This is a genomic window from Halorientalis marina, assembly GCF_023028345.1.
GTDB lineage: Archaea > Halobacteriota > Halobacteria > Halobacteriales > Haloarculaceae > Halorientalis > Halorientalis marina.
The window spans coordinates 995,610-1,215,598 of record NZ_CP095487.1 but is presented as its reverse complement, the minus strand read 5'-3'; the positions used below and the strand labels follow the sequence as shown (position 1 = coordinate 1,215,598).

The following is a 219,989-nucleotide window of genomic DNA, read 5'->3' as shown; positions in this document are numbered from 1 at the left end:
TATCACCGCTGGATCGCGTTCATCATCTCCGGCGCGTTCTCGGGACTGGCGGGCGCGCTGTTGATCCCGCTGTTCACCAACGTCAACCCCCAGTACGCCTACTGGACGTTCTCCGCACAGCCGGTCCTCATGACCGTCATCGGCGGGCCCTACGCCTTCCTCGGTCCCACGCTCGGCGCGTTCACCTACGAGTACCTCCGCTGGTTCATCAGCCAGTTCCCGGCGCTCGAGGCGAACTGGCAGTTCAGCCTCGGGATCCTGCTCCTGGTCGTCGTGCTGTTCTTCAACAACGGCGTCGCAGGTGGCGTCAACCGGTTCCGGGCCTGGTTCGGCGTCGCCGGTGACCGCTACGAGGCCGACGGCGTCGGTGGCGTGACCGCGTTCACGAAAGAGACGCTCGTGAAGTACGTCGCGCTGGCCCGAAAAGGGCTGAAGGACCGCGTCCAGTCGCTCAAACGGCGGGTCGGAGCCGGGAGCTAATTCCTACTCGCCGCTCGTTCGGTCGAGATTCAGTTCGTCCATCGCGTCCACGACGTTCCCGAGGAGTTTCCGTTGTCCGCGTCGGAGGTTCTGTGAGACAGCCATCTTCGAGATGTCGAACTCGTCGGCCAGCGTCGAGAGCGTCGCGTCCCGTGGCGTCTCGAAGTAGCCGCCCGACACCGCCGACCGGAGCGTGTCCCGTTCCGTCTCCGAGAGCACCCGAAGGCCGGCCAGCATCGACGTGGCTGCGCTGACGTTCCCCATGAGTTCGTAGTAGTCCTCCAGGTGGAGCGACTCGCGTGACTCGACGGTGTACTCGTTGTTCCGGCCGAGTTCCGACAGCGCAGCGTCCGCCACGTCGCCGCGGTCGAACCCGACGTGCCAGATCTCGCTCCCCTCGGAAATATCGAACGGACCCGTGATGTAGCCGCCGTGTTCCCGGATCACCCGCATCGCGTCGGTCTGTTCGATACGGGAGTGCAGCAGCGCCATCTCGCCGTCACGTTCGAGGAGATCCACGTCGCGCGTGCGCTCGTGATCGGACAGCATCGACAGTCCGTTATCGAGCGATTCGTCGTCGGCCCCCCGAACCACGATCCGCGTCTCCAACCGCTCGTCGTCCCGGTGGAAGTCCCACTGGGTCGCGTAGAAGGACACGTCGTTCTCGACCGTCGTGTCGATATACGGACAGTCGTACTGGACCATATCCAGTTGGAGCGATATCATTTACCACACCGTTGTCCGTCCTACTGTGCGGGAAGGATTAAAATTATTGTGTGGGATTTGAGGATACGGGGGCCCTGGCGGACGGCAGCCGTGCCGCAATCACGACGTGGTGTCGTCTCGCGGGTCGCTCGCGTCGCCCGCCCTCAGCGGGCGTCGGCGGGCAGGATCGAACGGGGTTCGGGCGCTTCCTCGGCCGTGACGGCGACGCTCCCGGCGTCCTCGACGCCCGGCAGGAGTACCTCGGCGCCGACCGCGAGCGGTGCGAGCAGTCCCGCGACGACGGTCCCGGGATCGGAGAGGGGGGCACGGACCGCGACGCTGTCCTCGGCGGTCAGTTCCAGATCGGCGACGACCCGACCCGTGCGTTCGAGCAGGTCCGCGTGCGTGTGGGTCCCGTCGGCGGTGAGAAGCGCCGGGGCGTCGGGGTCGGGTTCGTCCGGCGGCATCGTCGGATTCTCGCTCCAGACGTCCCGCTCGAAGTGTGCGACCGCGGGGTCGTCCGGTGGTCCGTCGTAGGCGATCCGCTTACTCCCCGGTGGGAGCGTCCAGTCACCGATGTCGGCCGCCGACGCGACGAGCACCCGAACGTCGCTCTCGGCCGGCGGCGCGAACCGCACCGGTGCACCGAGCAATGCGGCCCCGAAGGTCGAGAGCAAAACCGGCGGCACCGGCTCGTCCGCGATGCCGACCGTCCGACCCGGACCGGCACCGTCGTACCGGAACAGGTTCGCGGCCTTCCAGGCGTCGGTACAGAACTTGTGGGCCGTATAGAAGTCCGCCCGCCCCGGGCCGAACCGGACCAGCGGCTCGTCGGTCCGTCGCTCCCTTGCCACGAGGTCGCCGAGAACGTCCGCATCGAGGTCCATACCCGCCGTAGGGGAGCAACGTGGTTAAGCGTCCGGAAGCAGAGAACGGCGCAGGGTCGCCGAGGGGGAAGGGGGTGGGGTGTATGACCTAATGGTCAGTCGACCGATACCGACCCCGCGCCGTGTACACGTATGACATCCATAATATTAAACGTAATTGAAGTAGAATAATATGTTCGAGCGAAGTCGACCGGCCGGGCAGGGAGCGAGTCAGAAACTGTTCTTGATCCGCTCGAAAAAGCCCTGTTCGACCTCGATTTCCTCGCCGCCGGCCTCGGCGAACGCCTCCAGTGCTTCCCGCTGCTCTTCGTTGAGGCTCTCTGGCGTGACGACCTGTACCTGGACGTACAGGTCACCCTGGCCGCGTCGGCGGAGGCGGGGCATCCCTTTGCCCTGGAGGCGGAACACCTCGCCGCTCTGTGTCCCTTCGGGCACGTCGAGGTCCACGTCGCCGTCGAGGGTCGGCACCGAGACCGTATCGCCGAAGACCGCCTGCGGGAACGAGATCGGGTGCTGGTAGTAGAGGTCGTCGCCCTCGCGGTCGAAGTCCTGGTGGTCCTCGATGCTGATCTCGATGAGGAGGTCGCCGTTCGGGCCGCCCTCCTCGCCCGGTGCGCCCTCGCGTTCCATCCGGAGGCTCTGTCCGTCCTGGATGCCCGCCGGCACCTCGACCGAGAGGGTCGCCTCGTTGCGGACCTGCCCTTCGCCCCGACAGGTCGAGCAGGTCTCGTCGTAGAGGGTCCCCTCGCCGCCACAGCGACGGCAGGTCGTCGTCTGCTGGACCCGCCCCATCGGGGTCTGCTGGACCCGGGTCTGCTGCCCGCGGCCGTTACACTCCGGGCAGGTCTGGGAGTCGCTACCCGGCGGGTGACCGCTGCCGTCGCAGTCCGGACACGTCTCCGGCCGGGTGATGGTCAGCTCCTTCTCGATTCCCTCGTAGGCATCGTCCAGCGTGATCGAGAGTTCCGTCCGGAGGTCGGCGCCCTGTCGTGGCCCGCCGCGGCCGCCACCGCCGCCGAAGAACTGCTCGAAGATGTCGCTCATGTCGCCGAAGGGACCACCGGCGCCCGCGCCGCCACCGCCGCCACCGAACGGGCCGCCGGCACCGCCAGCGCCGCCGGCGCCGCCGTCGAAGCCACCTTGCTTTTCGGCCTGCTCGAATCGCTCGTGGCCCATCCGGTCGTATGCCTGGCGCTTCTGCTCGTCCGTCAGGACCTCCTTTGCCTTCTTGGCTTGCTTGAACTTCTCCTCTGCGTCGGGGTCGTCGCTCACGTCGGGGTGGTACTCGCGGGCCTTCTGCCGGTAGGCCTCCTTGATCTCGTCCTCGTCGGCGTCCCGCGAGACGCCGAGCACCTCGTAGAAATCCTCGCTCATTCGTTGTCCGCCCCTATTCGGTTGAGCCACTTGAAAAGAACGGGTCGGCGACCCGAGCGGTCCACCCCTGTCGGCGGACCGAGGCTCACTCGTAGTCGATTTCGACCGCGTCGAACGCGGCGCTCACCGCGTGGCCGTTCCCCCAGGCGTTCGCGAACAGCTCGAAGCGGACCGGACGATGGGTCCAGTCCAGCGTCGTCGACACCGATTCCGCGACGTCGCCGAACCGGCCCGTGATCCGGTCGGCGTTTTGCACGTACAGATCCGCCTTGTTCCAGCGCTCGTCCGCTGGAAGGACGGTCACCGCCGTCCGGGGGCCGGTCGGCTCGCCGGACTCGTCGTGTTCCCGGAGCGTGACCCCGCCGTGGTACCCGCTGACCAATAGCCTGACCTGTGCTTCCGAGTCCGGGTCCCTGAGACGGATTCCCACGGCGTTCTCCCGCCCATCTGACTCGTAGCGGGTCACCCACACCGCGTGGCCCTGGGTCCCTTCGAGCAGGTCCGCCGTGACCACCGAACACCGGGTCTCGGTGCCGGGGTCCGATTCCAGTGCCAGCGCCTGCTCGCCCTCGAACGCTCGCCCCGTCGTGAACATCGGCGCCGAGTTCGCCTGGCTCCGGTCCGCGAACGGCCCCGTCCCGTCCTCGAACCCGTACGCCGGCACCGCCGGACTGAACGGGGTCGGCGCCGGTGTGGTCGTCGTCTCGACCCCGGTCGTCGCCGGGGTCGCCGTCGATTCGTCGTCCTCGTTCGGTTCGTCGTCCCCGTCGGTCGAGAGTACCCCGCTACACCCGGCCACCGCGCCCGTCGCGACGGCACCGCACGTCGCGAGGAGACGACGCCGGCACCACGTGTCGTCAGCGTGTCCACCCATACCACCGGCAGCGTGTCGAATGCAGTTACGTTTTGCATTTCGGAACAATCGGCCCGTTCGACACGTCCGGCGAACCACCAGACCCAAGCCGCTGGCGCCTCCCGGTCGAGTCATGCCGCGTTCGCTCCGCCGCGACCGGACCGCCACCCTCGGTCTCGAACGCCTCGCAGTCTGGCTGGTCGTCCTCGCCATCGTCGCCGGGATGGTGTGGCTCGGGCTCTGAGCGGGTCGGGTGGCCCGCACCGTTATCACGGGTCCGGTCGTATTCGGTCTCGCCATGTCCGACTACGACAACCTCCGCGTCTCCCACGACGACGGCGTCGCCACCGTCACGCTCGATTCCACCGCCGGCCGCAACGCGCTCCACCTCGATATGACCGACGAGATGGTCGAAGCCGCGACCACCCTCGGAGAGGACCCCGAAGTGCGCTGTATCGTGCTCACTCACGACGGCGACTTCTACGGCGCCGGGGCCGACCTCTCGCAGTTCGAGGGCGACGAATCCGACGCCCCCGGCCTCCGTCAGCTCGCCGGCCGACTTCACGAGGCCCTGCTCCAGTTCCACCAGGCCGAGGTACCCGTCCTCGGTGCCGTCGACGGCGTCGCCGCCGGCGCCGGCTTCAGCCTCACGATCTTCCCCGACATCGTCGTCCTCTCCGACGAGGCGCGCCTGGAGTACGCCTACCCCCGCATCGGCCTCGTCGGCGACGGCGGCTCCACCTTCTTCCTCCCGCGGCTCGTCGGCCTCCGAGCGGCCAAGGAGATCGCTCTCCTCGACGACCCCATCGACCCCGAGCGGGCCGTCGATCTCGGCCTCGCCACCGAGGTCGTGCCCGCCGCCGACTTCGACGACCGCGTCGACGAACTCGCCGGCCAGCTCGCGTCCGGCCCCACACAGGCGATGGGGGCCACCAAACGGCTCATGACCGAGAGCTTCGACGCCAGCCTCGAATCCCAGCTCGCCGCCGAGACCGAGGCCATGGCCGAGGCCACCCACACCGAAGACTGGGGCCGCGGCCTGTCGGCCTTCTTCGAGGGCGAGGACCCCGACTTCGTCGGCCGCTGAGGCGCAATTCTCATACCCCCTGCGTCCCTGCATCACATCGAGTCGGATGACCCCGACAACGAATTACACTGAGGGTTCAAAATGACCAACCGCGCGTGGCTCTTCCTCCTCGTCGGCACCGCCGTCCTCGTCTTCGGCGCCGGCATCGTCGCCGTCGTGATCGCGGCCGGCGGCTGAGCAGCGCGCCCGCGCTTGACCGCAGGGCGGCGCCCCCAGAGGGAGGTCAGTATTCCTCGCTGAGCTGTTTGAGGTCCGAAGTGACCTTGAACACCTTGGCGGTCTGCTGTTCGCTCGCGGTCGCGACCTCGTCGATCTCCGCGCTGATCTCCGTGATGCGGTCGGCGGCGTCCTCGATCATGGTGGCGACCTCCTCGGCCGTCTCGGCCTGGTCGTCGGTGGCGACGGCGACTTCCTGGACGCCTGCAGCCGCGTCCTCGACGATGGCGACGATCTCGTCGAGCTGTGCCAGGGCGTCCTCGACGCGCTCGATGCCAGTCTCGATGCGCTCGGTGGTCCGCTCGACGTGGTCGACCGTGTCCTCGATATCGGTCTGGACGGTCCCGATCACGCTCTCGATGTGGTCGGCCTGGGCCTGGGACTCCTCGGCGAGGTCCTTCACCTCGTCGGCGACGACGGCGAAGCCCGCGCCGGCCTCCCCCGCGCGGGCGGCCTCGATGGAGGCGTTCAGCGCCAGGATGTTCGTCTGTTCGGCGATGTCGTCGATCACGTCGACGATCTCGCCGATCTCCCGGGTCCGCGACTCCAGGTCGGTGACGTCGCCCTCGATCGCCGTCGCGGACTCCTCGATGTCCTCGAGGAGGCCCATGGCTGCCGAAGCGGACTGCTGGCCCTCGACGGCGGATTCGAGCGCGCGCTCGCTGGTCTCCTCGACCTGGTCCGAGGTCGCCGCTATCTCCTCGATGGTCGCAGAGAGGTTCGACATCTCGGCGCGGATCTCCGTGACGTTGTCGGCCTCCGTCTCCGCGAGGTCCGCGATCCGTTTCGCGCTCTTCGAGACGTCGCTCGTGAAGTCCTTGAGGTCGCGTGCGGCCCCCTGGGTCTCGTCGGCAATCTCGCGGCGGCGCTCGATCTCGTCTTCGAGGCCGCGCTCCCGGCTCCCGACGTAGGCCGCCGTCCCGACCTGCAGATCGAGGTTCAGGACCTTACACGCCGAACGCGCGTCCGCCGCACCCGCATCGAGCGTCTCGGTGACCGCCGCGATCGTCTCCTCGTCGACGCCCTCCTCGGCGAGCGTCTCGGTGACCCGCTCGCGCGTCCGGTCGGCGAGCGCCGAGAGGACGGCGTCGACGTACAGTCCGTACTGGCCGACGTATCGGTCGAAGGGCACCGCCAGGTCCTCGTGGAAGACACCAACCCCCGCCTGGGCCTCGAAGTGCCCGGACCCGTACGTTCCATCGGTCAGCGTCGTCCAGTGGGCTCGCTGGATCCGCTCGAACTCCTCGTCGTCCGTCGAGGAGCGCTCGATACACTCCGCGAACGTCTCGTCTTCGGTCAGGGTGTCGTGGATCCGATCCGCGACCTCGTCGGCCCGCTCCTGGAACTGCTCGTCGAGGGCCGCGAGACGCCGTGCATCCTCGTCATCGAAGTCGATCAGCGCCTTCCGCCGGTCGATCGCCGCAGCGTCGAGTTCGACGGTTGGCGCCGGCTCGTCGTCGCCTTCGAACAGCGACGTCAGTTCCTCGTCGTCGGTCCCGGCATCGGGTTCGTCATCCACGGGTACTTCCTCGTGTCTGCTCATGGTTGTGGTGTTCTGCGGTCTGTCGGCGCCCGGCTGACGGATCGGATCGTCACGCGTTCACCGGTCCGGATTGGTTCGCCGTCCCGACACGTTACTGGTACTGGTAGGCGTCGAGTTCCTGTCTGACGTACTCGCCGTACCCCTGGTCCTGGTCCTCCCCCGCGATGTGCGAGTCGAGCCAGTCGCGGGCGAACTCCAGGACCTCCATCGTGATGTACTCGCCGTTCTCGTGTTTCTCGCGGAGTTCCGAGACCTTCGCCGCGAAGTTCTCGTGCATGTCCTGATGGTCGCGGAAGCAACTCGAACAGTCCTGTGCGTACCCGCAGTCGTGCATCATCGACTCCTCGTCGCCGAAGTGGTACTCGGTGTACCGTTCGAGTTCGCGCAGCGTGTCGCCGACCTCCTCCTCGGCGTGGCCCTCCTCCATCGCCTCGTACAGGTCGTTGAGCAGTTCGAACAGCCGCTTGTGCTGGTCGTCGATCTTTTCGACGCTGGTACTGTAGCGGTCGTCGTCCCACTGGATCAGTGACATTTAAATAACCTCTCGACTGGACGTTCGGCCAGGGTTTCAATACCTCTGTCTCCAGTTCTCACTTTCTGGGATTCGGTAGCGAGTTTAACGGCCGTACTACGGCGTTCTCCCGTGCGCTACGCACCCGATTATCGAGGGCAATATTTGGAGTTGTTACGTCGATATCTGTTCCCGCGGTCAGCGTCGTCGATTCGCGGGGCCGGTCTGGAGCGGACGGGTGCTCGTCGCCCAGCATCGACCCCGCCGCACGCCGCCCGCGAGGTCCTGGCTCGGTTCACTCGTCGTCGTACCGTCGAAGCTTGCGCTGACGAGTCACGAACGACGACCCCCCTATTCGTCCCCGTCGGCGTCGTCAAACTACGTCCGACGGGCTGACGAAAGCGATTCAGTCTTCGTCTTCATCGCTTTCGTCAACGTCCTCGAAGTCCGCGTCGACGTACTCCTCGCCGTCACCGCCAGCGCCCGCACCCGGACCGGCCCCACCGGGGCCAGCGCCCGGGCCCGGGCCAGCGCCGCCAGGCCCGCCGGCCGCACCGCCGGGGCCGGCACCGGCCGCGCCGCCGGCGGCCTGCTGGGCCTGCTCCTGGTACATCTGTTTGCCGATCTCCTGGAGCTGCTCCGAGAGGCTCTCCGTGGCCGATTCGAGCGCCTCCGCGGCCGTGTCGAGTTCGTCGCTGTCGACGTTCTCGTACTCGTCGAGGGCGTCCTCGACGCGCTCGATCTCGGCCTCGATGTCGCCCTCCAGCTCGTCGTCGATCTCCTCCTCGTTCTCGTCGAGGAGCTTCTCGGCGCGCTGGATGGCCGACTCGGCCTCGTTGCGCGACTCGACGAACTCGCGGCGCTTCTGGTCCTCCTCGGCGTGTTCCTCGGCTTCCTCCTGCATCTGCTCGATCTGGTCGTCGGAGAGGCCGGCACCGCCCTCGATGGTGATGTCCTCCGTGTTCCCGCTGCCCTTGTCCTCGGCCTCGACGTTGACGATGCCGTCCTCGTCGATGTTGAACGTCACCTCGATCTGGGGCGTGCCGGCTGGCGCGGGCGGGATACCGGTCAACTGGAACTCCCCGAGGAGTTCGTTCTCCTCCGCCATCTCGCGTTCACCCTGGAAGACCCGCACCTGCACGGAGGTCTGGTTGTCCGCCGCCGTCGTGAATATCTTGGACTCCTCCGTGGGAATCGTCGTGTTCTTCTCGATGAGGCGCTCGAAGAGGCCGCCCTTGACCTCGATCCCGAGGCTCAGGGGCGTCACGTCCAGCAGGACGATGTCGTCGACCTCGCCGCCGAGGACGCCGCCCTGGATGGCCGCACCGAGGGCGACCGCCTCGTCGGGGTTGACGTTCTTCTTCGGCGGCTTGCCGGTCATCTCCTCGACTTTCTCCTGCACCTGGGGCATCCGGGTCGATCCGCCGACGAGGATGACCTCGTCGATGTCACCCTTGGAGTAGCCGGCGTCCTCCAGGGCCTGCTCGGTCGGGCCGACCGTCCGCTCGACGAGGTCCGCCGTGAGGGACTCGAACTTCGCGCGAGTGACCTTCTGTTCGAGGTCCTTCGGCCCGTCGTCGTCCGCGGCGATGAAGGGGAGGTTGACCGTCGTCTCCTTCCGCGAGGAGAGTTCGATCTTTGCCTCCTCCGCGGCGTCTTTGAGGCGCTGGAGGGCCTGCCGGTCGTCCCGGAGGTCGACGCCGTGTTCGGCCTCGAACTCGTCGGCCATGTGGTCGATCAGCGCCTGGTCCCAGTCGTCGCCACCGAGGCCGTTGTCGCCGTTGGTGGCAACGACCTCGTAGACGCCGCCGCCGAGATCGAGAATAGAAACGTCGAACGTCCCGCCACCGAGGTCGTAGACGAGGACGGTCTGGTCGGACTCGTCGTCCAGCCCGTAGGCCATCGAGGCCGCAGTCGGTTCGTTGATGATGCGCTCGACCTCGAAGCCGGCGATCTCGCCGGCGTCTTTCGTGGCCTGGCGCTGGCGGTCGGAGAAGTACGCGGGGACCGTGATGACCGCCTTCTCGACCTCGTCGCCGAGGTACTCCTCGGCGTCCCGCTTGATCTTCTGGAGAATCATCGCCGAGACCTGCTCGGGCGTTTTCTCCTCACCGTCGAGTTCGACGGTGTAGCCGTCCTCGCCCATGTGCCGCTTGATGGACTGGATGGTCTGCTCGGGGTTCTGGACGGCCTGATTTTTCGCGGGTTTGCCGACCAGTCGCTCGCCCTCCTCGGTGAACGCGACGACGGAGGGTGTCGTCCGGTCACCCTCGCCGTTCACGATGATTTCGGGATCGCCCCCCTCCATCACCGCGAACGCGCTGTTGGTGGTACCGAGGTCGATACCGAGAATCTTGTTACTCGTCATGTTGTTCCCCTCTACCGGCCTGAATCGGTTAAAAGTTGCTAGATACCGGGACACACGAATCGCGGCCACCCCGCTCACGTCTCCCGGTTTGGTCGCGCGGCGGCACGGTGCCACCGCGGGATATAACACGAGTGCAATTCGACCGCAGTTGGCGAGGCGGGTCGTTGCACCACGCGGGCGTGGCCCGGAGCGGACAGGGCAGCGCACGCAGTATCGAGCGACCTCGATGCCGACGGGCTCGACCGGCAGTACGGTTACTCGTCGCCGTCGGCCGACCCCTCGCTGACCGTGACCTGGGCCGTTCGGATGACCTTCCCCGCCATCTCGTAGCCGGGCCGGTGGACCTCCGCGACGGTCCCCGCCGGCTGGTCGCTCTCGACGCGCAAGAGGACCTCGTGGCGCTGCGGGTCGACCTCGGCGCCGGGGTTCGGTTCGACTACCTCGACGTTCTCGCGGTCGAGTTCGTCGTCGAACTGTCGGAGCGTCGCCTCGATGCCGTCCCGGATGTCCGCGTCCTCGTCCTGTTCGAGTGCACGCTTGAGGTTGTCCCGGACGTCGAGCAGACGCTCGACCAGGTCCTCCGTCGCGCGCTCTTTCTCCTGCTCGCGGCGCTTTTTCATCCGCTTCTTGTAGTTCTGGAAGTCCGCCTGCTTGCGTTTGAACTTCTCCTCCAGTTCCTCGACCCGCTCCGCGCGGTTCGCCAGTTCGGATTCGAGCGTGTCCACGCGCATCCGGAGCGAGGAAATCTCCGTCGCCAATTCCTCCGGGTCGGTGTCTGCGACCCGTTCGACCAGGTCCTCGCCGACATCGGCGTCGTCGGGGACATCGTCGCCGATCACGTCGTCGAGGTCGGCGCCGCCGGTCGGCCCCGCAGCGTCGGTGGACGCCTCGGCGTCGTCCGCGTCCGCCGTCGCGTCCGCGTCGCTGTCCGGCTCGTCGGTCCCCTCGGGCGTCTCTGAGGCGTCCGGCTCGCTCATACCCGTACGAACGCGAGCGGCGTGTAAAAGGGTTCAGAAATCGGCCGCAATCGGCGGTCACGGGCGGGGTACCCCCTGACCGTCGCGTCGCCCCTCACGGCCCCGCGTCGAAGGCGCCGAGGTCGTAGGTGAGGGGGCGCCCGAACCCGGTCCACTCCCCACGCTCGTCGAGCCGATAGCGGGCGAACGGGGGATTCCGGACGAGTTCGAGCTCCACGAGCCGCCCCTGCACCGGTGTGTAGAGGTCGCCCCAGTCGACCGACCGCACGTACTCGTCGCTCCCGTCGGGATCGGGCTCGAAGACCAGTTCACCTTCCGCGTCCCGGCTGGCAGTCCCGAACTGGTACTGGTTCCAGACGGTGTACTCGCCGAAGGGCGGCTCGTCGGCAGGGTCCGGAGGGCGCCGGTACTGTGATTTGTACCGCTGGTGGCGTTCGTCGTCCCCCCAGAGGTATCCCCGCGTCAGGAGTTTGATTCCGCCGTCTGTCGTGACGCCGCCGTCGTAGTACACCTTCGCGTGGTGGTAGTCCCGCGAGTCGAACTCCTCCCGGACGACCGCGGGACCGTACACCCGCGTCCCGGTCCGCTGGTACGGCGTCTCCGTCGCGAGGGCGCGCTCGACGACCGACCGGATCGCCGCCCGGCCGCCGTCGCGGCCGTCCCGCGGCGTCGACCCCCGCCACTTCGACGGGTCGGTCTCGTTGGGATCGACGTAGTCGCCCATTGCTTGGGATTAGCTACCATAGGGAAAGTGTCTTTCGGGGCCTGCTCGGGAGCCTTTTTGTCCGCCCACGTCCTCCGTTCGAACGTGTCGGTACGGCTCCGCTACGAGGACGGGACGATCCGGATCGAGGGGTCGGTCCCGGCGGACCTTCCGGGCGTCGAGCGCGACGAACGCTCGAAGACCGCGCGGGCACCGGCCTACCGGTACGCCGCGCTCCGGCAGGCCCTCGACGAGCGCGGTGTCGAGTACGACGACCGCGTCCTCGACCTTCCCACCATCGACCCGACCTCGACGTACGAACTCCGGGACTACCAGCGGGCGGCACTGGACGCCTGGCGTGACGCGAGCGACCGGGGGAACCTCGAACTCCCGACCGGGAGCGGCAAGACCGTCATCGGCATCGCGGCCATCGAGGCGCTCGGGACGCCGACGCTCGTGGTCGTCCCGACCGTCGACCTCCTCGAGCAGTGGCAGGCCGAACTCGAACGGGAGTTCGACGTCCCCGAGTCGGGAGACTCGGGGGCTCGTCGGACGGCGGATTCGTCCGACGGTGGCCCCATCGGCCGCTTCGGCGGCGGCGAGCAACGGCAGGAGGCGATCACGGTCTCGACGTACGACTCGGCGTACCTGAAAGCCGACGACGTGGGCGACGACTTCGGCCTCGTCGTCTTCGACGAGGTGCACCACCTCGGTGGCGAGGGGTATCGCGACATCGCGCGCCTACTCGCCGCACCCGCCCGGTTGGGCCTCACCGCCACGTTCGAGCGCCCCGACGGCGCTCACGAGGCGGTCGAAGCACTGGTCGGCCCGCTCGTCCACCGCGTCGAGATCGACGATCTCGCGGGCGAGCACCTCGCCGACTACGACATCAAACGCATCCAGGTGGCCCTGACTCCCGAGGAACGCGAGGTCTACGAGCGCCACCAGGAGACGTTCACCGACTACCTGCAGGAATCGAACGTGCAGTTGCGCAGCGGGAGCGACTACCAGGAACTCGTCAAACGGTCGGGGACGGACCCGCGGGCACGCGAGGCGTTGCTGGCGAAACAGCGCGCACGCGAGGTGATGATGAACGCCGACCGGAAGGTCGAGGAACTGGCGACAATCCTCGACCGGCACCGAAACGACCGGATCATCGTCTTCACCGCACACACGGACCTCGTCTATCGCCTCTCCGAGCGATTCCTCCTGCCGGCGATCACCCACGAGACGCCGACGGGCGAGCGCCGCGAGATCCTCTCGCGGTTCCGGGCCGGCGACTACGACCGGGTCGTGACCGCGAACGTCCTCGACGAGGGGGTCGACGTACCCGATGCCAACGTTGCGGTCGTCCTCTCGGGCAGCGGGAGCGAACGTGAGTTCACACAGCGGCTCGGGCGGATCCTGCGGCCGAAGGCCGGCGGTGTCTCCGAATCCGGGGATTCGGAGGCTCGAGAGACTGCTGTGTCGTCTCTCGGTGGCCGCGCACTGCTGTACGAACTCGTCAGCGAGGAAACGGCGGAGGAACGGGTCGCACGACGGCGGCGGTAGCCGCCGATCACACGTCGACCCGCCGACGACCGCTCACTCCACGACCTCGAAGTCGAAGTTGAGACCGCCGCCGGCGTCCTGCCACCTGGCGTAGTCGACCGGGAGCGTCGCGTTGACCGCCGTCTCGTTACCGGGCCCGAGCGATAGCTCCCGCCTGTCCGCCGAGAGTTCGCCGTCGACCCGCGTCGAGACGTTCAGGACCATCGTCCGGGGTCGCTCCGCCGGATTCGCGACGACCACCTCGACGGTGAGCTGACTGGAGTCGTTGTAGACGGCGAAGTCGGTCGCCTCGAACGACGGGATCGCCGTGACCGGCCCCACGTCGCCGTCGGGCCCGGACTCGCCGCCCCCGCCCTCCGGGCCGGTCGGCGCGCGTGCGCCCGTCGGTGGATTTCCGCCGGAGCCGCCACAGCCGGCGACCGCGGCGGCCGCGAGCGTCCCCAGCGAGGCGAGGACCTGTCGGCGATGCATGTCCCCGGGTCCGACCGGGGCGGGCATCAATCTTCTCACCTGCAGCGAGTCCCGCGGCCGTTCGGCCCGGGCGAGCGGTCACACCGGGGCGGTCCACGGGGCTTACGTCGGTCCGGCACCCAGTGTCGGCCGTGCTGACGAAGGACCTGCTCCGGGTCTCTCGGGCCGGGGGTGGCTACCAGCCCCGGTTCACCGACGCGGACGACGAGCGGCTGGCCGCCCGCGTTCTCGGCACCTACCAGGGCCACGTCGGGGAATCGCGGGCGGCCCTGGACGAGGCCCTCACCGACCTCGAACGCGAGGCCGACGACTTCAAGCTCGTCCGCGGGTTCGCGAAGCTCCTCGACCGCGAGGCATCCTTCGAGACGCGAGCGCCCGTCGACCCCGAGCGCGCCCGCCGGACCGCCTTCGAGACTGCGGCGGCGGTCGGCGTCGTCACCGAAGCCGAACGGGAGGCCGCGCTCGGGCGGGCCGCCGAGCGACTGGACGCCACGCCCGAGGCGGTCGCCGAATCGCTGTACGCCGACCGCGAGCGCCGGCAGGTCCTGACCGACGCCCCCGCGCGGTGGGACCCCGCCGCGCTTCGGGAGCAGTACGACCTCTCGCTGGCGCAGACGGCGTTGTTCGACGCCGTCGAGGTGCGTATCCGCACCTCGGACCCGAAAGCCGTCGTGAGCGCAATCAAACGCCTGCGGCTGATGTACGAGATCAGGAAGACCGACCGGGGCCGAGAGTTCGTCGTCACCGGCCCGGACACGCTCTTCCGGAACTCGCGGCGGTACGGGACCGCGTTCGCACGGCTCCTCCGCTCGGTCGCGAAGACGGCGGAGTGGCACCTCGAAGCGACGGTCGACGACCGCGGTACCGAACGCGAACTCGCTCTCGACGACGGGGACGTGTCCGTGCCCGACACGGAGCCGGTCGCGGAGATGACCTTCGACAGCGGCGTCGAAGCGGACTTCGCCACGCGGTTCGCGTCGCTCGACCTCGACTGGGAGCTGGTCCGGGAACCCGAGCCGCTCGCGGCCGGCGACCGCGTCGTCATCCCCGATTTCGCCTTCGACTACCGCCACGCCGACTTCCGCGTGTTCTTCGAGATAATGGGCTTCTGGACGCCCGAGTACGTCGAGAAGAAGCTCGCGCAACTGGACGCGGTCGAGGACGTGGCCCTCCTCGTGGCCGTCGACGAGAGCCTCGGGGTAGGTGAAGAAATCGAGGCGCGCGACCACCGCGCGATTCCCTACTCGGGCACCGTCCGGCTCAAGGACGTCCGGGACGCGCTCCGGCGCTACGAAGAGCAGTTAGTCGCCGACGCCGCGGCGACACTCCCCGACGAACTCCGCCCCGAGGAGGACGTGCTCACCATCGCCGCCCTCGCGGAGCGCCACGGCGTCAGCGAGAGCGCCGTCGAGGACAAGTCGTTCCCGGCCCACGAACGGGTCGGCAGGACGCTCGTCCGGCCCGCGGTCCTGTCGGAACTCCGCGAGCAGGTGGAAGACGGCCAGTCGCTCGACACCGTCGAGGACCTGCTCGACGACTACGACATCGACGACACCGGTGCTGTGCTCTCGCGACTCGGCTACCGCGTCGCGTGGGAAGGACTCGCGGGCGGGACCGTTCGCGAGAAGTGACAAGTAGGGGAATACAAATCGGTGTTTTATTGTCGCCGAGGAGCACGACGGCGGGTGTCTCACTAGCGGTCCGTGACCCGGGACTGACAGCCCGGTCCCGCAGTCCGGCCGTCCGACCGGGTAAGATGGCTGTACGGCAGGTATCGTCCTCATAACTACTAATTCGCGCGGCGTGGCACGGAGGTATGACAGGAGAGCAAAACGACCTGAAGCGACGGCGGCTCCTCAGCGTACTCGGCAGTGGCACGGCGGGTGCGCTGGTCATCGGGACGGGATCCGCCGCCGGGGCGCCGAGTCACGGCCGCGGCGGGCCGCCCGGAGGCAACGGGGGCGGACCGCCCGGGCAGAGCGAGGACGACCCCGGGTCGCGAGGCGTCGGTCCCTGTACGTGTGGCGAGTGTCCGGAAGATACGACCTGTGGGAAGGTCGAGGGCGCACCGGAGGCCGGCGAGACGTACGAGTTCGGCTCCGGCGACGAGCGCTACGCCGTCACCATCGACAGCGTGACCGAGAAAGACGGTGACGAAGTGACCTGTTTCGAGTTCTCCTCGGACGACCGGATCGAGAAGGTGTGCGTGAAAGGCGGTCCCGACACCGCGACCTACGATTCCGACCCCGAAGGGCAGACGCTGTGTGCCCCGACGAACCCCGGCGGCCAGCAGGCCGCTATCAGCAACTTCTCGTTCTGTGGTGCGCCCCGCGACACGGTCAGATACTTCCAGGTGGACCTCGTCGGTGGCGGACCGCTCCAGGAGCTAGACCGCGAGACCGACGACACGTACAATGAGCAGGACCGGCTGCTCGAAGCGTTCGACGTAAGCTCCGAGGGCAACGTCTCCGATCCCGACGATCCGAGCGTATTCACGTACAGCGGTGACCAGAAGACGGCCAGTGTCGATGGCGAGGACTGCACCGTCTCGTGGGGCACGTTCTCGTTCGACGGTTCGGGACCAACGGTATCCGTCGACGCGACCCTGGACAGCACCACGGCGACGTCGGGGGAATGTGACGTCACGCTGGTCGCCTACGAACTTCCGGACGGAGACACGGAGGCGACGCCCGACAACCTCTCGGAACAGACGCTGGTCGACTCGCAGACCGAGACGCTTTCGGAAGGGCAAGAGTCGAACTTCGCGGTCACACTCCAGTAGCCTGGCGACCGGCCGCTACAGGTACCCAGGGTCGCGCAGGCGCTCTATCAGCCCCTGCCCTGGGCGCAGCCCTCGCAGTTCGGACGTCTCGTCGAGATCCTGTACCAACGCGGAGCAGTCGGCACGACCGCCGGACCCGCTGGCCGTCTCCACTGACCGGAACCCGCCGAAGTACTTCGGATTGACGGGCAGGTCCGTGGCCGTCAGGCCGTCGGGCAAGTCCGTTCGATCCCGGGGACGAAGCCGGTCGAGAACCCCGCAATGGTGTCGAGGACGACGAAACCCCACATCGCGTCCCAGACCGCGCGCTCGTCGAACGGGAGGATCGAATGCACGCGATCGGGTGGCGGGTACTTCTTGCTGTCGTGGCGGGGTGAAAAGAACGTTTCGTCGGGCCGCGCGTCCTGCTCGTCCCAGCACACCCCCGAGAACACGACCTCGTACCCGCCCGCCAAGGTAGCGACGTTGAGCGCGACCGTTTTCAGCAAGTTGTTACCTTTGGAGGTATCTGAAGAAAAACGAAAAGTATCACCCCTGAAGTCGCGCCGGCCGAGTTCTGGCGGATGTGTTCGGAGAGGGTAGCGACGGGTAGTACTCGGATTCCCCCCCTTATCGGTCGTATAATCGACGGTGAGGTAGTCGGGAAACAAAGGCTCGTCGGGCATTGCCGGCGGCTACGCGGGGTCGTAGTTCTGCCGGCACCAGTGGATCGACCACGTCACGGTACCGCCCACCTCGTGAACCCCCGACAACACTAATGGAGTGGTCGTTTGGTCGCGTTTCCGTGCCCTTTTCCGATGGCTCGGGAAGCCTCGGTATCGATGAACCACGACCAACGGCAGACCGAGGGCGGCAGGCGGCGCGGGCGGATGCTCGCGCGCGAGTGGACCATCGCGGCGCTGTATCACGATCCGAGCGACCACGGGATTCCCGCGCTCCCCGACTGGGCATCGGGGCGGGACGCCGCGGGCCGGTTCGCGCTCGCGGACTCGGCCGCGGACGAACCGTTCATCCTCGCGGACGAGCCGGTCGAAGTCGAGCGGTAGCGGGCGAGCGGTCCAGAAAAAGCGACCACGAAAGAGCATCCGCGCGCCGGAGGCGCGCGGTTCTCCGGATTCGCGCCGACGGCGCGAATCCGGTTTTTTTAGCGTAGATTTTTTGGCGAGTGGTTCCCGCAGGCCGACGGAGTCGGCCGAGGAAACCCGAGCCGAAAAAAGGTACTACATGTACCCGAGGTCGCGCAGGCGCTCCATCAGGTCCTCCTTGTCCTGGGCGCGGCCGGCGCGCTCGGTGGTGTTCTCCATGTCCTGCAGCCAGGCGGGCTCCTCGGCGGACTTGTCGGTCGAGACCTCGCTGCCGAGCGAGCGGAAGCCGGCGAAGTACTTCGGGCTCACGGGCAGATCCTCCTTGGTGAGGTCGCCGGGGATGTCGTCGGCCCCCTGCGGGACGTAGCCGTCCTCGGGGTAGCCCTCGACGGTCTCCGGGACCACGAAGTGCCAGTAGGCCTGCCACACGTCGGCCTCGGTGAACTGGAGGATCGGCTGGACGCGGTCGTGGGGCGGGTAGATGTCCGGGTCGTGCCGTGGCGAGAAGAACGTCTCGTCGGCGCGGGACTCCTGTTCGTCCCAGCGGATGCCCGAGAGGATGCCGTCGACGTCGTACTCCTCGATGGCGTCGTTGAGCGCGACCGTCTTCAGCAGGTGATTACCCACGTAGGTATCCAGCAGGAAGGGGAAGGTGTCCTCCTCGTACTCGAGGATATTCCGGACGTGGTGCTGGTTGTGGTCGGAGAGTTCGTCGACCGGGATGTCGTCGCCGGGGACGAGGCCGTTCTCGTTGACGTAGTCGCCGACGTCCTCGTTGCGGGCGTAGATGACTTCGAGGTCCCACTCGTCGGCCCAGTGCTCGACGAAGCCGAACAGTTCGTCGAAGTGCTGGTAGTGGTCGATGAAGACCGCCGGCGGTACCTCGAGGTCGTACTTCTCGGCGACCTCCTTGATGAAGTAGAGGACGAGCGTCGAGTCCTTGCCGCCGGTCCACATGACGACCGGGTTCTCGTACTGTTCGAGGCCGACTTTGGTGACCTCGATGGCCTTCTCGATCTTGTCGGTGATGGTCGGATAGTCGTCGGGGTTTTCGCCCTCGCCGTCGGTGTAGTCGACGTCGAGGTAGTCTGGGAAGTCTGCCATGGTGTAATGAGATATAATTAGACCCTGTAAGTGTTTTTCGGCACGAAGGTCGTATGCGAAGGAGTGTCATGGGCCGCCGGAGTACAGTGCGGTCGTCGCGGCGGCGATAGGTCCGGGCCGTCGCCGGCCCCGGGATTTACGTGGCGAGGGAGCGTCGAGGCGGGTATGAGCGACCACCAGTCGGAGCTGCGGACGGCGTTCGAGGACGCGGACTACACGGTCGAGGACGCGACGACGAACCGGAACCAGATTCGGGTCGTCCTCCGGGAGGAGGACGCGGAGGGCGAACGGCTGAAAGGCATCGTCGAGGAGACGCTCGCCGCGGACGACTTCCTCGGGACGAACGTGACGACCGAATCGGTCGAGGGCGGCACCGAGATGACGACGGTCGTGACGGTCCGGCGGCGGCCCTGAGCGGTCGCTGGGCGTCGTCGTTGTCGAGCATCCGCGCGACCACAGGGAGCGCGGTTCACTCCGACGAACGAAGTGAGTCGGAGCAGTTTTTCGCCCACGTTTTTGCCGCGAGTGGTGGCCGCAGGCCACCCGAGCGGGAAAAAGGTGGTTGGTCAGGAAATGAACTTGTTGTCGCGCCAGTTGACGCCACCGCCTTCCTGGTCCTCGTTGGGTTCCTCGACGACGTTGACCGAGGCCGGTCGGACCTCGCCGTCGACGATCCGCGTCGCGCGGAGTTCGCCGTCCACGGCCGAGACTGCCGTGAGCGTGCCCTTCTCCGCGACTTTCGCGAGTTCACAGAGGACCTCGAACATCGGGTACTGGAGCGCCGTGTTCTGGAGGACGGTCTCGCGGTCGCCCTTGAAGCAGGCGTACTCGACGAGTTCGGACTCGATTTCCTCTTCCTCGTCCTCGAGGGCACCCCACTGCGGGCCACCGCCGCCACCGCCGGGACCGCCCGGTCGGTCCTCGGGTTCTTCCTCGTAGACTCGGTTTTCCGTGATACTGGCCTTGAGCTGTGCTGTCGGCGTGTACTTGGACATGCTCTCGTCAGCGGCGATTGCGCTGATGATGAGCGTATTATTTCGACGCGTGATGTCGATGTCCTGCATCTCTACGGGGAGCTCCGGCTCCTCGAAGAACTCGTACACGTCTTCCAGCGGCAGTTCGAGCGTCGAGTGTAATCTGTAAACGCGGCTGGTCATTGTATATGGTGGCGGTGGCGGGTGGCTGACTTCTGGCTGGTCGGAAACTGTTCACCTGTATATTCGACCCCCAAGCATATATGGCCTGTCCTTCGTGTGACCCGTTCAAACTATGCGTCGCGTTAACAGCCATCAATCCGGAGTATCGGTCGTCTCCGGACCGATTCGAGCAGGGGTGGTGCAACGACTAACGTGTGGGTTACCGGACGGTTTTGTACCTCGCGTGCATAGTAGTACCCACGAATGAGCGAGTCACCGGAGTACGAAGTGGTCGTCGTCGGCGGCGGCCCGGCGGGGTTGACGGCAGCGCTGTACACGACGCGACTCGGCCACGACACGGCCGTCATCAACCGCGGCGGCGGGCGGGCCGCGATGATGAAAGACACCCACAACGTCATCGGCATCACCGAGGACGTCTCGGGGAACGAACTCCTCCAGACTGCCATCGAACAGATCAAGAGCTACGGCGCGGACTACCACCGCGACTTCGTGACCGACGCCGAACGGCTGGACGACGGCCGGTTTCGGCTGGAGGCGGGCGACGTCACCGCCGTCACGGAACGGGTCGTCCTCGCGACGGGATTCAGCGACGAGCGGCCCGACCCGCCGCTGCCCCGGACCGGATCCGGGCTCCACTACTGCCTGCACTGTGACGCCTACATGTTCGTTGACGAGTCGGTATACGTGATGGGCCACGGCGAGGCCACCGCCCACGTCGCGATGATCATGCTGAACTTCACCGACGAGGTGGACATCCTCCTGCGCGGCGACGAGCCGACCTGGAGCGACGAGACCGACGAGCAGGTCCGCGCCCACCCCATCGACATCGTCGATGCGGACGTAAGCGGCGTCGAGAACGGCGACGACGGCTGGCTCGAAGCCCTGGAGTTCGAGGATGGCACGCGCCGGGAGTACCGGGGCGGCTTCGCCATGTACGGCTCCGACTACAACACCGACCTCGCCCGGCAACTCGGCGTCGACCTGAACGACGACGGGACCGTCGCCGTCGACGACCACGGTAACACCTCCGTCGACGGCGTCTACGCGGTCGGCGACGTGATCCCGGGCCACAACCAGATTCCCGTTGCGATGGGCCAGGGCGCGAAAGCGGGCATCGATATCCACTACGGCCTGCGGACGTTCCCGATGTCGATGGCGGAGATCGAGGCCCGCGGCGGCATCGACGGCGAGGACACACCGGCCGTCTCCGACGCCCTCCGGGAGCAGGCCCGTGCCCACGAGGGCGGCGTCCCGAGCGGCGGCGACGAGGCGTCGGCCGACGACTGAACGATCACGCGGTTCGGCACTAAACGGCCTCGCTTTTTCGGCGCAAGCGTTACACGGTTTCCGTCCGCCCGTACACGGGAATGTCGACCATCACTTTCGAGTCGGCCACGGCACTGGCCGAGGCAGTCCGGACGGGGGACCGCTCGCCGGTCGAACTCGTCGACGCCTTCCTCGACCGCATCGGCGAGCGCAACGACGACCTGAACGCCTACGTGAACGTCCTCGGGGACGACGCCCGGGAGCGCGCCCGCGAGGCGGAGCGAGCCGTCGAGAACGGCGCGGACCTCGGCCCGCTCCACGGCGTTCCGGTCGCCATCAAGGACCTCCACTTCACGAAGACGGGCGTTCCGCACACGATGGGCTGTGCGCCGCTTTCCGACAACGTCGCCGCGGAGACCTCGATCATCGTCGAGCGCCTCGAAGCGGCCGGCGCCATCGTCCTCGGGACGACCAACACGCCCGAACTGGGGCACACGATGCGGACGTACAACGAACTCGTCGGGCCGACGCCGACGCCGTTCGACCCCGACGGTGAGATCAACGCCGGCGGCTCCTCCGGCGGGAGCGCGGCAGCACTCGCGGACGGTCTCTGTGCGCTCGCCACTGGGTCGGACGTCGGCGGTTCCCTGCGCAATCCCGCCTCGCCCTGCAATATCGTCTCGGTCAAGCCCACCTTCGGGCTGGTCCCGAAGGACACCCGCCCCGACGCCTTCAGTTCACACACGCCCGTCGGCGTCGTCGGCCCGATGGCCCGCACCGTCGACGACCTGGCGCTCATGCTCTCGGTCATGGTCGGCCCCGACGGTTCGGACCCGTTCAGCGTCCCGGAGCCGAGCGACGACTACCGTGCCGCGACCGACCGCGACGCCGACGAGTTCTCGGTCGCGTTCACGCCCGACCTCGATACCTTCCCCGTCCACTCGACGGTCACGGACAGCTGCCGGGACGCGATGGATGCACTCGCGGACGCAGGCGCGACCGTGGCCGACGCCGCGGTCGACGCCCCGAGCAAAGGCGACCTGAACTACGCGTACGGCTCGCAGGCGACGCCGCTCTTTGCCCTCCAGTCACGCATCCTCGACCAGGAGTTCGGCGTCGACGTGACGGGCGAGCACGCCGACCAGCTCTCGGACACCTTCGTCAACACCGTCCGGATGGGTGAGGGCTACGACGCCGTGGACTACCTCGAAACGAACCAGGTCCGCACGGAACTCTACGACGCGGTCGAGGCCGTCTTCGACGAGCACGACGCGCTCGTGATGCCGACGCTGTCGACGCCGCCGCTGACCCACGACGAGCCGTTCCCCACCGAGATCGAGGGGCAGTCGGCCGGCGGCCTCCCGATGGACTGGGGGCTCACCTGGCCGTTCAATCTGACGGGCCATCCGGTCGTGAACGCGCCTGCCGGCCTGACCGACGATGGACTCCCGGTCGGCCTCCAGATCGTCGGCCCGCGCTACGCCGAGGCGGACCTCCTGGGGATCGCTGCGGCGCTCGAAGACGCGAACCCCTGGGCCGGCGACTACCCCGGGAACCGCTGACGGTCGCTCACGACCGTCGGCCGTCCTCGATGGCGTCGAGGGTGGGCCCGTCCGTCGCGTCAGTCCCGCGTTCGAGTTCGAGGATACGGTCGACGTAGAACGCCTGGAGCGAGTCGTGCCCGGCGAGGTCGATCCGGTCGGCGGCGTCGTCGACGACGACCACGCCGTCGTGGAGGATCGTCAGCCAGTCGACGAGCGGTTCGAAGTCGACGAGGTGGTGGGTCGAGACGACGACGGCGTTGCCGGCGTCGCTGTAGGCCCGCAGGAACGAGAACAGTCGCTCCTTCGAGACGTCGTCGAGGTCGCCGAAGGGCTCGTCGAGAAAGAGCACGTCCGGTCGGTCGAGCATGGCGAGCGCGAGGTCGAGTTTCTTCGCGAAGCCGCCGGAGAGGTCCCTCGCGACGCGGTCCCGCACGCGGTCGAGACGCAGCGTCTCGACGACCTCCTCGCGCCAGGCCGCGTCGTCGGCCCCCATCAGCGCCCCGAACACGTCGAGGTTCTCGTCGACAGTCAGCCCGCGGTAGAAGTTCCCCCGCTGGAACCCACAGCCGACGCCGCCCTCGGGCAGCGACACCGCCCCCGCGGAGGGCTGTGTCAGTCCGAGGACGATCCGGAGCAGCGTCGACTTCCCCGAACCGTTCGGGCCGACGAGACAGTGGAAATCGCCCGCCCCGACGGTCAGGTCGATACCGTCGAGCGCGACGACCCCGCCGTAGGTCTTCTCGACACCGCGGAGCGTGAGGATCGCACGCTCGTCGTCGCTCGCCCGGTCGCCGGTCGTCGAGTGCCCGTTCGTCGCGTCGCCGTCGAGTTCGTCGCGTGGTCCCGTCATGGTCACCTCGTTCGCTCGTAGCGGATGATCGAGAGTTTCAGTAGCACGGCGGTCGCCGCCGTGAACCCGACGAGCACGAGGAGCCAGTCGGTAAAGAGCGTGACGCTCACGTCTTTCATCGAGAGGCTCCGGGCCATGATCATCGAGTAGTGAAGCGGCATCAGTCGCGCGATCTCCTGTCTGAGCGGCGAGAAAAAGCCCACGGGATAGACGAGACTGGAGAAGGTGAGCACCGCGAACAGGGCCGCGACGTTGACGAACCGGCCGACCGTCGAGAAGTCCGTGAGGATCATGATGCTCATGCTGATGGCGGTGAGATAGACGAACGTGAGCAGGAACACCCCGACGACCGACGGGGACAGAAGCGTCACGCCGTAGTCCAGGTACCACGCCGTCGCCGCGAACGAGAGTATCGGCAGGCACATCAACGCCGTGAAGTAGCCGATCTTCGTGACGATGACCTCCTCCAGTGATGCCTCTACCAGCAGGCGTTCCAGCACGTCCGACTCCCGTGCGAGGTTGTAGGGGACGTAGGTGAACGCGAACAGCAGGAGCATCCCCATCAGAAACACGGGGATGAGGTACTCCGAGAGGGTGTAATCGGCCCCCATCACGACACGCTCAACGGACACGTCGGCCGGGAGGTTCTCGTTCAGGTAGAACGCCATGATTCCCCGGATCGCCTTCGACGGCTCGCCGAAGGGAACGATGCTCCCGTCGACGTACAGCGAGAACGTCGCGTTCTCGGTCGACTCGTCCAGGATACCGGGTGGCACTTCGAGCACCGCGTAGACGCTCTCGCGTCTGAGCGCCGTCATCGCCTGGGACCGATTCTCGTAGACCTCCGGGTCGGCGAACAGCGACGCGCCGCCGGTGATGATGTCCATCCCGTTCTGGGAGACGTTCTCGTTCTCCGGGACGATGGCGATGGGCGCGTCCTCGGGCACGACGGTCTGGAAGGCAACGGTCGTGTAGGCGAAAAACGACGGGAGGAGGACCAACAGGAGGAGGAGGACGAGGATCCTGTGACGGCTCCACAGGACCTCTTTTTTGAAAAGCGACGGGAGGTTCATCGCGGTCGTCCGCGGTATCCGTGGCGGGGGGACTTGAGCCTGCTGTTAGCGTCCCGAAACGACGAAGCGACACACCGGCTGGACCCGACTGGAATGCGTCGAGCTGGCGGCCCCCCAGTCCGGCACCCGAACGAGTGGACGCAAAAATATCCGATTCGGTGGTGACAGCCGTCTCAGGCCGGGTTCGCGGCGGGCGCCTCGACGGCACCGTAACTCTCGGCGGGACCGGCGACGCTGCTACTGAAGCCGCCGGCACCGCCACCGCCGAAGCCGCCCATCATCGGCCCGATGCCTTCGAGCCCGTCGGCGATGGTATCCACGTCGGCCTCGAAGGTGACGACGGCCGTCGAGCCGTCCTGCGACGTTTCGACGCTTTCCACCAGTGCGACCACGTCGTCGTCCTGAACGCTCTCTTCGACGGACGCGGCGGCGCCGTCGATCTGGTCGACGATGTCCTCGGCGTCACTGGAATCGCCGGTCACCATGCGGACCTCCATGCCGACGGTCTCGCTCCCGGAGGAGTAGTACGATCCGGCCACGACGTCCACGTTCTCGGCGGACTGTGAGGCCATCCCGGAGCCGACCTGGTCCTCGGGCAGGGTCGACGCGAACTTGACCATCCCGTCGCGGGCGCTGTCGTACGCGTTCCGGAGGTCACCGCTGAAGGAATCCTCCTCGCCGGCGTCCACGTCGAGGGCGTCCTTGACCGCGTCCTCGCTACCGACGACGTACTGGCCCTCGGAGATGACGCCGATGTAGGTCGGGTTCTCCGTGTCCTGGCGGAAGTCGTCGACGTCGTCTTCCTCGGGTTTCTGGATGTAGATCGTGTACCCCTCGTACTCGTCTTCCTCGTAGACCGTGGTGGCGTCGCCGCTCGGCGCCTCCTCGGCCGCGTCGACGAAGTCGTCCTCGGCCCAGCTCGACTCGATCAGAGCCGCGCTGTAGCCGGCACCCGAAATCTGGGAGGCCGGACTCCCTGCTCCGTCCTCCGGATACTGACCGAAGACGACCACGCTATCGAACTCGTCGTAGCTCAACCCGTACTCGTCTTCGAAGCTCTCGCGTAACGCCTCCGAATCACTCGACTCGCCCGCGCCCGCTACTGCACCTAACTCCTCTCCGAGGGCCTGTGTCGCCTCGTCGTCGGCGAGCGACGAGTCGACGTACATCACCAGGTCCACGTCTTCGGGCACGGTGTCGACCATCCCGCTCGACCCGCCGACGAACGGCACGTCACCACCCGTCGCGGCGTACGCGGCACCGCCGCCGCCGACGATGACCAGCGCCGCGACCGCGATCTTCGCTTTCCCGGCCAGCAGTCCGCCACCGGCCGCGCCACCTACCGACATACGACACCTCCTCGACGGTCGGCCACACACCCATCGTCCCACTGTCGAGCAGCTAACCTGTCACGTGACTTCATACACTCTGTGCACTTTCTCGGTTGGTATATATGTTGTCCCTCAGTATCTCGGTCACCGCGCCCGAAGGGGGCGCAGGGGTGCGCAACCCCCCGATACCGGGCCGAAGAGAAGTGTAAGCGGAAATTACGAATCGGGGCAGGTCCGTCAGCCCTCGTGGCGGGACTTCAGTTCCTGCTTGTCGGTCTTGCCCACGTCTGTCAGCGGAATCTCGTCGACGATGTGGATCTCCTCGGGCATGGCCTGCTTCGGCACTTTGCCTTCGAGGTGGTCGCGGACGTCACCCTCGGTCAGATCCCCGTCGTAGTTCGGGTCCGGTTCGGCGTAGATGACGACGATCTCGCTGCCCGGCCGCTCGGGGTCGGGTGCGCCGATGGTCGCCGGGCGGTGGACGCCCGGATGCGAGAACAACACCTCGTCGACCTCCTCGGAGTAGACCTTCAGTCCCGAGACGTTGATCATGTTCTTCACGCGGTCGACGATGTAGAACCGCCCCATCGGGTCGACCTTCGCCACGTCGCCGGTCGAGACGAAGCCGTCCTCGTCGAAGGGATTCTTGTCCTCGTCGAGGTAGCCCTTCATCCGCTGTGGCCCGTTGAGCAGGAGTTCGCCCTCCAGTTCCTCGTCGATGGCCTTCCCGATGGGGATCTCCTCGTCGGTGTCGACGTCCCGGAGTTTGACCTCGGTGTCGGGCGCGGGGACGCCGATGGTCGGCATGTCGAAGCCCTGTTCACGGGTGTCCTGGCCCACGAGCATATCCTGCAGGCCGCGGACGTTGAAGTGCGTGATCGGGGACATCTCCGAGAGGCCGTAGCCCTGGGATACGCCCTTCGATTTCTCCTCGAACTGCTCTTTGGTCTCGGTCGCCAGCGGCGCCGACCCCGAGAGGCCGATGATGTCCTGTTCGAGGTCCTCGTTGACGATGTTCATGAACTGGGTGGGGACCCCGAGCATGACCAGCGGTTCGTAGTCCTCGATGAGGTCGACCATCATCTCGGTGTCCCGCGCGTCGGGCACCATCAGGATGTCCAGCGATAGCTCGACGAGCGAGTGCATCACCGAGTAACCGTAGGCGTGGTACATCGGCAGGGCCATGACCGCGGCCTCGCTGCCCCGCATCATGTCCGCCATCCGCGACTGGACCGCGACGCCCTGCAGGGAGTTGGCGACGAGGTTGCGATGGGTCAGCTGACACCCCTTCGGCAGCCCCGTCGTTCCCCCGGTGAACAAGAGCGTGTGGACGTCCTCGGTCACGTCGAACTCGATCTCGGGCGGGTCCGGGTCGGCGGCCTCGATCACGTCGGTCAGCCACTCGATGCCATCGATCTCCTCGTGGGATTCCGGCGGGTCCGAGCCGTAGTCCTCGACCTCGGTGAGGATGACGTCGGTGAGGTCGAGTTCCTCCTTCAGGCTCATGATGAGATCGCGGTGCTTGTCCTGCCCGATCAGCACTTCGGGCTGGCCCTGTTCGAGCCGGTAGATCAGGTCCTCCTCGGCGTCGAGGAAGTCGTTCGGGATGTGGACGCCCCCGGCCCGCGAGATGGCGTTCTCGGCGATCACGAACTGGACCGAGGTCGGCAGCACTGTCGCCACGCGACTCCCCTTCTCTACCCCCCGTTCGCGGAGCGCCGTCGCAAGGCGGTCGACCTGGTTCGTCAGTTCGGTGTAGGGGTGTTTCTTCCCCATCTGGACGATCCCCTGTTCCGGGTTCTCCTCGGCGGCGTCGTAGAGGAACCCGTGAACCGGCTCGTCCGGATACGGCTCCAGCGTCTCCGGCACCCCGAACTGCTCGTACTCCCTGAACCACGGTCGCTCCGGCGTCTGTCGTGTCTCGGACATTCGTATTCGTCATGATCTTCTCTTCAAATAAAGGCGTCCGCGGCCATAGACGGTGGTTGAAGTGGCCTTGCTGATCGTTATCAGTAGTCTAATCAGCCAGTGAAAACACTCGAATACGGCCCACCGAAGCCGATCAGCAGCTACGGACTGTTGACGATGTAGTCCCCGTTACCGGTCCACGGTGGGTCAGTGACCTCGATACCGGGCCGCTTTCCGCCCGAGTTACCGCAGTTTGTGTTCTCGAAGTCGAAGTTGGGATTCTTATAAGCGCGTCCATCAACGCGGACACCGACTAAGGGCCCACCACCCTGGCCGTTTCCTTGGCTATACAAGACAGTCTGTTCTATCGTTTTATCGGTATCGACACGGCCACAGCCACGGAAGGTCGGCGTCTCTTCGGGGTCGATACACGTCACCGTAACCTCCTCGTTTTTCGTGACCTCAATCGTTTCCCCGCTGGCTGCTATTTCGAGTGTTACTGATTCACCCTCATCACCGGTCGCTTCCTCACACACGACCTCGACATCGCCGTCTACTTCGTCCGAGTCGTAACTGATCGGCGCGTCGTTGGGGAGACTTACCGAGTCGACATCCACCTCTTCAGGGAAGTTGTCTGTAAGTTCCAGAAGGGAGAACGAACCGCCGCCGACGGTTCCCTCTGTTTCGACGACGGTGACACCGAGATACGCCCGCTGGTCGCTCGCGACGCCCACGGAACTGGCCCGGCTCGCGTCGACCGACGAGAACGCACCCGACCCGGTAGCCAGTAGCGCCGCGGCGACGATCAACGCGAGACTGGCGTACCGGAGTCGGCTCATCGGTCCCTGACCTCCGGCGGGCGCTCCCGTTCGCCGAGTCGCTGCGAGGAGTCGTGGTAGACATGGACCGCCGCCGAGACCACGAGCGTCGTAACCACGAACGCCGCCAGCGCGACGGCCGAGAGCGCGCCGAACGGCGGCACGCCCGCAGCCGCGGCGGCGACGAGCCCGGCGTCGACCGCACCGAGCGCGAGGTAGTACTGGCTCCAGGGCACGTCTTTCCCTTCGACGACCTCCAGGTACACGTCCAAGTTCGCCGCGCTCTCGTCGAGTTCGATCTCGCCCGCCCGTTCGTCGTACTCGACGATCCCGCGCTCCGCCATCTTCGGCAGGTGGTGGGACTGCAGAGACGTGTACACGCGCTTGCGCTCGGCCGAATCGACCTCGTCGAGTGACGTCTCGTTCTCCCAGGACGCCACGCGCTCGGAGAGCTCGCCCAGTTCGACCCGCTCGTTCCTGTGTTTCAGGTAGTGGAGCGTGAACCGGCGGCGCTGGTTGCTCAGTACCTCGAACACCTCGTCGGTCGATACATCGTCCGATGTCGCTTCGTCTGCTTCGATTCCATCCGTCGACGACGGTTGCCTTGCTTTGCTCACTGTGGATACCCCCGGGTTCGGGTGACTGCTCAGTCAGTCCGCTGCGATCCGAACGCCGAATCGCCGACAACTCCGCTCGTCGGTCGCCCACCTCCATGGTCGACCGCGTCGTACCCCACCGCCTCGGACCCGCCGGCCCGAATTAGTGTGGTTTCCTTGTTGGTTGGTATACATAAAATGGTTTTCGGTAGTAAACTAGTGTTCACACGTAGCCAGTTGGGATCGATAGCTCGGCGGTCGTTTCGGGTTCCGGTTCCGGAAATTAATGATGGGGTAACCGGTTCGATGCCGATCCGCGTTACAGCCGTTGATATTCACAGCGGGACCCGGATACCTTCTCGTGGATTTCGAATTATCAGATTTTTCACCTAGTCACGGAACCTCCGCCGTGTATCGAGTCGTTACGGAGTGGATGGGAGTCTTGGAACCGGTCCACTGGTCGATTGACGGGCTACAGTCCTCGTTTGAACCCCGCTCAGTCGTGTTAATACAATGGGGTAATGGGGTGTGGTTGGAAGTGAGCGTGACCCGCCCTGGGGGTGGGCACGCGTGAACGACTATGGAACGACGCAAATTCCTGATCGGCGCGGGATCGCTCGCCGCCGGCTCGGCGGCTGCAATGGGTACAGGCGCGTTTACGAGTGTGCAAGCCAACCGTGATATTGAGGTCAGCGTTGCAGACGACGCTGATGCACTGCTTGCAATGTCGCCAAGTGGTGGCGAAAACGGTGATTACGCCGTTGTGAATGATGACGGGACTATTGGCATCGACATTAGCGACGATAATCCGAGTAATCCCAGCGAGTTCGAGGGAGATGGTGTCAATGAAAACGCCTATACAAATATCCTTAACGTGTTTACTATCACCAATCAGGGCACGCAGGACGTGACCGTTTGGGCCTCTGGTATTGGCGCAAACTTGGGAGGGGCGTCATATGATCCAGACAGATACGTGGACCTTGTCGCCACAGACCTGCCAGGCCAGAGCGGTTCAGTGAGTCTGACCGGTGGTGGGTATTCAGGTACAATCCCTGATGACCTGAACGATGACTGGGTGCTTGAACCAGGCGAGAGTTTCGATGTTGGGATCTACATCGACACGACGAGCGATGGTTCCGATGAACTTGATTACGATGAAGTGACGATTCACGCGGACGCAGAGGCGGGCTCGTTGTAAAAGGCCCGTATCTAGGTCAAGTATCACCAAACAAAGTATACAATCTCCCACACCGGTGTAACATTGCCTCAAAGACAATGTGACGGCGGTTCGATTCCGCCGGTGGGTTTCACCCCAGGTGGGGGTACCACATGAAACGACGCAAATTCATCCTCGGAACGGGCGTGTTCGCGGCGGGATCAGCCGGTGCTATCCAGACCGGCGCATTCACCAGCGTCAGCGCCCAACGAGATGTCGAGGTCGCAGTTGCTAGTGACGAATCCGCACTGCTCCGGCTCGCACCGTGTTCGGGGAGTCCAAACCGTGGCTACGTTACCGGCACCGACGACGGTCAGCTGTCGCTCGCGCTTTCGTCGGACAACCCAACGGATGAGGGCGGTGAGGGAGTCAACCCCGACGCGACGACGGTCATCAACGACGTATTCGAGATTTGCAATCAGGGTACCCAGCCAGTCGGAGTCTGGTTGAACATCGATCCCGTCCAGAACGGGAACGGCGATGACGCCATCAGCCTCTATCAGGACGGCGATCAGAGCCTGCCGATCGTCGGACAGGACAACGCAGTTTGTCTTGGTGTTGGTGACTGTGTCTGTATCGGGATCGTAACCCGGACACAGGGAATCGATGCCGATACGAACCTGTTGAACAAGGTCGCGGGCGACAGCGAGATGGTTGTAAACGCCGACGCGGACGTATCGTGTTCCCCACCGCTAAGTGGCGAGCCACGTCGGTTGGACACCGGTACTGCTGACTGGAAGGTAACAGAGCTTCCGTCCGAGGTATCTCCGCCGTCCGGCGAGTCACTGTCCTACGACGCGCGGGTCGTCAACCCGCCATCAGCTTGGGACACGTCGAATACAGCCGAGTGGGTCGATCCATTCGGCGACGGTGGCCTCCAAGGCGACCCGGTCGGCGACTACGCCTACGAGCTCGACTTCGAGGTTGTCGCAGGTTCACGAGAGCTCGTAATTGAGGCATACGGTGCAGACAATCCAGTCGAGTTCTTCCTCGATGGGACCTCAATCGGTGGCTTCCCTGGAGAGGAGGCGTACGACCCACTTCGGTCTGATATACCGAATCAGACGGTGTTGGGAGGAAATCATACCCTGCGAGCCGAAGTCGAGAACCAGGACCAAGGGAGTCCGACTGGGCTGCTGGTCGCGGCGAAGTTCGAATAGACGCGTAACCACCTCAACCCACGACGGCGCACGGCGGTTCGATTCCGCCGGTGGGTTTCACCCCTGGTGGGGTAGGCAGGAGAAAAGATGAAACGACGCAAATTCCTGATCGGCACGGGTGCACTCGCCGCCGGCTCGGCAGCAGCAGTCGGGTCGGGGGCGTTCACGAGCGTCAGTGCCGCCCGAACTGTCGACGTCAACGTTGCTGGCGATGATTCGGCGCTACTGGCACTGGCACCTTGCGACGGACCGAACGGCGAGTACGCGACGGCCAACGGAGCTGATCCTGGCGGGGACAACAGCGACGCACTCGACGAAATCGGCAGTGACTACCAGTTCGAACTCAACATTCCGAACCTCAACCCGAACGCGTTCACGCGGATCGACAACGTGTTCGAAGTCACGAATCAGGGCACACAGCCCGTCGTGGTGTACATTCAGGAGGACGGGGCCAACACTGTCGCGGCTGACATCGGTGTCAAAGAGGACGAACTTACCGGTACCAGTCTTCCCACGGAGGATGACGGACCGAGTGGCAACGGCATCGACGGCCCCGATGTCTACGACGTTTCGGACCCGGGCAGCCCGGGATACGGTAATCTCGGGATCAAAATCGACGAAGGCGAATCGGTCAAGTTGGGAGTGTACGTGGACACGTCTGACACGAACGTCAACGATGGTGTCAACGAGAGTCCGGACCGCGATTCGCTCGGGGCTGGCGAGGAGATCTGGGATCGTCTCGAGATATTCGCCGACGCCAACGCGGCCGAAGACGGTGATTTCGAGTTCATAGAGGCGAATTCGAATTAGGGGTTCGAGTCAAACGTAGCCACGAGCGCCGGATTGGTCGAAAACTAGCCCATGAAGGTATCTGCCGCATGGATCGATCGGAACGAGATACGACATGGAGAAAGACAACGGACCCTACGATTACGACTTCGGCGACATGACTGTCCGGCAGGAACGATCGTTACCATCGCCCACGCAGGCGCGCACGGCGGTTCGATTCCGTCGGTGGGTTTGAGGCGAAGATGAGACGACGCAGACTCCTGGCGGGGCTGGGGGGCCTCGCTGGGGCTGGCGGGATCGTCGGGACCGGAGCGTTCAGTAGCGTCAGCGCACGGCGGGACGTGACGGTGGCCGTCGCGGACGACGATGCAGCGCTCCTGAAACTCACACCGTCGGGCACGGCCAACGGCGTCTTCGCGGAACAGTTGGACAGCGGCGTGCTCGCGCTGGACTTCGACGAGACCGACGCCGGTGGGACGGGACTCGGAACCGACTCCGTCTACGACTTCGACGACGTGTTCCGGGTGACGAACCAGGGCACACAGCCCGTCTACGTCTGGGGGACATTCGGTGGCGCGTCGGGGAACTTCACTCCGAGCGGCTCCGGGACCGACATCTGGCTGTATCCGAACGGGAACAGCGGGACGAAACTCCGGGACGACAGCGACAGCGTGATCAGGCTCGATGTCGGCGAGACCGTAAACATCGGCGTCCACGTCGACACCCACGACGTGACGAGCGATCAGGAGCTGACGATGACGATCCACGCCGACGCCGAGCGGCCGAGCGGGGCGCCGGGGACCACCAGACCCTACCCGCCGATCAACGTCTCGAAAGCGGGCGAACCGACGCGGTACTTCCACACGATTCCGACGGCCGCCGAGTACGCGAGCGGTGGCGAGGACGTGGTGATAGGAATCGAGGAGGGAACCTATCCGAGAAAAGAACCGGCATTCCGCGTTACCGACCCCAGTAACAGCCGAAATTGGGTCGAGTACGTCCTGTCGCCGGATTCGAATGTCGAATTCACGTCCCAGACCGGTTCGTCGGTCGCGATTCAGTGGGACAGCTATGGAGTGGTGCCGAGCACGGATTGGATCGCGACGATCGATGATGGTGGAGAATCGGCGACTATCGCGTTGGCGGACCTGTTCGACCCCTCCGCGGCGACGGCGAATTCTATCACGTACACGACCAATTCGAAGACGATCGAACTCACTGGCGAGAGCGACGGGGAACGCGACGCCATCGAGTTCACACGCTCGGGAACGGACGAGACGCTGGCGATCGAACCGTCGAGTTCGGGTGACTCGGTCGCTGGTATCACCCTAACGAGTAGCGACGCCACGGTGACGCTCACGGCAGCCAATCAGGTCGAGAACGCGCTGTCGAGATTGGGGCCGGGGCCGGAGACGGTATCAATTACAGTACCGGACACGCTGGAGGTCAGGGGTGAGGGAGGTGCTCCGTCGATATCTCATCAAATAAAGGTTGTCGCAGAGTCATCGGAAAAGCGGATCGAGTTCTGCGACCTGACGTTCGGAGAGACACCCTCTAGTGCCCACAGTTCGATAGAAATCGAAGCGAACGGGAGCGGTACGGTTACCGACCTGCGCATGATCCGTATCGAATTGGAAAGGGTCCAAGATGTTACGGACGGTGTCCTCGTTACGGACACGATTCGAGGGCTCCAGATAGAGAGCTGTACGTTCGAGGGAAGACAGGGTGGGTTTGTCGTGCAGGGAGGTTTTGGTGGCGATTCGACCACGTCGGAGTTAGAGATACGGAACTCGGTGGTCAGAGACAATCAAAACGGGATGGTCTTCCAAGACGTTCAGGAAGGCTACATTTGGAACACCGACTTCGTCGACAACGAGTACGACGGATTGCGGATGGACGATCCCGATGCGGTCGGCATGGAGGGGTTGACCGTGGACGGAAACGAGACTGGAATCGATTTCGACGGGGACATCGCGAGTGTTGACGATAAGACCCCTCTAGCTGACCAAATCGAATCGAACGTCAGTGACGACACAAAAGGGAAGACGGGGATCGTTGATTCGACCTTCACTGACAACGGCATAGCAATTGAGGGGGACTTGTTCGCTGGTGACATGCCCGTCGAGAACTGCGAATTCGAATCGAACGGAAGCAATAGTGACATAAAACACATATGAACCGTCGACGCCTCCTCGCAGTCGCTGCACTCCTCGCTGCGGGGAGCCTGCTCCTGCCCTCGATGGCGGCGCCGCTGACTGGGGACGGTGATGCCGTCCGAGATACCGAGGTCGTTCTAGAACCCCATCCCGGGCCCAACGGCGCGTACGCGGTGATGGAAGACCGGAACGGCGACGGCGAGGAAGAACTGTCCCTACAGTTCACCCGGGCCAACACCGACGTGGAGGGTGACGGTGTCAACGCCGGCACCGTCACGCCCGTCCACCGCGTGTTCACGATCACCTACACCGGCGACCAGTGGGCGGAGGTGTATCTGACCGACGACAACGACGACGTCACGTTCTACCAGGGAGACGACACGGACGAGAGCCTGGAGGGAGCGGAGAACGCCGTCGAACTGGGCCCGGAGGAGAGCGTCGCTGTCGGCGTCCTGATCGACGCCACGGACGGGACGAACATCGAGAACGTCGACGGCTTCACTGTCCACGCGAACGTCACCGAACCCGGTGACGTGGAGACGGCGAGCGAACCGACCACGACAGAGGCGACCACCACGGAGACGGACACGACGACCACCGAGACCGAAACGACCACAGAGACCGACGATGGAGGCGGTGGTGGTGGCGGCACCGGAGAGACCAATATCCAGTCGCTCCCGACGCCCACCGATACGCCGACCTCGGACGACGATGAGGGTTCGGCGACCGATACGACGACTACGGCGACCACGACAACCGACACCGAACCGAGCGGGACCGGCACCAACGGCGAGACGGCGGTGAACACGACCACCGTGACCGCAGCGGAACCACCGGGAACGACCACGACCGACGGGGCGTTCACGGCGGCGAATCCTGCACGGGACACCGATACCGGACAGAGGGCGTCCCTGGTACTGGGTGAGATTCCGTGGTGGCTCGTTTTGTTGATCCTGCTGCTTGCCACCTCGACTGCGGGGCTGTGGTATTACGCAACGGGTGAGTGAGGTGTCGGACCGTGACCACAAAGTAGGAGGGCGATGTTGAACGATACGGGGCGACGGACTCGATCATGAAGAAGAAAGTGGGCCTGGTACTGGAGGGGATCGCGGTAGTCCTCATCGTGGCGCTCGTCGCGGGGCAGGTGCTCGGTCAGCCGGTGCTTCTGAGTTACGTCACGTCCGATAGCATGGAGCCGACGCTCGACCCGGGCGACGGGTTCGTGGCGATCCCGGCTGGCGTCGCGGGTGAGGTCGAAGAGGGTGACGTGATCACGTTCCGGGCGGAGACGCTCAATGGCGGGGGGCTGACGACCCACCGCGTCGTCGAGGAGACCGACCGCGGATTCGTCACGAAAGGCGACGGCAACCCCTTCACCGATCAGGACGACGAGGAGCCGCTGGTAAAGCGGACACAGATCGTCGCCGTCGCCTGGCAACCGGGCGGCTCCGTGCTCGTGATCCCATTCGTCGGGACGGTCGTGACCGGGACCCAGTCGGCGCTCGAGACGGTCCAGCGAACCCTCGCGGCGACGCTCGGCACGCGGTCGCTGCTCGGCGTGCAGGGGCTCGCGTACCTCTTGCTTGCACTGTCAGTCATCGCATACGTCCTCGACCTGTGGCTGAATGGGGGTGAGAACCGACGCCGTGACCGGGAGCGGTCGCGGGATTCGGGGACGAGCACGCGGGTCGTCGTCGCGGGGTTCGCGCTGTTGATCGTCGTCGGGGCGACGGCGGCAATGGTCGTACCGGCAGGATCGGAGAAATTCGGCATCGTGAGCGCGGAATCCGACTCGCCGGGCCCGAGAGTCATCGAGACCGGGACGAGCGAGACGGTCGAGTACCCGATAGGGAACGGCGGGCTCGTCCCGGTCGTCGTCTTCCTCGAACCGGAGAGCGACGGCGTCGGGATCGAACCCCGGCAACTGTCCGTTCCGGCCCGTTCGTCGGTCAACGCGACGCTGACGCTGTCGGCGCCACCGGAGACCGGGTACTACCGGCAGTTTCTCGTCCAGCACCGGTACCTCGCGGTACTCCCGGAGTCGACGATCACCACGCTGTACGAGGTGCACCCGTGGCTACCACTGATAGTCATCGACGCCCTGCTCGGCGGCGGGTTCTACGTCGTCGGGATGGCGCTGGTCGGCACCGGCCGGCTCCGATCGCGCTCCCGCGACGGGGCAGGGACGGCCCTCGGGTGGCTGTAACGGGCGAGTAGGGGCCGTGTCGGATGGCAAAGTGTTTTATCGGTTCGTGATAAATGGATTACTCGATAATGGGGAAGCGGGGTCGACGGATACGGGCAGTACTAGACGGTCAGTTCTGGCTCGTCGTCGGCGTGCTGGGCGTACTCGTCGTCGGGGGCGGATACATAACCTACGACGCGTATGCGGACCCGGGCGTCCACGTCGAACAGCGACCCGGGACGAGCGCCGAGTTCGTCGGCGAGTTCGACCACCGCGGGACGGTCCAGTCGCCGAACCCGGTGTATCCGACCGGCGAGACGCTCGCGAACCGGGAGGCGTACTTCAGCCGACTCACGCCACGGTTGAACGGGGCCTTCACGTACACTTACGATGCGTCGCGGAGCGGTGACGTGCGGGCGGACGTCGACCTCGAGCTTCGAATACGGTCGGTCGGCGAGGCGAACGAGGGCGGCCAGGGAATCGAGTACTGGAGCGTGACGCGACGAGTGAACGCCACCGAGGCGGCATCGCTGTCGCCGGGCGAGACGGTCCGGGTAGCGTTTTCCCGGAACGTGACGGAACTGTTCAACGAGACGCGGCAGATTGACGAGCGGGTCGGCGGAACCCCGGGGACCAAGGAGGTGCGCCTCGTCGCGGTCGTCGACACCGAAGGAGAGGTCAACGACCGGGAGGTGGCTCGGACACAGGAGTACCCGGTCCGGTTCAGCGACGACGACAGCATCTACCGGGTGGACGACCCGGGCCGCGTCGTGAACACCACCAGCACCAACCGGACCGTCACGGTGCAAAACACGTACGGCCCGATCCGGCGGGGCGGCGCGCCACTTGCGTTCGTCCTCGGACTGGTGGGGTTGATCGGTCTCGCGGTCGCCCGATACAGGGGCGGGATCGAACTGACGGACGCGGAGCGGGCGTACATGACCTACGAGCGGTCGCGGGCGGAGTTCGACGACTGGATCACGACGGCACGACTCGACCCGGAGACGTTCGCGGGCGAGCGGATCGACGTGGAGACGCTGGACGGACTCGTCGACGTCGCTATCGACAGTGACCGTCGCGTGTTGCAGGACGTGGCGACGGACACCTGCTACTGCCGGGTGGACGATCTGGTGTACCGGTACGAGCCCCCGCCGGAGCCGCCCGAGGGCCCGCTCGCGACGCTCGGCGAGCAGGGCGGGCTGGCCGGAGACGGCCGGATCGACGAGTGGTCGGACGACGCGGGCGGCGAGTCCGTGAAGGACGGCGGCGAGATCACTGGCAAGGACGACGGGACTGGCGAAAAGGGAGACAGTGAGATCATGGACCAGCAGGCGAACGACGACGGGACCGGCGACACGACGTGAGCGACGGGGGTCTCGAACCCGGCCGAGCGGCCGAGCCCGGTCCCCGAGGGGGTCGTTCACGATGCCTGAAGATATCGAACACGTCGTTACGAGTCCGTAGTGACTCGTTATCGGTTCATTTCGGCGCTAAGAGGTCCAAGAACGAACAGTACTGTTATATGAAACGTCGTCAAAGCGAGACGTAGTCGATGGGGGTACGTTCAAGCGTGGCGGAACAGCAGTCGGAGACCGTACGGGTCCTGTACGTCGACGACCAGGTCGACGGAACGGACGCAGCGATAGCGACGGTGGCCGCGGACGACGAGTTCGAGATCGAGGAGGTGGACCACGCGGCGGCGGCGATCGATACGCTCGGGACCGGCTCGTACGACTGCGTCGTCAGCGGCTACGACCTCACACAGGTCGACGGCCTCACGTTTCTTGAGGAGGTCCGGGAGCGATGGCCCGACCTCCCGTTCGTTCTCTACACCGACAGCGGCTCCGAACGGGTGGCGAGCGACGCGTTCTCGGCCGGGGCGACGGACTACGTCGAGAAGGACCGCGCCCACGACGACCCCGCGGTCCTCCTCGACGCGCTCAGGCACACCGTGAACGGAACCGCGGCTGGCGACGGCAGCCGCGGCGACCGGGACGGCCGGCTCGAACCGGACGCTGCCGACCTCGGCGTCCTGTTCGAGCGCCACCCCGACCCCGCGATCCGTCTCGAGTACGTTGACGGCGACGCGGTCGTCCGCGCGGTCAATCCCGCCTTCGAGGAGACGTTCGGCCTTACCGACGACGCCCTCGCCGGACGGTCCGCGGGCGTGTTGCAGGTCCCGACCGGCGCAGCAGATGACGCGGACGCGGCCGCGGCGACGGACCGCGTCGATACGACCGTCACCAGGGTCACGACCGACGGCAGCCGACGGTTCCGGTTCCGGACGATCCCGTTCACCGCCGCCGACGGCACGCCGGGCGTCTACGGCGTCTACACGGAGCCGGCAGAACCAGCCGATGCCGAGGTGGAGACCGGCCTCGACCGGACGCGAGTCGACGACGCGCTGGAACGGACCGAGACGGGCGTCTGGACCTGGGACCCGGAGAGCGACCGGCTCTCCCGGCACGCGTCGGTGAATCAATTGTTCGGGATCGACGAGGGGGCCACCGAGGGGGCGCTCGACGAGTTGCTCGGCCGCGTCCACCCGGTCGACCGGGAGACGGTCGCCGACGCCTTCGAGCGTGCGGTGACGGAGGAACGCTTCGACGCCGAGTTCCGGGTGCAGACGGCCGACGGCACGCGCCGCTGGATTTCGGGGAGAGGGGAGACGGTGACGGCCGACGACTCGACGCTGCTGGTCGGCGTCTTCGTCGACGTCACCGAACGGAAACGTCGGGAGGAGGAACTGACGCAGTATCGGCGAATCGTCGAGACCTCGAACGACCCGGTGTACGTCCTCGACAGGGCCGGCCGGTTCGAGTTCGTCGACGACGCGTTCGTCGCCGCGACGGGCTACGAGCGCGACGAGATCGTGGGTGAACACGTCTCCGAGTTGCTCGACGACGAGGACGTGCTGGAAGGCGAGGAGGTAATCCGGGCGCTCCTGACGAGCGACGTGGACCGCGGTGTCCTCGAATGCGAGGTCGAGACGAACTACGGGACGTCCCGGTGGTGTGAGATCGATATCGCGCTCCTCGACGGGGACGAAGGGATCGACGGTACGGTCGGCATCGTCCGGGACGTCACCGAGCGGATGGAGCGCGAACGCGAACTGGAACGACAGACCGAGCGGCTCGAAGAGTTCGCGAGCGTCGTCGCACACGACCTCCGGAACCCGCTGACGGTCGCCATCGGCCACACCGAGGTCCTGCAGGACGAGTACGACGACGAGTTCCTCGACCGCGTCGCCGAGGCCCACGAGCGGATGGAGCAACTCATCGACGACCTCCTCGCGCTCGCCAGGGAGGGACGGGCCGTCGACGAGACCGAACCGGTCGACATCGAGCGGGTGGCGCGCGACGCCTGGGGGACGGTGGCGACCGGCGACGCCGACCTGGTCGTCGACGCCGAGGCGACGGTGTTGGCCGACGCGGACCGGCTCCGGACCCTGTTCGAGAACCTCGTCAAAAACGCCGTCGAGCACGGCTCGACGAGCCCTGACTCGCAAGCTCGTCAGGACGCCGTGGAGCACGGCGGAGCGGACGTGACCGTGACCGTCGCGGACCTCCCCGACGACTCCGGCTTCGCGGTCGCGGACGACGGCGCTGGCATCCCCGAGGGTGAGCGAGAGGCGGTCTTCGACCGCGGCTACTCGACCGACGACGACGGGACTGGCTTCGGCCTCGCCATCGTCGACGGCATCGCCGAGGCCCACGGCTGGACGGTCACGGTCGAGGAGAGCGCGGCCGGCGGCGCGCGCTTCGCGGTGACCGGTGTCGAGGTCGTCGAGTGACCGTCAGTCGTCGGCGGCGGAGGGATCGCCGGTTGCGTCGACGGCGTCGGCTTCGAGGCTCGGCGGGTACTCGCCGCGGTCGAGTTTCAGGTCGGAGGCCGGCCGCGCCATACAGGTGAGCGCGTACCGTTCTTTCTCCTCGTCCGTGAGCCCGTGGGCGGCGGGCTGTGTGACCTCCCCCTCGAGGATTTCTGCAGAACAGGCGAGACACATCCCGACGCGACAGGAGTACTCCTGTGCGATGCCCTCGTCGATGCACCGCCGCAGGATGGTATCTTTCTCGGAAACGGTGATGGTCTCGCCCGTCCCCACGAACTCCACGGTGTAGTCGGTCATGGGCGGTCGTTACGCGGGCCGCGACAAAACTCTTTATTCCGGCGGTTCTCGTCACGACCGGGTGGGTCCGCGCAAGTTGCGGAATAAAGAGTTTTCTCCGTGCGGTGTCGAGGGGCGGGCATGGCAACCGAGGAGTCCGACGCCGCCGGGTCGACGGCCGGCGGGGGGACCCGGACGTACGACGTGGTTATCGTCGGTGCGGGGACCGCAGGGTGTTACGCGGCGGCGACGGTCGCCGCCGAGGGCCTCGACGTCGTCGTACTCGAACGCAAGACCGAGCAGGAGGCAGGCCACATCGCCTGCGGGGACGCGCTCAAAGGCGCCGACAAGTTCCCCGAGAGCATCCCGAAATCGAAGATCGAACCCGCCTTCACCAACACCGACGTGGACCACGGTCGCTTCGAGATTCCGGCCGAGGACACCGTGCTCGACATCCCGGTGCCGGGTGAACTCGCCGTCATCGACCGCATGGAGTACGGCCGGCGGATCATCGACGGCGCCGAGTCCGCGGGCGCCGAGTTCCACTACGACACCGTCGTCCAGGACGTGCGCCAGGACGACGACGGTCGGGTCACTGGCGTCACCGCGATCCGGAAGGGGGACCCGCTCACCTACGAGGCCGAGGTCGTCATCGACGGTGCTGGCTCGCTCTCGCTGTTGCAGGACAAGGCCGACCTGGAAGCGGCCACCTTCGACACGAACGTCCAGTACTCGCAGTTCTCCTCGGCCTACCGGGAGATCGTCGAGGTCGACGAGCCGGTTGAGTGGGACGACGCGCTCGTGTTCAAACCCACCCAGCGTTCGGCGGGGTATCTCTGGTACTTCCCGCGGACCCGGACCGAGATCAACGTCGGCCTGGGCTTCCAGATGAACGAGGACCCGATGCAGCTCGTGGAGGCGCTGAAACGCGACGTACGCGAGCGTCCGGAGTTCGAGAACGCGGAGGTGAAAGACAAGCTCGGCGCGGCCCTGCCGACTCGGCGACCCTACGACTCCGCGACTGCACCGGGATTCATGGCCGTCGGCGACGCGGCGGCCCACGTGAACCCGACGACTGGCGGCGGCATCGCCGGGGCGGCCTACGCCGGCACCTACGCCGCGGAAGCGGCCATCGAGGGGATCAGCGACGGAACCGTCGGGGAGTCCGCGCTCTGGGAGTACAACGAGCGCGTGATGGACCACTTCGGCGGCCGCTACGCCGCACTCGACGTGTACAACATCTTCACGACGGCCTACGACATCGACGACCTGATGGCCCTGCTTGCGGCACTCCCCGTCACCAAGCTCTCCGAGGCGCTGTACTCCGGCTCCGCCGACATCGGCCCGCTCCTGAAACTGAAGACGGCGGTCAAGAGCTACGGTCACTGGAGTACCATCTACGACCTCTACCAGACGAAGGGACTGGCCGACCGGCTGCTCGAGCACTACGAGGAGTACCCGGGTACGCCCGACGCCTTCCCGGCCTGGCGGTCGCGCCGCGACGAACTGATGGAGGAGATCTACACGACGACCGGCGCCGATCCGAAGTACTGACCCGTCGGTTGCCGCCCCGTCGCCGACCCTGTTCGCTCCGTGGCCGAGTTCCTCATAAACCCCGGTGTAACCCCTGCTCAAGCTTTATGAGTGGCGAGTCGGCTAGTATCGATAACACGGGACGGGACCGTCCCGGCCCACGAACCGTGGGGACGGCACTCGGGCTGAGACGGGGCGTCGGGTCGGGACCCGTTCGTGTTGGGGGAAGGAAGAATGCAACTGTACGAACTGCTGCGTGACGATCAGGCGGTGTCACAGGTCATCGGCGTGGTGCTGATGGTCGCGATCACGGTGTTGCTGGCGGCCACGGCCGCGTCGTTCTTCCTGGGGCTCTCGAACGACCAGCAGACGTCGGCACCGCGGGTCGCGATCGCCTTCGATTACGACGCGTCGAACGACGCACCGCCGGAGGACAGTCTGAAAATCACCCACGATAGCGGGGATACGGTCGATGCGGAACGGGTCGACATCGTCGTCTCGGAGGCGGCGGTGCCGGGTGACGTGGTCGATAGACGCTACACCTGGCAGGAGATGGCCGACGGCTCGCCGGAGGACGTGGCCGCCGGGATGTCCGTCACGGTGAACCGGAGTACGCTCAAGGACCCGACGAGCACGAACGCCTACAGCGACCTCGCGCTCGACAACGCGGGCGTGCAGGTCATCTGGAGCGATCCGGGGAGCGAACAGACGTTCGTCCTCGGGGACTGGCAGTGAGCGGTCGGTGACGACCTGCCGGCCCGACTCCGGGCCGGCCGCGACCTCTCGTCAGGGCCGCTCGTCGGCGAGTCGCCGGATCGAGTCCGCGAGTACCGCCACGCCGAGCGGGAGCGACGCCTCGTCCACGTCGAACGTCGGCGTGTGGTGGCCGGTGGGGTGGTCGGTCCCGACGCCGACGAAACTGGCCTTCCCGCCCTGCTCCTGAACGTGACGCAGCAGGTAGGTGGCGTCCTCGCTCCCGCCGAGGTCGGCGTGCCGGCGGACCGAGTCGACGCCAGCCGTCTCGCCGGCCACCGATTCGACGACGTCGACCACCGCGTCGTCCGGTGTCGCGCTCGGGGCCTCGCCGGCGGTCGTGACCGACACCTCGCAGTCGTGCATCTCGGCGGCGTTCGTCAGGATTCGGTCCGCGTGCTCGCGGGTGTGCTCCATCAGTTCGGTCGTCTCGCCACGGACCTCACCCTCGATGTACGCGTGTTCGGGGATGATGTTCGCGGCGGTGCCGCCGCCCACGTCGCCGGCGTTGATGCGTGTCGCGCCCTCGGAGTGACGCGGGATGCCGTAGAGGTTCTGGACCGCCGTCGCCATCGCCTGGACGGCGTTGCGGCCGTCTTCCGGGTGACCGCCGGCGTGGGAGGACTCGCCCGAGAACTCGGCCCGGAAGTGGGAGACCGCGAGGATACCCTCGACGCCGGCGACGACCTCGCCCGTCGGGTGGTCGAGGCCGATGTGGAGGGCCAGCAGGTAGTCCACGTCGTCGAGGTGGCCGCCCGCGACGACCGACGCGGCGCCGCCGACGACCTCCTCCGCTGGCTGGAAGAGGACCTTCACGGTGCCGGGGAAGTCCCGGTCGGCGAGTGCCTCGACGACGCCGAGCCCGATGGTCATGTGGGCGTCGTGGCCGCAGGCGTGCATGGCCCCGTCGTGACGCGAGCGGAAGCCCTCGGCGGCAGGGGTGTGGTCGTCGGCCCCGGATTCGGACAGCGGGAGGGCGTCGATATCGACCCGGAGGGCGACCGTCGGGCCGTCGCGGTCGCCGTGGAGGACGGCCAGACAGCCCGTCTGCCCGCCGCCAAGGCGGTCGAGCGTGTCGGGGTCCGCGCCCGCGTCGCGGGCCCGGTCGTGCCATTCCGTCAGGTCGGCCTCGTCGGGAACGCCCATCCGGGCCTCGGGGGCGAGGAGTTCGGGGCCGACGAACAGGTCGTCGACGCCGATGCGTTCGAGTTCGTCGACGACCCGGGCGGTGGTCCAGAACTCCCGCCAGGCGGGTTCCGGGCGCTCGTGGAACGTCCGCCGGAGGTCGACGAGCCGGTCCGTCGGGACGCGGTCGGTGGCGTCGCTGTCGCTCATGCGGGAAGGAATGCGAGGGAGGGACTTGGCTGTTGCCCGGCCGCCTCAGCCCAGCTGGCTCCGCTGTTCGATCTCGGCGGAGACGTACACGCCGTCGGGGAAGTCCCGTTCGGCCACCGAGCGGGCGAACTCGTCGTGACCGACGATCTCGATGCTCCGCCGGTAGACGGTGTAGCGCCAGGAGGAGAAGTGGTCGCTGTCGGCCACGAGCCGCGCGCTCTGTGGCACGGCGAGTTCGTCCGGCGGGTCCGGATGAGGGCCCTTGAACTCGACGCCCTTCCGCGCGGCCTCCTCCTTGATCCGGTCGACGACGTCGTCGAGGCCGCGGCGGTCACCGCTTTCGAGCGTCAGTTTCGTGACGAACGGCATCTACCCGGCAGTCGACCGCCGACAGGCAAAAACCCATCCCTTCGACGCGGGCCGCCGTGGGACCGGGAGACGGGGCGGTCAACTCTCCGACATTCTCTTAAGTACCCGCCGAGTACCGTGTCGTAATGATAGAGGCCACGAGCGCGGGAGCGATCCTCTTTCGCGATACGCGTGGCCGTCGGGAGTACCTCCTGCTCAAGTCCCGCCCGGGCGACTGGGAATTTCCCAAGGGCGGCGTCGAGGGCGAGGAGGAACTCCAGCAGACGGCGATCCGCGAGGTGAAAGAGGAGGCCGGAATCGGCGAGTTCCGGCTTATCGACGGCTTCCGCAAAGAGTACGACTACGTGTTCGAGGCGAACGGGAACACCATCCACAAGACGGTTCACCTGTTCATCGCCAAGTCCTTCGAGGCGAGCGCCGAACTGTCGAACGAACACCGCGACCTGCAGTGGCGCGACTACGAGCAGGCCATAAACACCGTCACCCAGGACGGCCCGCGGGAGATCCTGGAGGAGGCACACGAGTTCCTGAACGAGGAGACCGACCACTGACCGGGACGACCCGCCGACGGAGTCCCGGCCCACGGCCGACGACCCGCTTAAGTCGCCCCGGCCCCGACCGGGAGCCGTGAGCGACGACACCGCGGAGTTCACCTTCGAGCTCCGGGTCTGCCAGTGGGCCGAACGCGAGTGGCCGCCCAGCGGGAGCGACGCAGTCGGCGACACGACCGCAGTCATCGCTCGACAGCTCGGGACGAAGCGGCGCCGCTGGGACACCATCGTCGTGGAGGCCGACCCCGACGCGCTCCGGCGGCGGGCGCGGTTCGGCCCGGAGCGACTCGATTCGGACCTGCTGCACGTCGTCCGCAACGCCCCCGCCGAGTGGGCGTGGTACCGGGACGCCCTCCCGGACCCGGGCTACCCCTGGCAGTACGTCCGCGAGGCGGTCCACCGCGCGAGCGACCGCGGCATCGTCGACACCCGCAAGGACGGGCGCGGCCGGATCGAACTCCGCCGGAAGTGGCCCTACCCGGACTGGGTCGAACGACTCGTCGCCGTCGAGAACAAGCCGGACCTCGACGCGAGCGCCGCCCGCGACCTCGCGCCCCAGCTCCAGCGGGACGTGGCGCTCGCGCTCGCCGACGAGGTGTGGGTGGCGACGACCGCGACCGGCGCGACCGTCGAGCCCGCACTGCTCGAGGACGTCCCCGTCGAGGCGGGCGTCCTCCTCGTCGACGACGACGCTGCCGAGGTGGCCTGGCACCCGCGGGCGCTCGCCGTCGACGACCCGGGGACCATCATCGCGGAGCGACCGACCGGGACGGGCCACGACGCCTCGGCCGCTCGCTTCGAGTACGCCGACCCGGAGTGGAAGGCCGACAAGCGTATCGAAATCGCCGAACGTGCCTACGAGCGGGGCTGGCGCTCCTACGTCGACACGATGCGGCCGGACTGCCGGCACTTCGAGGTGCGGTCGGCGGACGGCGACGTGCTCCCGTGGTGTGCGGCGAAGGGGCGACACCCGACTGCAGCGGAGTGTTCGGGCTCCTGTCCGCAGTGGGAACCGGAACCGCCGGCGTGGCGCCAGCGCGGGTGGCCCGTCACGGGCGGTCCCGGGAAGGCGATCAAGCGACTGCTCGACCGACAGCGGCGCCGGCAGCGGCCGGGGCGAGAGAAGTAGCGAGAGGGCGGCAGCGCGGTCAGTCCATCTCCTCGACGACGAACTCGTCGCGGTCGAGTGCCAGCCGGAAGGTCGGCACCGTTCGCTGGACGGTCTCGATCAGTCCCTTGTTCGAGAGATTGCGGAGTGCGCTCCGGACGTCCTCGACGGCGGGGTCGTGGCCCGCCTCCCGGAGTTTCTGGAGGACGGAGACGACGCTCTCCGAGTCCTCGTCGGGGCCGGCGACGACGCCGAGGACGGCGGCCTGGAGCACGGGGACGCGGACGATGCGCTCGCCGTCGTCGGTCTCCGTCTCGGCGCCGACCAGCGCCGCGGCCTCGTCGGTCGCACAGATCAGCGAGTCGTCGTCGCGGTAGTAGTAGTCGCTCAGTTCGGATTCGAGGTAGCCGTGGACCTCGCTGCCGCTGTTCATCCCCCACTGATCCTGGAGTTCGGCGTTCTTCGTGGGCTGGAGCGCCACGACGTCGGCGAGTCGCTCGCGGGCCTCCTCCGAGAGGGTCATCGTCCGGCGGTAGGCGAAGCACCTATTTCGACCTTCTGCATCCGACGGGCAATGTGGCGTGTTCACACACCACTCGTCAGTTCCCGGGAGCGCCCGAGCGCTTATGGGGCCGGTCGGCGCAGTTGGGCTATGACCTGGGACACGGTCGAACTCGACACGGAGGACGGCATCACGACGATCACGGTCGACCGGCCGGACCGGCTGAACGCGCTGAACGTCGCCACGCTGGAGGCGCTCGACGAAGCGCTCGACGAGGCGGAAAAGCGGGACACGCGAGCGCTGGTCGTGACCGGTGCGGGCGACGACGCCTTCGTCGCCGGCGCGGACCTGGCGTACATGAAGGACCTCGGCGTCCAGGAGGCACAGGAGTACTCCGAACTCGGGCACCGGGTGATGACCAAAACCGAGACGTTCCCGGTGCCGGTCATCGCGGCGATCAACGGCTACGCCTTCGGCGGCGGCTGTGAACTCGCGCTGGCGGCGGATATGCGCGTCGCCAGCGAGCGAGCGGTCATCGGCCAGGTCGAGGTCAGCGTCGGCATCATGCCCGGCTGGGGCGGCATCCAGCGGCTCGCTCGCCTCGTCGACGACGAGGTCGCCCGCCGCCTCGTCTACTTCGCGGAACGCATCGACGCCGAGGACGCCGACCAGTACGGCCTCGTCGGCGACGTGGTGGCCCACGACCAACTGGACGACCACGTCCATGACCTCGCCGCTGAAATCGCCGCCCAGCCGAAGTACGCCATCCGGGCGGCCAAGGAGGCGTTCACGAAGGTCCACCGCACGCACCTCGACACCGGGCTGGACTACGAGCAGCGGCTCTGGTCCGGGCTGTTCGACACCGCCGACCAGGAGGAGGGGATGGCCGCCTTCGTCGAGGACAGAGAACCCGAGTGGGAGAGCTAATCGAGCGAGACGAACTGGGGCGGCACGCGCTCGGCGGCACTGTCGGCTGGTCGCCCTCCCTGTGAGCCGCTTTCGGGCGTGAACAGCGCGGGGGACGATCCGACCTCACTCGCCGTCCAGACCGTCGAGCCGGGCCGCCACGTCGTCCCAGTGGCTCCCTTTCCAGAACCACTGGTCGCACTCCCGACAGCGCCAGCAGTCGACTGCGGCCGGGTCCGGGGCGTAGTCCGGCGGGTCCGGCGCCCGCCCCGCGCCCGCTGGGTCGGCCGTCGTCGTCCCCTCGACCGGTTCGACCCGCCCGTTACAGCGGCCACAGCGCGTCGGGCTGTCGTCGAGTTCGAGTCGAAAGCCCGCCGCCCGGAGTTCCCGGAGCTGGTCGTCGATATCCTTGCTCGTTAGCAGCACCGAGTCGCTCCGGCGGTTCGCCAGCCGCCGGTCGCGGGTCAGCAGGGTCCGCCCCTCGCTCCGGGCGATTCCCAGGATCCGGTTGTCGGCCTCGACGCCGCGGTCGAGCGCGTACGCGGCGTCGAAGCCACACATCCGCAGGTACGTCGCGAGTTTCCCGAGCATCACGTCGAGCAGGAGCCGTCCCCGGATACGCTCGGGGTCGTCCGTCTCGGGGTCGCTCGCCCCGGGACTGCCACCAGTCATTCCAGGAAGTCACGGACGCCGTCGGCGTCCCGGGCGTTGAGTACGTCGCCGGCCTCGGCCCAGCCCCGGCGCGCCGTGTGGACGCCGTAGCGGATATACGAGAGGCTCCCCGGCTGGTGAGCATCGGTGTTGACGGCGACGGTCGCGCCCGCTTCGATAGCCGTCTTGACCGCGCTCCCGTCCAGATCGAGGCGGCGGGGGTCGCTGTTGACTTCCAGCGCGACTCCCTCCTCGGCCGCGGCCTCGGCGACGGTCGCCACGTCCAGATCCAGCCCCTCGCGCTGGTTCAACAACCGTCCCGTCGGGTGGCCGAGGATGTCGACCTCGGGATGGTCGATGGCCGCGAGCAGGCGCTCGGTCCCGTCGCCCGAGAGGGCGGCGTGCGGGGAGGCGACCACGCAGTCGAGGTCGGCGAGCACGTCGTCGGCCACCGAGACACTCCCGTCGGCGCCGACGTTCGCCTCGACGCCGGCGACGAGGTCGATGTCGACCGACTCGTCGACCGCCCTGATTTCGTCGAGCTGGTCGCGCAGGTCGTCGTCGGAGAGGCCGACGCCGCCGACCATCCCCGGCCCGGTCGCGTGGTCGGTGATCGCGAGGTAGTCGTGGCCGAACGCGGCAGCGCCCTCGGCCAGCTCCCGGACCGTGTTCCTGCCGTCGGACCACTCCGTGTGCGTGTGGAGGTCGCCCCGGAGGTCGCCCTCGTCGAGCAGGTCCGGGAGGCGTCCCTCGGCGGCGGCCGCGACCTCGCCGCGGTCCTCCCGGAGTTCCGGGGGAATCCACGGCAGGTCCAGCGCCGCGTACATACTCTCCTCGGTGCGGCCCGCGACCCGCTCGCCGACGCGCTGGCCGGCGTCGGCGTCCGCGACCTCGGACACGTCGAACGTCCCGTACTCGTTCATCTTCAGGTCTCGTTCGATGGCGCGGTTCCTGACGGCGACGTTGTGGTCTTTGCTCCCCGTGAAGTACTGGAGCGCGCTGCCGAACTCCTCGGTGACGACGACGCGGAGATCGACCCGGAAGCCGTCGGTCCGCAGGCTGGCCTTGTTCGTGCCGGCCTCGATGACCGTGTCGGCGGCCTCCCAGTCGGTGAACGCCGCGACGACCGCCTCGTCGTCCGCGCTGCCGACCAGCACGTCCACGTCGCCGATGGTCGCGCGCCAGCGCCGGATCGACCCCGCCAACGCGACTTCGTCGACGGCGGCCACGTCCGCGAGATAGTCCCGGATGCGCTCGCCGTAGGGCCGGGCCTCGGCCAGCAGTTCCCGCCCGTGGGCCTCCCGGGCGAAGTCTATGTTCTCGCGGATTTTCTCCTCGGTCTTCGGGCCGAACCCCTCGACCTCGCGGATTTCCTCGTTCTCGGCCGCGGCCTGCAGGTCGTCGAGGTCCGTGATTCCGAGTTCCTCGTACAGCGTCCCCACGGTCTTGGGGCCGACGCCCTCGACGCTCGTCAGCGCGGCCATGTCGACGGGCAGGTCCGCCCGCAGTTCTTCGAGTTCCTCGATCTCGCCGGTCTCGACGTACTCGACGATCTTCGACGAGATGGCGTCGCCGACGCCGTCGATCTCCCCGACCGCGTCCTGTCCCTCGGCGGCGAGGTCCTCGATGGCCCGGGAGTGGGCGCGGACGTTCTCGGCGGCCCGGCGGTACGACCGGGGCTTGTACTCCACGTCCTGGGCCTCCAGGAGGTCGGCGAACTCCTCCAGCAGGCCGGCGACCTCCTCGTTGCGGGCCATCTCAGTTCCCCCCGCGACCGACGCCGACGCCGCCGCTGCTCGCGTCCTCGTTGCCGAGTGCCTTCTGCAGGAACCGCATCCAGCGCTTCCGGTCGGCGGTCTCCTGGGCCTCGACCTCCCGTTCGAGGTCGGTCGGCCCCAGCTGTTCGAGGGCGTTCAGCGCGCGGTCGATGCCGATGATAGCCTCGACGAGATGCTCGCCTTCCTCATAAGAGATGTCGCCCTCCTCCAGCCGTTGCTTGCGCTGGAGGCGCTCGCGCCGGAGGTTCTTCTTGGCGCGTTCGACCCGCTCGCGCTCGCCCGCGGGGACGGTGTCGCGCTTCTTGATCTCGAAGACGAACGCCTGGAGGTCCACGTCCTCACCCTGGACCTCGATGGTCTCCGGGATGTCCGCGCCCACCGTCGCACCCTCGCGCTCGGTGCGCTCGATGAGGCCTTTGCGCTCGAACTCTTTCACAGTGAACAGTCGGGGCCGGAGGCTCAAAACAGTGCCGAGGCCGGCAGTCACGGGCGGGGTGCGAATCGGCCCGGAACCGCGTGCCAGCCCCGTTTTCCGGGGCGGACACAGGTGGGGAAAGCCTTTCCCGCGCGGTCACATACGGCTCGCCAATGGCGAAGTGTGACCAGTGCGGCAAAGAGGAGAACATGCCGTACCAGTGTCGTCACTGCGGGGGGACCTACTGTGCCGACCACCGCCTCCCCGAGAACCACGGCTGTCCGGGCCTGGAGAACTGGAACGACCCGGACAAGGTGTTCGACAGCGGCTTCGACGACTCCGTGAACCAGCGCGGCGGCGGGAGCGGGAACGTGCTGAGTCGCATGGGGGTCAACACCGGCCCCGGCGGCGTCTTCGGCTACTTCCGGGGCAACATGACCTACGTCTTTCTCGGCGTCATCTGGGTCGTCTTCCTCCTCCAGCACGTCGTCCTCCTGACGCTGGGAGAGAGCGCCCACAACGCCCTCTTCGTGATCTCGCCACAGCATCCGGAGTACGTCTGGACGTGGGTGACCTCCATCTTCTCGCACTCCCCCTTCGGCTTCTTCCACATCGCCGGCAACAGCATCGTGATCTACTTCTTCGGCCGGATCGTCGAGCAGTACGTCGGCTCCCGTGACTTCGCGCTGCTCTTTCTCGGGAGCGGCGTCCTCGCCGGCCTCGGCCAGATCGCGATCCAGGCCTACCAGGGCATCGGCGTCGGCGCGCTCGGGGCCTCCGGCGCCGCGCTGGCGATCATGGGCGTCCTGACCGTCCTGAACCCCAGCCTCCGGGTCTACCTCTACTTCATCCTGCCCGTCCCGCTGTGGCTCATCACCATCGCCTACGCCGGCCTGACGGCCTTCGGCATCCTCGGGTTCGCCGGCGGCGGCATCGCCCACGTCGCCCACGGCGTCGGCCTCGTCATCGGCCTGGCCTACGGCCAGCGCGTCAAGGACAAGCTCAGCGCCCCGTCACAGCTCCAGCTCGGCGGCGGCATGGGCGGCCGCGGTCCGGGTGGCCCCGGCGGCCCCGGCGGCCGCGGCCCCTTCTGACATGGAGCCCGTCCACCCCGAGTTCGTCCCCGACGCGAGTCTCGACCGCGAGGCGATGGAAGCCCTCCAGCGCGACATCGCCGACCGCGCGGTCTTTGCCGACGACTTCGCGTTCGACCCCGCCGGCGTCTGCCGGGAGCGCGACGCCGGGCAGCAACGGCTCGGCGACGCGGCCGGCGAGGCGTCGGCGGACCGGCCCGTCGTCGTCGGCGTCGATCAGGCCTTCCTCGACGACGACCGCGCGGTGAGCGCGCTCGTGGCGATGCGGGGCGGCGAGGTGGTCGAGCGGGTCCACGCCGTCGCGCCGACCGAAATCCCGTACATCCCGGGCCTGTTGAGCTTCCGTGAGGGCGGCGCCATCCTCGCCGGCTTCCGGGAACTCTCCGTCGACCCGGACCTCGCGGTCTTCGACGGGAGCGGCCGGATACACTTCCGCGAGGCCGGGCTGGCGACCCACGTCGGCGTGACGCTCGACCTGCCGAGTTTCGGTATCGCCAAGAACCTCCTCTGTGGGGAGCCCGAGGCCGACACTGCGGGGCTGGCCGCCGGCGACCGCGTCGCCATCGCGGCCGACGCGGACGTGACCGCGCCCGCCGGAACGACCATCGGGTACGCCGTCCAGACGAAACAGTACGACTCCCCGAACCGCCACGTGAATCCGGTGTACGTCAGTCCGGGCCACCGCGTGAGCGCCGAGACGGCGGCGGACTTCGCCCTGGCCTGTACGGCCGGCTACAAGCTCCCGGAGCCGACGCGGCGGGCCGACGCCTACGCCGACGAGGCGAAAGATATCGTCGGGACTTAACTGCTGGCGGTCGAGAGAGCGGGTATGACAGCGAAGACGGTGCTGATCACGGGGTCTTCATCGGGGATCGGTCGCGCGACGGCGAAGGCCTTCCACGAGGAGGACTGGACGGTGTACGCGACCGCCCGCGACACCGACGACGTGGCGGACCTGGCCGAGGAGGGGTGTGAGACGGCCGAACTCGACGTGACCGAGGACGACCAGATCGAGTCAGTCGTCGACCGCGTCGTCGACGAGCAGGGGAGCATCGAGTGTCTGGTGAACAACGCCGGCTACGCCCAGTTCGGCGCGGTCGAGGACGTGCCGGTCGAGGCGGTCCACGACCAGTTCGACGTGAACCTCTACGGCCCCCACCGGCTCACGCGGGCGGTCCTCCCGCACATGCGCGAGCAGGGCGACGGGACCATCGTCAACGTCTCCAGCGTCGCCGGGCGGATCTCGACGCCGGGCCAGGGCGTCTACGCCGGCTCGAAGTTCGCGCTGGAGGGGCTGACCGACGCGCTCCGCAACGAGGTCGACGACCACGGGATCGACGTGGTGCTGGTCGAGCCGGGTCCCACCTCGACGAACTTCGACGACCGGGCGACGGCGGAACTCGACGGCCGGCTGGACCGGTCGGGTGCCTACGACGACCTCTACGAGTTCTACGAGCAACAGCGGCTCTTCGGCGGTACAAGCGCCATCGCGGGGGAACCGGAGGAGGTCGCCGAGGTCATCCGGGAGGCGACCTGTTCGGCCGACCCCGAGGCGCGCTACCCGGTCGGCGGGCAGGCGAACCTGCTGCTTCTCACACGGTTCGTCCCCGACCGCCTGCGCGATACGGTCTTCCGCTTCGCCAGCAAACTCGTCTAGATGATCGCGAACCGCGACGCGCTCGCCGACTCGTCAACCCACCGGACCGCGCTCCACTGCGTCGAGGCCGGCATCCGCGCCGCGGCCCCGGACAACGTCGTCCGCGAGCGCCTCGCGCTCGACGGCGACCACCTGCTGGTCGACGGGAACGCCTACGACCTCGACGAGTACGACGAGGTCGTCCTGGTCGGCGGCGGGAAGGCGGCGGCGGGCGTCGCGGCGGCCGTCGAGGACCTGCTCGGCGACCGCCTGACCGGCGGCGTCGTCGTGACGAACGACCCGGAGCCGACGGATCGCATCGCGGTCGTCGAGGCGAGTCACCCCGTCCCAGACGCGGCAGGCGTCGACGGCGCCGAACGGGTCCGGGAGACCGTCGCGGCGGCCGACGCGGGGACGCTCGTCCTCGCCACCGTCACGGGCGGGGCGAGCGCGCTCCTCCCGGCACCGGCCGACAGCGTCTCGCTCGCGGACCTGCGAGCCGTGACCGACGCCCTGCTCGACAGCGGCGCGACCATCAACGAGATCAACGCCGTGCGCAAGCACTGCTCGGCGCTCAAGGGCGGCCTGCTCGCCCGCGCGGCGGCGCCCGCGACCGTCGTCGGCCTCCTGTTTTCCGACGTGGTCGGCGACGACCTCGCCGTGATCGGGAGCGGGCCGACGGCACCGGACCCGACGACGTTCGCCGACGCCGCGGCCGTCCTCGACGAGTACGGCATCGACGCGCCCGCGGCCGTCCGGGAGCGCCTGGAGGGGGGCGCGACCGGCGAACTCGCGGAGACGCCGACAGCGGACGACGCGTGTTTCGACCGCGTGACGAACCACGTCCTCGCGAACGGGTGGACCGCGCTCGACGCCGCCCGCGAGGCCGCCGCCGACGCGGGCTTTCGGACGCTCGTCCTCTCCTCGCAGGTCGAGGGTGAGGCCCGCGAGGCCGCCCGCACGCAGGCAGCGGTCGCGACCGAGATCGCGGCGACCGGCAACCCAATCGAGCCGCCCGCGGTCGTCCTCTCCGGCGGGGAGACGACGGTGACAGTCACGGGCGACGGCCGGGGCGGGCCGAACGCGGAGTTCGCGCTGAGCGCGGCCCGCTCGCTCCCGGCGACGGCCGTCCTCGCGAGTGTCGACACCGACGGCGAGGACGGAGCCAGCGGCGCGGCGGGCGCCCTCGTCGACGGCGACACCGTCGACGACCGCCGCGCCGCCACGGCCGCGTTGCGGAACAACGACGCCGCCGGCTACCTCGACGCCCGCGACGCGCTGATCGAGACCGGCCGGACGGGGACGAACGTCAACGACCTGCGGGCACTCGTCGTCACGAAGTCCTGACACACGCCGGCGGCGTGACGACGGCTTGCCGCCGGCCCGAACCCGGGCGATTTTTGCGGCCACGCCACCGAACGCGGGTATGAATCTGGGAATCGACGTCGGCGCGAACCCACCGACCGCCGTACTGGGACTCCACGTCCTCGTCGGGCTGGCGTTCGTCGCACTGGGTGTGCAAAACGTAATGAACGGGCGGCCGCTCGGCCTCCTGCTGAACGGCCTGCTCGGGGTCCTCATCGCCGGCGTCGGAATCGCCGCCGCGCGAATCCTCGCGCGACGGTAGCTACGCCAGGCAGGCCGCGACCACACGAAGGAGGTTCTCGCCGCGGACCTCGTCGGCGAACAGTGGGACGCGCCTGACCTCGTGACCCCGGAAGAGGTCCTGTGCCTCCCCCAGCGCGCGCTGCTGGACCTGCCAGCGGCGCTGGCAGAACTCGCAGTCGTCGAGGTCGGGCGAGACGAACCAGTCGCCCTCCACGTCGGCGATATCGGCGAGGTCCTGCATCACCCGATTGACGACGACGGTCCCGACCGGGATGCCAAAGTCCTCTAGCTGGCCGAGCATCCGCTGGGACTCCACGACGCTCAGTTCCTCCGGCACCATCACGATCCGGAAATCGGTCCGCGTTGGGTCCCGGAGAACCGTCCGGAGCCGCTCGATCCGCTCGCGGAGAACCTCCATGTCCTGCAACTCGGCGCCCGCGTCCTCGTCGTCGTCGCCGCCGAACATCCCGGTGAGGTTCTCGAAGAGGCCGCTCATGCGCTGGCGGAGCGTGAGCAGGCGGCCGAGCATCGAGTCCATCAGCTCCGGCAGTTCGAGCAGGCGGAGCGTGTGACCCGTCGGCGCCGTGTCGATGACGACCCGGTCGAAGCGGTCGTCGTCGAGATACTCCAGCAACATCCGCATGGCCGCGGCCTCGTCCATGCCCGGCATCGGCCCGGAGAGGGGGTCCACCGACTCGGCGTCGGCGTCCTGCTCTGGCCCCGCGCCCGCCTGGCCGCCGGGTCCGCCGGGGCCTGCGCCGCCCGGGCCGGCACCGCCCATCCCGCCGCCGAGTAGTTTCCCCAGGCCGCCCAGTCCACCCATGCCGCCCTCGGCGTCGAAGGGACCGTCCCCGACGGCGGCGTCGGGGTCGATTTCGGCGGCGTAGAGGGGGATGTCCTCGCGGATGCGGGCCGGTTCCGCGGGAATATCGGTTTCGAGCGTGTCCGACAGCGAGTGGGCGGGATCCGTCGAGACGACGAGCGTGGCGGTGTCGTCGCGGGCGCTCGCGAGCGCGGTCGCGGCCGCCATCGTCGTCTTTCCAACGCCACCCTTCCCGCCGTAGAGGACGTACTCGGCGGCGTCCACGCCGCGGGGCACCGCCTCGTCGTCGATCTCCTCGACGGGCTCGACCTCGATGTCCATACGCGACGGTTCGTCCCGGGACTTGTGTACTTCCCGGTCTCGCCCAGTCAGGCGTCCGACTCCTCGTCCGACGTGGGCGGACAGTCATCGCTCTCGTCGGCCGTGCCCGGGCCGTCGCCGCTCCCCGCGGTCACGTCCGCGTCCGGACCGTCACCGCCCGACGTAGCCCCGGACTCGTCGCGCTCGGCGACAGCCAACCGGCGGCAGACCGTCGCCACGACGCCCGCGTGCAGCGCCGCAACTGCGCCGCTCCCGACCGGGCCGACGACCGGCACGCTCGTCAGCAGGTGGTTCGCGACCCCGACGACGAGGACGACGCCGAACAGCGCCCAGCCGTGCCCGCGGGCCCGGCGCCAGCTCCAGCCCAGCGCCGCCCGGATGCTATCCCCACGAATCACCCGTCCCGGAAGCGGCACGAGCCGGACGGCGACGACGAAGAAGCCGATCAGGAGCGGGAGGCCGAACAGGACCGCACCCCCCTCGAAGGTGATCCGGCCGGCACCGAGCCACAGCACCGCTACGAGTGCGCCGTAGCGCAGGACCGCCGGAGCCGTGAGGTCGACCTCCAGCAGGGTCGCGAGCGCGTAGACGCTCGCGGCGACGACGGCGAGGTACTTCGCGAGGACGAGACCGACGGTCCAGGCGAGCCACCGCGGCGTGAGGTTGAGGAGGGCGGACGGCGGCACCCGCGCCCGTGACTCGACGGCGACGGCGACGCGGAACGTCGCCGCGATGCGTCCCTGCTCGATACCCTCGTACCGAACGGTCGGCACCGCGTCGTGGAGCAGGAGCCAGTCGACGCCCGCGACGACGAGACCGGCGAGCAGGCAGGCGACGAGCGCGCGGGGGTGTGCCGCGAGCCGGTCGCGCGCGCCGGAGAGGACGGCGGCGGTCGAGAACCGCGGCGAAGACGACGAGACGGGGCCGGACGCCTCGACCGCCGGTTCGTCGGTGCTCATGATTCCTCCAGCGCGTAGACGTACTCGTTCCCGACGGCGTAGAGGGCGTCGCCGGCGAGCGCCGCCGGCGACCACGGGAGCGGGTCGTCGTTCGGCTCGAACCGCCAGCGGACCGACCCGTCTGCGGCGTCGACGCCCGCCAGCCCCCGGTCGCGCTCGGGGACGTAGACGACGCCGTCCGCGACCGCCGGCGGGGCGAACCGCGGCTCCGACGCGGGGACGGCCGGACTCCGCCAGCGTTCGGTGCCGTCGGCGGCGTCGACCGCGACGAGGAAATCGTCGTCCTCACCGCGGAAGCCTCCGTAGGCGACGCCGTCGGCCAGCGCGACGGCACCGCGGTCCCGGTAGAGATCGTCCGGTGCGAACTGCCAGCGGACGGTGCCGTCGTAGGCCATCCCCGCGAGGCCGTCGTCGGTCGCGACGACGAGCCGGTCGGTGCCGGCGGTTACCCCGAGCGCGAGAGTGTCCGGGACCTCGTGGCCGAACCGCCGCTCGCCGGTCTCGAGATCGTACCCGACGACGCCGGTGGGGTAATCCGCGGCGTAGACCACGCCCTCGTGGACGACGGGGCGGGACGAGTCCGTCCCGGCCCGCCAGCGGACGCGCCCGCTGCTGGCGTCGACGGCGAGCAGCCCGCCGGCCGTCGCGAACAGGAGCGTTTCGCCCGCGGCCACCGGCGGGGGCTGCTCGGGCGTCGCGTTCGGGAACACCGGCGTCCCGCGGTCCTGCGAAATAGACCACCGTTCGACGCCCGCCTGGCTGCCGAACAGGTCGAGTCCGCCGTTGGCGTGGAGGCCGCCGATGCGCCCCGACTCGACGACGCCGAGCGTCGGCGAGGTGTACGCCCGCGCCGGCGCGAGGGCGGCGGCGGTGCCGAGGTCGCGGTTGACCCGGAAGCGGTCGCGTCCGGTCCCGGCGTCGAAAACGCGCAGGTCGTCGCCGGCGACGTACACGCGTCCGTCGGCGACGACCGGCGTCGCACCGTAGGCGAACCCGCGGTCGGAGTCGACCGGGCGTTTCCAGCGGACGGCGACGCCGTCGCGTGGCGGTCGCGCGTCCGGGGCGTGGCTCCGACCCGCCGGGCCGTGCCGAGCCATCGGCCAGGCCGACCCGGAGCCGGCGGACGAACTCGCGAGTGCGGTGCCGATGCCCGTGCCGACAGCGAGCGTGCCGGCGGCTGCGAGGAGGCGTCGGCGAGAGAGCGCGGGGACCATCGGCCGACCGGTGCGAACGCGACCAGAATAATCCTTGTGTGAGAGCGATGCGGCGACCCCGGACGACCCGGGGCGTCAGGAGCGTGAGGAGCGTGCCTCGCGAACGTCGTTGCCGTCGCGGATCTTGTCCTCGCAGTTGGGACAGACCCGCGGACCGTCGTGTACCTCCGGTGTGAACACCCGTACGTAGTCTTCAGTCACGAAAGAACCGCAGTTCTGACACTCGGGCATCATCGGGAGGGGAGTGAGCACGGCAAATAGGCTTTCTGAATCCGTGCAACGCTCGCCGGCAAATCCCTGCTCGAAGCGACCCTACCGGCCAAATTATCCGGTTCAGGCTCGTCACCACGGGCCACGGTGACACGGCTCAGGCCGGCGGGTCGTGGTCGGCCCAGAAGGCGGTGAACTGGTCGGCGAGGAAGTCGGGCGTCATCCGAACGAACTCCGCGCGCTCTGCGGGGGAGAGGTACTCGTGGACGGAGTGGACGGCGTCGGGCGTGTAGCGCTCGCCGACGAAGATTCGGACGCCCACCTCGTCGGTCCCGCGGATGACCCGGCCGATAGCCTGCCGGGCGCGCCGGACCGCCGGCACTGTCAGCGCGTACTCGAAGGCGTTCTCCTCGCCGAACGCGCGGCCGTAGGCCGCCCGGACCGCCCGGACTCGCGGCGAGCCGATGTTGACCAGCGGCACGCCGACGACGGCACAGGCGTGGAGTTTGTCGCCGTCGTAGTCGACCCCCTCCGTGAGCGTCCCGCGCGTACTCGTCACGAGGACTTTCCCTGGCCCGTGGAAGAACTCGCGTTTCAGGTCGTCGGTGGCCTCGTTCGAGGAGGACTCGTCGACGAGCACGTCCTTCTCGACCACCTCGCGGAGGTAGTCGCCGGCCCAGGCCGCCTCGCGGTAGTTCGGCATCGCGATCATGACGTTGCCCGGGCTCCGCGCGACCGTCCGGAGGACCTGCTCGTACTCGTCGCGGACGCGGTTGCCGTGGTCCCGGACCGGGTCACCGCGGTTGCGCGCGGTGTAGGCCGTCGCGTCGACCAGCCAGCTCTCGCGGTTCTCCTCGGGAAAGGTCAGCCCGTAGCTGCGCGTCGTGATGGGCCTCCCGGGGTCGTCGTCGTCGGCCGCGACCCCGCCCGTCCCCGTCCGTTCGAGCGCGTCCAGCCCGGAGACGCGCGTGAACACGTCGATCGGTTCGAGCGTCGCACTCATCAGGACACCGCCGCCGAGTTCGTCGAAGACCGAGCGCAGCGCCTCGGCGGGCATACAGTCGTACAGGAGGAGGCCGGCGGTGTAGACCGTCTGCCAGGGGTGGGCAACGGCGTCGCTGTCGGCCGGCGCCGCCTCCAGTTCGACCTCCCGGAAGTGGGTGACGTGGTCGCGCTCCCACCACTTATGGATCGTCGCGCCGACCGCCGGCGCGACGCACTGCCGGCCCTCGCCGAGTTCCTCCAGCGTCCGGTCGACGGCCACGCCCACCCGGTCCAGCGTCCGCCAGACGTCACCGGTGTAGCCCTCGCCTTCCGCCCACTCCGTCAGGTCGTCGCGCTCCTCGTGCTCGGGGTCACGGAGGGGTATCTCGCGGGGCTCCTCGGGCAGTTCGTCGGGGCGCTCCCGCCAGGTCTCGCCGAACTCCTCGTCGAGGTGGGCCGCGACGCGCTCGGTCAGCCACCGCACCACGTCGTCGTAGAACTCCCGGGCCCGCTCCACGGCGTCGAGCGTGACCTCGTGAGTCGCGAGCAGGTCGTCGACCTCCGTCTCGTGTTCGCGGCTCTGTCGGGCCAACTGGAGGAGCTGGGTGCAGTCGTTGCGGGCGCGGACGAGCGTGTGCCGGCCGACGCGGTCCGAGAGGAGATCACGGACGCGCTCCTCCAGCCGGTGTGCCTCGTCGACGATGACGAAGGTATCCTCGTCGAGGGCGTCCTGCACGAGCGGCCGGGAGCCGGGGTCGAACAGGTGATTGTAGTTGCCGACGACCACGTCCGCCTCAGAGAGGAGGACGCTCATCGCTCGGTGGGGGCAGGTCCCCCGCTCGGTCGCGGCGGGCAGGAACTCCTCGCTCGTGAGGACGTTGTGCCGGCCGGCGGTGAAGTCGACGGGCGAGCCCTTGTTCCGGGCGTACCAGTCGGCCTCGAACGGACAGTAGAGGGGTTCGTCGTCGTCCACCTCGGTGGGCGCGCTCGGCTGTTCGCGGCGGTAGGGCGACGTCGCCCCGGCCGTCGAGAGCCGGTCGTCGGTCAGCGTCTCGAACTCGCCGGCGTCCTGCCGGGCGGCTTTCACGAGGTCGCTCGCCTTCCCCGGGTCCCACCAGGTCTCCTCGTCGTCGTCACCGCCGACGGCGGCGTCGGCGGCCGCCACACTGCTCTCGGTCCCGCCGCCGTCGGCCTCGACGAGGCGCGCGGTGGTCTCCCGGAGGTCCTCACAGCGGTCGTGGACGGACGAATCGCGGGGGAACACGTCCTCGCGGCCGTAGGGACAGAGGTCGCGTTTGCCCACGAGGGCGATGCCGTCCATCGGCTCGTCGAGACCGGCGTTGATGGTCCGCAGGTCGTCGACGAACTGCTGGAGTTGCTGTTTGACCGGCGTGACGACGACGACGCGTTCGTAGTCGCCCGCGCGAACGAGCGTCGTCGCGGCGGTGAGCGCGGCCATCGTCTTTCCCGTCCCGCAGGGACCCTCCATCGCGAGGAAGCCCTCGGCGCGGCCGGCGTCGATGGCCGACTCGATGGCGTCGGCCTGGTTCGCGTAGGGCTCGTCGAACCCGAAGACCTCGCGCCAGGCCGGCGGCTCGTCGTCCGCTGCCCGACTCGAACCACCTGCCTCACCCGATGTCGCCGGGTCCCGGTCGCCGCTCATGTCGTGTGCGGAGGTGGGGTCCTCCTCGCGTATGAACCTCCGGATTCCGGACGGGAGTCCAGAAGAGATATATTCCGGCCGCCGGACTCTCGGGTCGATGAGGTTCCCGCGGAGTACCGTTTTCGTCGCGCTGGGCGTCGTCCTCCTGACCACGACCCTCGTCGCGAGCGCCACGACGGCACCGACGCGCGAGGTGGCCCGCGACGGGAGCGCGGTCCTCGCGAGCGACAGCCGGACGACGACGACGGCAGCGAACGACTCGGCCGACCCCGGCGGCGTCCTCGTCGCCATCCAGGGTGGCGGGCCCCAGTGGCAGCGCAACGGGCAGGTCTACCTCCTTCGGGACGGCGAGCGGATCTGGAGCGTCAGCGACCGCGACAGTTACTTCGACGCGACGAGGATGGACAACGGCAACGTCGTCGCCGGGTTCCACAACAACGACTACGAGTCGGGCTGTGACCCCTACGATCCGCCCTGTACCAAGACCGGCTTCCGCGTGATCGACCCCGACGCCGAGGGCGGGCCCGCGACGGTTTCGGAGTACACCTTCCCCATCCGGTCGCCGACCCACCGGGAGGTCCACGACGTGGAGCCGATCGGTGAGGATAGCTTCGTGTTCACCGACATGGAACACGAGCGCGTCGTAGTCGTCTCCGACGGCGAAGTCGAGTGGGAGTGGCGCGCCGCGGAGTCGGGCTTCTACGACGCTCCGCCGGATCCCACGACCACCGACTGGCTCCACATCAACGACGTCGACTACCTCGGCGACGACCGCTTCCTCGTCTCCGTCCGGAACGCGAACCAGATCGTCGTCATCGAGCGCGGCGAGGGCGTCGTCGACGTCATCAACGAGGACCGGTCCGCGGAGAACGACGACGCCTGTGACATCGGGGGGCAGCTCCAGGACTACGACGGCGACGGCGAGATTCGCTGTGGGAACCCCGACGTCATCGACCACCAGCACAATCCCCAGTGGCTCGGTGACGGGGCCATCCTCGTGGCCGACAGCGAGAACGACCGGATCGTCGAACTCCACCGTCAGGACAACGGCACCTGGCGGCCGGCGTGGGCCCTCGAAGAGGCCGGAGACCTCGGCCTCGATTGGCCCCGTGACGCCGACCGCCTCCCCAACGGGAACACGCTCGTCACCGACTCGCTCAATACGCGCGTCTTCGAGGTGAACCGCAGCGGCGGGGTCGTCTGGAGCAACAGCACGGATCTGATCCCCTACGAGGCCGATCTCCAGCCCGAGGGGGAACTCACGGGCCCGTACACGCCCAACGCGACGGCGGAGAGCGACGGCGGGGCGATCACGAACGACACGGACGCGACCGACGGGACGAACGCGACGACGACCGCGAGCGACCCGGACCTGCGCTACGAGCAGTCCGAGCGGGTCCAGACCAGCGACGACGACGTGCCCGTCCTCTCGCTCGCGCTGGTCGGCATCCGGGCAGTGTTCCCGAAACTCCCGTTCTGGTTCGGCGAGCTCCAGCTCGTCCTGACCGCGCTCTCGCTCGGCCTGATCGCCGGCGGCGGGATCGACCGCTACCGGAACGGCTGAGCGGGCCGCGTGGCGCTCCGACAGACCCTTGAGCGAACGGTCCACAGGAACGGGCGTGTACTGCCAGCCGAGCGACGAGTGGTACGGCGTGACCGATGAGCGGTGACGACGGAGCGACCGGGGCGCTGGCCCGACTGGCCCCGCTCCGTGGCGGCGGTCGCGGCTGGGTGCTGGCGACGGTCGCCGCCGGCTGGTTCGTCACGCTCGGACTCCGGTTCGTCATCCCCGCCCTGCTGCCACAGGTCAAGGACACCTTCGGCGTCGACAACGCGGCGGCCGGCCTCGCCGTGACGCTGATCTGGCTCACCTACGCCGGGATGCAACTGCCCGCTGGCACGATGGTCGACCGCGTCGGCGAGCGGCGCCTGCTGACGGCGAGTCTGCTCGTCGCCGGCACCAGTCTCGTCACGTTCGGGTTCGCGCCCAGTTTCGCCGTCTTTCTCCTCGCGGCCTCGCTGTTCGGCCTCGGGACCGGCCTGTTCGGCCCGCCGCGGGGGACGGTCCTCTCGAACACCTTCCGGGAGAACGACGGCGCGGCGTTCGGCCTGACGCTGGCCGCGGGGAGCGTCGGCGCCGCGGCGCTCCCGTTCGTCGCCACGCAACTCAGCAATCGCGCCGACGACCTGTTCCCCGGCTGGGCCGGCTGGGAGGTCGCGCTCGCGGCCTTCGCGCCCGCGTTCTTCGTCCTCGCGGCCGGGGTCTGGTGGGCCGTCCCGAACCGCGAGCGCCGCGACTCGGCCGACGGTCCGGCGGCGACCGACGGCGGCAGGACGGTCGGTGCCGTCGTCGACGCCGCGACCCGACGGACCGTCCTCGTGGCGGCCGTCGGCGCCGCGTTCATGCTCTTTACCTTCCAGGGGTTGACCGCCTTCTACACGACGTACCTCGTCGAACGGAAGGCACTGACGGCGGGGACTGCCGGCGCGCTGTTCGCGGTGCTGTTCGTGGCGGGGGCGGCGTTCCAGTCCGTCGCCGGGCGGGCGGCCGACCGCTACGGCCACGGGCGGGTGCTGGTCGCCATCGCACTCCTCGGCATCCCGCCGCTCGTGGCCCTCCCCTACGTCGAAGGGGCGCTCGCGCTCGGTCTGCTGACGGTCCCGATGGGGGTCCGGCTGGCGGTCGGGCCCGTCGTCAACGCCTACGTCGTCGCAGCCATCCCGCCGGCCGTCCAGGGGACGACGTGGGGCCTCGTACGGACGGCCTTCTTCGCGCTCGGCTCGACCGGCTCGGTCGCGGTCGGCGTCTTCGCCGACGCCGGCCAGTTCGACCTCGCGATGATCGGCCTCGCGGTGCTGACGCTCCCCTCGGTCGCGATATTCGCGTTCCTCCCGGCACGACACACCGAAGCGACGGTCTAGAAGTAGTCGGCCAGGCGCTCGGCGGCCTCGGCGGCCCGCGGCGTCACCAGCGCGAACCGGAACCAGTCGGCGCGTGACTCGCCGAATGCCTCGCCGGGCATCCCCGCGACGCCCGCCTCGTCGATCAGGCGCTCGACGTTCGCCATCGTCCCCGGGAACCCCTCGAAGCGCGCCATGACGTAGAAACTCCCGCCGGGGTCGGTGTACTCGGCACCGGCGTCGTCAAGCGCGTCCGTGAACGCGGCCACGCGGTCTTCGAGCAGACGCCGATTCTCCGCATAGTACTCGGGACCGGTCTCGCGGAGCGCACGGTAGACGGCGTACTGGGCCGGGCGGCTCGCGGTGACGTTCGTCAGCATATGTCGAGTGGCGACCCGTTCGACCAGTTCCGAGGGGTAGACCCCGTAGCCGACCCGAAAGCCCGTGATCGCCATCGACTTCGAGAAGGAGTTGGTGACGACGCGGTGCGCGGAGTCGACCGCGAGCGCGCTGGCGAACTCGCCGGTGAAATCGAAGTGGTCGTACACTTCGTCGCTGACGAGCAGAGCGTCGTGCGCCTCGGCGACGGCGACGAGGTCCCGCATCGTCGCTTCGGGATAGACGGCGCCGGTGGGGTTGTTCGGACTGTTGACGACGACGACGGCCGTCTCGTCGCTGGCGGCCTCGCGGACGCGGTCGGGGTCGAGCTGGCCGTCCGGCTCGACGGGAACGTACCGGCTCCGGGCGCCGAGGAGGTTCACCCGACCGGCGTAGTACGGGTACACCGGGTCGGTCAGCAGGACCTCGTCGCCGGGGAAGCGGTCCAGCCCCTCGACGGTCGCGAGGTGGTTGGCCTCCCCCGCCCCGCTGGTGACGATCACCTGTTCGGTATCGACGCCACGGCGCTCGGCGATCTCCGCCCGAAGCGCCGACAGCCCCTCGCTGGCGGGGTACTGGAACTCGGCGGGGTCGGCCTCGGCGTAGTCGGAAAGCGCCGACCGCAGCGCCGCCGGCGGCTCCCAGTCCGGGTTCCCGCTCACCATGTCGACGACGTCCCGGTCGGCCGCGTCCGCATACTGCATCACACGGAAGAACTGCGGCTCCTCGTAGTCCATACTCGCGCTCGGACCGCCCGAAACGAGTGTCTTTCTACCCAGTCGTGTCAGACAGTAATGTAGAGGGACGGCCAATCTGCTTATTGCCGATACCACTCCAATTTTCAGCTATGAAAACACCGGCACTCGGAAACAAGCCGTCCCCTCAGCATATCGTCTGGACGACGGGCAGAGGGTCGAAAACGAAGCGTTTCCACGAGGGGTACCTGCGGAAGTGGTGTCGGCACTTCGGTTTCGATTTCGAGACCTACAGCCGCGTTGACCACGACCGGGCCGAGGAGTCCCGCGAGCAGTACCAGGTCGTGTTCAGTTACGCTTCGGGCGGCGGCGACGACTTCGAGTTCGGCGGGGAGGAGTGGGCAATCGATGCCGGGAAGCGGCCCCGGACGTTCGTCGAGATCGACGAGGACGGGCTCATGCGCCTGCAGGGCTGGTCCGTCGAGCGCATCCTCGACGTCGAGGCCCTCTCCCACCGCGGCCCCGAACTGATCGTCGAGGCCGTCGGCGAGGAGAACCGTCAGCGGTTCGACGCGCGCGAACTCACGGCCTGAGAGAGCGCCCGACGCGCGGGAGCTCGGGGGACGAGTGCGAGCGACTCGTCCCCGGTCGGCGGTGTTTTCATACCCGGTCGGGCCGTCCGCTCCCCCATGCACCAGTTCGCCGAGGACTCACCGATAGAGCGCCGCGTCGGCGACGCCCTGACCGACCGCGAGGAGACCGTCGCCGTCGCTGAGGGACTGACCGGCGGGCTCGTTGCCGCCCTCCTCACCGACCGACCCGGCGCCAGCGCGTACCTCGACCGGGCGCTCGTGCCGTACTCCTACGACTCGCTCCGTGAGTTGCTCGCGCTCGACCGCGAACGGCTCGACGCCCACGGCGTCGTCAGCGAGCCCGTCACCGGCGACATCGCCCGGGCCGCCCGCGACACCGCGAACGCGACCTGGGGGCTAGCCACCACCGGCGTCGCCGGCCCCGACGGCGGTTCAGCCGAGACCACGGTCGGTACGGCGTTCGTCGGCGTCGCTTACGCCGGTCCCTGGGGCAGCGAGTCGTCGACGACGACGGTGGCCCGCTACGAGTTCGACGGCGACCGCGCGGCCGTCCGCGAACGGGCCGCCCGGCAGGCCCTCCGTGACCTCCTCGCGCAGGTCGACGAGCGCGAGGGCGCCGACGCCGACGAGTGAACCGCGTTCGCGGACCCACCGGCGGAGCCGAACGTATTTACAGTCCGCTCTCGACGACTCTGGCCATGCCGACCGAAATCGTGGACGGCGTTCACGACCTCACGGTGCGTGACGACGAGCACGGACGGCGGTACCGCGCGTACCTCGTGGACGACGACGTACCCGCGCTGTTCGACGCCGGATTCGCCGACACGACCGACGCGCTGTTCGACGAGATCGCCGCCACGGGCCTGACCCCGGAGCGACTGGTCCTCACCCACGGCGACCCGGACCACGTCGGCGGGTACGACGCCGTCGTCGACCGCTACGACGTCGAGACGTACGTCCCCGAACAGACCGACCTGTCGACCGATCACGACGCCACGCACCGCTACGCCGATGGCGACGGCATCGGCGGGTTCGAGGCGATTCACGTCCCGGGACACGCACCCGACCACCACGCGCTCGTGAACGAGGAGACCGGCGTGCTAATCGCCGGCGACGCCCTCTCGGGCGCCGACCTCAGGGGCTTCCCGCCGGGCTATCTCCTGCCACACGCCGCCGTCTACGCCGAGGACATGAAACGGGCGGAACTGAACCTCGACCGACTGCTTGCCTACGAGTTCGACGCCGCACTCGTCTACCACGGAACCGCCGTCACCGAGGACGCACGGGCCGTACTCGACCGATACGTGAATTTTCCGGGCCGTCCGGACAGCCCCGTCAAGTGACCGCCAGGGGACGTCCGTGAGCGCAGGGCCGGTGAGAGTGATACCTCCCCGAAAGTCCGGGCAACGACACAGGAGAAAATCTTTCCATCGGCCGCTCCTGTCGCCGGTAGATGAACAAAGACGGGCACGTGCTGAACGCCGTGTTGTTGAGCATCGGTCTCGGGTACATCCTCGAACCAGCCGGCGACCTGACGACCTTCCGCACCATCGCGGAGGTCATCATCCCCGTCACGCTCGGGGCGCTCTTTCCCGACGTGGACTCGGCGTTCGGCAAGCACCGCAAGACCTTCCACAACTTCCTCGTCCTCGGCGTCTTCCTGGCCTACCCCTACTTCTTCGGCAACCTCCAGTTCGTCTGGATCGGCGTCGCCACCCACTTCGTCCTCGACCTGATGGGGACGAAACGCGGCCTGGCTCTCCTGTACCCCTGGGAAAAGGAGTTCGACCTCCCCTTCGGCGTCCCCGTCAGCAGTTCCTACTCGAACCTCGTCATGCTCATCATCACGGCCCTCGAGCTGGCCGTCATCGCCGTCGTCCTGCTCTATCTCCCGGAGTACGTCCCTGCCGGCCTCCTCGAGAGGGGCACCGCGGCCGTCGGCAACGGAACCGTCGCGTTCGGCAGCTAGTACAGCCGCACGTCGTCGAACGCCCCACCGTAGGCGATGTGCCCCGGGTGGGTCGGTTCCGTCCCCTGGAGGTACACCCGGTCGAACTTCTTCCACGTGTTCTCCCAGCCCAGATGGGCGAACTCCAGTTTACACCGCAGTCGGTGCCGCAGTCCTTCGCGTCGCTGGATCGTCCGGGACGCCCCACGTTTCACCGCATCGACCACGTCCGCCTCGCTCTCGACCGGGTCGTGGAACGTCGTCCAGGCCTCGCCGACCGTCCGCCGAAGGTGGGCGTACGACGAGGTAAAGGCCGGCTTGTCCACCTCGCGGGCGATCTCCTTCGCCCGGCGGTTCTGCCACGACCAGTGTTTCGGGTTGTATATCTCGACCGCGTCGATCACGTCCGTGTACTCCCGAATCGCTTCCCGGTCCAGGCTCACCGACAGGAACTCCGGATGTGGCACCAGCACCGCCGCGTCCTGTCGCCCGAGTTCCGCCATCGTTCCTTCGAGGGTCAGAAAGTCCGGGACTGGATCTTCCAGCCCCACCGCGAGCACGTGTTTCCGGCGCCGCCAGTCGCCGGTAAACAGCTCCCGGGCGGGCACCACGAGCAGGTCCTCGTCGGAGAAGCGCCGCGCCCGCTCGCGGATCTCCGGCAGGCGCATGAAGTGGGGCGCGTAGACGAGGGCGTCCAGCCCGCGGGCTTTCGCCCGTTCGACGACTGCCTCGTCGAGTATCTTCACGTGCATGTCGACACGCGTGCCCGCCGTCGAGTCCGACCCGGCCATTCTGGAGGTCCCTTCCGCCGGTCGGGACATATGGATTCTGGTTGGCCGCGGCCCCGATTTCCGCCCGTCGATGCCCGGGAAACGGTTTTAACCCCGTGTGGCGTCACTGCCGACAATGCCACATTGGGTGTGTGCCATCGAGGGCGACGATATGCGCTTCGAGCGCGTCGAGGACCTCATCCTCCACCAGGCGACCGAGCACGACCGGATCGAGTGTCGCGTCTGCGGAACCGTCCTCCCCGACGGCTACTTCGCCATCCGTCACGCCTTCGAGGAGCACTCCCGTGCGGAGTACGTCCGCGCCTACGACGCCACCAGCGACGAGGTACGCCGCCGGGAACAGATCAAAGAGACCATCGAGGAAAACGCCGATATCAAGGAAGTCGTCGACCGCCTCGAAGGCAGTGGGCGTGGTGTCTAAACCCCACTTTTTACACGAGGGGGTGCGCTCGCGTTGCTCGCCCACCCCCTCCTGCAAAAACTTGGGGAAAAACTACCTCCGCGCTCACTCCGTTCGCGCGGAGTGAACCGGCGCGCTTCGCGCGCCGGATGCTGTGTTATCGTTCTTCAGAGTCGAGAACCCGAATCTGGTCCCCACGAACCGTCACGGGAATCGGGACCGTCGCCTCGTACAGTTCGACCGTCACCTGGTCCTTGGACTCGTCGATGCGCTGGACCTGTGCCTTCTCGCCCTTGAAGGGGCCGGCGATGAGTTCGACGATGTCCCCCTCGGCGATGCCTTCCACGTCGGGTTTCGGCGAGAGGAAGTGCTCGACCTCCGCGAGCGAACTCTCGCCCTGCACGACGCCGTTTGCGTGTGGAATCTCGTCGAGGATGCGCTCGAAGACGCTCGCGTCGTCGGCCTCGACCATCACGTAACTGGTCAGGCTATCGGGCGCGAGCGCCGCGTGGATCGACTCCTCCTCGCGGTTCATGATCATGTCCGCGACGGTGCGTTCCTGGCTGGCCGTGGTCTTGACTGCGTAGATTCCCATCGAGATCACCCGGGGACGAAACTCATGAACACGAAGATGATGAACCCGAGGATGCCGACCAGCAGGATGCCGGCTCCCGCGATCTTCGCGATCTGGGAGAACTCCTGCCACGACGGCGTGCTCGCGAGCTTGAGCACCCGAACGTAGGAGGTGAGGTCGTACGGAACTTGCATATGCGTGGTGTATCCGCTCCCCCTTTTTCTATCTATTGATGCGACCGACGAGCGGAGAAAAATCGAAGCGGCGACCGCAGCGTTATTCGACGTAGTCGATATCGTCGCCGAGGTTCTGGGCGGCCTGTTCTGCCTCGCTCTCGTTGTTGCCGTAGATCTGCGGGCTCTCGACGCCCGTGACGACGATCATCGTCTCCATCTTGCCCTCGAACTCCTGATTGACGGAGGCGCCCCAGATGATGCGCGCGTCGGGGTCGATCCGGTCGTAGATCTCCTCGACGACGCCCTCGGCCTCCTCGATGCTCATGTCGGGACCACCGACGACGTTGACCAGCGCGGAGTTCGCCCCCTCGAACTCCACGTCGAGCAGGGGCGACCGGAGCGCGGAGCGGATGGAGTCCTGGGCCTTGTTCTCCGAGTCGGACTCGCCGAGGCCGATCATGGCGACGCCGCCGTTCTCCATGATGGTCCGAACGTCGGCGAAGTCGACGTTGACCAGGCCGGGCTTGGTGATGAGTTCGGTCATGCCCTTGACCGAGCGCATCAGGACGCGGTCACAGATCTTGAACGCGTCCTGCAGCGGCATCGAGGGTGCGTAGTCGAGCAGGCGGTCGTTCGGAACCACGATGACCGTGTCCGAGACAGCGCGCAGGCGTTCGAGGCCGGCGTCGGCGTTGGCGCGCCGGCGCTCGCCTTCCGCAGTAAAGGGAATCGTGACGATAGAGATCGTGAGTGCGCCGGCCTCCTGTGCGGCCTGGGCGACGACGGGCGCGGCGCCCGTCCCCGTCCCGCCGCCGAGTCCGGCGGTGACGAACACCATGTCGGAGCCGTCGATGGACTGCTGGATGTCCTCGATGTTCTCCTGGGCGGCCTCCTCGCCGATCTTCGGGACCGACCCCGCACCGCGCCCGTTGGTGCGTTTCTTCCCGATGAGGATCTTCGTGTCCGCCTTCACCTCGTCGGCGAGGTGCTGGGCGTCCGTGTTGGCCGCGACGAGTTTCGCCCCGTGAATGCCCTCCTCCATCATCCGGGTGACCGTGTTGCCGCCCGCGCCGCCACAGCCGACCACGGTGATTTTCGTTTCGAGATCCTCCACGACGTCGGCCAGTTCCTCGTCGGTCATCTGACCCGACGTGGATACGTCGTCCGTCGCGGACGATCCGCCCGCGTTCGCGGCCTCCTCGCGGGGCTGGTCCGGCTCCTCGTCGGCATCCTCCATGGCGTCGTTGATAATCGAATCCATATTTAAATCGGGAATTGGGGACCAGCATTAATTATTTTTCCCCTCGTGTCATCGTTCCGTCATACGTTCCTTCGGACGAAGAAAAGGCGGATTAAACTACAAGGGGAAGCGTTCGACCCGTTCCGACCGCACCTGGGCAGGGTCGATAGTATCGCCGTTGACATCGACCGGTTCGCCGTCCGCCAGCTTCCCGAACTTCGGTCCCTCCGGAACGCCGAGTTCCGCGGCCTTCGCCGGGTCGAATGCCGTCTTTCGGGCCACGACGGCGTCGTCCGTTCGCTCCACCGAATCGTAGGCACTGGTCAGGATCTCGACCAGCCCAGCGATCAGCCGGTCGGAATCTCCACTGGAAACAAGCACCGCACAGTCGCCGAGGCGGGCACCGTTCGCCCGCGTCTCGAACGCGAGTGCAACGTCGGCGACCGCCGCACGCGCCCGCTCGCCGTCGATTCCCTCCGTCCGCTCGACCAGTTCCGACGGGAGCGCGACCGTTTGTAGGGGCGTGTCCGGGTCGGCTGTCCGCGCCGGGTCGCCGAACCGGAGCCCCGCCGCGACGGGGACGAGCGCGTCTTCGAGTCGTTCGACGAGCGGGAGGGGAACGCCGTCGACCGCCCGGACCCAGGACTCGCCCACGACGCGGTACCCCTGCTCCTCGACGGTCTCGATCAACGCCGGCCGGTCGCCTTCGACGACGGCGTACGATGCGCGACTGGACTCGAACGTACGGGCGACGAGGTCGGCGGCCGCCGACGGCGCGCCCAACGTATCGAGCCCCCAGTCGGCGGCGACGTGGCCCACCGCCCAGTCGGTCTCCCGGACGATACGCTCGAACCGCGGCGCGTAGTGGCCGCCGCCGAAGCCCACGAGATGCCGGTAGCGGTCGACCGTCCCATCGCCGCCGTCGTCGGCCGCCGTGTGGTCCGGTCGGTCCGGGTCGACCCCGCGGAGGTCGAGGATGGCCTGTGCCACCGCTCGTGCCGCGTCGGGGTCTTCCCACTGCGGTTCGGCACTCCCGACCTCGACGAACATCGACGGCGCGCCCACGTCGGACGGTCCGTGGTGCGTACACTCCGTGCCGACCTCGTACCCATCGGGCGCGTGCTCGGCGAGCGCGTCGAGGACGGCCGCGTGGGCGTTGGGGCAGGCCCGGGCGAGGTCGCGGGGGTCGCCGCCGTGGTCCGCCGGCCCGAAGTTACCCGTGTGGTGGGCGGTCAACAGCGGCCCCGTCTCGCCGCTGTGCCGGGAGGCGAACACGAGCACGTCGATGTCGCCGAAGGCCTCGGCGACGCCGTCCAGGTAGAGGTGCAGGGCGTCGAACGTCCGGAGTTCGGCGCCGTCGGTCCGGTAGACGGCACCGCCCCCGTCCGCGTCGGGCCGGGTCGGGTCGTCCTCGGCGGTCCAGTCGGCGAGGGTACGCAGGTGCTCGCCGATGTGTTGGGAGGCGCGGTCCGCGCGGGAGACGACGATTCCGAGCATCCTAATCGGCCTCGAAGTGGACGGGCTCACGGCCGAACGCGGTCCGGATCGCGTCGCCAGCCAGCCCGAACAGGTGTTTGAGCGCACCCCGTCGCTGCACGAACAGCGCGGTCCCGGCGAGCAGGTACAGCGCCGTGTACGCGAAGAGGAGTTCCGTGCTGGAGATCGGCAAGGCGACCAGATCACGGATGATCGCGAACTCGATCAGCACCTGCGAGATGAACAGGCCAAAGAGGACGATGGACTCCCGGATAGAGATCTCGAAGTTACAGAGGATCGCCAGCGCGAAGTAGGACTGGCCGGCCGTGATCCAGATTTCGGCGGCCTGCCGTGAGTCGAAGGGCAGGGTCCCGTAGGCGCCCAGCGCGAGCGAGTAGACGACGGCGATGGTCCCGATGAGGAGCGTCCACTGATTGAGCTTCGAGGAGATGAGGGCGTTGAACCCGGCCGTCGACCGGGCCTTGTTGACGAGGACGGCGACGACGATCAGCTCCGGGCTCTCGCTGGCTAGCGGCGCGACCCACTGGATCATGAAGAACTCGGGGATGCCGTTCTCGACCCCGATGACCTCCAGTCCGTGAGCGAAGGGCTCGACGGCGCTGAAGATCATCGCCCCGGAGTACCCGAAGAGAACGAGCACGGCAAGGGGCCGCCACGGCCGGGACCATCCCTGGAGGTACTTCGGCACGCCGACGGTGTGTTCGCTGTGTTCGATGTCGGATTTGAGCACGAGCCCGATGTACGCGACGTAGAGCCCGACCAGAAAGAGCGTGTCGAACAGGCCGATACCACCGCCGAGCGGGACGAAGAAGGCCCACGCGGTGGCGAGAAAGAGGAAGGTGATCTCCGTCGCGATGTCCGTGTCGAGCTGGACGGCGTCGCTCAGGATTCCTTCGCGGTCCTGCACCGCCGGGTCCCGCGTCTTGGCCGCCCGCCAGACCGTGAACACGGCGATCCCGGCCCAGCCGATGCCGATGAGGATGCGGTTGGCACCGGTCATGTTGGCGATAGCGAGGTTGGCATCGTGGCAGGCCGAAGCCAGCTGGCTCCCCTGTGCCTCGACCTGGGCGGCCGTCAGCCCCTGACAGGCCTGTGCCGTCGCGCCGCCCGCGCCGGCGTTCCAGGCGTACAGCGCGTCGACGGCGTACTCCGGGGCGACCGCCAGCACCGCGAGCACGGCGATGGCGAACGACCGCGGCACGTCCTTCTCGGCGGTCTCGGCGCCCCACGCGAGCAGGAACGAGGCACCGAGGACCGCCACGCCGCTGACGAGTACCGTCGACACGGAGCCCAACCCCGTCCCGGTGAGTGCAACCCCGACCCACGGGAGCGTCAGCGCGACCGTCGCGGCGACGGCAACGAGTGGATGCCGGATTCGGGTCACTACTCCGAGTGAGACAACATCGAAAGGAGAGTCTTGCGGAACCGGGTGGTGGCACCCGGCGAGCCTGCGCTCGTTCGAGGGACAGCGATGCGGTTATGTCGGTCCCGTCGGACGGGCCGGTATGGACGTGTACGGACTCATCGGGAACCCGGTGGGACACTCGCTGTCGCCGCCGATGCACGAGGCCGGCTACGAGGAGTGCGGCATCGACGCCCGCTACGTGACCTTCGAGCCGCCGAAAGGCGAGGGCGCGGCGGCGGTCGAGGCGGCCGCGACGCTGGACGTGGCCGGACTGAACGTCACGGTGCCGTTCAAGCAGGACGTGCTCGACGCGGTCGACCCGGCCCCGCTTGCCGACCGCATCGGTGCGGTCAACACCATCGACTTCGCGACGGACCCGCCGACGGGCTACAACACCGACGCCGCCGGTGCGACGCGGGCGCTCGAATCCCACGGCGTCGACCTCTCGGGCCGGGCCGTCGTCGTCGGCGCGGGCGGCGCGGGCCGGGCCGTCGCGTTCGGCCTCGCGGACGCCGACATGACCGTCGCCATCGCGAACCGCACCGAGGAGAAGGCACACGACCTCGCCGCCGACGTGCCCGACGCGACCGGCCACGGCCTCGATACGCTCGGGGACCTGGTGGCCGACGCCGACGTACTCGTCAACGCGACGACGGTCGGGATGAAGGAAGACCAGTCGCCGGTGCCGGCCGACGCACTCCACGGCGGCCTCGCCGTCCTCGACGCGGTGTACGACCCAATCGAGACGCGACTGCTCCGGGACGCCGCCGACGCGGGGGCGACGACCGTGGACGGCGCGTGGATGCTGTTGTATCAGGGCGTCGAGACGTTCGAGACCTGGACCGGGGTCGACGCACCGGCCGAACCGATGAACGACGCGCTCCGGGCACGGCTTTAAGTAGGGTGACTAACTATACCGACACATGGGGCTGCTCAGTTTGTTGAAATCCGTCATCGGTCTCGACGGTTCCGGGTCCGACACGCGGTCGGGTGCAGGGTCCGGCCAGCGTGACGTCGACGTGACCGTCGAACACGACCCCGCGACCGAGAGCGAGGCCGCGGTCAAGGGGACGGACGACGCCGAGACGGCGGCGACCGGCGCCCAGGCGGCGGCCGGCGACGGGAGCGTCGCCACCGAGACCACGACGGAAACGGAGACAGAGACGGAGACGACAGTCGAGGAGACGGCGGAGACGGACACCGCCGATACGGACGGCGACGGGTCGACCGGTACGGCGAGCGAGACCGAGCCCGAAACCGGAGACGAAGGCGAGGATGCGGACGAGTCCGATGTCGAGGGCGCGGCCGAGCACGTCGACACCATCAAGGGCATCGGCCCGTCCTACGCCGAGCGCCTGAACGACATCGGCATCGAGACGGTCGGCGACCTGGCCGCGCGGGACGCGGAGGGCATCGCGGCCGAGACCGACCTCTCCGAGAAGCGCGTCGGGCGCTGGCTCGACCGCGCACGCGGCGAGGACTGAGAACCGCAAGACCGTTACTCTCGCTCCCCCTTCTCCTCGATGATGACCGGGACGGTCGTGACCGACGGGGACGCCTTCCGCGAGGCCGCGACCGGTCTCGACCCCGGCACGCGCGTCCCCGTCGAAGTCCGGGTGACGGTCACCGACCCCTTCGAGGCCTACCGCCGGGCCCGCCGCGGCGACGGCGGCGACGCGTACCTCGCAACCACGGGCGGCCAACCCGGCTGGGGGTACTTCGGCGTCGATCCCATCGACCGCCTCGCAGTCAGTCCCGGCGACGGGGCGGCACTGGCCGCACTGACCGACAGGCTCGACGCCGAGACGCTCTCCCGCGGTGACTGTGACGTCCCCTACCCCTGTGGCGCGGTCGGGTGGCTCTCCTACGACATCGCACGCGACCTGGAGGACCTCCCGACCGATGCCGAACGGGACCGTGCCCTCCCGCGCCTCCAGCTCGCCGTCTACGACCGCCTCGCCGCCTGGAAGGAGCCACGCGACGGCGAGACGACCCTCCGGATCACGGCCTGTCCGCGCGTCGACCCCACCGGCGAAACAGGGCGGCCGCTCGACGCCGCGTACGACCACGGTCGCGACCGCGCGCTGGCCCTCGCCCGCCGCGCCGTCGAGGGTGACCGGTCGGTCGGCCCGCCGCCAGTCGACGCCGACAGCGCGGCCTTCGAGAGCGACCCCGGCCGGGCGGCCTTCGCCGACCGCGTCCGCAGCGTCAAGGCGCACGTCCGCGACGGGGACACGTTCCAGACGAACGTCTCCCAGCGGCTCACGGCGCCCGCGGCCGTCCACCCCGTCGCCGCCTTCGACGCCCTCCGGCGCGTCAACCCCGCGCCCTACTCCGCCCTGCTCGAGTTCCCCGGCGTGGACCTCGTCAGCGCCAGCCCGGAACTCCTCCTCGACGTCGAGGGCGACCGCCTCGTCACGGAACCCATCGCGGGGACGCGCCCGCGAGGGGACACACCGGCGGCGGACGCCGAACTGGAACGGGACCTGACGGGCGACGAGAAAGAGCGAGCCGAGCACGCGATGCTGGTCGATCTCGAACGCAACGACCTCGGGAAGGTCTGCGAGTACGGGAGCGTCGAAGTGGGCGAGTATCGCCGCGTCGACCGCTACTCCGAAGTGATGCACCTCGTCTCCGAAGTCGAGGGGCGCGCTCGCTCGGACGTGGACCTCGGGGACGCCATCGCCGCGGTCTTCCCCGGCGGGACGATCACCGGCGCCCCCAAACCCCGGACCATGGGGATCATCGACGAGGTGGAAGCGACTCGCCGTGGCCCCTACACCGGGAGCATCGGCATCTTCGGCTTCGACGGGCGAGCCACCCTGAACATCGTCATTCGGACGCTGGTCCGTATCGGCGACGAGTACCACCTCCGGGTCGGTGCGGGCATCGTCCACGACTCCGACCCGGAACGGGAGTACGACGAGACCCTGGACAAGGCCCGCGCGCTCGTCACCGCCGTCGACGAGGCCCTGGGGCGCCGAGCCGACCTCGCAGTCGACGGGACGGACTCGGAGGGGTCACCGTGAGAGTCCTCGTGGTCGACAACTACGACTCCTTCGCCTACAACCTCGTCCAGTACGTCGGCGAGGTCGTCACCGACCCCGACTGGGGCGTCGTCGCCGAGAGCGGCGCCGGGGAGGTCGTCGTCCGTCGGAACGACGAAGTCACACTGGACGACGTGGACGCTATCGACCCCGACGGAATCGTCGTCTCACCCGGCCCCGGGACCCCCCAGTCCGCGGGTGTCTCGGTGCCGCTGTTCGCGGAACGGGACTATCCGACGCTCGGCGTCTGTCTCGGCCACCAGGCGCTGTGTGCCGCGAACGGTGCACCGGTCGGGCATGCCGAAGCCGTCGTCCACGGGAAGCCGTCGGTCATTTCTCACGACGGAAACGGGCTGTTCGCCGACCTCCCCGAACAGTTCGAGGTCGGCCGGTATCACTCGCTGGCCGTCGAGCGCGCGGACCTCCCCGAGTCCCTGGTCGAGACCGCGTGTACGATCACTCACGAAGGAATTGATGGAAAGAGCGACCACACCGAGCCCCGCGTCCTGATGGGCGTTCGCCACCGCGAGCGGCCCCACTACGGCGTGCAGTTCCACCCCGAGAGCATCCTGACCGACACCGGCAAACGACTGATCGCGGCCTTCTGTCACCGATGTACGACTACCACGTGAACGGCGAACTGGTACCGGCCGACGAGGCGACCGTCAGCGTCCGCGACCGCGGGTTCATGTACGGCGACGCCGCCTTCGAGACGCTCCGCGCCTACGGCGGCACGGTCTTCGAGTGGCCCGCCCACGAGGCGCGCCTGCGCAACACCTGCGAACTCCTGGGCTTCGCCGACGCCACGCCCGCCGACCTCCGCGAGCGGGTCCGCGAGACGCTCGCCGCGAACGACCTCGAGGACGCCTACGTCAAGGTCTCGGTGTCCCGGGGCGTCCAGCCCGGAAAACTCACGCCCCAACCCGACGTGGACCCGACGGTCGTCGTGCAGGTCGACGACCTCCCGCGGGGCGGCACCGAGGAGCAGACCGTCTGGGACGGTCCCGCCGTCCTCCAGACGGTCAAGACCCGGCGGGCGCCGAGCGCCGCACTGCCGTCCGAGGCGAAGACCCACAACTACCTGACAGGCGTCCTCGCGCGGTTGGAACTCCGGCGGGCGGCGACCGACGCCTACAGTGCCGACGAGGCCGTCCTGCGGACCGTCGACGGCCACCTCGCCGAAGGGGCGACGAGCAACCTCTTTTTCGTCGACGGCGGCGTCCTCAAGACCCCGAGCGAGGACTGTGACGTCCTCCCCGGCGTCACCCGGGACGTGGTGATCGACCTCGCCCGGAGCGAGGACTTCCCGGTCGAACCCGGTCGCTACGGGATCGACGACCTCCGGGAAGCCGACGAGGGATTCGTCACCAACACCACGTGGGAGATCCGCCCGATCGATACCGTTGACGGCATCGAGGTCGGAACCGGCCCCATGACGAAACTCCTCCGACGCCTGTTCGACGAGCGCGTCGAGCGACGGCACTACGAGACCGACAGTGCGGCGTGAACCTGAGGACCTAAACGGTACCAGTTCCAACCCCCCGTCGATGGCACCGGAGAGCCGAATCACGTCGGTCGAGAACGTCCCCGAGGACTCCTCGTTTCTGTTCACCGTCCGCGACGACGACGGCGAAAACCGGGAGGCGATCCTCGTGGCCCTCGCGGACGGTCCCGGGAACAAAGCGAACGGGGCCTCGTCGGAGTCTCACTCCGACGGTGGAATCGCCGGCTGGCTCAACTACTGTCAGCACTTTACCCACATCAAACTCGACAAGGGGTCCGGCGCGGAGATGCGGGACGGCGAAATCGTCTGTACCAACCACGGCGCGTACTTCGAGGAGGACACCGGGGTCTGCACCTACGGCCCCTGCGAGGGCGCGTATCTGGAGACCATCGAGATCGAGACGCGGAACGGCGACGTGTTCCTCGTCGACGAGGACTACGAGTTCGTCCGTCCCGGGCCGATGGAGTCCGACCCCACCGACCTCGCCTCGAAGTCGAACTTCGAGTTCTAGCTGAGTCCCCAGGCGGTTCCGACGAGGACGAGCAGTCCGCCGAGGACGGCAAGTAACCCGGCGGGAACGAACAGGATCACCACATCCGGGATCCGCTGAACGACGAGGAACACTCCAGTCGGGACGACACCGACGAGGGCGGCTCCGCAAAGGACGGTCGCGCGCTGGCGGCGCGTGTACCGCTGGTAGGGGACGAGCGGGAGCGAACTCCGGCCGGGGACGGCCAGCGCAACCGCGGCAACGAGGAGTCCGAGAAAGATGGCTGCGATGGACGGGAGCGTGCTCGGCCCACCCCCGGATGCCGCCGGATTCGGATTGGCCTCGACGCCCGTGGCCGGGACGACGGCCGCCCCGAGCGACGGAAACGCGTACGTCCCGATACCGGTGAACAGCAGCGCCATTCCCGCGACGAACAGAAGCGTCCTGCACGCCGCACCCAGCGTCCCCCGCACGGTTCGATGTCCCGGACTGGCCGTCGTATATCTTACCATGCGACAGGACGTTGTGGACGACTCACGCGGCGACGCCCCTGTCGCTGCCGCGGGCAGGTAGCCGTCGGGTCGGTCAGGCGATTCGGAAGGCGGGTTCCTCGACGGATTCGCTCTTGCAGTCGGGACAGCGCCCGGGGCGGTTGAGCAGGTCGTCGAAGTCTTCGAACCCGCAGTCCCGGCAGGTCGGCGGCGCGACCATGAGCTGTTCGTCCTCGTTTTCCAGCGACTTGGCGATGTGTTCGACGTGACTCACGGCCGTCGCGGTGTCGACCTCGAAATCACGCGCGATTGCCGCCGCGGACATCGCTTCCGTCCGGAGTCGGTCGGCGATGCGCTGACGCGTCGTCTTCGATGCCTTCGCCTCGCGCATGCCGGCAGTTTGGTGTCCAGTGGCATACTTCTTCTGGACGGTGCAAGGCGGTGCGGGTCGGTGGCGGTAGCGGTGGCGGAAAAAGTTCGTCGGACGGCGACGAGGGCCGGCGGCCCGAGTCGCCGCTTTTTTCGCCCACGTTTTTTCGGCGAGCGGTGGCGAGCGAAGCGAGCCACCCGAGTCGAAAAAAGGTGGATGAAAAAGAACTTATCGCGAGGCGTGGACCGTTCGGACATGGAAGCTGTGGTCCTCGCCGGGGGTTACGCAACGCGTCTGTGGCCCGTCACGAAACACAGGCCGAAGATGCTGCTCCCGGTCGGCGAGACGACTGTCATCGACCGCATCCTGAGTGAACTGGAGTCCGACGACCGCATCGAGAGCGTCTACGTCAGCACGAACGAACGCTTCGAGTCGGAGTTCGAGGCCCACATCGCGGAGGAGGGCTACGAGAAGCCCCAGCTCTCCATCGAAGAGACGACCGAGGAAGACGAGAAGTTCGGCGTCGTCGGCGCGCTCGCACAGCTCGTCGAGCGCGAGGACGTGGACGACGACCTGCTCGTGGTCGCCGGCGACAACCTCATGGGCTTTCACGTCTCCGAGTTCCTCGACTACTTCGAGGAGCGCGGGGCACCGACGCTGGCCGCCTACGACGTGGGGTCCCGGGAGAAGGCCAAATCCTACGGACTCGTCGAACTCGACGGCGACGAGGTCGTCGACTTCCAGGAGAAACCCGACGACCCCAACAGCACGCTCGTCTCCATCGCCTGCTACGCCTTCCCGGCCGAGAGCATCCGCTTCGCGGAGTACCTCGACGGCGGCAACAACCCCGACGAGCCGGGGTGGTTCATCCAGTGGCTCCAGGGCGAAGAGTCGGTTCACGCTTTCACGTTCGACGACGCCTGGTACGACATCGGGACGCCGGAGAGCTACCTCGAAGCCGTCGCGTGGGAACTCGACGGCGGCACGCTGATCGCCGAGAGCGCGACTATCGAGGGCTCCGAGATCGGCGAGAACGTCCACATCCTCCCCGGCGCCGAGGTCGTCGATTCCACAGTGGCGGACTCGGTCATCTTCTCCGGCGCGACCATCCGCGACTGCGAGGTTCACGGCTCGATCATCGATACCGAAACACACATCGAGAACCTCGACCTCGCGAGCGCGCTGATCGGCGCTCACACGCACATCACGAACGGACAGTAGCGGCCCGACCATTCTCTCGTCGCTCGCCGGACAGTTACTCCAGCCACGCGTCCTCGATCCGCAGGTGACCCCGTGACCCCTCCCACTCGGTGTCGGACTCCAGCCGAATCGGCCGGTCCATGTGCGGCCCGTCGGTCACGAGCGTCTCGAACTCCCCACCTTCGCCGAGGACGTGGACGCCGTACTCTTCGTTGAGTGCTTCGAGGTCGGCGACGGCGTCGGCGTCGAGCGTCCGCCCGAGCCAGGACTCGTCGAGGCCGTAGGCCGCGACCTGGACGATCCGAATCTCGAAGCCCGCGTCGAGCATCGCGTCGGCGAGTTCGCGGGGGTCCTCCTGCCAGAGCGGCGCGAAGAGGTCGGCGTCGAGGCGGTCGGCCATCGCCTCGATGCGCGAGGTCTGGTACTCGCTCTCGACGGCACCCGCCGTGAGGCCAGCGATACCGCCGCCCTCGTCGGCGAGGTCCCGGAGTGCGGCCTCCAGCGGTTCGAGTTCGGCGTCGCCCTGCCGGCCCGAGTCGGTGGCGGCGTCGGCAGCGAAGTCGTCGGGTTCCACGTCGACGAGCGGGATGCCGATGCTCTCGGCGGCCAGGGCGGCGAGGTCCGTCGCCGGCACGTGGTACATGTAGGAGTCGCCCTCGGGGTGAACGGTCACCAGGCGCTCGACGGGCAATCCCCGTTCGAGCGCACGATAGAGCGCCCACGAGGAGTCCTTACCGCCGGAGAACAGGCTGACCCACGCGCCGGTCGTCATGGCCGCGGGTAGTCGACGGGCGCATTTACCGCCACCGGTTCCGGACCGCGGTCCGTCACTGCTGATCGACGAGTTCCTCTTCGACGCTGGCGGCGCTGAAGTAGGCCGCGAAGCGGACACCGATGAGGCTGATGAGGATACCGGCGAAAATGAACAGCGCGAGTCGCGTCCCGCGGGGGATCATGAACCCCTCGATGCTGACGGCGCCCAGGTCGGCGGGCGGGATCGAGAGGGGGTCGAAGACGCCGGCGCGTTCGAGGACGTACGCGGAGAACCCGCGGACGACGAGTCCCACCGCGACGGCACCGAACGGGAGATTGACGTACGCGGAGCGGACCCGCTCGTCGCGGATGATCTCGTCGAGCAGGCGGCCCGTGCTCGCGGCCAGCGCCGCCGCCGTCCACCAGGGGATCGCGTCGAAGGCGAAGCGCATCCCGACGATCAGTGGGGGCCAGTCGCCCATCGACGAGATGCTGATCGCGCCGACGAAGACGCCGATCATGGCGAGCCCGGCGGCGACGACGTAGGTGACGAGCGACACCTGCCCCGAGTAGAGCGCGTCCCGGACCTCGCCGGGCAGGGCCGCGAGGTACGCGTCGATTCCCAGCCCCTTGTAGAGGAAGAACACGCCCGTCACGGCCGCGATGGCGGCCAGCGCCACCTGCGGACTCGCGGCGACGAACAGCAGGGCCGGGAACGCGAGCAGGGCGACCCCGACGGGGACGAGCACGGTTTTGCGCAACTGCTCGTCGGCGAGGAACTGCTTGAGCAGGTAGTACGTGGACTCGATGTCCCGAGCCTGGCGGACGACGACGCGGTCGACGGCGTCGACCTGGACGCGGCTCTCGACGATGGGGACGAGCCGTTCGTCCTCGGCGGAGTCGACGATCACGACCGCCGAATCCGGGTCGTGCTCGGCCACGAGGTCATCGATCTGTCGCGCCACCGCCCGGTCCGCCGACACCGACTCGCCGCTGGCGGAGATGACCGCGACCACCGCGTCCTCGTTCTCGTCGGAGAGGTCGCGGGTCACCCGCAGGGCTTCGAGGACACAGTTCACGCGGCTGTCCTCGGGGTCGTCGACGCCCAGTTCCGAGACCAGCGACTGGACCGCCTCCCAGCCGACGACGGGTGGCTCGACCTGAAGCCCGCTGCTCCGATCGATGCTCACGACCAGCGTGGTCACACCGGTACCTGATGTCCCGACGGATAAAAACCATCGGAGCCGACAGGCTCACACTCTAAAATCGAACCCGTCGGCCTCGTCGACGACGCTCGCGACCCCCGCACCGAAGGCGTACGCGACCGTCGCCGCCCCGCCGCGCAAGCGGCCACGCAGTCCCGCCGCCGGCTCGAACTCCTCGACGGCGACGCTCGTCCCCAGTTGCTCCTCCAGTCGCGTCTCGACGGCCGTGCGGTCCCCGATCTCGTCGACCAGTCCGATCTCGGCCGCCTCGTCGCCGAGGTAGATACGGGCCTCCGTCTCGCGGACGGTCTCGGGGTCCAGCTCGCGACCCTCGGCGACGGTGTCGACGAAGTCCTCGTAGTAGTCGTCGACGATCCCCTGCAGGTACTCGCGTTCGTCCTCCGAGAGGTCCTTCAGCGGCGTCCCGGCGTCCTTGTACTCGCCGGCCGTGAACTGCTCGTAGCTGACCCCGAACCGGTCCGCGAGGTCGCTGACGTTCACCCGCGAGCCGATGACGCCGATGGAGCCGACGATGCTCCCCGACCGCGCCCACAGTTCGTCACAGCCGCTCGCGATGTCGTAGCCCCCGCTCGCACACACGTCCGTCGCGTACGCGACCGTCGGCCCGTCGAACCGCTCGGCGGCGAGCCGGATGTCCTCGCTCGGGACGATCTCGCCGCCCGGCGTGTTGAGTTTCACCAAGAGAGCGTCCACGCTCCCGTCGGCGTCGGCACGCTCGATCTGCTCCACGACGTCGTCGGCGTCCGCACCGACCGGCGTCGGGACGACGCCACCGCCGGCCGAGCGGGTGATCGGCCCCTCGACTGTCACCTCCGCCACGTTGTAGTCCGGCAGTGCCGACGACGCCACGCTCCCGCCCGCGCGGAGGGCGAGCGGGACTGCGATCAGCACGGCCAGTACGCCCAGGAGGTCCGTCAGGTCCGCGGGAAACCTGACGAACAGCCCCCAGGCGGCGACGATTCCGACCGCCGTGATACCGAGCGCGATGAGCACACGACCCAGCGTCCGTACCGGTCCCGTACGAGCCATGTCCGGCGTTCGGCCCCGGGCGACAAAAGAGCCGCGCGACGGAGCTCTCTCGAGTGGGTGGTGGATATCGACGCCGACGAGCGCCGGCGTCGCCACTCTTCGGTAACACCGGTGGCGTCACTGGGGGACGGCGTCGAAAAACGAACGAAAAGTATCAGGCGCCGGCCGAAGAGCCGGAGCGGTAGCGGATCAGAGCAGGCCCGTCTTCTGGAGCTTCATCAGGTCCTCGGTGTCGAGGGTCTCGCCTTCCTTGAACTTCTGGTAGATCTCCTCGGCTTCCTCGCGGGCGGCCTCCTGCTCTTCCTCGCGCTGGCTCTGCTTTTCCTCCTCCTCTTTCTTGTCCAGTTCGCGCAGGCGCTTCTGGACGCGCACGAAGTCCTCGTGGTGCTGGTCGGCCGCCTCCTGTGCCTCCACGAACTCCTCGTGTTTCTCGTCGGCCTCGTCGCGGATCTCGTCCGCCTCGCGGTAGGCCTCGATCATCTGGTTGTGGTGTTTCTGGGCCTCGTCGGCGAGCTCCGTCACCTTCTGGTGGTGCTTGGAGGCTTCCGAGCGGATCTCCTCGGCTTCCTCCTTGAGCTCGTCGACGTCACCGGTCTGGTCGAGTTTCTCCTTTTTCTCCTGGAGCTGCTCGCGCTTGTCCTCGATCTTCTCGATGAGTTCCCGCTCCTCCTCGGGATTGAGGACCTCCGTCTGCTGTTTGAACTCCAGGTCTTCGATCTCCTCCTCGAGCTTCTCGATGGATTTGCCCTCGTTCAGTTCGAGGTCGTCTTTCATCTCCTCGACCTGGTCGAACAGCTCGTTCGCCTCGGCGTTGAGCTCGTTGCGCTTCTCCTTGTGCTCCTGGACCTGGGAGTTGAGTTCGTCGCGTTTCTCGCGATGTTCCTGGGCCTCGTCGACCTTCTCGCGAGTCTTCGCGTTGAGGTCGTCGCGTTCGGAAGCGCGCTCCGAGGCGAGCTGGTTGAGATCGTTCCGTCGATCTCGGAGCTGCCCGGCGAGCTTGATGAGTTCGCCCTTGGATTTGTTTTCGATGTCGTCGTCTGTCACTTCGGTGTTTTTGGATTCGTCAATTGACTCTGCCATGGTTAGTGTCTATGCCATTACCGCACCGGCGAACGGCAGCGAACGCTCTACGAGGGAGGCCAACGCCTGATAAGCAAGGTTCCCTGTCATTCTGTGGGCGTCGCACGATACTGCCGGAACGCCGGAGACGTTCTGGTACCTGCTAGTTCTGTCGGCGATAGTTTAAATATTCCGGTCGTCAGACACCGTGGAATCCCCTACCAAACGGGAGCAGGGGTCATGTAACTCCGTGTCACGGGCCTGGACGCCCGGCGGCGGGACTACATATAGTAGCGGTTGGTCACAGCCCGGTCGTCGGTCGTGAACGAGAGGGTCACCGACGCGGCGTCGGCCGGGACCGACACGTCACCGGCCGTCGCCGTCTCGTGGGGGTCGACCGTCACGTCGAGCGACTCGTCGGTGAGCGCGTCGTCCCTGGTCTCGACCGTGACGGCTCCCGAGACGCGCTCGCCCGTGTCGTTGACGACCATCACTGGCGTCGACGCACCAGCCGTCGGGTCGGTCAGCGTCGCCTGTACCGGTTCGAAGGCGGCAGCGACGGCCTCGTACGCCGTCTTCTCGCTCCCGTCGCGTTCGAGCACGCCCGTCCCCGCGTCCCCGGTGTCCCGGAGGGAGTCGACGGCGAGGACCGTCGCCTGCCGCCGGCGGAGTGCCTCGGCGACGCGTTTCGTTACCCGGGCCTGATACCGCTGCGACGCGGCGGGGTCGTCGGCGTCGGGGACCCTGTCGTCGTGTTTCTCGCGGTCGAACCCCGCGAGTTCCTCGGGATCGGCCGCCCCCAGCGCGGCCGCGCCGAACGCGCCGACCACGTCGTCGAGGTCGTACCGGTCACAGAGCCACTCGATGTCGGCCGCGTCGCCGTAGTCCCACCCCGGGTAGAGGTGAGCCGCGTCCGGCGTGCAACCGAGCGGCCCCGCGACCGGGAACACGGGGAGGTCGGCGGGGAACGCGTCCGCTACCGTCTCCGCGGGGCCGTGGTCGTAGCCGGTCCGCCAGGCACGCCACCGGAGCCGCAGTCGGTCGAACGTCCCCGATCCCAGCGTGTCCGGGAAGGGGTCGACCGGGTCCGAGACGACGCCGGCCGCCGCGAGACAGGGGTGGTGCCCGTAGGTCGCGACGAGGGTGTCCGCGAGGTCGGCCCCCCGGTCGGCGTCGAACGTTCCGGGGCCGGTCAGCGGGAGGTCCTGCCAGACGAGCAGGCCCGCCTCGCTGCAGGCCTCGTACACCGCCTGTGGGGGTGCGTGGGCGTGCATCCGCACGAGGTTCGCGTTGGCCTCGAGCGCGCGGTCCACGTCCGCCGTCGTCGCCGAGTCGAGGACGAACCCGCGTGCGCGCAGGCGCTCGCCGTTGACCAGCAGCCCGTCGTCGTCCCGGGTGATCGAGCGGAGGCCGGTCGTTATCTGACGGGTGTGGTCGCCCAACTTCGCCCGGACCGTGTAGCGGTGCTGGGGGCCGAGTGCCGCCGGCCACCACAGCGACGGGTCGCGCACGTCGATCGTGTGCTCGACGACGGCCCGCTCGCCGGCGTCGGCCTCGACCGCCGCGCGGTCCATCATCCCGCGGCTCTGGAACTCCCCCTCCGGGCGCAGGGAGAACGTGATTCTGTCGTCGAGTGGCTCGTCGGTCTCGACGACGGCCCGGACGTCGATTTTCGCCTCGTCGTCCACGAGGTGTGGCGTCGCGTCGAAGTCGACGATGGCCGTCCCCGGGAGCGTTTCGAGATCGGCCCCCCACCAGATTCCGGGGGTCGCATCGGCCTCGGGGACGGCATCGGTGTCGTGGATGCCGCCGAAGCGATCCGCCGGGGCGCGGCACTCGACGACGAGTTCGTTCGTCTCGGCGGGCTCGAAGGTGGTTCGGAACGGGCGGAAGTAGGCGTCGTGCTCCCCGAGCAGGTCGCCGTTCAGCCAGACGCGGGCGTGGGCGTAGAGGCCGCGCAGTTCGAGGACGGCCCGCTCGTCCTCGGGCGACCGTGGATCGTCGAACCCCGTCCGGTAGGCGACGGCGTCGGCGCCCGAGAAGGCCGGCGGCCGGCCGAGCCCGTCCAGCGGCGTCCACACGTCCGGGTCCGGTCGCTCGCCGTCCGACTCGACCGACGCGCCACTCCACTCGCCCAGCATACCAGTCCGCGCGTCCGCCGGGGCCATATCCGTTACGGGACCCACGCCGACCGACACGCGGTCACGGGACGGTCCCTACTCCAGCTCGACCGTCGGCAGCTCCCCGTTCCAGCCGTACGAGACGAACACGAAGACGAGCGCCGCCAGTCCGACCGCCATCAGTCCGAGTTTGACCAGTTTCCCCAGCGTGTGCAGTACCATACCGAATCCGTCGGCGACCGTCGGCAAGTACTTTCATATCCGATGGCGCTACCGACGGCCGCGAAGGCACCGCAGGCGGACCGGTGCGCCGCGCCGGCAATCGCGGCCCCGCACTTTCACTTTCACCGCGCGGACGGCTCGCTTTCATACACCCTCCGTTCCTCCATTCGTGTATGTTCGAGGAGCTGACCTGCACCTGTCGGGGCTGTGATCGCGACCTCACGGACACCGAGCCGGCGGTCGTCTACCGGGACGGCGGCGGCGAGCGGCGGGCCTACGCCTGCGGGTGTGGCGCGGTGACCGTCACGGTCGCCGAGTGAGCGAAGCGGCGAGAGCCGCGACGAGGGCAGCGGCGTGGAACGACTCGCTGAAGTGCGACGGGCGGGAACCGGCGGGCATGGAAGAAGTCGTTCACGCACGCGGGCACGAGAACGTGTCCGCAGAGCACGCGAGCACGTTCGAGGTGACGAGCGACGATTACCTGACGCCGGCGGGCGACTGCATCCTCGGGGTCGAGGCCGACCGCGTCCCTGCGGACTTCGACCCCGAGTTCGTCGCGGCCTGCCAGTCCCACGACGCGACGATCACCGCGGCGGTCGAGGCCGGCGGCTACACCGTCCGTATCGAGGGACGTGGTCACCCGGACCTCTCCTTCGAGAACGAGCGGAGCATCGTGGGCCGCACGAGCGACTACGTCGACGACCGAACGGTCCTCGTGGATGCCGACGCTGCCGCCGGGGACCTCGACCGCGACCTCGTCGACGCGCTCGCGGGCGGCGCCGACCTGACGCTCACGCTCAGCGTGGCGTAGCCCGGGGAGCGACACCGTCGAGTCGCAGGTCGTTTTGTCGTCCGGCCCGTATCGATGGCCGATGACGGAGGACCCGGAGCCGGCACGAAACATCAGCGGCGGGGACTCGGGCGGTGGCTACGCCGAGCGGTTCGAGCCGGGGACGGCCGATACCCGCGCGGAGGCGGTCGTGGATCGGTTGGGCGAACAGTACTGGCAGAAGTCCTACGGCGGCCGGGACGCTTTCGAGTGTCTCGTCCGCACCGTCCTCAGTCAGAACACGAGCGACACGGCCAGCCAGCCCGCCCACGACGCGCTCGTGGAGCGCTACGACGGCGACGCGGACCTCGTCGACGCGCTGGCCGACGCCGACCAGGCCGAACTCGCCGAGACCATCAGTTCGGCCGGCCTCTACAACCAGAAGTCCGAGACGCTGATCCGGCTGGCCGGCCGGATTCGCGAGGAGTACGGCGGCGAAACGGCCTTCGACGAGTTCGTCCGCGAGGGCGACCCCGACGAGGTCCGGGCGGCGTTGCTCGACATGAAGGGCGTCGGCCCCAAGACCGCCGACTGCGTACTCCTCTTTGCCGGCGGCCGGTCCGGCGTCTTCCCCGTCGACACGCACGTCCACCGCATCGCCCGGCGGATGGGGCTCGCGCCGGCCGACGCCGACCACGAGGGCGTCCGCGAGGCGCTCGAACGCGACGTGCCCGGCGAGAAGTGCGGGTTCGGCCACACCGCGATGATCCAGTTCGGCCGGGACACCTGCTCGGCCCGGACGCCGGACTGTCTCGACGACCCCGAGGCCTGTCCGCTCGGCGACCTCTGTGACCAGGTCGGCGTCTATCCCGCCACGGGCGAGGTCGTCGACCCCGCCGAGGCACCAGAGGTGGCCGATGACTGACGGCGACGGGGACACGACGGGCGCGAAACCGAACCCCGGCGCGGGCGGTGCCAGTCGCTATCTGGACACGCAGGGCGTCTACCGTTACGTCGCCGACCGACTGGGACGGGCCAGCGACTGGGCGCTCAGTCCCCACGCGGCCGGCCTCGGGAACGAGACGCTGTTTCTGGTCTGGGACCACCGGCAGTTCGTCCTGCGTCGCCCCCCGCTCGACGGGGCACCCGCGGACGCACACGACCCGCTCCGTGAGTATCGCGCACTCGTTGCCCTCGACGGTACCGACCTACCGACGCCTCGTCCCGTTCTCGCCTGCGGGGACGCCTCGGTGGCGGGCGCGCCCTTCACAGTCGTCGAACGCCTCGACGGCGACGTGCTCCGCCACGGCGAGCCCGTCAGCTACGCCGCGAGCGATCATCGCCACCGTGTCGGGGCCGAGATGGTCGACACGCTCGCCGCAATTCACGGACAGGACCTCGACGCGCTCGATGTCGACGGGGACGAGTCGGCACTCTCGCACCCGCCGCTGGCCGAGCGAGTGGCGACCTGGCGCGACCGGTTCGCCCGCTACCGGGCGGCGACCGACCGCCCCGTCCCCGGTGCCGGGGACGTGGCCGAGTGGCTCGCCGCGAACGTCCCCGACCCGGCCGAACCGACGCTCGTTCACGGCGATTTCACGCTCGCGAACGTCGTCTTCACGCGGGCAGCGCCCCCGGACCTGGTCGGCGTCCTCGACTGGGAACGCGCGGGCGTCGGTGACCCGCGGCTCGACCTCGCGCGCCTGCTCGTCACGTGGTTCGAGACCGAGGACGAACGCGCCGGTCTCCCGTACGACCTCGCGCCGGGGTTCACGACTCGCGACGGGTACCCGAGTCGGGCCGACCTCCGCGACCGCTACGAGGAGGCGACCGGCCGGACGTACGACCACGACCGATTCTTCCGGGCGTTCGCGTGCTTCGAACTCGCGGCCGTCTGTGAAGCCTACTACCGCCGTCACTGCCACAACGTCTCCGACCATCCCTCGTTCGCGGCGCTCGACGAGGCGGTCCCGCGGCTGGTCGAACGGGCACAGGAAATCATCGAGAGCGACGAATCCATTTGATTTACACGTAGGAACTATTCGCCGTGGCCCCACCGAGTGCCGTCTTCGTCGTAGCGTGCGTCGAGGATGCGGTCGAACTGGTCGTCGGAGAGCGAGAGGTCGACGGCGCCGACGTTCTCGTCGAGCTGGTCGACGGTGCGGGCGCCGACGATGGGCACGCAGGTGAACTCGTCGTGTTCCACGAGCCAGCGGAGCGCGACCTGCGCGTTGGTGGCGTCGAGTTCGTCGGCGACGGCGCGGATTTCGTCGAGGACCTCCCACCCGCGTGCGGAGACGTAGAAGTCGTCGAAGCGGTCCGAGAGCGCGGCACGGGAACCGTCCGGCGCCTCGACGGTGTAGGGGTCGCCCTCGACGCGCTCGTACTTCCCGGTGAGGAAGCCGCCCGCGAGCGGCGAGTACGGACGGACCGCGAGGTCCTGGTCGGCGCAGACGTCGAGGTAGTCGCGCACGTCGTCGTGGTAGCCGGCGTGGAAGAGCGGCTGGGTCACGTCGAAGGCCTGCCAGCCGTTCGCGTCGGCCTTCCAGAGCGCCTTGGTCAGTTGCCAGGCGGCTATCGTCGACGCGCCGATGTAGTTGACTTTGCCCTCGCGGACGAGGTCGTGCAGCGTCGCCAGCGTCTCCTCGACGGGCGTGGCCTCGTCCCAGCGGTGGATGTAATAGAGATCGAGGTAGTCGGTGCCGAGGCGTTCGAGCGTCCCCTCGATCTGCTCGCGGACGTGCTTGCGACCGAGTCCGGAATCGTTTGACCCCGGTTCGCCCCAGCCGTCGAACGGGAAGTACACCTTCGAGGCGATGACGAAGTCCGAACGGTCGTGGTGGGCGAGCCAGTCGCCGATGTACTCCTCGCTCGTCCCGTTGGGCGTGCCGTAGACGTTCGCGGTGTTGCCAGACTACGTCTGGCAGCTAACCAGAACGCTTCGCGTTCTGGTGATGTCGATGAAATTGATACCGCGGTCCCACGCCGCGTCGAGCAGGTCGTGGGCCTGCTCCTCGTCCGTCTCGACGACGTTGTCAGACGGCGTCTGACAGGCTGCCGAGCTTCGCTCGGCAACGCCGCCGGTCTCGCGACCGAAGCGCCACGTCCCCAGACAGAGCCGCGAGACCTTCGTGCCGGTCCGGCCGAGCGTGACGTACTCCATGCCACTGGCATCGACCCCGGGCGCGAAAAGGGTGGCTTTCAGGCGCCCGAGACGTGGTGGAGCCCGACGATACCGACGACGACGAGCGCGATGAACGCGAGGCGGTCGAGCGACGCGGGTTCCTCGAAGAGGACGATGCCGAGTATCGCCGTCCCGACGGCACCGATACCCGTCCAGACGGCGTAGGCCGTCCCGATGGGGATCGTCTCGACGGCACGCGCGAGCAACACCATACTGATGACCAGCGCGACGGCCGTTCCGGCCGTCGGGAGCGGGTCGGAGAGGCCGTCGGAGTAGGCCAGTCCGATGGCCCACGCGATCTCGAACAACCCGGCGACGAAGAGGACGAACCACGACATCCGTTCGGGCTACCGCGTCGAGGGGCCTATGATTTCCGGCTCACAGGAACCGGAAGGTTTCGAGGTTCTTGGGCGCGAACGTCCGCATGTTGTACTCGTGGTACAGCGACGAGGAGAGGTCCTGCGTGGACTTCTCGTCGCCGTGGACACAGAGCACCTTCTCGGGCCGTGGGTTCATCGTCTTCACGAAGTTCTCCAGCCCCTGCCGGTCGGCGTGGCCGGAGAAACCGTCGACGGTCTGGACGTCGGCTTCCAGGTTGAGCGTCTCGCCGCGACCGCGCCCGCCGCCGCCGACCGGGATCTCGTCCCAGCCGTTCTGGATACGGCGTCCGAGCGTCCCCTGTGCCTGGTAGCCGACGAAGGTCATCGTCGTGTCGGGGTCGTCGCCGAGGTGTTCGAGCCAGGACATGATGGGGCCACCCTCGACCATCCCCGAGGTCGAGAGGACGATGCACGGCTCGCCGTCGGCGACTTCCTGGCGTTCGTCCTCGCCGCCGTCGATGTGGTTGAACTCGTCGGCGAGGAAAGGATTCTCGTCCTCGTGGAATATACGGTCCCGGAGGTCGTCGCGGAGGTACTCCGGATATGTGGAGTGGATCGCCGTCGCCTCCCAGATCATCCCGTCGAGGTGGATCGGCATCGATGGGATGTCCCCTTCGCGCATGGCCTCCTCCAGCACGAGCATGATCTCCTGAGAGCGCCCGACTGCGAAGGCGGGGATGAGGACTTTCCCGCCCCGGTCGTAGGTGTCGTTGATGATCTCCTTGAGGCGGCGCTCGGAGTCCTCCTGGTCGGTCTGGTAGTCGTTGCGCCCGCCGTAGGTCGATTCGAGGACGAGCGTCTCGACGCGGGGGAACTCGTTGACCGCGCCGTCGAACAGGCGCGTGTCCTTGTAGTGGATGTCCCCCGAGAACGCGACGTTGTACAGGCCGTCACCGATGTGGAAGTGTGAGATGGCCGACCCGAGGATGTGCCCCGCGTTGTGGAGCGTGAGCTTGATGTCCGGAGCGATATCGGTCACGTCACCGTACTCCAGGGGGATGGTGTGTTTGATCGCCTCGCGGACCATCTCCGAGTCGTAGGGCGGCGTCCGCCCCTCCTTGGCGGCCACGTCGAGGTAGTCCAGGGTCAGCAGGCCCATCAGGTCCCGCGTCGGCTCGGTGGTGTAGATGGGGCCGTCGTAGCCGTACTTGAACAGGAGCGGGATCAGCGCGGAGTGGTCGAGGTGGGCGTGGGTCAACACGACCGCGTCGAGAGTGGCAGCGCCCGCCCCCAGCGCCTCGGGGACCTGGAGGTACGGTACCTCGTCCTCGGCACCGGGTTTATCGCCACAGTCGATCAGGATGCGCGTCTCGGGCGTCGAGAGGATGAACGCGGCACGGCCGACCTCGCGGCAACAGCCGAGCGTGGTGATGCGGACCCACTCTTCGTCGGACATCTCCTCGCGGTGAATCTGTCGGCCGATGCGTTCGAGGATGTCCCGGCGCTCCTCGCGTTCCTGCTTGAGGAAGTTCCGCACGTTCGAGACCGTCGCGGACTCGATGGGCGGCGTCCGGACCACCTCGGGCGTCCAGCCGACTTTCTGGGTGATCTCCCGGAGCGTGGAGCCGTGGCGCCCGATCACCATACCCGGTTTCTCGGCTTCGATGACGACCTCGCCGGTGTCGGGGTGGAAGTCGAGATCCGTAACGCCGGCCTCCTCGGGCACGACGGCGTTGATCTCGTCACGTGCGTCGTCGGGCCGGGAGAGTACGTCCGGGTCCGGCCGGACCGTGATCCGTTTGCGCAACTGGCTCGCCAGTTTCCGGATCAGGTCGCCGTTCTGTGCGAACCGTTTGGGGTTCCGGGTGTAGACGACGAGTTCCGGCCCCTCGTACTGCACGTCCGAGATGGAGATGTCGTTCGGGACTTCGCCTCTGATCTCCGCCTGTAGGTCCTCGAGTTGCTGTTCTACCTTGCTCATAGCTCGACAGTGAAAGACCGAGCCCACGTCCGGACGGCGCACCGCTGGCCGACGGGCGGGAGGAACCGCCCCGACCCCCGAACGCCGGGACGCAGGCTCTCTCCTGTGGATATCATAGTGTGTCTGTCCGTATCGGTACGGATGGCGGTCCGGCCCCCTGATTCGTGGATGGCGGTCCGGAAAACCGGTCTGTATTCCGGATTTTGCCTCTCGATTATAAAAGCCTTCGCAAAACAGTAGGTATTTCGCCACGATGGGGCGGTATGGAGATCACGCCCGCCGTCGTCGCCGCCGAACACGAGTGGGTCCGCGAGCGAGCGTCGGTCGTCGTCCCGCTGGTCAACGACACCCGCGACCGACTCGGCGACCACTTCGACACCGCAGTCGACCCGGTCGATACCGACCAGTACCACGCGGCCGTCGACGAGGTGTTCGCCGACGGCGACCGCGCGGTCAACGTCGCCACGCTCGTGGCCCTCCTCCGTGACCTCGACGTGCCCGGTGACTACCCGGGGTTCGTCGTCGACGAACTGCTCGGCCGAGAGTTGGCCGGCACGATCGCTGGCACCCAGCCCCGCCGGCTCCTCGGCGAGGCCACCTTCCACTTCGCGGACGTGACGACCCACGGTGACCCCGGCGACGCGGCCGGTGCCGACGACCTCGACGCCGCGCTCGCGGCCGGCTTCCAGACTCGACTGCCGGGCTGGGACTGGACCGCGACCGAGAGCCCCTTCGCCAGTTCGTGGGACGGCGAGTGACCCCGGCGGACCGACGACCGCGCTCCACCGGCCGGACTCCGGAAGGGTTTCGGCCCCGCGAGTCGAGCGCCGAGATATGCGTGAGCGGCCGGTCGTCCGCGGCCTCCTGATCGCCTGCCTGCTCGCGTTCGTCGGGTGGGGACTCGTCGACTACGCGGCGGGGATGGACGCGCGCTACGCCTACCCGACGGACCGGGAGCTGTCCGAGAACTTCCCCGCGTACCACGGCGAGGCTGTCGATACGTGGGTCACAGTCGCCGAGCGTCGCGACGGCGCGTTCGTCACCGACGAGGGGTGGGTCGTCACCGCCGACAGCCTCCCGCCGTCGCTCGATGCCGGCGACGGCGTCCAGGTCTACGGCACCGCGCGGCCCGGTCCGCGAATCGCCGCCGAACGGCTCGTCGTCACCGACCGCCGGAACCGCCAGTACATGCTCGCCGTCTCGGCGGTCGGCCTGTGTCTCGCCGTCGGCGCGACGCTCCGACACTGGCGGCCCGCGCTCGGCTCGATGTATCTGGTCCCGCGAGCGCGCGACGATGGAGGGAGCGACGGCGGGCACAGCGACGATACCGGAGGACCGCGACGATGACCGACCTGTTGACACACGTCCTGACGGCCTACGTGCTGGCGACGGTGGTCTCCTGGCGACTCGGCTGGCTCCACCGGCGACACGTCCCGCTGGCGATGCTCGGCGCGGCGATCCCCGACGCTGCGAAAGTCTACCTCCTGCTTGGCGGCGTCCGAACGACGGTCGCTGGCGTCGAGGTGGGCTGGCTCGCCCTGCAGACCATCGGGGCCGGGCTGGCGTTCGCGCTGGTCGGGGGGCTGCTCGTCCCGCCAGGGGAACGCCGGGCGACCCTCGCCGCGCTCGTCGGTGGCCTTTGTACACACGTGGGAATGGATTACTTCGTGATCCGAGCCGGGGGGCTCTCGCCCCCGTATCTCTACCCGGTCACGTGGGCACAACTCCCGGCCGGGAACCTCTATCTCAGTGCCGACGTCTGGCCGTCGGTGGTCGCCGTCGTGGTCGCGGCGAGCGTCGTCCTGGTCGACCGGCGTCGTGTGCGTGGCTGACGGCGTCGAAAAGCGAAAACCATGGCGCGTTTCGACCACCCCAGAGACCCTAGCCGGTCGTGATCCACCCCACCCGAGCGAATCGACGTGCCGGCGGCAACCAAACCACGGGTCCGAGTGTTCCACCCCGATGACCCCCCGTCATCGGGACACGTCCACATCCCACCCGGGCGACCCTCGTTCTACTGCCGGGTATGCCCCGGATTTTATACCGAGTCGTGCGTGACTCGCCGCGGACCCGAGACAGCGTCCGTCACCAGTACGACGCACGGAGGTGGTCGTCGATCTCAGCGACGCGGTCGCGGTCGTACGTCCAGAACCCGTCGTAGCCGTCTTCCCGTTCTTCGGCGACGAGGGCACAGTCCTGGTCGCCGCCGGCGGCGAACGCCACGAACCAGAACTGTCCGAGTTCGTCGCCGGGTTCGGCGTGGGTCGTCACGCCGTCGGCGGGGTCGGCGGTCCACCCGCCATCGACGTAGACGTGGACGTCGAGGTCGCTGTCCGCGAGGGTAGTGTACACGTCCCGCTGTGCGTCGAACGCCGCCGCTCGCTGGAACCCCGCGTGGAGTCGACCGGTGCCGACGCGCCAGGCGCGGTCCTCGATTTCCCGGCTCACCGCGAGCAGTTGTCGGCGGTCGAACGCCCGGAAGGTCGTGTCGTCGAGCAGGCCGAGGACGGAGTCGAGCGAGGATTCGTCGGTCGCACCCATTGCCCGTTGCGATGCGGGCGGTTCGAGGAGCGGGTCGAACACGCGGAGGTCGATGCTTCCGAGGAACTCCGTGCCCTGCCGGACCGTGACGAACCCCTCGGCCGAACCGACCGGGAGCCGGTCGAAGCGTACCTCGACGTTCCACCCCTCGAAGTGGGACGCGATCTCCGGGCGCGGCTCGTCGGCGTAGACCGTGAGCGTGCGCCGCCGCGCGGCCACGTCGTCGAACTGGTCGCGGAGGGATGTGGCCGACATGGACTCAGTTTCGCTCCCCCGAGGAGCGGCCGGCCTGCCGGTCGGCCTCGGCGTCGGTCGTCGTCTCCACCGCGAACGCCAGGTCGAGACAGCGGTCGACCCACGGCGGCCAGTCCGTCGTCTCGACGATGTCGCTGTCGAGCGACGCCGAGACCAGTCCCCCGTCCTGGAGTGCAGGAAGGTGCCGGTGGTGGAGTTCGCACTCGAGCTGGTGGCGGTCCTCGTCGGACGCGGTCCCGTCCGGCCGGTCCGTCGCGCGCCAGCCGGTCAGCACGTCCGCCAGTTCCGTCCGCGTCGCCGTTCCGTGTTCCCGCAGGTAGTAGAGGAGCCGACGGCGGTCGGCGTCCGAGAGGAGCGCAAAGACTGTATCGAGTCTCGTGCTGCTGTCGTCGTGCATGAGTAGGCTCCGGACTTGTCGGTCCCGTACCAGGGCCATTCACACCCAGATACATTAGCGTAGTGGACGGTCGGTCGGCCCTCGCGTCGCAACGGGACGGGCACACCGTGACCGTCGCCACACGAGCCTTTTATTACGGCGCTCGGATACGCTTCCGGTAATGAGTGGCGAGCAGGAACTCGGCATCACCGAGTCGAAGGAACACAGTCCCGGCGAGTGGTACGCGGAAGTCGTCCAGAAGGCGAAACTGGCCGACTACGCGCCGATGGGCGGGTTCATCGTCACCCGACCGCGGGGCTACGCGATCTGGGAGCGACTGCAGAACCACCTCGACGCGTGGTTCAAAGACACCGGCGTCACCAACGCCTACTTCCCGATGTTCATCCCCGAATCCTATCTGGAGAAGGAGAAAGACATCGTCGAGGGGTTCGACCCCGAGGTGGCGTGGGTGACCCACGGCGGGTACGACGAGCTGGAGGAGCGACTGGCGGTCCGGCCGACGAGCGAGTCGATCATCACGCCCTTCCTCGCGCAGTGGACCCGGAGCCACCGCGACCTTCCCCACCGCGTGAACCAGTGGTGCTCGGTCGTCCGGTGGGAGGCCACCGAGACCAAGCCGTTCTTCCGCACCAAGGAGTTCCTCTGGCAGGAGGGCCACACCGCCCACGCGACCGAGGACGAGGCCTTCGAGGAGACGATGACCCGGCTGGACCAGTACGAGCGTCTCTACGAGGACGTGCTGGGGATTCCGGTCCTGCGCGGGCGGAAGCCGCCCCACGACAAGTTCCCCGGGGCACACACGACGACGACGGTCGAGGCGCTCATGCCCGACGGCAAGTCCGTCCAGGGCGCGACCTCTCACTACCTCGGGCAGTCCTTCGCCGAGGCCTACGACGTGACCTACATCGACGAGGACGAGGAAGAACGGACCGCTCACACGACCTCGTGGGGGCTGTCCTGGCGCGCGCTCGGCGCGCTCATCATGACCCACTCGGACGACCAGGGACTCGTCCTGCCGCCCGCGCTCGCGCCCGATCAGGTCGTCATCGTCCCCATCTGGCAGGAGGACACCAAGGAGGAAGTGCTGGGCTACGCGGAGGAGTTGCGGACGGAACTCGACGACGAGGTGCGCGTGAAACTCGACGACCGCGAGGAGCGCAACCCCGGCTTCAAGTTCAACGAGTGGGAGCTGAAAGGCGTCCCGCTCCGCATCGAGATCGGCCCCCACGAGGTCGAGGACGGCGAAGTCACCATCGTCCATCGCCCCGACGGTGAAGAGGAGACGGTCGGCCGCGAGAACCTGGCCGCGACGGTCGACGACCACCTCGACACCGTCTTCGCGAAGCTCAAGGCGTCGGCCGAGGAGACCCTGGAGGAGAACGTCCGCGAGGCCGACAGCCGCGAGGAGATCCTGGGTACCATCGGTCAGCACGGCGGGTACGTCAAAGCGCCGTGGTGTGGCGACGAGGACTGTGAGGACCCGATCAAGGAGGCCATCGCCGCCGAGATCGTGATGGTTCCGATGGACCGCGACGCCGAACCCAGCGGCGAGGAGTGTGCGATTTGTGGGGACGCCGCCGAAGAAACCGCCTACTTCGCGAAGTCGTACTGACGACCGCGTCACGCGCCGGCCGACGACGAGGTGGCACACACCCCCACGATACCTGAATTATCCGTGACGTTTTTCGAAGGTCGCCGAACCGTCCCACAGCCCCGGATGTTCCCTGAGAGGTCGTAAAATATATCAGTACTATAGGGTGTGCGATTAAACACCCTTATTTGCGTATAGAGAACCCTTAACCCTTGATGGTCAACCTCTTAATGATCGAGTCAAACATCCACGTATGGTTGGGCAACGGACTACTCCCGAGTCTGCGAGCGAGGTCGGGCTCGCAGATCCGACTGACGTACGATCTAACTGTGGGGTCGGCGTGGTACTCGACCTGGAGCGCGGTCAGAGCCACGACGTCGTCGCAGACGGTCTCGAACTGCTCGCGAACCTCGAACACCGCGGCACGACTGGGGCCGAGAAAAACACCGGTGACGGCGCCGGTATCCTGTTGCAGATGCCCCACGAGTTCTTCGCGGACGAACTCGACGTGGACCTCCCGCCGCAGGGGGAGTACGCGGTCGGCTCGGTCTTCCTCCCGCGTGACGACGACGAGGCAACCGCCGGCCTGAAAGACCTCATCGAATCCAAACTCGCCGGCGAGGGGCTGGAGGTCTTCCACTGGCGGACCGTCGAGACGGACAACTCCGACCTCGGCGAGACAGCCGTCGAATCCGAACCCCGCGTCGAACAGGCGTTCGTTCGACCGACGGACGACGTGAGCAACGAGGGACAAGGTCCCTCTGGCAAACGGACGCAGTCCGTTGACGACGACGAGTTCTCGAAGCGGCTCTACGTCGGCCGCCAGGTCATCGAGGACGCCGTCGAGGAAACAGAGCCGCCGGGCCACGAACGCTTCTACATCGTCTCCCTCGACCAGGACACCGTCGTCTACAAGGGTCTGCTCCTGGCCGAGCAACTGCCGAACTACTATCCCGAGTTGACCGACGAGCGGATGGAATCGACGTTCGCGATGGTGCACGCGCGGTTCTCGACGAACACGCTCGGCGCGTGGCACCTCGCCCATCCGTACCGCAACATCATCCACAACGGCGAGTTCAACACGATTCAGGGCAACATCAACTGGATGCGGGCCCGGGAGACGGACCTCGACGCCTCCGCCGAGACCGCACTCGACGGCGCCGACTACACGCCCGAGGAGATCGACAAGATCACGCCGATCATCGACGACCCCGAGCAGTCCGACACCGCGAGCGTGGACAACGCCCTCGAACTCCTGATGGAGACGGGTCGGGACCTCCCGCACGCGCTCCGGATGCTCATCCCCGAGGCCTGGCGCGGCGAGGCCAACAGGGTCTCCGAGAAGCGCCGCGAGTGGTACGACTACCACGCCTCCCTCGTCGAGCCGTGGGACGGCCCCGCGCTGGTCTGTGCCACCGACGGCGAGCGCGTCGGCGCCGTCCTCGACCGCAACGGCCTGCGACCCTGTCGCTACGACATCCTGGAGAACGGCCGCGTCGTGATGTCGAGCGAGGTCGGTGCGCTCGACCACGACCCGAGCGAGATCGAGGAGCGCGGGCGCCTCCAGCCCGGCCAACTGTTCCTCGCCGACCCCGAGGAGGGACGGGTCGTCCCCGACGACGAGGTCTTCGACCGCCTGACAGACGACAAGTACGCCGAGTGGGTCGAAGACGAACAGGTCGACCTCGACGACATCGCGGACCACGAGGCAGAGATCAGAAACCCCGTCGACGGCCTGCGCTCCCACCAGGCCCTCTACGGCTACACCATCGACGAGGTCGACCACCTGCTCCAGCCGATGGCCGAGAAGGGGAAAGACCCCGTCGGCTCGATGGGTGACGACACGCCCCTCTCCGTGCTCTCGGATTTCAACCGACCCCTGTTCACCTACTTCAAACAGCTGTTCGCGCAGGTCACGAACCCGCCGCTCGACTACATCCGCGAGGAACTCGTGACGAGCCTCGAGTCGCGCCTGGGCTACCAGCAAAACCTCCTCGACGAGAGCAAGGCCCACGCCCGTCAGCTCGTCGTCGACTCGCCGGTGCTGACCGACGAGGAGACGACGGCCATCAAGGAGCTGGGGTCATCTGACGATGCCCCCGCAAACCAGAACTCTGCGAGTTCTGGTGACCTGGACGAGAACGGGATGTCCTCGACGGTCATCGACATCACCTACGACCCCGAGACGGACCTCCGCGAGGCCGTCGAGCGGGTCCGTTCGGAGGCCGACGCGGCCGCCGGGGAGTCCGATATCCTCGTGCTCTCGGATCGCGGCGCTGGCGAGGACGCCATCCCCATCCCGAGCCTGCTGGCCGTGGGTGGCGTCCACCACCACCTCGTCCGCAACGGTCTGCGCAACCACGTCGGGCTCGTCCTCGAATCGGGCGACCCCCGTGCAGTCCACCACTTCGCGACGCTCATCGGCTACGGCGCGGGCGCGGTCAACCCCTACCTCGCCTACCAGACCATCGAGGACCTCGTGGCCGGCCCGGACGGCGCGAACCTCGAAACGGCCATCGAGGCCTACATCGGTGCCGTCGAGGACGGCCTCCTCAAGACGATGGCGAAGATGGGCATCTCCACCGTGGAGAGCTACCAGGGCGCCCAGATTTTCGAGGCGGTCGGCCTCTCCTCCGACTTCATCGCCGAGTACTTCGAGGGGACGACCTGCCGGACGGAGGGGATCGGCATCGAGGAGATCGAGTCGGACCTCCGAAAGCGGTACACCGTCGCCTTCGGCGAGGACGACCCCCAGATGGAGCGCCAAGGCGAGTACGAGCACCGGTCGGACGGCATCCACCACCAGTGGAACCCCGAGACGGTCGGGACGCTCCAGCAGGCGGTCCGTGCCGGCGACTACGAGACCTACAAGGAGTTCGCCGAGCTCATCAACGACCAGCAGGAGCAGCTCCAGACGCTCCGTGGCCTGCTGGAGTTCGACACCGAGGCCCGGGAGTCGGTCCCGGTCGAGGAGGTCGAACCCATCTCGGAGATCGTCGAGCGCTTCTCGACGGCCGCGATGAGTCTCGGGTCCATCTCCCCGGAGGCCCACGAGACCAACGCCATCGCGATGAACCGCCTCGGCGCGAAGGCCAACACCGGCGAGGGCGGTGAACCGCCAGAGCGGTTCGATACCGAGAAGGAGTGCAAAGTGAAACAGTGTGCCTCCGGGCGCTTCGGTGTCACCTCGGGCTATCTCACCGCCGCCGACGAGATCCAGATCAAGATGGCGCAGGGGTCAAAGCCCGGCGAGGGCGGCCACCTGCCCGGCAAGAAGGTCAACGAGATGATCGCCCACGTCCGGTACTCGACGCCGGGGGTCGGCCTCATCTCGCCGCCGCCGCTGCACGACATCTACTCCATCGAGGACCTCAAGCAGTTGATCCACGACCTCAAAGCGGCGAACCCCGATGCGGACATCAACGTCAAGCTCGTGGCCGAGGACGGCATCGGGACCATCGCGGCAGGTGTCTCGAAGGCCAACGCCGACGTGGTCCACATCTCGGGCCACTCCGGCGGGACCGGCGCCTCGCCGAAGACGTCGATCAAGAACGCGGGCCTGCCCTGGGAACTCGGCCTCGCCGAGGCCAACCAGATGCTCCGCGCGACGGGCCTGCGCTCGCGAATCGAAGTGACCGCCGACGGCGGGTTCAAGACCGGGCGTGACGCCGCCGTCGCAGCCTTGCTCGGTGCCGAGGGCTACATCTACGGCACTGCGTCGCTCGTCACGGGCGGCTGCGTCATGGCCCGGCAGTGTCACGAGAACACCTGTCCGGTCGGCGTCGCCACGCAGAACGAGAAACTCCGCGAACGCTACCCCGGCAAGCCCCAGCACGTCATCAACTACTTCACGTTCATCGCCCAGGAACTGCGGGAAATCATGGCCGAACTGGGCTTCCGGACGGTCGACGAGATGGTCGGCCGCGCCGACCTGCTCGAACAGCGGACCGACGTGGAACAGGAGAAAGCAAAGAAGTTGGACCTCTCCTCGATCGTCGCGGAGCCCGTCGACAACGACGGCCGCTACAAGACCCGCGAGCAGGACCACGAGGTCGACGAACAGCTCGACTGGGAAATCATGGACGAGATCGGCGACACCATCGAGTCGGGCGAGCCGGTCTCGCTCGACATGGACATCTCGAACGTCGACCGCGCGGTCGGCGCGACGCTCTCGAACGAGATCTCGAAGCAACACGGCACCGACGGCCTGCCCAGCGACACGATTCAGGTCGACTTCGACGGCACCGCCGGACAGAGCTTCGGTGCCTTCGTCCAGGACGGCGTCACCTTCGAGCTGACCGGCACCGCCAACGACTACGTCGGCAAGGGCCTCTCGGGCGGGAAACTCATCGTCAACACACCGGCGACGGCCAACTACGAGCCCGAGGACAACACCCTGATCGGCAACGTCGCGCTCTACGGCGCGACCCAGGGCGAGGCCTACGTCAACGGGCAGGCCGGCGAGCGCTTCGCCGTCCGCAACTCCGGCGTGAAGGCGGTCGTCGAATCGGTCGGCGACCACGGCTGTGAGTACATGACCGGCGGCGCCGTCGCCGTCCTCGGGGACACCGGGAAGAACTTCGCGGCCGGGATGTCCGGCGGCGTCGCCTACGTCCTCGACCGCGAGGGCGACTTCGAGGAGAAAGTCAACCGCGGGATGGTCTCGACGTTCCGGACGCTCGACGAGCGCGACCGCCGGATGCTCAAGCGGCTGCTCGTCAACCACGTCGCCTACACCGACTCCGACCGCGCCGAGTACGTCCTCGAGAACTGGGAGGACGAACTCGACAACTTCGTGAAGGTCATGCCCGACGCCTACACGGAGATCATCGAGGACCGCGACGACGCCGACGTGCGGAAGCGACCGCCCGAGCGCGCCCGTCCGACCGCGGACGCGGGCGAGTCGGTGCCCGAAACCGCCGACGACTGAGCGGCGTCCCGTTCTCCCCGACGTCTCCGTTCGCAGGTATCCGGCGGACGGTCACGAGACCGGGTCTCGATTGTCCACCCGGAGACGGTGCGTCGCGTTCTCGCTCACGCGATAACGAAACGACTGCGTGAACCAGTCGGCGTGGGGTCCGGGCGTCGCTGTCGAGTCCTCCGGCGGGTCCGTGTTCGAGTACCCCGTACACGTGACGACGGCCTCGTACCCCCACTGCCGGTCGGCCACGCTGTCGACGCGGCAGTCGAGTTCCACGTCGCTGTGTTCGTTCACCCAAAGCGAGTTGTACGCGTAGCGGTACTCGTGGGCCCGGACGTAGTTTCGGACCGTCGATTCGGTGAGTGACGACGGACGCTCGGGCGGCGCTTTCGGGCCGTCCGGGAAGTCGACGCTGCCCGGTGGAAGCGGTGTCGCGGTCCCCGATGGGGACCCATCGGCGTCGGTCTGCGGGCTGTCGGTGGTGTCGGAGCCGGACTCCGGGGTCCCCGAGAGACAGCCGGTTGCCGGGACCATCCCCGCGCCGAGGATGGCGAGCATCGTTCGCCGTTTCATACTGTCATCATGACGACGACAGCCGAAGTGCTTTCTCGAAGGACAAAGAACCGTTTCACCGAATCGGTAGAGGTGGCCCTGCTGCCGCCCCGGGCCACCGACACGTGGCCGACGGACCCGTGGGGCGGCGACGGCCAGCGTTCGACGGGCTCACGTCCGCCGGTCGCTCCCCCACTCGTCGGTGTCCCGCCGCGCGCTGCGCTCGGCGCTCTCGCGGGTGTCGGCGCGGGCAGCCTGCTCGGCGCTGTCCCGGTCCAGAACGGGGTTGTCAGTCGTCTCGGACCTGATCACCAGCCAGAGGCCGACGGTGAACAGGAGGCCAACGACGAGGAAGGCGATCGCGACGGTCGCCACCGGCGATCACCCGAAGAAGATATCGACGAGGTCACTCGTCCCCGCGTCGGACTTGTACAGTTCCGTGTACCCGCAGTTCGTACAGGAGACGGTCTCGAACCCGCGGTTCTGAATGTCGAACAGTTTGCTGAGGCCACCGCCGGTGGTGGTGATCTTGTCGACTTCGGCGTCGGTGTGACCACACTTCGGGCAGCCGCGGTCGTCGGCGAGCGTATCGGAGGGCATCACTCGCCCTCTTCATCCGAGAGGGGTTTGAAACTTGGTGTCCGCCGGCCCCGCCGGCGTGTCCCCCCGTCGGGACGCCCGACGTGCCGGACGGTCACGGCGGAATCGACGAGTGCCGGACGGCGACAGCACACGGGCGGTCGGACGGACCTTTTTGCATCGTGGCGCCGTGGGTCGTGACATGACACAGGCGCTGGTCGTCGGCGGGACGGGGTTCCTCGGCCGCCACACGGTCCGGGAGTTGCGCGATCACGGCTACGAGGTGGCGGTCTGCTCGCGGGGCGAGCGGGAGAACCCCTTCGCGGACGACGACGTGACCCACGTCCGCGGCGACCGGACCGACGACGCCGATCTCGCGAACGTCGCCCGGGCGGTCGACCCGGAGGTCGTCGTGGACTGTGCGGCCTACTTCCCCCGGGACGTGCGGACGGCGACCCGCGTGTTCGACGACTGCGAGGCCTACGTCTACGTCTCCAGCGGCGCGGCCTACGGCACCGAGGCGATCCCGAAACGCGAGGGCGAGACCGCGCTGCACGACTGCACCGACGAGCAGGCGACCGAGGACGCGGCCGAGACGTACGGCCCGCGGAAAGCCGAAGGCGACCGGGCGGTCTTCGCGGCGGCCGAGGAGGGCGTCCCCGCCCGGAGCGTCCGGCCGTGTAACGTCTACGGTCCCGAGGACCACACCGGCCGCGTCGACTACTGGATCGACCGCATCCAGCGGTTCGACCGCGTGCTCGTCCCCGGCGACGGCACGAACGTCTGGCACCGCGTCTACGTCACGGACGTGGCCCGCGCAATCAGGCTCGTGCTCGAAGACGGAGCGGACGGCCGTGCGTACAACGTCGGCGACCGCCGCGCGGCGACGCTGGAGGAGACCGTCGACCTGATCGCCGACGCCCTCGACGAGTCCGTCGAAGTCGTCCACGCCGGCGCGCGGGAACTGGCCGCCGGCGACATCGACCCCGGCGAGTTCCCGCTCTACCGGGACTACCCGCACCTGCTCGATACCGGCCGACTCGCGGGGCTTGGCTGGGAGTCGACGCCGCGCGAGGCGGCGATGGACGCGACGGTCGCGGAGTACGTCGAGAGCGACCGCGACGGGAGCGACTACGGCCCGGACCGGGCACGCGCCGAGCGCGTGCTGGGCGTGCTGGACACGCTGTGAGCGCGGTCGCGTGACCGCGACCCGGCCCGAGGGACAAATCCTTACGTCGTCGGGCGAGATGCGAGGGTATGTTCGAGAAGTCGACGTGGATCCGCCTCCCGCGGAACGTGGTGGTGGGCCACGACGTCCTCGACCGGACGGCCGAGGCCGTGGCGGAACTCCACCTCACGGGCCGGCCGCTGGTCGTCACCAGCCCGACGCCGCGGGAGGTCGCGGGCGAGCGGGTCGTCGCGGGGTTCGCGGACGAGGGACCGGCGCCGGCGACGGCCGTCGTCGAGGAGGCGAGTTTCGGCGCGGTCGAGGAGGTTATCGCGACCGCACAGGAGGCCGACGCGGGCTTTCTCGTCGGCGTCGGCGGCGGGAAGGCCATCGACATCACGAAGATGGCCGCCGACGAACTCGGCCTCGGGTTCGTCTCGGTCCCGACCGCCGCGAGCCACGACGGCATCGTCAGCGGCCGCGGCTCCGTTCCAGAAGGGGACACGCGCCACTCCGTCGCCGCCGAGCCACCGCTCGCGGTCGTCGCCGACACCGAAATCCTGGCCGACGCGCCCTGGCGGCTGACGACGGCGGGCTGTGCCGACATCATCAGCAACTACACCGCGGTCAAGGACTGGCAGCTCGCCAATCGCCTGAAAAACGTCGAGTACTCCGAGTACGCGGGCGCCCTGAGTCAGATGACCGCGGAGATGCTCGTCGAGAACGCCGACTCCATCAAGCAGGGACTGGAGGAGTCGGCCTGGATCGTCGTCAAGGCGCTGGTCTCCTCGGGCGTGGCGATGTCAATCGCCGGCTCCTCGCGGCCGGCCAGTGGCGCGGAACACCTCATCTCCCACCAGCTCGACCGGCTGGCCGACGACCCTGGCCTCCACGGCCACCAGGTCGGCGTCGCCTCCATCCTGACGGAGTACCTCCACAGCGGCGCGAAAGGCGAGTGGCGGTCGGTCCGCGACGCGCTGGCGAACATCGGCGCGCCGACGACTGCCGCCGACCTCGGGATCGCCGACGAGACGATGCTCGAGGCGCTCACGACCGCCCACGAGATTCGCGACCGCTACACCATCCTCGGGGACGGGATGAGCGAGGAGGCGGCCCGCGAGGTCGTCCGAGCGACCGGCGTCATCTGAGCAGCGGCGGCACCGGCGGCTCGGCCGTCCAGCAGGTCCGCGGCCCGGGGTCGCCCGCGACGTGCTCGCCGTCGAGCAGCGCGATCAGGCGATAGATCGGGTCCGCATCCGGGTCACGCTCGTCGCGCACGCCCGCGATGGTCGCCTCGCGGACGGCTCCGTCGGCGAACTCCACACCCGTCCGCGACCGCACGGCATCGCGCGCGCGGTCCGGCACCGACGCCGCCCGGTCGACGACGACCGAGGGCGCGACCGGATCGTCGTCGCGCTCGACGACCAGCACGCGTCCGCGGTCGTCGCGGACGTACACGTCGATCCGTGCCGTGCCCGCGCGGCACCGCTCGCTCACCGCCTCGAACAGCGCCGGCGGGACCGTCACGGAGGTCTGATTCACCGGAAACGCGTCGTAAGACGCTTCGAGCGTCGCGAGGACGGCTTCGACCTGGTCGCGCGACCGAGCGACGGTATCCATGGACCGTCCCATGGACGTCGCCGACATAAACCCGGCAGACAGTTCGCGCCCGGTGGCGGGTGCAAGCCCCGATTGAAGCCGGAGGGCGTCGGGGTCCTATCGAGATTCGATACGAGCGAAAGACCCGGGTCGCGCGGGCCGCTCAGACGTGTTCGTCGAGGAAGTCGACGACCGCGGTGTAAGCCTCGATCCTGTTTTCCAGCTTGGAGATGCCGTGGCCCTCGTCCTCGAAGATCAGTTTCTCGACGGGGACGCCGTGGTCGGCCACCTCCTCGGCGATCTGTTCGGCTTCACCGACCGGGACGCGCGGGTCGTTGGCGCCGTGGAGAACGAACAGCGGGGCCTCGATGCGGTCGGCGCGGTTGAGCGGGCTGATGGACTCGAGGAACTCCCGGTCCTCCTCCAGCGAACCGTACTCGGCCTCGCGGTGCTCGCGCCGCCAGGCCCCGGTGTTCTCGAGAAAGGTGACGAAACTGGCGATGCCGACCGAATCGACGCCCGCGGCCCACAGGTCGGGGTATTCCGTCAGCGCCGCCAGGACCATGAACCCGCCGTAACTGCCGCCGTAGGCCACCAGCCGGTCCGCGTCGGCGTCGTCGTGGGCTGCCAGCCAGTCGACCGCCGCGCGGATATCTTTCACCGAGTCCATCCGCTTTCGAACATCGTCGAGGTGCGTGTAAGCCTTCCCGTAGCCCGTCGAGCCGCGGACGTTCGGCTCGAAGAGGGCGTAGCCCCGGGAGAGGAAGTACTGTCTGAGTCCCGAGAAGGAGGGGCGGCGCTGGCTCTCGGGCCCACCGTGGATGTCGACGATGACCGGCGCGCCGCCCTCGGGCACCTCGGCGGGGAATGTGACGTAGGCGGGAATCTCACGGTCGTCGAAGGTCTCGTAGTGGACCAGTTCGGGCGCGCGAAAGGACTCTCTCGGGACGCCGGCCGTCGATGCGTGCGTCCAGCGCTCGGCTTCGCCAGTCTCGAAGTCGACGACGTGGACGTTCGTGTTCTCCGTCCGACTGGCGGCCGAGAGCGCGAACCGCTCGGCGTCGGGGTCGAAGCTCACGCCGCCGGCGACGCCCTCGGGCAGGGCCGGCGCGGGCCGCTCCTCGTAGCTGGTCGGCCCCGTGAGTTCACCGACCGTGAGGTCCGTGTAGCCGTCCACGTTCCGCGAGAAGGCGAAGCGGCCGGTCTCGTCGTCCAGCGCGATCCCGTCGACGTTCCACTCGCCCCCTGATTCGACCGTCTCGGTGGCGAGCTCGTCGAGGTCCAGCCGCACGAGTTCCATCGTGTCGGTGTCCCGGTCGGTACAGCAGTAGAGTGCGTCGCCGTCGGGCGCCCAGGAGGGACTCTCGAAGCGCGCCGCCCCCTCGTGTGGCGTGACGTGGTCGAGGTCGCCGCTCTCGATATCGAGGACGTAGAGGTCCTGGTCGAAACTGGAGCGGTGTTCGGAGACGACGAGGCGGTCGTCGCTCGGCGACCAGCCGCTCACCGAGAGCCAGCTATCCCCCTCGTGGACCAGGGTCGCATCTTCGCCGCGGTCGTCGCGACCCTGGACGTACACGTCGAAGACGGACTCGTCGCGGCGGTTGGCGGCGAAGGCGATGCGGTCGCCGTCGTGGGACCAGCCGCCCCAGTAGTGGATGGCGTCGGGGGTGTCCGTCAGCGGCTGGACGAGGCCGTCCGCGAGGTCGAACCGGAACAGCTGGGTGAACTCGTCGCCGCCCTCGTCCATGCCGAAGGCGAGTTCGCGCCGTTCGGGCGAGAACGAGCAGAAGCTGACGCGCTCGTCGTAGAAGGTCCGCTGTTCCGGCCAGGCGCCAGGCTCGTCGAGCGTCCAGACCTGCGGCGTCCCGGTCGCGTCGAGGAGGAAGGCAACGGTGCCCTCGGGACCGACGGACGCGCCGTAGGCACTACGGATGTTGAGGTACCGCTCCAGGTGGTGCATGGCGGTCGGTAGGCCGGGACGGACAAAAGCGCCGCGGCGTGCCACGGTGCCGGGCGAACGACGGGCAGAGCCACGAAGGGCAGGGATTTTTGAGAAGGGGACGCCTCCCCTGGCGTATGCGGGTCGCCTTCGTGTCGGAAACGACGGTCTTTCAGGGCGCAACGGGACCGCGTACACGCCTCCATCGGGTCGCTCGCGGCCTCGCCGCCCGCGGACACGAAGTCACCGTCTTCTGCACGCAGTGGTGGTCGGGCTACGAGGCGTCCACGACACAGGACGGCGTCGTCTACCGCGCGGTCACGACCGAACCGGCGACCACCTCGTTTCTCTTTCGCCTCCCGGCGTTTCTGCTCCGGTACCGGCCGGACGTGATTCACGCGAGCCCGGAACCGCCTGGGACGGTCGTCGCTGCCAGCGTCGGCGGGACGCTCGCCCGCGCCCCGCTCGTCGTCGAGTGGACCGGCGAGGAATCGGTTCCGGAGTCCCGCGTGGCCCGGTACGCGACGCGGACGCCGGCGACCATCGTCACGCCCTCCGAACTCGTCCGGACGACCGTCCGCGAGCGCGGCGCGACGGCGGAGAACACGCGCGTCATCCCGGAGGGAATCGACATGGACCGCGTCAGGGAGATCGACCCGAACGAGGACGCCGACGTGGTCTTCGCCCGCCGGCTCGACGGGAGCGCCAACGTCCAGAGCCTCCTGCTCGGACTCGCGGAACTGCGCGACCGCGACTGGTCGGCGACGATCATCGGCGACGGGCCGAAACGCGACGAGTTCGAGTCACAGGCCGCCGACCTGCGGATCGACGGCCGCGTCACGTTCACGGGTGACGTCCCGCGCAGCGAGCGGATCGCCACCTACCGCGGCGCCCACACGTTCGTCCAGACCGCCTACCGCGAGACCTTCGCGACGGAGCTTTTGTGGGCGCTGGCCTGTGGCTGTGTCGGCATCGTCGAGTACCAGGCCGAGTCCAGCGCCCACGAACTCATCGAGACCTACGAGCGGAGCTTCCGGGTCACCGACGACCAGGAACTCGCCGCCGCAATCGTCGAGGCCGGCGGTTACGACCGCCGGAGTGTCGACGAGTCGTTCGACCGCTACGACCACGACGCCGTCCTCCAGCAGTACGTGGACTGTTACGAGGAGTGCCGGGCCGAGAGCGGCCTGTTCTGAAGCGGCAGGAACCGCCGTCCCGTTTTTTGTGTTGGCCCGTCGAAGGGTCACGTATGTACGACAGGCTGCTCTTTCCGACCGACGGGAGCGACGGAGCGACCGCGGCTCTCGACCACGTCCTCGACATCGCGGCGGCCCACGGCGCGACGGTTCATCTCCTCACCGTCGCCGACACGGGACACGACAGCGTCACCCGAATCGGCGACGAGGTCATCGACGCACTCGAAATCGAGGGGCAGAATATCGTCGACGACGCGGCCGAGCGCGCACAGGAGCGAGGGGTCGTGACCGAGACGGCCGTCCTGCAGGGCACCCCGTCCGCGACGATCGTCGACTACGCCGACGAGCGCGGGATCGACCTCGTCGCCATGCCGACGCACGGTCGGCAGGGTATCGAGCGGCTCCTCGTCGGGAGCGTCACGGAGCGTGTCGTCCGGCGGGCGACCGTCCCGGTACTCACGATCCGCCCGGACGAGGAGCGGCTCCGCTATCCCTACCGGAACGTCCTCGCCCCGACGGACGGGAGCGAGTGTGCAGACGCTGCACTCGACGAGGCCATCGAGGTGGCGACCGGGGCGGACGCGGCCCTCCACGTCCTGTCGGTCGTCGACGTGACCAGCCTCGGTGTCGACGTCCGGGCGGAGTTCCAGGTCGACATACTGGAGGAGAGCGCGAACGAGATCGTCGAGACGGCCACGGAGGCGGCGTCGGCCAGCGGCGTCGAGACGGTCTCCGAGACCGTCGAGTTCGGCTCGTCCGTCGGGCGCGCCATCGTGGAGTACGCCGAGGACCACGACGTGGACCTCATCGTCGTGGGTACCCACGGCCGAACCGGGCTGAACCGCTACCTCCTGGGTAGCGTCGCGGAGAAACTGATCCGGACGGCACCGGTGCCGGTGCTGACGGTCAGGGAACCGGGAATCGAGGCGGAGTGAGAGGTCGGGAACGGACTACTCCTCGAAGCGCTCGGGGTCGTCCGCGGCGGCGACGGTCCGGACGGCGGCGACGTTCTCTCTCACGTCGTGGACGCGGACGATGTCGGCGCCGCGTTCGGCCGCGAGCGCGGTCGCCGCGACGGTCGACTGGAGTCGGTCGCCGGCCTCACGGCCCACGAGCTCGAACAGCGACTTGTGGGAGTGGCCCACGAGCACCGGACAGCCGAGGGCAGCGAACTCGTCGATGCGCCCGAGCAGCTCGAAGCTCTCGGCGCTCGATTTCCCGAAGCCGAGGCCGGGGTCGACGATGATCTGCTCGCGGTCGAGTCCGGCCTTCTCCGCAAGCAGGATGCGCTCGGTGAGGTCGTCGATGACGTCCCCGACCACGTCGTCGTACTCGATATCCGTGTCGGGATCGACCGGCGTCTCGATGCTGTGCATGACGACCACGGGCACGTCGCGCTCGGCGGCGAGCAGTCGCATCTCCGGGTCCTCCAGTCCCGAAACGTCGTTGAGGATGTCCGCGCCGGCATCGAGTGCCGCCCGTCCGACCGCGGCCTTGCGCGTGTCGATGGAGATCCAGGCGTCGAGATCGCTGACGGCCTCGATCACGGGGACCACGCGGTCGATCTCCTCCTCGACCGGGACCGGGTCAGCGCCGGGTCGCGTCGATTCGCCACCGATGTCGACGATATCGACGCCGTTCGCGACCATCTCCTCGGCGCGGTCGATGGCGTCCGCGACGGCGTCGAACTCCCCGCCGTCGTGGAAACTGTCCGGCGTGACGTTCAGAATGCCCATGACGGCCGTCCCGTCGGCCCAGGGGTAGCCGTCGTCGTCGCGGCCGTGACCCTCGATGCCGAGGGCGGCCCGGAGGTCGTCGGCCAGCGGCGCGAGGCCGTAGGGCTGGCCGTCGAGTTTGCCCGCCAGCCGCTTGAACTGCGCGAGCGTCCCCATCAGCACCGCGTCGAGGTTCTCACGGTCCTGGTCGTTCAGCCCCGAAACGGCACACTCCCCGCCCAGCGAGAGCATCTCCTCTTTGAGGTACTGGGCCTGCCGGGGCTGGACCCGCGTCTGCAGAACGCGGTGGACGGCTTTGCCGCGCATCCGCCAGGCGCCAGCCTCGGTGACGTGTGCTCGTTCGAGAGTCTCGCGGGCCTCCGGGATCGCGTCGACCTGCTTGGGGACGTATGGTCGGGTCCAGTCCGCGCGGGCCTCCGCGACGCAGTAGAGCGACCCCGTGACGACCACGCAGTCGTCCTCGCCAGCGGCCTCGCGGACCCGCTCGAAGGCGCCGGCCACGTCGCTCCGGGTCGACACCCCGGCGTCGGGCATCGCCGCCTCGACGGCCGCCGCGAGCACGTCGTCCGCCTCGGCCCGGTCGAGGTCCGGCTCGCAGGCGACGACCGTCGCCGCGTCTGGCAGGGCCTCGGCCATCCCGCGGTGGTCCTTGTCACTCATCGCGCCGACGACGACGTGGAGGTCGTCGTAGTCGAACGAGTCGAGAGTCTCGGCCAGCGCCGCACAGCCGCCGGGGTTGTGCGCCCCGTCGAGGACGACCAGCGGTTCTCGACTCATCACCTCGAACCGACCCGGCCAGTGGGCGTTGCGCAACCCCCGTGCCAGGTCGTCGTCGGCCACGTCCGCCACCTGCCTGCACAGCGCCGCCGCAACGCCCGCGTTCCGTGCCTGATGGGCGCCCAGCAGTGGGATTTTCGTCTCCACACCCCAGTTAGTTCCTTCGAGGGATATGGTACCCTCGAGGGAATCCCGTCCGTGGTAGTCGACGGTGAGATCCGAATCAGCCGAGTCGGTCCCAACCGTGAACACGTCGTCGGTGGCCGACCGGATGGCGTCGAGTGCGTCCCCGGTCGCGCCGGTAACGAGCGGCGCGTCGTCCGGAGCGACGTGGGCTTTGTCGCGAGCGATCTCCTCGACGGTGTCGCCCAGCAGGTCGGTGTGTTCGAGCGCGACGGTCGTGACCGCGCCGGCGACGGGGTCGACGACGCTGGTGGCGTCGTATCGCCCGCCGATCCCGACTTCGAGGATTGCCACGTCCACGTCGGCGCGCTCGAAGGCCCAGCAGGCCAACGCGGTGAGCGTCTCGAAGAACGTGGGGGGGTCGCCGGCGGCCGCCTGCTCGGTGACGTAGGGGCGGACCGCCTCGACGAACTCGACGAGCGCGGCGTCGGTGAGTTTCCGGCCGTTGATACGGACGCGCTCGCGCACGTCGTCGAGGTGTGGCGAGGTGTACAGTCCCACGTCCAACCCGGCCTCGCGAAGGACGCGCTCGACCATCCGCGCCGTGCTGCCCTTGCCGTTCGAGCCGGCGACCTGGACCGCCCGGTACGACTCGTGAGGGTCGTCGAGGTGCGAGAGCAGGGCCGCCGTCGCGTCGGTCCCAGCGCGCGGCGGATAGCGCCGGAGATCGAACAGGAAGTTCGCCGCGTCGTGGAACTCCATACCCGTGTCGAGCGGAGCGGCGCGCTTTAGCGTGTCGGACTGGAAAGGGTCAGGTTGGGCCGACTTCCGAGATGATTCGGGATTCGATCTTCCGGAGGTGTTCGCCGACGGTGCTGGTCGAACAGTCCATCTCGGCGGCGATGTCCTCGTTGGTCGCCCGCCGCGGAATCTCGTAGTACCCCTTCTCCAGGGCGACCTCCAGTACCTCCTGCTGGCGGTCGGTCAGCAGCGTCGTCACGTCGACCATGTCGACGTCGCCCTCCTCGGCCTCCTCGAGCATGATGTCGACGTTGTCGGGGCGCATCATCGCCGCCTCGCGGATCTTCTCGGGATCGCCCGCGACGCTCATGTGGAGCCCCCCGTCTTCGTCGATCTCCAGGGGCGGGTTGATGATGAGGTCGTACTCGTTTTTCAGGTGGATGAGTGCCGTGACGAGCGTGTCCTCCTCGAAGTGGACGTGGGCGCGGACGGTCCCTTCCTCGACCGGGAACACGTCGTAGGAGAGGGCGCTCGGCTCCTCGTCCAGCAGCGTCCGGACGGTGTCGGCGTCGCCGACGATGTCGTAGAGCAGCACCGTCGTGCCGTCGGGCATCAGGTCGAAGTGTGTCACGCCGTCCCGGGACAGTTCGGGATGGTCGATGATGGCCTCGTCGAAGGGGTTGTAGGCACCGTCCTCCGACCGGAGGACGATATTGAACTCCCGCATACCTCCGTGTTCCCAACGGGAGGACAAAAACCGTTCGCCCCTCTTGTGAGGGGAAACGGCGCCGTACGGCGGTGTGAGGGAGTATCACACCACTCGACTCCCCGGCGGTTCACGACGTCGATCACACCACTCGCCGTCGGCGCGTTTACGCCATCAGTTCCGAGAGCACCCGCGCCTCGATCTTCCGGAGGTGCTCGCCGACGGTGCCGGCCGAACAGTCCAGTTGCGCGGCCAGGTCCTCGTGGGTCGCCTCCCGCGGGATGGTGTAGTAGCCCATCTCGATGGCGGTCCGGAGCACGTCCCGCTGGCGGTCGGTCAGCATCGTCGCCAGCCCCTCGCGCTGTGGCTCGTACTCCCCGATGAGTTCGAGGTGGAAGTCGACGCCGTCCGGGATGTCGACGGCCGCCTGCCGGACGAGTTCCTGCGGGCCGGCGGCCGTGACCCGGAGGCTCCCGTCGCCGCCGAACTCCAGGGGCGTATCGAGCATCAGTTTGTACCGGTCGATGATACGGAGGAGTTCGTCGGCCGGGCTGTCCGGCTCGAAGTGGACGTGTGCGAAAAACCCCTCCTCCTCGCTGTCGAACACGTCGTAGGAGCGGACCAGTTCCTCGGACTCGTACATCTCGACCAGCGACTCGGGCCGTCCCTCCATCGAAAAGAGGGCAACCCCGGTCCCGTCGTTGAGCAAATCGAGGTGCAGGATGGCCTGTCGCTGTACGTCCGGCATCGCCGCCGTCAGCGAATCCAGACGGTGAAACCCCCCGTCTTCGGGCGCCAGCCGAACCTGGAAGTAGCGCATATCAACGGCTCACCGTCGGTCACCGTAAATTTTTATCGTCGGTTGGCTTCGTCGCTCGCACTGGTTTCCGCTCGGAGCGGCGTTGAAAAAGGTCCTCACATCCGGGGAACTATTTGTATTGGGAATCCGTACCTTGGGTCGGGTGGATAGTATGGATGCCAGTGCCAGCGAACCGGCGACGGGGCGCATCGACAGGGACAGTACCTACTACGAATTGTACCAGAAGTCCGTCGAGTTGGGGACGTGGGACGCCGAGAAGCTCGTCGAGAAGGTCGGTTTCGAGGAGGACCGCGAGGTCTGGGAGGGCCTCGACGACGACGAGAAAGAGCAGTGGGCGCGGCTGATCGCGTACTTCATCGACGGCGAACACGCGGTCGCACAGGACGCCCGTCGCATCATGAAGACGGTGTCCTCCCCCTACTTCGACCGCTCCATCGAGAAGGAGATGTTCGCCTCCGCGCTCGCCCTGGAGGAGGCAAAGCACACGCAGTTTTTCGACCTGTACATCTCGAACGTGATGACCGACAAGTTCCCGCAGTACGAACTCGACACGCGTCGCGGGGGCATCCAGATTCCCCGCACCGAGGCCTGCGGGGCCGGCGAGATGTTCGAGCGCCAGGGCACGCTCCAGGCACAGGCCGCCGACGGCGGTGACCCCGTCGACATCGCCCGTGCGGCGACGAACTACCACATCGGCGTCGAGGGCGTCCTCGCCCGCGGTGGCTACTTCGCAAAGAATCGGATGATGCAGGAGGCCCCGCTGACGCTCCTCAACAAGGGTTTCCAGTTCATCAGCACCGACGAGGGTCGACACATCACGTTCGGCCTCGAAGTCCTAGAGGAGCTCATCGAGAAAGAAAAGGAAGGGCTGCCGGCGTACCAGGGCGTCCAGAACGCCATCTGGGAGCAGGCCGTCGAGGACGTGGGATACATCACCGACACCGGCTACTTCATCACCGCCGACCTCGGCGACCCGCTGGACGTGGACTTCGACGACCTCGTCAACCGCGGGGCGCGACTGGCCGGCGATATGCTGTTCGACACGCTCGAACTCGACAACGCCACGGCCCGCGACTACATGCAGGCCGCCGCCGACGCCATGGAGGAGGCCCAGGGCAACGACTACGGCGGCGTCATCGAGCAGTACGAGCACATTTACGACGCCAAGCGCCAGGCGGCGGGTGATTGACCATGACGAAACTCACCGACATCGAGGGCGCCGACTTCACCGCTGACGACGCGGAAGTGGAAGCCGCCGTCGAGGACGCCGCCGCCGAACTCGGGATGGACCCCGAGACGGTGTCCGAGGAAGTCGCCTACATCCTCGACTCGGGGTCGGGCCGTGTCAACAACGAGGGCGTGGCCGGCGCGGCGGCGGCGGTCAACGAGGACACCGCCGACGATCCCCGGCTGGAGGCCCTCGAAGTGTTCAAACTCCGCCAGGAGCTATGACGGAGTCCGCCGAGGTCGATGCCGACGAATCGGTTGGTTCCCTCGAAGGAACCGGCGGAGGCGTCGACGGTGACTACGCCGTCGAACTGGAGCACGACGGGGAGACGGTGACGGTCGGTGTCGACGAGGACGAGTACATCCTCGACGCCGCGGAGGACGCGGGGTTGGACCTGCCCTACTCCTGTCGGCAGGGGCAGTGTACCTCCTGTGTCGGGACGCTGCTCGACGGCGATATCGACCAGAGCGAGGGGACGGCACTGGACCCGATGCAAGAAGAGGACGGATTCGCCCTGCTCTGTATCGCCTCCCCTCGCTCGGACTGCCGGATCGAGACCGAGACGCAGGACGACATGTTCGGCGGCGACATCCTCTGAGCCGCGGTCCGTGCCCGTCGGCCCGATGGCTGGCATATAAACCACCTCAGATCACCGGGAGAACGGATACTTTCATACCGAGAGAGGGTGTATATGAACCCGTTGGACGCCCCCTGGGGGGGTGCCGACACGACAACGGGGTGATCACAATGAGTGCGTACGAAGAAATCGAAGAATACGATTACGACGAGTACTGGCCGACGACGACCTGGCTCGAGAAGTACGAGGACGACCTCACCGAGAGCGAGGAACTGTCCCGTGTGATGGGCGGCTGGGGACAGGGGTTCAACGGCGATTTCGTCTTCGAGATCAACAACCTGCCCATCGAGGAAAACGAAGTCCAGGACCTCCCCGAGGAGGTCTGGAAAGCCCTCGACAAGGGTATTCGACAGCTCCCTGAGGGCGTGCTGGAGACGGTCCTCGAGGACGCACCGCAGGCGGTACAGGACGGCATCGAGGAACGGGAGGGACCCCTCTCGGACCGTGCGGCGAACGAACTCCTCGAGACGAAGATCATCAACGCGCCGGACAAGACCTGGGACGGCCTCCGTCGGGTCATGCCCGACGTCCTGGAGTTCCTGCTCGACCAACTCGAAGAGAACGTCACCGACGACGGGCACGTCTACGCCTGGATCGGACTCGAAGACGGCGACTGCACCGGCGTCGACACGCTGATGGAGCTAGACGAGCGCGACAAGGGATTCGTTCTCACCGGCGAGTACGAGCAGTGGGTCCGGCTGGTCACCAGCGACCTCGACGTCGTCGAGGGAATCATGTCCGGCGAACTCGAACTCGACGGCGATATGCAGAAAATCCTCCAGTACTCCGACGCCGCGTTGATGATGACCGACATCGCCTCCGAGACGGACAAGCGGTTCCTCTTCTGAGGATCGTTCACGAGCAATCCTCGCCGTTTTTTCCCCTCAGTTGCCCGGTCGTGATGTCCTCGAACGACCAGTACCTACGTATGAAATAAAAAGGGAGCGACGGGACGAATATAAAATCACCTCACATCCGACGGAACAGGCTCAGGGAGGTACCCGAACAACATCGGGGTAGCCATCGGCCACGAGGTGGGCCGGTGGGGTGAAACGATGACCGAGGAACTCATCGACCGAGTCGAGGCATCGCTCGAGAAGGACGAAGACCAGCTCAAGGAGGACCTGCCGGCCCTGCTCGCGGAGATCGAGGGGCAAGAGCGGGAAATCATCGCGGAGAACCCCGAGGTGTTCGCCGGGGTCGTCTCGCGGATGGACGACATCGACATCGAGAGCTTCTACGCGGACGCGCCCGAAGCCGCCGACCAGTTCCAGGAACTGCTCTGGACGGGCGTGAACCTCCTCGTCGAGAACAACGAGGAGATTCGCGAGCAGATCGCCACCGATATCACGGCCAACTTCGAGGCCGACGACTGCCCGATGGAAGGTCATCTCGACGTCGACGCCGACGAGGAGACGATCACGGGCGGCGCGAGTCTGGTCGACGATCCGGACCTGACGCTGACGGGGCCGGGCGACACGCTGACTGGCCTCATCACCGGGACCATCGACCCGATTCAGGGCTTCATGACCCAGGAGTACGAACTCGACGGCTCCGTCCAGAAAGGCACACAGCTCGCCTCCGTAATGGGCGAGATCACCGAGTCGGTGCCCAACTGAGATGGACCTGACAGAGGAACAGGCGGCGTTCCGCGAGGACCTCCGGGGCTACCTCGAGGCGGAGGTCGAGCCGGTCGTCGACGAGGCAGACCGGTCGCCGTTCACGCGCGAGGAGATGGTGAAATACGTCAAGGACCTCCAGGAACTCGGCGTCGGGTTCGACCCCGAGACGGCATCGGACTTCTTCGGGGACCTGCGGCGGTTCGCCATCGTCTCCGAGGAGGTCAGCTACGTCTGGCCGAGCCTGAACGTCGGCCTGCTGATGAGCTTCCCGGCGGTCTTCGTCCAGCACGCCGCCGAAGTGACCCGGGAGAACCAGCTCTCGAAGCTCGAAACCGGGGAGTGCATCGGCTCGCTGGCCGTCACCGAACCGGAGGGCGGCTCCGACACGGCGCGCCCGCGGACGACCGCCCGGAAGGAGGGCGACGAGTACGTCCTCGAAGGACAGAAGACGTGGGTCGGGAACGCCCCGGTCGCGGACGTGTCGCTGGTCGTCGCCGAGGACGAGGACAGCGGCGCTCAGGACATGTTCCTGGTCGACCGCGAGTATTCCGATTACGAGGCGGAGACGCTGAACAAACTCGGCTGGAAGGCCGTCAACAACGGCCGGATGGACCTCGACGGCGTCCGGGTGCCGGCGGACAACAAGCTCTCGAACATCATCGGCAACGCGCTCCGGGAGGGCCACCACATCACCGACGTGGTCCCCTTCCCGGACTCCGTCGCGGAACTGTTCTTCGAGCAGAAGGCCCTGAACGCCACGTTCTCGTTCATGCGGACGGGGATGGCGTTCATGTCCGTCGGCATCATGCAGGCCGCCTACGACGCCGCCGAGGCCTACGTCACCGAGCGGGAGACCTTCGGCAAGCCCATCGCCGAACACCAGCTGGTCCAGGAGCAGCTCTACGACATCCGCGTGAACCTCGAAACCTCGCGCCAGCTCTCGCGGCGCGCCCTGGAGATGCTGGAGCGCGGCTCCAGTGACGCCCGCCTGTTCTCCTCGATGGCGAAAGGCTATACCGCCGAGAAGGCAGTCGAGGCGACCTCCGGCGCGCTCCAGATTCACGGCGGCGAGGGACTGAAGACCGAGAACCGCCTCGAACGGTACTTCCGGGACGCACGCGTCATGCCTATCCCCGACGGGACCACGGAAATCCAGAAGCTCATCGTCGGCAAGGAAATCACGGGCCACTCGGCGTACAAATAGCGATCCGGTTTCACTCGCAGCCCCAACTCGTCTGTCGCCGTCGTCGAGGGCGGCCCCATCCCAACCGCGGCGGGACCCCCCGCCCGCCGCGGTGCCATCCGTGTTCAGTCCTCGCCGCGCAGCCGGTTCACGAACAGCCGCATCGCCACGAGCGCCGCCATGCCGACGAGCGGCGCGACCTTCGGGTACTCGCGTTCGGGCTCGGGCACCGTCTCGTCTTCCTCGTCGGTCACCTCGATGTCGACCGCGGTCGACGTTCGCCGCCGCTTGACCACGGCACGCCCGACCAGTCCGATCACGGCCAGCAGCGCACCCACGACCGTGAGCAGCGTCAGCCCGAGCGTCAGTTTGTCCCGGGAACTGGTCTCGGGCAGGTCGTCGCGGTCCGGTAGCTCGGGCGTCGGCACGGCGTCGGGCACGTCCGGCGCAGTGTCCGGCATCGCGCCGGACGGGTCGGGCCCGGGCAGGTCGTCGCCGCCGGGCAACCGCTCGCGGACTGCGGCCGGTGCAACCTTCAGTTTCGAGAGAACCATACCGGGCGTTCGGGCCGGCCCGGCATATCTTTTGGCCATCCGCCGGCCGACATAAACCCGCCTCGGAAATGAGGAGACAGCGCGTGAACCGTCGGCTACGAACTCACCGACCTGCCGGCCGACGCTGAACGCGGGCGGCGTTGGAAACTATCGCTGGCCGCCAGTCTGCCCGGGCTGTCCGCCCTGCTCGTCGTCGTCCGACTCGTTGTCACCGGGCTGTCCCTGGCCTGGCTGACCGCCCTGTCCACCCTGACCTGGCTGCCCATCGTGGCCGCCCTGACCAGGCTGTCCACTCTGTCCCGGCTGACCACCTTGGCCCGGCTGTCCACCCTGGCCACCCTGACCTGGTTGGCCGCCCTGACCAGGCTGTCCACCTTGGCCGGGTTGGCCGCCCTGACCAGGCTGTCCACCTTGACCGGGTTGGCCGCCCTGACCAGGCTGTCCACCTTGACCGGGTTGGCCGCCCTGACCAGGCTGTCCACCTTGACCGGGTTGGCCGCCCTGACCAGGCTGTCCACCTTGACCGGGTTGGCCGCCCTGACCAGGCTGTCCACCTTGACCGGGTTGGCCGCCCTGACCAGGCTGTCCACTCTGTCCCGGTTGACCACCTTGGCCGGGTTGGCCACCCTGGCCACCCTGTCCCGGTTGGCCGCCCTGACCTGGCTGACCGCCCTGTCCCGGTTGACCCCTGGCTTGGCCGCCACGTTGGCCACCCGCCTGTCCGCCGTGGCCTCGCTGGCCGGACTGGTGGCCGCCCGGACCGGCGGAGCCGCCGCCACCGAGACCGCCCATGGCAGCGCCCGCCGCAGCAGCACCGCCGCCGACGCCCGCCATCGACGCGGCCTTGCGTGCGTACTTGTTCTGGAAGAGTTTGCTGTCCGTGTCGACCGACTTCGCCGCGCGGACGACGCCCCAGACGAGGAACCCGACCCCGATCAGCCCGATAACGACGAGCGCAATCAGGTACGTGATGAAGGTCGTCACGATGGACGCCTCGGACGTGAGCGCACCGAGAACCTGCGCGATCCCGAACAAGCCCACGACGACGAACACCAGTGCCGTAATCGCCAGCCCGATCACCGGGCCTTTGAGGTTACTGAGCATTCCCATGTCGGGCCGACTGTCAGCCAGGAACTTCAATGGTTCGGCAGCTGACCTGTCCGGAGCGGCGACTGAATCGCCATGCGTGCGATGCCCCTGCTAACGCTCAGTCGTGGCGGAAACGCCGTCGTTCCGCGTCGCTCCACGACGAGTTTCCGGCACTCGGTCGCTGACGCTCAATCGTGCCGGAAACGCCGAAAGGGTCGCTCCGCTCGTCTTTCGAGCCTCCACCACTAGTCGTGTCTGAAGCACCGACTCCCGGTGAACACCATCGCCATGTCGTGCTCGTCGGCCGCCGCGATCACGTCCTCGTCGTTGACCGAGCCGCCGGGCTGGATGACCGCCTCGATCCCCGCCTCGGCGGCGGCCTCGATCCCGTCCGGGAACGGGAAGAAGGCGTCCGAAGCCATCACGGCCCCCTCGGCGGACTTGCCCTCGGCGTCCTTCCCCGCTTTCATCTTCGCGATCTCGACGGCGTCGACCCGCGACACCTGCCCCGCACCGACACCGACCGTCTCGGTGCCCGTCGCGAACAGGATCGCGTTGGACTTGACGTGCTTGATCGTCTGCCAGGCAAAGAGCATCGACTCGATCTGCTCGTCGGTCGGCTCGCGCTCGGTGACGACTTCGAGGTCCTCGCGCGTCGGTGCCTGGTCGTCCCGCTCCTGAACGAGCGTCCCACCGACGAGGTCCTTCTCCGTGACCGTCTCGGTCGGGTCGTACTGGTCGCCGACGTCGAGCACGCGGAGGTTCTCCTTCTCGAAGAGGGTGTCGAGGGCGTCGTCGGTGTAGCCCGGCGCGACGACGACCTCCTTGAACGAGTCGATTATCCGCTCGGCAGTCGCCGCGTCACAGTCGCGATTGAGCGCGACGATGCCGCCGAAGGCACTCTTGGCGTCCGTCGAGAGCGCGTCCGCGTAGGCGTCCGCGAGGGTGTCGGCCGTCGCACAGCCCGCGGGGTTGGTGTGTTTGATGACTGCCGCCGCGGGCTCGTCGAACTCCTTGACGAGGTTCAGGGCCGCGTCGGCGTCGTTGTAGTTGTTGTAGCTCATCCCCTTCGCGCCCTCGTTCAACTGTTCGGCGGTGACGACGCTGGCCTCCTCGGTCGTCACGTCGGCGTAAAGCGCGGCGTCCTGATGCGGGTTCTCCCCGTACCGGAGGTCGGCGTGCCGGTCCTCGCTCGTGACGCGCCGGCCCGGGAAGTCGCCCCCGGTATCTCCGTCGACGGAAACCGCGTTCGCGTCCCAGTCGATCTCCACGCGGCCCTCGGCGAACCAGCGGACAGCCCGGGGGTACGCCTTCATTTCGCCCTGGTAGAGCACGCGGTCCTGCAGGTCCTCCCTGGTGTCGCCCTCGTAGACCGGGACGGGTTCCTGTGTGACGACGGGGCCGCCGTCGACCTCGTCCTCGATGAGCGAGCCGTCGTCGGCGACGGCGTTGGTGACGGCGTGAACGGTACAGCCCACCACGTCGACGCCGTACTCCAAGGCGTCGCCCCAGGCGTCCATCCCGGGGAACGCGGGGAGCAGGGAGGGGTGGACGTTGAGCGTGGTCGGCATCGGGTCGAGAAACGTCCCCGAGAGCACGCGCATGTACCCGTCGAGACAGACGAGATCGAAGTCGTAGTCGGCGAGCGCGTCGACCACCCGTGTTTCGTGTTCGCGGCGCCCCTCCCCATCGTCGCGGACGACCGTCTCGGTCGGGATTCCGCGTTTCTCGGCTTTCTCGACGACCGGCGCGTCCGCCGAGTTCGTGAGCACGACGGCGAGTTCGGCACCGCCCGGCGCGAGGTCGTGGACGTTCATCAGGTTCCGGCCACGGTTGCTGGCCATTCCCGCTATCTTCATGTTCGGCAGGGGGCCGGCCGGCCGCAAATGCATTGCGTTTCCGTCGACTCACGCCTCCACCGACACCTCACGGACGCCGACCGGCGGCGTCGCTACCCGGACGCGAGGAAGGGGGAAAGTGGTATCGAGGGGGGGGAAAGAGAGGGATAGGAGGGGGAAACCTGTGTGGGTGTGGGTGTCCCCACCGTGGTTCTGTGAGTCGTCGATTATCATTGTTTCGCTTCTAACCGAGCCTGATTTACAACGTTACCTCACTCATGGGTTTTTTATCCGTTGTAATTATTGACGTGGGTATGAACCACACTGGACACACGCGGGGTGACCGTCGATGAGCGAGGACGAGATGGACGTGGCGGACCTGATCGAGGAGGTGCAGGCAGTCAAAGAGCGCGTGGCGGACGCCGGCCGGCCCGAGGCAGTCGAGCGTCAGCACGAGGCGGACAAGCTCACCGCGCGGGAGCGGGTCGACTACCTCTGTGACGACGGGACCTTCGACGAGATCGGGCAACTGGCGGCACCGATGCCGACGACACCCGAAACCGCTGACTGGGAGCGCGAAGACGCCCCCGCCGACGGCGTCGTCTGTGGCATCGGTGAGGTCGACGCCCGCCCGGTGGCGATCGTGGCGACCGACTACACCGTCAAGGGCGGGTCCATCGGTCACGCCGGCGGCCGCAAGCTGGAGCGCGTCGCCGAACTCGCCCGGGACCGTGGGTATCCCTTCGTCATGCTCCACGACGGGGGCGGCCACCGCATCCAGGAGGGGCTGGACGCCGCCCCGACAGCCCGCGGCGACGCCGGCTTCGCCAACCTGCAGGAGACCCTCTCGGGATGGGTCCCGACCGTCTCCGCGATGATGGGGCCGGGCTTCGCCGCCCCGACCAACTTCGCCGCGCTCTGTGACTTCGTGCCGATGGTCGAGGGGACCTCGACGCTCGGCGTCGCCGGCCCCTCCCTGGTAGCGGCCGCCCTCGGGAAGGACCTCTCGAAGGCCGAACTCGGCGGCCCGAACGTCCAGGCCCGCCGCCACGGCATGGCCGACGTGGCCTGCGAGGACGACGAGGCCTGTCTCGACGCCATCGAGACGTATCTCTCCTATCTCCCGCGGAACGCCACGCGTGACCCGCCGACCGCCGGGGGCTTCGACGCGCCGGGCGACGACCAGGTGGCCGCGCTGACCGACGTGATCCCCGCGAACGCGAAGAAGGGCTACGACATCTACGCCATCGTCGAGGGGGTCGTCGACCAGGACTCCTTTTTCGAGCTGAAACCCGAGTTCGCCCGGAACATCGTCACCGGGTTCGCGAGGCTGGAAGGCCGACCCATCGGCGTGATCGCCAACAACCCGCGGCACAAGGCCGGCACCATCGACACCGACGCCTCGGACAAGTCCAGCCACTTCGTCAGCGTCTGTGACGCGTTCGGCCTGCCCGTCCTCTCGCTCATCGACGTGCCCGGCATCCTCCCCGGCCCCGACTCCGAGGGGGAGGGCGTCGCCCGCCACTCCGCGAAGCTTCCCTTCGAGTTGAACCGGGCAACGGTGCCGAAAGTCACCGTCTGTCTCCGCCGCGGGTACGGCTACGGCTACGTCGCGATGGGCGGGGGCCGCTCGACCGATACCGACCTGAGCCTCGCGTGGCCGACCGCCGAGATCGCCGCCATGGGTATCGAGGGCGCAGTCGACGTGGCCTACCGCCGCGAGATCGAGGCCGCCGACGACCCCGACGCCAAGCGCACCGAACTGATCGAGAAGTTCAAGGACCGCACCGACGCCGTCCGCGCTGCCTCCCGGGTCGGCATCGACGCCGTCGTCGACCCCGCTGACACCCGCGGGCGGGTCGCCCGCGCCATCGACCGCGCCGAGGACACCAGAGACGACGACTGGCCGCCGAAGAAACACTCCATCAACCCGATCTGAGCGTCACTCCCCCTCGATCGTCCCGGCACGCGCCCGCGGCCGCTCGATGTCGGCGTCGGCGAACGCCGCGAGGACCCGTTCGGTCACGTCCGAGGTGTACGCGAACTCGTTGCGGAGGTCGTTGACGTAGGCTTTCCCGCGGATCGTCCGATAGAGCGGCTCGTCCTCGACCAGGACGGTGAACGGGCGGTCGTCGTCGACGTAGACGTAGGGCGCGACGACGAGCGCGTCCTCGACGATCTCCATGGCGCGGTCGACGTCGGCATCGTCGACGATGTGGAACTCGACGACGATCATCATCTCCGGGCGCCCGGTGTTCGCGTTGACGACGGCGTCGGTGATGTACGTGTAGTTGGGAACCGAGACGACGCTGTCGCCCGGGGTCCGCACCGCCGTCGACCGGAGCCCGATGTCGGTCACCTCGCCGTAGTGTTCGCCGAAGGTCACCTTGTCTCCGACCTGGTAGGGCCGGGAGACGAGCAGAACGAGTCCGCCGATGACGTTGGCGAAGAGGTCCTGCAGGCCGAAGCCCAGCGCGGCACCGAGCAGGCCCGACACCGCGAGCAACTGGGTGCCGGACAGCTGCAGCAGGGGGCCCAGGATGTAGTACAGCGCGGCGCCGTAGATGACGAACTTGAGGACCGGGGCGAGCATCCGGACGCTGATGCGGTACTCGACGAACCGCTCGGAGACGGCTCCGAGGACGGCGACGACGATCCGGGCCAGGACGTACGCCACGACGAGTGTGAGCGCGGCGCCGACGACCGTCCCCGCGTTCAGGTCGACCCCGGGAACTGCCTGCGCGATTACCACACCAACCGCCTCCGGGAGAGAAACGCCGTCGCGCTCGGGACGGCCGCCGGGCGGATCGACACCCGCCCGTCGGTGACGGTCACCAGCTCCTGCTGGCGGAGCCGCCGCAGGCTCCGGCGGTACTCCCTGCCGCCGACGATGGATTCGAGCCGGGCCGCGGGCACCTCCTCGTTCGTGAGGACGACGACCAGCGTGAAGGCGTCGGCATCGTTCAGCGACACCTCCGGGACCGACGCGCGAACGCGGGCCGGCGATACCGTGTCGTCCTCGATGGCCGCGTTCCACAGCGCCCACGCGACCGTCGGGTTCCCGCCCGACCTGTCGGCGACGGTCTCGAAGACGCGAGCGCGCACGTCGTCGGGGTCGTCGCTCCCGAGCGCGTCGCCGACCGCAGCCAGCGAGACCGCCGGGAGCGGGATCGATCGGCCGCCGGGCAGGGACAGCGCCGGCGCGTCCTCGGCGTGTCCCGTCGGGTGCTCGCTCTCGGCGAACTCCGGGAGGGAGCCGTCGTGATTCTCGGTGAGGAACTGCTCGGTCGCGTCGGCGGAGAGCCCCGGGACCTCGACGGTCGCCGCGAACAGCTCGTCCACGTCCCTGACCGCGGTGAGGTAGTTCCACGCCTGCCGGTTCCAGCCGGTCACGAACAGCCGCTCCCCGTCGACGAGGTCGTCGGCGAACGCCGCGAGCGGGTCGAACCCGTCGACGGACCGGGTGTAGAGGTACTGACAGTCGTCGACGACGACCGCCGGCGCGTCCGGCAGTTCGACCGGTTCGTCGACCGGGTCCGCGAGGGAAACGCGGACGCTCTCCGCGAGCAACGAGGCGGCGTGATCGAGGAGTGCTGCCCGCCCGGCGTAGGGCTCGCCGACGACTGCGACGTGTGGCGTCGTGTCAGTTTCGACGGCCGCGACGGTCCGCTCGATGGCCTCCCGCTCGGCGCCGGCGTCCACGTACTCGAACCCGCGAGCCTCCATCCGACACGGGTAACACGCGGCGTGGGCAAAAAAGTAGGGCCGTCAGCGAGTCGACGACGGGTGTGACCACGGGAGCGACGGCTTCGACACGCTTTTTCACGCCGTCCGCCCACTCACGGGCATGACCGACCGTAGCTCGCTCGACGCCGTCTCGCCGCTCGACGGGCGGTACGCCCGCTACACGGAACCGCTCGTCCCCTACGCCGGCGAGCGGGCGCTCATGCGTGCCCGCGTCCGGGTCGAAGTCGAGTACCTGATCGCGCTCGCCGACCTCGACGCCACCCCCCTGACCATCGACGACGGCGAGCGCGCCGCCCTCCGGGACCGCTACGAGGACTTCACCGTCGAGGACGCCGAGATCGTCAAACGACTGGAGACGGAGGGCTGGAAGGAGTACGCCGCGACCAATCACGACGTGAAGGCCGTCGAGTACTTCGTCCGCGAGGGACTCCCCGCGGGCCTCGAGGCCGGCAACTGGATTCACTTCGGCCTGACCAGCGAGGACGTGAACAACCTCGCCTACCGTCTGCTCGTCGGTCCAGCGGTGGAAGACGTCCTGGTCCCCACACTCCAGGAGCGCCGCGACGACCTCGCCGAACTGGCCCGCCAGTACCGCGGCGTGCCCATGCTCGCGCGCACCCACGGCCAGCCGGCGACGCCGACGACGTTCGGCAAGGAGATGGCCGTCTACGCCGCCCGCCTCGGCCGCGCGCTCGGTCGCATCGAGCGCGCCGCCGATTCCCTCGAAGGCAAGCTCGCGGGCGCGTCCGGCACATACGCCGCCCACGACGCGGCCTACCCGGATGTGGACTGGCGGGCGTTCTCGGCGGAGTTCGTGGACCGGTTGGGGCTCGACCACGCCGGCCTCACCACGCAGGTCAACCCCTGTGACGACCTCGCGGAGTTGTTCGACGCGCTCCGCGGTGCGAACAACGTCCTGCTCGACCTCGACCGCGACGCGTGGCTCTACGTCTCGGACCGCTATCTCGGTCAGGAGGCCGTTTCCGGCGAAACCGGCTCCTCGACGATGCCACACAAGGTCAATCCCATCGACTTCGAGAACAGCGAGGGGAACCTCTCGAAGGCCAACTCGGACCTGACCTTCCTCGGCGACTACGTGACGAAGTCCCGGCTCCAGCGTGACCTCTCGGACTCGACGATCAAGCGCAATATCGCCGCGGCGCTGGCCCACTGTCTCATCGGCTACGAGAAATGTGGCAACGGGCTGGCGAAGGTCGTCCCCAACGAGGAGGTCATGCGCGAGGAACTGGAGGCGACGCCCGAGATAATCGGCGAGGCCGTCCAGACGATCCTCCGCCGGGAGGGCCACGAAGACGCCTACGAGCAGGTGAAGGAGCTGACCCGGGGCCAGCGCGTCACCATCGAGGACTTCCGGGCGCTGTTCGACGACCTCGACGTGTCCGAGTCGGTTCGGGAGGAACTCCGCGCCCTGACGCCGGCCGGCTACACCGGCGTCGGGGCCGACCTCGTGGACGACCTCGGCGACGCCTGAACTGCGGGGCGGGCCAGCACGTTCCTGTCGAACGGGAACACTGATAGCCTTCCAGCGATACCGACTCCTCAATGCGGTACGTCGAGGGGCTGCTGGTTCCGGACCGGGGGTGGTTCCACCCCATCGAGCGCCGGATTCAGAAGGCGCCGGGGATCGAGAACGAGCGCATCCTCCAGATGGAACTGCTGGAGGACGGGACGGTGACGACGATGTACGAACTCAGCGGCGACCGTGAGGTCGTCGAGTTCGCCGCCGAGCACATGCCGGAGCTCATCACCTACCAGATCTCCCCGATGCAGGACCGGATCATCACCTACGCCCACCTCGAAGCCAACGAGATGCTCCAGGAACTGCTCGAGATCCCACACCAGTACGAGATCGTCCCCGACTTCCCCATCGAGTTCACGCGCGACGGGGCCGTCCGCCTGACCATCGTCGGCGGCGAGGAACAGATCCGCGAGGCTATGGACGCCATCCCCGAGGGCATCACCGTCGAACTCGAAAAGCTCGGCAGTTACGAGCCGGAGGGTGAGCGCCTGCTGACCCGGCTGACCGACCGCCAGCGCGAGGTCGCCGAGATCGCCGTCGAGATGGGCTACTACGACACGCCGCGGCAGGTCACATACGACGACATCGCCGCCGAGGTGGACGTCGCTCCCGGCACCGTCGGCGAGATTCTCAGAAAGGTCGAATCGCGGCTGTTGAACGCCCTGCTCGGTTAGCGGCGGAACGACCGCGAGGGCGTCCCGAGGTCCGTCGAAACGGCCAGTTCGTTCCAGTGGTTCAGCGCCCAGTAGCCAAGCCCGGTGGCGATCATCCCGGCCGCGAGGAAATAAAAGACGAGCTGTGAGGCCACCAGTTCGCCGGGGTTGCGGAGGACGTAGACGATCCCCTCGCCGCTCAGCGTCCCGAAGATGAACGTCGCGACGGCGACCGACCCCGCGGTCGCGATGACCTGCTCGCCGTCGACGCGCTGGGCCTCCAGAAAGAGGATCGCCGCGACGAACGCCCCGGCCGTCCCGAGGACGTAGAGCGGGAGCCGCCCGCTCACGCCCGGCGCCGACGCCGAGAGCAGGGCGACCAGCCCGACGAAACTCGCGGTCAGTACCAGCGTACACGCCGCGACCAGCGCGCCTGCCCGTGCCAGCGATTCCGTGTCCAACTGCCGTGCCCGTGCCGTTGCCATGATTGGTAGTTCGAATCCGCCGACAAAAGCCTTCTCCGGGCGTCTGACGCCCGTCCGCCGGTCGTCTGCCGGGCGCTATCACGGCGCGAAATACCGGGGCCCGTCCCCCGAGGTTCGAGTATCACGCAGTCGAATCCCCGAGCAGCGTCTCGACCGCGCCGGTCGCGATTTCGCCCGCCCGCTCGACCGCCGACCGGCGGACGTACTCGCGGTCGGCGTGGGCGACGGCGCCGACTTCGTCGGCCAGGTCGCCGGGGCCGAAAATAACGGTCGGCGCGTCCGCCGCGAAGTACGAGGATTCCGCGACGGCGCCGAACGGCCGCGGGTCGCCCGCGCCCGCGTCCCGGAGCGCCCGTACCACGTCGGCGTCGGCCGGCGTCTCGAACGCCTCGAAGAAGGGCGTCTCCCGCTCGGTGTAGGCGAAGGAGAGCGACATCGACTCCGGTATCCACGCCTCGAGGTGGGCCTCGAACTGTTCCCGGAAGCCCTGCTGGGTCTCGGGGGGCACCGAGCGGCGGTCGACGGTGATGCGGCACTCCGCGGGAATCTGGTTGGTCGCCTCGCCGCCCTCGATAATGGTCGGCTCCAGCGTCGGCCGGCCGAGCGTGTCGTGTGCGGGCGGCCCGACCGTCTCGTCGTAGCTCTCGATGGCCTGCAACACGGGCGCGGCCGCCCGGACCGCGTTCGCACCGCTTCCCGGCTCCGCCGCGTGGGCCGCGACCCCCTCGATGGTGACCGTTCCCTCGAAGCGACCCGTCGAGGCGGTACAGACGTCCAGCCCGGTCGGCTCGCCGACGATGTAGCCGTCGGCGTCGAGCCGGTCGGCGAGCGCCGCCGCGCCCGTGGAGTGAGTCTCCTCGTCGGGCGTCACCGCCAGCGTCAGCCGACCGCGCTCGACGTCGGCGTCGAAGAAGGCCGCGAGCAGTGCCGAAAGCGGTCCCTTCGCGTCGCAGGCGCCCCGTCCCAGAAGGACGTCGCCGTCGGAGTCGGGGACCGCCGACCCGTCCGCGTTCGGGACGCCGGCGACCCGCTGGCACTCGACGTGTGGCGGGACCGTGTCGATGTGCGTGTTCAAGACGATATGCGGGCCGTCGGCCGCGCCCTCGCGGACGGCCAGCGTGTTGCCGGCGTCGTCGACCGTGGGGTCGTGGCCGGCGTCCGCGAGCGTGTCGACGAGTAACTCGCGCATCGCGGTCACGTCCTCGTGTGAGGGAGTATCGACGGCGCGTTCGTGGAAGGAGAGCGTGTCGAAGGCCATGTCAGTCGTCGCCGGTGGCGTCGGCGTCCGCGTCGCCGCCGACGCGGTCGGAGCCGGTGACTGCGGCCTGCCCGGCGAACTCCCGTTCGACCGGGCCGTGCAGGAGCGCGTCGTCGTCAGTAAGTTCGACGACCAGACGCCCCCCCGGCGGGTGGACGGGCACCCGCTCGCCGCGCTCGACTTTCCCCAGTCGCTCGGCGGCGGCGACGATGGCGACCGCGCCCGTCCCACAGGAGTCGGTCTCGCCCTCGACGCCGCGCTCGAAGGTCCGCTGGTCGAAGCCACGGACGGAGGGGGACCGTCCGTCCTGGTCCCCCTCGCCGCGGCTCGCGGGACCCCCGTCCGGGCGCGCGGCGGCGAATGTCACGTTCGTGCCCTCCGGGAACACGTCGGCGTGACGCACCGGCGGGGCCACCTCGTCGATGTGAACCGTCGTCACGTCGTCGACGAACGCAACGGCGTGGGGGACGCCGGTGTTGACCGCCGTGACCGGCAGCCCCTCGACGGTCTCCTGGATCAGCGGGTCGTCTCGGTCGAGGGGAACTCCCTCTGGCTCGAAGGCGGGCGCGCCCATCTCGATGGTGACGCCCTGATCGCCGATCTCGGCGCGGCGAGTCCCGGACTGGGTGTCGATCATCACCACGTTCGAGCCGGTGCGCTCGGCGACCCACTTGGCCGCACAGCGCGCGCCGTTGCCACACATGGCTGCGACGCTCCCATCCGGCTGGACGAGAGTCATAATGACGCGTGGCGGCGAGTACTCGTCCTCCAGCGCGAGAAAGAGGATGCCGTCCGCGCCCGTCGTCGAGGCGTCCGGATGGGTCAGCCCCGTCTCCCGGTCACAGAGGTCCGCGGCCAGCGCCCGGCGGTCCGGCACGTTCTCGGCCGCGTCGATGATGATGAAGTCGTTACCCGTCCCGTGATATTTCTCTACTCCGACCATTGTTCCTCCAGTCGTGTCAGGTCCGCCAGCCGCTCCCGCCGCGTCGCCAGCCGCGCGTCGCTGCCGTCGTAGGCAACGACCGCGGGCCGCGGTCGCGAGTTGTACTGACTGCTCATCTCGTAGCCGTACGCACCCGCCGTCCCCACCGCGAGTCGGTCGCCGGGCTCGGGGGCCGGCAGCGCCCGGTCCTCGCCGAGCACATCCGCCGTCTCACAGATCGGCCCGGCGACGGTCGCCGTGATCTCCTCGCGGTCGGCCGCGTCCGGCGCGAGCGAGACGGTCTCGTGGTACGAGCCGTACATCGCCGGCCGGATTAGGGTCGTCATCCCCGCGTCGACGCCGACGACCGTCGTCTCCGGCGTCTCCTTGACGGTATTGACCGTCGTCAACAGGACGCCCGCGTCGGCCACGAAATAGCGTCCCGGCTCGATACCCAGCGCGGCGTCGGTGTCGCCGAAGGCCGCCCGGGTCGCGTCCGCCACCGCGTCGAGGTCCAGCGGCGATTCGTCGGGCCGGTAGGGGACCCCGAACCCGCCGCCGACGTTGACGAAGTCGAGCGAGGTCACGTCGGCGACCCGCTCGGCGATGTCGGCCATCCGGACGACCAGTTCGCGATGTGCGTCGAGGTCGTCGCCCGAGATGCCGCTTCCCGCGTGGGCGTGCAGGCCCACGAGGTCGAAGCCGCGGTCGACCGCCCGCTCTGCGAGGGCCGGTACCCGGTCGGCGGGGACGCCGAACTTCGGCGCGGCCCCCGTCGAGACCTTCTCGTGGTGGCCGGCACCGACGCCCGGGTTCGCCCGGATGCAGAGCCGCCCGTCGTAGTCCCGCTCGGCCAGCTGGTCGAGCGTGTCCGCGGCGCCGACGGTCACCACGAGGTCGTGTTCGCGGGAGAGGGAAACGACGTGATCCAGGTCACGCGCCGGCGGATTGACGGCCGTGTAGCGCACGTCCGCGCCGGCAAAGCCCGCGTCGAGGGCGCGCTGGACCTCGCCGGCCGAGGCACACTCGGCGCCGACGCCCGCGTCCCGGACGGTTTCGAGGACCGGCCGCGTCGTGTTGGCCTTCACCGCGTAGCTGATGTCGGCGTCGGGGAAGGCGTCGCGGAGACGGCGCGCGTTCTCGCGCACGCGGTCGGGGTCGAGGACGTACAGCGGCGTGTCGAACTCGGCGGCGAGCCCGCGCAGTCGCTCGGCGTCCCAGTCGGACGGCCGGCGCACCGCGGGTCCAGTGCTCATTGACGTAGCGCGTCTTCACGCTCCGTGCTTTCGAGGGTTTCGGTCTCGATGTCGGTCGCGACCACCGCCGGCTTGTACGCCGCGCCGGGGATGAGGTCCTCGTCGCTGACCGACGATTCGACGTACCGCGCGAACGCCCGCCGCTCCGCGGGGAGTTCGCCGTACAGCACTTCCTCCTCGACGAGGTCGTAGACCGGAATCCGCGGTGTCAGGAGCGTGTTCTCGCCCACGACGGAGTTCTCGCCGACGGCGAAGCCGCTCGTGACCCGACAGCCCGCGCCCAGCGAGACGCCGTCCTCGATAATGACGGGGTTGTCCTCGACCGGTTCGAGGACGCCGCCGATCAGCGTGTTCGCGCCGAGTTTCACGTCCGCCCCGATCTGTGCACAGGAGCCGACGGTGTCACAGGAGTCGACGAGCGTTCCGTCGCCGACGTACGCGCCGATGTTGACGAACGACGGCGACATCATGATGGCGTCGCTGCCCACGTAGGCACCACGACGGAGGACGGTGCCGTCGGGCGTGTTCCGGGAGCCCCGCTCGCCGATGTCGCCCGTCTCGCGCAGGGGGAGCACGTCGTGGTAGTCCACGTCGCCGTGGGTTCGGGGCTCGATGGAGCGCAGGCCGAAGTTCAGGAGGATGCCGTGCTTGACCCACTCGTTGACCGTCCAGCGGTCCCGGACGGACTCGCCGCTCCCCGAGGGCTCGGCGGCCCGTACCTCACCGGCCTCCAGCGATTCGAGGAACGCGTCGAGCGTCGCGAGGTCGTCGGCGGTGGCGTCCTCGGCTGTCAGTCCCTCGTCGTAGCGGTTCCACAGGTCGTCGATGTCGTCTCTGAGGCTCATCCGTCGATCACGTCCCCGAATTCGTACCAGCCGGGGTCCTGGTTTTCGATGTGGACCGCCGCGTCGAGCGCGCCCGCCGCGAAGACGCTCCGGTCTTCCGTGTGGTGGGACAGCGAGAGTACCTCGTCGTTGCCCGCCGCGACGAGTTCGTGCTCGCCACGGATGTCGCCGGCCCGGCGCGCGAACACGCCGATTTCGTCCTCGTCGCGCGGTGCGTGGCCTTCGCGCCCGTAGACCGGTTCCACGTCGCGGTGCTTCTGGACGGTCTCGAGCATCGTCTTGGCCGTCCCCGAGGGCGCGTCGATCTTCTCGTTGTGGTGGGTCTCCATCAGTTCGAGGTCGTACTCGGGGACCGCTTCGAGCGCCGATTCGATGGCTCGCAGGAGCGCGTGGACCCCGCGGGCGAAGTTGGTGGCCTTCAGCACCGGAACCGAGTCGCTGGCCGATTCGAGGGTCGCGAAGCCGTCCTCGTCGAAGCCGGTCGTGCCGACGACCATCGCGGTGTCGGTGGCGACGCAGGCCTCGGCGAGCGCCAGCGTCGACTCGGGAATCGTGAAGTCGACGACCACCGCTGGGTCGTGCTCCGCGAGGGCGGCCTCCGTCTCGTCGGCGTGGACGACCGGGACGCCCTCGATCTCGTCGGCGTCGTCCACGTCGAAGCCCACCACGACGTCGACGTCGCCGCGCTCGGCGGCCGTCTCGATGACCGTCCGCCCCATCCGGCCGGCCGCGCCGTTGACCGCGATCCGTGTCATTCGGCAGCCTCCCTCGCTTCCGGCATCGGTTCGCCGTCGAGGTCCGCGAGGACGGCCTCCAGTTCGGCGAGGTCGTCCTCGTTCATCCGCGAGAGCGGCGAGCGCATCCGCGCGGAGTCGTAGTGGCCGCGGATCGCCATCGCCTCCTTGATCGGAATAGGGTTGGTGACCATGAAGAGTGCGCGAAAGAGCGGCCCGAGTTCGTGGTGGATGTCCCGTGCCCGGTCCATGTCCTCCGAGAGGGCCGCGCCGACCATCGCGCAGGTCCGCTCGGGTTCGACGTTCGCGGAGACGCTGATACAGCCGGTGCCCCCGGTCGCGATCACGGGGAGGGTCATCGCGTCGTCGCCCGAGAGGACCGAAAACGTCTCCTCGCGCGTGCGCTCGATGACCTCCGTGATGCGGTTCATGTCGCCGCTGGCGGCCTTGTAGCCGACGATGTTGTCGTGGCTCGCGAGATTCACGGCCGACTCGACGGCGATGTTACGGCCCGTCCGCGAGGGGACGTTGTAGATGATTTGTGGGAGGTCGACGGCGTCGGCGATCTGGCGGAAGTGGTTTTCCATCCCCGCGGGTTCGGGCTTGTTGTAGTACGGGGAGATGAGCAGCAAGCCGTCGGCGCCGGCGTCGGCGGAGCGCTCGGAGAGTTCCAGCGCCTCGCGGGTGTTGTTCGAGCCGGAGCCGGCGATGACCGGCACGTCGTCGACGGCCGCACAGACCGCCTCGATGACCTCGATGTGTTCGTCGTGGGTGAGTGTCGCGCTCTCGCCGGTCGTGCCCATCGGGACGAGGCCGTCGACGCCGGCCGCCTCCAGATACTGGGCGTGCTCGCGAAGCGTCTCGAAGTCGATGCTCTCGTCCTCGTGGAACGGCGTGGTCATCGCGGGGAACACGCCGTCGAAGGTGTCGTATGTCATTGCTGGTGATGTATCGCTGTGTGGTGTCGCGTGGTCGAAGGTAGTGGGCGCACGGTGCGGTTGAACCGGCCCGGGACGGGGTCGCTACGCCCGCCACGAGCCGCCTACCGGCGTTTTTTGGGTTTCGCGCGCCCCTGAGAACGGGCCTCGCCACACCGGCGGCTGGCGGTCGAGCCAGCGGTGCCGAGCGTGGCAGTTCGCATACGCGAGTGACCGTCACGAGGCGACTTAGGCGTTGCGACTGCCGCTCGCGATGGGACACGAAGGCATTTGGTGGACCGCTCACAAAAGCCGCGCATGACTGACATCCATTCCGGGCAGCGCGTCGCCATGCTCGCCGACGCGCAGAACCTGTATCATACCGCCCGGAGCCTCTACAACCGCAATATCGACTACTCGTCGCTGCTGGAGGAGGGGGCTCGCGGTCGCCAGGTCACCCGTGCCATCGCCTACGTCATCCGCGCCAACGCCGAGGACGAGGAATCGTTCTTCGAGGCGCTCGTCGACATCGGCTTCGAGGCCAAGACGAAAGAGATCAAGACCTTCGGCGACGGCTCGAAGAAGGCCGACTGGGACGTGGGGATGAGTTTGGACGCCGTCTCGCTCGCCCCCCACGTCGACACCATCATCCTCTGTACCGGCGACGGGGACTTCTCGCGGCTCTGTACGCACCTGAAACACGAGGGCTGTCGCGTCGAAGCGATGGGCTTCCAGGAGTCGACCGCCGAAGAGCTCGTGGCGGCCGCTGACGAGTTCATCGATCTCAGCGAACGAGAAGACACGTTCCTGCTCTAGACGGGCCGACCTTCGTCGGACGTGCCCACGAGCAGTGCGCCCGCCGCCAGCCCGAGCGCCGCGACGGTCGCGCCGATCACCGGCAGATTGACGCCCTGCACGCCCGTGCTCAGGATGAGGACGCTGCTCAGCAGCAGCAGCACCGCACCGAGTCCGATTTTCGTCGTATTCGTTGCCATATCGGAACGAGGCAGCTATGGGATATAAATCCACTCAAACCGCCCGCATGTGGCATGATAGTTCATGATTGACTCAGTATGTCACGGCCCCTGATACCGATAGCCACGGAACCCGTACTGGACGGCTCGCCGACGGCAGGGTTTTGCCCGTGGCCGCCGAAGCGGCGGCCGATGAACGAGGACGACCGGCGGATGCTGGGACGCGTCGCGGACTACCAGTTCGGCGTGGGCGCGGGGACGGCGCTGTTCCCGGCCGACGGCGACCCCGAGGTGACGCGGACGAGTTCGGGGCGGCCGCGCCAGGTCATCGCCGACGAGGGGCGGCTGGTCACCTACGCCGTCGACGGCCGGTTCACGCTCGGAGCCGCCGGCGGCCGCCGCCTGCAGGACGCGCTGGCACGCCCCCGATGTCGGGTCGTCGTCGGCGACGAGTCCGAGCCGTACGTCCGCGAGGGGCGCAACGCCTTCGCGAAGTTCGTCCGGGACGCCGACCCCGACATCCGCCCGGGCGACGAGGTGCTGGTCGAGCACGAAGACGGCGCACTGCTCGCGGTCGGCCGAGCCGAACTCGCCGGCGGGGGGATGCTCGATTTCGACACCGGCATGGCCGTGTTCGTCCGGAACGGGCTCGACGCACCGGGCGGGCGGACGGACGAACCGGCCGACGGCGCCGCCTGAGCTGACCGCCCCGGTCGGAATGGGAGCGCTTTATACGCCGCGGCCGTTCGGGGTAGGCAGATGGCGCTCGGTAGTCTCGGCTCGCTCGACCGTGGGCGGCTCGGCCTCCTGACCGCGATACTTGCGGTAACCGTCCTCACGCTCCTGTTCAGCGTCAGTGCCGCGACCGCACCGTCCCGCGGGGTCGTCGGTGAGAACGACTCACGGACCCTGGTCGGCGTCCAGGGCGGCGGCACCGGCCTCCACGAGTTCGGGAGCGTCGAACTCCACGACGAGAACGGGAGCGTCGTGTGGCGGGTCGCCAACGCCGACAGCTACTTCGACGTATCACGAGCCGAGAACGGGCGCGTCCTCGCGGCCTTCATGGACGGGGGTTACGAGGCGTGTGGCCCCTACGAGTCGCCCTGCGTGAAGACCGGCTACCGGGTCCTCGACCCGAACGCCTCCGAGCCGACCGTCGGGGAGTACGCCTTCCCCGTCCGGAGTCAGGGCAACAGCGAGGTCCACGACGTCGAGCGGCTCCCCTCGGGCCGGTACCTCCTCACCGACATGGACCAGGAACGGCTCGTCGAGGTCGCTCCTAACGGCACCGCGACCTGGGAGTGGCGCGCGAGCGAGTTCTACACGCCGCCGGACGACCCGACGCGCCGTGACTGGCTCCACATCAACGACGTGGACGCCATCGACGGGGGGCGGTATCTGGTGTCGGTCAGGAACTCGAACCAGTTGCTCGTCGTCGAGCGCGGCGAGGGCGTCGCCGACGTGATCAACGAGGACACCGACCCGTCGAACGACGGGAGCTGCCAGCTGTACGGCCAGCAGCTCGTCGGGGAGGACCCCCAGTGTGGCGACCCCGACGTCATGGACCACCAGCACAACCCACAGTGGCTCGGCGAGAACGCCGTGCTGGTCGCGGACAGCGGCAACGACCGCATCGTCGAACTCCACCGCAACGGCTCCGAGGGCGAGTGGACCGTCGCGTGGGAACTCCGGTCGGCAAACGGCCTCGAGTTCAGCTGGCCGCGCGACGCCGACCGACTGGCGAACGGCAACACGCTCATCACCGACTCGATGAACCAGCGGGTCGTCGAGGTCAACGAGTCCGGCACCGTCGTGTGGGCGTCGTCGTCGTTCGAGGGTGTCGTGCCCTACGAGGCCGAGCGGCTCCCCGAGGGCGAGACGGTCGGCGCGTCCGTCTACAACCCGAGCATCGGGGGCGTGTCCGAGTCGACCGACGACAGCGTCCCCGTCCTCTCGGAGGGCCTGTTCGTGCTCCGGACCACCGTGTCGGTCCCGTTCTGGGTCACCGAGTGGCACCTGTTTTCGGTGGTGGTCGGGGTCGTCGCGACCGTCGTCGGTCTCGTCGTCTGGTGGCGAAACCGAGACACGTCGGCCCCCGTGGCCGTCGAGGACGCCGGGGACCTCTGAGGGTCGAAGGGGTTTTTTGTGCCGGGCGCGACCGGACGGATATGTTCGGAGGCGGAGGCGGGTTCGACCCGCGCAAGATGCAGCAGATGATGGACCAGTTCGGGATCGACCTCACCGAGATCGACGCCGAGGAGGTCGTCATCCGTACCGAGGACGAGGAACTGGTCTTCCACGACGCCGAAGTCCAGAAGATGGACGCCCAGGGCCAGGCCACCTACCAGGTCATCGGCAGTCCCGAGAGCCGCGCACGCGGCGAGGGCGGGTCCGACGGCGGGGCGGCCGCCGGCGGCGACACCGGTGACGGGGGCGGCGGGACACCCGCCGTCGAGCCACAGGACGTGGAGATCGTCGCCCAGCGGACGGGCGCCAGCGAGGACCGCGCCCGCGAGGCCTTAGAGGAGACCGACGGCGACCTCGCGGCCGCCGTCGAGCGCCTGGAGTAACGTGGCCGTTCTCCTGGTCCGGGACGACCGCGAATACCTGCTGGAGCGCGGCGAGACCCTCGAAACCGACCTCGGCGTGCTGGAGGTCCCCGCGGACGCCGCCCCCGGCGACGAGGTCGACACGCACCTCGAGGAGACGTTCGTCGTCCGGGCACTTCGCGGCCCGGACCTCTTCAATCACTTCGAGCGCACGGGCGCGCCCATGCTCCCGCGGGACGTCGGCCTCGTCCTCGGCCACACTGGCATCGGCGGCAGCGACCACGTCCTCGACGCCGGCACCGGTACCGGCGTCCTCTCGGCGTACATGGGCCGTGCCGGCGCGTCGGTCACGACCTACGAACAGGACGCCGAGTTCGCCGACGTCGCCCGCGAGAACATGGCGCTGGCGGGCGTCGACGACCTCGTCGACGTGCGGACCGGCGACCTGACGGAGGACCTCGACGACCTGGCGGACGGCGAGGGGTTCGACGCGGTGACGCTCGACACCGCCGACGCCGCCGCCGTGGTCGAGCGCACCCCCGACCTGCTGGTCCGAGGCGGCCACGTCGCCGTCTACTCGCCGTTCGTCGAAGCCACGCGGGACGTGGTCGAGGCGGCCCGGGCGGCCGGCCTCGCCGGGATCGAGACGCTCGAAACCATCCAGCGCGAGATGGACTTCGACGACCGCGGCTCGCGTCCCTCGACGGCTGGCGTCGGCCACACCGGGTATCTGACGTTCGCGCGACTGGAGTGACCGCCCCACAGGTATAAGTTCCAGTCGCCCAACTAGATGCCGCATCATGAGTGACGCAGAAACCGAGTCGACAGACGACCGTATCGACGAGACGACGACCTGGCCGGAACTGGCGATCAGCCTCTACGACCGACTGACGGGCCGCGGCGCACGGATCACCTACGAGTTCGAAGACCTGGAGATCGCGGTGCCGAGCAAGGCGGGCGAGGACGCCGAGCACGCCCACTGGGAGATCGACGGGACCCTCAAGATCACCACCACCGAACAGGACTGAGACCCGTGAGTGAGTCGCGGACCGCCACCGGCGGACCCCTCGCGGAGATCGAGCACCGCCTCCGTGCCGGCCCTGGACTGAGCGTGTCGAGTGACCTCACCGTCACCGTCGACGGAACGGCGCTGTCGGTGTCGTCGTTCACTGACCTGCTCCGGGTCGAACTGCCGTCGCTCCGGGCGGCGCTCGCGCTCGTCCGGCGGGAGTCGGGTCGGTTCGGCAGGGTCGCGAGCCTGCTGGATGCCGCCGGCCTGACCGCGGCGGTCGTGGTCGGGCGCAGTCGGATCGCGACGGTCGGCGCGGACGCCACGCCGGGGCCGCTGGCCGCCCGTCTCGGTCTCGGACCGGTCAGGCTACACGCTCGCGGCGTCGGGGCCGCAGTGCTGCGCGCGCCGTGAGTCACCGGACCGCTCGGATCACCCCGAGCAGGTCCTCACGGAACCGATTCTCGCCGGCGGCGGTCAATTCGTCGACCCCGGAGTCCTCGATTCGTAGTACGTCCGCGAGCGGCCGCGACGGATACGCGCCGCCGGCGAGCCGGAACTCCCCATCGACGGTCCAGACCGCGAGCATACCCGCGGTCTGGAGGTCGATAGCGTCGTCGCCGGCATCGACGTCGAGGACGGCGGTGTACTTCCGGAGCCGTGCGCGGCCGCCGGTCTCGACACGGACGCGCTCGCGGCGGCCCCGTGAGACCGAGCGAAACCCCCGCTCGGCGAGGATGTCGACGAACCGGTCGTCGGCCTGGGATGCGACCGTCGAGAAGACGGCCATGGGACCGACGCCGGGCGGGAGCGGCGGCGAGAACTCCAGCCGGGTCGCGAAGAAGAAGCGCCACATCCGGTCGACGCCGGTCGCCTCGCGAACGGCCGTCCGGAGGCGGTCGTCCTCGTAGATAACCGTGTGACCCTCGACGCTGACAGCGGAGAGTTCGAAGACGGTCTCGGAGAACGCGTCGGTCCGGGTCCAGCCGTCGAGCCGGCCGTCGGGGACGGCCGGGAACCGGCCGGCGTCGCCGCTCATCTGTCAGTGGTCGTCTTCACGCCACTTGTGCTCGCACTCGGTACAGGTGAAAAACCGCGTCTCGCTCTCGTCCGCGGCCCGGATCTGTTTCATCTCCCAGAACGCGCGGTCGTTGCCACACTCGGGACAGCGGGCATCGGTCGTCGGGCCCATGTCCTCGGCGCTGACCTCGGAGGTGTCGATCACTTCGCTTTCCTCCTGGGACTGCGTGGAGGTCATCGCCGCTTCCTTCTGTGTATCCCGCGCCTTCTCGGCGCCGCAGCTCCCACAGACCCACACGCCGTCTTCGGTCTTCATCATAGAGCCGCACTCGTCACAGAACTCCATTGTATTCCCACCCCTACTCGGGACGGCGTTATAATCCCGTCGGATGCGACGAGAATCGTCGGTATCCGCGCGGGGAAAATCCCTATGTGAGCGCCGTCGGTTGGTGATGACGGACACCATGGCAGGATTCACCGCCACCCTCGAACGGTCGCTCAACGAGTTCGTCCGGGGGATCGTCGGCGCGGTCCCGGAGTTGCTCGCCGGCCTCGTGTTCCTCACGCTCGCGTACGTCGCGATCAGGATCATCCAGGCCGTCCTCCGGTCGATACTCGGCCGGGCCTACCCCACCGAACAACGGCTCATCGTGGATTTCATCGTCATCGTCGTCAGTATCTTCCTCTGGTTCGGCGTCGGCCTCACACTGCTCTCCATCGTCGGCCTCGGCGGTCTCGCGGCGAGTCTCGGCACTGCCGCCGGCTTCATCGCGCTCGGCATCTCCTATGCCCTCTCGGAGATGATCGAGGACACCGTCGCCGGCGTCTACCTCCTCCGGGACGCCGATTTCAACCCCGGTGACACCGTAATCGCCAGCGCCGGGACGGGCGTCCTGACCGAGATCGGCCTCCGAAAGAGCCGGTTCCGGCTGGAGAACGGGGACACGCTCGTCGTCGCGAACCGTGACGTGGAGTCGAAGTGGACCAAGAAAGCGGAGTCGGCGGACGGGACGGGAGCGGCGAGCGACGACTAGTTGTTCGGCGTCCACTCTTCGCAGGCGTCCATGTCGTCCATGACCTCCTCGTGGAGGGTGCAGGCCGGGCGGATGTCGCCGTCGACGCGGACGTACTGGAAGTGCTCGCAGTTGCCACAGTACGAATCCGGCCGACCGCGGCGCTTCGCGGCCTCGACGAACTCCTCGTCGTCGCCCGCGGACGGCCCGGCGTCACCGCCCCCGGTGGCAGGGTGGGTCGCCGAGCCACCGTCGCTGGCGGGCGCCGGCCCGGTCGGCTGGCTGGCCGTCTCCGAGGGGGCCGACTCGCGGGTGTACAGCGCGTCGTCGCCGTGATCCTGTGTCTCGCCGCGGTTCGTCTGCGTCTCCACATCGCCGTCGGGGTTCCGACCGAAGAGGCCGACGCTCCCGAGGCCGGGCATCGAGCCGGTACCGCCGAGACCGGGCACGGCGCCGGAGACCTCGAGAACGGTGGTTCCCTCCTCGGTGACCTGCATGGTGACGGTCCCGCCGGGGTCGTTGCGCGTTTTGAAATTGGCGATGGCGAGGAACAGACACCAGAACGTCGCACCCATCCCGACGAAGTAGACGGCGGTGACCGGGAGCGTCAGGTCCGCGACCGGAGCCGGCGACCCGACCCAGTGGGCGGGGTACGCCTCGCGAAAGAGGACGACGCCGAACACCGAGAGGGCAGCGCCGATGCCCGCGGCGGCGCGGAGCCGGCGGCTCGCGGGGAGCAGGACGAAACTGCCGATGAAGACAGCGGGCAGGCCGAGGCCGGCGAGGACCCCGGCGAGTTCGCGGGCCTCGTAGACGCCGAGACCGAGGCGGTCGCCCAGGGCCGTCGTCGCGACCGCGATGCCGGCGACGATCATGGCCGCCCCGACGGCGAACAGCGCCAGCCCGAAGTAGACTCGCTTCCGGCTGGCGATCTCGCCGACCTCCCGTTCGTACACGCTCGTCAGATCAGTCATGCGGGCGTGTACGTAGCGACTCCTCAAAACAACCCGTCAGACGCCCGTCAGACGGCCTGAGCGGAGGGAACGTGGTACGAACGGGTCAGTTCGTCACGAGGCTGGAACCGTCGAAGGCAGTCCGGTCGTACTCGACGTCGAGCAGGTCCAGCAGCGAGGGCGCGATGTCGTAGAGGTCCGCGTCGTCGATGCGGACGTTCTCGTCGTCGACGAACAGGCAGGCGTTGTCGAAGCTATGCATTCCGTTGCGCGGGCCCACGCCGAAGACCTCCTCGCTCCCCTTGAACCCGGCCTTGAGGTCGAAACCGTGGTTCGGGATGACGACGAGGTCCGGCGCGATGTCGTCGTGGTTTCCACGGAAGGCGTCTTCCTTGGTCACGACGCGCTCTGCGACCTTGTTCCCGTCGGGGCCTTCGAGGGCTTCGAGTTCGGCCCGGAGTTCGTCACGCACGCCCTCGTACTCGTCCTCGGGGACGGAACCGCGGGGTTCGCGGTCCTCGAGGTTGATATAGAAGCGCCCGGGGATGAGCGAGTACGCCCGCGTGTCGTCGGCGATATCGCCGAGTTCGTCGTGATCGTCGTCCTCGTAGGAGAGCCAGCCCTCCTGGGCGAGCCACTCGTTGAGGTGGACCTCGTAATCGAGCGACGTGAACCCGTGGTCGCTGGCGACGGCCATCGTCACGTCGTCGGCGAGCATGTCGCGGAGTTCGCCGAGATACCGGTCGACCTTCCGATAGAACTCGAGGAACTCCTCCCTGTACTCGCCGTTTTCCTCGTAGTCTTTGAACAGGAAGTGGTTGACCCGGTCGGTCGTCATGAAGACGCCGAAAAACAGGTCCCAGTCGTCCTGCTCGATGTATCGCTTGAACGCCTCGAAGCGCTTGTCCAGCGTCTCGTGGGCGTCCTGGATGAACTCCGACTTGTCGTCCTTGTGGCCGAGTTTGGCGTTGACGTCGATGCGGTAGTCGAGGTCCTCCAGATTCTCGCGGAGGTCGTCGGGGTAGGCGGCCTTGTCGAGGCCGGGGGAGAGAAAGCCCGAGACCATCCGCTGGACGTCGCGCTGTGGCGGGAACGTGACGGGGACGTTCATCACCGTCGCGTTCCGGTCGGCGTCGTGGACGCGGTCCCAGAGCCGGGTCGCCTGGACGGCACTCCCCATCGGGACGTAGGTGTCGTAGGAGCCGACCTCGCGGTCCTGGAAGCCGTAGACGCCCGTTTCACCGGGGTTGACGCCGGTCGTGAGCGCCGGCCAGCAGGCGCTGGACTCCGGCGGCACGATGCTCTGTATCGGGCCGGCGGCACCCTCGTCGGCGATGGCCGCGAGGTTCTCGAACTCGTCGAAGTGTTCCGCGAGCATACTGTACGGCACCCCATCGATCCCGAAGAAGGCGACGCGAGGGCCGCCATCACCACGAAGTCGGTCGAACAGACCCATACCAACCGTTACCGGGGACTGCCACAAGAAGCTTCTTTTCGCGTCTTGACACGCCGTCGGTCGCAGACACCGGCAAATACCGCGAGCTACCGCTCGTCGGCCGCCGACTCGGCGCCGGTCGACGTGCCGGTGTCGTCGCGCTCGGCCGCCCCGTCCGGGTCGAAGTTCTCCGGGACCACGGTGAGGTGCGCCATGCCGCCGGTGTCTTTCGTCGCCATGTTCGAAAGATGGGGCCTCACACCCAAATAATTACCCATAATCATAACACATGGCGCTGACGGGCGGGGATTACTCCGGGGCATACGGTCGCGGCGTCGGCGGCCAACGCGGCGAGGGACACTTGTGGCTCGCGACCGACCAATGGGTATGAGCGACGTGCTCCCGAGGAACGTGGGCGGGCGTGACAGACAACTGCGATTCGTGGCCGGGACGCTTCTGATCGTGCTCGGCGTGGCGGCGCTGGTCGCCGGAACGGGCCTCGGCGGGACGCTCGCGGTGATGCTCGCCGCGGGCGGGGCCGCCCTGCTGTTCAACGCCGTGACCCAGCGGTGTCTGATGAATCGGTTGCTGGGCATCGACACCTGCGGGGAGAACTGCTGACGGCGGCGCAGTCAGGCGAAGTTCTCTTCGTAGAGGTCCATCGCGTGCTCGATGGCGTCTTCCGCCGCGTCCCTGTCCTCGAAGCCGAGGGTCTCGACTTCCTTGCCCTCCTCGAGGTTCTTGTAGGTCTCGAAGAACTCGGCGATCTCGTCGAGTTCCTGCTGTGGGATGTCTTCGAGATCCTCGATGTGGTCGAAGCGGGGGTCCTCGGTCGGGACGGCGATGACCTTGTCGTCCTGCTCGCCGTCGTCGTCCATGCCCATCAGCGCGACCGGGCGGGCCTCGATGACACAGCCTGGGAACGTCTGGTCCTCGACGAGCACGAGCACGTCGAAGGGGTCGCCGTCGTCGTAGTAGGACTGCGGGATGAAGCCGTAGTCGCTGGGGTAGTGGACGTTGCTGTGCAGGACTCGATCCAGCACCACCCCGGGGATGTCCTTGTCGTACTCGTACTTGTTGCGCTCGCCTTTGAGACACTCGACGACTGCATAGAACTCCTCAGGCGGGTTCGGTCCGGTCTCCAAGTCTTCCCAGAGGTTCGTCATCGTCCGCGTCTGTGGCAGGCGGTCCAAAAGTCCTTTCGACCTGAGTCCGATCCCGTCGGCAGCCACGACCAGCGAGAGCCGGCCATCGAACCACATACGAGCGGCGCGCCAGTCACCGAATCCGGCACCGCCACATATAGTCATTTCCCGGACATCTCGGAGTCGGTGTTCCGCCACCAAGTGGTAACACGGACTGGTCGAATCGAAAGAGCGACAGTGAAAAACCGAACCCAGAGGGGTCGAATCTCGAATAAACTGCCCGACGGGCAAAAAGTGTTAAATAGCCAGGTGACATTTAGCTAACTATGTCAGAGTCACAAACCGTCACTGAACAGTCAGGCGTCGCGAGCGAACTCACCGCGTTTCAACAGAACATTCTGACCATCCTGGCCGAGGAGCCACGGTACGGACTGGCGATCAAGCGCGAACTGGAGTCCTACTACGACTCGGAGGTCAACCACGGTCGCCTCTACCCGAACTTGGACGAGCTGGTCGAGATGGGGCTGGTCGAGAAGAGCGAACTGGACAAGCGGACGAACCAGTACGCGCTGACCGAGACGGGCCACGACACGCTCCTCGAACAGTTCGCCTGGGAGTTCGGCCGGTTCGTCACCGACGACGAGCGAGCGGCGGAACTGCAGGACCTCATCGAACAGGCCCAGTAGACTCGGCAGTTTCGAGCGCGAGTTCGACCGATTCAGCCACCACTTCGCGCTGTTCGTCCGTCGGCCACACGTTCCGCGGGTAGTACTCGTCGAGGAACTCCGCGACATCGTCGTCGGTCGCGTCGTCGAGCGGGCTGGCGCGGTGGTTGCCCATGAAATCGGCGAACGCCCGGGCGTTCGCGGCGTGGTGCTCGCCGTGTTCGTCGGCGACTCGCTCGACGACCTCGCTGTTGTACGCCTCGATTTCCTCCCAGTCGTCACCGACACCGGGCCCTTCGAGCGGCCGCTCGATACCGCGGTCCACGTCCTCGATCCGCTCGCGCCGGATCAGTCCGTCCTCGTCGATCCACTCCGCGGGGTAGAGGACGAGCGTGTCGCGTGCCTCGTCCTCGCGGACCCGTGCCTCGAAGTCGTGGGTCGAAACGAGGTCGTCGCGCTCCGCCCGGTAGGCCGCGGCCTCGTTCTCGTCGACCGCGGCCCGCGCGAGGCGCGTGAGGCGCTCGACCTCGTCGATTACGTCCGGGGGGACTTCCTGCTCCGCGTCGGTTGCCGAACGCTCCTCGGTCGCGTCCGCTGCCCGGTCGTCGCCTCCGTCGTCCGTCGCCCGGTCGTCCGTCGCCGCGTCTGGTCGGTCCGCGTCGTGTTCAGTCATCGTCGAGTGCGTCGTTTGCAAGTTCGTCGGCGCGTTCGTTTATCTCCCGCGGAACGTGCGTGATGGACCAGTCGTCGAACTCGCGGAGGAGTTCGTGGACCCGGACCCGCCGCTCGCGCAGGTCGGGGTCGTTGGTGTCGTACTCACCGCGGACCTGCTTGACGATCAGTTCCGAGTCGCCCCGGATCTCCACCTCGTCGAAGCCGTAGTCGCGGGCGACCTCCAGGGCCGCGACCAGCGCCTCGTACTCGGCGCGGTTGTTCGTCGCCCGCCCGATGGTCCGGTTGCCCTCGGTCGCGATGCCGTCGCCCGTGACGATCACCCACCCGACGGCCGCCGGCCCGGGGTTTCCCCGGGCGGCACCGTCGAAGTACACGTGGGCACGTCCACCTCCGTCGCGGAGCAGGGCCTCGACCCCCTCGGGGCGTTCGCCCTGGATCACGACCTTGTCGTCGTAGGCCACTGCAGTCGCGCCGTCGTGGCTCGCCCGCCAGCGCTCGTGGTCCGTGTTCCCCGTCTCGACGTCGACACCGGCGGCTTCCAGTCGCTCCCGCGCCGCGGACGGGTCACACTCGATGACCGGCATTACACCCAGCCAATCGCCGCCCGGAGTTACCGCTTGTGGTCCCGTAGCGGCGTAACCGGTACCGGTTTCGGCCCGAAACCCGCGACTCGGCTCGAACCGCCGCCCGGCGTAACGTCTGACGCCTCACCGGAAACCATAAAGTATTTGTCCAAGAATTTAAGTCCGACCACGCTACTATCATAAAAGTGCGATGACACGGTCCACCCGTCAGCGGGAGCGCGAGCGCGAATCCGAGAGTGAACGAGCGGACAGCGAGGGTGTGCGCACCTGTCCGGAGTGTGAGTCCGAGGAGTTAGTGAAGGACGCGGACCGCGGGGAGTTGATCTGTGACGACTGTGGGCTCGTCGTCGAGGAGGGGAACATCGACCCGGGGCCCGAGTGGCGGGCGTTCAATCATCAGGAGCGCCAGAACAAGTCCCGCGTCGGGGCACCGACGACGAAGACGATGCACGACAAGGGGCTGACGACGACCATCGACTGGAAGGACAAGGACGCCTACGGCCGTTCGATTTCCTCGAAGAAACGCTCGCAGATGCACCGTCTGCGGAAGTGGCAGGAACGCATCCGCACGAAAGACGCCGGCGAACGCAACCTCCAGTTCGCGCTCTCGGAGATCGACCGCATGGCCTCCGCCCTGGGCGTCCCCCGTTCGGTTCGTGAGGTCGCCTCCGTCATCTACCGACGCGCCCTCAGCGAGGACCTGATCCGCGGCCGGTCCATCGAGGGCGTCGCTACCTCTGCGCTGTATGCCGCCTGCCGGAAGGAGGGGATTCCGCGCTCGCTGGAGGAGATTTCGGAGGTCTCCCGCGTCGAACGCAAGGAGATCGGCCGTACCTATCGCTACATCTCACAGGAACTCGGCCTGGAGATGGAGCCGGTCGACCCCAAGAAGTACGTCCCCCGCTTCTGTTCCGAACTCGAACTCAGCGAGGAAGTCCAGACCAAGGCCAACGAGATCATCGAGACCACCGCCGAGAAGGGGCTCCTCTCGGGGAAATCCCCGACGGGCTACGCCGCCGCCGCCATCTACGCCGCCTCCCTGCTCTGCAACGAGAAAAAGACCCAGCGGGAGGTCGCCGACGTTGCTCAGGTCACCGAGGTCACCATCCGGAACCGCTATCAGGAACAGATCGAGGCGATGGGCATCCACAGCTAGAGCCGCTGCCCGCTTTTCGTCGCTCGCGACGCGAGCGCCGCACCTGAAGATTCATACCGGCGAACGACCAACGCCCGGTAGATGCGGCTCGACGAGTTCATCGACGACTTCCAGCGCGACGAGGCCGCCGACCTCCGGCGCCTCGCCGAGGAGAAGTCCTACGCCATCACCGAGTACCTGGACGACGTGGAGCAACAGCTCGACGAGACCGTCCAGGGGGACTCGCTCTTCGGTTCCACCGCGCCCTCCATCTTCGTCGGCCGCTCGAACTACCCGAACGTCTCGACCGGGGTGCTGTCGCCGGTCGGCGGCCCCGACACCGACCCCACCGACTTCGTCACCAGCGGCGAGTGGTACCAGCAGGGCTACTCCATCGACGACGTGTTCCAGCGCCGGACGGGTCTGTTGAACTCCACGCGCTCTGCCAGCGTGGACGTGAACGACGTCTGGGACGGCTTCGTCGGCACCCAGCGCGAGGTCGCCATCGCGGACAGTCCGGTCGACGTGGAGATCGGGCTCGACGGCGAGCCGGACCTCGACGTGGACGTCGACGACATCGGCGCGCCGCGCGGGCCACGGGCCAGGGCGCGGTCGGCCGACCTCGCGGAGAACCCCTCCGTGCCCAGGGCCGTCGAGAAGACCCTCGAAGACGACGACTGGCAGGCCGAGGGCGCCATCACCTACCTCTACCGCCGCGGGTTCGACGTGTACGACATCAAGGAGATCCTCTCGGCGGGCGCGCTCGGTCGTGGCGAGAACCGCCGACTCGTCCCCACGCGCTGGTCGATCACCGCCGTCGACGACACCGTTTCCCAGTACCTCCGCGGGGGCATCCGCAACGCCCCGAGCATCGACCAGACGGAGGTCCGGCGCAACGACTACATGGGCAACGCCTACTGGATCATCATGACCCCCGGCAAGTGGGAGTTCGAGCTGGTGGAGCTGAAAGCCCCGGGGAGCATCTGGAACCCCGACCCCGACGCGGGGATGTACATGGCCGCCGACAGCGAGGGCTACGAGGGACGGACCGCCTACGTCGACGAGACCTCCGGCGCCTACTACGCCACGCGGCTCGGCGTCCTCGAACATCTCGAAGAGCGAGGCCGGCAGGCGAAGGTCCTCGTCGTCCGGCACGCCTCGCCGGAGTACTGGGCGCCCGTCGGCGTCTGGCAGATCCGCGAGGGGATACGGCACGCCTTCGACGGCGAGCACGGCGTCGCCGAGTCGTTCCACGACGCCATCCGCGACCTCGCGCCGCACTTCCCCGTCTCGCTGGCCGAGTTGCGCCGGAAATCGGGGATGGTCTCGGGTCTGCAGGCGCAGTTGAGCGACTTCTCGTGACGCCTCAGAGGTTCTCGAACGCCTCTTCGACCAGTTCGCCGGTCGTGTCGACGATGTCCTGCCAGGCCTCGTCGTCCTCGGCCATGCCGACCAGGCGCGCGACTTTCATGATCGAGAGGTGATAGACCCGCTGTCGACCGGGCTCTTCCTCCCAGACGACGACGTTACACGGCATCAGCCCGCCGAGTTGCATACACTCGTCGAGCGCCCGGTCGGCCACCTCGGGATTGCACGCACCGAGCACGTAGTACGGGTCGCGGTTCGCGTCGATCTTCTCCGCGAGCATGTCCGAAACGGAGAACTCGACCGCCACGCCGAAGCCCGCGTCCGCAAACACTTCGCGGGTGTGTTCGATCGCTTCTTCGTGGCCCATCTCCAGGACGGCCTGCTTCTCGCCGAAGTCGTCGGAGTCCAGTGTCGCCGGATCAATCGGGAGCGTCATACCCATATAGAATTGTGCGAAGGGCAAAAGCCTGCCGTCACGGTACGGGGTCGCGGTCCCGTCGGGTCCCCCCGACCTTATCCGCGCCCGCTGTCAATGCCACGCCATATGTCAGAGGCCGCGCCGAGCGAACGGACGTTGAGCGAGACGAACCTGTTCATCACGATTTCGGGGCCGCCGGGGTGTGGCGGCACCACGCTCGCGAAGGGGCTGGCCGAGACGCTCGACTGTGGCTTCGCCTCCGGCGGCGAGGTGTTCCGGGAGATCGCCGAGGACCGCGACATGAGCCTCAACCAACTGGGGGCGAAAGCAGGCGAGTCCGACGAGATCGACCGGGCGCTCGACCGCCGGCTCCAGACCATCGCGGAGAAGTGGGGGACCGCGAACAAGGCGTTCGTCCTCGAATCCCGGCTCGCGGGCTGGCTCGCCGGGAACCGCGCCGACCTCCGGATCTGGCTCGACGCCCCGGAGGAGGTCCGGGTCGAACGGACCAGCGACCGCGAGGAGGGCCGCGCCGAGATGCTCGTCCGGGAGGTCATCGAGGCCGACCGCTACGAGTCCTACTACGACATCGACATCACCGACCGGTCGATCTACGACCTCTCGATAAACACCGCTCGGTGGAGCCCCGAGGGGACGCTCGACCTCGTCCTCGCGGCTATCCGGGAGTACGACCCCGAAGTCGACGAGGGAGCGTTCCCCACGCCGGACTTGGACATCTGAGCCGCGAGGTCCGTGAAACGGTGGCCGCTGGGGACCGTCACTCGGTCGGAACCGGGCCGGTGCCGACGACCTCGCGGACCGCGTCCTCGAACTCCTGTCGCTTCTCGAAGTAGGGGATATCGACCTCGTCGAGTACGTCGCCGAGTTCGCGGGGGCCGTCCGGCGTGCGAATGACGGTGTCGCCCTCGCGGCGCCGGAGTTCGCTCTCCTCGATGCCCCACATCAGCCGGGCCGACACCTGCGCGAGCGGGACGCCCTCGACCGATTCGCCCTCGCCCAGTTCGACGGCGGGTTCCTCTTCTTCTTCGGGTTCCTCGTCCTCGGCCATGCGTGGCGCTTCTGCTCGCCGGCGATTAGTCCTTTCGAACCTGCTCGTCGGGCGCGCTCGCGGCCAACTGCATCGAGTAGGCGATAGAGAGCAGGCCGGCGAGCTGGAGGAGCCGGACGCCGAGCCGGAAGGCGTCGCGGTATCGCAGGGGGAGGACGCGGGCGGTGATCAGTCCCTGACCGGCCAGCGCGACGACGTACGTGACGCCGAACACGAGGATGAGGCCGGCCGAGAGGTACCACATCGCCCGGCTGTCGTTGCGTCGCAGGCCGCGGTAGGCGTGATACGCGATGAACAGGCCAACGAGGGCCGTGCCGGCGGCCGCGAGGGTCGCCGCAAGCTGGATGGGATTGAATCCGGCGACCCTCATAGGTTCTCCCAGAGCGCGGTGAGGCCGTCGGCGAGGTCGCCGCGCACGCGGTCGACCTCGACGTGCAGTTCGCCGTCCCGCAGCCGGACCTCGACACTGTCGAGTGTCGCGTAGTAGACGGTGTCGTGGTGGCCGTCGGCTCGCGGACGGGTACGCTCGCCGAGCAGGCCGGCGTCGACGAGACGCTCGGTGCGACGGTAGACGGTCGAGCGCGAGGCGTCGCAGCGCTCGCTCAGTCGGTTCGCGGTCATGGGTTCGATGCTCGTGGCCGTGAGGATTTCGCGGGCGTACGCGTCGTCGAGGAGTTCGGCGACGGTCTCGAGGTCGGGGTCGTCACTCACACTCCCCTCCGATCCGTCGCGCCCGTCGGCGGGGCAGTGCCCCGCGAATCGCTGGCTGTGCTCTCATGCATCTTCCTCCGCCGGGTCGTAGGAGAACAGCGTCATCGACGAGTCGCCGTCCGGACTCGTGTAGACGACCCGCAACGGAAGTCCACCCGAGTCCTCGACCTGAACCGTCACGCTGTCGCCCGGCTCGAACCGGTCGAACTTGGCGAACGGCGTCGCCTCAGGTGCGACGTTCCCGATCGACAGCCGCGCCGCGTCCGCCGTCTCGCCGGCCTCGTGGCGGACCGTGACCTGCTGGCTCGTGCGGTCGTACTCGACGCCCCACGTGATCTGCGGGTGGCCGTCGCCGCGCCCGCTCGAGTCGACCGTCCGCGCGGGCCGGCGGAGTTCGACCCTCGCGAACCGCCCGTCGGTCTCGATGTCGATCAGCGAGGATTCGACGGCGCGTCGCTGACCCCGGAGCGAGTCCTTGATCGCCCGCTCGGGCGCCTGAGTCCCCTCGGGAAAGACCAGGTCGTAGACGAAGTAGACCGCCTCGTCGTCGAAGTCCCACGAGATCGAGCTCGTGGCCAGCGAGTCCAGTTCGGGGCCGTCCGACCCGGCGACCCCGCCGAACGGGGACACGCCTAGCCAGTTCCCGGGTCGACTCGCCGCTCGTTCGACCAGCGTGGCGAACGCGGGTTCGGCCTCGGTCTGGCGGGGCACTCGTCCCTCGCCGGCGTCGATGGTCGTCTCGACGCGCCGGCGGGCTGTGTCGGGTTCGTCAGTGCCGCTCTGTGCGTAGACCAGGACGCTATCGTCGACCGCGACGCTCCGCGGGAGGTCGTCGCGGCCGTAGGTCGCCCAGCCCCGGTACCCGCCACGTTCCTCGTAGCCGGTTCCGTCGACCGCGTCGGCGACAGTCGTCCGGTCGAAGCCACCGACAGCGATGGTGACCGACGACGAGAGGGCCGTGACTGCACGCTCGTAGGTCCGGTAGCCGACACCGAAGTGGTCGAGACGCCCGGTCGTGATGCCCACCGGCAGGGAGGCGGCGCCGAACGGCGACTCGGTGAGCCGTGCCGGCTGTGCGTGCCAGACGTGGTCGACCCCGTCGTCCTCGTCGGCGTCGTCACTCGTCGGGCTCGCCGCGGCAGCGGGCACCCACCGGGTGTAGCCGTCAGCGGTCGGTTGCGGGGCGTCGATGCGGCCGAAGTTCAACTGGCCACTGAGCGGGGGGATACCCGACTGACAGCCAGCGAGTGCGGTCGTCAGTCCGACGGTGAGCGTCGCACCGCCGGTCTTGAGAAAGCGGCGGCGGCCGTGGTCGAGAGCGTCGGAGGGCGGCATCGGTACCCCGCAGGTTCTCACCACGCCCACTTAATACCGGAATCCGGCTCGCCCCGCCGAGCGAACCGTCGAAGGAGTTATATACGGAAGACGAACGCGCAGTCGGGCGAGTCGAATGCGGTCGTTGTAGTGGTGCGGTGGCGGTGCTGGAGTGTATTGTACCGGACGCGAACGGAGTGAGCGTCCGGCCTTTTTCGCCACCGGAAGACTCACTGCGTTCGTCTTCCGAGCACCCGCTCGTTCCCTGCGGTCACTCGCGGGAACCACGTTTTTGCGGCGAGCGGTGCGCTTCGCGCACCCGAGCCGCAAAAAGGTGGGTTAGAAGAGATCGTCGAGTTCGTCGTTCTCGAAGGTCTGTGCGGCGTCCCGGGTCCCCTCCTCTCGGCTCTCCTGTGCTTCGCGGGCGCGTTCGAGGAAGTCGTCGAGGCGCTGTGAGCGCTCGGCACCGCCCAGCAGGACGAGCGTGGCGATCCGCTCGGAGCCGAGCGGGAAGTCGCCGCCGCGGACCTCCAGCGAGCCCGTCTCCTCTTCGAGCCACTTCCGGGCGCGTTCGACGCCTTTGCGGGCGATACGGTCGGGATGGCCGGCGACGATGAGGAGGGCAGCGTCGGCCTTGACGGCGTTGGGGAGGGAGGTGCCGGTAAGCAAGGCGTTGCGGACGGTGGAGGTGATGACGTTGATGTTCTCGCCGGCGTCCTCGTCGGCCTCGGCGGAGGCGTAGCCGAGCGAGGCGATGCCGCCGGATTTGAGCGTGTTGATGATCTCCGAGGAGTCGACGACGGACTCGCCGACGCCCTCGATGACCTCGCCGGCGGCGAGCAGCAGGCCGACGCGCTCGGCGATCCGTGAGTTGATCGTGTCGAAGCCCTCTTCGACGCTCTCGCCGGAGGAGTGCCAGGCGTCGTTGTCGATCATGAGGACGGAGTCGGACTCACGGACGAACGTCTTGAGCGAGCGGCCGGCGTTGGCCTGGTAGATGCCGCCCTCGTTGCGGCCGGGGAGGACCCCGATGCCGTAGATGGGCATCTCGTAGATGCGCTGAAGTTTGCGGGTGAGCATCGGTGCGCCGCCGGAGCCGGTGCCGCCACCGAGGCCGGCGATGACGAACACGGCGTCGGCCTCGCTGGTGACGCGGCCGTCGAGTTCGTCCATCACCTCCGTCGCCTCGTCTTTCATGATCTCCGCGCCGAGTTCGTTGTCGCCGCCGACGCCGTGGCCTTTCACGCGGTCCTGGCCGATGAGCATCGTGTCGATCTCCAGGTTCTGGAGGTCGGCACGGGCGGTGTTGACGGCGAACGCGCCCTGGACGGCGCCGAACCCGCGTTCGTAGTCGAACTCGGCCAAGGCCTGCGTGATCTTCCCGCCGGCTTGACCGACACCAATCAGGACGACCTTCATACCTCGACTGTTGTGATACCGACTATTCAACGTTGGGTGCTTTCGGCCGAAAGTTGAAATGGGAGACCGGGACCATCGCCGCTATGACGAACGGCCAGCACGACGACCGGCTCGAACTCGACGAACTCGACGAGCGGCTCACGGCCGTCGAGCGCGCGCTCACCGACGGCGACGGGGAGCCCGCGGCGTTCGGGGACGCGGACCGCACGGCGCTCGCGGACCTCCGGGAGCGACTGGACGACCTCGAAGCGCAGGTGGCGGACCTCGACGCGGCGACGCAGGCGCTCCGTGGTTACGTCGGAAACGTCCGGAGCGTCGACCGCGACATCGAGCGCCGCGCCGACGCCGCGCTGGCGAAGGTCGAATCCCTCGAAGCGGAACTCGACGGCGAGACGGGTGGGAACGGCGACGAACGCCCGCAGGGGACGACGAAGGAGTCGGCCGTCCACGACTCGGCCGAGGCCAGCCACCCCGCCGACCCTCACACCCGTGACGGGTCGCTGGCGGACGTGGACGGTGACAGGACCCCCGACACCGTCACCTCACAGCCCGACCGCTGTGAACGCTGTGGAGCGGCCCGCAACGATGGGGCGAGCGAGCCACGGAACCCCCACGGCGGACGGTCCCGGCGCGACGGTTCCCAGGCGGGCGCGGAAACCGAGGCCCACGACCCGAATCGAGGGACGCGAGCGGTGGCCGGCGGCGAGCACCACCGACGGGACCGACCGACGGCCGGCGGCGGACGGAGCGAGTGCGGTGAACGGGCAGAAACCGCCAGCGGTGGCCGACGCAGCCGGGACGGCGGACCGACGCCGGAAAGCGAGACGGACGACGACAGTGGGCTGTTCGCCAGCCTCCGCGAGTCGCTGTAATGCTGCGGGCGGTCGTGGCGGTCGTCCTCGCCGCGGCGCTGCTCGCGACGACGCTCCCCGCCGTCGAGACGGCCAAGCACCAGCGGACGGAGACCCAGGTCGCGGGCGAACTCGACCGGCTCGAATCCGCAGTCGCTGACCTCCGCGCGCGCGACCAGGCAACCGTCGAGCCGGGAGCACGCCGCGTCGTCACCGTTCACATCCCCCACCGCGACTGGATCCACGCCGGCGTCTCGTACGTCGCGCTCGGCGGCCGCCCGGTGGACGCGCGCGGCGACCGGAACGGGACGACCTTCGCCTGGCGGATCGACGGCGCGGACGAGCGCACGAACCAAATCACGGGCGTGCGCGTCGAGGCGGCGGGGACGGCAGGTGATCGACCGCTCGTCCTGCGGGAGCCGGGCACCCACCGCATCGCGGTCGAATTGGCGTGGCGCGACGGCGAGCGGAGAATCCTCGTCAGCCGCGTCGGCTGAGGTTTATACTGGTCAGCGAGGCGAATACCCCGACCCACCGTGGTCGGGGATGAAGCTGACAACTCGTGATACAAACCATTAAGTGAACACATTTCTAATCAGGAGACAGCGATGGAATACAGTCACCGCTACCGCGCTTACCCGACAGGAGAGGTAGCGGAGCGACTGGAACACCATCTCGACGTTCATCGCCAACTGTACAACCACGTCCGCTGGCACTACGAACAAGCCCCGGAGGACGACAAACCGTCCGAGTACGGCCAGAACAACAAACTCCCCGAGTGGAAACGCAAGTGGCCGGTGTTCGGTGAATTGCACTCGAAAGCCGCACAAGCCACCGTGGCACGCTTCCACCGTAACCTCTCAAACCTTCGCAAGAAGAAAGAGAAAGGGTACACTGTTGGTCGGCTCAAACGACAAACACCCACCGGATACCGAAGCGTGACGTACAGCCAGTCTGGTTTCGACCTCGATGAAAAGATGGGCCACGACAAGTACGCCTACGTCCGCTTCAGCAAGATTGGGTGGGTGAAAATCCGGTATTCGCGTCCGATTCCCGACAACGCCACCATCAAAGAAGTCACGGTCAAGAAAGAGACGACCGGCGAATGGTTCGTCTCCTTCGGTCTGGAAACCAACGATGCCGACTTTCCCGAGAAACCTAACGTGGACACGCTTGACACGAGCAACAGCGTCGGTATTGACCTCGGTATTCTCAACTACATCCACACCAGCGACGGCAAGACTGTGGACTGGCTTGGCCTCGAAGACGAGTACGACCGACTCCGACGAGAACAGCGGAAGTTGTCGCGGAAACAGAAGGGGTCGAACAACTACGAGAAGCAACGCCAGAAGGTCGCCAAGGTCAAACGCCACATCAAGCGGAAAGTGCTGGACTACCAGCACAAGATAACGACGTGGCTCGTCCGCGAGTACGATGCCGTGTTCGTGGAAGACCTGAACGTCCAGAGTATGCTTCAGAGTGACGGAAACGCTCGGAACAAGCAGGATGGGGCGTGGCGACAGTTCATCACTCTGCTCGAATACAAAGCCGACCTGCACGGAACGCACGTCGTGCAGGTCGAAGCACGAGGGACGACGAAAGAGTGCGCGTCGTGTGGTGTGGAGACAGCGAAACCCGTTTGGGTCAGGGAACACGCCTGCCCGGCGTGTGGGTTTGAAACGGATAGGGATGCGAATGCGGCGATGAACGTCCTGAAACGTGGGTTCTCTGAATTAGGGCTGGGATGGCCCGAATCAACGCCTGTGGAGACTGTGACCGCTACGGACACGGCTCAGTTTGAGTCTGTGTCTGCAAGTCGCGTCATCGAAACAGGAAGCCTGCCCTCGTAAGAGCAGGATTCCCCGCGCCACCGTGCGCGGGGTAACATTCAAACCGGAAGCCGGGACCAGCCGCGCCCATGCGAGGGTTACTGGACCGCGTGACTGACGACGCCGACGACGGGTGTCGGTGCGTGACCGCCGTCGACGGGGACCGACTGACCGTCGACGCGACCGACTGTCCGGGCGACGGTCGGCTGTCGACCGCACCGGACTGTCGCGCGACGGTGATCGAACGGCTCGAATCGCGAGGCGTGGACGCGATATCGACGCGGGCCTCGGGAACGGAACGGGTGTACGAGGACGACGCGGCGGCGTTGCTCGTGGCGGCGGGACGGTTCGCCGATGCGGCAGGGTTTCACGACGACCGGCTGGCTGCCCGGGCGCGGACGGACCCGCTCGGCGCCGCCCGGGAGGCGACCGGCAGGGCCGGACCGGTCGCGCGGATCGCAGCCGAGACGGGGCTCGCGGCGCTGGCCGAGCGTGCCGCGGGGTACGAAGACGGGCTCAGGCCGTACGTCGGGCCGACGATCAGCCGGTCGCGGGTGGCCGTCCGCCCCCCGGCGGACGCACGATTCGAGGAGCGCCGCGACCTCGACACCGGTGCGGTGGTCCGTCGGTACACGCAGCCAGCGACCGAGCGGGCGACCTACCACGTCGAGCCGGTCGAACACGACCTCGACCCGGCGGCGACGGCGACGCTGATGGCGGCCTACGACCGGCTCGCGAGCGGCGCGGTCTCGGGCGGGGACCGCGCCCCGGGCCGGGCAGTACGTCGGGTCGCGGACGACGGGACGGACGTGGCGAAGCTCGCCGCCGTGTTGCGGAAGCACACGCACGGGCACGGCGTCCTGACGGACCTGTTCGCCGACGAGCGCGTCTCCGATGCCTTCGCGACGGCACCGACGACCGACAACACGCTCCGGGTCAGGGTCGACGGCGAGACCATGCTGACCAACGTCAGGCTGACCGAGCGCGGCGTCGAGGCGCTGGCCTCTCGGTTCCGCCGGGAGAGCGGCCGGGCCTTCTCGCGGGCGAGCCCGACGCTCGACGCCGCGGCGACCGTCGGCGACCGCAGAATCAGGGTCGCGGGCGTCACGGAGCCCGTCAGCGACGGGGTCGCCTTCGCCTTCCGTGCCCACGAGCGGGAGGCCTGGACGCTGCCCGCGCTCGTCGCGAACGGGACCCTGCCGGCCGACGCCGCCGCACTGCTCTCGTTGTCGGTCGAGCGCGCCGCGGCAACGCTCGTCGCCGGGACCCGTGGCGCGGGCAAAACGACGCTTCTCGGCGCGCTACTGTGGGAACTGCCGGCCGCGACCCGGACGGTCGTCATCGAGGACACGCCCGAACTACCCGTCGGGCGCCTCCAGGCCGCCGACCGGGACGTGCAGGCGCTCCGCACGGCCGACGACCCCGCCGGCGCCGGGATCGATCCGGCGTCGGCACTCCGAACCGCGCTCCGACTTGGCGAGGGGGCGCTCGTCGTCGGCGAGGTCCGCGGCGAGGAGGCCGCCGTCCTCTACGAGGCGATGCGGGTCGGCGCGAGCGGGAGCGCCGTTCTGGGGACGATCCACGGCGACGGCGGCGCGGCCGTTCGCGAGCGCGTGGTCGCGGATCTCGGCGTCCCGGAGTCCTCGTTCGGCGCGACCGACCTGCTCGTCACGTGTGAACCCTACCACGGCGAGAGCGGGCGCCGCGTGAAATCGATTCAGGAAGTCGTCGTCGGCGAGGACGGCGTCCGCTTCGAGCCGCTGTACGGCTTGACGGACGGCGACCTCGTCGCGACGGGGCGGATCGACCGCGGGAACAGCAGGCTGGTCGATGAGATGCGGCGGTCCGAAGAGGAATATGCGGACCTCAGGCGAGAGCTCGCGGACCGGACCGAGTGGCTCGCGGACCTGGTGGCTGGGGGCCGGACCGACGCAGGGTCCCACTGCGAGGCACACGCCCGCCGGCGGGAGCGGGCATGATCGAGCGCACGCTCTGCGGTCTCGCACGGCTCTACCCCTGGGCTGTGGACACGAGCGACGACCTCGACCGGGCACTTGGTTTCCTCGGGGCCGACCTCGAACCGCAGACGGTCGTGCGGGCCGGCTACGGTGCGGCGCTGGCCTGCCTCCCCGTCGTCGTGGTTGCGGTCACGCTGGCACCACCCGGGATGGGGGCGGTACTCGGCGTCGTCGGCCTCGTCGGGATTGCGTCGGTCACGCACGCTATCCACACGGGGCCGCGAGTGCTCGCGACGGCGCGGCGCACGCGCGCGCTCGGGGCGGCCCCCGCGCTGGTCAGTCGGGCGGTCCTCCGGATGCGAATCACGCCGGCGGTCGAGACGGCGGCGACGTTCGCGGCCGACACCGGCGACGGGCCGCTGGCCGACAGCCTCCGCGACCACGTCCGCCGCGCGGCCGGGACACCTCGCTCCGGGCTCTCGTCGTTCACCGAGGAGTGGCGGGAGTGGTTCCCCGCGGTCCGTCGGTCGCTGTTGCTCGTCGAGGCCGCCGGGACCGCACCGGCCGGGGAGCGCGAGCGGACGCTCGACCGGGGGCTCGACGCCGTCCTCGACGGGGCACGCGACCGGATGGCCGAGTTCGCCAACTCGCTGCAGGGGCCCTCGACAGCGCTGTACGCCTTCGGCGTCCTCCTGCCGCTGGCCCTGGTCGCGCTCCTGCCCGCGGCGCGTGCAGCGGGCGTCGCCGTGCCGCTTCCCGTCGTCGTCCTGTTGTACGACCTGCTACTGCCGGGCGTGATTCTCGCCGCGAGCGTCTGGTTGCTGGTCCGTCGCCCCGTCACGTTCCCGCCACCGACGGTGCGGCGCGACCACCCGGCCGTGCCGGACCGGTGGTGGGCGCCCTACGTCGGCGGCCTACTCGTGGCGGTCACCGGGGCCGTCCTCGCGTCGCGGTTCGTCGCACCCTGGACCGGGCCGCTCGTCGCGGTCGGCGGCTTCGCCGGGACGGCCTTCCTCGGCCGCTATCGGCCGATCAAGACGGTCCGTGACCGTGTCCGCGCCGTCGAGAGGGGGCTGGCCGACGCGCTCTATCACGTCGGCCGCCGCGTCTCGGAGGGACGTGCCGTCGAGGTTGCCATCGAGTCCGCCGCCGACGAGGTCACCGACGCGACCGCCGAGGTGCTGGCCGACGCCGCACATCAGCAACGACAGCTGAAAGTCGGCGTCTACGAGGCGTTCCTCGGCGAGCACGGGGCGCTCGCCGCCGTTCCGAGTACGCGCGCCCGAAGTACCGCCACGTTGCTCGCCCTGGCCGCACGCGAGGGGCGACCCGCCGGCGGCGCCATCGTCGCGATGGCGGACCATCTCGACGGCCTCGGCGAGGTCGAGCGCGAGGCACGCCACGAGATACGGATGGTCACGAGCACGCTCGCGAACACGGCCAGCGTCTTCGCGCCGATGGTCGCCGGCGCGACGGTCGCGCTGGCCGACGGGATGGAGTTCGCGGGCGAACTGGCGGCGTCAGGCGGTCCCGGCACCGGCGAACTCGGCCTCGCGGTCGGCGCGTACGTCCTCGTCCTCGCGGTCCTGCTATCGACGCTCTCGACGGGGCTCGCGCGCGGCCTCGACCGGGCGCTGGTCGGCTACCGCGTCGGCTGGACGCTCCTGGCCGCAACGACGACGTACGTCGCGACCTTCCACGCCGTCGGCCTCTTCGTCTGAAAGTTTAAGTCCGGTTACGGGACCAGGCCGACCCATGTTCGACGCACCGGCGGACACCTGGTACCTGTATCTCGGCGTGGCGGCCGCGAGCACGCTCGCGCTCGGGGTCGCGCTCGCGCTCCCGACGACCGCGCCGCCCGATGCGACCCGGGCGGCTGCGACGGTCGACCACGTCGCCACCAGCCCTTACGACGCGACGGGGGAGGCGCCGCTCGACGCGACAGCGGTCGACCTCGGCCCGTCACGGATCACGCTTCGGAACGACGGCGGCACCGCCGGGGCGGCGTTCGCATCCGGCCCGGTGACACCGGTCGGCGAGCGGTCCCGGCTCCGGCGTGTCCTCGATGGGAGCCCACCGGCAGCCGTGTTCGACGACCCGACGGCGTTCCGTGAGGCGGCGGCGACGGCGCGCAACCGAACCGGCGGCTGGCGCGACGCCGGGAAGCGACTCCGAGTTCGCCGCGTCACCTGGGGGGGTGTCGATGTCACGCTGGTCGGGGCGTAGGGGGCAGATCGAACCCCTCGCCGCCATCGCCGCCGTCTTCCTCGTCGGGGCAGGCCTCGCCGTCTACGCCGGCGTCCTCGGCGATGTTGCCTTCGACGGTGACGGCGACCGGGCGGTCGCGAACACGGCGCTCGATTCGGTCGAACGGTCCGTCGAGCGCGGTGGCGTCGTCGAACCCGACCGGCTCGGTACGGTCCGTGAGCGCGGGCCCGCGGGCTACACGCTGAACGCGACGCTCGAAACGGCGGAACGGCGGTGGCACGTCGGGCCGACGGCGACGGCGGCGGCGACGAACGCGAGCGAACGGGTGAGCGTGGAAACGGAGGCGGGGAGCGTCCGTCCCGGCCGACTGGTGGTGCGCGTATGGACGTGACCGACCGCGGCGTGAGCAGCGTCCTCGACGCCACGCTGTTCGCCCTGTTCGTCGGCGGCGCCATCGTGACGCTGACGCTCCCGGCGGCGCCCGCCCCCGACGAGGATCGGGCGGACGCGGTCGCGGACACGCTCGTGGCGACGACCGCCGACGTTGAGTACACGCTTGCGCCCGGAGCGCGACGGGCCAACGAGGCCCGGGTCGTCTTTCCCTGGACCACGGGGCCGGCGTTCGAGCGGACTGCGCACGGAACGCTCGCGGAACACCTCGCGACTGCGACGGTCGGCAGCGTCGCCGTCGACGGCCAGCAGGTGGGTCACACGTACGACGACCTCGCGGCGAGAGCGGTCGCCGAAACACGCAACGCGACGCGGAACCGACACCAGCGGGTCGCAGTCCGGGCAGTCTGGGAGCCGTACCCCGAGGCACCGCTCCGCGGGGCCGCGACCGCCGGCCCGACGCCCCCGCCGACGGCGGACATCCACGCGGCGAGGCTCACCGTCGACAGCGGTATGCCGGCGACGCGGGCGAATGCACTGGCGGCCGCCGAGAGCGGGAGCTACGACGCGGTCGCAGCGGCGGTCGCCGACGGTGTCGTTCGGGGGTTCTTCCCGCCGAACGCGACCAGGCACGCGCTGCTCGCGGACTATCCCGTGAACCGCCTCGTCGACTACCGCTACCGACGGTTCGGGAGTCTGGTCGGGGCCGACCTCTCCTCGAACGTCAGCGTCGCCGACAACGAACGGAACGTCACCGGTGCGAACGCGCAGTTACGCGCGGCGCTGACCGAACGGCTCGCCGCCGACATGCGAGACCGTTTCGAGACGCCGCGGGCTGCCGCCCGGGCGGTCCGGGTCGGAGACGTACGGATCACGGTCAGGACGTGGTCGCCGTGATGACCGACGACCGCGCCCGGGTCCCCTTCGCCATCGTCGGCGTGGCCCTCCTGCTCGGGAGCGCGACGTTCGCCGCCAGTACGCTCCCGGAACGGCCGGCGGCGACGCCGGGGGTCGAGACGGCAATGGACCGTGCGGGCAGCGAGACGCGGACGGCGATCAGGCACGCTGTCCGGCGGGCCGGCGACGCGGCGGCACGGAATCCGGTCGTCGTACCCGCAAATACGGCCGCCGGCAGCGTACTCGACTCGAACGTGACCTTCCGCGATGCGCTTCGGATCCAGGTCTATCTCCGCGCGCGGGAGCGCGTCTCGGAACTGGCGGTCCGACAGGGCGACGTGGCGGTGTCGGCGTCACTCCCGCCGACGCCGAACGCGAGCGCGCTCGAACGGGCAGTCGGTCGAGTAGAACTCGAACGGGTCGGCGAGAACGGAACGGCCGTCGAGGCGACGGTCGAGAACGTCTCGCTCGTCGCACGGCGCGGCGGCCGGACGGTCGCTCGGCGGACCACGAGCCCGACGGTCGTCGTCCGGACGCCGGTGCTTGAACTCCACGACTCGGTCGGGACCTTCGAACGACGGCTGAACCGGAACGTGACGAAACCGGGACTGGCACAGGGTCTCACCGCCCGCCTCCTTCAGATCGCCTGGATTCGCGGGTACGCACAGTACGGGGGAGGAGGGCTGATCGACAACGTCGTCGACAGCGGACACGTGGAGTTGACGACGAACCAGGCGATCCTCGCCGAACAGCGCCACGTCTTCGGGCGGAGCGACGCCGAGGGGCGGCGCGCGCTCCGCCGGGCGACCGCCCGCGTCGCGCTCTCGGACCTGTTCTCACCGTGGGGCAGGTACCCGAAACAGTGGGTCGACCTCGTGCTCCGTGGCGGCCCGGTAGGTCGGAACGATACGACGACAATCCCGCGGTTCGAGACACGAACGAACGCGCCGGAACCGAACGGGCAGCGCGAGGTCACCGTCGGTCCCGTCGCCGACCGGGCGTTCGGTGACTTCGTCGCTAGTGACAACGTCTCCCAGGTGCTCCGGTCCGCCTACAGCGCGGACGTTCGGCTGCGAAACCGGACCCGAATCGTCGACGGCCACTGGCCCCCACCGCCGCCGGAACCGGCCGGCTCCTGGCAGCCGGACGGGGAACACACGCGGTGGAACGAGGTCGAGGTGACCGGGCGGCTGGAGCCACGCCCCGCCAGCGCAGCCGGGGACTGGCACACGCTCGACAGCCACTCGTTTCGGGTCGAGACGAACGTGACGCGGGTCCAGGAGTGGGTGGACGGCAACGCCGTGAACCGGACGACGGAGACGGCGACGCCGACCTACCGGGTCGACCTCTGGGTCGAGGGGAAACACGCGCCGACGCCGACGGCACCCACCCGCGGGATCGCGACGGTCCACGAGCGGGGCGAGGGGCCGTTCGACGGCCCGAACCTCGCCGGCGTCGAGCGCAACGCGACGGAGGCGCTCCTGGCGGACAACGGCGGGCCAGCGACGGTCGCGGAGGCCATCGTCTCGGAGCCGCCGGGCGAGGCGATTCCGGAGCGGAACACGACGGTCGCGGGCGCACGGCCGGACGGTCTGCGTGCCGCGGTGCTGACGAACCTGACGGGGTTCAGGTCGCGCGTCAAGAACGTCTCGACGCGCGTACAGCGGGACCGACTCGCCACGATGCAGGCGAATCCCGCCGCCGACCTCGCGATCACGCTCCGGGACCGCCACGACGACCTGATCGAGGCACCGTCGACGTACGGCAGCGTCGGGGAGAAAGCGCGCCTCTCCGTCCGCGGGGCGTACCTCGACCGGGTCCGCGCACGACTGAACGAGCAACGCAGTCGCCACCGCGCCGCGAGCGACGAACTGGACGACGCTCTCGGAGAGGCGAACGCCGGCTCGAAACGGCTCCTCGAGAACGCGATGGGGAACCGGACTCGAGCCCGTGGGCGCGAAGCGACCGGTCGGACGGGCGACGGGACCCGAATCACCGCGGTCAACGGCGCACCGCCGTACCTGACGGTCGGCCAGGTAGGGCACGAGCAGGTCCCCGCCATCCCCGAGGGAACGACGGTGCATCCGCTGGCGGCGCGGAACGTGAACGCCTTCACCCTCCCGTACGCCGACATCGCGGACGCGCTGTTCGGGGCCCTGCTCGGCTCGACGAAGACGACGAGTCTGGGTCACGCCGCGAGCGTCCTGCAGGCGTCGACGAGGGTCGACGGGAACGAGTCGGTCGTCGAACGACGGGCGGAGCTCCGCCGGACGGTCCGCCGGAAGGTCGACCGAATCGAGTGGCGACTCGTCACCGTACTCGAAGACGAGGGGCTCGGCGAGGACTGGGCGGAACGGAATCGAACCGTAACCGCCGGGCTCTCGCGGTGGGACACGCCCGCGGCCGAGGCACTCGCGCTCTCGAACGAGTCGGCAGTCGAGGCGATCACGCGGGCGGCGGCGAGCCGCTACGGACTGAACGAGACGGAATCGGCGGTCCTCCGCGGGCGACTGGCAGCCGAGTTGCAGGTGGCCCTCGAACGGAATCAGGTGAGCCGAGGGAGGGTGAACCCGCTCGCCGGGTCGACCCGCCAGTGGCTGAAACACAGAACCGGCGAGGCGGTCGACGGTGCGATGCGTCGTGCAGGGGGTACCGTCCTCGACCGACTGGACGGGCAGTTGCGAGAGCGGATCAACGACGACATCGCGGGGCGACTCGGCGGACGGACTACAAACAGGGTCCCGGCCGGGTTGCCGCTCCAGCCCATCGGCACCTGGTACACGACCATCAACGCCTGGCACGTCGAGGTGCGCGGCGCGTATCCGCGGTTCGCTGTCAGCGCGCGGCGCGGCGGCCCGGACGGAACCGATGGGACGCTCACGTATGTCCGCGAGCGGGAACCGGTCCGGTTGGATTTCGACGGCGACGGGCAGCGGGAACTGTTCGGCCGAAACGAGCGCGTGGCGTTCGCAGTACAGACGAGCGTGGGCGTAGCCGTTCCGCCGGGGCCACCGGGCGTCGGCGACACGAACGGGGACATGGACGAGCGGTCCGCGGGGTGGGCCGAGTGGACAGCGGGGGCGAACGGGTCGGCGCCGCCGGGGTGGCCGCCGGACTGAGATTCGAAAGGTCTTGTACGGGGCCGCCGTATCTGGACGCATGCTCAGAGACGAGTTCGAGACGCCCGGCCAGCGCACCCCCGAAGACCTGCTGGCGGCCTACGAGCGCGTCCTCGCCGAGACGGTCGAATCGATCGGCGTCGACAGCGTGGCCGAGGAAAGCGGCGTCGACCGCGAGACGCTGGTGGCCTTGGTCGACGGCGACTCGCCCGAGGTGACCCTCGAAGACGCCGCCGCGATCCTGGCGACCGACCCGGACCGACCCGACGCCGACTTCATCGCCGCCGACGCACGCGATATGCTCCTGATGGGAATGAGTATCGCCGTTCTCGACGTCGACGCCGTCGAATCCGGGATCGACGGCCGGATGGAGGCAAAGGAGATCCAGCAGAAGATGGAAGGTCGGCACACGATGACGCTGGCGGAGTACGCCGTCCTCCACCAGTACATCGAGGAAAAGAAGGGGTAACATGCGGGTCGTCATCCTCGGCTGTGGATACGTCGGACTCGAACTCGGCCGCCAGCTCCGCGGCGACCACGACGTGGTCGGCGTCCGTCGCTCGGCGGACGGAATCGCGGCCATCGAGGACGCGGGCTTCGAGGGTGTCCAGGCGGACGTGACCGACCCGGACGACCTCACGACGGTTCCCGACGCCGACGCGCTCGTGTTCGCGGCCAGCTCCGGCGGTCGCGGTGCCGACGCCGCCCGCGAGGTCTACGTCGACGGCCTCCGAACGGCCATCGAAGCCTTCGGCGAGCGCGACTCGCCGCCGGAGCGACTGGTCTACACCTCCAGTACCGGCGTCTACGGCGACCACGGCGGCGACTGGGTCGACGAGTCGACGCCGCTGGAGCCGACCACCGAAAAGACCGAAGTACTGGCCGAGGCCGAACGCATCGCCCGCGAGGTTGCCGCCGACCACGGCATCGACGGGACCGTCGCCCGGTTCGCCGGTCTCTACGGCCCGGACCGCTACCGACTGGAACGGTATCTCGAGGGGCCGGTCACCGAGGGCTACCTGAACATGGTCCACCGCGAGGACGCGGCCGGGGCGGTACGCTACCTCCTCGAGGAGGACCTGGCACGCGACGAGGTCGTCCTCGTCGTCGACGACGAACCGGCTCCGAAGTGGGAGTTCGCCGACTGGCTCGCGGCCGAGTGTGGCGTGTCGGAGCCGCCGAAACGGACCAAGGCGGAGCGACTGGACGACCCGGACCTCTCGGAGGCGGCCCGGCGGCGCATCCTGACGAGCAAACGCTGCTCGAACGAGTATCTCCGGGAACTGGGCTACGAGTTCGCGTATCCGACCTACCGCGAGGGGTACCGCGAAGCGGTCGAGGCGTACCGACAGACCGGCCACTGACACGGACAGGACGGGCGTAGTCGGGCGGTACACGCGGTTTCCGTCCGGGAGTCGGATGGGGAAGCTACTTATTCATCGAGAGCGACAACAAGCAGATATGCCATTCGCGGCCGCAAGCAGCGACGGGGCGGGTCCCGTCGACGCCCTCCGGGCGTTCGTCGAGGCCGACCCGTTGCAAGCGGCCCTCGTCGTGGTCGCCCTGATCGTCGCCCTCGCCGCCCTCGCCTGGCTGATCCGCCGGTTTCGCCCCGCCAAAGGCGAGCGGTTCGAACAGCTCCTCGCCGACCGCGAGGAAGTCGCAGTTCTGATGCACCCTAACCCGGACCCCGACGCCATGTCGTGTGCGATGGCCGTCGAGACCATCGCCGAATCCGTCGGGACCGACGCCACGATGCAGCACGCCGGGCAAATCCGCCACCAGGAGAACCGCGCGTTCGAGACCGTCCTCGACCTCGATTTCGACCGCATCTCGGACGCCTCCGAACTCGCTGCCGACGACGTGATCTTGGTGGACCACAACACCGCTCGCGGCTTCTCCGGCGCCGACACCGTCGACCCCATCGCCGTCGTCGACCACCACCCCGGCGACGGCACCGGCCAACAGTTCACCGACGTCCGAACCGACAACGGTGCCTGCGCGACGATCCTCGCCGAGTACTGCGAGGAACTCGGCTGGGAGACGACCGACCCCGACGCGGAGGCCGGCCCCGAGGAACTCGACGCCGACACCGCCACCGGCCTCGTCTACGGCATCCAGTCCGACACGAAACACCTGACGAAAGGCTGTTCGGCTGCCGAGTTCCAGGCCGCCGCCTACCTCTACGACGGCATCGAGGAGGACCTGCTCGACCGCATCGCAAACCCCGAGGTCGACGCCGAAGTGCTGGAGGTAAAAGCCCGTGCCATCACCGACCGTGACGTCCGCAACGCCTTCGCCTTCTCCAACGTCGGCGAGGTTTCGAACGTCGACGCCATCCCGCAGGCCGCCGACGAACTCCTCCGCCTGGAGGGCGTCACCGCCGTCGTCGTCGCCGGCATCAACGACGGCACCGTCCACCTCTCCGGTCGGTCGCGTGACGACCGCGTCCACATGGGCAAAACGCTGCGGGCCGCCGTCGAGGACATCCCCATGGCCGAGGCCGGCGGCCACGCCCGGATGGGTGGCGGTCAGATCTCCATCGAACACATGGAGGGCATCGGCCCCTCCGCCGGCGTTACCCTCCCTGAACTCACCGACCGGCTCTTCGCCGCGATGTCCGGTGATATCTGAGCCACCCACTTTTTACAAACGGGGGTGTCCTCGTGGCGCTTCGCGCCGCTGCGGGCACCCCCGTTTCCAAAAACTTGGGGAAAAACTACGGAACTCGCGCCCCGCGCGAGTTCCGCGAACCGCGCGCCTCCGGCGCGCGGATGCTCGTAGCCGCTCCCCTATCTCCACTCAACGACAGCAGCCCTGCCCTACCCCTCCCGGCCGTCCACTCCGCGACTGCCACCGCCGCGTGACCACTCCCGCTCCGGGCTCGCCACCGCAACCGCCCCGCCTTTATCGCCGCCGACCCAACGCCCTCGCATGGCTACACGCGAGGCGACCTGGAACTACCGGGACCGCCACCACGAGCGGTTCGCCCGCACCTACTTCCGGAGTTTCGGCGACTGCGTCGTATCGAGCATCGGCCTCGGCACGTACCTCGGCGACCCGACCGACGCGGCCGACGAGGCCTACCACGAGGCCATCGTCGAGGCCATCGAGTCGGGGGTCAACGTCGTCGACACCGCCATCAACTACCGCTGTCAGCGCAGCGAGCGCGTCGTCGGCGCGGCCATCGAGGATGCCGACGCAGACCGCGAGGCGGTCATGGTCGCGACGAAAGGCGGGTTCGTCCCGTTCGACGGCGACCGGCCCGACGATCCGGGACAGTACGTCCGCGAAGAGTATCTCGACACCGGCATCGTCGACGCCGACGACCTCGTGCACGGGCAACACTGCATCGCGCCGGACTACATCGACGACCAGGTGGACCGCTCGCTGGAGAACCTCGGCCTGGACACGATCGACTGCTACTACGTCCACAATCCCGAAACGCAACTCGAAGAGCGGTCGCGGGACGAGGTGTACGACCAGCTCGAAGCGACGTTCGAGCGGCTGGAGAAGCGCGTCGCGGCGGGGGACGTTCGTCACTACGGGGTCGCGTCGTGGGAGTCGTTTCGGGTGCCCGAGGCCGACGATAGCTACCTCTCGCTGCCGGAAATCGTCAGGCGGGCGCGGGCGGCCGCGGACGCTGCCGGGCGTGAGGCGACGGGCTTTCGCGCGGTCCAGTTGCCGTTCAACGTCTTCATGGCGGACGCGTTCACCGTCGAGAGCCACGAGGGGGCGGAGGGGCCACAGAGCGCGCTCTGGTTCGCGAACGACGCCGGACTGGACGTGTTCACGAGCGCCTCCATCATGCAGGGCCGGCTCGCGGCCGAGATACCGGGCGAGGTGGAGGCGAAACTGGACGGGGAGACCCGTGCGCAGCGGGCGATCAACTTCGCGCGGAGTGCGCCAGGGGTGACGGCGTCGCTGGTCGGGATGGGGACACCGACACACGTGGCGGAGAACGTGGACGCGGGGACCTTCGAGCCGCTGGGGGCCAGCGCCTTCGACGCCGTCTTCGAGTAGCTACCCCACCTTCTTCCACTCGCGGCCACAGCCTGGACAGACCCGGACAGTCCCGATCTCGTCGGGGTCGTTCTTCGTGTCGAGTTCCTCCCCACACTCGGCGCAGTTGAGGCGTTCGTAGGTGTCCTTCTCTATCGCCCCGGATCGAAGCCCCTTGCGGACGGATTCCATACGCGGCCGTAACAGGGGAACCGTTAAAAACTCCGTGCCACCGGCGGGGGAACGGGTCAGCGGTCGACGGCCGCGTCGAGTGCGCGGTCCGAAGCGGCCACCACGGTTTCGGGGTCGAGGGTCGTGTCGCGCCAGGCCGGCAGGCGCGTGTCCTCGCCCGGCGGTTCGATGGCGTCGGCGTAGGTCGCTACCTGGTCGCGCTCGCCAGCCCCGTCGAAATCGAGGCCGTTGAACGCCGCATCGGTCCCGTACTGGCGAACGAGGCGGTCGGCCGTCTCTCGGTAGCGCTCGCGGACCGCGTCGTAGTCCAGCGAGAGGCCGGCGTCGTCGACGACCTGGAAGAGCGCTGTCGCGACCTCGCTACACATATCGCCGAGCCCCTGCGGGCCGGAAACGGCGCGGTGGTCGTGTTCGTGCTGGCCGAGGTCGACCTGGGCGGACCCGTCGAACCCGGCATGGGTGAACGCGTCGCCGAGCGTCCCGACCTCCAGGCCCCAGCCCCGCTGGGCGCGCAGGCGCCGGACGAGGTCGCTCGTGGCGGCGAACTCCCCGGCCAGCGCGTAGCGGAACGCGGCGAGGTAATCGACGACCGGCTCGTCGTGGCGCTCGTCGAGCGCCCGGACCAGGGGCGTGTAGAACAGCCGGAACAGGCGGCCGTAGAGACGGTCGTTCTCGACGCGGGCGTAGTAGCCCTTCGAGAAGTCGTAGCCCTGCGCGAGTGGGAAAAGCAGGCGCGGGACGTGGGCCCGCGAGTAGGTCTTCGTGTCGGCGTCGTGGACGACGACGTACTCCTCGCTGGCGGCGACGCCGAGCGCGAGCCACACGTCCCGGCCCTTCCCGGCGGGACCGTTCAGCCCGGCCGCGCCGAGTTCCTCGCGCACCTCGGGGGCGTTACACCACAGCACGTCGGGCGAGAGCTCGAAGGAGTCGAGCCAGCGAGCGACCGTCGAGACGCGGTCGGGGCTGGCCCGAAGCGCGACGACGACCCGCGCGGGGTCGATCCGTTCGAGCGTCGTGAACACCCGTTCGGCGGCGAGGCTGGCGTGTTCCCGCTCGGTGAGCGGGACGACGACCGCCGCGCTGTCGGTCGGCGCGTCCGGGACCCGATCCGAGAAGGCATGGAGCGTCGCCACGCGCTCCTGGACGTATTCCATCGACCCGACGTAAGGACTGGGGCGGAAAAAGCTCCCCGTTCGAGCGCCGGCGGCGGCAGAGGAGTCCCCGAAACCTCAAGGGCGAGCGGACCGCCGATTCCGCCATGGACCCCAGCGGGGACGAACTGGCCGGCATCGTCGACCTCTTCGGGGGGCTGACGCGGGCCGAACTCGGGGAGGCGCTCGTCGAACTCGCCTTCCGCGACGGCGCGGACCGCGAGCCGGCGGACTTCGCCGACGCCATCGACGCCGCCGTCGCGGAGTACTACCTCGTCGCGGTCGAGCGGCCGACCGAAGGCGGCGAAAGCGAGGGCAACGGCGAGCAAACCGACGAGGAGTCGCTGCTCGTACCGGGTCCGGTCGCGTTCCCGGAACTGCCCGAGCACGCCACTGACCTCCCGCACATCATGGACGTCAGTGGACGCCACGTCGACCGCGAGCGGGTCGGGGAAGCCGCCGAGGAGCGGTTTCGGGCGGATACGGCACGGGCGGTCGCAGCCGGCGACGTCGAGCGGATGACGGCGTTGCTGGACGTGAGCTACGAACTGGAGGCCTGGGCGGCGCCGGTAGAGCTGTCGACGGCGCGGGACCGGCTGGACGACGCGCTCTCGTGAGCCGTCGGTCGACCCCGGACGAATTAAGAACACGGAGCCCCTCTGTCGGGGTATGGACTTCGAGCGGGTGGCCGCGTTCGGCGCCGCGTCGGTGACCGACGAGGAGCGGGAGGCCGCGGTCCTCGCGCCGGTCGTCACCCGCGACGACGGCTACCACCTGCTTTTCACCAAGCGTGCGGACCACCTCGGCGAACACCCGGGGCAGATGAGCTTCCCCGGCGGCGGCCGCGAGCCGAGCGACGCCGACCGGACGGCGACGGCGCTCCGGGAGGCCAACGAGGAGATCGGCCTCGACCCCGACGAGGCCGAGATCGTCGGCCGCCTCGACGACATCCGGACGATCACGAGCTACTCCGTCCGGCCGTTCCTGGCACGGATTCCCGACCGGGAGTACACGCCCGACGAGCGCGAGGTGGCCGAGATCGCCGTCCTCGCCGTCGACGACCTGACCGACCTCGACAACTACGAGTCCGAGCGCCGGGACCACCCCCACTACGGCGACATCCGCCTGCACTTCTTCCGCGTCGACGGCTACACCGTCTGGGGGGCGACCGCCCGCATCCTCGTCCAGTTGCTCGAACTGGCGACCGACTGGGAGATGCCGCCCGAAGTGGACCGCGTGGTCGACCCCGACGCCGACCTCCCGACGTAGCCGTCCGGGTGCGGGCGGTCCCGGACGGTCAGCCCGGCGTCGCAATCCCGACGGCGGCGAGTAGTTTTATACGTTCGATGACCGAGAACAATGGTATGCGAAAACGACTGAAACGCGCTGTGAATCGGGCGAAGTACGCGGCAATCGGCGCGGCGGTCGGCGCGGCGCTGGGGGGACTGTTCAGCCGGAGCGCGGCGAGTACCGGCGCCGGCGTCGGCGCGCTCGCCGGCGCGACGTTCGGCGAGAAGCGGTCGGACTTCGACTCGCTGATCGAAGAACTGCGGGAACGGCGGGCCGAGGGGGAACTGGTCCCCGAGCCGGAACTCGAACCCGACCGGGAGTGAGCCGATAGCGTTTCCCCGCCCGGGCCGTAATCGACAGCGATGGGAGACGTGAAACGCGTCGGGGTCGTCGGCGCCGGCGCGGTCGGCGTGACGGCCGCGGCCGCCCTCGCGGCGGACGGCCACGACGTGACGCTGTTCGAGCGCGACGCGGTCGGTGCCGGGAGCACCGGCCGCGCCGCCGGCATCTGTTACGACGCGTTCGCCGACCGGCTGGACGCCGCCGTCGCCGCGCGTGCGCTCGAACGGTTCCGCGACCTCGCGGCCGAGACGCGCTTCTCGGTTACCGACCGGCCATACGTCTGGCTCGCTCGTGAGGGTGACGAGAAGCGGGAGCGGGCCATCCGTAAGCAGGTCCCGCGGATGCGGGACAACGACCGTGACGTGACTCTTCTCGACCCGGACGCGCTCGCCGCCGAGTTTCCCGGCCTCGAAACGGACGACGTGGCCGTGGCCGCCGTCGCCCGGGACGCGCTCTGTGCCGACCCCGCGGAGTACGCGGCGGTCGTCGCCGAGCGGGCCAGCGCCGCGGGCGCGACTCTCCGGACGGGAACCGAGGTCGCGGTGGACGCAACGCCCGCAGGGACGGAGTCAGCGAGGGGCGATTCGGGACCGGGCGCGACGGTCGTGACGCCAGCGGGTCGCGAGCGGTTCGACGCCGTCCTCGTCGCGGCGGGCGCCCACACGAAGCCGGTGCTGGCCGACGCGGGCGTCGCGATTCAGGTCAAGCCGTACCGCGTGCAGGCGCTCGTGACAGCGCCGTCGAGCGCGGCCGAGACGACGCCGACACTGTACGACGCGACGCGGGGGTTCTACTGCCGGGCGAAGGCGGGGGGTTTCCTCGTCGGCGACGGCACGGAGGAGCGGGCCGCCGACCCAGACGACTGGGACCGGACGGCAGACGAGGACTTCCGAAGCGACGCGCTGGCGCGCCTCGACGCGGCGCTTTCGGCCGACGGGCCGACGGACGTGACCGACTCGTGGGCCGGCCTCTGTACGGCGACGCCGGACCGCGACCCGCTCGTCGGGGCGGTAGCGCCCGGGCTGTTCGTCGCCGTCGGCTGGCACGGCCACGGCTTCATGCGCGCGCCGGCGCTGGGCGAGCGCGTCGCCGACGAGATAGCGGGTGAGCGGGAGAAGGAGAGCGACGACGTCCTGCGAGCGTTCGACCCGGCGCGGTTCGACGGTGACGAGGAGTTCGCGGTGGTCGAAGGGATGACCGTCGAGTGATTACTCGTCGTCGGTCTCGTCGGTGCCGTCGTCGGCTTCGGAATCGTCGTGGGCGTCCTCGGCTTCAGTCTCGTCCGCTTCGTGGTCGTCGGCGTCGTCGGATTCCACGTCGGTCTCGACCGTCTCCTCGCCGACGGACGCGGTCGCGTCCTCGGTTTTGGGGACGCGGACGTGGAGCGTACCGTTCCGTTTGAGCGTCGCGGCCGCCTCGCGGGCGTCGACCTTGGCGTCCGGCGGGAGGGTGACGTGGCCGTCGAGCGAGAGGCCGCGGCCGGGCAAGCGCATCTCGAAGCCGTCGTAGAAGTCGCGGAAGCGGTCGAGTCGGACCTCGACGCGGTTCTCGTCGAAGCGGACCTGGACGTCGCTGCTGGTCGCGCCGGGCGCGTCGAACACCGCGAGGTAGGCCTCGTCGCTTTCGAGCAGGTCGACCGGGAGCGGGCGCCGCTCCTGGACGCGGCTGGCCGCGCGGCCGACGGTCTCCATCACGGTGTCGGTCAGCGTCCGGCCGAGTTCCCGGATCATAGCTCGATCTCTTCCAGTCCGTCCCCCTCGCCGCAGTACGGGCAGTCGAAGTCGGCCACCCCCACGCTGTCCGGCATGTCGTACGTGTAGTGAAGCTCGAACATATCGAGTTCACAGTCGGCGCTCGTACACTTCACTTCGAGCGTCTTTGGCATACCAGAGCGTAGGCGTCCCAGAGTCATCAATGCCCCGGCTTTTTGCCGTGGGCCCCCACAGTCGATGTCATGACAGCGACCCGGCACGGGATCGACTTCTCGGGGGCCAGCGACGCCGGCCACGGGATCTGGATCGCGACGGCGGCGGCCGACGGCGACCGCCTCCGGATCGAGTCGTGCCAGTCGGCCGCCGAGCGGTTCGGCGTCGCCGACCGCGCCCCCTGTCTCGGCCGCCTCGTCGAGTTCCTGCGCGACGCGACCGTCGCCGGGCTCGATTTCCCCTTCGGCGTCCCCGCCGACCTCCACGACCGCGAGGACTGGGCCGGCGCCGTCGAGTGGGTGACGACGGTCGCACACGACGCCGACGGCTTCCAGCGCGAGTGCAAGGACCGCGCCGAGTCGGTCACGGGCGGCGACCGGACGAATCTGCCCCGCGAAACCGACGGCCCCGTCGGAGCCATGTGTCCCTACGCCCAGTACGTCTACAAGCAGACCTTCCACGGGATCCGGGACGTGCTCGCGCCGCTCGCCCGCGCCCCGGACGTGGCCGTCGAGCCGATGGGGCCGCCGGCGAGCGACCACGATCCCGACGAACAGACCCGGCTCTGCGAGGTCTACCCGGCGGCGACCCTCGCGGGCCTCGACCTCCCCGCCGAGGCGTACAAGGATTCCGGCGGCCGGGCACGGGACCGCCGCCGGGCGATCGTCGACGGGCTCGAAGCCGAGACGGCCATCGAGTACGCCGAGGGGCTGCGGGGCCGCCTGGTCGACGACGCGGGCGGTGACGCCATCGACAGCGTGGTGGCCGCGCTGGCGACTCACCGGGCCGCGAACGCGGACTTCGAGCCGGACCGCCCCTACGACGAGCGCGAGGGGCACATCTACGTCTGAGCGCGCCGCCGGGGACCGCATCGCACGCGTTTTACTCCTGGGGCGTCAACAGCCGGGCATGACCGACCCGGCGGACCTGGACGTGACCATCGTGGACGGCTACGTCGACGAGCCGGCCCACTTCGGCGTCCCACCCTACGTCTCGACGTACCCGCGCTACACCGCCGGGGCGCTCGTCGACGCGGGCGTCCCCGAGGATGCGATCACCTACCACACCATCGACGCCCTCCGCGACGACCGCGAGCGGTGGCGCGACGTGGAGTCCGCGGACCTCATGATCTACGTCGGCGGGATGACCGTCCCCGGCAGCTACGTCGGGGGGACGCCCGCCGAACCCGACGAGGTGCGCGAACTGGCCTGGACCGCCGAGGGGACGACCCTGATGGGCGGCCCCGTCCGCTTCGGCGTGGGCGACGAGAACGCCGGCGCACAGGACACCGAGCGCGACGACCTCGACTACGACTTCGTCGCCAAGGGCGACATCGAGGCCGCGGCCTACGACCTCGTCCACGGCGGCATGGAGGGCTTTTCCGACCGGATGCGCGACAACGAGGAGATCGCCCGCTGGGCGCGAGCGGGCGCGTTCGTCATCGAACAGCACCCCAACCACCCGGACTACCTCATCTGCGAGCTGGAGACCTCCCGGGGCTGTCCGTACCGCTGTTCCTTTTGCACGGAACCGCTGTACGGCGACCCCTCGTTCCGCCCGACCGAGACGGTCGTCGACGAGGTCGCGGCCCTCTCCGAGCGGGGCGCACGCCACTTCCGGCTGGGCCGACAGGCCGACATCCTGGCCTACGGCGGCGACGGCGAGAAGCCCAACCCCGAGGCCCTCCGGGAGCTGTACGGCGGGATTCGGGCGGTCGCGCCGGACCTGGAGACGCTCCACCTCGACAACATGAACCCCATCACCATCGTCGAGTGGCCGGAGCTGTCCCGGGAGGGTATCCGGGTCATCGCGGAACACAACACGCCCGGCGACACCGCCGCGTTCGGACTGGAGTCCGCCGACCCCGTCGTCCAGGAGGAGAACAACCTCAACGTCTCCGCCGAGGAGTGTTTCCGCGCGGTGAAGATCGTCAACGAGGAGGCGGGGTGGCGGCCGGGCGGCGATAGAGATACGGCCCCCAACCACGGCGACGGCGCGGCCCGCCGCCTCCCCAAGCTCCTCCCGGGGATCAACCTCGTCCACGGGCTGATGGGCGAGCGGCCCGAGACCTACGAGCACAACAAGCGGTTCCTGCAGCGGGTCTACGACGAGGGGTTGATGCTCCGGCGGGTGAACATCCGGCAGGTGATGGCCTTCGCCGGCACGGACATGTCCGAGACGGGCGCGGACATCGCCAAGGAGCACAAAGACCAGTTCAAGCCCTACAAGCGCGACATCCGGGAGACCATCGACAACCCGATGCTCAAGCGGCTCGCACCGCCCGGAACCGTCCTGCCCGACGTCCACCTGGAGTATCACCAGGACGGCAAGACCTTCGGCCGACAGCTGGGGACCTACCCCCTGCTCGTCGGGCTCCCGGGCGAGCGCGCCCTCGGGCGGACGGTCGACGTGGCCGTCACCGGCCACGGCTACCGCTCGGTGTCGGGTGTGCCCTACCCGCTGGACGTGAACGCGGCGTCGATGGACGAACTCACGGCGATTCCGGGCGTCGGGCAGCGGACCGCCGGCGACATCGTCGTCGACCGTCCCTACGAGTCGGTCACGGAGGTCGCGACCGAGGAGGTCGACCTCGGGACGTTCGCCACCGCGCAGTCGCCCGAGGGCGCGGACTAGACCGCCTCGAACTCCTTGAGCACTTCGAGGTCGCGGTCGGTGCGCATGAACTCGGCGACCGGCCGCTCGGCCTCGCAGTCGGGACACGCGAACGCGGCGTCGGGCGCGGGGAGGTCCATCGGCTTCGCTTCCCAGTCCTTCCGGCAGTCGGGACAGACCAACTGAACGAACGCCTCGTTCATATTCGAACCGGCGACGCGGACGTTGAAAAAGCCTGGCGCCGATTCCGACGCTGGGGGAACGGGACCGAAGTATTAGCCACCCGGGACCGGGACCGTGGCGACCCCGTCCTCGCCGGTCGCGGGCACGACCGTGATGGCCGCCCACGCGAGGACGACGTACTTCAGCGAGTAGACCGCGTGGTAGTTGTACCAGACCGCGCCGAGTGTGCTGAAACACAGGACCAGGCCGGCCGAGGCGGCCGTCCACGCGAGGACCAGGTGGTGGCCGTCGGCGGCCCCGTCCGTCGCGGGCAGGACCGTCGCCGCGAAGACCAGTCCGCCGGCCAGCAGGAAGACGACGAGCGCGATAGCCTCAGGTGGGAGCGACCGGGCACCGGCGGCGGACTTGTCGACGCCCTGTGAGAGCCAGCGGCCGGGGTACCGTGACCAGACGACGGCGTTGGGAAGGGCGACGAGCATCGATACCGCCGCGACGGCGCCGAGGGGTTGCCACTCGCGGGACCAGAGGAGCGCGAGCGCGAGGACGTACGCGGCGAGACCGGCCTGGACGAGCTGGATGCTCCCGGCGACGCCGAGGGTACCACCGGCGAGGGCGAGATAGAAGCGGCGGCGACCGACCTGGCGACCGAACAGCGTCACGGCGTGGCCGGAGTCGGCCCGGACCGCGCGGACGACCGCGGCGAACGAGACCAGTATCCACGGCATCGCGAAGGCGTACTGCCAGTGGTGCGTGTAGTACCAGACGAGCGTGTACATATCGAGTCCCACCAGCGGCCCGCCGGGGACGACGAGGAAACGAAAGAGTGCGGCCGCGAAGAGGGCCGCGAGCCCCTCCCGCCGGGCGTAGACGGTCGAGACGAACCAGTAGAGCGCGAGCGGCGTCAGGACGGCCTCGCAGAGAACCGTGTACGCGGCGTTGGCGGCGAGTGCATCGGCGGCGTCGACGGGCTCGACGACGGAGACGGCCCGGAGCACGAGCACCTGTGGGACGTACCGGAACCACGGGTCGGGGGCGACGGTCAGCGGCGCGCCGTCGACGATGGCGGCCGTGAACTCCGCGATCCAGATGTTGTCGAACGGTTCCGCGGCGAGGTCCGGCAGTGCCCGCCGGAAGAGCGCGAACGGGGCGAGGTTGGCGAGGAGCCCGGCGACGAGTACGGGGTCGGGGAGGGACTCGCGGGACTGCATCCGCCCGGAGCTATCCGCAGTCGAACACATAAGCGGCGTGAATCGGCGGGAGACCGGCCGACGCCGGCGGCGGGTCCCCACGGAACAGAAGGTACTTTTGTCCGCTGAAGGTACTACGGTGCAATGAGCCAGGGTGTCGAGGTGAGCGTGGTGTTGCCCGCCTACAACGAGGCGGACACCATCGAGGAGACCGTCGCGGTCACCCTGGAGACGCTCGCTTCCTTCCTGCCGGCCGGGAGCTTCGAGGTCATCGTCGCCGAGGACGGCTGCGAGGACCGCACGCCGGAAATCGCGACCCGGATGGCCGAGGAGGACGACCGAGTCCGGCACTTCCACAGCGACGAGCGACTGGGACGGGGCGGCGCGCTCGAACGGGCCTTCCGCGCCGCCGACGGCGGGACACTCGTCTACTTCGACACCGACCTGGCGACGGACATGAAACACCTGGAGGAGTTGGTCGAACGCGTCCGAATGGGCGAGGCCGACGTGGCGACCGGCTCCCGCTGGGTGCCCGGACGGGAGGCCGACCGCCCGGCGAAACGCGGCATCCCGAGCCGGGGGTTCAACGGGCTGGTCCGCCTGCTCCTCCGGTCGGACCTGCTCGATCACCAGTGCGGGTTCAAGTCGTTCGACCGCGAGGCCCTCTTTACGATCCTCGACGACGTGGAGGACGAGCACTGGTTCTGGGACACGGAGGTCCTCGTGCGGGCCCAGCAGGCCGGCTACCGCGTCGAGGAGTTCCCGGTCGAGTGGACGCCGAAGGGCGACTCGAAGGTCGACCTCGTCCGGGACGTGTTCGGCATGGGGAGCCAGATCGTCCGAACCTGGTGGCAGCTCTCGGTCAGCCCCCGTATCACCCGGCGGGTGAGCCTGACCGCAAGCACCCTGCTCGTCGTCCTGGCGCTGGCACTGATGACCGTCTACCTCGACCCGTCGACGGTGATCGAGCAGATGGCCGGCGCCTGGTCTCGCAGTCCGGAGCTGCTGGTCGCGGCGGCGCTCGTCTACCTCCTCTCGTGGCCGCTCCGGGGCCTGCGCTACCGGGACATCCTCGAACGCCTGGGATACACCGAGCGTGTCGGCTTCCTGACGGGGGCGATATTCATCAGTCAGACCGGCAACCTCGTCTTCCCGGCGCGGGCCGGCGACGCGGTGCGGGCCTACGTCATCAAGGCACGACGGTCGATCCCCTACCCGTCGGGGTTCGCGTCGCTGGCGGTCGAGCGCGTGTTCGACCTGCTGACCATCACGGTACTGGCGGGGACGGTGCTGGTCGGGTTCGCGGCGACCGGCTCGCTGTCCGGGGCGGAACTGCCGACCCCGACCGGTGCGGAGTCGGACTTCGTCAGCAGCGGTCGGACCGCGCTGGTCGTCGCCGCGGGCGTGGGCCTCGCCGCCATCGTCGCGGTCGTCGGCATCGTCCTGAGCGCGCGGAGCGACCGCAACTACGTGCGAGCGGCCGTCGCGCGACTGTCGTCGGACTCCTACGCCGACTACGTTGCGGGCATCGTCGAACAGTTCGTGGGCGACGTCCAGACCGTCGCGAGCGACCGGCGGGCGTTCGCCTCGGTCGGGCTGAGTTCGCTGCTGATCTGGTCGCTCGACGTCGCGACGGCCGTAATCGTCCTCGCGGCCTTCGACGTGGGGCTGGGGACGGCGACGCTCGTGACCGTCGGCTTCTTCGCGGTGAGCGTCGGGAACCTTGCCAAGATCCTGCCGCTCTCGCCGGGCGGGATCGGGCTGTACGAGGGGGCGTTCACGCTACTCGTGGTGGCGTTCACGCCGATCTCGGTGGCGACCGCGCTCGCGGCGGCGGTCGTCGACCACGCCGTCAAGAACGTCGTCACCATCCTCGGCGGCCTCGGCTCGATGGCCCTGCTGAACGTCTCGCTCACGACGGCCGTCGAGGAGAGCGAGAGCGCGGAGGCCGAGGAGATCGAGGCCGCCGTGGAGACGGACTGAGCGAGGGCTTCGGGCACCGGTGGGGAGTCAGTAGCGGTCGGTCACGAACGGACCGAGCGCGCCCGCGACGGCGTGAGTCAGCGCCGACTCGCGGTCGACGATGCCGCCGGTGAACACGCCCGCAGCGCCCTGCTCGCGACCCACGCCGTCGGTGTCGAGCAGGTCGTCGAGCACGGGACCGAGTTCCGCTCCGTCACGGATTCGGGCGGCGACGGCGTCGGGGAGGCGGATGCTCGGACCGCCGCCGACACCCCAGGCGTCGCCGTCGGTCGCGGCGGCCCACATGATCAGGAAGAGTCCGGTCACGGCCTCGCGTTCCGCCGGCTCCTCGACCGCGGGGTTGCGGACGGCGCCGCGCTGTGGGAACTCCGTGACGCCGCCCTCGATGCCGACGCCGAGGTCACCGCCGGTCTCGTGGGCCGCCGCGGCGCGGTTCCGAGCGCCGGTGACCGTCGCCGCTCGCCCGCGGGGCTGTTCTGCCACGCCCGGGTCGACGCTCTCGCCCTCGACCGTGGCCTCGAGTCGCTCGGCCACCGCCCGCTCGGTCGCGGCCACTTTCACCGGGTTCCCGCTCCCGACGACGACACGCATACCCGAACCCCGCGGCCGCGCGACCTTGTGAGTTGTCATCGCACCACACTATATATAGTCCCCCACGCACGATCCCGAAACGGGCTGTCTGACCCGTGTACGACTCCGACTGACGAGGTTGTCGAAAGATTTAAATGGTTTTCGGTCGATTACTTTTTTACCTACAATCGTCCGGGATTTTTCAGGAACGCCTGCCCGGATAGGGTTCGCCTTCCCAGTATGAGCGAGAACACGAGAGCGCGAGCGCGCACGACGGAATCGGAGACGGAACAGGAGCAGGAACACGAATCGGAACAGGTCGACTGTCCCGAATGTGGCGGCAACCTGGTGATGGACGACGAACACGGCGAGACCGTCTGTGACGACTGCGGCCTCGTCGTCGAAGAGGGCGAGATCGACCGCGGGCCGGAGTGGCGCGCGTTCGACGCCAGCGAGAAAGACGAGAAGTCCCGCGTCGGCGCCCCGACCACCAACATGATGCACGACAAGGGGCTGTCGACCAACATCGACTGGCGCGACCAGGACGCCTACGGCAACTCGCTGGGCAGTCGTCAGCGCCAGAAGATGCAGCGCCTCCGGAAGTGGAACGAGCGGTTCCGCACCCGCGACTCCAAGGAGCGCAACCTCAAGCAGGCGCTGGGCGAGATCGACCGCATGGCCTCCGCGCTCGGCCTCCCCGAGAACGTCCGCGAGACGGCCTCGGTCATCTACCGCCGCGCACTCGACGAGGACCTCCTGCCCGGCCGGTCCATCGAAGGCGTCGCGACGGCGTCCGTGTACGCCGCCGCGCGACAGGCCGGCGTCCCGCGGAGCCTCGACGAGATCACCGACGTTTCCCGCGTCGAGAAGTCGGAGATCGCCCGGACCTACCGCTACGTCATCCGGGAACTCGGCCTGGAGGTCAAGCCCGCGGACCCCGAGAGCTACGTCCCGCGCTTTGCCTCCTCCCTCGGCCTCTCCGACGAGGCCGAACACCGCGCCCGCCAGCTCCTCCAGAACGCCAAGGAACAGGGCGTCCACAGCGGCAAGTCGCCGGTCGGGCTCGCGGCCGCCGCCGTCTACGCCGCCGCACTGCTGACCAACGAGAAGACCACGCAGGCCGCCGTCTCCGAAGTCGCCGACATCAGCGAGGTCACCATTCGTAATCGGTACCACGAACTGCTCGAAGCCGAGCAGGACCTCCCGATGGCCTGAGTCGGCCGCTTTCTTTCGACGCCGCCCCCGACCAGCGGCGCGTCCGTCCGCCGCCGGGCCGCGTCCCAACCGGCGGACCACAAGAGTCGAAAGGCGGCCGCTCGTGGGGACGGGCATGGAGACCGAGCATCGGGTCGTCGTCGGCGACGCCCGGTCGATGGACGCCCTGGCCGACGACTCGGTCGACCTCGTCGTCACCTCGCCGCCCTACCCGCTGGTCGAGATGTGGGACGAGACCTTCGCCGCGCTCGACCCCGCCATCGGCGAGGCCCTCGACGCAGGCGACGGACGGCGCGCCTTCCAGCGGATGCACGACGTGCTCGATGCCGTCTGGGCGGAGGTCGAGCGCGTCCTCGTCCCCGGCGGTATCGCCTGCATCAACGTCGGCGACGCCACCCGCTCGGTCGGCGGGGAGTTCCGCCTCTTTCCGAACCACGCCGAGATCACGAGCCGCCTCCGCGAGCGGGGCCTGCGCTCGCTGCCGGATATCCTCTGGCGGAAACCCACCAACAGCCCGAGCAAATTCATGGGCTCGGGGATGGTCCCGCCCAACGCCTACCCGACGCTCGAACACGAGCACGTCCTGGTCTTCCGCAACGGGACCCGCCGGGAGTTCCCGCCGGGTGACGACGACCGCTACGCCGCCGCGTACTTCTGGGAGGAGCGCAACGACTGGTTCTCCGACCTCTGGGAGGTCCCCGGCGAGGACCAGCGCCTCGACGCCGACCAGGGCACGCGCGGGCGCTCCGGGGCCTTCCCCACGGAGATTCCCTTCCGCCTGATCGCGATGTTCTCGACGTACGGCGACACCGTCCTCGACCCGTTCTGGGGGACCGGCACGACGACGCTGGCGGCGATGGTCGCCGCCCGCGACTCCGTCGGCTACGAGCGCGACCCCGAGTTCCGGGCGGCCTTCGACGACCTCGTCGCGGACGTGCCCCGGCTGGCACGGGAGCGCGTCGACGCCCGCCTCGACGCACACCGCGAGTTCGTCGCCCGGCGCCGCGCCGACGACGACCCCCCAGGCTACGACGCCGAACACTACGATTTCCCGGTCGTGACCAAGCAGGAGCGGTCGATCCGTTTCTACGACGCGACGGCCGTCGAGACGGTCGACGACGGTGAGAACGCCCGGTACGTCGTCAGCCACGAACCGCGGTAGCGGGGGCAGGGCGGGGGCAGCGAGGTGGGGAGCGGCAGGTTCGGCGGAGAAAGGCAGGCTTTTGCCGGACCCTCGCCGTAGCGGGCGTATGGAGTTCGAGTCGTTCGTGCTCGCGGCGTCGACCGACGACCTGGGGGTGGAGCCGGCCGCCCGCGAGCACGCCGACATCGTCGAGTTCCGGATGGACCTCGCCGAGGACCCCCGAGCGGCGCTCGCCGCCTACGACGGCGACCTGCCGCTGCTGGTCACGAACCGTCCCGAGTGGGAGGGCGGAGCGACCACCGACGACGAGGCGCGGCTGGACGCCCTCTGTGCCGCCGTGGAGTACGACTTCGTCGCGGCCGTCGACGTGGAACTCGAGAGCGTCGCCGAGGGCGACGGCGCCCGCGTCCTCCGGGCCGCGCGCGAGCACGGGGCGACGACCGTCGTCTCGACGCACGACTTCGAGAAGACACCGACCCCGCCGAAGCTCCGCCGGCTCCTCGCCCGCGCCGCCGACCACGGCGACGTGGGCAAACTCGCCGTGACCGCGGAGACGGAAGACGACGTGCTCGAACTGCTGGCCGCGACGCGGGCGAGCACGCTCGACGGCGACCGCGTCGCCACGATGGCGATGGGCGAGGCCGGCCGCCACTCCCGGGCCGTCGCGCCGCTGTACGGCTCGAAGATCGGCTACGCGCCGGTCGACCCCGCCGACGCGACCGCGCCCGGCCAGTACGACCTCGCGACCCTGCGACGGCTCGTGACCGAGCTCTCTTCCGAGCCGGAACCTTAACCAAGGGTCGTAACCGACACCCGATATGATGGGACCGAGCGGTGGCTCGACGCGCAAGCGGCCGTGGCTCGCGGCCCTGCTCGCCGTCGGCTATCCCGGGCTCGGCCACCTCTATCTCCGTGAGTGGGCGCGTGCACTCCTCTGGTTCGGGTTGACGCTGCTGACGGCGTCGCTGCTCATTCCCCAGTCGGTCGTCCCGACGACGATGTCCGCCGAGTCGATGCGACAGGCCTTCGACGCCATGCCGGTCGAGGCGTCCGTCGGCCTGCTCGTCGTCGGCCTCCTGAACGTGGCCGACGCCTACTGGTTCGCCGTCCGCAACAACAGACAGCAGGCCCAGGCCGAAACCGGGCGCCGCTGTCCCAACTGCGGGAAGGAGATCGACGGCGACATCGACTTCTGTCACTGGTGTACGACCGAGATCGACGGGGCCGGCGACGGGCCGGCGCCCGAGAACTGACCTACATCGGGTAGTTTCGCTGTTCGCGCTGGACCGAAATCCACTTCGTCTCGGTCATTTCCTCGAGGATGTACTCGCCGTTGTACCGCCCCAGCCCGGAGGCCTTCATGCCGCCGAAGGGCACGTGCGGTTCGTCGTTGATGGGCTGGTCGTTGATGTGGACCATCCCGGCGTCGATGGCGTCGGCGATGTCCTCCGCGCGGTTGCGGTCGCCGGAGAAGACGGACGCCGCCAGGCCGTACTCCGTCGCGTTCGCGAGTTCGATGGCCTCCTCGTCCGAAGAGACGGGGACGATGGGCGCCACCGGCCCGAAGTGCTCGTTACAGGCCGCGGTCATGTCGTTGTCCACGTCCGAGAGCACCGTCGGCTCGACGACCAGCGAGTCGTCGACGCCGTCGACGGGGACGGTGTCGCCGCCCGTCTCCAGCGTCGCGCCCTGCTCGACCGTGTCCTCGACGTAATCGAGGATCTGGTCGCGCTGCCCCTCGTTGATGATCGGCCCGACGATGGAACTGGCCTCGTGGACGCTCCCGGCGGGGATCATCTCGGCTTTCTCGACCATCCCCGCGACGTACTCGTCGTAGATGTCCTCGTGGACGAGGTGGCGGTTGATCGAGATACACACCTGCCCCTGGTGGGCGAAGGTCCCGAAGGCACCGGCCGAGAGGGCGTTGTCCAGGTCCGCGTCCTCCAGAACGACGTTGGGGCCGTTTCCGCCGAGTTCGAGGGCGGGGAAGGCCAGCGTGTCGACGGCCTGTTTGGCGACGTGGCGGCCCACCTCGGTCGAGCCGGTGAACGCGACCACGTCCACGTCGGGGTGGCCGGCGACCCGGTCGCCGATCTCCGAGCCCTTGCCGGGGACGACGTTGACCAGGCCCGGTGGCGCGCCCGCGAGCTCGAACAGGCGGGCGATGGCGAGCCCGCTCGTGACCGGCGTGTCCGTCGCCGGCTTGATGACGACGCCGTTGCCCGTCGCGACGGCCGGCGCGACCGCACGGACCGAGAGGTGGAAGGGGAAGTTCCACGGCGGGATGACCGCCACGACGCCGGCCGGCTCCCGCTTGACGAGGTGTTCTTTCCCCTCCATCACCGACTCGCGGATGTCACCCGACATCCGCGTCGGGAAACTGGCGGCCTCGCCGACGATCCCCCGCGCGGTGTCGAGTTCGAGGTCGCTTTTGATCTGTGAGCTCCCGGACTCGGTGACCAGCAGTTCGAGCAGATCGGCCTCGTACTCGTCGAGCAGGGCCAGCACCGTCTGGACCAGCTCCGCGCGGCGGTCCGGACCCTTCTCCGCCCAGGACTCCTGAGCGCGTTTCGCGGCCGCGTAGGCCTCGTCCACGTCGTCCTCGGTCCCGGCCGGGACCTCCGTCCAGACCTCCCGCGTCGAGGGGTCGGTCACGTCGAGCGTCCCGCGGTCGCCGGGGCCGTGCCACTTGCCGTCGATATACAGCGCGTTCCAGTCGGCCGCCGTCGACAGTTCCGGTTCCGAACGTGTTGGCTGAGTCTGTTTCGACATCAACCGCTAGTGGTTTCACTCACGGAAAAGATACCGGGTGGCGGAAACACTGTTAGTTACCCGTACGGGAGTGACGAGCAACGGGAATGCGACGACGAGGTTCGGGCAGCCTGCGGTCGTCGGGCGGGGGAGCACCCGTTACTTCTCGATGATGCTCTCCTCGACGGCCTCGCCGAAGTGGCGGGCGGTGTCCTCGTAGTACAGCAGGAGTTCGTCGCCGGCTTCGAGGTCGGTGACGGCCTTGCGGCCCTCGTTCGTGGCGACCTTGATCGTCTCGGCGTTCTGCAGGAGCGTCTCGATGCGGTCGGTCTCGCCGTTCTCGCGGGTCAGTTCCGCCTGGACCCGAAACATGGGGCGTTTCTCGATCTTGACGCGACCGACGATAGCCTCGCGGGTGTTACCGTCGGTGTCGACGACCTGTACCTCGTCGCCGCTCTGGAGTTCGGAGAGGTACTTCGTCTCGCCGCCAGGGGTGCGGACGTAGGCGTGGACCGCGCCGGCGTTGACCCGGAAGGGGCGGGAGGCGACGTAGGGCGACTCGGCGGTCTCGGCGTGGACGAAAAAGAGGCCGCGGGCCATCGAGCCGACGAGCATCCCCTCGTCGTGGTCCATCAGGTTCGCCGTGTCGATACAGACCCGGTCGGCCGAGCCCGTCTGTTCGATCGTCGTCACCTCGGCGGTGGTGAGGGCCAACCGCTCGCGGCCGGCCTCGTCGCGGACCTCCACCGTCTGGCGGATTTCGTCGGGGTCGTCGGTGTCGAGCAGGACTGCGTCGGCCCCGAGTTCCAGCGTCTCGAAGGCCGTCCGGGCCTCCTCGGCGGTCGTAACGCCGGCGACGAGGTCCGTCTCCTCGCCGATGCGGGCGATGAGGTTCTCCAGCGGGATGATCGCCCAGTCCTCGCCGATGACGATGGTGTACTCGGCTTCCTCGGCGACGGCCTCGGCGAAGGCCTCGTAGCTCTCGTTCAGGATGCGGACGTACCCGCCCTGCGTGGCGTCGCCGTTGGCCCGGAGCGTCGAGAGGTCGGCGGAGCCGGAGAAGTCGGAGGGGAGGTCGACGGTGCCGTCCCCCTCGCCGCCCTTGCCGACGACGACGGCGTCGGCGTCGCTCCCCTCGTTTTCGGCGTCCATGACGTGGACGTCGCCGTTCGAGAACGCGGCGACGTTGACCTGTCCGAGTTCGCGGACGCGTTCGACGTCTCCCTCGTCGACCAGTACCCAGTCGACGCCGGCCTCCAGCCCCGCCGTGATACGGCGCTTGCGGGCCTCCCAGTCGCCGACCGCGTCGTCTGCTTTCAGCCAGACGGAGCGTGTCATGCCCGACACCTCGCCCGGACCACGCTTGAACGTGACGACTCCCGGCCAGTCTTGCGGACGCCGACGCCGCGCGGACGGGGGCGCCCCGGCGACCACCGCGGCCGCTACATGTACATCCTGTCCACGGAGAACTCCCGCGGCCGCGTCTCCTCCATGGCCGTCATCCGCTCGGCCAGTTCCGCGTAGTACTGGCGCATCCGTTCGATCTCGGCGGCGAGCGCCTCCTCCGCCACGTCCAGCCCGTACACTTCCTGAATCGTGTCGAGCAGGCGCAGCGCCGCCTCCAGGTCCGGCCCCGGCGGGTGGCTCGCCGTGACGAACACCCCCACGTCCGGTCCCGTTTCCAGGCCGCGCAGGAGGAGGTCGCCCACGACGCCGTCGAAGAACCCGCCCGTCGCCGCCTGGATGTCGTGCCCCTCGAGCCGGCGCTCGCGGTACGCGTCGGTGGCGACCACCGACACGTCGTGGCCCTCCGGGCCGTGGGGGTACGGAATCCCGTAGAGGACGGCGACCTCGTCGAGCGACGTGTCGGTCAGCCAATCGAGGAGGCCGTCGGTGAACGCCTCGGTGGCCGACAGCGGGAGGAACGTCTCGCTGACGAGGACCGTCACGCCCCCGCCGGCGTACAGCCGAACGGGATGTCGCGGCCGACCGTCCTCGAAGGGTGCGATGGTCGGGAGTCCGCGCGTCTCGACGTGGCCGATCCGCTCGAAGTCGAGGTGCTTGACGAGGTGGTCGACCGCCGAGAGCCCCGCGATACCCGGGTGCGTGAAGCCGGCGAGCAGCGTCTTGCCCGTCGGAGCGTCGGCCTCGAAGGTGAAACTCGGGTCGGGCATGGAAGCCCTGTCGGCGGCCAGTGGCTTAATATCGGTCCCGTGAATGGGGTGGCCGAAGAGTCAGGCTTCGACGGCCAGGCCGGCCTCGCGGGCGGCCTCCTCGGCCGTCGCGTCGTCGTGGATGACGGCAGCGACGCCCTCCGTGATGGCTTCGGGATCGTCGTGCTGGAAGATTGACCGGCCCATCGAGACGCCGGCGGCACCGGCGTCCATCGCGCCCCGGACCATCGCGAGCGTCTCCTGGTCGGTTCCCTTCGCGCCGCCGGCGATGACGACGGGGAGCCGCGTCGACTCGACGACGTGGCCGAACGTGTCGGCGTCGCCGCTGTAGGAGGTCTTGACCACGTCCGCACCGAGTTCCTCGCCCAGGCGGACGGCGTGACCCAGCGCCTCGGCGTACGCCTCGGGGTCCTCGTCGTCGATGTCCGGACCGCGAGCGTAGGTCATCGCCAGCACGGGCATCCCGTACCGTTCGGCGGCGCTCGTGACCTCCGCGAGCCCCTCGATCTGTTCGCGCTCGTACTCGCTACCGACGTTGATGTGGAAGGAGACGGCGTCGGCGCCGGCGCGGATGGCGTCCTCGACGGTTCCGGTCGGGCGCTTGTCGTTCTCGTCCGGCCCGATGGTAGTTGACCCGTTCAGGTGGACGATGTAGCCCGCGCCGTTTTTGTTGTCGTGAACGCGCGGCGCGACGCCGCGCTGGGTGAGAACCGAGTCCGCGCCGCCGCGCGTGATCGCGTCGATGGTCGATTCGATGTCCTTGAGGCCCTTGACGGCGCCCATCGTGATACCGTGGTCCATTGGGACGACGAGGTACCGCCCCCCTGTCCCGATGCGCGCCAGACGTGCGTCTTTCCCCGTGCTCATGATACGAGAACCTGTGGCAAGTGACGGTTAATTGCCTTCCGGTCTCGGCCCACCTTGCGTCACCGCTCCCGCCCGGGCGCCGCCGGAACCGACCGGCGTCCTTCGCTGCGTCTGCGTCTTACGACGATGTAAACGCATCGGCGCGGTACGGGGAGGGCGTCCTCGAAGTCGATACGCTGGATTCCGTCGATACGGTGACGGGATTAATGTCGACCGACGCCGAAACGGCGTGTATGGGTAAAGGCGGGTTCGGACCCGGCGACGTACTCAACCGGCGGGTGTCGGGCCACATCGCCGAGTTGCTCCCCGCGAACGTCTCCCGGCGGTCGGACTACTACGTCGAGGGGCGGCGGTGGCTCGACCCCGAACGGATTCCGGGCGGCGCGAAGCAGGGTGTCTGTCGGCTGGAGGCCTACGTCGGCACCGGCGGCGAGTTCGAGGTCCAACTGGCCCGGGCGTACGACCCGAAGACGGACCACGGCTGGCGCTGTCGCAATCGGATCGCCCGGACCAGCGCGGCCGGCGGGCGCTCGCTCGACCCCTTCGAGTACGTCGTCCGGACGGCAGTGACCATCGGCGGGAAAAAGCGGACCGACCGCTCGACGGTCGACTGGGAGACACTCGAGGCGGACCACATCTACGGCGGCCGGGAAGCACAGGCCGCCGTCCTCCTCTGTGAGAAGGTCGCCCACTACATCGCGAAGTCCGACGAGGGGTTCACGAGTCACGCCGGTTCGCTGTCGGGCTGTGGTTCGCTGTCCCGCGTCGTCGACGAGGAGCAACCGCTCGACGCCGACTGGGGGACCGTCGACGAACTCCTCGGGCCCGACGCCGACACCATCGCCGCCACCGTCGGCATCGAACGCATCGAGTCAGAAGAGCGGATCGAGCGGGCCAAAGAGCGCGGCATCGAGTTCCTCTCGGAGGACCTGTCCCGGGACCTCGCGGAGACCGAACTGGCCGAGACCGACTGGCGGGCCGTCTCCGACGCGGCGCCCGTCGGCGACGGCGCGGTCGAACCCTGGCAACGCCTCCCCGGCGACCTCGACCCCGAGGAAGCGAAGGCGAAGCTCGCGGAGATGCGGGCCACGCTGCAGGAAATGCGCGACGACTAGACCCACCAGAACCGGTCGAAGAGCCGCTTGACGCCGCGTGTCAGCGGGAAGGGACGGCCGCCGCGGGCCGCGCTCGCGGCCCCGAAGACGAACCCGACCGCGAGGACGAGGATACCGGCGTAGGCCGCGAGCGACCAGTCGCCGACGGACGAGAGGGCGTAGGTCGCCGCCACCGAGGGGACGAAGGCGTCGACCAGTCCCAGCAGTGCGTACCCGACGATGCGTCCAGCGCCCATGCTCGACGGCTCACGCGCGCCGGAGAAAAGTCCCGCGTTCAGTCGCCGTCGGCTTCCGCCCGCTTCCGCGCGCCGCGTTCGGCCCCCTCGACGAGTTCCCGTGCCTTCTCTGCCAGTCGCGCCGCCACCTCGTCCGCGGGGTCGCCCCGCTCGTGGCCCTCGGCGACGATGTCGACCAGCGCGGAGCCGACGATGATGCCGTCGGCGCCCGCGCGGACGATGCGCTCGGCGTGGTCGCCGGTCTTGATGCCAAAGCCCACGGGTTTGGGCACGTCCCAGTCGGCGATGCGCGCCAGGGAAGCCTCGGTCTGGTCGCTCACGTCGTCGCGGGCGCCGGTCACGCCCAGGCGGGCCTGGACGTAGACGTAGCCCGAGACCTGCTCGCGCATCCGTTCCAGTCGGTCGCCGCGGGTCGTCGGCGCGACGATGAACACCAGGTCGAGACCGAACTCGTCGCAGGCCGCGCGCATCTCGTCGGCCTCCTCCGCCGGCAGGTCGACGATGACGAACCCCTCGATGCCGACCTCGGCGGCCTTCTCGACGAACGGCCGCGGACCGTCTTCGTCGCCGTACTGGAAGACCAGATTGTAGTAGGTCATGCACACGAGCGGGACGTCCACGTCGAGGTCCGCCACGAACTCGAAGTAGCGGTCGACGGTCATCCCGCCTTCCAGCGCGCGGACGATGGCGCTCTGGATGGTCTTCCCCTCGGCGATGGGTTCCGAGAAGGGCAGGCCGAGTTCGATGATGTCCGCGCCGCCCCGTTCCAGCGCCTCGACGTACTCCAGCGAGTCCTCGTAACTCGGGTCGCCGGCGGCGAGGTACGGGATGAAGGCGGGGCCGTCCTCGAAAGCGCGTCGGAGTGCTTCGCTCGGCATCTACATTCCCCCCATGCCGTCGAACACCGACATGTCCGCGTCCACGTCCAGGTCGCGCTGCTCGGTCTCCTCGATGACGGTTTCGAGGTCCTTGTCGCCGCGCCCGGAGACGTTCACGATGGTCACGTCGCCCACCTCGTCGGGATGGGCTTCGAGATAACCGAAGGCGTGGGCCGTCTCCAGCGCGGGGATGATCCCCTCGTCCTGCGAGAGGCGGTGGAACGCCTCCAGCGCGAGGTCGTCGTCGACGTTGACCGGACGGACCCGGCCCTCGTCGACGAGGTGGGCCAGTTCCGGGCCGACGCCGGCGTAGTCCAGCCCCGCCGACACGGAGTGTGATTCCATGATCTGTCCCTCCGTGTCCTGGAGGAGTTTCGTCCGTGCGCCGTGGAGGACGCCCTCGCCGCCGGTCGACAGCGAGGCGGAGTTGGGCGCGACGCCCGCTTCTTCGTCGACCGAGAGCGACGAACCGCCGGCCTCCACGGCGAACAGGTCCACGTCCGCGTCGTCGCGGAAGTGGTGGAACGCGCCCATCGTGTTCGAGCCACCGCCCGCGCAGGCGAGCACGGAGTCGGGGAGCCGACCCGCCTGCTCCTGGATCTGTTCACGGGCCTCCTCGGAGATGACGGCGTGGAAGTCACGGACCATCGACGGGAACGGATGGGGGCCGACGATGCTCCCGATGACGTAGTGGGTGTGCTCGACGGTCGTCGCCCAGTCCCGCATCGTCTCGCTGATGGCCTCCTTCAGCGTCCCCCGCCCGACCGTCACGGGGTTGACCTCGGCGCCGTTGAGCCGCATCCGGAAGACGTTGGGCCGCTGGCGGTTGATGTCGGTCTCGCCCATGTAGATCTCACAGGGCATGTCGAGATGGGCGGCGGCCATCGCCGTCGCGGTGCCGTGCTGGCCGGCGCCCGTCTCGGCGATGATGCGCTCTTTGCCCATGTACTTCGCCAGCAGGACCTGCCCGAGGGCGTTGTTGAGTTTGTGCGCACCGCCGTGGAGTAGGTCCTCGCGTTTGAGGTAGACGTCGGTGTCGTAGCGCGCGCTCAACTGGTCGGCGTACTGCAGGGGAAGCGGGCGACCGCCGAAATCCCGCAGCCGACGGCGGAACTCGTCCATGAAGCCGTCCTCGTTGTCGAGGACGTACCGCTCGTAGGCGTCAGTGAGTTCCTCCAGCGCCGGCATCAGCGCCTCCGGCACGTACTGCCCCCCGTAGCGCCCGAACTTCCCTCGCTGTGTGTCGCTCATGGTTCCTCCTGGGACTCCGCCCGTGTCAGCGTTTCCGTATTCGCTCGCACCGATCCGTCCATGATGGCACTGCCGACGAGCAGGGCGTCGGCCCCGGCCGCCCGCATCCGGCGCACGTCCGCCGGCGTCGAGACGCCGCTCTCGGCGATCAGCGTCACGTCGTCGGGTGCCTCCGGCGCAATCTGCTCGAAGGTCCCGAGATCCACCTCCAGTTTCGCGAGGTCACGGTTGTTCACGCCGACGATGTCGGCCCCGGCGTCGAGAGCCGCTTCGAGTTCCGCCGCGTCGTGCACCTCGACGAGGACCTGAAAGCCACGCTCGCGGGCCGCGTCGACCATCCCCGGGAGGTCGTCGAGGAAGCGCGCGATGAGCAGGACCACGTCGGCCTCGACCACGTCCAGTTGGGCCTCGTGGAGCAGGAAGTCCTTCCGCAGGACTGGCACGTCGACTGCCTCGCGGACGCGGGTCAGGGCCTCGGGCGACCCGCCGAAGTGCTCGGGTTCGGTCAGGACGGACAGCGCCGCCGCGCCGCCCGCGACCATCTCCTCGGCCAGCGCCACCGGGTCGTCCCGGCGCTCGCCGTCGGTCGTCGGGCTCGTCGGCTTCACCTCGGCGATGATCGGCACGCGCCCGTCGGCTTCGGCCGCCGCGAACGCGTCGGGCAGCGACCGCGGCGACACCGACAGCCGCGACTCGCCACCCCCGCGCTCGCGTGCCGCCGACAGGATCGACTCGACCGCTGGTGCGATTTCCTCATCGTCGTCCATTACTGTACATTGACGGACTGATTTGCACATAAGACTTGCGACTGGGCACGCGTCGCGGCGGTGCGGATGTGACCGCACGGCGCTTCCGTGGTCGTGATACAGCGCGAAGGGTTAAGACCGCGAGGCCGCACGTGGGCGCATGGTCCGGCGACGACGGTTCATCACGGCCGGGCTCGCCGCGACGGCACTCGGGGTCGCAGGGTGTAGCGGCGGCGGGACCGGCGGGGACGACGAGACGGCCGCCGACGGCGACACGACGACGGCGCCGCCGACGAGCACGGGCGCGACGAGCACGCCGACGCCCGACGAGTTCGGGACGGCGCCACCGGTCGAGGAGACGGTCGCCGACGACCCGCAAGTGACCCCCGAACCCCGGACGGCGGAGTCGGACGACGGCGGGTTCGACAGCGCGTTCGACGTCACCGCAGCCTACGGGACGGCCATCCGGAGCCGGTCCGTCGGCGTCGTCAGACTCCAGCTCGCCGTCGCGCCGGGCGTGACCGTCGACACCAGCACCATCAGGGCACGCTGGGTCGATCCCTCGGGCACCTACACGCTGGCGTCGACCATCGACGGCGGCAACGCCGACGGCTACTTCGGGATCAGGTCGTTGGCCGACGGCAACGGCTCCGCGCCCGTCCTCGACGACCCCGACGACGTGTTCGAACTCGTTTTCGACCTCGGGGACTCGGACACGACGGTCGACGACCCCACCTCGGGTGCCGAACGGCCCGGCGCGACGGCCTTCGGGAGCCGACTCCGGGGCAACTCCGTCGTGAGCGTCCAGCTCGCGGCCGGCAGCGGCCGGTCGATCACCCGGCGGCTGGAAGTGCCGGCCGCCCTCGGTGGCGAGGGCCGTGTGGCGTTCGCAGTGACCGACTCCCGGTGACCCTACGGCTCGAATCGTCACAAAGGATTAAGCCGTAGGGGGCGGACCAGTCGGCAGACCATGAGCCGATGCGGCCGCCCGCAAGCCCTGTTTATCGCCCTCCTCGCCGTACTGGTCCTCCTCGCCGGCTGTAACGGACTCGGTGGCGCCGGTACCGGCACCGGCACGGATACCGAAGCGGACGCTGTCGGTGCCGAGGACGAAAGCGAAGCCGACGAGGGGGACGACGAGGAGACCGAGACGACGACGCAGCCACGCCAGCAGGTGACCAACCGCCTCCAGGTGTTCGCCGCGGCGGGGAGCAACATCGAGAACGGGACCGTCGGGACCGTCAACCTCACCGTCGGGAAGGCGCCCGGCGCCGACGACATCGACCTCCGGGACGTGACGGTCCAGTGGGTCGACGACAGCGGCACCTACGACGTCGTTGCCCCGTCCGTCGAAGCCGACGCGGTCGACGGGTACTTCGGCGTCGCAGCGGTCAAGGACGACGACGGCTCCGCGCCGCTGGTGAACGGCCCCGACGACAGGATGGTGCTCACCATGGACATCGGCAGCGACGACCTCGCGGTCGACGACAGCGGCCGCGGTGCTGGTGCGTTCGGCGAGCGGCTCGAAGCCGGTGAATCTGCCACGCTCCGGCTCACGACCGAGAACGGCGCGAGCACGACCGTCCGGCTCGTCGTCCCCGAGTCCCTGAAGGGCCGTGAAGCGGTCACGCTCTAGCGCCCCGCTCCCGCCACAGCCCGAAAGCGTAAGGTCCGTCCTGCCGGACTGTCGGTATGGACGACGCCGGTATCTACGCCCGCGAATACGAACTTCTCGACTGCTGGGTGCAACTCGGGATCGCACAGGGGCGTGTCATCTCCGTTTCCTTCCCGGACAGCCCCGAGGCCGACGCGAGCGAGGACCACGACCTGCTCGACCGCATCGACGCCTACCTCGAAGGCGTCGAGGCGTCGTTTACCGACGTGACAGTGGCGCTGACCGTCCCGACCGACCAGCGCGGCGTGCTGGAGACGGTCCGTGGCATCCCCTACGGCACCGAGATCGGCGTCGAGAAGGTGACGTCGATGACCGCCGGTCTCGACTCCGAATCCGACGACGACCTGCGGCTCGTCCGCACGGCGCTCGCGGACAACCCCGTCCCGCTTCTCGTCCCCGACCACCGGGTCCGGGACGGGCCCAGCGCCGCGCCGGCCCCGGTCGTGGGGAAACTCCGCGCGGTCGAGGGCCTCTGAGGAGGCACGCCCTCGGCACCCCGCGTCGGTCCCATCGTCACTCCGCGTCCGCGTCGTCGGCCGCGGCGCCGTCACCCTCGCCGTCGCTCCCGTCGTCGACGAACTCCCGCTGGTAGAAGTACGCGCCGAAGGCGATGAGCAGCGCGAGGTCGCCGAGCGTCCCGAGCATGGAGAACGCGGGCACGAGGTCGAGGGCCGCCAGTCCGCCGTAGCCGATGAACACCCCCGCGAGCAGGTAGCCCCCCGCGGCGATGGGGTGGATGCCGTCCCCGAGGTTGCCGACGCCGACCGCGAAGCCGACGCTGACGATCAAGACGAGGCCGATGTGGACCCTGACGAGCGCGAACCCGAGCCGGCCGTCGACGGCCGTCCCGTACGCGAGCAGCACGACGAACACGAGCAACGCGGCGGCCGCGAAGCCGAGCCGCGTTCGTCTGCTCGTGAGCGCCGCCCGAACGTCCATACCCCCCAGAGACAGCCCGGCGATTAAAACCGTTCGCTCCCACGTCCCGGCCTTCGGGGTCGTCCGCGCGGCCGCCCGGTGCCGACGCACTCGGCGACCGCCACGGCGGCCGCTACTCCCCGGCCCCGTCGCCGGCCCACTCGATCCCGAGCAGTTCGTGGACGACGAACTCCAGGGCGTTCACGAGGTAGTGCGCGACGAACACGACGAGGAAGCTCCCCGTGAGGACGAACGCCGCCGCCAGCACCAGCCCGAGCCCGCCGGTCACGAGCACGCCCATCCGACCCTGTGCGCCGTGGCCGAGGGCGAAGGCAATGGAGGAGACGACCGCCAGCGCCCACGGCGACGTGCCGAAGCCCGCGTTCGTCGCGCCGATGACCGCCGCGCGGAAGATGAACTCCTCGACGCCGGCGACGATTGGCAAAACGAGAAACAGGAGGACGACCCACCCGCCCGAGGAGTCGGGCGCCAGCAGACTCCGCAGGCGCTCGTCGTACTCGACGCCCATCGCGTCCGCGCCCGCCGCCCCCACTTCGTTGGCGACGTACAGTCCGACCCCGAGCGCGACCCCGACGCCGAGCGCGGGCAGGCCCGTACTCAGCGCGTCGCCGGTGATGCCGAACGCCGAGGCCGGAATCCGCCAGTACAGGGCCGCCCCGAGGAGGACGACGCCGAACAGCCCCTGCGTGAGCGCGACGTTCGCGAGTAACTGCCCGGTCGTGAACGAGTCCGCGTCGTCCGCCGTCCCCGCGCCGCGGTTCGCCGTGGTCGTCGCCGGCGTTCCGGAGGCTTCGCTTCCGTGCGGCCCCGCGCGCCCGTCCGGGAACGGGTCACGCGCCAGTTCCTCGGCCGTCAGCGCCCCCGGCGACTCGGGGTCGATGGGGACCCCGTGGCCGGTCTCGCGTCCCGGCGGCTCCAGGTCCCCCGCGCCGAGGTCGGCCTCGGGGTCGTCGAGCGTCAGCGACCGCTCCGCGTCGTCGGTCGGCTCGACGGTCGAGAGCCGGCCCGGCAGGTCGGTGTCGTCGCGGACCAGCGCCTGGGAGGCACGTGCGAGCGCGAGCAGAAGGGAGAGGACGATGGCCGTGACGCCGACGAACGCCGCCCAGCCGGGTTCGGGCGGAGCCGTCGTCGCGGCGACCCCCCCGACCAGCATCTACTGCGGGCTGGGGCTGCCGCCGGAGCGGCCGACCTCGCGCTGTTCGAGCGCCTTGCCCGTGATGGACTTCAGGCGGTCGACCAGCGAGTCCTTCTCGGGTTCGCCCGCGAGGGCGACCTCGAGCACTTCGCTGATGTGGGAGACGGGGATGATCTCGATCATCTCCTCGTACTCCTCCTCGATCATCACGTCCTGTTCGTTCGCCTTCGGGATGATGACCTTGTCGAGGCCGGACTTCGCCGCGGCCTCGATCTTGTGAGTGACGCCGCCGACCGGGAGCACGTCGCCCCGCACGGACAGCGAGCCGGTCATGGCGATGTTCTGCTCGACGGGGACCTCCTCCAGCGCCGAGATGACGGCCGTCGCCACGGTGATGGAGGCGGAGTCGCCGTCGACGCCACCTTCACCGGCCTGGACGAACTGGATGTGGACGTCCTTCTCGGTGATGTCCTCGTCGCTGAACTTCTTGATGATGGCCGAGACGTTCTGGACGGCCTCCATCGCCATCTCCTTGAGCTGGCCCGTGGCGATGACCTCGCCCGGTCCCTGCGACGGCGTGACCTCCGCCATCACCGGGAGGACGATACCGGAGTCCTCGCCCATCACGGCGAGTCCGTTGACGCGTCCGACCACGTCGCCCTCGTTGACGGTCAGCTCGTAGTCCTTGCGGCGGTCGATGTAGTTGTCCGCGAGCTGCTGCTCGATGGACCGCGAGCGGCGCTTGGCCTGCAGCACGTCCCCGCGCTCGGTGTGTTCCTTGTCCTCGGAGCGGGCGATGTCGCCGGCGACCCGGACGAGGCCACCGAGGTCACGCAGCTTCAGCGTGAGGTGGTCTTTCCGACCGGCACGGCGCCTGGCTTCGAGGACGAGTTCCTCCACGGCCTCGTCGGTGAAGTGCGGCAGACGGCCGTCCTTCTCGACTTCCTGGGCCACGAAGCGGGCGTACTTCCGGCGCATCTCGGGTTCGTCCTCGATGGTGTCGTCCATGTACACCTCGTAGCCGTACCCCTTGATGCGGGAGCGCAGCGCCGGGTGCATGTTCTCCATGGCGTCGAGGTTCCCGGCCGCGATCATGATGAAGTCACACGGGACGGGCTCGGTCTGGACCATCGCGCCCGAGGAGCGCTCGGACTGGCCCGTGATGGAGAACTTGCCCTCCTGGATGGCCGTCATCAGCTTCTGCTGGCTGCGGATGTCGAGCGTGTTGATCTCGTCGACGAACAGCACGCCCTTGTTGGCCTTGTGGATGGCGCCTGGCTCCACGCGGTCGTGGCTGGGCGTCTCCATGCCGCCGGACTGGAACGGGTCGTGGCGGACGTCGCCCAGCAGCGCGCCGGCGTGGGCACCAGTCGCGTCCTCGAACGGTGCCGTCTTCTGGTCGTTGTTGTTGACCAGCAGGTTCGGAATCATCGCGTCGTTGCCACGCGACCCGTAGCGGAACGCGAGGTAGATGACACCGGCCGCCAGGATGCCGAGCAGCGGTTGCCCGACGATCAAAAGCGAGTAGCCGATGACGATGGCGATGATGATCCACATCAGGAAGCTCCGCATCTGGTTGCGCTTGCGGGCTTCTTCCTTGTGCGCCTCGACGATCTGCTCGCCCTTGCCGGCCGGCACCGTCCGGACCTTCGGCGCGTTGCCGTCGTCCGGGTTGTGGTAGACGAGCACGTCCTGCAGTTCCTCCTTGGGGAGGAGCTGGCTCATCGCCTTGGCGAGCATCGACTTCCCCGTGCCGGGCGAGCCGATCATCATGACGTGGCGGCGCTGCTTGGCCGCCTTCTTGACCACGTCGCGGGCGTGGTCCTGTCCGATGACCTGGTCGACCAGGCGGTCGGGGACTTCGATGTCCTGGGTGCTCTCGATATCGAGCCCGCCGAGGAGGTCGTCGTCGTCGATCTCCCCGTCCACGTCGGCCTCGATTTCGACCTCGCTGCCGAGGTCTTCGATAGTGCCCTCGTTCCCGTCCGGGACCTCGGGGTCTGCTGTACCTTCGTCGCCGTGGTCGCCGCCCGGCGTCTCGTCGACGGAGTCGTCTGCCTCGTCTTGCTCCTCGACGGAGTCCACGGCGTCTTCGATGGAGTCACTCGCCCCTATGGGGGTCTCGTCGGAGTCCGTGTCTTTACTCATAGAACCGTTGCTGTTAGCAGAACGGAAGGGCTGTCCACTGATATACTTTCTCCCCACGTGCGCCCGCGAAACGGACCGAAACCGCACGACTGCGGCGGTACAGCCGGAAAACTGTCGGCCCGAGTTTCGACTCGCCGGGTTTATGAATTTCGCCAGCCAGGTACGGATATGACACGGGGGTTCTACATCGGCCGCTTCCAGCCGTTCCACGAGGGCCACTGCGAGATGACCGCCGACATCGCCGCGGAGGTCGACGAGGTCGTCGTCGGTATCGGGAGCGCCGGCAAGTCCCACTCAGTCCGGAACCCGTTCACTGCCGGCGAGCGGATCATGATGATCTCCCGCGTGCTTGAGGGGATCGACACCCGGACCTACGTCGTCCCCATCGAGGACATCGAGCGCAACTCCGTCTGGGTGAGCCACATCAGGAGTATGTCACCCGACTTCGACATCGCCTACTCGAACAACCCCCTCGTCGTCAGGCTGTTCGAGGAAGCCGGCATCGAGGTCCGCCGGTCGGGAATGTACAACCGCGACGATCTGAAAGGCTCGAAGATCCGCGAGCGCATGATCGCCGGTCGGGAGTGGCGCGACCGCGTGCCCGAGGCCGTCGTCGACGTCCTCGACGAGATCGGCGGAATCGAGCGCCTGCGGACCATCGCCGGCGAGGACGGCACGGACGCGACCGAAAACGACCACTGACGGCACGACGACTCCCCGGACACGCCCCACCATGATCACGCTCAGCTCGGATTTTGGCTCGCCGTACCCCGCCGCGATGAAGGGCGTCCTGCTCTCGGCCACCGACGCCCAACTGGTCGACGTGTCTCACGATTTCCCCCGGCAGGACGTGCGTGCGGCCGCGTTCTGGCTCCGCGAGGTGCTCCCGTACTTTCCGCCGGCAGTCCACCTCGCCGTGGTCGACCCCGGCGTCGGCACCGACCGCGCGGCCGTCGCCATCCGGGCCGGCGACCACGCGCTGGTCGGGCCGGACAACGGCGTCCTCGTGCCCGTCGCGCGCGAACTCGCGGACGGGAGTTTCGAGGTGTTCCGGATCGACGCCGACGACCCCGAGAGTTCCACGTTTCACGGGCGAGACGTGTTCGCTCCCGCGGCCGCCGCCGTCCACGAGGCCGGCGTCGACGCCTTCCACGAGCGCGAGCGGTTCGCACCCGCGGACGACGTGGTCGAGCTCACTTTCCCCGAGGCGACGGTCACCGACGGCAGCGCGACCGGCGAGGTACTCGTCGTCGACGACTTCGGGAACACGATCACGAACGTCCCCGGGACGGTCCTCGACGGCCGCTTCGGCGGCGAGGTGACGGTCGACGGCGAGTCCGCACCGGCCCGCCGGACCTACGCCGCCGTCGATCCGGGCCAGCGGCTCGTGACCGTCGGCAGCCACGGCAACGTCGAACTCGCCGTCAATCACGGTCGCGGCGACGACGCGTTCGGGCTGGAACCCGGCGACGCCGTCGAACTCTCCGTCTGACCACGGGACGGACGACGGCGTCCGTGCCCGCCCCAGGCTGTCGTCGCTCGTGCGGGCGACGCGTCTCTCGTGGAGGCCAAAAATGGGGTGCTGATGAGTACAACCTGCTTCATTTTTTGCTGGTATAGGCGACAGCCGACAGTCGGTCTTATTCCGGAAACGGATTCGTAAACAGTCACAACCCATTTAGTGCGTTCCGACAACGGTCCCGATCGTAGGCAGATGGCCGAGGGATGCACGGTTTGCGGAGAGTCGGATCAACTGCTCCGGGATTGTAAATACTGTACAGGCGTGTATTGTAGTGAGCACACACTGCCGAAGAACCACGACTGTCCTGGTCTGCAGGAAATCGACAACGAAGACGGCTGGTTTCGAGACGAAGGGGCCGGTGTACCGACGAAGCGGGGGAAGAACGTTCGACCGCGGCCTGAGCCACTGAACAGTGACGAAGTTACGACGTACGGGAGCACCGAAACCGATTTCGAGAGTTCGCCGGACGTCAATGCTGATGGGTCGATAGCAGGTCGTGGGGGTGGCAGTGACGAGCAAATGGGGTCAGAGACAGGATCAATCGCGAAACTCGTCTCGGCCCTCAAATTCTGGTCGTAACTCCACGGATCGTCCGTCGAGACCGGCCGCTGATGAGTGAATCGAGTAAAAATGGCTGTTGTCCGAGATGCCGTCCAGAGAGGACGAGGCCGTCCTTACTCCGCGGCGATGACGTCGTCGATGCGGACGATCATCGTGGAGGCCTCGGTCGCGGACTCGACGGCCTCGCGCTTGACCGCGGCGGGGTCGAGGACGCCGTACTCCAGGGGGTCACCGATGATACCCGTCTGGCCCTCGGAGATGATGCCGGCGCGGCCCTCGCTCTCGAACTCGGAGCGGAGGTCGACCAGCGCGTCGATGGGGTCCATACCGGTGTTCGAGGCGAGCGTGCGCGGGAGCACGTCGACGGCGTCGGCGAAGGCTTCGACGGCCAGCTGCTTGCGGCCCTCGATGCTCGCGGCCTCGCTGCGGATGTGGTCGGCGATGGCGATCTCGGTCGCGCCCGCGCCGGGCACGACGCCGTCCTCGCCGAGCGCGGCGACGACCACGTCGAGCGCGTCGTTGAGCGCGCGTTCGAGCTCGTCGGTGACGTGTTCCGTGCCACCGCGGGCGAAGACGGTCACGGAGCGGGCGGCCGTACCGCCCTCGACGAAGGCGAGTTCGTCGTCGCCGAACTTCTGGACGCTGATCTCGTCGGCCTCACCGAGGTCGTCCTCGGCGAGGTCGTCGACGGACCCGGCGCGGGAGGCGCCGGTGGCGCTGGCGATGGACTTCGCGTCGTCGTCGCCGACGCTCTCGAAGGCGAGGATGCCGCGCTTGGCGAGGAACGCCTTCGCGCGGTCGGCGATGTCGCCGGTGACGAACACGACTTTCGCGCCGATGGAGTCGATCCGGTCGACGTAGCCTTTCAGCTCCTCTTCCTCGGCCGCCATGGCCTCGTTGAGCTGGTCTGCCTCCGTGATGTTGTACTCGGCGTCGATGCTCGACTCCTTGAGGTCGATGTCGTTGTCGACGACCGCGACGGTCGGGGTCCCGACCGAGCGCGGCATGTTGTCGTGGGCGGGCTCCTCGTCGACGATGACGCCCTCGACGAGGTCGGTCGCGGAGGATGAGCCGCCGGTCTGGGTCCGGACGGTGATGTTCGAGCGGTCGACGTGGTCGTTCTCCTGGACGTGCGTGACCGTCGCGACGACGGTCTCCGCGAGGTCCTCGGCGGCCACGTCGCCGGTGCCCTTCCCGGTCATCGAGGTCTCGGCGACCTTCCGGAGCACGTCCTCGTCGATCTCCTCGTCGAGCGCGTTCGCCCGGACGGCTTCCTGTGCGAGGCTCGCGGCCTCGTGGTAGCCCTCGACGATGGTCGTCGGGTGCACGTCGTCCTCGAGGAGGTCCTCGGCCTTCGAGAGGAGTTCGCCCGCGAGCACGGACGCGGTCGTCGTCCCGTCACCGACCTCGTCCTCCTGGGTCTCGGCGACCTCGACGATCATCTGGGCCGCGGGGTGTTCGATGTCCATCTCGTCGAGGATGGTGGCGCCGTCGTTCGTGATGACGACGTCACCGGAGTCCGAGACGAGCATCTTGTCCATGCCGCGGGGTCCGAGTGTCGTCCGTACCGACTCCGAGACCGCTTTCCCGGCGGCGATGTTCGACGACTGTGCGTCGTCGCCCTGGGTTCGCTGAGAGTCCTCGCTGAGAATGAACATGGGCTGACCGCCCATCCGGCGCTGTTGAGACATAGTCACTAATGAGGTGGTCAGCGGTTCTATATAAATTTTTCTAAACTGCGGAGCACCCGGACGGGCACGCGGGCGTTCAGCCGGCGATTCACCCGAGGGGTTCAAGTAGGCAGTGGTACCGGTCGCGGCCCGTCCGGTGGACGCGTACAGTGCCGCGGGTTCCTGACAGCGAGCGTGAGCCAACCGTTATGTGGCGACCGCTGCATGTGAGGATAGATGCTCGAACTGGAGCACGGGTTCCGGGTGGTCGACGTCCACGTCCAGTTAGAGCCGGACGAGACGCGTCGGCCGGACCGGAACACGGGCGACTCCGAGACCATCGAGCGCGAGATGCACCAGGCGGGCGTCGTCCGCGCCGTCGTCTTCCCGGGCGCCCGGCAGGGAAGTTACCTGAAGGCGAACAACGCCGTCGCGCGGATGAGCGTCGAGCGCCCGTTCGTCGCGTTCGCCCGCATCAACGGCGCGCGCGACCCGAACAGCGGTGCCGGCGCCCGACTGCGGAACCTCACGGCCTCCCGGGAGGAACACCACACCTCGCCGGCGGACATCGAGCAGTACGCTTACGACGACCGGTTCGTGGGGTTCAAACTCCACCCAGCACGCGACGGCCTCCCCGACGAGGAGGTCCTCGAACAGCTGGCCGACGTGGGCCTCCCCGTGCTCGTCCACGGCGGACAGTCGTTCCCGCCGGCCGCCATCGAGGAACACCTGCTCGCCTACGAGTTCCCCGTCGTCGTCGAGCACTTCGGCGGCTACCCGATGAACCGCCGGCTCGTCGCCGGCGGCATCGACCTGCTCGACCGCTGGGAGAGTTGCTTCCTCGACACCAGCTACGTCCGCTTCCGGGACCCGATGGAGCGGGCCATCATGGAACACCCCGACCGGGTCTGCTTCGGCAGCGGCGCGCCCGCGACCCACCCCGACGTGGCCGTCATGGAGATCCTCACGCTGGACGTGCCCGAGGACTCGATGCGCCGGGTCTTCTCGAAGAACCCCTCGCGGGTCGTGCCCGAACTGGGCGCGGGCGGGGAGTGAACTGAGCATCCGGCGGCGAAGCCGCCGGTTCACCGGGCGCGAGGCAGTGCCTCGCGCCCGGCAGTTTTTATACTAAATTTTTGCGAGAGGGGTGCCCGCAGGCCCGCAGGGCCGAGGACACCCCTCGAAGTAAAAATTTAGCGGTAGTCGTAGACCGCCACCGCGCGGTCGGCGCGTTTCGAGCGGCCGTTGGGGTTGCGTCGCGGCGAACGGTCGCGGTAGCGGGCGACGGCTCCGTCCTTGAGGCCGGTCGCCAGCCCGGCGAGTACCTCCCGTCCGTTCCCGAACCAGCTGGAGGGGTCGGCGTCGCCCCGCGCCACGTCCTTGAGCGCGCCCACGGCGTCGCGGACGCTGTGGCCGGTGAGGCGTCGGAGGACGGTCGGACGAACGCCGTAGTTCTTCGCGAGGCGGTAGGCGAGCGAGCGGTACTTCCAGCGCCAGTCGGGTTCCGCGCGGCCGCCGTCGGCGCTGTACTCCCGGCGAACGCTCATCCCGCCCTCCCAGGCGACCTCGTAGTCGAGCGCGGCCAGCCGGTGGGCAGCGTCACGCGCGCCGCCGGTGTGGAGATACTCGTCGAAGCCGTCGATTTCGTCGAGCAGATCGGCAGTGAACGCCGCGTTGCCGCCGTCGAAGTACGTGACGGTCCGGCCCTTGATGGTCCTGGATTCGACGGACTCGGTGGTGAGTCCGGCTTCGAGTTCCTGGTGAGTGGGGCCGGTGACGGCGTCGCCGTCGGCGATGCCGTCGGCGAGGGCCGCCAGCCAGCCCGACTCGACGGTGAGTCGGTGGTCGAGCAGCGCGATGACGTCGCCGCTGGCGCGGTCGATACCGGCGTTGCGTGCGACGTTGAGCCGGCGGTCCGCGAGTTCGACGAGCACGTCCACGTCGTCGCGGTCCTGGACCATGCCGGTCGTCCCGTCCGAGGAGGGCCCGTTGACCACGATCACCTCGGCGCCGGGCGCGTGTGTCGCGAGGGCGTCGAGACAGCTCTCGAGCTGGTCCCGCCCGTTGAGCGTCGGCACCACCACCGAGAGCTTCATACGAGTCCGTAGCTCTCCGGAGCCGTAAAAAACTCGCGCCGGGAGCGTGCGTGTCGGTCCCACGGCTCTATCGGTTTCACGACGGCATCACTGGGCGTCGACACGGGCGTCCCAGTAAGAGACCGACGCCAGGCGTTTCCCGAGGGGCGACCGGATGAGGGTGGTGTCGATCTCCCGGAGCGTGCTGGCGAGTTCGTTCGGGATCTGTCGGTAGAGCCCGTACGGGAAGGCGAAGTCGTGGTCGTCGCGGGCGAGTTCGAGGCCGGCGCTGTCGAGCAGGCGGGATATCTCCCAGCGGGAGTAGAGTCGGGACCCCATCGGGAGCGCCCAGTTGTAGATCGACCGCGTCGTGAATCGGTTGAACGTGTCGAAAAAGACCTGCTCGCGGGAGACCCGTCGCATCTCGCTGAGGAACGAGGCCGGCTGGTCGGCGAGGTGGAAAAACCGCATCGCCATCACGGTGTCGAAACTGTCGTCCGGGAACGGTAGCCGCGCGGCGTCGCTGCGCATGAACTCGAGGTGGTCGTCGACGCCCGCACGCTGGGCCTTGGTCCGGCCCTGCTGGAGCATCGGACCGGAGATGTCCAGTCCGACCACGTCGGCACCGCGCTCGGCCAGCATGACTGTAAACCGGCCGGTTCCGCAGGCGATTTCGAGAACGTCTTTCTCCTCGACGGGGCCGACCGCGTCCAGTACCGCCTGTTTCTCGCGCCGGTCGATGAGGCGACCGCCCTTGGAGAAGCGCTTTTCCTCGTACTCCTGGGCGATGTCGTCCTCTTGATACCACTGCTGTCCCTTCACACTCTACACCCCTCTCCCGGACCCGAGAATAAAACGATACTGAAACCGGTCGCCGAACCCACGACCCACCGCACGAGTGACCGAATGCCCACGGAACCGGACAAACACCGCAGAATCAGTCACAAAGAAAATGCATCCCCGGCCAGACGTTTCGCTCAATCCACAAACCGGGCAGGAGACCGGCGGAAACGGCCAGTCACGGACGTTGACGGTTCCGCCAATTTATGTCCGGGAGGTTTGTATAAGGACACATAATATGCACTTAGTTATTTCTATTGTTTTGACACACATATAGCCAACTTTTACCACCGAGGTTGGACGAGTGGGAAATATGAGTACGACCCCGGACGACGTCGCGCGGCAGAGTGATGGAGAGGAGAGCCTGCTGGCAGACCCCGATTTCCGCGAGCGGCTCCGCGAACTCCCGCCGAGCGCGAAGCTCGTCGCGAAGGTACTGGAAGGCGAGTCGCCGCTCTCGCAGGGACAACTGGCCGAGGAGTCGCTGCTGCCCGATCGGACCGTCCGCTACGCGCTCAACAGGCTCGAGGATTCGGATCTCGTCGACTCCCGGTACAGTTTCCACGACGCGCGCAAGCAGGTCTACTTCCTCAGCGGCTGACGACCACGCCGCCCACACCTGCGCGCCGTATCCCGACGATCCGCCCGGCCCACAGCGCCGTCCCACCGCCGCCGTTTTCCCGGAACCGTCCTTCGATACGGGTATGAACGTCACTCGGGTACCCGTCGAGACGGCCACGCGGGGTCCCGGCGGAGAGACGAACGCCTACCTGCTGGGCCGGGAGGAGGCCCTGCTCGTCGACCCCGCGGCGCGGACCGACGACCTCGATACCGCCGTCGCCGACGCGACGGTGACGGACATCGCCGTCACGCACCACCACCCCGACCACGTCGGGGCCGTCGCCGAGTACGCCGACGAGACCGGCGCGACCGTTTGGGCTCGCGTCGGCCGCACGGACGCGTTCACCGGCGCGACGGGTGTCAGCCCCGACCGGACCTTCCGCGAGGGAACCGTCCTCGACACCGACACCGGCCCGGTCCGCGTCCTCGACACCGCCGGTCACGCCCCGGAACACGTCACCTTCGCGTGGGACGGCGGCGCCGCGGTTGGCGATCTCGTCGTCGCTGCCGGGAGCGTCGTCGTCGGCGCCCCCGACGGCGATATGCGCGCCTACCTCACCGCCCTCCGACGCCTCCACGCCCGCGATTACGCGACCCTCTATCCCGGTCACGGCCCCGTCGTCGAGGAACCCCGTGAGACACTCGCCCGACTCGTCTCCCACCGACTCGACCGCGAGGACGCGGTCCGCGCCGCGGTCGCGAACGGGGCGCGAACGCTCGAGGAAGTCCTCGACGCCGCCTACGACAAGGACCTCACCGGGGTCGAAGACCTCGCGCGCGCGACGGTCGTCTGTCACCTTCAGAAACTGGCCGTCGAGGGGGACCTGACCTGGGACGGCGAACGAGCGGTGCCCGCCTGACGCGGCGCCACGTTTCGAAACGTACAAACGGAAACCCGCGGTAGGAACGTGTGAGCCGAGGTAGCCTAGCCTGGCCAAGGCGGTTGCTTCGAGAGCAACTGTCCTCACGGACTCAGGAGTTCAAATCTCCTCCTCGGCGTTTTCCACGAGCCACCCGGCGAGTGGAAACGCCGCCGAGATTTGAACCCTGGAAGTCGCAGCGGCCGAGCGGAGCGAGGCCGACCGTCTCCCTCCGGTTCAAATCTCCTCCTCGGCGCTTCTGCCGACGCAAACCGACGAGCACCGCGAGTCGGTCCTGTCGGCAGAGCGGCGACGGCGTTTGAATCAGGGAGTGAAGCGAAGCGGAACGACCGTGGTTCAAATCGCCTCCTCGGCGTTCTTCGGCGAGCGAAGCGAGCGACCGTCTCCGCGTAGTTCAAATCTCCGTCGCGGCGGTTTCGACTGGGTGGCGCGGGTGAAACCGGTCACTCCACGTCGCCGTCCGGGTCGTACTCGGTGTCGTGCTCGTGGACGAACCCGGACCGGAACGCGATCCAGGCGAGCACGCTGACGAAGAGGATCGGCGGCAGGATCATGAAGCCCCAGAGGCCGTCCAGTCCCCACCCGAGCAGGAGTACGACGTCCGCGAGACCGATGAACAGGAACGGCGCGACAGCTAACGCCGCTCGCTTGCGGTTCAACGTCCGGCCATCGGCCTCCTGTTCGACCATATCGGGCGTTCGGGACCCGCGGTCAAAAACGTCGCGTTGTCCCCGCCCCAGACGTTACTAATCCAGACCAGTTTCAGTAATAACTTCTGCCATCAGAGGGGTGATCCGTAACAGTCGAATTAATAAGGAGAGGTGAGCTACCTCCGGATATGAGCGGGACTACCGAAGCGGCGGGAGCGGGCGAGCGGCTCCGGGTGCAGGTCCCGGAGATGGACTGCCCCTCCTGTGCCGGGAAAGTCGAGAACGCCCTCGCCGGCGTCGAGGGGATCGACGACGCGGAGTTCAGCCCGGCGACGGGGACGGTACAGTTCACGGTCGTCGGGAACGGCGACGTGCGGGCGGACGCCGTGGCTGCCATCGAGCGGGCCGGCTACGAGGTGACGGACGTGCGCGGCGCGGACGATCGCGGCGCCGTCGGCGCGTCGACCCCGGTCTGGCGGACGCCGCGGGCGGTGAAGACGGCCGCCAGCGCGGTGCTCCTGCTGGTCGCGCTCGGCGTGCGTTTCCTCCTGCCCGGTGCCGACGCGCTGCTTGGCCGACCCTTCGGCAACCCGCTGTTCGTCGCCGACGCCATCATGCTGGCGGCGGTCGTCGCCGGCGGCGAAGTCATCGTCCGGGGCGGCTACCGCTCGGCCCGGAACCTGAGCCTCGATATCGACTTCCTGATGAGCGTCGCCATCCTCGGCGCGACGGGCCTGTCGCTGTTCACGAGCGAGCGCCTGCTCGTCGAGGCCGCGTCGCTCGCCGCGCTGTTCAACGTCGCGGAGTTGCTGGAGCGGTACGCCGTCGACCGCGCCCGGAACTCGCTGGGGGAGTTGCTCGAACTCGCGCCCGAGACGGCACAGGTCAGGCGCGACGGGGAGACCGTCGAGATGCCAGTCGCGGACGTGGCGGTCGGCGAGACGGTCGTCGTCGAACCCGGCGAGAAGGTGCCGCTCGACGGCCGGGTCGTCGAGGGCGAGAGCGCGGTCGACGAGTCGCCGATCACCGGCGAGAGCGTCCCCGTGGACAAGACCGTCGACGACGAGGTGTACGCGGGCAGTATCGCCGAGAACGGCTACCTCGAAGTCTCGGTGACGGCGGCGGCCGACGACTCGACGCTCTCGCGGGTCATCGACCTCGTCGAGGGCGCCCAGGAGCGCAAGACGAAACGCGAGCAGTTCGTCGACCGCTTCGCCGGCTACTACACGCCAATCGTCGTCGCCGTCGCGATCCTCACCGCGACGGTCCCGCCGCTCGCGCTCGGCTTCCCGGCCATCGAGTGGCTCGTCAACGGCATCACCTTCCTCGTCATCGCCTGCCCGTGTGCCTTCGTCATCTCGACGCCCGTCACCGTCGTCTCGGGCATCACGAGCGCCGCGCGCAACGGCGTCCTCATCAAGGGCGGCGACCACCTCGAACGCATGGGCGAGGTCGACGCCGTCGCCGTCGACAAGACCGGGACGCTGACGACCGGCGAACTCAGCGTGACCGACGTGGTCCCGCTCAACGGCAACACCGAGACCGACGTGCTCCGGTGTGCTCGCGGCCTCGAAGCCCGGAGCGAACACCCAATCGCCGAGGCCATCGTCGGCCACGCCGCCGAGAGCGGCGTGGACGGCGACCGCGAGGTCGGCGGCTTCGAGAGCCTGACCGGGCAGGGCGTCCGCGCGGACCTCGGCGGCGCGACTCACTACGCCGGGAAACCGGACCTCTTCGAGGAACTGGGGTTCGACCTGAACCACGTCCACTTCACGACGAGCGCCGGCGGACTGGCCGAAGACGCCCGCCAGCTCTGTGACCGCGAGGGCTGTCTCGACCTCGTGGAGGATACCATCCCGCGACTCCAGAGCGAGGGCAAGACCGTGATCCTCGTCGGCCGGGAAGACGAGATCGAGGGGCTCGTCGCCGTCGCGGACACCATCCGCCCCGAGGCCGCGCGGACGGTCGCCGCCCTGCAGGAGCGCGGGCTGACGGTCGTGATGCTGACCGGCGACAACGAGGGCACCGCCCGCGCCGTCGCCGCGGAGGTCGGCGTCGACGACTTCCGGGCCGGCCTGCTCCCCGAGGACAAGGTCGACGCCGTCGAGGAACTCCAGGCCGAGTACGGCGCGGTCGCGATGGTCGGGGACGGCATCAACGACGCGCCCGCGCTGGCGACCGCCGACGTGGGCGTCGCGATGGGCGCGGCCGGCTCCGACACCGCCATCGAGACCGCGGACGTCGCGCTACTCGGCGACGACCTCTCGCGGCTCCCCTACCTCGCCTCCCTCTCGCGGACCGGCAACTCGGTCATCCGGCAGAACATCTGGGGCTCGCTCGGCGTGAAGGCCCTGCTCGCGCTCGGAATCCCCTTCGGACTGGTGGGCGTCATCCACGCCGTCCTCATCGGCGACGTGGGGATGACCACCGCGATTACCGGCAACGCGATGCGACTCGGCCGGCTGACACCCGAGGACTTCCGCGAGTAGCTACTCCCGCTCGAACTCCGGCTCCCGGTCCTCCAGCGCGGCCGCGAACCCCTCCCGGCGGTCGTGGGTGTCCCAGATCTCCGAGACCAGTTCGTCTTCCAGTTCGGCGCCCTCGGTGACGGGAGTGTCGAAGGCGGCGTGCAGACACTCCTTCGCCCGCGCCATCCCGAGCGGCGCGCGAGTGGCGAGTTCGTCGGCCAGTGACTTCGCCTCCTCGTCGACGGTCCCCGGTTCGACGACCTCGTGGACCAGTCCCATCCGTTCGGCCTCCTCGGGGTCGACGAGATCGCTCCGCAGCACGAGGTCCTTCGCCCGGGAGAGGCCGATCATCCGCGGCAGCCGCTGGGTCGACCCGAAGAAGGGGAAGATGCCGAGTTTCGTCTCCCGCAGTCCGTAGGTCGCCTCGGCGTCGATGACACGGAAGTCAGCGGGCAGCGTGAGCTCGAAGGCGCCCGCGATGGCCGACGCCTTCACCCCGGCGACCGTCGGGACGGGGAGGGCCTCGATGTCGTCAATGAGCGTGTTCGCCTCGGCGCTGAACTCGTCGCGGACCGCCGCGTCGGCCTCGTGCATCAGGTTCAGGTCCATCCCGGCGCAGAACACCGGCCCCTTCCCGAGCAGGGTCATCGCCCGGATGTCCTCGTCCTCGCGGACGGCGGCCACCTCGTCGATTGCGGCGTGCAGGTCGGCGATCACCTGCTGGTTCATCGCGTTGCGCTTGTCCGGCCGGTTCAGCCACACGTCCGCGCGGTGGCCCTCGATGTCGAGCAGTGCGTTGCCGTCTCCGATCTCGCGCATACCTGTGACACCAGCGGAGACCGATAAAAAAGCTCCCCCGCCCGCGGCCGACGAGGGCCCGGGAGAGGCCGTCGGCCGCTGCCGCTCAGAAGCGCTCGAAGGGGGCCTGTTCGCCCGCCGAGTCGCCGGCCCCGCCGACCGTCGGGCGGTCGGCCCCGACGAGGTAGCCGTCGACGCCGGTGTCGTCGTGGGGCGGGGCGTCCTGGACCCAGAGCCGGTAGCCGTGGCCGCTGTGCCGGCGCGCCCACTCGCGGGCGAGGGCCTTCGAGTCGAACCGACGGCGCGGTCCCTCGCGGTTGACCCACTCGCCGGCGGCGGGTGACCGGCGGCGTGCGGAGGGTTTGATCGCGACGACGTACTCGCTCACGGGCCGGCTTGGGGCGCCGGGGGTTTGTGTCCGGCGGCGTGTGGCCGGCGGGTGGGCATGGCCGGACCGGCGGTCGTCCCGGGGTATCTTTTCATACCTCCCCGCCGTACCGTCACGTATGCACGAGGCGACCGTTGAAGGGGTCGGCGTCGGCGTCGGCGACGAGGGGTCCGGGGCCCCCGTCGTCGTGCTGCGCGCCCGCGACGAACTCCTCCCGATTTTCGTCAGCAGCGACCAGGCCCAATCCATGCAACTCGCGGTCGAGGGCGAGCCCTTCGAGCGGCCGCTGACACACGACCTGTTCGTGGAGATGATCGCCGAGTTCGGCGGCGCCATCGACCGCGTCCGCGTCGACGACCTCGCCGACGGCACCTTCTACGCCAAACTCGACGCCGAACAGTACCACGGCGGCGAACGCAAGGACCTCGTCTTCGACGCCCGCCCCTCCGACGGCGTCGCCCTCGCGCTCCGCGTCGACTGCCCCATCCTCGTCTCCGACGAAGTCCTCGACGAGGCCGGCCGCTCCCCCGAGGAGTTCGACATCGAAGGAACCTGAGCCTTCGCTCACCGAGCCAGCAGGGTCGTGCGAGCAGTGAACGCGACAGCCGAAGCGCTCGCCTCAGTCCAGCACCCGCCCGTGTTCGTCGATCTCGCCGCGGGCGATCCGCGTCGAGGAGATCCGCTCACCGTCCGCCGCGAGGACGTACGGCGCGACGATGCCCTCGACCGGTTCGAAGCCCCGTTCGCGGCGCCGGTCGTTGACCGCCGGGAGTTCGGCGGCCGTCTCCGGCGAGATCACGAGCGCGTCGATCCCCGCCTCCAGGGTCACGATCCCCAGTTCGTCCCGGAGTTCCCGGATTTCGACCGTCCGCCCCCACTCGTCGATGTCGTCTATCGCCGCCGCGACCGCCGCCCGCCGCGACTCGACGGGCGGGACCTCGCGGGTCCGGTCGTCCCGTGCGAACGCGTCCGACGTCACGCCCACGACGAGGCCACCGTCGGCGTACTTCAGGGCCGTCCGCAGGAGCCGACGGTGGCCGTCGTGGAGTGGCCCGAAGGTGCCCGCGACCGCGACGCGTGTTCCAGTCACGTACGGCCATTCGGTCGGCTGCTACTTCAACGGTTACCGTGGGGAGACGAGACGGTGGTGGTGCGGTGGCTGAGCAGTGGCGGTGGCCGAGCGGTGGCGGTGGCTGAGCGGTGGCGGTGGCCGAGCGGTGGCGGTGGCCGAGCGGTGGCGGTGGCTGTGCGGTGGCGGTCGGTGCCAGCACGTCGTACCGGACGCTCGGGCCCGCGGCCCGAGCGTCCGGCCTTTTTCCCCAAGTTTTTATCGCGAGTGGTGCGCTCCGCGCACCCGAGCGATAAAAAGTGGCGGTTAATCGTCGGCGAGCACCCGGTCCGGTTCGTCGGCGATGAGGCGGTCGATGGCCTCGACCATCACCTCGACGGACGCGCGGGTGATGTCGGCGTCCGACGCGGAGACGGTGACGGACTTGTCGCCGCGGGACATCTCCACCTCGACGGTGACGACGGCGTCGGTGCCGCCGGTGATGGCGTCGACGTGGTAGGAGTCCAGCGAGGCGTCGGCGGCGTGGCCCAGCGCCGCCTGGACGGCGTTGACGGCGGCGTCGACCGGCCCGGACCCGGTCCCGGAGGCGACGCGCTCCTCGCCGTCGACCTCGACGCGGACGGAGGCCGTGGGAGTGCCGGAGCCGCTGGCGGCGGTCATCTCGAGCAGTCGGACCCGGCGGTCGCGGTCCTGGCCGATGACCTCCTCGGCGATGGTCAGGAGGTCGGCGTCGGTGACGCGCTTCCCGCGGTCGCCGATGGCTTTGACCCGCGTGACGATCTCGCCGATCTCCTCGTCGGTCGCGTCGAAGCCGTGCTCTTCGAGGGCGGCCTCGACGCCCGCGCGGCCGGCGTGTTTCCCGAGGACGAGCCGGCGCTCGCGGCCGACCTTCTCGGGCGGGTACGGCTCGTACATCGAATCGTCCTTGAGCGTGCCGTCGGTGTGGATGCCGCTCTCGTGGGTGAACGCGTTCTCGCCGATGACGGCCTTGTTCGGGGCCAGCGGCACGCCGGTCGTGTTGGCGATGAGTTCGGCAAGCGGGTACACCTCGGTGAGGTCCATCGACTCGACACCGTAGCCGTGGTCGAGCGCGATAGCGACCTCTTCGAGGGCGACGTTGCCGGCGCGCTCGCCGATGCCGTTGATCGTCCCGTGGACGAGGTCGGCGCCGGCGGCGACCGAGACGAGCGCGTTCGTGACCGCCAGCCCGAGGTCGTCGTGGGTGTGGGTGCTCGTCGGGCCGAGTTCGGTCATCGGCTTGATCCGTTCGAGCGTGTCGTCGGGCGTCGCGTGGCCGACGGTGTCCGCGTAGCAGATGCGGTCGGCACCGGCGTCCATCGAGGCGGCCATGAGTTCGGTGAGGTACTCGGGGTCGGCACGGGAGCCGTCCTCGCCGATGACCTCGACCCAGAGGCCGTGGTCTTTGGCGTACGCCACGAGCTCGGCCGTGTTCTGCACGTTGTCCTCGCGGCTGGTGCCGACTTTCTCCTCGATGTGTTTGTCGCTGCCCGGCACGACGATGGTCACGCCGTCGACGCCACAGTCGAGCGCGAGGTCCACGTCGTTCTCGATGCCGCGACAGAAGCTCGTGATCGTGGCGTCGAGGTCCAGGCCCGTGACGCGCTTTATCGTCTCGCGCTCGCCCGGGCCGGTACAGGCGCTCCCGGCCTCGATGAAGTCGATCTCGGCGTCGTCGAGCTTCTGTGCGATGCGGGCTTTCTCGTCGGGCGTCAGCGAGACGCCCGGGGCCTGCTCGCCGTCGCGCAGGGTGGTGTCGAGGAACTGTACGTCTTCGACCTCGGAGAGGTCACGCAAGGCTGGATGGTCACCGAAGAGGCGATTGTGAGTCACAGATTGTCCACGTCCATCAGGCAGGACCGAGAATTTCACGCCCAGTCGCCTCGCGGCGACTTCCTCTATCCTCCGTCGGGGTATCGTCCGACATTGTGAGTAGGGGTAGCGTGACCGCCACGGATTAATCTGTCTGTTCGACAGCGCCCGGGCGCTCGCTCAGGCGCCCTCGGCGTCGTCGCCGCCCTCGTCGCCGCCCGCGTTTTCGACCACCACGCGGTCGCCGACGGCGACGCCGTCTGCCGCCCCGGCCGGGAGTTCGACGACGGTGTCGGCTTTCGCCTGCCCGAGGCCCGTCCACGGCGAGAGGGTCGCGACCGCGACGACCTCGCCGTCCCGGAGCCACAGGACGTCGAGCGGCATCCGCACGAACAGCATATGGATGAACCGCCGGGGAACGGTGTCGAACTGCCGGTAGAGGAAGGGTGGTTCGCCGAAACGGAAGACGAGCGCGTAGTCCTCGGGGACCGAGGACTGTCCCATCAGCCCGACGGTCTGGGCGATGAAGCCGTCGGCGATTTCGGCGTCGGCCGCGAGCACTCGACGGTCCGCCTCCGGGTCGTGGACGACGCGCATACAGGCCGCGTCGCCCGGTCCGGGCAAAACGGTTTCCCCTGAATCGGCGACTCAGTCGTCGGTCGCGGACGGCGTGGGACGGCCCGCCGATCCCTGTGCCTGCTCGGTCCCGGACGCGGCCGCCTCATCGACCTCGAAGGTGGCGACGAGGTCACTGAGTTCGTCGGCCGACGCCGCGAGCGAGTGGACCTGGTCGGTCGCAGTGGAGATGGAGGCGGTCTGCTGTTCGGCCGCCGAGGCGACGGTGTCGGCCTCGGCGCTGGTCTCCTCGCTGATAGAGGCCACCTCGTCGACCATCTCGGCGACCTCGCGGGTGATCTCGGCGCCCTCGTCGGTCGCGCCGGAGATCTCCCGGGCGCGCTCGTCCAGGTCGCCGACGACGTCGACGATGTCGTCGAACTCCCGGAGCGTGGCCTCGACGGTTTCGATGCTCTCGGTGATCCCCTCGCTGGTCTCCCGGACCTCGGTGGCGGTCGCGCGCGCCTCCTCGTTGATCTCCTCGATGCGCGCCGAGACCTCGTCGGCGGAGTCCCGCGTCTCGTCGGCGAGCGTCTTGACCTCGTCGGCGACGACGGCGAAGCCATCGCTACCCGATTTGGCGCGTGCGGCCTCGATGGAGGCGTTCAGCGCGAGCAGGTTCGTCTCCTCGGCGACCTCGTCGATGAACGAGACGATCTCGTCGATGCCCTCCAGTTGGTCGACGAGCGACTCGACCTGCTCGGCCGTGCGGTCGATGCGGCGCTCGACGGCGTCGAGTTCGTCGATGGCCTCGGTGGCGGCCTCGCGGCCGGACTGGCCGCGCTCGGCGGCGTCGGCGGCGGTCGTTGCCACCTCGTCGGCGGCCGCGTCGATCTGTTGGACCGTCGACGCCAGGGTGTTCATCTCCGCGGCGATGCTGCTCAGCCGCTCGCTCTGTGCGGCCGCCCCATCGGAGATCTCGCCGACCGACCCGGCGATTTCCTCGCTCGTGGTGTCGAGTTCGTCCATCGTCGTCCGCACCCCGTCGCTTGCATCGGCGACGGTCTCGGCGACAGCCGCCACCTCGCCGACCGTTTCGGCGAGCGTCGCGAGCATATCGTTGTAGTTGCCCGCGACGGCCGCGTGTTCGTCGGCGTCGCCCGCGAACTCGACGGTCGCGGTCAGGTCGCCGTCGCTGGCGCGCTCGGTCGCCGTCGCGAACTCGTCGGCCATCGCTTCGAGGTTCTCCGAGCGCGCTTCGAGTTCGGCCGTCATCGATTCGAGGTCGGCGGTGTAGGCCTGGAGGTTGTCCGTCATCGTCGCGAGCGACTCGCCGAACTCCCCCGGCAGGTCCTCGTCCAGTACGGGGTCGTCGAACTCCTGGTCTGCGAGCGCCCGCGCCTGCTCGTCGACCGTCGAGAGGTACGCGCTCATGTCCGCGACGGCGTTCGTGAGCGACCCGAGTTCGTCGGGCTGTTCGGAGCGGGACACCGACACGCCGAGGTCGCCCGCCGAGACCCGCGTCACCGCCTCGTTCAGGCGGTCGATTGGCGCGATGAAGTCCTGCCGCGTGATCAGGATGGTGTTCACGAACGCGACCGCCGCGACGAGAAGCAGGGAGCCGATAGCGACGATTCGAGTGAGACCGGTGAACAGGAAAGGCATCACTGCCTGCCCGAGCGAGATACAGAATTGGATGCCGACCGCGGCCAGTATCTTCCGCTCCACGGAGTCGTCGACGCCGATCGCCTCCATCGACGACCACAGGAGTGCTTCGTACCGACTGCGAAGCGTCTGGGACATACACGTCTTCCGCGGAGCGGCCACTTAACTAACCGCCCGTTTTTCAAAAATCGAGAATTAGAGGCGTTCGTAAGTGCGATGTGTGGACAGTACGTTCGGTCTCGTCGTCGTTGGTTCTCGGATTTGATTTCGGAACGGTACCGACAGCGGCAGCGGCCGTAGGTTCAAATGGCTGCCGGCCCAGCATCGGGACATGGCGAAGACGCCGCGCGGGACCTCCGTGGGGGTCGACGACCCGTACGACTACGTCGACCGCTGTGACCACCTGACCGACGAGGGGCGCTGTCGGTTCGCGGTCGAACACGGCGACCGCGACCCCGCCTTCGCCGACGAACTGAGCGCGGAGGACTTCCGCTGTCCGGTCGCCGGCGACGCGGACACCGAGGACCCGGACGGCCCCTGGGACTGGGGCGACTGTCCGCACTTCCGGTGTCGCGACCACCGCCGAGAGTGCGTCCGCTGTGGCCTCGACGAGTGCCGGATGGCCCACTCCGACGAGCGGCCCCTGCTGGAGGAACACCACCTCTCCTACCGCGACGGCGCGACTGCGGGCGACGGCGACCCCAGTCACGAAATCACGGTCTACCTCTGCCGGTGGTGTCACGCGAAGGTCCACGACTCGTGGGCGCGCATCGACGACGACGCCGCCCCCGACCCGGAAGCACTGGCAGAACGGGAGGGGCGACGCTCCCGCGAGCAGGCGGAACTGGACTTCTCGTCGGCCGCCGACCGGTACGAACCCGGGGACACGGACGGGTAGCACGCGGGTGCCCGGATCGCCGGTACCGATTTGGGCCGCCGCCGTCACGGGAGGATATGGACGAAGACCCACCCACCGTGCCCGAGGGGGCACGTCCGACGACGCTCGGACACGTCCACCTGAAAGTCCGTGTCCTCGACCGTGCGGTCGAGTTCTACCGCGAGGTGCTCGGGCTCGGCGTCCGCGAACGGCACGGGAGCTACGCCTTCCTCTCGTTCGGCGACCACCACCACGACCTGGCCCTCCAGGCGGTCGGCAGCGACGCCGCCGGCCCAGGCCCGGAACCGAGCGTCGGCCTCTACCACGCCGCCTTCGAGGCCCCCTCCGCGGCGGCACTGTCGGCCGTTCACGAGCGGTTGCGGTCGCACGACGTGATGGTGTCGCCCGTCGACCACGGCATCAGCCGGGCGCTGTACTTCGACGACCCGGACGGCAACGGTCTCGAAGTCTATCACGACACCCGCGACGAGCGCGACCGGGAGCGATGGGACGGACAGAACCGGCGGTTCGACCCCGACGACCTCGTCGAGTGACCGGGCAGTGCAGCAGGGGTCAGGACTCCCCGATCTTCGCGACGACCGTCGCGGGACTCACGGAGAGCCAGGCGGAAGCGAGGCCGCCGACCAGCAGCAGGAAGGCGTAGTTCGTCACGCGATAGAGGAGGACGCCGGCGGTGCTCGTCCCGAGGTCGAGACCGGTGAGGCCCGTGACGACCGCGGCCAGCGCCAGTTCGAACCCGCCCACCCCGCCCGGCGTCGGGACGATATTGATCAGGCTCACGACGGGGACGGCAAACAGCGCGAGTGCCAGGGAAATCCGGACGCCCAGCGCGGCGAAGGCGGTCACCAGCGGCGTGACGAACGAGACCCACCCGAGGAGCGCGAACAGACCGGCGGCGACCAGCCGACGGCGGTCGTCGGCGGCGCGGTCCAGCGCCGAGTAGAAGGTGTCGACCCCGCCGTCGACCGCCGCCGGAGTGAGCGCCGAGCGCACGCGGCCGGACGCGCGACCGACCGTGCCACGGACGACCGCAGCGAGCCGCTGGACGAGCCGGCGAAGCGTCCGTCGACGGGACGTGACGAGAAACGCGACGACGAGCAGGAGCGCCGTCGAGAGCAGGAGGCCGCCGGCGAGGGTCTGCACGACGGGGTTGTTCGGCTGGCGGACCAGCAGGACGAGCATCCCGGCCGTCGCCAGCAGGACGGAGGCCCCGACGTTGACGAACTCCCCGAGCATCGTGGCCGCGAACGTCTCCTCGTAGGAGGTGTCGGTCACCGAACTGACGGTGTAGGCCGTGAG

At 68.5% G+C, this 219,989-nt stretch carries 229 protein-coding genes, 1 tRNA gene and 2 pseudogenes (2 of these 232 cut by a window edge); 116 read left to right on the top strand and 116 right to left on the bottom strand.

Translation table 11 applies throughout. The features are described from left to right. Positions 1-480 carry the end of a branched-chain amino acid ABC transporter permease gene (locus MUG96_RS06185; protein ID WP_246987496.1) on the top strand. Its footprint begins 720 nt before the window's first position, so the window shows 480 of its 1,200 coding nt (coding positions 721-1,200); its start codon lies beyond the left edge, outside the window; it ends in the stop codon at positions 478-480. 3 nt (positions 481-483) lie between these two features. Here the strand turns inward: MUG96_RS06185 and MUG96_RS06180 are convergent, their stop codons facing one another. The 4 genes from MUG96_RS06180 to MUG96_RS06165 form a co-directional block, all read right to left on the bottom strand. Next, entirely contained in the window at positions 484-1,206 is a 723-nt protein-coding gene (locus tag MUG96_RS06180; RefSeq protein ID WP_246987494.1) for a helix-turn-helix domain-containing protein, read from the bottom strand. Between the two features lie 143 nt (positions 1,207-1,349). Further along, entirely contained in the window at positions 1,350-2,072 is a 723-nt protein-coding gene (locus tag MUG96_RS06175; RefSeq protein ID WP_246987492.1) for a hypothetical protein, read from the bottom strand. 210 nt (positions 2,073-2,282) lie between these two features. Then, entirely contained in the window at positions 2,283-3,446 is a 1,164-nt protein-coding gene (dnaJ, locus tag MUG96_RS06170) for a molecular chaperone DnaJ (protein ID WP_246987491.1), read from the bottom strand. Between the two features lie 85 nt (positions 3,447-3,531). Continuing rightward, positions 3,532-4,320 carry a hypothetical protein gene (locus tag MUG96_RS06165; RefSeq protein ID WP_246987488.1) on the bottom strand — a complete coding sequence of 263 codons (789 nt, stop codon included), beginning with the start codon at positions 4,318-4,320 and terminating at the stop codon, positions 3,532-3,534. A gap of 277 nt (positions 4,321-4,597) precedes the next feature. Here MUG96_RS06165 and MUG96_RS06160 point away from each other — a divergent pair, with 277 nt between their 5' ends. Then, positions 4,598-5,386, top strand: coding sequence for an enoyl-CoA hydratase/isomerase family protein (locus MUG96_RS06160; RefSeq protein WP_246987487.1), 789 nt, complete (start codon positions 4,598-4,600; stop codon positions 5,384-5,386). Positions 5,387-5,609: 223 nt separating this feature from the next. On the opposite strand, the gene MUG96_RS06155 is transcribed toward MUG96_RS06160, so the two are convergent. The 5 genes and pseudogenes from MUG96_RS06155 to MUG96_RS06135 all read right to left on the bottom strand — a co-directional run bounded on the left by MUG96_RS06155 (position 5,610) and on the right by MUG96_RS06135 (position 11,725). Then, a complete protein-coding gene (locus MUG96_RS06155) occupies positions 5,610-7,121 on the bottom strand; it encodes a globin-coupled sensor protein (RefSeq protein ID WP_246987486.1) in 1,512 nt (503 codons plus the stop codon). 118 nt (positions 7,122-7,239) lie between these two features. Beyond that, positions 7,240-7,677: pseudogene (locus MUG96_RS06150) on the bottom strand (bacteriohemerythrin); the annotation flags it as partial. 385 nt (positions 7,678-8,062) lie between these two features. Further along, complete coding sequence (dnaK, locus tag MUG96_RS06145; RefSeq protein ID WP_246987484.1) at positions 8,063-10,024, bottom strand: molecular chaperone DnaK; 1,962 nt, start codon at positions 10,022-10,024, stop codon at positions 8,063-8,065. A 254-nt stretch (positions 10,025-10,278) separates the two neighbouring features. Beyond that, the gene (locus tag MUG96_RS06140; protein WP_246987483.1) at positions 10,279-11,001 is read right to left on the bottom strand and encodes a nucleotide exchange factor GrpE; all 723 of its coding nucleotides are present in this window, start codon (positions 10,999-11,001) and stop codon (positions 10,279-10,281) included. A gap of 94 nt (positions 11,002-11,095) precedes the next feature. After that, the gene (locus MUG96_RS06135) at positions 11,096-11,725 is read right to left on the bottom strand and encodes a hypothetical protein (RefSeq protein ID WP_246987482.1); all 630 of its coding nucleotides are present in this window, start codon (positions 11,723-11,725) and stop codon (positions 11,096-11,098) included. Between the two features lie 84 nt (positions 11,726-11,809). Between MUG96_RS06135 and MUG96_RS06130 the strand changes: the two genes are divergently transcribed. Further along, entirely contained in the window at positions 11,810-13,255 is a 1,446-nt protein-coding gene (locus MUG96_RS06130) for a DEAD/DEAH box helicase family protein (protein WP_246987480.1), read from the top strand. Positions 13,256-13,288: 33 nt separating this feature from the next. On the opposite strand, the gene MUG96_RS06125 is transcribed toward MUG96_RS06130, so the two are convergent. Then, positions 13,289-13,726, bottom strand: a complete 438-nt coding sequence (locus tag MUG96_RS06125) for a hypothetical protein (RefSeq protein WP_246987478.1) — start codon at positions 13,724-13,726, stop codon at positions 13,289-13,291. Positions 13,727-13,857: 131 nt separating this feature from the next. Here MUG96_RS06125 and MUG96_RS06120 point away from each other — a divergent pair, with 131 nt between their 5' ends. Together MUG96_RS06120 and MUG96_RS06115 are read left to right on the top strand one after the other, a co-directional pair. Beyond that, positions 13,858-15,357 carry a DUF790 family protein gene (locus tag MUG96_RS06120; RefSeq protein WP_246987476.1) on the top strand — a complete coding sequence of 500 codons (1,500 nt, stop codon included), beginning with the start codon at positions 13,858-13,860 and terminating at the stop codon, positions 15,355-15,357. 185 nt (positions 15,358-15,542) lie between these two features. After that, positions 15,543-16,508 (top strand): hypothetical protein, encoded by a 966-nt coding sequence (locus tag MUG96_RS06115; RefSeq protein WP_246987474.1) that lies wholly within the window; start codon positions 15,543-15,545, stop codon positions 16,506-16,508. 15 nt (positions 16,509-16,523) lie between these two features. Here the strand turns inward: MUG96_RS06115 and MUG96_RS06110 are convergent, their stop codons facing one another. Together MUG96_RS06110 and MUG96_RS06105 are read right to left on the bottom strand one after the other, a co-directional pair. Then, positions 16,524-16,727 (bottom strand): hypothetical protein, encoded by a 204-nt coding sequence (locus tag MUG96_RS06110; protein ID WP_246987472.1) that lies wholly within the window; start codon positions 16,725-16,727, stop codon positions 16,524-16,526. Then, the gene (locus MUG96_RS06105) at positions 16,712-17,173 is read right to left on the bottom strand and encodes an adenine nucleotide alpha hydrolase family protein (protein WP_246987470.1); all 462 of its coding nucleotides are present in this window, start codon (positions 17,171-17,173) and stop codon (positions 16,712-16,714) included. The genes MUG96_RS06110 and MUG96_RS06105 overlap by 16 nt, the downstream gene beginning before the upstream one ends. Positions 17,174-17,329: 156 nt before the next feature. Here MUG96_RS06105 and MUG96_RS06100 point away from each other — a divergent pair, with 156 nt between their 5' ends. Continuing rightward, positions 17,330-17,554, top strand: coding sequence for a hypothetical protein (locus tag MUG96_RS06100; RefSeq protein WP_246987468.1), 225 nt, complete (start codon positions 17,330-17,332; stop codon positions 17,552-17,554). Positions 17,555-17,728: 174 nt separating this feature from the next. Here the strand turns inward: MUG96_RS06100 and MUG96_RS06095 are convergent, their stop codons facing one another. After that, positions 17,729-18,697, bottom strand: coding sequence for a phosphoadenosine phosphosulfate reductase family protein (locus tag MUG96_RS06095; protein WP_246987466.1), 969 nt, complete (start codon positions 18,695-18,697; stop codon positions 17,729-17,731). A 165-nt stretch (positions 18,698-18,862) separates the two neighbouring features. Between MUG96_RS06095 and MUG96_RS06090 the strand changes: the two genes are divergently transcribed. After that, positions 18,863-19,111: a hypothetical protein gene (locus MUG96_RS06090; protein ID WP_246987463.1), complete on the top strand. Its 249-nt coding sequence runs from the start codon at positions 18,863-18,865 to the stop codon at positions 19,109-19,111. A gap of 152 nt (positions 19,112-19,263) precedes the next feature. Here MUG96_RS06090 and MUG96_RS06085 read toward each other — a convergent pair whose 3' ends face one another. Beyond that, a complete protein-coding gene (locus MUG96_RS06085; RefSeq protein WP_246987461.1) occupies positions 19,264-19,854 on the bottom strand; it encodes a DUF7110 family protein in 591 nt (196 codons plus the stop codon). A gap of 243 nt (positions 19,855-20,097) precedes the next feature. Here MUG96_RS06085 and MUG96_RS06080 point away from each other — a divergent pair, with 243 nt between their 5' ends. Both MUG96_RS06080 and MUG96_RS06075 read left to right on the top strand, forming a co-directional pair. Next, positions 20,098-21,141 (top strand): NAD(P)/FAD-dependent oxidoreductase, encoded by a 1,044-nt coding sequence (locus MUG96_RS06080; RefSeq protein WP_246987459.1) that lies wholly within the window; start codon positions 20,098-20,100, stop codon positions 21,139-21,141. A gap of 80 nt (positions 21,142-21,221) precedes the next feature. Then, positions 21,222-22,682 carry an amidase gene (locus MUG96_RS06075; protein ID WP_246987457.1) on the top strand — a complete coding sequence of 487 codons (1,461 nt, stop codon included), beginning with the start codon at positions 21,222-21,224 and terminating at the stop codon, positions 22,680-22,682. 7 nt (positions 22,683-22,689) lie between these two features. Here the strand turns inward: MUG96_RS06075 and MUG96_RS06070 are convergent, their stop codons facing one another. From MUG96_RS06070 to MUG96_RS06045, 6 genes are all read right to left on the bottom strand, one after another. Further along, complete coding sequence (locus MUG96_RS06070) at positions 22,690-23,514, bottom strand: ABC transporter ATP-binding protein (RefSeq protein ID WP_246987455.1); 825 nt, start codon at positions 23,512-23,514, stop codon at positions 22,690-22,692. A 2-nt stretch (positions 23,515-23,516) separates the two neighbouring features. Further along, complete coding sequence (locus MUG96_RS06065; protein WP_246987453.1) at positions 23,517-24,587, bottom strand: ABC transporter permease; 1,071 nt, start codon at positions 24,585-24,587, stop codon at positions 23,517-23,519. Between the two features lie 173 nt (positions 24,588-24,760). Then, positions 24,761-25,936 carry a hypothetical protein gene (locus MUG96_RS06060; protein WP_246987451.1) on the bottom strand — a complete coding sequence of 392 codons (1,176 nt, stop codon included), beginning with the start codon at positions 25,934-25,936 and terminating at the stop codon, positions 24,761-24,763. Between the two features lie 219 nt (positions 25,937-26,155). Further along, positions 26,156-27,847 carry an AMP-binding protein gene (locus MUG96_RS06055; protein WP_246987450.1) on the bottom strand — a complete coding sequence of 564 codons (1,692 nt, stop codon included), beginning with the start codon at positions 27,845-27,847 and terminating at the stop codon, positions 26,156-26,158. Between the two features lie 140 nt (positions 27,848-27,987). After that, positions 27,988-28,560 carry a hypothetical protein gene (locus MUG96_RS06050; protein ID WP_246987448.1) on the bottom strand — a complete coding sequence of 191 codons (573 nt, stop codon included), beginning with the start codon at positions 28,558-28,560 and terminating at the stop codon, positions 27,988-27,990. Positions 28,561-28,661: 101 nt separating this feature from the next. Next, positions 28,662-29,261 carry a DUF7344 domain-containing protein gene (locus MUG96_RS06045; protein WP_246987446.1) on the bottom strand — a complete coding sequence of 200 codons (600 nt, stop codon included), beginning with the start codon at positions 29,259-29,261 and terminating at the stop codon, positions 28,662-28,664. Between the two features lie 559 nt (positions 29,262-29,820). On the opposite strand from MUG96_RS06045, the gene MUG96_RS06040 reads away from it, so the two are divergent. The 8 genes from MUG96_RS06040 to MUG96_RS06005 all read left to right on the top strand — a co-directional run bounded on the left by MUG96_RS06040 (position 29,821) and on the right by MUG96_RS06005 (position 40,539). Next, complete coding sequence (locus MUG96_RS06040) at positions 29,821-30,438, top strand: DUF1102 domain-containing protein (RefSeq protein WP_246987444.1); 618 nt, start codon at positions 29,821-29,823, stop codon at positions 30,436-30,438. A gap of 164 nt (positions 30,439-30,602) precedes the next feature. Further along, positions 30,603-31,616 carry a DUF1102 domain-containing protein gene (locus MUG96_RS06035; protein WP_246987442.1) on the top strand — a complete coding sequence of 338 codons (1,014 nt, stop codon included), beginning with the start codon at positions 30,603-30,605 and terminating at the stop codon, positions 31,614-31,616. A gap of 87 nt (positions 31,617-31,703) precedes the next feature. Further along, positions 31,704-32,426 (top strand): hypothetical protein, encoded by a 723-nt coding sequence (locus MUG96_RS06030; protein ID WP_246987440.1) that lies wholly within the window; start codon positions 31,704-31,706, stop codon positions 32,424-32,426. Positions 32,427-32,647: 221 nt separating this feature from the next. Then, positions 32,648-34,582 carry a right-handed parallel beta-helix repeat-containing protein gene (locus MUG96_RS06025; RefSeq protein ID WP_246987438.1) on the top strand — a complete coding sequence of 645 codons (1,935 nt, stop codon included), beginning with the start codon at positions 32,648-32,650 and terminating at the stop codon, positions 34,580-34,582. Then, positions 34,579-35,568: a hypothetical protein gene (locus tag MUG96_RS06020; RefSeq protein ID WP_246987436.1), complete on the top strand. Its 990-nt coding sequence runs from the start codon at positions 34,579-34,581 to the stop codon at positions 35,566-35,568. Before MUG96_RS06025 ends, MUG96_RS06020 begins: the two co-directional genes overlap by 4 nt. Positions 35,569-35,633: 65 nt before the next feature. After that, positions 35,634-36,767 (top strand): signal peptidase I, encoded by a 1,134-nt coding sequence (locus MUG96_RS06015; RefSeq protein ID WP_246987434.1) that lies wholly within the window; start codon positions 35,634-35,636, stop codon positions 36,765-36,767. A 68-nt stretch (positions 36,768-36,835) separates the two neighbouring features. Next, complete coding sequence (locus MUG96_RS06010; protein ID WP_246987433.1) at positions 36,836-38,110, top strand: DUF5305 domain-containing protein; 1,275 nt, start codon at positions 36,836-36,838, stop codon at positions 38,108-38,110. Positions 38,111-38,298: 188 nt separating this feature from the next. Beyond that, positions 38,299-40,539, top strand: a complete 2,241-nt coding sequence (locus tag MUG96_RS06005) for a hybrid sensor histidine kinase/response regulator (protein WP_246987431.1) — start codon at positions 38,299-38,301, stop codon at positions 40,537-40,539. Between the two features lie 3 nt (positions 40,540-40,542). Here MUG96_RS06005 and MUG96_RS06000 read toward each other — a convergent pair whose 3' ends face one another. Beyond that, positions 40,543-40,875 (bottom strand): 2Fe-2S iron-sulfur cluster-binding protein, encoded by a 333-nt coding sequence (locus MUG96_RS06000; protein ID WP_246987429.1) that lies wholly within the window; start codon positions 40,873-40,875, stop codon positions 40,543-40,545. Positions 40,876-40,995: 120 nt separating this feature from the next. Between MUG96_RS06000 and MUG96_RS05995 the strand changes: the two genes are divergently transcribed. Continuing rightward, positions 40,996-42,408 (top strand): geranylgeranyl reductase family protein, encoded by a 1,413-nt coding sequence (locus MUG96_RS05995; RefSeq protein ID WP_246987426.1) that lies wholly within the window; start codon positions 40,996-40,998, stop codon positions 42,406-42,408. 213 nt (positions 42,409-42,621) lie between these two features. Further along, positions 42,622-43,122 carry a type IV pilin domain-containing protein gene (locus MUG96_RS05990; protein WP_246987424.1) on the top strand — a complete coding sequence of 167 codons (501 nt, stop codon included), beginning with the start codon at positions 42,622-42,624 and terminating at the stop codon, positions 43,120-43,122. 51 nt (positions 43,123-43,173) lie between these two features. Here MUG96_RS05990 and MUG96_RS05985 read toward each other — a convergent pair whose 3' ends face one another. Together MUG96_RS05985 and MUG96_RS05980 are read right to left on the bottom strand one after the other, a co-directional pair. After that, a complete protein-coding gene (locus MUG96_RS05985) occupies positions 43,174-44,475 on the bottom strand; it encodes an amidohydrolase (protein ID WP_246987421.1) in 1,302 nt (433 codons plus the stop codon). A 45-nt stretch (positions 44,476-44,520) separates the two neighbouring features. Next, entirely contained in the window at positions 44,521-44,844 is a 324-nt protein-coding gene (locus MUG96_RS05980; RefSeq protein ID WP_246987419.1) for an uS10/mL48 family ribosomal protein, read from the bottom strand. Between the two features lie 125 nt (positions 44,845-44,969). Here MUG96_RS05980 and MUG96_RS05975 point away from each other — a divergent pair, with 125 nt between their 5' ends. Beyond that, entirely contained in the window at positions 44,970-45,395 is a 426-nt protein-coding gene (locus tag MUG96_RS05975) for a bis(5'-nucleosyl)-tetraphosphatase (protein WP_246987416.1), read from the top strand. Positions 45,396-45,471: 76 nt separating this feature from the next. Then, positions 45,472-46,524 (top strand): DUF5787 family protein, encoded by a 1,053-nt coding sequence (locus tag MUG96_RS05970; protein WP_246987414.1) that lies wholly within the window; start codon positions 45,472-45,474, stop codon positions 46,522-46,524. Positions 46,525-46,543: 19 nt separating this feature from the next. Here the strand turns inward: MUG96_RS05970 and MUG96_RS05965 are convergent, their stop codons facing one another. Then, complete coding sequence (locus tag MUG96_RS05965) at positions 46,544-47,026, bottom strand: DUF5797 family protein (RefSeq protein WP_246987412.1); 483 nt, start codon at positions 47,024-47,026, stop codon at positions 46,544-46,546. Positions 47,027-47,155: 129 nt separating this feature from the next. Between MUG96_RS05965 and MUG96_RS05960 the strand changes: the two genes are divergently transcribed. Next, complete coding sequence (locus MUG96_RS05960) at positions 47,156-47,932, top strand: enoyl-CoA hydratase/isomerase family protein (RefSeq protein WP_246987411.1); 777 nt, start codon at positions 47,156-47,158, stop codon at positions 47,930-47,932. 105 nt (positions 47,933-48,037) lie between these two features. Here MUG96_RS05960 and MUG96_RS05955 read toward each other — a convergent pair whose 3' ends face one another. Genes MUG96_RS05955 through MUG96_RS05945 form a run of 3 tightly spaced genes read right to left on the bottom strand, consistent with a single transcriptional unit; the run spans position 48,038 to position 50,776 of the window. Then, a complete protein-coding gene (locus tag MUG96_RS05955; protein ID WP_256465434.1) occupies positions 48,038-48,583 on the bottom strand; it encodes a Mut7-C RNAse domain-containing protein in 546 nt (181 codons plus the stop codon). After that, the gene (gene polX, locus MUG96_RS05950) at positions 48,580-50,319 is read right to left on the bottom strand and encodes a DNA polymerase/3'-5' exonuclease PolX (RefSeq protein ID WP_246987410.1); all 1,740 of its coding nucleotides are present in this window, start codon (positions 50,317-50,319) and stop codon (positions 48,580-48,582) included. Before polX ends, MUG96_RS05955 begins: the two co-directional genes overlap by 4 nt. A gap of 1 nt (position 50,320) precedes the next feature. Then, positions 50,321-50,776: a DUF5788 family protein gene (locus MUG96_RS05945; protein ID WP_246987409.1), complete on the bottom strand. Its 456-nt coding sequence runs from the start codon at positions 50,774-50,776 to the stop codon at positions 50,321-50,323. A gap of 152 nt (positions 50,777-50,928) precedes the next feature. Here MUG96_RS05945 and MUG96_RS05940 point away from each other — a divergent pair, with 152 nt between their 5' ends. The 5 genes from MUG96_RS05940 (at position 50,929) to MUG96_RS05920 (ending at position 55,112) form a co-directional block, all read left to right on the top strand. Continuing rightward, positions 50,929-51,849: a rhomboid family intramembrane serine protease gene (locus tag MUG96_RS05940; RefSeq protein WP_246987408.1), complete on the top strand. Its 921-nt coding sequence runs from the start codon at positions 50,929-50,931 to the stop codon at positions 51,847-51,849. Position 51,850: 1 nt separating this feature from the next. Continuing rightward, entirely contained in the window at positions 51,851-52,654 is an 804-nt protein-coding gene (locus MUG96_RS05935) for an endonuclease V (RefSeq protein ID WP_246987407.1), read from the top strand. 24 nt (positions 52,655-52,678) lie between these two features. Further along, the gene (locus MUG96_RS05930; protein WP_246987406.1) at positions 52,679-53,506 is read left to right on the top strand and encodes an SDR family oxidoreductase; all 828 of its coding nucleotides are present in this window, start codon (positions 52,679-52,681) and stop codon (positions 53,504-53,506) included. After that, entirely contained in the window at positions 53,507-54,832 is a 1,326-nt protein-coding gene (locus MUG96_RS05925) for a glycerate kinase type-2 family protein (RefSeq protein WP_246987405.1), read from the top strand. It begins immediately after the preceding gene. Between the two features lie 79 nt (positions 54,833-54,911). Next, the gene (locus tag MUG96_RS05920) at positions 54,912-55,112 is read left to right on the top strand and encodes a hypothetical protein (protein WP_246987403.1); all 201 of its coding nucleotides are present in this window, start codon (positions 54,912-54,914) and stop codon (positions 55,110-55,112) included. Here the strand turns inward: MUG96_RS05920 and MUG96_RS05915 are convergent, their stop codons facing one another. The 5 genes from MUG96_RS05915 to MUG96_RS05900 form a co-directional block, all read right to left on the bottom strand. Beyond that, complete coding sequence (locus MUG96_RS05915) at positions 55,113-56,237, bottom strand: ArsA family ATPase (RefSeq protein ID WP_246987401.1); 1,125 nt, start codon at positions 56,235-56,237, stop codon at positions 55,113-55,115. A gap of 47 nt (positions 56,238-56,284) precedes the next feature. Beyond that, positions 56,285-57,196, bottom strand: coding sequence for a hypothetical protein (locus MUG96_RS05910; RefSeq protein ID WP_246987399.1), 912 nt, complete (start codon positions 57,194-57,196; stop codon positions 56,285-56,287). Continuing rightward, entirely contained in the window at positions 57,193-58,410 is a 1,218-nt protein-coding gene (locus MUG96_RS05905) for an outer membrane protein assembly factor BamB family protein (protein WP_246987397.1), read from the bottom strand. The genes MUG96_RS05910 and MUG96_RS05905 overlap by 4 nt, the downstream gene beginning before the upstream one ends. Before the next feature lie 75 nt (positions 58,411-58,485). Beyond that, positions 58,486-58,641, bottom strand: coding sequence for a DUF7563 family protein (locus tag MUG96_RS24125; RefSeq protein WP_443984563.1), 156 nt, complete (start codon positions 58,639-58,641; stop codon positions 58,486-58,488). Positions 58,642-58,777: 136 nt separating this feature from the next. Next, positions 58,778-61,267 carry an ATP-dependent DNA helicase gene (locus tag MUG96_RS05900; protein ID WP_246987395.1) on the bottom strand — a complete coding sequence of 830 codons (2,490 nt, stop codon included), beginning with the start codon at positions 61,265-61,267 and terminating at the stop codon, positions 58,778-58,780. A 97-nt stretch (positions 61,268-61,364) separates the two neighbouring features. On the opposite strand from MUG96_RS05900, the gene MUG96_RS05895 reads away from it, so the two are divergent. Further along, positions 61,365-62,831 carry an aryl-sulfate sulfotransferase gene (locus MUG96_RS05895; RefSeq protein ID WP_246987393.1) on the top strand — a complete coding sequence of 489 codons (1,467 nt, stop codon included), beginning with the start codon at positions 61,365-61,367 and terminating at the stop codon, positions 62,829-62,831. A gap of 95 nt (positions 62,832-62,926) precedes the next feature. Continuing rightward, on the top strand, positions 62,927-64,189 hold the full coding sequence (locus tag MUG96_RS05890) for an MFS transporter (RefSeq protein WP_246987391.1): 1,263 nt from the start codon (positions 62,927-62,929) through the stop codon (positions 64,187-64,189). Here MUG96_RS05890 and MUG96_RS05885 read toward each other — a convergent pair. After that, positions 64,186-65,283 (bottom strand): pyridoxal phosphate-dependent aminotransferase, encoded by a 1,098-nt coding sequence (locus MUG96_RS05885; RefSeq protein ID WP_246987389.1) that lies wholly within the window; start codon positions 65,281-65,283, stop codon positions 64,186-64,188. The two genes, MUG96_RS05890 and MUG96_RS05885, sit on opposite strands and share 4 nt — an antisense overlap. A 110-nt stretch (positions 65,284-65,393) precedes the next feature. Between MUG96_RS05885 and MUG96_RS05880 the strand changes: the two genes are divergently transcribed. The 4 genes from MUG96_RS05880 to MUG96_RS05865 all read left to right on the top strand — a co-directional run bounded on the left by MUG96_RS05880 (position 65,394) and on the right by MUG96_RS05865 (position 67,803). Further along, on the top strand, positions 65,394-65,834 hold the full coding sequence (locus MUG96_RS05880) for a hypothetical protein (RefSeq protein ID WP_246987387.1): 441 nt from the start codon (positions 65,394-65,396) through the stop codon (positions 65,832-65,834). Between the two features lie 96 nt (positions 65,835-65,930). After that, positions 65,931-66,467 carry a CinA family protein gene (locus MUG96_RS05875; protein WP_246987384.1) on the top strand — a complete coding sequence of 179 codons (537 nt, stop codon included), beginning with the start codon at positions 65,931-65,933 and terminating at the stop codon, positions 66,465-66,467. Between the two features lie 65 nt (positions 66,468-66,532). Next, entirely contained in the window at positions 66,533-67,177 is a 645-nt protein-coding gene (locus tag MUG96_RS05870; protein WP_246987382.1) for an MBL fold metallo-hydrolase, read from the top strand. 110 nt (positions 67,178-67,287) lie between these two features. Beyond that, entirely contained in the window at positions 67,288-67,803 is a 516-nt protein-coding gene (locus MUG96_RS05865; protein WP_246987380.1) for a metal-dependent hydrolase, read from the top strand. Here MUG96_RS05865 and MUG96_RS05860 read toward each other — a convergent pair. Then, positions 67,800-68,534: a PHP-associated domain-containing protein gene (locus MUG96_RS05860; protein ID WP_373222106.1), complete on the bottom strand. Its 735-nt coding sequence runs from the start codon at positions 68,532-68,534 to the stop codon at positions 67,800-67,802. The genes MUG96_RS05865 and MUG96_RS05860 overlap by 4 nt on opposite strands. A gap of 154 nt (positions 68,535-68,688) precedes the next feature. On the opposite strand from MUG96_RS05860, the gene MUG96_RS05855 reads away from it, so the two are divergent. Next, positions 68,689-68,994: a DUF7565 family protein gene (locus MUG96_RS05855; RefSeq protein ID WP_246987376.1), complete on the top strand. Its 306-nt coding sequence runs from the start codon at positions 68,689-68,691 to the stop codon at positions 68,992-68,994. A gap of 136 nt (positions 68,995-69,130) precedes the next feature. Here MUG96_RS05855 and MUG96_RS05850 read toward each other — a convergent pair whose 3' ends face one another. The 5 genes from MUG96_RS05850 to MUG96_RS05830 form a co-directional block, all read right to left on the bottom strand. Continuing rightward, a complete protein-coding gene (locus MUG96_RS05850) occupies positions 69,131-69,568 on the bottom strand; it encodes a transcription elongation factor Spt5 (protein WP_246987374.1) in 438 nt (145 codons plus the stop codon). Positions 69,569-69,573: 5 nt separating this feature from the next. Next, positions 69,574-69,741: a protein translocase SEC61 complex subunit gamma gene (locus MUG96_RS05845; protein ID WP_246987372.1), complete on the bottom strand. Its 168-nt coding sequence runs from the start codon at positions 69,739-69,741 to the stop codon at positions 69,574-69,576. A gap of 82 nt (positions 69,742-69,823) precedes the next feature. Further along, positions 69,824-70,984 (bottom strand): cell division protein FtsZ, encoded by a 1,161-nt coding sequence (gene ftsZ / locus MUG96_RS05840; protein ID WP_246987370.1) that lies wholly within the window; start codon positions 70,982-70,984, stop codon positions 69,824-69,826. Positions 70,985-71,080: 96 nt separating this feature from the next. Beyond that, positions 71,081-72,460 carry a D-aminoacyl-tRNA deacylase gene (locus MUG96_RS05835; protein WP_246987368.1) on the bottom strand — a complete coding sequence of 460 codons (1,380 nt, stop codon included), beginning with the start codon at positions 72,458-72,460 and terminating at the stop codon, positions 71,081-71,083. Between the two features lies 1 nt (position 72,461). Continuing rightward, positions 72,462-73,844, bottom strand: a complete 1,383-nt coding sequence (locus MUG96_RS05830; RefSeq protein WP_246987366.1) for a calcium:cation antiporter family protein — start codon at positions 73,842-73,844, stop codon at positions 72,462-72,464. A gap of 121 nt (positions 73,845-73,965) precedes the next feature. Here MUG96_RS05830 and MUG96_RS05825 point away from each other — a divergent pair, with 121 nt between their 5' ends. Genes MUG96_RS05825 through MUG96_RS05800 form a run of 6 tightly spaced genes read left to right on the top strand, consistent with a single transcriptional unit; the run spans position 73,966 to position 78,927 of the window. Continuing rightward, entirely contained in the window at positions 73,966-74,763 is a 798-nt protein-coding gene (locus MUG96_RS05825) for a shikimate dehydrogenase (protein WP_246987364.1), read from the top strand. A 25-nt stretch (positions 74,764-74,788) separates the two neighbouring features. Continuing rightward, positions 74,789-75,349, top strand: coding sequence for a helix-hairpin-helix domain-containing protein (locus MUG96_RS05820; RefSeq protein ID WP_246987362.1), 561 nt, complete (start codon positions 74,789-74,791; stop codon positions 75,347-75,349). Between the two features lie 39 nt (positions 75,350-75,388). Continuing rightward, complete coding sequence (gene pabB / locus MUG96_RS05815; RefSeq protein ID WP_246987360.1) at positions 75,389-76,894, top strand: aminodeoxychorismate synthase, component I; 1,506 nt, start codon at positions 75,389-75,391, stop codon at positions 76,892-76,894. Further along, entirely contained in the window at positions 76,891-77,544 is a 654-nt protein-coding gene (locus MUG96_RS05810; RefSeq protein ID WP_246987358.1) for an anthranilate synthase component II, read from the top strand. Before pabB ends, MUG96_RS05810 begins: the two co-directional genes overlap by 4 nt. Beyond that, positions 77,526-78,419, top strand: a complete 894-nt coding sequence (locus tag MUG96_RS05805; protein ID WP_246987357.1) for an aminotransferase class IV — start codon at positions 77,526-77,528, stop codon at positions 78,417-78,419. Before MUG96_RS05810 ends, MUG96_RS05805 begins: the two co-directional genes overlap by 19 nt. Positions 78,420-78,459: 40 nt before the next feature. Continuing rightward, a complete protein-coding gene (locus tag MUG96_RS05800; protein ID WP_246987355.1) occupies positions 78,460-78,927 on the top strand; it encodes a Rieske (2Fe-2S) protein in 468 nt (155 codons plus the stop codon). Here the strand turns inward: MUG96_RS05800 and MUG96_RS05795 are convergent. Together MUG96_RS05795 and MUG96_RS05790 are read right to left on the bottom strand one after the other, a co-directional pair. Next, the gene (locus tag MUG96_RS05795) at positions 78,924-79,379 is read right to left on the bottom strand and encodes a hypothetical protein (RefSeq protein WP_246987352.1); all 456 of its coding nucleotides are present in this window, start codon (positions 79,377-79,379) and stop codon (positions 78,924-78,926) included. The genes MUG96_RS05800 and MUG96_RS05795 overlap by 4 nt on opposite strands. Positions 79,380-79,491: 112 nt before the next feature. After that, on the bottom strand, positions 79,492-79,788 hold the full coding sequence (locus MUG96_RS05790; RefSeq protein ID WP_246987350.1) for a transcriptional regulator: 297 nt from the start codon (positions 79,786-79,788) through the stop codon (positions 79,492-79,494). A gap of 234 nt (positions 79,789-80,022) precedes the next feature. Here MUG96_RS05790 and MUG96_RS05785 point away from each other — a divergent pair, with 234 nt between their 5' ends. Continuing rightward, positions 80,023-80,988 (top strand): nucleotidyltransferase family protein, encoded by a 966-nt coding sequence (locus tag MUG96_RS05785; protein WP_246987348.1) that lies wholly within the window; start codon positions 80,023-80,025, stop codon positions 80,986-80,988. 34 nt (positions 80,989-81,022) lie between these two features. Here the strand turns inward: MUG96_RS05785 and MUG96_RS05780 are convergent, their stop codons facing one another. The 6 genes from MUG96_RS05780 to MUG96_RS24120 form a co-directional block, all read right to left on the bottom strand. Continuing rightward, entirely contained in the window at positions 81,023-81,739 is a 717-nt protein-coding gene (locus MUG96_RS05780) for a diphthine--ammonia ligase (protein ID WP_246987346.1), read from the bottom strand. Positions 81,740-81,794: 55 nt separating this feature from the next. Continuing rightward, positions 81,795-82,925 carry a DUF373 family protein gene (locus tag MUG96_RS05775; protein WP_246987344.1) on the bottom strand — a complete coding sequence of 377 codons (1,131 nt, stop codon included), beginning with the start codon at positions 82,923-82,925 and terminating at the stop codon, positions 81,795-81,797. Between the two features lie 48 nt (positions 82,926-82,973). Then, entirely contained in the window at positions 82,974-83,975 is a 1,002-nt protein-coding gene (gene sppA / locus MUG96_RS05770; RefSeq protein WP_246987342.1) for a signal peptide peptidase SppA, read from the bottom strand. A 189-nt stretch (positions 83,976-84,164) separates the two neighbouring features. Continuing rightward, positions 84,165-85,055 (bottom strand): coiled-coil protein, encoded by an 891-nt coding sequence (locus MUG96_RS05765; RefSeq protein ID WP_246987340.1) that lies wholly within the window; start codon positions 85,053-85,055, stop codon positions 84,165-84,167. Between the two features lie 260 nt (positions 85,056-85,315). Further along, positions 85,316-87,175 (bottom strand): glycoside hydrolase family 2 protein, encoded by a 1,860-nt coding sequence (locus MUG96_RS05760; protein WP_246987338.1) that lies wholly within the window; start codon positions 87,173-87,175, stop codon positions 85,316-85,318. A gap of 75 nt (positions 87,176-87,250) precedes the next feature. Then, positions 87,251-87,376, bottom strand: a complete 126-nt coding sequence (locus tag MUG96_RS24120; RefSeq protein ID WP_256465433.1) for a hypothetical protein — start codon at positions 87,374-87,376, stop codon at positions 87,251-87,253. 173 nt (positions 87,377-87,549) lie between these two features. Between MUG96_RS24120 and MUG96_RS05755 the strand changes: the two genes are divergently transcribed. The 4 genes from MUG96_RS05755 to MUG96_RS05740 all read left to right on the top strand — a co-directional run bounded on the left by MUG96_RS05755 (position 87,550) and on the right by MUG96_RS05740 (position 90,169). Next, positions 87,550-87,696, top strand: a complete 147-nt coding sequence (locus MUG96_RS05755) for a hypothetical protein (RefSeq protein WP_246987336.1) — start codon at positions 87,550-87,552, stop codon at positions 87,694-87,696. Positions 87,697-87,773: 77 nt separating this feature from the next. Next, entirely contained in the window at positions 87,774-88,187 is a 414-nt protein-coding gene (locus tag MUG96_RS05750) for a DUF371 domain-containing protein (protein ID WP_246987334.1), read from the top strand. Positions 88,188-88,248: 61 nt separating this feature from the next. Beyond that, on the top strand, positions 88,249-89,070 hold the full coding sequence (locus tag MUG96_RS05745; protein WP_246987332.1) for an endonuclease III domain-containing protein: 822 nt from the start codon (positions 88,249-88,251) through the stop codon (positions 89,068-89,070). Next, positions 89,063-90,169, top strand: coding sequence for a phosphotransferase family protein (locus MUG96_RS05740; RefSeq protein ID WP_246987330.1), 1,107 nt, complete (start codon positions 89,063-89,065; stop codon positions 90,167-90,169). Before MUG96_RS05745 ends, MUG96_RS05740 begins: the two co-directional genes overlap by 8 nt. A 14-nt stretch (positions 90,170-90,183) precedes the next feature. Here MUG96_RS05740 and MUG96_RS05735 read toward each other — a convergent pair. The 3 genes and pseudogenes from MUG96_RS05735 to MUG96_RS05725 all read right to left on the bottom strand — a co-directional run bounded on the left by MUG96_RS05735 (position 90,184) and on the right by MUG96_RS05725 (position 93,630). Further along, positions 90,184-91,308, bottom strand: a pseudogene (locus tag MUG96_RS05735) (aldo/keto reductase). 38 nt (positions 91,309-91,346) lie between these two features. Then, positions 91,347-91,667: a quaternary ammonium compound efflux SMR transporter SugE gene (sugE, locus tag MUG96_RS05730; protein ID WP_246987328.1), complete on the bottom strand. Its 321-nt coding sequence runs from the start codon at positions 91,665-91,667 to the stop codon at positions 91,347-91,349. Between the two features lie 40 nt (positions 91,668-91,707). Then, positions 91,708-93,630 (bottom strand): beta-CASP ribonuclease aCPSF1, encoded by a 1,923-nt coding sequence (locus tag MUG96_RS05725; protein WP_246987326.1) that lies wholly within the window; start codon positions 93,628-93,630, stop codon positions 91,708-91,710. Between the two features lie 263 nt (positions 93,631-93,893). On the opposite strand from MUG96_RS05725, the gene MUG96_RS05720 reads away from it, so the two are divergent. The 3 genes from MUG96_RS05720 to MUG96_RS05710 all read left to right on the top strand — a co-directional run bounded on the left by MUG96_RS05720 (position 93,894) and on the right by MUG96_RS05710 (position 95,462). Then, positions 93,894-94,388 carry a DUF7984 family protein gene (locus tag MUG96_RS05720; protein ID WP_246987324.1) on the top strand — a complete coding sequence of 165 codons (495 nt, stop codon included), beginning with the start codon at positions 93,894-93,896 and terminating at the stop codon, positions 94,386-94,388. Positions 94,389-94,464: 76 nt separating this feature from the next. Then, the gene (locus MUG96_RS05715) at positions 94,465-94,977 is read left to right on the top strand and encodes an OB-like fold-containing membrane protein (RefSeq protein WP_246987322.1); all 513 of its coding nucleotides are present in this window, start codon (positions 94,465-94,467) and stop codon (positions 94,975-94,977) included. Further along, the gene (locus MUG96_RS05710; protein ID WP_246987319.1) at positions 94,974-95,462 is read left to right on the top strand and encodes a metal-dependent hydrolase; all 489 of its coding nucleotides are present in this window, start codon (positions 94,974-94,976) and stop codon (positions 95,460-95,462) included. The genes MUG96_RS05715 and MUG96_RS05710 overlap by 4 nt, the downstream gene beginning before the upstream one ends. 253 nt (positions 95,463-95,715) lie before the next feature. Here MUG96_RS05710 and MUG96_RS05705 read toward each other — a convergent pair whose 3' ends face one another. Both MUG96_RS05705 and MUG96_RS05700 read right to left on the bottom strand, forming a co-directional pair. Then, the gene (locus MUG96_RS05705; protein WP_246987317.1) at positions 95,716-96,426 is read right to left on the bottom strand and encodes a DICT sensory domain-containing protein; all 711 of its coding nucleotides are present in this window, start codon (positions 96,424-96,426) and stop codon (positions 95,716-95,718) included. A gap of 4 nt (positions 96,427-96,430) precedes the next feature. Continuing rightward, complete coding sequence (locus MUG96_RS05700) at positions 96,431-96,823, bottom strand: DUF7344 domain-containing protein (protein ID WP_246987316.1); 393 nt, start codon at positions 96,821-96,823, stop codon at positions 96,431-96,433. 160 nt (positions 96,824-96,983) lie between these two features. Between MUG96_RS05700 and proS the strand changes: the two genes are divergently transcribed. Next, positions 96,984-98,435: a proline--tRNA ligase gene (gene proS, locus MUG96_RS05695; RefSeq protein ID WP_246987314.1), complete on the top strand. Its 1,452-nt coding sequence runs from the start codon at positions 96,984-96,986 to the stop codon at positions 98,433-98,435. Between the two features lie 232 nt (positions 98,436-98,667). Further along, positions 98,668-103,344 (top strand): glutamate synthase large subunit, encoded by a 4,677-nt coding sequence (gene gltB / locus MUG96_RS05690; protein WP_246987311.1) that lies wholly within the window; start codon positions 98,668-98,670, stop codon positions 103,342-103,344. A gap of 51 nt (positions 103,345-103,395) precedes the next feature. Here gltB and MUG96_RS05685 read toward each other — a convergent pair whose 3' ends face one another. The 3 genes from MUG96_RS05685 to MUG96_RS05675 all read right to left on the bottom strand — a co-directional run bounded on the left by MUG96_RS05685 (position 103,396) and on the right by MUG96_RS05675 (position 104,487). Then, the gene (locus tag MUG96_RS05685; protein WP_246987309.1) at positions 103,396-103,908 is read right to left on the bottom strand and encodes a hypothetical protein; all 513 of its coding nucleotides are present in this window, start codon (positions 103,906-103,908) and stop codon (positions 103,396-103,398) included. Between the two features lie 150 nt (positions 103,909-104,058). Next, complete coding sequence (locus MUG96_RS05680; RefSeq protein ID WP_246987307.1) at positions 104,059-104,262, bottom strand: DUF8143 family protein; 204 nt, start codon at positions 104,260-104,262, stop codon at positions 104,059-104,061. A 6-nt stretch (positions 104,263-104,268) separates the two neighbouring features. Continuing rightward, positions 104,269-104,487: a zinc ribbon domain-containing protein gene (locus MUG96_RS05675; protein WP_246987305.1), complete on the bottom strand. Its 219-nt coding sequence runs from the start codon at positions 104,485-104,487 to the stop codon at positions 104,269-104,271. Positions 104,488-104,668: 181 nt separating this feature from the next. On the opposite strand from MUG96_RS05675, the gene MUG96_RS05670 reads away from it, so the two are divergent. Both MUG96_RS05670 and MUG96_RS05665 read left to right on the top strand, forming a co-directional pair. After that, the gene (locus MUG96_RS05670) at positions 104,669-105,655 is read left to right on the top strand and encodes an NAD-dependent epimerase/dehydratase family protein (RefSeq protein ID WP_246987303.1); all 987 of its coding nucleotides are present in this window, start codon (positions 104,669-104,671) and stop codon (positions 105,653-105,655) included. 68 nt (positions 105,656-105,723) lie between these two features. Continuing rightward, on the top strand, positions 105,724-106,782 hold the full coding sequence (locus MUG96_RS05665) for an NAD(P)-dependent glycerol-1-phosphate dehydrogenase (protein ID WP_246987301.1): 1,059 nt from the start codon (positions 105,724-105,726) through the stop codon (positions 106,780-106,782). Here MUG96_RS05665 and MUG96_RS05660 read toward each other — a convergent pair. Together MUG96_RS05660 and MUG96_RS05655 are read right to left on the bottom strand one after the other, a co-directional pair. Then, entirely contained in the window at positions 106,775-107,254 is a 480-nt protein-coding gene (locus MUG96_RS05660) for a hypothetical protein (RefSeq protein ID WP_246987299.1), read from the bottom strand. The genes MUG96_RS05665 and MUG96_RS05660 overlap by 8 nt on opposite strands. Before the next feature lie 142 nt (positions 107,255-107,396). Next, entirely contained in the window at positions 107,397-109,193 is a 1,797-nt protein-coding gene (locus MUG96_RS05655) for a S9 family peptidase (protein ID WP_246987297.1), read from the bottom strand. A 116-nt stretch (positions 109,194-109,309) separates the two neighbouring features. Between MUG96_RS05655 and MUG96_RS05650 the strand changes: the two genes are divergently transcribed. Both MUG96_RS05650 and MUG96_RS05645 read left to right on the top strand, forming a co-directional pair. Beyond that, positions 109,310-110,368 (top strand): glycosyltransferase family 4 protein, encoded by a 1,059-nt coding sequence (locus tag MUG96_RS05650; protein WP_246987295.1) that lies wholly within the window; start codon positions 109,310-109,312, stop codon positions 110,366-110,368. A 53-nt stretch (positions 110,369-110,421) separates the two neighbouring features. Beyond that, the gene (locus MUG96_RS05645) at positions 110,422-111,303 is read left to right on the top strand and encodes a universal stress protein (RefSeq protein ID WP_246987293.1); all 882 of its coding nucleotides are present in this window, start codon (positions 110,422-110,424) and stop codon (positions 111,301-111,303) included. A gap of 15 nt (positions 111,304-111,318) precedes the next feature. On the opposite strand, the gene folP is transcribed toward MUG96_RS05645, so the two are convergent. The 3 genes from folP to MUG96_RS05630 form a co-directional block, all read right to left on the bottom strand. Then, positions 111,319-113,766 carry a dihydropteroate synthase gene (gene folP / locus MUG96_RS05640; RefSeq protein ID WP_246987291.1) on the bottom strand — a complete coding sequence of 816 codons (2,448 nt, stop codon included), beginning with the start codon at positions 113,764-113,766 and terminating at the stop codon, positions 111,319-111,321. A gap of 49 nt (positions 113,767-113,815) precedes the next feature. Further along, complete coding sequence (locus MUG96_RS05635; RefSeq protein WP_246987289.1) at positions 113,816-114,472, bottom strand: helix-turn-helix domain-containing protein; 657 nt, start codon at positions 114,470-114,472, stop codon at positions 113,816-113,818. Positions 114,473-114,617: 145 nt separating this feature from the next. Next, entirely contained in the window at positions 114,618-115,271 is a 654-nt protein-coding gene (locus tag MUG96_RS05630; protein ID WP_246987287.1) for a helix-turn-helix domain-containing protein, read from the bottom strand. Positions 115,272-115,422: 151 nt separating this feature from the next. Between MUG96_RS05630 and MUG96_RS05625 the strand changes: the two genes are divergently transcribed. The 6 genes from MUG96_RS05625 (at position 115,423) to MUG96_RS05600 (ending at position 119,962) form a co-directional block, all read left to right on the top strand. Then, entirely contained in the window at positions 115,423-116,460 is a 1,038-nt protein-coding gene (locus MUG96_RS05625) for a ribonucleotide-diphosphate reductase subunit beta (protein WP_246987285.1), read from the top strand. A 2-nt stretch (positions 116,461-116,462) separates the two neighbouring features. Next, the gene (locus MUG96_RS05620; protein ID WP_246987283.1) at positions 116,463-116,723 is read left to right on the top strand and encodes a hypothetical protein; all 261 of its coding nucleotides are present in this window, start codon (positions 116,463-116,465) and stop codon (positions 116,721-116,723) included. Next, positions 116,720-117,097, top strand: a complete 378-nt coding sequence (locus tag MUG96_RS05615) for a 2Fe-2S iron-sulfur cluster-binding protein (protein WP_308220118.1) — start codon at positions 116,720-116,722, stop codon at positions 117,095-117,097. Before MUG96_RS05620 ends, MUG96_RS05615 begins: the two co-directional genes overlap by 4 nt. Positions 117,098-117,246: 149 nt before the next feature. After that, positions 117,247-117,984, top strand: a complete 738-nt coding sequence (locus tag MUG96_RS05610) for an SCP2 sterol-binding domain-containing protein (RefSeq protein ID WP_246987281.1) — start codon at positions 117,247-117,249, stop codon at positions 117,982-117,984. Positions 117,985-118,191: 207 nt separating this feature from the next. Then, positions 118,192-118,755 carry an SCP2 sterol-binding domain-containing protein gene (locus tag MUG96_RS05605; RefSeq protein ID WP_246987279.1) on the top strand — a complete coding sequence of 188 codons (564 nt, stop codon included), beginning with the start codon at positions 118,192-118,194 and terminating at the stop codon, positions 118,753-118,755. Position 118,756: 1 nt separating this feature from the next. Beyond that, positions 118,757-119,962 (top strand): acyl-CoA dehydrogenase family protein, encoded by a 1,206-nt coding sequence (locus MUG96_RS05600; RefSeq protein WP_246987277.1) that lies wholly within the window; start codon positions 118,757-118,759, stop codon positions 119,960-119,962. A gap of 104 nt (positions 119,963-120,066) precedes the next feature. On the opposite strand, the gene MUG96_RS05595 is transcribed toward MUG96_RS05600, so the two are convergent. After that, positions 120,067-120,495, bottom strand: coding sequence for a hypothetical protein (locus tag MUG96_RS05595; protein ID WP_246987275.1), 429 nt, complete (start codon positions 120,493-120,495; stop codon positions 120,067-120,069). A 267-nt stretch (positions 120,496-120,762) separates the two neighbouring features. Here MUG96_RS05595 and MUG96_RS05590 point away from each other — a divergent pair, with 267 nt between their 5' ends. Further along, positions 120,763-121,650 carry a hypothetical protein gene (locus tag MUG96_RS05590; protein WP_246987272.1) on the top strand — a complete coding sequence of 296 codons (888 nt, stop codon included), beginning with the start codon at positions 120,763-120,765 and terminating at the stop codon, positions 121,648-121,650. A gap of 179 nt (positions 121,651-121,829) precedes the next feature. Here the strand turns inward: MUG96_RS05590 and purH are convergent, their stop codons facing one another. Together purH and MUG96_RS05580 are read right to left on the bottom strand one after the other, a co-directional pair. Continuing rightward, positions 121,830-123,443 (bottom strand): bifunctional phosphoribosylaminoimidazolecarboxamide formyltransferase/IMP cyclohydrolase, encoded by a 1,614-nt coding sequence (purH, locus tag MUG96_RS05585; RefSeq protein ID WP_246987270.1) that lies wholly within the window; start codon positions 123,441-123,443, stop codon positions 121,830-121,832. Between the two features lie 48 nt (positions 123,444-123,491). Further along, positions 123,492-123,656 carry a hypothetical protein gene (locus tag MUG96_RS05580; protein ID WP_246987268.1) on the bottom strand — a complete coding sequence of 55 codons (165 nt, stop codon included), beginning with the start codon at positions 123,654-123,656 and terminating at the stop codon, positions 123,492-123,494. 115 nt (positions 123,657-123,771) lie between these two features. On the opposite strand from MUG96_RS05580, the gene MUG96_RS05575 reads away from it, so the two are divergent. Continuing rightward, positions 123,772-125,361, top strand: a complete 1,590-nt coding sequence (locus tag MUG96_RS05575; RefSeq protein ID WP_246987266.1) for an acyl-CoA carboxylase subunit beta — start codon at positions 123,772-123,774, stop codon at positions 125,359-125,361. A 3-nt stretch (positions 125,362-125,364) separates the two neighbouring features. On the opposite strand, the gene MUG96_RS05570 is transcribed toward MUG96_RS05575, so the two are convergent. Then, the gene (locus MUG96_RS05570; RefSeq protein WP_246987265.1) at positions 125,365-126,174 is read right to left on the bottom strand and encodes a mechanosensitive ion channel family protein; all 810 of its coding nucleotides are present in this window, start codon (positions 126,172-126,174) and stop codon (positions 125,365-125,367) included. Then, positions 126,168-127,148, bottom strand: coding sequence for a hypothetical protein (locus tag MUG96_RS05565; protein ID WP_246987264.1), 981 nt, complete (start codon positions 127,146-127,148; stop codon positions 126,168-126,170). The genes MUG96_RS05570 and MUG96_RS05565 overlap by 7 nt, the downstream gene beginning before the upstream one ends. Positions 127,149-127,269: 121 nt before the next feature. Between MUG96_RS05565 and purB the strand changes: the two genes are divergently transcribed. Both purB and MUG96_RS05555 read left to right on the top strand, forming a co-directional pair. Further along, the gene (gene purB / locus MUG96_RS05560) at positions 127,270-128,661 is read left to right on the top strand and encodes an adenylosuccinate lyase (RefSeq protein ID WP_246987263.1); all 1,392 of its coding nucleotides are present in this window, start codon (positions 127,270-127,272) and stop codon (positions 128,659-128,661) included. A 71-nt stretch (positions 128,662-128,732) separates the two neighbouring features. Beyond that, the gene (locus MUG96_RS05555) at positions 128,733-129,383 is read left to right on the top strand and encodes a helix-turn-helix domain-containing protein (RefSeq protein ID WP_246987262.1); all 651 of its coding nucleotides are present in this window, start codon (positions 128,733-128,735) and stop codon (positions 129,381-129,383) included. Here MUG96_RS05555 and MUG96_RS05550 read toward each other — a convergent pair. The 7 genes from MUG96_RS05550 to dapA all read right to left on the bottom strand — a co-directional run bounded on the left by MUG96_RS05550 (position 129,380) and on the right by dapA (position 135,800). Continuing rightward, complete coding sequence (locus MUG96_RS05550) at positions 129,380-129,847, bottom strand: hypothetical protein (protein WP_246987261.1); 468 nt, start codon at positions 129,845-129,847, stop codon at positions 129,380-129,382. The genes MUG96_RS05555 and MUG96_RS05550 overlap by 4 nt on opposite strands. A 121-nt stretch (positions 129,848-129,968) precedes the next feature. Then, on the bottom strand, positions 129,969-131,105 hold the full coding sequence (locus MUG96_RS05545; RefSeq protein ID WP_246987260.1) for a M20 family metallopeptidase: 1,137 nt from the start codon (positions 131,103-131,105) through the stop codon (positions 129,969-129,971). Position 131,106: 1 nt separating this feature from the next. Next, the gene (gene dapF, locus MUG96_RS05540) at positions 131,107-132,048 is read right to left on the bottom strand and encodes a diaminopimelate epimerase (RefSeq protein WP_246987259.1); all 942 of its coding nucleotides are present in this window, start codon (positions 132,046-132,048) and stop codon (positions 131,107-131,109) included. After that, entirely contained in the window at positions 132,036-133,283 is a 1,248-nt protein-coding gene (gene lysA, locus MUG96_RS05535; RefSeq protein ID WP_246987257.1) for a diaminopimelate decarboxylase, read from the bottom strand. Before lysA ends, dapF begins: the two co-directional genes overlap by 13 nt. Next, positions 133,280-134,128, bottom strand: a complete 849-nt coding sequence (locus tag MUG96_RS05530) for a 2,3,4,5-tetrahydropyridine-2,6-dicarboxylate N-succinyltransferase (protein ID WP_246987255.1) — start codon at positions 134,126-134,128, stop codon at positions 133,280-133,282. The genes lysA and MUG96_RS05530 overlap by 4 nt, the downstream gene beginning before the upstream one ends. Further along, positions 134,125-134,883, bottom strand: coding sequence for a 4-hydroxy-tetrahydrodipicolinate reductase (dapB, locus tag MUG96_RS05525; protein ID WP_246987253.1), 759 nt, complete (start codon positions 134,881-134,883; stop codon positions 134,125-134,127). The genes MUG96_RS05530 and dapB overlap by 4 nt, the downstream gene beginning before the upstream one ends. Further along, positions 134,880-135,800, bottom strand: a complete 921-nt coding sequence (dapA, locus tag MUG96_RS05520) for a 4-hydroxy-tetrahydrodipicolinate synthase (protein WP_246987251.1) — start codon at positions 135,798-135,800, stop codon at positions 134,880-134,882. Before dapA ends, dapB begins: the two co-directional genes overlap by 4 nt. Positions 135,801-136,097: 297 nt before the next feature. On the opposite strand from dapA, the gene MUG96_RS05515 reads away from it, so the two are divergent. Then, on the top strand, positions 136,098-136,595 hold the full coding sequence (locus MUG96_RS05515; protein ID WP_246987249.1) for a LabA-like NYN domain-containing protein: 498 nt from the start codon (positions 136,098-136,100) through the stop codon (positions 136,593-136,595). Here the strand turns inward: MUG96_RS05515 and MUG96_RS05510 are convergent. Then, on the bottom strand, positions 136,592-136,774 hold the full coding sequence (locus MUG96_RS05510; RefSeq protein ID WP_246987247.1) for a hypothetical protein: 183 nt from the start codon (positions 136,772-136,774) through the stop codon (positions 136,592-136,594). The genes MUG96_RS05515 and MUG96_RS05510 overlap by 4 nt on opposite strands. Positions 136,775-136,945: 171 nt before the next feature. On the opposite strand from MUG96_RS05510, the gene MUG96_RS05505 reads away from it, so the two are divergent. From MUG96_RS05505 to MUG96_RS05480, 6 genes are read left to right on the top strand one after another with little or no spacing between them, the layout of a single operon-like run. Beyond that, positions 136,946-137,452, top strand: coding sequence for a PUA domain-containing protein (locus tag MUG96_RS05505; protein WP_246987245.1), 507 nt, complete (start codon positions 136,946-136,948; stop codon positions 137,450-137,452). A 60-nt stretch (positions 137,453-137,512) separates the two neighbouring features. Beyond that, on the top strand, positions 137,513-138,880 hold the full coding sequence (locus MUG96_RS05500) for an aryl-sulfate sulfotransferase (protein WP_246987243.1): 1,368 nt from the start codon (positions 137,513-137,515) through the stop codon (positions 138,878-138,880). Positions 138,881-138,921: 41 nt separating this feature from the next. Next, positions 138,922-139,323, top strand: a complete 402-nt coding sequence (locus MUG96_RS05495; protein WP_246987241.1) for a nascent polypeptide-associated complex protein — start codon at positions 138,922-138,924, stop codon at positions 139,321-139,323. Position 139,324: 1 nt separating this feature from the next. Beyond that, the gene (locus tag MUG96_RS05490) at positions 139,325-140,056 is read left to right on the top strand and encodes a methyltransferase domain-containing protein (RefSeq protein WP_246987239.1); all 732 of its coding nucleotides are present in this window, start codon (positions 139,325-139,327) and stop codon (positions 140,054-140,056) included. A gap of 46 nt (positions 140,057-140,102) precedes the next feature. Then, on the top strand, positions 140,103-140,330 hold the full coding sequence (locus MUG96_RS05485; protein ID WP_246987238.1) for a hypothetical protein: 228 nt from the start codon (positions 140,103-140,105) through the stop codon (positions 140,328-140,330). Between the two features lie 5 nt (positions 140,331-140,335). Continuing rightward, a complete protein-coding gene (locus MUG96_RS05480) occupies positions 140,336-140,725 on the top strand; it encodes a hypothetical protein (RefSeq protein ID WP_246987236.1) in 390 nt (129 codons plus the stop codon). Between the two features lies 1 nt (position 140,726). Here MUG96_RS05480 and MUG96_RS05475 read toward each other — a convergent pair whose 3' ends face one another. After that, entirely contained in the window at positions 140,727-141,350 is a 624-nt protein-coding gene (locus MUG96_RS05475) for a DUF6517 family protein (protein WP_246987234.1), read from the bottom strand. A gap of 3 nt (positions 141,351-141,353) precedes the next feature. Then, positions 141,354-141,677: a transcription factor S gene (locus MUG96_RS05470; RefSeq protein WP_246987232.1), complete on the bottom strand. Its 324-nt coding sequence runs from the start codon at positions 141,675-141,677 to the stop codon at positions 141,354-141,356. Positions 141,678-141,783: 106 nt separating this feature from the next. Here MUG96_RS05470 and MUG96_RS05465 point away from each other — a divergent pair, with 106 nt between their 5' ends. Beyond that, positions 141,784-142,365: a mechanosensitive ion channel domain-containing protein gene (locus tag MUG96_RS05465; protein ID WP_246987230.1), complete on the top strand. Its 582-nt coding sequence runs from the start codon at positions 141,784-141,786 to the stop codon at positions 142,363-142,365. Here the strand turns inward: MUG96_RS05465 and MUG96_RS05460 are convergent. The 3 genes from MUG96_RS05460 to MUG96_RS24115 form a co-directional block, all read right to left on the bottom strand. Beyond that, a complete protein-coding gene (locus tag MUG96_RS05460; RefSeq protein WP_246987229.1) occupies positions 142,362-143,318 on the bottom strand; it encodes a cell division protein CdpA domain-containing protein in 957 nt (318 codons plus the stop codon). The genes MUG96_RS05465 and MUG96_RS05460 overlap by 4 nt on opposite strands. 85 nt (positions 143,319-143,403) lie before the next feature. Next, positions 143,404-144,753, bottom strand: coding sequence for an alkaline phosphatase family protein (locus MUG96_RS05455; protein WP_246987226.1), 1,350 nt, complete (start codon positions 144,751-144,753; stop codon positions 143,404-143,406). 86 nt (positions 144,754-144,839) lie between these two features. Beyond that, positions 144,840-144,971 (bottom strand): hypothetical protein, encoded by a 132-nt coding sequence (locus MUG96_RS24115; protein WP_256465432.1) that lies wholly within the window; start codon positions 144,969-144,971, stop codon positions 144,840-144,842. A gap of 148 nt (positions 144,972-145,119) precedes the next feature. Here MUG96_RS24115 and MUG96_RS05450 point away from each other — a divergent pair, with 148 nt between their 5' ends. Next, entirely contained in the window at positions 145,120-145,353 is a 234-nt protein-coding gene (locus tag MUG96_RS05450; protein ID WP_246987225.1) for a YgaP family membrane protein, read from the top strand. A gap of 11 nt (positions 145,354-145,364) precedes the next feature. On the opposite strand, the gene MUG96_RS05445 is transcribed toward MUG96_RS05450, so the two are convergent. Beyond that, positions 145,365-145,898, bottom strand: a complete 534-nt coding sequence (locus MUG96_RS05445) for an inorganic diphosphatase (protein WP_246988631.1) — start codon at positions 145,896-145,898, stop codon at positions 145,365-145,367. Between the two features lie 305 nt (positions 145,899-146,203). Here MUG96_RS05445 and MUG96_RS05440 point away from each other — a divergent pair, with 305 nt between their 5' ends. Then, positions 146,204-146,563: a PadR family transcriptional regulator gene (locus tag MUG96_RS05440; protein WP_246987223.1), complete on the top strand. Its 360-nt coding sequence runs from the start codon at positions 146,204-146,206 to the stop codon at positions 146,561-146,563. On the opposite strand, the gene MUG96_RS05435 is transcribed toward MUG96_RS05440, so the two are convergent. Then, the gene (locus MUG96_RS05435; RefSeq protein WP_246987221.1) at positions 146,544-147,215 is read right to left on the bottom strand and encodes a DUF7108 family protein; all 672 of its coding nucleotides are present in this window, start codon (positions 147,213-147,215) and stop codon (positions 146,544-146,546) included. The two genes, MUG96_RS05440 and MUG96_RS05435, sit on opposite strands and share 20 nt — an antisense overlap. After that, positions 147,208-147,801, bottom strand: coding sequence for a ribonuclease HI (gene rnhA, locus MUG96_RS05430; RefSeq protein ID WP_246987219.1), 594 nt, complete (start codon positions 147,799-147,801; stop codon positions 147,208-147,210). The genes MUG96_RS05435 and rnhA overlap by 8 nt, the downstream gene beginning before the upstream one ends. A 190-nt stretch (positions 147,802-147,991) precedes the next feature. On the opposite strand from rnhA, the gene MUG96_RS05425 reads away from it, so the two are divergent. Together MUG96_RS05425 and nreA are read left to right on the top strand one after the other, a co-directional pair. Next, a complete protein-coding gene (locus MUG96_RS05425; RefSeq protein WP_246987217.1) occupies positions 147,992-148,957 on the top strand; it encodes a transcription initiation factor IIB in 966 nt (321 codons plus the stop codon). An 81-nt stretch (positions 148,958-149,038) separates the two neighbouring features. Next, positions 149,039-150,298, top strand: a complete 1,260-nt coding sequence (gene nreA, locus MUG96_RS05420) for a DNA repair protein NreA (RefSeq protein ID WP_246987215.1) — start codon at positions 149,039-149,041, stop codon at positions 150,296-150,298. A gap of 4 nt (positions 150,299-150,302) precedes the next feature. Here nreA and MUG96_RS05415 read toward each other — a convergent pair whose 3' ends face one another. Continuing rightward, positions 150,303-150,740: a DUF302 domain-containing protein gene (locus tag MUG96_RS05415; RefSeq protein WP_246987213.1), complete on the bottom strand. Its 438-nt coding sequence runs from the start codon at positions 150,738-150,740 to the stop codon at positions 150,303-150,305. A gap of 108 nt (positions 150,741-150,848) precedes the next feature. On the opposite strand from MUG96_RS05415, the gene cmk reads away from it, so the two are divergent. Continuing rightward, positions 150,849-151,463, top strand: coding sequence for a (d)CMP kinase (gene cmk, locus MUG96_RS05410; protein ID WP_373222091.1), 615 nt, complete (start codon positions 150,849-150,851; stop codon positions 151,461-151,463). Positions 151,464-151,500: 37 nt separating this feature from the next. Here cmk and MUG96_RS05405 read toward each other — a convergent pair whose 3' ends face one another. The 5 genes from MUG96_RS05405 to MUG96_RS05385 all read right to left on the bottom strand — a co-directional run bounded on the left by MUG96_RS05405 (position 151,501) and on the right by MUG96_RS05385 (position 155,235). After that, positions 151,501-151,791: a DUF5789 family protein gene (locus MUG96_RS05405; RefSeq protein WP_246987211.1), complete on the bottom strand. Its 291-nt coding sequence runs from the start codon at positions 151,789-151,791 to the stop codon at positions 151,501-151,503. 25 nt (positions 151,792-151,816) lie between these two features. After that, positions 151,817-152,161 (bottom strand): DUF7521 family protein, encoded by a 345-nt coding sequence (locus tag MUG96_RS05400; protein ID WP_246987209.1) that lies wholly within the window; start codon positions 152,159-152,161, stop codon positions 151,817-151,819. Then, entirely contained in the window at positions 152,158-152,502 is a 345-nt protein-coding gene (locus MUG96_RS05395; protein ID WP_246987207.1) for a winged helix-turn-helix domain-containing protein, read from the bottom strand. The genes MUG96_RS05400 and MUG96_RS05395 overlap by 4 nt, the downstream gene beginning before the upstream one ends. 63 nt (positions 152,503-152,565) lie before the next feature. Further along, positions 152,566-153,837, bottom strand: a complete 1,272-nt coding sequence (locus tag MUG96_RS05390; RefSeq protein ID WP_246987205.1) for a hypothetical protein — start codon at positions 153,835-153,837, stop codon at positions 152,566-152,568. A gap of 318 nt (positions 153,838-154,155) precedes the next feature. Further along, positions 154,156-155,235, bottom strand: a complete 1,080-nt coding sequence (locus MUG96_RS05385) for a tubulin/FtsZ family protein (protein ID WP_246987203.1) — start codon at positions 155,233-155,235, stop codon at positions 154,156-154,158. An 83-nt stretch (positions 155,236-155,318) separates the two neighbouring features. Between MUG96_RS05385 and MUG96_RS05380 the strand changes: the two genes are divergently transcribed. The 13 genes from MUG96_RS05380 to MUG96_RS05320 all read left to right on the top strand — a co-directional run bounded on the left by MUG96_RS05380 (position 155,319) and on the right by MUG96_RS05320 (position 170,510). After that, a complete protein-coding gene (locus tag MUG96_RS05380; protein WP_246987201.1) occupies positions 155,319-156,107 on the top strand; it encodes a DUF7310 family coiled-coil domain-containing protein in 789 nt (262 codons plus the stop codon). After that, entirely contained in the window at positions 156,107-156,583 is a 477-nt protein-coding gene (locus tag MUG96_RS05375) for a DUF7311 family protein (RefSeq protein WP_246987199.1), read from the top strand. The genes MUG96_RS05380 and MUG96_RS05375 overlap by 1 nt, the downstream gene beginning before the upstream one ends. A 111-nt stretch (positions 156,584-156,694) precedes the next feature. Next, positions 156,695-157,936, top strand: a complete 1,242-nt coding sequence (locus tag MUG96_RS05370; protein ID WP_246987197.1) for an RNA-guided endonuclease InsQ/TnpB family protein — start codon at positions 156,695-156,697, stop codon at positions 157,934-157,936. Between the two features lie 68 nt (positions 157,937-158,004). Then, positions 158,005-159,894, top strand: coding sequence for an ATPase, T2SS/T4P/T4SS family (locus tag MUG96_RS05365; protein WP_246987195.1), 1,890 nt, complete (start codon positions 158,005-158,007; stop codon positions 159,892-159,894). Then, positions 159,891-161,594, top strand: coding sequence for a type II secretion system protein (locus MUG96_RS05360; protein WP_246987193.1), 1,704 nt, complete (start codon positions 159,891-159,893; stop codon positions 161,592-161,594). Before MUG96_RS05365 ends, MUG96_RS05360 begins: the two co-directional genes overlap by 4 nt. Before the next feature lie 34 nt (positions 161,595-161,628). Next, positions 161,629-162,099: a DUF7283 family protein gene (locus MUG96_RS05355; RefSeq protein WP_246987191.1), complete on the top strand. Its 471-nt coding sequence runs from the start codon at positions 161,629-161,631 to the stop codon at positions 162,097-162,099. Next, positions 162,077-162,472 carry a DUF7285 family protein gene (locus MUG96_RS05350; protein WP_246987189.1) on the top strand — a complete coding sequence of 132 codons (396 nt, stop codon included), beginning with the start codon at positions 162,077-162,079 and terminating at the stop codon, positions 162,470-162,472. Before MUG96_RS05355 ends, MUG96_RS05350 begins: the two co-directional genes overlap by 23 nt. Further along, positions 162,463-163,368: a DUF7284 family protein gene (locus MUG96_RS05345; RefSeq protein ID WP_246987187.1), complete on the top strand. Its 906-nt coding sequence runs from the start codon at positions 162,463-162,465 to the stop codon at positions 163,366-163,368. Before MUG96_RS05350 ends, MUG96_RS05345 begins: the two co-directional genes overlap by 10 nt. Continuing rightward, the gene (locus MUG96_RS05340) at positions 163,368-166,487 is read left to right on the top strand and encodes a DUF7286 family protein (protein WP_246987185.1); all 3,120 of its coding nucleotides are present in this window, start codon (positions 163,368-163,370) and stop codon (positions 166,485-166,487) included. Before MUG96_RS05345 ends, MUG96_RS05340 begins: the two co-directional genes overlap by 1 nt. A gap of 40 nt (positions 166,488-166,527) precedes the next feature. Beyond that, entirely contained in the window at positions 166,528-166,956 is a 429-nt protein-coding gene (locus MUG96_RS05335; RefSeq protein WP_246987183.1) for a DUF5791 family protein, read from the top strand. 1 nt (position 166,957) lies between these two features. Next, entirely contained in the window at positions 166,958-167,851 is an 894-nt protein-coding gene (locus tag MUG96_RS05330; RefSeq protein WP_246987181.1) for an SDR family oxidoreductase, read from the top strand. A 97-nt stretch (positions 167,852-167,948) separates the two neighbouring features. Next, entirely contained in the window at positions 167,949-169,121 is a 1,173-nt protein-coding gene (locus tag MUG96_RS05325) for a DHH family phosphoesterase (protein WP_246987179.1), read from the top strand. A 300-nt stretch (positions 169,122-169,421) separates the two neighbouring features. Further along, positions 169,422-170,510 (top strand): aldo/keto reductase, encoded by a 1,089-nt coding sequence (locus tag MUG96_RS05320; protein ID WP_246987177.1) that lies wholly within the window; start codon positions 169,422-169,424, stop codon positions 170,508-170,510. Here the strand turns inward: MUG96_RS05320 and MUG96_RS05315 are convergent, their stop codons facing one another. Both MUG96_RS05315 and MUG96_RS05310 read right to left on the bottom strand, forming a co-directional pair. Further along, positions 170,511-170,681 (bottom strand): HVO_0758 family zinc finger protein, encoded by a 171-nt coding sequence (locus MUG96_RS05315; protein ID WP_246987175.1) that lies wholly within the window; start codon positions 170,679-170,681, stop codon positions 170,511-170,513. Positions 170,682-170,737: 56 nt separating this feature from the next. Beyond that, positions 170,738-171,835, bottom strand: a complete 1,098-nt coding sequence (locus MUG96_RS05310; RefSeq protein ID WP_246987173.1) for a glycosyltransferase family protein — start codon at positions 171,833-171,835, stop codon at positions 170,738-170,740. 104 nt (positions 171,836-171,939) lie between these two features. On the opposite strand from MUG96_RS05310, the gene MUG96_RS05305 reads away from it, so the two are divergent. The 4 genes from MUG96_RS05305 (at position 171,940) to MUG96_RS05290 (ending at position 174,672) form a co-directional block, all read left to right on the top strand. After that, complete coding sequence (locus MUG96_RS05305; protein ID WP_246987171.1) at positions 171,940-172,449, top strand: DUF7109 family protein; 510 nt, start codon at positions 171,940-171,942, stop codon at positions 172,447-172,449. Positions 172,450-172,501: 52 nt separating this feature from the next. Continuing rightward, positions 172,502-173,101 carry an NUDIX hydrolase gene (locus MUG96_RS05300; RefSeq protein ID WP_246987169.1) on the top strand — a complete coding sequence of 200 codons (600 nt, stop codon included), beginning with the start codon at positions 172,502-172,504 and terminating at the stop codon, positions 173,099-173,101. A 95-nt stretch (positions 173,102-173,196) separates the two neighbouring features. Then, the gene (locus MUG96_RS05295) at positions 173,197-173,445 is read left to right on the top strand and encodes a YMGG-like glycine zipper-containing protein (protein WP_246987168.1); all 249 of its coding nucleotides are present in this window, start codon (positions 173,197-173,199) and stop codon (positions 173,443-173,445) included. A 39-nt stretch (positions 173,446-173,484) separates the two neighbouring features. Then, a complete protein-coding gene (locus MUG96_RS05290) occupies positions 173,485-174,672 on the top strand; it encodes an NAD(P)/FAD-dependent oxidoreductase (protein ID WP_246987167.1) in 1,188 nt (395 codons plus the stop codon). Here the strand turns inward: MUG96_RS05290 and MUG96_RS05285 are convergent, their stop codons facing one another. Continuing rightward, on the bottom strand, positions 174,673-175,194 hold the full coding sequence (locus tag MUG96_RS05285) for an Hsp20/alpha crystallin family protein (RefSeq protein ID WP_246987166.1): 522 nt from the start codon (positions 175,192-175,194) through the stop codon (positions 174,673-174,675). Then, positions 175,191-175,349 carry a DUF7559 family protein gene (locus MUG96_RS05280; RefSeq protein WP_246987165.1) on the bottom strand — a complete coding sequence of 53 codons (159 nt, stop codon included), beginning with the start codon at positions 175,347-175,349 and terminating at the stop codon, positions 175,191-175,193. The genes MUG96_RS05285 and MUG96_RS05280 overlap by 4 nt, the downstream gene beginning before the upstream one ends. Positions 175,350-175,418: 69 nt before the next feature. Between MUG96_RS05280 and MUG96_RS05275 the strand changes: the two genes are divergently transcribed. Both MUG96_RS05275 and MUG96_RS05270 read left to right on the top strand, forming a co-directional pair. Continuing rightward, a complete protein-coding gene (locus MUG96_RS05275) occupies positions 175,419-176,240 on the top strand; it encodes a DUF429 domain-containing protein (protein ID WP_246987164.1) in 822 nt (273 codons plus the stop codon). 58 nt (positions 176,241-176,298) lie between these two features. After that, positions 176,299-178,023 (top strand): radical SAM protein, encoded by a 1,725-nt coding sequence (locus tag MUG96_RS05270; RefSeq protein ID WP_246987163.1) that lies wholly within the window; start codon positions 176,299-176,301, stop codon positions 178,021-178,023. On the opposite strand, the gene MUG96_RS05265 is transcribed toward MUG96_RS05270, so the two are convergent. Both MUG96_RS05265 and MUG96_RS05260 read right to left on the bottom strand, forming a co-directional pair. Further along, positions 178,020-178,205, bottom strand: a complete 186-nt coding sequence (locus MUG96_RS05265) for a DUF7836 family putative zinc-binding protein (protein WP_246987161.1) — start codon at positions 178,203-178,205, stop codon at positions 178,020-178,022. The genes MUG96_RS05270 and MUG96_RS05265 overlap by 4 nt on opposite strands. A 72-nt stretch (positions 178,206-178,277) precedes the next feature. After that, the gene (locus tag MUG96_RS05260; protein ID WP_246987159.1) at positions 178,278-179,393 is read right to left on the bottom strand and encodes a hypothetical protein; all 1,116 of its coding nucleotides are present in this window, start codon (positions 179,391-179,393) and stop codon (positions 178,278-178,280) included. A gap of 123 nt (positions 179,394-179,516) precedes the next feature. On the opposite strand from MUG96_RS05260, the gene MUG96_RS05255 reads away from it, so the two are divergent. Continuing rightward, positions 179,517-181,355: a flippase-like domain-containing protein gene (locus MUG96_RS05255; protein WP_246987157.1), complete on the top strand. Its 1,839-nt coding sequence runs from the start codon at positions 179,517-179,519 to the stop codon at positions 181,353-181,355. A 27-nt stretch (positions 181,356-181,382) separates the two neighbouring features. Here MUG96_RS05255 and MUG96_RS05250 read toward each other — a convergent pair whose 3' ends face one another. Continuing rightward, entirely contained in the window at positions 181,383-181,946 is a 564-nt protein-coding gene (locus MUG96_RS05250; protein WP_246987155.1) for a DUF84 family protein, read from the bottom strand. A gap of 219 nt (positions 181,947-182,165) precedes the next feature. On the opposite strand from MUG96_RS05250, the gene MUG96_RS05245 reads away from it, so the two are divergent. The 4 genes from MUG96_RS05245 (at position 182,166) to MUG96_RS05230 (ending at position 185,537) form a co-directional block, all read left to right on the top strand. Then, a complete protein-coding gene (locus MUG96_RS05245; protein ID WP_246987153.1) occupies positions 182,166-183,140 on the top strand; it encodes a transcription initiation factor IIB in 975 nt (324 codons plus the stop codon). A gap of 115 nt (positions 183,141-183,255) precedes the next feature. Then, on the top strand, positions 183,256-184,302 hold the full coding sequence (locus tag MUG96_RS05240) for a DNA-methyltransferase (protein ID WP_246987151.1): 1,047 nt from the start codon (positions 183,256-183,258) through the stop codon (positions 184,300-184,302). Positions 184,303-184,390: 88 nt separating this feature from the next. Next, positions 184,391-185,077, top strand: coding sequence for a type I 3-dehydroquinate dehydratase (locus tag MUG96_RS05235; protein WP_246987150.1), 687 nt, complete (start codon positions 184,391-184,393; stop codon positions 185,075-185,077). A 25-nt stretch (positions 185,078-185,102) separates the two neighbouring features. Further along, positions 185,103-185,537: a DUF7575 domain-containing protein gene (locus MUG96_RS05230; RefSeq protein ID WP_246987149.1), complete on the top strand. Its 435-nt coding sequence runs from the start codon at positions 185,103-185,105 to the stop codon at positions 185,535-185,537. 1 nt (position 185,538) lies between these two features. Here the strand turns inward: MUG96_RS05230 and MUG96_RS05225 are convergent, their stop codons facing one another. From MUG96_RS05225 to MUG96_RS05210, 4 genes are all read right to left on the bottom strand, one after another. Beyond that, positions 185,539-187,056 (bottom strand): aldehyde dehydrogenase family protein, encoded by a 1,518-nt coding sequence (locus MUG96_RS05225; protein ID WP_246987148.1) that lies wholly within the window; start codon positions 187,054-187,056, stop codon positions 185,539-185,541. A gap of 138 nt (positions 187,057-187,194) precedes the next feature. Continuing rightward, the gene (locus MUG96_RS05220; RefSeq protein WP_246987147.1) at positions 187,195-188,373 is read right to left on the bottom strand and encodes a 3-dehydroquinate synthase II; all 1,179 of its coding nucleotides are present in this window, start codon (positions 188,371-188,373) and stop codon (positions 187,195-187,197) included. A gap of 104 nt (positions 188,374-188,477) precedes the next feature. Then, positions 188,478-189,209: a proteasome assembly chaperone family protein gene (locus tag MUG96_RS05215; RefSeq protein ID WP_246987146.1), complete on the bottom strand. Its 732-nt coding sequence runs from the start codon at positions 189,207-189,209 to the stop codon at positions 188,478-188,480. A gap of 60 nt (positions 189,210-189,269) precedes the next feature. Continuing rightward, positions 189,270-190,076: a 2-amino-3,7-dideoxy-D-threo-hept-6-ulosonate synthase gene (locus MUG96_RS05210; RefSeq protein WP_246987145.1), complete on the bottom strand. Its 807-nt coding sequence runs from the start codon at positions 190,074-190,076 to the stop codon at positions 189,270-189,272. Positions 190,077-190,309: 233 nt separating this feature from the next. On the opposite strand from MUG96_RS05210, the gene MUG96_RS05205 reads away from it, so the two are divergent. Then, a complete protein-coding gene (locus MUG96_RS05205; RefSeq protein WP_246987144.1) occupies positions 190,310-191,191 on the top strand; it encodes a hypothetical protein in 882 nt (293 codons plus the stop codon). Here MUG96_RS05205 and MUG96_RS05200 read toward each other — a convergent pair. The 4 genes from MUG96_RS05200 to trpC are packed head-to-tail and all read right to left on the bottom strand — an operon-like array spanning position 191,188 to position 194,323. After that, on the bottom strand, positions 191,188-191,427 hold the full coding sequence (locus MUG96_RS05200) for a hypothetical protein (RefSeq protein WP_246987143.1): 240 nt from the start codon (positions 191,425-191,427) through the stop codon (positions 191,188-191,190). The two genes, MUG96_RS05205 and MUG96_RS05200, sit on opposite strands and share 4 nt — an antisense overlap. Positions 191,428-191,465: 38 nt before the next feature. Beyond that, positions 191,466-192,305, bottom strand: a complete 840-nt coding sequence (gene trpA, locus MUG96_RS05195; protein WP_246987142.1) for a tryptophan synthase subunit alpha — start codon at positions 192,303-192,305, stop codon at positions 191,466-191,468. Continuing rightward, complete coding sequence (trpB, locus tag MUG96_RS05190; protein WP_246987140.1) at positions 192,306-193,556, bottom strand: tryptophan synthase subunit beta; 1,251 nt, start codon at positions 193,554-193,556, stop codon at positions 192,306-192,308. Then, on the bottom strand, positions 193,553-194,323 hold the full coding sequence (trpC, locus tag MUG96_RS05185) for an indole-3-glycerol phosphate synthase (RefSeq protein WP_246987138.1): 771 nt from the start codon (positions 194,321-194,323) through the stop codon (positions 193,553-193,555). Before trpC ends, trpB begins: the two co-directional genes overlap by 4 nt. Before the next feature lie 139 nt (positions 194,324-194,462). On the opposite strand from trpC, the gene MUG96_RS05180 reads away from it, so the two are divergent. From MUG96_RS05180 to MUG96_RS05170, 3 genes are read left to right on the top strand one after another with little or no spacing between them, the layout of a single operon-like run. Beyond that, positions 194,463-195,212, top strand: coding sequence for a hypothetical protein (locus MUG96_RS05180; RefSeq protein WP_246987136.1), 750 nt, complete (start codon positions 194,463-194,465; stop codon positions 195,210-195,212). A gap of 60 nt (positions 195,213-195,272) precedes the next feature. Continuing rightward, the gene (locus MUG96_RS05175; protein ID WP_246987134.1) at positions 195,273-195,938 is read left to right on the top strand and encodes a flagellin; all 666 of its coding nucleotides are present in this window, start codon (positions 195,273-195,275) and stop codon (positions 195,936-195,938) included. A 56-nt stretch (positions 195,939-195,994) separates the two neighbouring features. After that, on the top strand, positions 195,995-196,453 hold the full coding sequence (locus MUG96_RS05170; RefSeq protein WP_246987132.1) for an MGMT family protein: 459 nt from the start codon (positions 195,995-195,997) through the stop codon (positions 196,451-196,453). Positions 196,454-196,490: 37 nt separating this feature from the next. Here the strand turns inward: MUG96_RS05170 and MUG96_RS05165 are convergent, their stop codons facing one another. The 3 genes from MUG96_RS05165 to lonB all read right to left on the bottom strand — a co-directional run bounded on the left by MUG96_RS05165 (position 196,491) and on the right by lonB (position 200,199). Next, on the bottom strand, positions 196,491-196,916 hold the full coding sequence (locus tag MUG96_RS05165) for a hypothetical protein (RefSeq protein WP_246987130.1): 426 nt from the start codon (positions 196,914-196,916) through the stop codon (positions 196,491-196,493). 112 nt (positions 196,917-197,028) lie between these two features. After that, the gene (locus MUG96_RS05160; RefSeq protein WP_246987127.1) at positions 197,029-198,069 is read right to left on the bottom strand and encodes a CPBP family intramembrane glutamic endopeptidase; all 1,041 of its coding nucleotides are present in this window, start codon (positions 198,067-198,069) and stop codon (positions 197,029-197,031) included. Next, a complete protein-coding gene (gene lonB / locus MUG96_RS05155) occupies positions 198,070-200,199 on the bottom strand; it encodes an ATP-dependent protease LonB (protein ID WP_246987125.1) in 2,130 nt (709 codons plus the stop codon). Positions 200,200-200,367: 168 nt separating this feature from the next. Here lonB and MUG96_RS05150 point away from each other — a divergent pair, with 168 nt between their 5' ends. From MUG96_RS05150 to MUG96_RS24245, 3 genes are all read left to right on the top strand, one after another. Continuing rightward, entirely contained in the window at positions 200,368-200,901 is a 534-nt protein-coding gene (locus tag MUG96_RS05150; protein ID WP_246987123.1) for a nicotinamide-nucleotide adenylyltransferase, read from the top strand. A 31-nt stretch (positions 200,902-200,932) separates the two neighbouring features. After that, the gene (locus MUG96_RS05145; protein WP_246987121.1) at positions 200,933-201,691 is read left to right on the top strand and encodes an SAM hydrolase/SAM-dependent halogenase family protein; all 759 of its coding nucleotides are present in this window, start codon (positions 200,933-200,935) and stop codon (positions 201,689-201,691) included. A gap of 222 nt (positions 201,692-201,913) precedes the next feature. Next, entirely contained in the window at positions 201,914-202,300 is a 387-nt protein-coding gene (locus tag MUG96_RS24245) for an AN1-type zinc finger domain-containing protein (RefSeq protein ID WP_373222090.1), read from the top strand. A 95-nt stretch (positions 202,301-202,395) separates the two neighbouring features. Here the strand turns inward: MUG96_RS24245 and thsA are convergent, their stop codons facing one another. Beyond that, a complete protein-coding gene (thsA, locus tag MUG96_RS05140; RefSeq protein ID WP_246988627.1) occupies positions 202,396-203,955 on the bottom strand; it encodes a thermosome subunit alpha in 1,560 nt (519 codons plus the stop codon). 234 nt (positions 203,956-204,189) lie between these two features. Here thsA and MUG96_RS05135 point away from each other — a divergent pair, with 234 nt between their 5' ends. Further along, positions 204,190-205,008 carry an amidohydrolase family protein gene (locus MUG96_RS05135; protein WP_246987119.1) on the top strand — a complete coding sequence of 273 codons (819 nt, stop codon included), beginning with the start codon at positions 204,190-204,192 and terminating at the stop codon, positions 205,006-205,008. Positions 205,009-205,145: 137 nt separating this feature from the next. Here the strand turns inward: MUG96_RS05135 and MUG96_RS05130 are convergent, their stop codons facing one another. Then, the gene (locus tag MUG96_RS05130) at positions 205,146-206,048 is read right to left on the bottom strand and encodes a glycosyltransferase family 2 protein (protein ID WP_246987117.1); all 903 of its coding nucleotides are present in this window, start codon (positions 206,046-206,048) and stop codon (positions 205,146-205,148) included. Between the two features lie 87 nt (positions 206,049-206,135). After that, a complete protein-coding gene (locus tag MUG96_RS05125; RefSeq protein WP_246987115.1) occupies positions 206,136-206,849 on the bottom strand; it encodes a class I SAM-dependent methyltransferase in 714 nt (237 codons plus the stop codon). Positions 206,850-207,180: 331 nt separating this feature from the next. On the opposite strand from MUG96_RS05125, the gene MUG96_RS05120 reads away from it, so the two are divergent. The 3 genes from MUG96_RS05120 to MUG96_RS05110 all read left to right on the top strand — a co-directional run bounded on the left by MUG96_RS05120 (position 207,181) and on the right by MUG96_RS05110 (position 208,487). After that, positions 207,181-207,468 carry a MarR family transcriptional regulator gene (locus MUG96_RS05120; RefSeq protein ID WP_246987113.1) on the top strand — a complete coding sequence of 96 codons (288 nt, stop codon included), beginning with the start codon at positions 207,181-207,183 and terminating at the stop codon, positions 207,466-207,468. Positions 207,469-207,571: 103 nt separating this feature from the next. After that, positions 207,572-208,348 (top strand): MBL fold metallo-hydrolase, encoded by a 777-nt coding sequence (locus MUG96_RS05115; protein ID WP_246987112.1) that lies wholly within the window; start codon positions 207,572-207,574, stop codon positions 208,346-208,348. A 54-nt stretch (positions 208,349-208,402) separates the two neighbouring features. Beyond that, positions 208,403-208,487 (top strand) — tRNA-Ser (locus MUG96_RS05110). A gap of 325 nt (positions 208,488-208,812) precedes the next feature. Here MUG96_RS05110 and MUG96_RS05105 read toward each other — a convergent pair. Then, the gene (locus tag MUG96_RS05105; RefSeq protein ID WP_246987111.1) at positions 208,813-209,058 is read right to left on the bottom strand and encodes a DUF8142 family protein; all 246 of its coding nucleotides are present in this window, start codon (positions 209,056-209,058) and stop codon (positions 208,813-208,815) included. A gap of 149 nt (positions 209,059-209,207) precedes the next feature. On the opposite strand from MUG96_RS05105, the gene MUG96_RS05100 reads away from it, so the two are divergent. Next, positions 209,208-211,508, top strand: coding sequence for a heavy metal translocating P-type ATPase (locus MUG96_RS05100; protein WP_246987110.1), 2,301 nt, complete (start codon positions 209,208-209,210; stop codon positions 211,506-211,508). Here MUG96_RS05100 and MUG96_RS05095 read toward each other — a convergent pair whose 3' ends face one another. Together MUG96_RS05095 and MUG96_RS05090 are read right to left on the bottom strand one after the other, a co-directional pair. Then, positions 211,509-212,306 carry an enoyl-CoA hydratase/isomerase family protein gene (locus MUG96_RS05095; protein ID WP_246987109.1) on the bottom strand — a complete coding sequence of 266 codons (798 nt, stop codon included), beginning with the start codon at positions 212,304-212,306 and terminating at the stop codon, positions 211,509-211,511. Positions 212,307-212,391: 85 nt separating this feature from the next. Next, complete coding sequence (locus tag MUG96_RS05090; protein WP_246987108.1) at positions 212,392-212,673, bottom strand: DUF8081 domain-containing protein; 282 nt, start codon at positions 212,671-212,673, stop codon at positions 212,392-212,394. Between the two features lie 118 nt (positions 212,674-212,791). Between MUG96_RS05090 and MUG96_RS05085 the strand changes: the two genes are divergently transcribed. Beyond that, positions 212,792-213,229, top strand: coding sequence for a bifunctional nuclease family protein (locus MUG96_RS05085; RefSeq protein ID WP_246987107.1), 438 nt, complete (start codon positions 212,792-212,794; stop codon positions 213,227-213,229). A 63-nt stretch (positions 213,230-213,292) separates the two neighbouring features. Here MUG96_RS05085 and MUG96_RS05080 read toward each other — a convergent pair whose 3' ends face one another. From MUG96_RS05080 to MUG96_RS05065, 4 genes are all read right to left on the bottom strand, one after another. Next, positions 213,293-213,763, bottom strand: coding sequence for a phosphopantetheine adenylyltransferase (locus tag MUG96_RS05080; protein WP_246987106.1), 471 nt, complete (start codon positions 213,761-213,763; stop codon positions 213,293-213,295). Between the two features lie 285 nt (positions 213,764-214,048). Continuing rightward, positions 214,049-215,557, bottom strand: a complete 1,509-nt coding sequence (locus MUG96_RS05075) for a (R)-citramalate synthase (protein ID WP_246988625.1) — start codon at positions 215,555-215,557, stop codon at positions 214,049-214,051. Positions 215,558-215,752: 195 nt separating this feature from the next. Then, positions 215,753-216,169 carry a DUF192 domain-containing protein gene (locus tag MUG96_RS05070; protein ID WP_246987105.1) on the bottom strand — a complete coding sequence of 139 codons (417 nt, stop codon included), beginning with the start codon at positions 216,167-216,169 and terminating at the stop codon, positions 215,753-215,755. A gap of 51 nt (positions 216,170-216,220) precedes the next feature. Further along, positions 216,221-217,930 carry a methyl-accepting chemotaxis protein gene (locus tag MUG96_RS05065; protein ID WP_246987103.1) on the bottom strand — a complete coding sequence of 570 codons (1,710 nt, stop codon included), beginning with the start codon at positions 217,928-217,930 and terminating at the stop codon, positions 216,221-216,223. A 193-nt stretch (positions 217,931-218,123) separates the two neighbouring features. Here MUG96_RS05065 and MUG96_RS05060 point away from each other — a divergent pair, with 193 nt between their 5' ends. Together MUG96_RS05060 and MUG96_RS05055 are read left to right on the top strand one after the other, a co-directional pair. Then, entirely contained in the window at positions 218,124-218,690 is a 567-nt protein-coding gene (locus MUG96_RS05060; RefSeq protein WP_246987101.1) for a DUF7097 family protein, read from the top strand. Positions 218,691-218,746: 56 nt separating this feature from the next. Then, positions 218,747-219,223 (top strand): VOC family protein, encoded by a 477-nt coding sequence (locus MUG96_RS05055; RefSeq protein ID WP_246987099.1) that lies wholly within the window; start codon positions 218,747-218,749, stop codon positions 219,221-219,223. A gap of 19 nt (positions 219,224-219,242) precedes the next feature. Here MUG96_RS05055 and MUG96_RS05050 read toward each other — a convergent pair whose 3' ends face one another. Further along, positions 219,243-219,989, bottom strand: partial view of a lysylphosphatidylglycerol synthase transmembrane domain-containing protein gene (locus tag MUG96_RS05050; RefSeq protein ID WP_246987097.1) — the 3' portion only. 309 nt of this gene lie beyond the right edge of the window; 747 of the gene's 1,056 nt are visible here — the last part of the coding sequence; the start codon falls outside the window, past its right edge; its stop codon occupies positions 219,243-219,245.

Excerpts from the sequence above, each read along its gene's own strand:
- MUG96_RS06180 (WP_246987494.1), bottom strand. The coding sequence starts at position 1,206 with ATGATATCGCTCCAACTGGATATGGTCCAGTACGACTGTCCGTATATC.
- MUG96_RS06175 (WP_246987492.1), bottom strand. The coding sequence starts at position 2,072 with ATGGACCTCGATGCGGACGTTCTCGGCGACCTCGTGGCAAGGGAGCGA.
- dnaJ (WP_246987491.1), bottom strand. The coding sequence starts at position 3,446 with ATGAGCGAGGATTTCTACGAGGTGCTCGGCGTCTCGCGGGACGCCGAC.
- MUG96_RS06165 (WP_246987488.1), bottom strand. The coding sequence starts at position 4,320 with ATGGGTGGACACGCTGACGACACGTGGTGCCGGCGTCGTCTCCTCGCG.
- MUG96_RS06160 (WP_246987487.1), top strand. The coding sequence starts at position 4,598 with ATGTCCGACTACGACAACCTCCGCGTCTCCCACGACGACGGCGTCGCC.
- dnaK (WP_246987484.1), bottom strand. The coding sequence starts at position 10,024 with ATGACGAGTAACAAGATTCTCGGTATCGACCTCGGTACCACCAACAGC.
- MUG96_RS06140 (WP_246987483.1), bottom strand. The coding sequence starts at position 11,001 with ATGAGCGAGCCGGACGCCTCAGAGACGCCCGAGGGGACCGACGAGCCG.
- MUG96_RS06135 (WP_246987482.1), bottom strand. The coding sequence starts at position 11,725 with ATGGGCGACTACGTCGATCCCAACGAGACCGACCCGTCGAAGTGGCGG.
- MUG96_RS06125 (WP_246987478.1), bottom strand. The coding sequence starts at position 13,726 with ATGCATCGCCGACAGGTCCTCGCCTCGCTGGGGACGCTCGCGGCCGCC.
- MUG96_RS06115 (WP_246987474.1), top strand. The coding sequence starts at position 15,543 with ATGACAGGAGAGCAAAACGACCTGAAGCGACGGCGGCTCCTCAGCGTA.
- MUG96_RS06105 (WP_246987470.1), bottom strand. The coding sequence starts at position 17,173 with ATGCCCGACGAGCCTTTGTTTCCCGACTACCTCACCGTCGATTATACG.
- MUG96_RS06100 (WP_246987468.1), top strand. The coding sequence starts at position 17,330 with ATGAACCACGACCAACGGCAGACCGAGGGCGGCAGGCGGCGCGGGCGG.
- MUG96_RS06095 (WP_246987466.1), bottom strand. The coding sequence starts at position 18,697 with ATGGCAGACTTCCCAGACTACCTCGACGTCGACTACACCGACGGCGAG.
- MUG96_RS06090 (WP_246987463.1), top strand. The coding sequence starts at position 18,863 with ATGAGCGACCACCAGTCGGAGCTGCGGACGGCGTTCGAGGACGCGGAC.
- MUG96_RS06085 (WP_246987461.1), bottom strand. The coding sequence starts at position 19,854 with ATGACCAGCCGCGTTTACAGATTACACTCGACGCTCGAACTGCCGCTG.
- MUG96_RS06080 (WP_246987459.1), top strand. The coding sequence starts at position 20,098 with ATGAGCGAGTCACCGGAGTACGAAGTGGTCGTCGTCGGCGGCGGCCCG.
- MUG96_RS06075 (WP_246987457.1), top strand. The coding sequence starts at position 21,222 with ATGTCGACCATCACTTTCGAGTCGGCCACGGCACTGGCCGAGGCAGTC.
- MUG96_RS06070 (WP_246987455.1), bottom strand. The coding sequence starts at position 23,514 with ATGACGGGACCACGCGACGAACTCGACGGCGACGCGACGAACGGGCAC.
- MUG96_RS06065 (WP_246987453.1), bottom strand. The coding sequence starts at position 24,587 with ATGAACCTCCCGTCGCTTTTCAAAAAAGAGGTCCTGTGGAGCCGTCAC.
- MUG96_RS06060 (WP_246987451.1), bottom strand. The coding sequence starts at position 25,936 with ATGTCGGTAGGTGGCGCGGCCGGTGGCGGACTGCTGGCCGGGAAAGCG.
- MUG96_RS06055 (WP_246987450.1), bottom strand. The coding sequence starts at position 27,847 with ATGTCCGAGACACGACAGACGCCGGAGCGACCGTGGTTCAGGGAGTAC.
- MUG96_RS06040 (WP_246987444.1), top strand. The coding sequence starts at position 29,821 with ATGGAACGACGCAAATTCCTGATCGGCGCGGGATCGCTCGCCGCCGGC.
- MUG96_RS06030 (WP_246987440.1), top strand. The coding sequence starts at position 31,704 with ATGAAACGACGCAAATTCCTGATCGGCACGGGTGCACTCGCCGCCGGC.
- MUG96_RS06025 (WP_246987438.1), top strand. The coding sequence starts at position 32,648 with ATGAGACGACGCAGACTCCTGGCGGGGCTGGGGGGCCTCGCTGGGGCT.
- MUG96_RS06020 (WP_246987436.1), top strand. The coding sequence starts at position 34,579 with ATGAACCGTCGACGCCTCCTCGCAGTCGCTGCACTCCTCGCTGCGGGG.
- MUG96_RS06015 (WP_246987434.1), top strand. The coding sequence starts at position 35,634 with ATGAAGAAGAAAGTGGGCCTGGTACTGGAGGGGATCGCGGTAGTCCTC.
- MUG96_RS06010 (WP_246987433.1), top strand. The coding sequence starts at position 36,836 with ATGGGGAAGCGGGGTCGACGGATACGGGCAGTACTAGACGGTCAGTTC.
- MUG96_RS06005 (WP_246987431.1), top strand. The coding sequence starts at position 38,299 with ATGGGGGTACGTTCAAGCGTGGCGGAACAGCAGTCGGAGACCGTACGG.
- MUG96_RS06000 (WP_246987429.1), bottom strand. The coding sequence starts at position 40,875 with ATGACCGACTACACCGTGGAGTTCGTGGGGACGGGCGAGACCATCACC.
- MUG96_RS05995 (WP_246987426.1), top strand. The coding sequence starts at position 40,996 with ATGGCAACCGAGGAGTCCGACGCCGCCGGGTCGACGGCCGGCGGGGGG.
- MUG96_RS05990 (WP_246987424.1), top strand. The coding sequence starts at position 42,622 with ATGCAACTGTACGAACTGCTGCGTGACGATCAGGCGGTGTCACAGGTC.
- MUG96_RS05985 (WP_246987421.1), bottom strand. The coding sequence starts at position 44,475 with ATGAGCGACAGCGACGCCACCGACCGCGTCCCGACGGACCGGCTCGTC.
- MUG96_RS05980 (WP_246987419.1), bottom strand. The coding sequence starts at position 44,844 with ATGCCGTTCGTCACGAAACTGACGCTCGAAAGCGGTGACCGCCGCGGC.
- MUG96_RS05975 (WP_246987416.1), top strand. The coding sequence starts at position 44,970 with ATGATAGAGGCCACGAGCGCGGGAGCGATCCTCTTTCGCGATACGCGT.
- MUG96_RS05965 (WP_246987412.1), bottom strand. The coding sequence starts at position 47,026 with ATGACCCTCTCGGAGGAGGCCCGCGAGCGACTCGCCGACGTCGTGGCG.
- MUG96_RS05960 (WP_246987411.1), top strand. The coding sequence starts at position 47,156 with ATGACCTGGGACACGGTCGAACTCGACACGGAGGACGGCATCACGACG.
- MUG96_RS05955 (WP_256465434.1), bottom strand. The coding sequence starts at position 48,583 with ATGACTGGTGGCAGTCCCGGGGCGAGCGACCCCGAGACGGACGACCCC.
- polX (WP_246987410.1), bottom strand. The coding sequence starts at position 50,319 with ATGGCCCGCAACGAGGAGGTCGCCGGCCTGCTGGAGGAGTTCGCCGAC.
- MUG96_RS05940 (WP_246987408.1), top strand. The coding sequence starts at position 50,929 with ATGGCGAAGTGTGACCAGTGCGGCAAAGAGGAGAACATGCCGTACCAG.
- MUG96_RS05935 (WP_246987407.1), top strand. The coding sequence starts at position 51,851 with ATGGAGCCCGTCCACCCCGAGTTCGTCCCCGACGCGAGTCTCGACCGC.
- MUG96_RS05930 (WP_246987406.1), top strand. The coding sequence starts at position 52,679 with ATGACAGCGAAGACGGTGCTGATCACGGGGTCTTCATCGGGGATCGGT.
- MUG96_RS05925 (WP_246987405.1), top strand. The coding sequence starts at position 53,507 with ATGATCGCGAACCGCGACGCGCTCGCCGACTCGTCAACCCACCGGACC.
- MUG96_RS05920 (WP_246987403.1), top strand. The coding sequence starts at position 54,912 with ATGAATCTGGGAATCGACGTCGGCGCGAACCCACCGACCGCCGTACTG.
- MUG96_RS05915 (WP_246987401.1), bottom strand. The coding sequence starts at position 56,237 with ATGGACATCGAGGTCGAGCCCGTCGAGGAGATCGACGACGAGGCGGTG.
- MUG96_RS05910 (WP_246987399.1), bottom strand. The coding sequence starts at position 57,196 with ATGAGCACCGACGAACCGGCGGTCGAGGCGTCCGGCCCCGTCTCGTCG.
- MUG96_RS05905 (WP_246987397.1), bottom strand. The coding sequence starts at position 58,410 with ATGGTCCCCGCGCTCTCTCGCCGACGCCTCCTCGCAGCCGCCGGCACG.
- MUG96_RS24125 (WP_443984563.1), bottom strand. The coding sequence starts at position 58,641 with ATGCCCGAGTGTCAGAACTGCGGTTCTTTCGTGACTGAAGACTACGTA.
- MUG96_RS05900 (WP_246987395.1), bottom strand. The coding sequence starts at position 61,267 with ATGAGCGGCGACCGGGACCCGGCGACATCGGGTGAGGCAGGTGGTTCG.
- MUG96_RS05895 (WP_246987393.1), top strand. The coding sequence starts at position 61,365 with ATGAGGTTCCCGCGGAGTACCGTTTTCGTCGCGCTGGGCGTCGTCCTC.
- MUG96_RS05890 (WP_246987391.1), top strand. The coding sequence starts at position 62,927 with ATGAGCGGTGACGACGGAGCGACCGGGGCGCTGGCCCGACTGGCCCCG.
- MUG96_RS05885 (WP_246987389.1), bottom strand. The coding sequence starts at position 65,283 with ATGGACTACGAGGAGCCGCAGTTCTTCCGTGTGATGCAGTATGCGGAC.
- MUG96_RS05880 (WP_246987387.1), top strand. The coding sequence starts at position 65,394 with ATGAAAACACCGGCACTCGGAAACAAGCCGTCCCCTCAGCATATCGTC.
- MUG96_RS05875 (WP_246987384.1), top strand. The coding sequence starts at position 65,931 with ATGCACCAGTTCGCCGAGGACTCACCGATAGAGCGCCGCGTCGGCGAC.
- MUG96_RS05870 (WP_246987382.1), top strand. The coding sequence starts at position 66,533 with ATGCCGACCGAAATCGTGGACGGCGTTCACGACCTCACGGTGCGTGAC.
- MUG96_RS05865 (WP_246987380.1), top strand. The coding sequence starts at position 67,288 with ATGAACAAAGACGGGCACGTGCTGAACGCCGTGTTGTTGAGCATCGGT.
- MUG96_RS05860 (WP_373222106.1), bottom strand. The coding sequence starts at position 68,534 with ATGCACGTGAAGATACTCGACGAGGCAGTCGTCGAACGGGCGAAAGCC.
- MUG96_RS05855 (WP_246987376.1), top strand. The coding sequence starts at position 68,689 with ATGCCACATTGGGTGTGTGCCATCGAGGGCGACGATATGCGCTTCGAG.
- MUG96_RS05850 (WP_246987374.1), bottom strand. The coding sequence starts at position 69,568 with ATGGGAATCTACGCAGTCAAGACCACGGCCAGCCAGGAACGCACCGTC.
- MUG96_RS05845 (WP_246987372.1), bottom strand. The coding sequence starts at position 69,741 with ATGCAAGTTCCGTACGACCTCACCTCCTACGTTCGGGTGCTCAAGCTC.
- ftsZ (WP_246987370.1), bottom strand. The coding sequence starts at position 70,984 with ATGGATTCGATTATCAACGACGCCATGGAGGATGCCGACGAGGAGCCG.
- MUG96_RS05835 (WP_246987368.1), bottom strand. The coding sequence starts at position 72,460 with ATGCTCGGAATCGTCGTCTCCCGCGCGGACCGCGCCTCCCAACACATC.
- MUG96_RS05825 (WP_246987364.1), top strand. The coding sequence starts at position 73,966 with ATGGACGTGTACGGACTCATCGGGAACCCGGTGGGACACTCGCTGTCG.
- MUG96_RS05820 (WP_246987362.1), top strand. The coding sequence starts at position 74,789 with ATGGGGCTGCTCAGTTTGTTGAAATCCGTCATCGGTCTCGACGGTTCC.
- pabB (WP_246987360.1), top strand. The coding sequence starts at position 75,389 with ATGATGACCGGGACGGTCGTGACCGACGGGGACGCCTTCCGCGAGGCC.
- MUG96_RS05805 (WP_246987357.1), top strand. The coding sequence starts at position 77,526 with ATGTACGACTACCACGTGAACGGCGAACTGGTACCGGCCGACGAGGCG.
- MUG96_RS05800 (WP_246987355.1), top strand. The coding sequence starts at position 78,460 with ATGGCACCGGAGAGCCGAATCACGTCGGTCGAGAACGTCCCCGAGGAC.
- MUG96_RS05790 (WP_246987350.1), bottom strand. The coding sequence starts at position 79,788 with ATGCGCGAGGCGAAGGCATCGAAGACGACGCGTCAGCGCATCGCCGAC.
- MUG96_RS05785 (WP_246987348.1), top strand. The coding sequence starts at position 80,023 with ATGGAAGCTGTGGTCCTCGCCGGGGGTTACGCAACGCGTCTGTGGCCC.
- MUG96_RS05780 (WP_246987346.1), bottom strand. The coding sequence starts at position 81,739 with ATGACGACCGGCGCGTGGGTCAGCCTGTTCTCCGGCGGTAAGGACTCC.
- sppA (WP_246987342.1), bottom strand. The coding sequence starts at position 83,975 with ATGGCTCGTACGGGACCGGTACGGACGCTGGGTCGTGTGCTCATCGCG.
- MUG96_RS05765 (WP_246987340.1), bottom strand. The coding sequence starts at position 85,055 with ATGGCAGAGTCAATTGACGAATCCAAAAACACCGAAGTGACAGACGAC.
- MUG96_RS05760 (WP_246987338.1), bottom strand. The coding sequence starts at position 87,175 with ATGCTGGGCGAGTGGAGTGGCGCGTCGGTCGAGTCGGACGGCGAGCGA.
- MUG96_RS24120 (WP_256465433.1), bottom strand. The coding sequence starts at position 87,376 with ATGGTACTGCACACGCTGGGGAAACTGGTCAAACTCGGACTGATGGCG.
- MUG96_RS05755 (WP_246987336.1), top strand. The coding sequence starts at position 87,550 with ATGTTCGAGGAGCTGACCTGCACCTGTCGGGGCTGTGATCGCGACCTC.
- MUG96_RS05750 (WP_246987334.1), top strand. The coding sequence starts at position 87,774 with ATGGAAGAAGTCGTTCACGCACGCGGGCACGAGAACGTGTCCGCAGAG.
- MUG96_RS05745 (WP_246987332.1), top strand. The coding sequence starts at position 88,249 with ATGACGGAGGACCCGGAGCCGGCACGAAACATCAGCGGCGGGGACTCG.
- MUG96_RS05740 (WP_246987330.1), top strand. The coding sequence starts at position 89,063 with ATGACTGACGGCGACGGGGACACGACGGGCGCGAAACCGAACCCCGGC.
- sugE (WP_246987328.1), bottom strand. The coding sequence starts at position 91,667 with ATGTCGTGGTTCGTCCTCTTCGTCGCCGGGTTGTTCGAGATCGCGTGG.
- MUG96_RS05725 (WP_246987326.1), bottom strand. The coding sequence starts at position 93,630 with ATGAGCAAGGTAGAACAGCAACTCGAGGACCTACAGGCGGAGATCAGA.
- MUG96_RS05720 (WP_246987324.1), top strand. The coding sequence starts at position 93,894 with ATGGAGATCACGCCCGCCGTCGTCGCCGCCGAACACGAGTGGGTCCGC.
- MUG96_RS05715 (WP_246987322.1), top strand. The coding sequence starts at position 94,465 with ATGCGTGAGCGGCCGGTCGTCCGCGGCCTCCTGATCGCCTGCCTGCTC.
- MUG96_RS05710 (WP_246987319.1), top strand. The coding sequence starts at position 94,974 with ATGACCGACCTGTTGACACACGTCCTGACGGCCTACGTGCTGGCGACG.
- MUG96_RS05705 (WP_246987317.1), bottom strand. The coding sequence starts at position 96,426 with ATGTCGGCCACATCCCTCCGCGACCAGTTCGACGACGTGGCCGCGCGG.
- MUG96_RS05700 (WP_246987316.1), bottom strand. The coding sequence starts at position 96,823 with ATGCACGACGACAGCAGCACGAGACTCGATACAGTCTTTGCGCTCCTC.
- proS (WP_246987314.1), top strand. The coding sequence starts at position 96,984 with ATGAGTGGCGAGCAGGAACTCGGCATCACCGAGTCGAAGGAACACAGT.
- gltB (WP_246987311.1), top strand. The coding sequence starts at position 98,668 with ATGGTTGGGCAACGGACTACTCCCGAGTCTGCGAGCGAGGTCGGGCTC.
- MUG96_RS05685 (WP_246987309.1), bottom strand. The coding sequence starts at position 103,908 with ATGAAACGGCGAACGATGCTCGCCATCCTCGGCGCGGGGATGGTCCCG.
- MUG96_RS05675 (WP_246987305.1), bottom strand. The coding sequence starts at position 104,487 with ATGCCCTCCGATACGCTCGCCGACGACCGCGGCTGCCCGAAGTGTGGT.
- MUG96_RS05670 (WP_246987303.1), top strand. The coding sequence starts at position 104,669 with ATGACACAGGCGCTGGTCGTCGGCGGGACGGGGTTCCTCGGCCGCCAC.
- MUG96_RS05665 (WP_246987301.1), top strand. The coding sequence starts at position 105,724 with ATGTTCGAGAAGTCGACGTGGATCCGCCTCCCGCGGAACGTGGTGGTG.
- MUG96_RS05660 (WP_246987299.1), bottom strand. The coding sequence starts at position 107,254 with ATGGATACCGTCGCTCGGTCGCGCGACCAGGTCGAAGCCGTCCTCGCG.
- MUG96_RS05655 (WP_246987297.1), bottom strand. The coding sequence starts at position 109,193 with ATGCACCACCTGGAGCGGTACCTCAACATCCGTAGTGCCTACGGCGCG.
- MUG96_RS05650 (WP_246987295.1), top strand. The coding sequence starts at position 109,310 with ATGCGGGTCGCCTTCGTGTCGGAAACGACGGTCTTTCAGGGCGCAACG.
- MUG96_RS05645 (WP_246987293.1), top strand. The coding sequence starts at position 110,422 with ATGTACGACAGGCTGCTCTTTCCGACCGACGGGAGCGACGGAGCGACC.
- folP (WP_246987291.1), bottom strand. The coding sequence starts at position 113,766 with ATGGAGTTCCACGACGCGGCGAACTTCCTGTTCGATCTCCGGCGCTAT.
- MUG96_RS05635 (WP_246987289.1), bottom strand. The coding sequence starts at position 114,472 with ATGCGGGAGTTCAATATCGTCCTCCGGTCGGAGGACGGTGCCTACAAC.
- MUG96_RS05630 (WP_246987287.1), bottom strand. The coding sequence starts at position 115,271 with ATGCGCTACTTCCAGGTTCGGCTGGCGCCCGAAGACGGGGGGTTTCAC.
- MUG96_RS05625 (WP_246987285.1), top strand. The coding sequence starts at position 115,423 with ATGGATGCCAGTGCCAGCGAACCGGCGACGGGGCGCATCGACAGGGAC.
- MUG96_RS05620 (WP_246987283.1), top strand. The coding sequence starts at position 116,463 with ATGACGAAACTCACCGACATCGAGGGCGCCGACTTCACCGCTGACGAC.
- MUG96_RS05615 (WP_308220118.1), top strand. The coding sequence starts at position 116,720 with ATGACGGAGTCCGCCGAGGTCGATGCCGACGAATCGGTTGGTTCCCTC.
- MUG96_RS05610 (WP_246987281.1), top strand. The coding sequence starts at position 117,247 with ATGAGTGCGTACGAAGAAATCGAAGAATACGATTACGACGAGTACTGG.
- MUG96_RS05605 (WP_246987279.1), top strand. The coding sequence starts at position 118,192 with ATGACCGAGGAACTCATCGACCGAGTCGAGGCATCGCTCGAGAAGGAC.
- MUG96_RS05600 (WP_246987277.1), top strand. The coding sequence starts at position 118,757 with ATGGACCTGACAGAGGAACAGGCGGCGTTCCGCGAGGACCTCCGGGGC.
- MUG96_RS05595 (WP_246987275.1), bottom strand. The coding sequence starts at position 120,495 with ATGGTTCTCTCGAAACTGAAGGTTGCACCGGCCGCAGTCCGCGAGCGG.
- purH (WP_246987270.1), bottom strand. The coding sequence starts at position 123,443 with ATGAAGATAGCGGGAATGGCCAGCAACCGTGGCCGGAACCTGATGAAC.
- MUG96_RS05580 (WP_246987268.1), bottom strand. The coding sequence starts at position 123,656 with ATGATAATCGACGACTCACAGAACCACGGTGGGGACACCCACACCCAC.
- MUG96_RS05575 (WP_246987266.1), top strand. The coding sequence starts at position 123,772 with ATGAGCGAGGACGAGATGGACGTGGCGGACCTGATCGAGGAGGTGCAG.
- MUG96_RS05565 (WP_246987264.1), bottom strand. The coding sequence starts at position 127,148 with ATGGAGGCTCGCGGGTTCGAGTACGTGGACGCCGGCGCCGAGCGGGAG.
- purB (WP_246987263.1), top strand. The coding sequence starts at position 127,270 with ATGACCGACCGTAGCTCGCTCGACGCCGTCTCGCCGCTCGACGGGCGG.
- MUG96_RS05555 (WP_246987262.1), top strand. The coding sequence starts at position 128,733 with ATGCGGTACGTCGAGGGGCTGCTGGTTCCGGACCGGGGGTGGTTCCAC.
- MUG96_RS05550 (WP_246987261.1), bottom strand. The coding sequence starts at position 129,847 with ATGGCAACGGCACGGGCACGGCAGTTGGACACGGAATCGCTGGCACGG.
- MUG96_RS05545 (WP_246987260.1), bottom strand. The coding sequence starts at position 131,105 with ATGGCCTTCGACACGCTCTCCTTCCACGAACGCGCCGTCGATACTCCC.
- dapF (WP_246987259.1), bottom strand. The coding sequence starts at position 132,048 with ATGGTCGGAGTAGAGAAATATCACGGGACGGGTAACGACTTCATCATC.
- lysA (WP_246987257.1), bottom strand. The coding sequence starts at position 133,283 with ATGAGCACTGGACCCGCGGTGCGCCGGCCGTCCGACTGGGACGCCGAG.
- MUG96_RS05530 (WP_246987255.1), bottom strand. The coding sequence starts at position 134,128 with ATGAGCCTCAGAGACGACATCGACGACCTGTGGAACCGCTACGACGAG.
- dapB (WP_246987253.1), bottom strand. The coding sequence starts at position 134,883 with ATGACACGGATCGCGGTCAACGGCGCGGCCGGCCGGATGGGGCGGACG.
- dapA (WP_246987251.1), bottom strand. The coding sequence starts at position 135,800 with ATGACATACGACACCTTCGACGGCGTGTTCCCCGCGATGACCACGCCG.
- MUG96_RS05515 (WP_246987249.1), top strand. The coding sequence starts at position 136,098 with ATGACTGACATCCATTCCGGGCAGCGCGTCGCCATGCTCGCCGACGCG.
- MUG96_RS05510 (WP_246987247.1), bottom strand. The coding sequence starts at position 136,774 with ATGGCAACGAATACGACGAAAATCGGACTCGGTGCGGTGCTGCTGCTG.
- MUG96_RS05505 (WP_246987245.1), top strand. The coding sequence starts at position 136,946 with ATGAACGAGGACGACCGGCGGATGCTGGGACGCGTCGCGGACTACCAG.
- MUG96_RS05500 (WP_246987243.1), top strand. The coding sequence starts at position 137,513 with ATGGCGCTCGGTAGTCTCGGCTCGCTCGACCGTGGGCGGCTCGGCCTC.
- MUG96_RS05495 (WP_246987241.1), top strand. The coding sequence starts at position 138,922 with ATGTTCGGAGGCGGAGGCGGGTTCGACCCGCGCAAGATGCAGCAGATG.
- MUG96_RS05485 (WP_246987238.1), top strand. The coding sequence starts at position 140,103 with ATGAGTGACGCAGAAACCGAGTCGACAGACGACCGTATCGACGAGACG.
- MUG96_RS05475 (WP_246987234.1), bottom strand. The coding sequence starts at position 141,350 with ATGAGCGGCGACGCCGGCCGGTTCCCGGCCGTCCCCGACGGCCGGCTC.
- MUG96_RS05470 (WP_246987232.1), bottom strand. The coding sequence starts at position 141,677 with ATGGAGTTCTGTGACGAGTGCGGCTCTATGATGAAGACCGAAGACGGC.
- MUG96_RS05465 (WP_246987230.1), top strand. The coding sequence starts at position 141,784 with ATGACGGACACCATGGCAGGATTCACCGCCACCCTCGAACGGTCGCTC.
- MUG96_RS05460 (WP_246987229.1), bottom strand. The coding sequence starts at position 143,318 with ATGACTGATCTGACGAGCGTGTACGAACGGGAGGTCGGCGAGATCGCC.
- MUG96_RS05455 (WP_246987226.1), bottom strand. The coding sequence starts at position 144,753 with ATGGGTCTGTTCGACCGACTTCGTGGTGATGGCGGCCCTCGCGTCGCC.
- MUG96_RS24115 (WP_256465432.1), bottom strand. The coding sequence starts at position 144,971 with ATGGCGACGAAAGACACCGGCGGCATGGCGCACCTCACCGTGGTCCCG.
- MUG96_RS05450 (WP_246987225.1), top strand. The coding sequence starts at position 145,120 with ATGAGCGACGTGCTCCCGAGGAACGTGGGCGGGCGTGACAGACAACTG.
- MUG96_RS05445 (WP_246988631.1), bottom strand. The coding sequence starts at position 145,898 with ATGACGAACCTCTGGGAAGACTTGGAGACCGGACCGAACCCGCCTGAG.
- MUG96_RS05440 (WP_246987223.1), top strand. The coding sequence starts at position 146,204 with ATGTCAGAGTCACAAACCGTCACTGAACAGTCAGGCGTCGCGAGCGAA.
- MUG96_RS05435 (WP_246987221.1), bottom strand. The coding sequence starts at position 147,215 with ATGACTGAACACGACGCGGACCGACCAGACGCGGCGACGGACGACCGG.
- rnhA (WP_246987219.1), bottom strand. The coding sequence starts at position 147,801 with ATGCCGGTCATCGAGTGTGACCCGTCCGCGGCGCGGGAGCGACTGGAA.
- MUG96_RS05425 (WP_246987217.1), top strand. The coding sequence starts at position 147,992 with ATGACACGGTCCACCCGTCAGCGGGAGCGCGAGCGCGAATCCGAGAGT.
- nreA (WP_246987215.1), top strand. The coding sequence starts at position 149,039 with ATGCGGCTCGACGAGTTCATCGACGACTTCCAGCGCGACGAGGCCGCC.
- MUG96_RS05415 (WP_246987213.1), bottom strand. The coding sequence starts at position 150,740 with ATGACGCTCCCGATTGATCCGGCGACACTGGACTCCGACGACTTCGGC.
- cmk (WP_373222091.1), top strand. The coding sequence starts at position 150,849 with ATGTCAGAGGCCGCGCCGAGCGAACGGACGTTGAGCGAGACGAACCTG.
- MUG96_RS05405 (WP_246987211.1), bottom strand. The coding sequence starts at position 151,791 with ATGGCCGAGGACGAGGAACCCGAAGAAGAAGAGGAACCCGCCGTCGAA.
- MUG96_RS05400 (WP_246987209.1), bottom strand. The coding sequence starts at position 152,161 with ATGAGGGTCGCCGGATTCAATCCCATCCAGCTTGCGGCGACCCTCGCG.
- MUG96_RS05390 (WP_246987205.1), bottom strand. The coding sequence starts at position 153,837 with ATGCCGCCCTCCGACGCTCTCGACCACGGCCGCCGCCGCTTTCTCAAG.
- MUG96_RS05385 (WP_246987203.1), bottom strand. The coding sequence starts at position 155,235 with ATGAAGGTCGTCCTGATTGGTGTCGGTCAAGCCGGCGGGAAGATCACG.
- MUG96_RS05380 (WP_246987201.1), top strand. The coding sequence starts at position 155,319 with ATGACGAACGGCCAGCACGACGACCGGCTCGAACTCGACGAACTCGAC.
- MUG96_RS05375 (WP_246987199.1), top strand. The coding sequence starts at position 156,107 with ATGCTGCGGGCGGTCGTGGCGGTCGTCCTCGCCGCGGCGCTGCTCGCG.
- MUG96_RS05370 (WP_246987197.1), top strand. The coding sequence starts at position 156,695 with ATGGAATACAGTCACCGCTACCGCGCTTACCCGACAGGAGAGGTAGCG.
- MUG96_RS05365 (WP_246987195.1), top strand. The coding sequence starts at position 158,005 with ATGCGAGGGTTACTGGACCGCGTGACTGACGACGCCGACGACGGGTGT.
- MUG96_RS05360 (WP_246987193.1), top strand. The coding sequence starts at position 159,891 with ATGATCGAGCGCACGCTCTGCGGTCTCGCACGGCTCTACCCCTGGGCT.
- MUG96_RS05355 (WP_246987191.1), top strand. The coding sequence starts at position 161,629 with ATGTTCGACGCACCGGCGGACACCTGGTACCTGTATCTCGGCGTGGCG.
- MUG96_RS05350 (WP_246987189.1), top strand. The coding sequence starts at position 162,077 with ATGTCACGCTGGTCGGGGCGTAGGGGGCAGATCGAACCCCTCGCCGCC.
- MUG96_RS05345 (WP_246987187.1), top strand. The coding sequence starts at position 162,463 with ATGGACGTGACCGACCGCGGCGTGAGCAGCGTCCTCGACGCCACGCTG.
- MUG96_RS05340 (WP_246987185.1), top strand. The coding sequence starts at position 163,368 with ATGACCGACGACCGCGCCCGGGTCCCCTTCGCCATCGTCGGCGTGGCC.
- MUG96_RS05335 (WP_246987183.1), top strand. The coding sequence starts at position 166,528 with ATGCTCAGAGACGAGTTCGAGACGCCCGGCCAGCGCACCCCCGAAGAC.
- MUG96_RS05330 (WP_246987181.1), top strand. The coding sequence starts at position 166,958 with ATGCGGGTCGTCATCCTCGGCTGTGGATACGTCGGACTCGAACTCGGC.
- MUG96_RS05325 (WP_246987179.1), top strand. The coding sequence starts at position 167,949 with ATGCCATTCGCGGCCGCAAGCAGCGACGGGGCGGGTCCCGTCGACGCC.
- MUG96_RS05320 (WP_246987177.1), top strand. The coding sequence starts at position 169,422 with ATGGCTACACGCGAGGCGACCTGGAACTACCGGGACCGCCACCACGAG.
- MUG96_RS05315 (WP_246987175.1), bottom strand. The coding sequence starts at position 170,681 with ATGGAATCCGTCCGCAAGGGGCTTCGATCCGGGGCGATAGAGAAGGAC.
- MUG96_RS05310 (WP_246987173.1), bottom strand. The coding sequence starts at position 171,835 with ATGGAATACGTCCAGGAGCGCGTGGCGACGCTCCATGCCTTCTCGGAT.
- MUG96_RS05305 (WP_246987171.1), top strand. The coding sequence starts at position 171,940 with ATGGACCCCAGCGGGGACGAACTGGCCGGCATCGTCGACCTCTTCGGG.
- MUG96_RS05300 (WP_246987169.1), top strand. The coding sequence starts at position 172,502 with ATGGACTTCGAGCGGGTGGCCGCGTTCGGCGCCGCGTCGGTGACCGAC.
- MUG96_RS05295 (WP_246987168.1), top strand. The coding sequence starts at position 173,197 with ATGCGAAAACGACTGAAACGCGCTGTGAATCGGGCGAAGTACGCGGCA.
- MUG96_RS05290 (WP_246987167.1), top strand. The coding sequence starts at position 173,485 with ATGGGAGACGTGAAACGCGTCGGGGTCGTCGGCGCCGGCGCGGTCGGC.
- MUG96_RS05285 (WP_246987166.1), bottom strand. The coding sequence starts at position 175,194 with ATGATCCGGGAACTCGGCCGGACGCTGACCGACACCGTGATGGAGACC.
- MUG96_RS05280 (WP_246987165.1), bottom strand. The coding sequence starts at position 175,349 with ATGCCAAAGACGCTCGAAGTGAAGTGTACGAGCGCCGACTGTGAACTC.
- MUG96_RS05275 (WP_246987164.1), top strand. The coding sequence starts at position 175,419 with ATGACAGCGACCCGGCACGGGATCGACTTCTCGGGGGCCAGCGACGCC.
- MUG96_RS05270 (WP_246987163.1), top strand. The coding sequence starts at position 176,299 with ATGACCGACCCGGCGGACCTGGACGTGACCATCGTGGACGGCTACGTC.
- MUG96_RS05265 (WP_246987161.1), bottom strand. The coding sequence starts at position 178,205 with ATGAACGAGGCGTTCGTTCAGTTGGTCTGTCCCGACTGCCGGAAGGAC.
- MUG96_RS05260 (WP_246987159.1), bottom strand. The coding sequence starts at position 179,393 with ATGCAGTCCCGCGAGTCCCTCCCCGACCCCGTACTCGTCGCCGGGCTC.
- MUG96_RS05255 (WP_246987157.1), top strand. The coding sequence starts at position 179,517 with ATGAGCCAGGGTGTCGAGGTGAGCGTGGTGTTGCCCGCCTACAACGAG.
- MUG96_RS05250 (WP_246987155.1), bottom strand. The coding sequence starts at position 181,946 with ATGCGTGTCGTCGTCGGGAGCGGGAACCCGGTGAAAGTGGCCGCGACC.
- MUG96_RS05245 (WP_246987153.1), top strand. The coding sequence starts at position 182,166 with ATGAGCGAGAACACGAGAGCGCGAGCGCGCACGACGGAATCGGAGACG.
- MUG96_RS05240 (WP_246987151.1), top strand. The coding sequence starts at position 183,256 with ATGGAGACCGAGCATCGGGTCGTCGTCGGCGACGCCCGGTCGATGGAC.
- MUG96_RS05235 (WP_246987150.1), top strand. The coding sequence starts at position 184,391 with ATGGAGTTCGAGTCGTTCGTGCTCGCGGCGTCGACCGACGACCTGGGG.
- MUG96_RS05230 (WP_246987149.1), top strand. The coding sequence starts at position 185,103 with ATGATGGGACCGAGCGGTGGCTCGACGCGCAAGCGGCCGTGGCTCGCG.
- MUG96_RS05225 (WP_246987148.1), bottom strand. The coding sequence starts at position 187,056 with ATGTCGAAACAGACTCAGCCAACACGTTCGGAACCGGAACTGTCGACG.
- MUG96_RS05220 (WP_246987147.1), bottom strand. The coding sequence starts at position 188,373 with ATGACACGCTCCGTCTGGCTGAAAGCAGACGACGCGGTCGGCGACTGG.
- MUG96_RS05215 (WP_246987146.1), bottom strand. The coding sequence starts at position 189,209 with ATGCCCGACCCGAGTTTCACCTTCGAGGCCGACGCTCCGACGGGCAAG.
- MUG96_RS05210 (WP_246987145.1), bottom strand. The coding sequence starts at position 190,076 with ATGAGCACGGGGAAAGACGCACGTCTGGCGCGCATCGGGACAGGGGGG.
- MUG96_RS05205 (WP_246987144.1), top strand. The coding sequence starts at position 190,310 with ATGGGTAAAGGCGGGTTCGGACCCGGCGACGTACTCAACCGGCGGGTG.
- MUG96_RS05200 (WP_246987143.1), bottom strand. The coding sequence starts at position 191,427 with ATGGGCGCTGGACGCATCGTCGGGTACGCACTGCTGGGACTGGTCGAC.
- trpA (WP_246987142.1), bottom strand. The coding sequence starts at position 192,305 with ATGCCGAGCGAAGCACTCCGACGCGCTTTCGAGGACGGCCCCGCCTTC.
- trpB (WP_246987140.1), bottom strand. The coding sequence starts at position 193,556 with ATGAGCGACACACAGCGAGGGAAGTTCGGGCGCTACGGGGGGCAGTAC.
- trpC (WP_246987138.1), bottom strand. The coding sequence starts at position 194,323 with ATGGACGACGATGAGGAAATCGCACCAGCGGTCGAGTCGATCCTGTCG.
- MUG96_RS05180 (WP_246987136.1), top strand. The coding sequence starts at position 194,463 with ATGGTCCGGCGACGACGGTTCATCACGGCCGGGCTCGCCGCGACGGCA.
- MUG96_RS05175 (WP_246987134.1), top strand. The coding sequence starts at position 195,273 with ATGAGCCGATGCGGCCGCCCGCAAGCCCTGTTTATCGCCCTCCTCGCC.
- MUG96_RS05170 (WP_246987132.1), top strand. The coding sequence starts at position 195,995 with ATGGACGACGCCGGTATCTACGCCCGCGAATACGAACTTCTCGACTGC.
- MUG96_RS05165 (WP_246987130.1), bottom strand. The coding sequence starts at position 196,916 with ATGGACGTTCGGGCGGCGCTCACGAGCAGACGAACGCGGCTCGGCTTC.
- MUG96_RS05160 (WP_246987127.1), bottom strand. The coding sequence starts at position 198,069 with ATGCTGGTCGGGGGGGTCGCCGCGACGACGGCTCCGCCCGAACCCGGC.
- lonB (WP_246987125.1), bottom strand. The coding sequence starts at position 200,199 with ATGAGTAAAGACACGGACTCCGACGAGACCCCCATAGGGGCGAGTGAC.
- MUG96_RS05150 (WP_246987123.1), top strand. The coding sequence starts at position 200,368 with ATGACACGGGGGTTCTACATCGGCCGCTTCCAGCCGTTCCACGAGGGC.
- MUG96_RS05145 (WP_246987121.1), top strand. The coding sequence starts at position 200,933 with ATGATCACGCTCAGCTCGGATTTTGGCTCGCCGTACCCCGCCGCGATG.
- MUG96_RS24245 (WP_373222090.1), top strand. The coding sequence starts at position 201,914 with ATGGCCGAGGGATGCACGGTTTGCGGAGAGTCGGATCAACTGCTCCGG.
- thsA (WP_246988627.1), bottom strand. The coding sequence starts at position 203,955 with ATGGGCGGTCAGCCCATGTTCATTCTCAGCGAGGACTCTCAGCGAACC.
- MUG96_RS05135 (WP_246987119.1), top strand. The coding sequence starts at position 204,190 with ATGCTCGAACTGGAGCACGGGTTCCGGGTGGTCGACGTCCACGTCCAG.
- MUG96_RS05130 (WP_246987117.1), bottom strand. The coding sequence starts at position 206,048 with ATGAAGCTCTCGGTGGTGGTGCCGACGCTCAACGGGCGGGACCAGCTC.
- MUG96_RS05120 (WP_246987113.1), top strand. The coding sequence starts at position 207,181 with ATGAGTACGACCCCGGACGACGTCGCGCGGCAGAGTGATGGAGAGGAG.
- MUG96_RS05115 (WP_246987112.1), top strand. The coding sequence starts at position 207,572 with ATGAACGTCACTCGGGTACCCGTCGAGACGGCCACGCGGGGTCCCGGC.
- MUG96_RS05105 (WP_246987111.1), bottom strand. The coding sequence starts at position 209,058 with ATGGTCGAACAGGAGGCCGATGGCCGGACGTTGAACCGCAAGCGAGCG.
- MUG96_RS05100 (WP_246987110.1), top strand. The coding sequence starts at position 209,208 with ATGAGCGGGACTACCGAAGCGGCGGGAGCGGGCGAGCGGCTCCGGGTG.
- MUG96_RS05095 (WP_246987109.1), bottom strand. The coding sequence starts at position 212,306 with ATGCGCGAGATCGGAGACGGCAACGCACTGCTCGACATCGAGGGCCAC.
- MUG96_RS05085 (WP_246987107.1), top strand. The coding sequence starts at position 212,792 with ATGCACGAGGCGACCGTTGAAGGGGTCGGCGTCGGCGTCGGCGACGAG.
- MUG96_RS05070 (WP_246987105.1), bottom strand. The coding sequence starts at position 216,169 with ATGCGCGTCGTCCACGACCCGGAGGCGGACCGTCGAGTGCTCGCGGCC.
- MUG96_RS05065 (WP_246987103.1), bottom strand. The coding sequence starts at position 217,930 with ATGTCCCAGACGCTTCGCAGTCGGTACGAAGCACTCCTGTGGTCGTCG.
- MUG96_RS05060 (WP_246987101.1), top strand. The coding sequence starts at position 218,124 with ATGGCGAAGACGCCGCGCGGGACCTCCGTGGGGGTCGACGACCCGTAC.
- MUG96_RS05055 (WP_246987099.1), top strand. The coding sequence starts at position 218,747 with ATGGACGAAGACCCACCCACCGTGCCCGAGGGGGCACGTCCGACGACG.